This is a genomic window from Vagococcus sp. WN80Y, assembly GCF_059621045.1.
The window spans coordinates 1-177683 of sequence record NZ_JCAQHY010000174.1; the positions used below are offsets into that span (position 1 = coordinate 1).

Sequence of the window (177683 nt, forward strand, 5' to 3'; positions counted from 1 at the left end):
TAAATAAGCGATCAAACAAGACTAATTCTCCCAATAATCTAAAAAACAGAAGACTGAAAATCATTTTTACGATTTTCGGTCTTCTATTTTATTTATCCTGAGACTTATGTCCCAAGCTCGTTGTGGTGCTTGTTTCTTTTTGTGGAATAATAACCAATTTCCGATAGAGTTATATATTTATGTCTGCAAATCGTTATACTAGTTATATCAGTATCTTGCAAGACTGGATAAGATTAATTATAAGGAGACGAAAGATGGACAAGTTTAATGCGTTTATGGAAAGAACCTTGGTACCCGTCGCGACTAAATTGAATAATCAACGTCATGTCGCGGCAATTCGTGATTCATTTATGTTTATATTTCCTTTAACCATGGCTTCTTCTGTGGTGATATTATTGAATAATTTAATTTTTTCAAAGGAAGGATTTTTAGCGAAAATATTATTTTTACCTAAATTTTTTCCGAATTTAGAAGAGGCACAAAGAGTTTTAGCATCAGCTGCCAATGGAACAATCAATATTATGTCATTGTTTATTGCCTTCTTAGTTGCAAGCTTGTTAGCCAAGCATTTTAAAGCAGACGATATGTTAGCTGGCTTGACGAGTATTGCTTGTTTTGTTATTTTGTATCCTGTTCCTTTTGGATTGGATAATGGGCCAACGGTTATGGAAACGACTTATTTGGGCGCTCAGGGACTATTTGTAGCAATGTTAGTCGGATGTTTAATTGGTGAGTTTTTACCAAAATTATTTAAAAATGAAAAATTGAAAATTAATATGCCAGAAATGGTACCTCCAGCTGTTTCTCGTTCATTTTCTGGTTTAATTCCAATTGTTATCATGATCATGTTAGCGTCGATTTTAAGTTTTGCGATATCATTGGTGGCACCAAATGGGATTAATGAAGTGATTTATAGTACGATTCAAACCCCTTTGCGAAATATTGGCGGTAATCTTTTTGGTGTTCTAGTCATTGCTTTTACCCAAAATTTATTGTGGGCGATTGGGATTCACGGCCCAAATACATTAAATGCTGTGAGAGCGGCGATCTTTACGGAACCAGATTTGGCCAATTTGGCTTATATTAATGAAACAGGTAGTTTGAAAGATATTCCTTACCCTGAAACTTGGGGAATGCTGAATGATGCTTTTGCGAATATGGGCGGAAGTGGAATGACTCTCGGGTTAATTATTGCCATTTTTATTGCTTCTCGTCGACCAGAGTATAAAGAAATTGCCAAAATGTCATTTATTCCTGGACTATTTAATATCAACGAACCTCTTATTTTTGGTTTGCCAATTGTTTTGAATCCGATTTTGGTTGTGCCATTTGTGCTAACACCGATGGTTAATATTATGGTCGGTTATGTTGTAACAGTTGTTCTGAAACTGATTCCTTCACCAGCTATTGGCGTTCCCTGGACAACTCCTGGTCCGCTGATTCCGTTTTTAGGCACGGGTGGTAACTTTTTAGCGTTGATTATCGGGTTTGTTTGTTTGGGCATTTCGATTTTATTATATCTACCTTTTGTTATCGCTGCTAACAAAGCAGCTGAGAAAGAGTTGCAGGCACAATAAAAGAAAGAAGGTTAAGACATGTTTAAATCAGATTTTTTATGGGGCGGTGCAGTCGCAGCGCACCAAATTGAAGGTGGTTGGGACCAAGGTGGTAAAGGCGTGAGTATCGCAGATGTAATGACTGCTGGAGCCAATGGTGTTGCTAGAGAAATTACTAAAGGCATTATCCCTGGTAAAAACTACCCAAATCATGAAGCGATTGATTTCTATCATCGTTACCCAGAAGATATTGTGTTATTGGCGGAAATGGGGCTCAAAGCGTTTAGAACATCCATTGCTTGGAGTCGAATTTTCCCAAAAGGTGATGAACAAGAGCCGAATGAAGCGGGCTTACAATTTTATGACGATCTTTTTGATGAATTGCTAAAAAATGGCATTGAGCCAATTGTTACTTTATCTCATTTTGAAATGCCTTATCACTTGCATGAGGCTTATGGTGGCTTCAAAAATAAGCAAGTGATTGATTTTTTTGTTAGATATGCGGAAGTTGTGATGAGTCGTTATAAAGCTAAAGTTAAGTACTGGATGACTTTTAATGAGATTAATAATCAGGCTGGTGGCCATGAGAAATTGCATAACTGGACAAATTCAGGTGTGATAGTAGCGGAAGGTGAAAACGCTGAGGAGATTATCTATCAAGCCTCACTTTACGAATTAATCGCTAGTGCGAAAGTTGTGGCACTTGGTCATCAGATTAATCCTGACATGCAAATTGGGTGTATGATGGCATATGTACCAGTCTATCCTTATTCATGCCATCCTGATGATATGATGGCATCGGTGAAAGGAATGAATCTACGCTATTTCTATAATGATATTCATGCCCGCGGTGAAATTCCAGCGTATGTATTGAAGGAATGGCAACAAAAAGGCTATAATATCGAGTACACAATAGAGGATTTGGCGACACTAAAAGCTGGAAAAGTGGATTATATTGGTTTTAGCTACTATATGTCTGGAACTGTTACAGCTGATTTGAAACGCGAGGGTCATTTGATTGCTGATGGGGTTAAGATGACTCAAAACGATCATATCAAAGCGAGCGATTGGGGATGGCCGATTGACCCGGTTGGTTTGCGTTATGTGTTAAATCTTTTAGACCAACGCTACAATCTTCCGATGATGATCGTTGAAAACGGATTTGGTGCTTATGATAAAGTAGAAGAAGATGGCAGTATTAATGATGATTACCGAATTAACTACCTGACGGAGCACATTAAACAAATGGCTTTAGCGATTAATGAAGATGGTGTCAACTTAATTGGCTATACTCCTTGGGGAATCATTGATATTGTGAGTTTTGGTACTGGTGAGATGGAAAAAAGATACGGTTTTATTTATGTCGATAAAGATAATCAAGGTGAAGGCACCTTGGCTAGAAGTAAAAAGAAATCGTTTAGTTGGTATCAAGAAGTAATTGCAACTAACGGAAAAAGCTTGGAATTAAATTAAAAAGAGTATGAGTCGCTTTTTTAGCGGACTAGTCTCATAATATTTGTGAAATTAGTAAAGGGTGGGACAGTTGTCTCGCTCTTTTTTTGAGTCAATTACTTGAAGGAGGACTAACTAGTTTCTTTTAGGTATTTGAGTTGATAAACAGAAAAATTCCTTGTAGTATGCTATAATGTACAAGTTATCTTATGAATGAGAGGTAAAAAAATGGACGGTATTTTACCATTATGGAAAGAGCGCGGGATGACCAGTCATGACTGTGTCTTTAAGTTGCGCAAACTATTACATACTAAAAAAGTGGGACATGGTGGCACCTTGGATCCGGATGTGGACGGTGTTTTACCTATTTGTATTGGCAAAGGAACTAAAATAATTGAATATCTACAAGATAGTGGCAAAACATATGTTGGAGAGATTACTCTCGGATTTTCAACGACAACAGAAGATGTGAGCGGAGAAATGGTCGCAGAAAGTCCAGTTGAAATGGCACCTACTAATGATGAGATTGATCAAGTGATGGCTCAAATGGTTGGAACGATTACGCAAATTCCACCGATGTATTCAGCCGTTAAGGTTAATGGCAAGCGACTGTATGAGTATGCTAGGGAAGGTATCGAAGTAGAACGCCCTCAACGTCAAGCAGTTATTGATTATTTTAAGCGGACCTCTGAGCCTATCTGGGATAAGCTGTCTGGTACAATGTCTTGGAAATTTGAAGTGGGCTGTGGCAAAGGCACCTATGTTAGAACTCTAGCAGTTGATACTGGGGCAAAGCTGGGCTATGAGGCGCATATGTCTGATTTGACCCGAGTTGGCAGTGGAGGATTTAACGCAAATGAGTGTTTTACATTAAAAGATATTGCCGATCTAATGGAAAAAGAGGATGTATCCTTTTTATTGCCGATTGAACGGGCTGTTACGATGTTTGAGCGATTAGAGTTATCTGATGCAGACTATCAAGTGGTACGCAATGGGGGCTTTTTACCAAGAGAATCAGTTTCGTTAAAGGAAGAAACTGACTTGATTGCTGTTTTTTATCAGGAGCTTCTAATTGGGATCTATCAACTACATCCGACAAAGAAACAATGGCTAAAGCCGGTTAAAGTTTTACGAAACAACTAGAGAAAAGGAAGTTTATTTATGAAAGTAATTGAAATACATCATCCATATAAATTAGAACAAATCCCTAGTGAAGAGGTCGTCTTAGTATTAGGCTTTTTCGATGGCGTTCATTGTGGCCATCAAGAAGTGATTCGTCGGGGGAAAGTTGAAGCTGAGAAACGAGGCTTGAAATTGGCGGTGATGACATTTAATCAACACCCATCGATCGTTTTTCAAAAGATTCAGCCGGAGAGTATGAAGTACTTAACCACAATTGAACAAAAAGAGCGACGAATGGCTGATTTAGGTGTTGACTACCTTTATATTGTTGAGTTTACATCAGCTTTTGCTGGTTTGTCTCCCCAAGCCTTTGTAGATCAATATATGATTGATTTGCATGCTAAGGTGGCTGTTGCTGGTTTTGATTACACATACGGGCCACGAGATGTGGCGACCATGGAGAACTTGCCTAATTATACAAGAGGGCGTGTTGACATTGTGACTGTACCCAAGCAAATGGCTGATAACAAAAAAATCAGTTCAAGTGAGATACGTGAGCTGATGGCGGCGGGTGAAATGGAAGAAGTCGCAAAGTATTTAGGTTATGCCTATGAAATAGAAGGAACAGTTGTTCATGGAGACGCTCGCGGTCGTACCTTGGGGTTTCCCACAGCTAACATCAAAGTACCTTCTAGTGTTCGTTTGCCGCGCAAAGGCGTTTACGCAGTTAAAATTAAGGTCGCAAAAACGTGGTATGTTGGGATGGCACAAATTGGGCGTAATATTACCTTTGAGCCTGGTCGAGATGTGACTGTTGAAGTGAATATACTTGATTTTAATCAGGATATTTATGGTGAGCAGGTAGCTGTTGAATGGTACCATTATTTGAGAGATGAGGTTAAATTTACTGGTGTTGAGGGGCTTATCGCTCAACTGAAGCAAGACCAGCAAGACACTGAAGACTACTTTAAAGAAAGTAGGGATTAAATGACGTCGGCCTATATTCACATCCCTTTTTGTGAGCATATTTGTTTTTATTGTGATTTTAATAAAGTGTTTATTCAAGGACAACCAGTAGATGAGTATATTCAAGCGCTTATTAAGGAGATTCGTTTATCTAAACAGTTGTATCCGTCACAAACAACTGAAACTATTTATATTGGTGGCGGGACGCCAACCTCTTTATCTGCTGAACAATTAGACGTTCTATTAGGAGGCATTCGTCAAGAACTCCCTTTTGATCCTCGCAATGAGTTTACTGTTGAGGCAAATCCGGGAGATTTGACGTTGGATAAGCTGGCTGTTCTAAAAACTCATGGAGTAAACCGCTTATCTATGGGTGTCCAGTCCTTTGATGATCGTTTACTAAAAAAAATTGGGCGTAAGCATTCGGCTCAGGATGTTTTTGATACAATGAAATTGGTGGAACAGGCGGGCATGGATAACGTCAGCATTGACTTGATCTATGCGTTACCGGGACAAACCATTGAAAGTTTTCAAGATACTTTGGAAAAGGCCTTAGCTCTCGATTTACCCCACTACTCAATGTATTCTTTAATTTTAGAGAATAAGACGATGTTTTACAATTGGGCGCGCCAAGGCCGCTTAAACTTGCCAACTGAGGATACTGAGGGAGATATGTTTGAGTTGGCGGCTGAACGGATGGAACGTGCGGGGCGAATGAAGTATGAGGTGAGTAATTTTGCAGTTCCAGGAAAAGAAAGTCAGCATAATTTGATTTATTGGAACAATGAACATTATTATGGTTTTGGTGCAGGAGCTAGTGGTTATTTAGGAGGCGCTCGCTACCGCAATCATGGACCGATTCAACATTATTTGAAACCGTTGAAAGAAAATAAATTGCCAACCATAGAAACTGAAGAATTAACCTTAGTTAATCGGATGGAAGAAGAATTATTTTTAGGCTTACGTAAAATTGAAGGAGTCTCCTTTGATCGCTTTAATCAGAAATTTCAACGAGAGTTAAGAAGTGTTTATGGATCGGTGATTGACAAGCTGGTTGGGGAGAAAATGCTTGAAGTGTCAGGGGATTTTCTGCGTTTAACAAGTAAGGGTCTCATTTTAGGTAATGATGTTTTTCAAGAATTTTTAGTTGAATAAGAGAAGTGACAGAGATCGTTTTGCTTTAAGACATTGGAGTAAAAGGTGACAACTGTTTCCTTCGATTGAATTTAGAACCTCTTTTTCTTATAAATGATGAAATTAGTTAGGAGTAGGGCCTTCGTTCTATTCCTTTTTTGTGTCGGAAATTAATAATTGAATGCCGGGAAGGGCTAGGTATCAAGGGTTTTAGGGTGAAGTTAGCACTCGGTGTGTTAGAGTGCTAAAAAATAATGGTTATTAGTTGACAAATAGTTCTAGTCTTGGTATATTTATAACTGTGATTAGCACTTAAGTTTATTGAGTGCTAAAAAGGAGAGGTGATAGGAATGCTAAGTGAACGACAATTGAACATTTTGCGTTTAATAATCCAGATCTACACCTCGAGTGGTGCACCTGTGGGATCAAAAACGTTGATGACTTCGGGCATTAACGCAAGCTCAGCAACGATTAGAAATGAGATGAGCGTTTTAGAAGAGCAAGGACTCATCGAAAAGACTCATTCGTCATCAGGGCGAATTCCTTCTATAATGGGGTATCGCTATTATGTTGACAATTTATTGCAGCCAGCTGAGGTTAGTCATACGGATTTATCGACGATAAAGCAGGCTTTTGGACAGGAGTTCAATGCGATTAATGATATCATCAAGCAATCGGCTGATATTTTATCAGAATTAACGAGCTATACGGCATTCTCCCTTGGACCAGAAGTTAAGGAAAAGCGTTTGACAGGTTTTCGAATCGTTCCTTTAAACAGTCATCAATTAATTGCGATTATTGTGACGGATAAAGGGAATGTTGAAAGCAAAGTTTTCACTATTCCAACTGACGTGTCAAGTGAGGATATCGAAAAGATGATTAAAATCATTAATGATAAACTTGTTGGGGAACCTTTGTTGACGGTTTATCACAAGCTGAGAACAGAAATTCCAATTATCCTACAAAAGTATTTCCACACACCACAAGGAATCATGGGGCTCTTTGATTCTATCTTAGGGCATGCGTTTGAAGAACGAGTATACGTTAGCGGTCGGATGAATCTATTGAATTTTGACGGCTTGACGGATTTAACTCAGTTCAAATCAGTGTATTCGTTGATGGATAACACTGATAAATTAACTTCCTTAATTGCATCACCGGAAGATGAAATAGGCATTAGAATTGGGAATGAACTAAACAATGAGTTGCTTTCAAACATGAGCTTGATTTCGGCCTCTTATGAGGTGTCAGGTCATGGTAAGGGAACGATTGCGTTACTAGGACCTACAAACATGTCTTACGCAAAAATGTTTGGGCTAATCGATGCGTTTAGATCTGAGCTGGCTAGTGAGCTGGCGGATTATTATCGCACATTAGATTCATCATCAACATTCTAAGGATAGAAAGGAAATCAGAAACGTGGCAGAAAAAAATGAAGAATTAGAACCAGAAGTAACTGAAGAAGTTGATCAAGAAAAAATTGATGAGATTTTGAATGGAGCTTCTGAAGAAACTGAGAAAAGTGCAGAAGAGTTATTACAGGATCAGTTAAGTGAAATGGAAGATAAATTTTTACGTGCTCAAGCTGAAATAGCTAACATGCGTAACAGGTTTCAAAAGGAACGCGAAGCCTCGGCAAAGTATCGTTCTCAAGATTTAGGAAAAGAACTATTACCAGCTATTGATAACTTAGAACGAGCCTTAGCAATTGAAGTAGAAGATGAACAAGGTAAGAGCTTGAAAAAAGGCATTGAGATGGTAATGGAAAGTGTCTTACATGCGCTAAAATCAGCCGGTATCGAGGAAATTCCTGCTTTGGGTGAAACCTTTGATCCCAATTTACACCAAGCTGTTCAAACTATGGCAATTGAGGATGGTCAAAAAGCGGACGAAATTGTCCAAGTTTTACAAAAAGGATATATCTTGCAAGATCGTGTCTTGCGACCAACGATGGCAATCGTTGCACAGTAATACTTCGATGACTCAATAAGATGGTCACTAAAAAATAAAAAAATATGAATGGAGAAATTAACTATGAGTAAAATTATCGGAATTGACTTAGGAACAACAAACTCTGCAGTAGCTGTTTTAGAAGGCGGCGAAGCAAAAATTATCCCAAATCCAGAGGGAAATCGTACAACACCTTCAGTTGTATCATTTAAAAATGGAGAAATTCAAGTAGGGGAAGTTGCTAAACGCCAAGCAGTTACTAACCCTAACACAATCGCTTCTATCAAACGTTATATGGGTGAAGCTGGTTATAAAGTTGAAGCAGAAGGTAAGTCATATACACCTCAAGAAATCTCTGCAATGGTCCTACAATACATGAAAGGTTTTGCTGAAGAGTATTTAGGCGAAGCTGTTACAAAAGCTGTTATCACTGTTCCAGCTTATTTTAATGATGCGCAACGTCAAGCAACAAAAGACGCTGGTAAAATTGCTGGCTTAGAAGTTGAACGGATTGTCAATGAGCCAACAGCAGCTGCACTAGCTTATGGGTTAGATAAAACTGATAAAGAAGAAAAAGTATTAGTATTTGACCTTGGTGGTGGTACATTTGACGTGTCTATCCTTGAGTTGGGTGACGGTGTCTTCGACGTACTTTCAACTGCTGGGGACAACCATTTAGGTGGGGATGATTTTGATAACAAAATTATCGATCATTTAGTAGCAGAATTTAAAAAAGAGAATGGCATTGATTTATCTAAAGATAAAATGGCTGTTCAACGTTTGAAAGATGCTGCTGAAAAAGCGAAAAAAGATTTATCAGGTGTAACAAGTACACAAATCAGCTTGCCGTTTATTACAGCAGGTGAAGCTGGACCTCTTCACTTGGAGTTGAACTTAACACGTGCTAAATTTGATGAATTAACTTCTGATTTAGTTGAACGGACAAAAGGTCCAGTTCGTCAAGCTCTTAAGGATGCTGGTTTATCTCAATCTGATATTGATGAAGTTATCCTAGTAGGTGGTTCTACTCGTATTCCAGCTGTTGTGGAAGCTGTTCAAAGAGAAACTAACAAAGACGCCAATAAATCTGTTAATCCAGATGAAGTTGTAGCGATGGGAGCTGCTATTCAAGGTGGGGTTATCACTGGTGATGTTAAAGATGTTGTCTTACTAGATGTAACACCATTATCATTAGGGATTGAAACAATGGGGTCAGTTTTTACTAAATTAATTGATCGTAATACAACTATTCCAACAAGTAAATCACAGGTCTTCTCAACAGCAGCAGATAATCAACCTGCCGTAGATATTCATGTCTTACAGGGTGAACGCCCTATGGCATCAGATAACAAAACGCTAGGACGTTTCCAATTATCTGATATTCCACCAGCTCCACGTGGTGTGCCTCAAATCGAAGTAACGTTTGACATTGATAAAAACGGGATTGTTAACGTGAGTGCGAAAGACTTAGGAACACAAAAAGAGCAAACTATTACTATCAAATCTTCTTCAGGTTTAACAGATGAAGAGATTGAAAAAATGGTTAAAGATGCTGAAGCAAATGCTGAAGCGGATAAAGTACGTAAAGAAGAAGTTGATTTACGTAATGATGTTGATGCCTTACTATTCTCAGTTGATAAAACACTAACTGATTTAGAAGGTAAAGTTGATGAAGAAGAAGTTAAAAAAGCAGAAGCAGCTCGTGATGAATTAAAAGCGGCTGTTGAAGCGAATGATTTAGAGTTAATGAAAGAAAAACGTGACGCTCTAAACGAAATCGTTCAAGCGTTAACTGTTAAATTATATGAGCAAGCGGCAGCAGCACAAGCAGCTGAAAATCCAGAAGAAGCTCAATCAGGAGCAGATGACGTTGTTGATGCTGACTTCGAAGAAGTAGAAGGCGACGACAAATAAGAGTCTGAGCGAGGGAAGCCATTAGCAAGTTGCTTTTGGCTTTTCCTACTTTGGAGTGGAAAATGGAGAATTTGTTTCGTGAAAAATGGTTTAGTATTTTGTTGATATATGGTATGATTTACTAGGCTCTGGAAACAGATAAAACTAGAGAATAGATGTGGAGGGAAAACCCATGGCGAAGAGAGACTATTATGAAGTTCTGGGTGTGTCCAAAAGCGCGACAGATGATGAACTGAAAAAAGCTTATCGGAAGCTCTCAAAACAATATCATCCAGATATTAATAAAGAGGCTGATGCGGAAGATAAATTTAAAGAGATTTCAGAAGCGTATGAAATCTTAAGTGATCCCCAAAGAAGAGCAGCGTATGATCAATATGGTCATGCAAGCACCGATCCTAATTACGGCGGTGGCGGCTTTGGTGGCGGTTTTGAAGGCTTTGGCGGTGGCGGAAGCTTTGGTGGTTTTGAAGATATTTTTGAGTCATTCTTTGGTGGTGGCGGTGGACGTTCTGCAAATCCAAATGCACCAAGACAGGGAGCTGACTTACAGTATTCTTTAAACTTAAAGTTTGAGGAAGCTATTTTTGGGATTGAAAAAACAGTTAAGTTTAACCGTGAAGATTCATGTGGAACGTGTTCTGGTACAGGAGCAAAACCTGGTACAAAACCAGAGACGTGCTCCAAGTGTCATGGACAAGGAACGATTAATGTTGAGAGACAAACACCACTTGGCCGCGTAATGACGCGTCAGACTTGTGATCAGTGTGGTGGTAAGGGTCAAACAATTAAAGATCCATGTAATGATTGTCATGGAACTGGCCGTATCAAGAAAAAACATGCGGTTAAAGTGAATGTTCCTGCTGGTGTCGAAGATGGTCAACAAATGCGTTTAGCTGGTCAAGGTGAAGCGGGTGTTAATGGCGGACCTTATGGTGATTTATATGTGGTCTTCCATGTGGAAGAGAGCGATCTATATGACCGTGAAGGCTCTGAAATTTACTATGATTTACCGTTAAGCTTTGTTCAAGCAGCTTTAGGTGATGAACTAGAGGTGCCAACGGTTCACGGAAAAGTGAAATTGAAAGTTCCTGCTGGTACTCAGACAGGCACGACATTCCGTTTACGTGGTAAAGGGGCGCCTAAGTTACGTGGTAGTGGTAATGGTGATCAGCAAGTAACTGTTAAGATTATTACACCTAAAAACTTAAGTGACACACAAAAACGAGCTTTGAGAGAATTTGCCGAAGCTGGTGGCGATAAAGTCGAGGAACAAGAAGAAGGTTTTTTCGATAAAATGAAAGATGCCTTTAACTTTGACCAAAAAAGGAAAAAATAAATGTGTCAGATAATGACAAGTAGAGAGGTTGTTCAGTTGTTTACTCGGTATGAGTGATAGCTGAACAATGTCTTTTTTTCTTAATGGTTTGGATGGAAGATGACGTAATTATTTGCTAGATAAAGCTTTTAGGTTGATTTTACGTGGGAAATTGGATATAATCATTAAGTGTAATTATTACGATTTGTTAAAAGGAGTTACGAATGAAGAAATTAGGTTTAGTTATTTTTATAGTTGTTAGTCTGACAATTTTAGCAGGATGTGGGCAATCAAAGCAGAGTGAGTCGCAAAAAGATCAGAAATTGAATGTTGTCACTTCATTTTATCCCATGTATGATTTTACTAAGAAGATTGTTGGCGATAAGGGGGATGTTTCTTTATTAATAACAGGGGAAATAGAGCCTCACGATTATGAGCCGAGTGCCAAAGATATTGCTAAAATTCAAGATGCAGATGTATTTATCTATAATTCCCATGAGATGGAAACGTGGGTTGAGGCTGTATTAGATAGCATTGACACGGACAAAACAGTGATAATCGAGGCAAGTAAAGGCATTAAGCTGCTGAAGATGGATGAAGAAGATGATGACGAGCATGAGGGACATAACCATGTTCATGGCGTAGATCCTCATGTTTGGTTAGATCCTGTATTAGCACAGCAGGAAGTTGAAACAATCAGCAAAGGAATCATTGAAGTTGATGCTAGCAATAAAGAGGTTTATCAAACAAATAGTCAGCTGTTTATCGAGCAATTAAAAGAGCTTGATGAATCGTTTCAGGCCCAAGTTGAAAAGGCAAGTCAAAAAGATTTTGTAACACAGCATGCTGCTTTCGGCTACTTAGCGGCACGTTATGGCCTTCATCAACTAGCTATTTCTGGAATATCTCCTGATCAAGAGCCTACTCCAGCTGAATTAGCGCAAATTGAAGATTTTGTTAAGGCGAATCAAGTAGAAATTATCTACACGGAGGAGTTGTCTTCTGATAAGATCGCGGCGACAATTGCTAAAGCGACAGGAGCAAGTCTATACACGTTAAATACCTTAGAGGGCTTGTCAAAGGACCAACAGCAAGCAGGAGAGGATTATTTAAGTGTGATGAAAGAGAATTTGACTGCGATGAGTAAGACGATTAATTAGCACAAAGGAGCTGTGACAAAAGTCGTTTTGCTCCGAGCACTACGTAAACTTCGATGACCCTTATTTCTAAGGGCTAAAGCCCAAAGAATGATGGCTTGCAACTTTAGTTGCTTAGAAGTTTAGGACAACGAAGCGAAACGTAGTGAGTAGAGTTTTGGAACGTGTTTATCGCACAATATACGTGAAACAAAATTGGGATGTGACTTATGTCACATCCCCTTTTTTAATTATTCATTAAAGACCAATCAAAGACTAGAAATAACGAAGTGGAAAGAGTAGTATGAAAGTTGGGTAGTTTATTAAGCACAAAAGGGAGCTGGATTTATGACAATCGGATTTTTGAGACCTACAAAGGCAGTTGTCAACTGTCAGGCTCTTTATCATAATATCAAAAATGAAATTGCCACAATCAAAGATGGCGCTGAAGTATTCGCTGTCGTAAAAGCGAATGGTTATGGACATGGAGCGCTGAAGGTGGCAGAAATCGCTAAAAAAGCTGGAGCATCTGGTTTTTGTGTTTCGTTACTTGATGAAGCCTTAGAATTGCGTCAAGCCGGATTTAAGGAGCCTATTCTGGTTTTAGGGATAGTTGACCCGAAGCATGTTGCAATTTTGGCACAGGAACAAGTATCAACAACAGTTGGCAGTCTTGAATGGTTGGAACAGGCGGCAGTGTATTGGCAACAGTTTGAGTGTACTTCTCCGCTTTTGCTTCACGTAAAAATAGATACGGGGATGGGACGCTTAGGCTTTGTGGAAGAAGTAGATATGCGAGCGGCTATCGAATTAATTAACGCTCACCCAGAATTTATTCTTGAGGGGCTTTTCACCCATTTTGCTAAGGCGGATTCTAAGGATATTCGTTATTTTGAAATGCAACAGGAACGGTTTAAGAAAGCTCTAGCAGTCTTTCCAACTAATATTCGTTACATCCATACCTCTAATTCTGCGACAGCTCTTTGGCATGACCATTGGGGCTCAAATATGATTCGTTTGGGAGCTGAAATGTATGGCTTAAACCCTTCTGGTGCCGAATTAGATCCTCCTTTTGAATTAGAGCAAGCTATGTCTTTGATTTCTTCGCTGGTTCATGTTAAACGCCTTAAAAAAGGAGAGCGTGTTAGTTATGGCGCTGAGTATCAAGCTCAGCAAGATGAATGGATTGGCACGTTGCCAATTGGATACGCAGATGGATTTGTTCGACATTTTAAAGGGTTTCAAGTCTTAGTTGATGGACAAAAGGCAGAAATAGTGGGGCGTGTTTGTATGGATCAATGCATGATACGTTTACCTTATTGTTTGCCTGTGGGGACTAAGGTGACCATTTTTGGCGAGGATGGTGGACTGGTTAATAGTTTTCAAGACGGCGCAGAGTACGTTGATACAATTAATTATGAGCTACCTTGTCTGTTATCTGAACGAGTGCCGAGAATTTATGTTAATGAAGAGCTGAGTGTTGACGATGCTTGATTTTATTCAGCCAAGTACGATCGCTACAGCGAAGGAATTACTTGGTCAGCTATTAGTCTATGACTCTCCAGTAGGTCGGATATCAGGTTATATTGTTGAAACAGAGGCCTATTTGGGAGAAGAGGATGCTGCTTGCCATAGTTATTTAAGAAAGAGAACACCTAAGCTTGAATCAATGTACAAGACTGGGGGCACGGTTTATATTTACTCGATGCACACACATTTAATGTTAAATATTGTAACCAAAGAAGTGGACGAACCTCAAGCTGTTTTGATTAGAGGTCTAGAGCCGCTAGAAAACGAGCAATTGATGGAAATTAATCGTGGTAGGATTGGTATAGAGTTATCCAATGGTCCCGGTAAATTGACAAAAGCATTGGGGATTTCAAGAGAATTAGATAGTCAGTTACTTGGTGGAAAGCTTCGTCTGGAGACAGAGGCTAATCGCAGACCTCTAGGAATTAGTCAATCTGCTAGAATTGGAATTCCTAATAAGGGAAGTTGGACCACTGAACCCTTGCGTTTCTTTGTTACGGGGCATCCGTATGTATCGGGATTGAGAAAAAGGGATCAGCAGGGATTAGAGCATGTTTGGTATAAAAATTAACAGCTTTTTTTGAAGTTAGTCTGAAAAGGTTAACTTCTTTTTTTATGTTAGAGTAGTTTTCGAGAAACGCCTTTGATTTAGCTGGCTTCTTAGTGAGAAAAAATTTAAGAGGTTTTTTTATTTCGTGCTGAAAAGATAACATTTTCTGTTAAAAATTGCTATACTAGATAAAGAGTAAAAGTAGTAAAGAAAGAGTGACGTATCATGCTAGAATTAAAAGATTATCTGGATGCAGGTGAAACAACTATTTCTAATCTGTTGTTAACTCACTATCATCAACTTGGTTTAACTAATCAAGAATTTTTATTGTATTTGCAATTGTTACAACATCAACAAGCAGGCAGTGACTTTCCTGATTTATTTGAGATAAGTCAACGGATTGGGGTGCCAAATGAGGCGATTTATTCAATTTTGGAAGGGTTACTGGGGAAGCAAATGATTTGTTTAGTTACAACGCAAAATCATCAGGGAAAGACTGTAGATGCTTATGATTTGTCACCAATTTTTGAACGGATAAACCTCTATTTGAAACGTCAGCATAAACAGACGGAACAAGAAAATCGAGAGACAGGGATTCAAGAGTTGTTTGAATTATTTGAGAAGGAATTTGGCCGCCCCTTGTCGCCAATTGAGATGGAAACGATTAGCATGTGGATACAAGAGGATAAGTATGACCTAGAAATTATTCGTCTAGGCTTGCGAGAAGCGGTCTTAAATCAAGCTTATAGCTTAAAATATATTGATCGTATTTTACTGGGCTGGGAGCGTAAAAATTTACGAACAAAAGAGCAAGTGATTTCCGAGCAACGGCGTCGGAAAAAATCTATTTCTGATAAAGTTAGTCCACAGCAAGAGCTTTCAGAGGAAGAGTTACCACAAGTTCCTCTGTATAATTGGGTTGATCAGGATAAGGGATTATCATAAGTTAAAGGTAGGAGTAAGTGATGTTATCAAAAGAAAAAACATTAGAAGTAATTACTATTATGGCAGAAATGTTTCCAAATGCCCATTGTGAATTAACGTATCGCAATCCTTTTGAATTAGTTATTGCGGTTTCTTTAAGTGCGCAAGCAACAGATGTCTCAGTTAATAAAGTGACGCCAAGTCTTTTTGAAAAATATCCTACACCAGAGGATTTTGTACAAGCGCCTTTAGAGGATGTCATGGATGCCATCAGAACGATTGGGCTGTACCGGAATAAAGCTAAAAATATCAAAGCCTGTTCTCAAATGTTGATTGAACGATTTAATGGAGAGGTTCCTAGAACGATGGAAGAGCTGATTCAGCTGCCAGGAGTTGGTCGTAAAACAGCTAATGTAGTGCTTGGTGAGGCATTTGGAGTTCCGTCAATTGCTGTAGATACACATGTCGAACGTGTGTCGAAACGGCTAAGAATTGTTAAACAAAGTGCGAGTGTTTTAGAAGTTGAGCAGACATTAATGCGTAAAATTCCTAAAGAACTTTGGACGCCAACTCATCATCGAATGATTTTTTTCGGTCGCTATCATTGTTTAGCTCGCAGTCCTAAGTGTGAAAGTTGTCCGTTATTAATGCTTTGTCAAGAAGGTAAGAGTCGACTGAATGTTAAAGCCAACTAAAAAAGAAACATCCCTGAAACATTTATTTCAGGGACGTTTCTTTTTTTAGTTAGCCTGCTGGCGGTGTTGAACCGCCACCTTCAGAAGAAGATGGGGGCGGTGTTACCGGAGGCGTTGAAGATGATGATTCTGGTGGTTCAATTGTTTCTGTTGGCTCAGGTTCCGGATCTGGTTTCACAGGTGGTTCACCAGATGGTGGTGTTGAATCCTTAACTGGTGGCATTGTCGACGGAGTGCTACTTGGGACAGGTGCCACATAATCATAGGATTCTGATTCTTGCCAAGAGCTAGAAGGAGTCGTCCACGTGCTTTGATCGTTAACATGGTCCTTCACGTAAAGCTCATTGCCGATTTTGACCACATTTTCTGGCATTTCCCAATCAGGAGTCTCTATGTCTTGAGAAAGATAGCCCATAATATATTTGTAAAGCAACATAGCGTCTTGCTGATCTTCACCAGAAATTGGTACGAAGTAATTCTCATAGCCTGTCCAGATAGAAACGACAAAATTTTGTGTGTAGCCTACAAAGGCAATATCTGGAACGCCGCCATAGACATTTAGTTTCAATTTAGCTAATGATTTATCATCGTAATTGGATGTGCCTGTTTTCCCGGCTTGATATAAATCTGGGATAACTGCTGTTGTACCAGTCCCACGAAGCAAGACATCTTTAAGCATATCTGTGACCATGTAGGCTGTTGATTCTTGCATTGCTCGTGTACCTTCAGGTTTGAACGTTTCTTCTTGACCATCAGGCATTACGATTTTATTGACATAATAAGGCTTGTAGTAAATACCGCCGTTTGCCAGTGGCGCATAGGCGCCGGCCATTTGATGAGAAGACAGGTTTCCACTGATTGCATTGGCTAGGAAAGTACCTTCAGGATAGACAATCCCAAGACCCTTTAAGAATTCAGCGGTCTTGTCTAAGCCGACTTCATCAAGAGTTTTAACAGCGGGAACATTCCGTGAGTCAACTAACGCTTCACGAATGGTCATAGTTCCTTTGTATGCTCGGTCATAGTTGTTGACGTCTATATCAGTTCCTGGGTACTTGTAAGGTCCGTCGAGAACGGTTCTACCTGTTCCATAATTTAGATACTCAATTGCAGGAGCATAGTCAGTAATTGGCTTAACTGTTGACCCAAAATCTCGAGAAGCAGAAACGGCCATATTATTCCCCAATTGAACACCATCAGGAACCTTTCGACCACCTAATTGGGCTAAAACTTGCCCATTTTTTGGATTGACAATCGTAATAGCTGTTTGGAAGTTAACATCTGTTGGTGTTTCGCCTTCCTCCCACAGTAATTCATCTTTTGAGTAATCTCTAAAAGTAATATAATCGTCAGTATTAACCATGTGATAGATATAGCGTTGTAAATCCATATCAATATTAGTGTAAATGTCCAAACCATCCGAATAAATATCTCGTGTGGTTTTAGTTTGGGCTTCTGCAATGACTTCTTTAATGTAGTTATCAATTATCTTGCTATCGCCATACAAAGGCTGTTGATCTGCAATGCCTTCATTAATTGGTTCGTTGACAGCAGCATCATACTCGGCTTGTGTGATAACCTCGTCTTTACGCATTTCGCTTAGAACAGTATCTCGTCTTTTTTTAGCGGCCTCTGGGTTTAGGATAGGATCATAGTCAGCTGGTGCTTGAGGAATCCCAGCCATTAGGGCCGTTTGAGCAAGTGTTAATTCACTAAGCTTTTTGTTGTAATAGCCATTTGCCGCTGTTTCCATACCGTAATAACCAGATGACATATAAACTTTATTGATGTAATAGTTTAGTATTTCATCTTTTGACTTTTGGCGTTCTAATTGAATAGACAGCCAAGCTTCTTGAATTTTCCGTTTTAAGTTTTGATCTTTAGTATCTGTCGAGAAAAAAGATAGCTTAATTAATTGCTGAGTTAACGTACTGCCTCCTTGGAGACCGCCACTTCCAGTCATATTAGCGACTGCCGCTCCGGCAATCCGAATAGGATCAACCCCAATATGCTCTTCAAAGCGTTTGTCTTCGATAGAGATAATCGCTTGTTTCAAGAGGGGAGGAACTTCACTAATAGGAACGGTTTCTCGTTTTTTAGTGTAAAGCTCATAGATTAAGTTTCCTTTGGAATCTAAAATCCGTGAAGAAAGTGTATCTTCAAGCTTACTTGTTTCTAATTTAGGGGCCTCTTTAATGTAGCTGTAAGTGACTGCTGCTACTGCTAAAAAGGCAACACAAGCTAAAAAGAGTAATCCTAAGAAAATTTTCAAGAAAATTCGACGTTTTTTCTTTTTTGGCTTCTGTGCCCTTGTTGGTCCTAGAGGCGGTGGCCCAGGAACCGTGGGGTTGGGCGTAGGGTTATTTTGATCATCCATTATGTTGAATCTCCTTTTTTAAGTACTCGTCTAAGGTTTTAATATAAGGGACACGTGGCGCTAATCCTAGTTGAATTTCTATACCAAGACGTTCAATTTCCGTTAAAGGAATTGATTTTTTACCAGTGTTTTGATTTTTCCAGAAATATTCTAGTGAAGTTGAATCTAGAAAAAAACAACGACTTAGACTAGAAAACCATAAGAGAACAAAGGAAATTCCTTTTTGTTCACGGCATTCTCTCATATGGTTTATTTGATGCTCATGGAAATTACGTAAAGGGAACGAGGTTTTATTTTTCGTTTCTTTCGCTTCAAAATCGAGGTAATACCCATTGTACACGCCGTTGTAATCTGTCGTCGATGCTTGAGAAAAATAAGCTTCTTTGATGACTGCGGCGCTTCGACGGGGATAGTCGACTTTAACTATTTGAATAGGAGTCGGTTTTTTGTGAATAATCGCAATCTTGCGATTACGATAGTAGTCATTGCTTGCGTTGATATCATCTTCAAAATTCATGCCACGATTTGCAAAAGATGGTTTTGGGGTAAGAGGTTGCCCTTGCTTTTTTTGCTTTTTGGCGCCATTATTAGAAAGAGACATCCCATTTGGATAATTGATTGTCACAATAATTCACACTCCTAGTCAACATTATAGCAAAAAACAAATTAGAATGGAAAGGTAAGATGTTTAAAACCATGAAACGTTTATATGTTACAGGCTATCGAAGCTTTGAACTTGGGGTTTTTCAAGAGACAGACCCAAAGGTTAAAATAATTAAGAATGTCTTAAAAAACCGTATTATAGCCTATATTGAGAGCGGTGTTGAGTGGTTTTTAATTGGCGGAAATTTAGGGACGGAATTTTGGACAAGTCAAGTGATTCAAGAACTTCGTATAGAGTATCCTGAAATTAAGTATTCTGTTATTTTTCCGTTTGAAGAATATGGAGCTAATTGGAATGAAACAAATCAACAGGCGTTATCTGAAATGAAGGGGCAGGCTGATTATGTTAATGCTACATCACATAAACCCTATGATAATCCTAGTCAATTAAAAAATCATACTCAGTTTATGTTGAGTCATTCTGATGGCTGTTTATTGTTATACGACCGAGAGTATGAAGGAAAAACGGTGTTCTTTTTACGAGATGTAGAGAGATTTCAAGAAACAAATGACTACATGATCGATTTCATTACTATGGATGATTTACAAAATTATGAAATTTATTAACATTAGCGTTTGATTTTCCCGTTTTTTTTAGTTACAATAGGAATGATAAAGAGTAAAATTGAAATTTATGAACTGAAATAGATGAGGTGCTTAAAAATGGCAAAGTTTAATTATGAGGCAAAAGAAATATTACAAAAAGAATTTAAAACAAAAATGCGTGGGTATGATCCAGTTGAGGTCGATGAATTTTTAGATGGTGTGATCAAGGATTATGAAACTTATAATCGTGAAATCCTAGCTCTAAGAGAAGAAAATCAACGTCTAATTGCGAAGGTTGATCAATTGACTAAGAGTCAAGCTACTTTATCACGGATTAAGCAAGATCCACCAAAAGCGGCAGCAGTTACTAATTTTGATATCTTGAAACGTCTATCTAATCTTGAAAAAACTGTTTTTGGCAGTAAATTGGATTTAGATGAAGATGAAGATGATTTAGATCAAACGAAACAATTTTAACCATTAGTGAGATTTCTTGTAGTTTTCGGATAATTGCAGCTTAGGTAACTAGGTTGAGGAAAGTCCATGCTCGCACAAGCTGAGATGCTTGTAGTGTTCGTGCTTAGTGAAACCATAAGCTAAGGTATTCGTAAGAATAACGGCAGCCAAAACAGCTAAGGTCCATGGACTATGCTGGAGTAAGCTTGAAAGTGCCACAGTGACGAAGCAATTTTAGAAATGAAGTTGGTGGAACGCGGTAAACCCCTCGAGCGAGCAACCCAAACTACGGTCGGGGCACTTTTTTCAAGGAAATGAACGAAGAAAAGAGACAGAGTAATCTGTAGACAGATGATTATCGTTGCTAGTTTTTACCTGAGAACTAGCAATACAGAACATGGCTTATAGAAAACTACAATTTATCAGGGGCATTCCTTCCGTTAAAATGGAAGGATTTTTTTGTTTATGGTCTTGATGACCGTGAATAAATAGTTAAAACATTATCAATAACCCTAGAAAGGGGCAACATATATGAAACAATTTAAGTTAATTGCAACGGTGGCCAGTGGCATGGAGGCTCTGGTTGGGAAGGAATTGCGAGATTTAGGAATTGAGTGCCAGGTAGAGAACGGCAAAGCCATTTTTCATGGAGACATGGAAACTATTGCAACGGCAAATCTTTGGTTGAGAACGGCTGATCGCGTTAAGATTGTGGTGGGCGAATTTAAAGCGGTAACGTTTGAAGAATTATTCGAACAGACTAAGGCTCTACCTTGGGAGGATATCTTGCCAATGGATGCAGAATTTCCTGTGGCGGGTAAGTCGATTAAGTCAACCTTGTTTAGTGTCTCAGATTGTCAGGCTATTACTAAAAAGGCAATTGTTAGCCGTTTAAGCGATGTGTATCATCGTTACGGACGTTTACCTGAAACGGGTGCTCTCTTTGCCTTAGAGGTTGCTTTACTGAAGGATCAGGTGACGATTACTTTGGATACGACTGGACCGAGTTTATTTAAACGCGGTTATCGTATTGATAAGGGAGGAGCACCGTTAAAAGAAAACATGGCAGCAGCTCTTGTCCTACTAACTAATTGGCGGAAAGATCGTCCCTTTTATGACCCTGTTTGTGGATCGGGAACTATTTGTATAGAAGCCGCCTTGATTGGCCATAATATAGCGCCAGGATTCAATCGAGATTTTGCCTTTGAATCGTGGGAATGGTTTGATAAAGATGTTCTTGATAAGGTTCGGTTAGAAGCAGAAGAAAAAGCTGACTATGATGTCGAACTTGATATATACGGTACGGACTATGATCCACGAATGATTAAAATTGCTCAAGCTAATGCTGAAGAAGCTGGTTTGGCTGATTCGATTGTCTTTAAACAACTGCAATTAAGCTACTTTACGACTGAAAAAGAATATGGGGTTATTGTCGCAAATCCGCCTTATGGGGAGCGTTTAGGGGAAGAAGAGAGTGTTCATAAGCTCTATCGAGAAATGGGTGAAACCTATCGTCCGCTTAAAACTTGGAGTAAGTATATCTTAACGAGTGATTTAGAGTTTGAAAAATTTTATAAAGCCAAGGCAACAAAAAAACGTAAGCTTTATAACGGGTCATTGCGGACTGATTTATTTCAATACTGGGGCACGCGTCCGCCTCGTCAAGTGCGAGAAAATGAAACGAATAATCAATAATTTAAGAGAAAAGGCAGGGATCATCAATGAATGAAAAAGACTTTTTAGCTTATTTAAAAGAGATTGCTTTGATTAGTGAATCAATCGGTTTGCTTGAGTGGGATAGCCAAACAGGAATGCCTGAAAAGGGGGCTGCTCATCGAGCGGAGGTGTCAAGTTATTTAAGTGGTCAGGCTTTTGAGATGGCAACAGGCGCTAAAATGACAGAATACATGAAATTTTTTGCCGCTCATCCAGAAGAATTATCGGACTTTGGTCAAGCCGTCTATGACAAAGTGAGAGAAGAGTATGATTTAAATAAAAACATTCCTTCTGATCGTTATCAGGCCTTTAGTAAAGTTCAATCGTTGGCTCATAGTGAATGGGTTAAAGCGCGTCAAGCTAATGATTTTAAGGTGTTTAAAGAAACATTAAGCCAATTGATTAACTATACAAAAGAATTTATCCCTTTATGGCAAAAGGACGAAAAAACGCCTTATGATGTATTGTTGACACAATACGAACCCGGTATGACTGTTGAAATTTTGGATGCTGTTTTTGCGCAGGTTCGTGAAGGGATTATGGCTCTTTGTCAAGTAATTGCTGAAAAGGGAACACCACCAGATACATCATTCTTACATCGTCATGTAACGAAAGAACAGCAACGTCAATTTGTGACACAAGTTGTGACTGAATTGGGGTATGATTTTAGTCGTGGCCGATTAGATGATACGGTGCATCCTTTTATGTTAAATTTAAACCGAAATGATGCACGAATTACCACTCGATGGGATGAAAATGACTTTGGAATGGCAACTTTAGGTGTCATTCATGAAGCTGGTCACGGGATGTATGAGCAGAATATTGATGAAAAATTTGATTACACACCTTTAGCTGGTGGCGTATCAATGGGGATTCATGAGTCGCAGTCTCTATTTAATGAAATTATTGTTGGTGGAAGTAAGGCTTTTTGGCAACGTCAGTTCCCAGCACTGAAAGTTATTACTGGTGACACATTCGCTGATATTGATTTTGAGACGTTTTATAAAGGATTGAAAGAAACTAAAGCCAGCCTCGTGAGAATTGAGTCTGATTCTCTTACATACCCTCTACACATAATTATCAGGTACGAAATTGAAAAAATGATTTTTAATGAAGGAGCCGACATTGAGGATCTTCCACAAATTTGGAATGATAAATATGAAGAATATTTAGGAATTCGTCCTTCAAATGATTTAGAAGGCATTTTACAAGATGTTCATTGGGCGGGAGCGAGTTTTGGGTACTTCCCTTCGTATGCGTTAGGCTATATGTATGCGGCTCAGCTTCATCATGCTATGGGGAAAGAACTGGATGTGGAGGCTATTTTGGGCTCTGATGATTATTCAGACATTCGAAAATGGTTAACTAAGCACATTCACCAATATGGTTCATCTCGCAAACCTAATCGATTGATTAAGGATGCGACAGGTGAGGAACTGAATCCTCAGTATTTACTTGATTACATGCGTCATTTATATTTTGATGTTTATGGTATCAGCGAGTAAGTTAAAAGCGATCACGATATTTTTCGTGATCGCTTTTAATTTAGTTATTAAAGGTTAGATGTTTCTCAATTTCTTTAGTTGTCTCAGCTAGCATTTGTTCTTGATAGCTGCCTGTCCATTGGTAAAATTTCCCCATCTCGATAACGACCTGTTCTTTGATAGCTTGGCAACGCGGCATATCGAAGAGCATGTAACTCGTTCTTCGCAGTAAAAAATCAATTGGATGGAGACACATTTCATGTTCTAAAGCGTAGCGCAATCGGACATAATCAGAATCAGCTAGTTGACTGCTTTCAGGGACATCTAATAAGTAGGCGAACAAGTCAATCACATTTGAACCATAACGTTTGACGAGTGTGCTGGCATCACGATGTGTTAAATGAAATTTTTCAATTCCAATTTTAACAAATTCTTTGACATAGCGTTGATAGCCGTCGCTACCACCAACATCTCCGCCAGATAATCGTAGAGTCTTTGTTCGACATTTTATAAAGAGACGACCATGCTCCTTGCAAATGTCTCGTAAAACAGTATCAACAATTTCTTTTGACATGTGTCGATAGCCAGTTAATTTTCCTCCTGCGATGGAATATAGGCCACTATCAGAGTGGAATATTTCATCTTTTCGAGAAATTTCTGATGGGGATTTTCCTTCCTCATGGATCAGAGGTCTGACACCAGCCCATGCAGATTCGATATCTTTTGAAGTCAGTGGTGTAATTTCAAACATTTCGTTTGTTGCAGCTAGCAAGTAATCGACGTCACTTGAGTTGACGTTCACATCTGTTGGTGATTGATTATAAACGGTATCGGTTGTCCCAACATAGACTTTACCGTCTCGAGGGATGGCAAACATCATGCGACCATCGTCGAATGGTGTATCAAAGTAGACGGCGTTCGTTAACGGAAAACGACTACTATCAAAAACGAGATGAACGCCTTTAGTTAAATGGAGGTAGCTATCTTCTTTTGAGTGATCCATTTCTCGGAGGCGGTCAACCCAAGGTCCTGCTGCATTGATGATTCGTTTGGCATAAATTGGGTACTCAATGTTGTCAATTAAGTCGCGAACTCTAACCCCAATAATTTTTCCAGTTGAGTTACTATAAAGGAGTTTTTCAACTTTTGTGTAATTCGCGATATAGGCACCAAATTCTTCGGCCTTTTTTAGAACCTCTAAAGTCAGACGGCTATCATCCGTTCGATATTCAACATAAACGCCACTCCCTTTGAGACCTTCAGCACGAATATAGGGTTCTCTTTTAATTGTGTCGTGAGGGCGTAACATAAATTTCCGTTCATGCTTTTCTACCTGAGCGAGTCTATCGTAGACATCTAAGCCGATAGCTGTGGTAAAAGGACCAAAGGACCCGTCTTGATAGAAAGGTAGAACCATTTTTATGGGAGTAGTTATGTGGGGGGCATTTTCATAAACAATGGCGCGCTCACGACCGACTTCAGCAACTGTCTTGACTTCAAATTGTTTGAGATAACGCAGTCCACCATGAACTAATTTAGTTGAGCGACTTGAGGTGCCAGAGGCGAAATCGTTCATTTCTACTAAGCCAACTCCCAGCCCACGACTAATTGCGTCAAGTGAAATCCCTGCACCAGTGATGCCACCACCAATGATTAATATATCAAGAGGCAAGGCGGACATTTTTTTTAGGTGCTCTCGTCGATCTTTCCATGAAAAACTCATTCAAAAAACCTCCTTCATTGTATTGAAACGGGGTGTTCTTACGGCACATCTTATCTTCAGTATACCGTTCCCTATGAGATTTGTATATTAAGAACCGTTAATAAAAGAGACTAAAAACAGTGGGAAGATAATGGAATTTTTGCTATACTAGATGACGGTATCACTTAGATGATAATTAGTGGTAGGGGCGTCACAGTGAATTGCAGCGTTAGAAAGAGTTGGTGGTGAGTATGGCTCTATTTTTTTGTCAGTCAGGCTTAGTAGTGATTAAATTAAGGCGATTAAGAGGAGGAAGACAGTGAAAAAGAAAAAGGGAATTTTACTTGCTAATATTGGAACACCAGATAAGCCAGAGCCACAAGAGGTCAAGGCGTACTTGAAGAAATTTTTAGGAGATCGTCGTGTTATTGACACGCCTCGCTGGAAATGGCTCCCTATTTTACATGGGATTATTTTAAATACACGGCCTAAAAAATCGGCCGCTTTATATAAAGAAATTTGGACCGAAGAGGGGTCACCGTTGTTGGTTTACACTAAAGCTCAGACTGACTTGCTTCAAGAACGGTTACCTGACTATTTAGTAGCATATGGTATGGGCTACAGTTCGCCAACAATTTCAGAAGCCTTAGCAGAAATGGCTCGAGCTGGCGTAGAGGATATTACTGTTATTCCTTTGTTTCCTCAGTATTCTACGACAACGACAGCATCAGTTAATGATGCTGTGTTTCGTCATTATTTAAAAGAAGAAAATATGCCGACGTTACATTTAGTCCGTGATTTCGCGACTCACCCGCTGTATATTGAGTTATTAGTCAACCAGATAAAAGAAGGAATAATCGCGCACCAACCTGATTTATTGGTTATATCTTATCATGGGATTCCAATCAGTTATGTGGAAAAGGGGGACCCGTACAAGGAACAATGTCAGGCGACTACTGACGCGATATTCGCAAAATTAGACTTAGAAATTCCGTGGTTAGTTGCCTTTCAGTCAACCTTTGGTAAAGCGGAATGGATCAAACCAGCACTGGATCAAACCCTGATGGGACTACCAGACAAAGGGACTGAAAATGTGTTGATTATTACACCTGGATTTGTATCAGATTGCATCGAAACAATTGAAGAAATCGAGAGTGAAAATAGAGGATACTTTATGGAAAATGGTGGAAAAATCTTTAATTATATTCATCCTTTTAATGATGATCCGCGATTCGTCCAGTTGCTTAAAGCGTTAGTAGAAGAGCGCTAATAAAAAAAGGAGTTGATTACGATGGCTAAAAAGTATTTTTTCTTTGATATTGATGGTACGTTAACTGATCGTGATACAAATCAGATTGTGCCTTCAGCTCAACGCTCTCTTGTTGAGTTGCAAGAAGCAGGTCATTTTGTAGCAATAGCTACTGGTCGCGCTCATTATAAAGCACGTCCTTTTATGGAAGAAGTCGGTTTACAAAATATGGTATGTGCAGGTGGGGCAGCTTTAGTGATTGAGGGGCAGCTAAAACAAAATCGGCCAATGGATTTGCTGAAAGCACAAGCCATAATTAAAGAAGCTGATGAGTTAGGATATGGCGTCTTATTGAGTTTAGATGATTCCCATGTTGTTTATGCTAAAAATGATCTTTTTCGGCAGCAAGTAGGGGGGCGTCAAGAAAAAACGGATTATGTGATTGATCCAACTTTGGATTACGATGAGTTATCGAGTGTATATAAAATGTATTTTTCTATTCCTAAGAAGGAAGAAGCTCGTCTGACTAAAAAGGATCAGCTTGGGCACTTGCGATTTGTCCCAGAATATCTAATGTTTCAATACGATGAAAAACATCAGGGAATCCTCGATATAATGAAAAAAATCGGTGGATCATTAGAGGATGTCGTTGTTTTCGGTGATGATACAAATGATTTGGTTATGTTCGATTCACAGTGGCTAAGCATTGCTATGGGAAATGCTTGTCAGGAATTAAAACAAAAAGCTGATTATGTGACAGAGACGAACGTTCAGGATGGTATTTATAACGCTTGTCAGCATTATGGCTGGTTGTGAGTCTTTTTGGCTATTTTTAACGCTTTTTGCAACCCTTGACGAGCTAAATTATCAGCTCCTTTATTGTCTTTTTCTGGTACCCACTGAACAATTAAAAGGGGAAACTCTGAATAAAGTGTTCTGATTCGCTCTAAGTAAGGTAAAAATAGCGGATTTCCTGTGTAATCTTTTTCAATTGTTTGAGCGACAACTTTGCTGTCAGTATAGACAAATGTCGTTTGTTCATTCAGGCCCTTAGAAATGACGTCCAGAAGAGCTAATTCTAAAGCAGCAAATTCTGCTTCATGGTTAGTAAGAGTGGGGAGTGGGGCGCTCAATTGCTGATAAAGATTAGTGGCAATTAGTTGAAATCCTGCGCCGCTTATGCCGGGATTTCCTTTTGTAGCGGCGTCGACATAAATTTTTAACATATTAAGACCCGTCCTTTTACGTTAATATTTTTTATTTCCTAAAGAATATGGTAGTATAATACTATTAGTTGATAGTTTGTGAGGTACTTATGTGGCTAAAAAAGAATTGAATCAAAAATTTAGGTGGCAACCTGAATTAGCAACCAGCATTATTTATTGGTCCGTGACTTTTGGTACCTTTTTCCTTAGTTTAATTGCCATTTTAGAGGCTTTAGGCTTAAGCTTTTTAAGTGTGTTGTTCTTTGTGCTTTTTTGTTTACTTGTCTATCTAGGCCAATTACGGCATTTTATTATTAAAGATGATAAGGTTATCGTTTATACTATTTTAAAAAAGAATCGCTATGAATTTGACTTTAATAAGGTAAAAAAAATCTCTCTAGGAGCTTTTGGTATGACTTTTGTACTTGATGATTTTGATGAGATAAGTGAAACGGACCGAACCTTTTTAATGTCTAAAAAGACGACTGCGACATTTATATCAGCGTTAGAGCAATCAAACAATTTTAAAGGAAATATTGTAAGTATTAAAAAAAGTGTTGGCTAATTTTGAGCCGACACTTTTTTAGTTTTATTCTTCTATAGCAGATACGTTGGTTGCTTGCAACCCACGATGTCCTTCTTTAATTTCAAATTGAACGTGTTGATTGTCTTTTAAACTCTTGAAGCCGTCACCTTCAATACCGGTAAAATGAACAAAGATTTCCTCGGTGTCATTATAAGAAATAAACCCGTAGCCTTTTTTTGCATCAAACCACTTTACAACGCCTTCAGTCATTTTACATTCCCCCGTCGCATAAATTTTAAGCTAAACTCATTATAAAGATTAATAGAGCAAAGGTCAAACAATCTATGAAAACTAATGAGTAGATAATGCTATTTTCTTTTTTTAAGGTTATAATAGGATCGTGGTGTGAAAGCCCTTAATTGTTTATTTTTGAAAGAATCACGATTATTTTACTTGAACTAAAGAAAAAAGCGTTAGAGAAATAGTGTATTTGGCTAATAAACGCATGTATTCGAGAGAGGGATTAATGTGAAAACAATGAATGAATTGGATCAACTGGCGTCAATGAGTCCCATTATTGAGGTTGCTCAAAAGTTGAATTTACTAACGGATGAGGTTGAGCAATACGGAAAATTTAAGGCGAAAGTGGATGTTAGCGCTTTAGAGAGACTTGAAAAAAAAGAGGATGGTAAATTAATTCTTGTGACATCGATCACGCCAACGAGTGCTGGTGAAGGCAAATCAACGGTGACGATTGGTTTAGGAGATGCTCTTAATTCGATTGGTAAGAAGACGGTGATTGCTTTGCGTGAGCCTTCACTTGGTCCGATTATGTCGACGGGGAGTGGGACAGGTGGTGGCTATTCTCAGGTGATGCCAACTACGGATATACATCTTCACTTTACTGGTGATATGCATGCAGTGACAGCTGCGAACAATATGTTGTCGGCGTTAATTGATAATCATCTTTATCAGGGAAATGAGTTGGAAATTGATCCAAGACGAGTGATTTGGAAACGTGTTTTAGATATAAACGATCGTGCCTTAAGGCAAATGATGATTGGTTTAGGTGGGGTGGTTCATGGTGTTCCAAGAGAGGAACAATTTGAAATAACGGTAGCCAGTGAATTAATGGCAGTTATCTGCTTGGCGAAAAATATAACCGATTTAAAAAATCGTGTCGGTAATATTATTATTGGCTATACATATAGTAATGAGCCAGTGACAGTCAGTGATTTAAAAGCAGAAGGAGCTGTCACGCTATTATTGAAGGAGGCAATTAATCCAAATCTCGTCCAAACATACTACCATACACCAGTTTTTATTCACGGAGGACCTTTTGGAAATATTGCTCATGGGTGTAATAGTGTGATTGCAACGAAACTAGGGCTTAAATTGGCAGATTACGTTGTGACAGAGGCTGGTTTCGGAGCGGATTTAGGCGCTGAAAAATTTTTAGATATTAAGGTACCTATCTTAGAAAAAGCACCAGATGCCATTGTTATTGTGGCTACGATTCGTGCGTTGAAGCTACATGGCGGTATTGCAAATGATGAATTAACGATTGAGAATCCGCAAGCTATTCAGATGGGCTGTGCTAATTTAGAAAAACATGTTCAAAATATGAAAAAATACGGTTTACCAGTTATTGTGGCAGTTAATCAGTTTTTAAGCGATACAGATAAAGAAATTGCGTTGTTAAAGAGGCTATGTGATGAAATGGGTGTTTTAGTTGAAGTCACTTCTTGTTGGTCAGATGGTTATAAGGGGAGCATTGCTTTAGCTGAGAGAGTGGTTGAGATGATTGAAGAAGAATCTAGTGATTTTGAAGCGGCTTATTCTTTTGGGATGACTATTGAAGAGAAGGTTGAGACAATTGTGAAAGAATTGTACGGAGGAACCGGAGTCGTTTTTACAGATCAGGCAATTGCTCAAATTGCTATTTTTAAAAAGTATGGATGGGATCGATTGCCGATTTGTATGGCAAAAACGCAGTTTTCCTTGTCTGATGATTCAAAAAAATTAGGACGCCCAACGGATTTTACAGTCGTAATTCGTGAGCTAGTACCTAAGATGGGCGCAGGATTTATCGTTGCATTTGCAGGAGACATCATGACGATGCCTGGTTTGCCAAAAGAGCCAGCAGCATTAAAAATATCGATTGATTCTAATGGCTTAGAAAAAAGATAAGTTCATATAAAAAGTGGCTGGGAGCCAATTATTACTAACTCCCAGTCACTTTTTTTAATCTATTGGCAACATAATGCTGAAAATACTGCCTTTTGGTTGATTGGTTTTGACACTAATTTTTCCTTGGTGCATATCCACAATTGATTTTGCTATGGATAAGCCTAAGCCATACCCCCCTGTTTTTCGTTGCCGAGCGCCATCTTCACGGTAAAATCGTGTGAATAACTGCTCCGTGTTAGCTGATTTAAGGCCGATACCTGTATCACGAACTTCTATGAGCCAGTACTTTGAGTTGGTTTCAGAATATACTGTAATGGTATCTTCGGCGCGAGTATATTTTAGGGCATTATCGAGCAAAATGATTAAAAGCTGGGTCATTAACTTTGTATCAAATGAAACAGTTTGGAGATGGCCTAATTCAAGTGACATGACTTTATTTTGACTTAAAGCAATATCTTGATAGGGCTCGCAGGTTTTAATGAGAAAGCTTTTAACATCAGCCAGCTTACGGTCTATAATCAATTCGTTACTATCCGATCGAGCTAAAAGTAACAAGTCATTTGTTAATTGATTGAGGCGACGAGTTTCATTAAGAGTTAGGGCAATATCTTCTGATTCTTCTAAAATAGTATGAGTTGGGTTGGTGAAAAGTTTTTCCAATTTGGCTTGAATAATCGTTAATGGGGTTCTGAGCTCATGAGAGGAGTTCTCAACAAATTCTTGCTGACGTTTCCATGAGGCAAGAATAGGCGCCATATTAACTTTCGCTAAGTAATAGCTAACTGCTATGGAAAGTAGCCAAAAAATAATCATGCAGCCGATTAACACTTGCTGGAAAAAGTTCATACTCTCTTCAAGTTGATTGGTATTAGAAATAAACTGGATGTAGGCAACCTCATTATTGTCAACTTTTTTTGTAATAGAACGAAAGTTAATTTTTTGTTTGTAGCTATCTTCTACATGAACGGCTTCAATTTGATTTAATTTTTGTTTATTAAAGGTTAGATTAGCCATGTCACTGTATCGATTACCTAGAGCATCTTGATTTAAAATATTACCTGTTTTCGACCATAAAACGACCTGGACTTGAAAACTATTGGGTGGTTTCAAATCGTGAGGCTTTGTGTTATTAGAAAATTTAGGTGCTGTACCTAATTCACCCATGTCTCCTTTGGTTAACTCTTGTTGAATAAAAGCTGTGTTGCTCGAAATGGCTTGTAATTCCTCGTCGATGTTGCTGTAAAGTGACTGGTATAATACTCGGTTTACAATGATTCCTAACAGTAAGAAGATAACTCCGAAAGCCAGAACATTTCTCATAAAAAAAGAGCGGCGTTGTTTAAATTCAGTTTTCATTAGGCGTTATCTCCTAAGATATAGCCAACATTGCGAATGGTCTTAATCAAGACATCGGAGTTGGCTTGTTTCAATTTTTTTCGTAAATGGCTCATATAGACTTCGACGACCGTATAGGATGTTTCAGAATCAAAGCCCCAGATGCGTTCGAAGATTTGTTCTTTTGTTACAATTTGTTTTTTTTGTTTAATTAAATAAACCAATAATTCAAATTCTTTCCCTTGCAATTCTAGTGGGCTATCATTAACGGTTACAATTCGACTTGTTAATTGACAGTCTGTGTTGTGAAAACTTAACTTTTGCTCAGCTGATAACCCTAAACTGCGTTTGAGCATAGCTTGTACCCGTAATAATAATTCTTCACGGTGGAAGGGCTTAGTTAGGTAATCATCTGCTCCTTGTTGAAAGCCTTTTATCTTGTCTTCTAAGCTATCCTTGGCGGTTAAAAATAAAACTGGGGTTTCATTTGACTGACTGCGTAATTTTTCTAAAATGCTGTAGCCATCAAGTCCAGGTAGCATAATATCTAAAACCAATAAATCAAAGTGGTTTGATTCTGCTTCGTATAATCCTTCATCGCCATCGTGAATTTGAGTGACAGTTCCGATTTCTTCTAATATTTCAGCGATACTGCCTGCCAAAATTTCATCATCTTCCACTAGTAAAATAGAGATCATCATACTCATAGTAGGTCCTCATTTCTTTTTTAAGAGTGTGTCTATTGTTATTAATTCATAAACACTTCTTATTTAATAACTATAACAAATTAAACTTAAATGAGTCTTAAGCCAGGCTTTAAGGTTCATTTATGGTAAGGGAGTTAGTCTAAGGATATCACAAAACGAAAGAGTGACTCAATATGACTAAACTAAAACATATGTTCCAACGAAAAGAAAAGAAATACATTCTCAGTTATGATGAGTTTGAACGATTGCAAAAAGAAGTTAGCGCTAATTTAATTGAAGATGAGTATGGGTTACATACAATTTCTTCTCTGTATTTTGATACAGCTGATTATGGGCTGATCCGTGCTTCACTTGAAAAACCAGATTATCGGGAAAAATTTCGGTTAAGAGCCTATGGTGAACCAACTAATTCGACATCCGTTTTTTTAGAAATTAAGAAGAAGTATGCGGGAATTGTTTATAAACGTCGTGTTGCAATGCCATTAGCTGAAGTGGCGGATTATATCAAAGAGCCAAGTCAGAAGTTCTCTAGTGGTGTTGAGCAACAAGTTAGTCGGGAAATTAGTTGGCTTTTAGCTCGCAAGAAATTGGAGCCTAAAGTGTTGATAGCTTATGAACGTCGCGCTTTTTATGCCCCAATCGATCCAGAATTTAGAGTAACATTTGATTTTAACATTCGTTATCGGCAAAAGGATCTACAGTTGCTTATTGGGACTGAAGGAGAACGTGTCGCACCTGAAATTGATGTTTTAATGGAAGTCAAGGCTTTAGGTGCTTACCCTATTTGGTTCGCAGATGCTTTAGCAACGTTAGCAATTTACCCTGGGTCGTTTACGAAATACGGTCAAACTTATCAACGATATTTATTCAAAAAGGAGACGTTTCAACATGTTATCTAGTTTATTAGCCAATAATACAGAAAATATTACAATGGTGCAATTATTACTATGCACACTCAGTTCAATTATTTTAGGCGTTTTTGTCGCCTGTATTCACATGTATCGCAATGTTTATAGTAAGAATTTTATCGTGACTTTGGCAATTTTACCTGTTCTGGTTCAGTCAGTGATTATGCTAGTAAATGGAAATTTAGGTACTGGAATGGCCGTTTTAGGTGCTTTCAGTCTAATTCGATTCCGTTCAGTGGCAGGAGGCTCACGTGAAATTACAAGTATTTTCTGGTCGATGGGTATAGGGCTGGCGACTGGTATGGGATATATCATTTATATCGCTGTTTTTTCAGTCATTACAGGTGTGACTTTAATTATTCTTCAACAAACCAATTTTGGTAAGCAGTCAAAAGTTTCTAACCGTTTAATTAAAATTGTGATACCAGAAGATTTAGACTATCCTAATTTATTTGATGATCTATTTGTTGAATACACCCATGAAGCAATTCTGGATCGAGTAAGGACAACCAATATGGGGAGTCTTTATGAATTATGTTACAGTGTCATGCTGAAAGATAGTCAATTAGAAAAGGAATTATTAGATAAAATTAGGGTCAGAAATGGAAATTTAACTGTGACATCTGCTAAGATGGCGACGAATCGAGAAGAGTTATAAAAAGGATGTGTTTATGATGAGAAATCGACAAATAAAAAAAATTCTGCTATTAGTGACCGTGTTAATATTAAGTGCGTGCCAAAAAGTAAGTAATGAGGCATCTAGTTCAAGCGAAGTGGCTGAGTCCACGGATTCAGCCAAAACAACAGACCTTGCCATAACGAGTGAGTCACAATATGGAGTTTACAGTGATAAGGATTTAAAAGAAGCGACAAATGATGAAGCGACAACGACCATTACCCTAGAAGAGGAATCCGCTTCAATTGAAGGCAAAGGGGCTACGTGGAAGGATAAAGTGGTAACCATTACTGAGGCAGGAACTTACTTAATTAGTGGGGAATTAAAAGAAGGTCAGTTAAAAATTGCAGCTGATAAGGACTCTGCTGATGTTCGCTTGATTTTTAATGGTGTCACTCTCAGTAATAGTCAAACCTCACCTGTTTACGTTGAAAGTGCTGATAAAGTTATTATAACCTTGGCCAAGGGATCTGAAAATAGCATGACTGATAATCGCAAGCTTAAGGCTGAGAGTGACGAGACAGAACCAGATGCGACTATATTTAGTAAAGAAGATTTAACGTTTAACGGTCAGGGGAGTCTAACCGTAACGAGTGCTTATTATGACGGAATTAGAAGTAAAGATGATTTAGTTATGGTTAGTGGGACGTATCAGGTGACAGCTGTCAATAATGGGATCAAGGCAACTGATTCTTTGTCAATATTGGCTGGTAATTATACCGTTCAAGCTGAAAATGATGGGTTACAAGTGAGTAATACGACTGATACAGCACTAGGCTGGATAGCTCTTGATGGCGGGAATTTCAATTTGGAAACAGGACATGATGGCATTCAAGCGGAAACTAGTGTAAAAATATCTGACGGAACTATCAAGATTGAGGCTGGTGGTGGAGCCAGTGGAAGTAGCAGTGAGACTGAGAGTTTTAAAGGGATTAAGGCTGGTGGGCTTCAAATTAATACAGGACAATTTGAGATAGATTCAGCAGATGACGCGATTCATACAAATGGTTCTGCGGTAATTGAGAATGGTGAATTTATGTTGACGTCTGGAGATGATGGTATTCATGCTGATGAAACCTTAACCATAAAAAATGGGACAATTACTGTTGCTGAATCATATGAGGGGCTAGAAGCTGCAGATATAGTGATTGAAGATGGGACTATTTCAGTGACGAGTAGTGATGATGGTCTGAATGCAGGCGGTGGCAGTGATGGAACGGAGGAAAAAGGCGGATTTGGGCCTGATTCTTTTGAGAGCGCCGGTGATTATTCTATTACTATAAATGGTGGGATGATGTTTATTGATGCAGAAGGAGATGGTATTGATTCTAATGGAGATGTGATTATGACAGGCGGTACGGCTCTAGTAAGTGGACCAACTAATGGTGGAAATGGTGCACTTGATTATGAAGGAAGCTTTACTCTCAGTGGTGGTGTGCTGATGGCCGCTGGGAGTAGTGGCATGGCTCTGCTACCAAGTGATAATTCTAGTCAAGCATCAATTGGGATATACTTTGACAATAGTCAAAATGCGGGACAAGTGATAAATGTTGCCGGTGCAAAAGGGAATAATTTAGTAAGCTTTGCGCCAACTAAAACGTATCAACATGTGGCTATAAGTTCGCCTGATATCAAAAAAGGCAGTAATTATACAATTTCTGTTGGAGGAAAACTTACAACTGATACTCAATTTGGGTTTGCTGCTAATAGTAATTATCAAGGTGAAAATTTACTGAGTCTTTCACTTGATAGCATCAATACCTCTGTTTCACAATCAGGAGAAGCTGTGTCTGGCAATCAGATGGGGCACGGTGGAGGCCGTGGTGGGGGTCAGCCACCAAAATAGGTTTATAAAAATGACTGGTGCGTTCGAAAGACCTGGTTATATTAAAAATATTACAAAAACAATAAGTAATTGTTAAAAAAGTCGTGCACGGTTACAATCTTGCATCTTATGGGCTATACTATTGGTAAGTAAGGACGAGGACGTGACAGACATGAAAAAAGTTGAGGCAGCCATGTACAAATGCGGTTATCTTGTTGGTCGATTATTTATTTATTACCCTAAGGCGTTAAAAAATGGGTTACAACGTGAAAAAGGCTTGAATCAGAAAAAAGTCTAAATTATTTTGGTCAAATAGAGTGTATCCACTTCATTCTATTTGGCTTTTTTTGATGTTTACTGTTATTATAGGAAGGGATGAACTAGTAAACTGATGATTAAAAATGATCAATTGACCCCATCAGCTGCATGGTGCGATGATTTGGAGCTCGGATCTGGATAGAAAGAGGAGATACGCAATGAAAGTAACATTAACAAGGAAAACAGGCTTTTTTGGCATGGGTAGCCCACTGAAAGTCTTTAAGGATGGTCAACAACTATTTTTACTCTCTAATGATGAGGTTAAGGAATTTGAAATCGCTGAAGAATCGGTCAACTTAGATGTAAAGTTTTCATTTTTAAAAAGTGAAACGGTTGAACTCGCTAATAGCGTTGATGAGAAGCAGTTACGGGTTATCATTAATCCTAATATCTTAAAACTATATATGTCATTATTTACTCTGATTTTTATTTTGCCTATTATCTTTAAATCTTGGGAATTAGGTGTAGGAATATTAGCTATCTATGTTATTTTTGTGGCAATAATGTCGCGTAAATTTTATGTAATTGAGGAGCTTGAATAGGTGGGAGAACAAGCTGATAGATTTTTAGCAGCCTTTAATCGAATTGAAAAGTGGATGCGAGATCAGAGTGATGCACCAACTAATATGGGATTTAGTGAATTGGTTCGTCGTTTATCCAAGCGTAAAGACTTACTTGTTCGCCGCTATCAGGATGATTTAATAGAAATAGCCCAGTTGCGAAATGCGATTGTACATGATCGCATTAGCCCTGATTTTGTGATTGCTGAACCGAATGAATGGATTATTGAGAAGTTGAGGAAGATCGAGGCGGATTTGACTCAACCAGAGAAGGTCATTCCTCGTTTTAAGAAACATGTAACGGGATTTGATAAGCATACCAAGCTGACAGCTATATTAACAATTATAGCTGAAAAACGCTATTCTCAATTTCCGATTTATGACAGCGGAAAGTTTTTAGGTTTGGTAACGGCACATGGCTTGGGTATCTGGATGGCTATGCAGGATCATGAAACAAGTATTCGGATTAACGGACAAACTATTCAAGTGGTTTTGGAAAGTGATCGTAAACGGAATAACTACCGTTTTGTTGATGAAAATACGTATATTTTTCAAGCGGTGGCGTACTTTTTAAAGGACCCGACTATAGAGGCCCTCTTAATTACAAAAGATGGCAACCCAGATGGAAAGTTAATAGGTATTATGCGGCCGAAAGAAGTTTTCCAAAATTACTATGAAGAATGGGGGAACTTAAATTGATTATTTATTTAGTGATAGCCGCGATTATTGTTGGGTTCGATCAGCTTGTAAAATGGTGGGTAGCGTCAAATATTGCATTTGGTGAGACGGTTTTTCATAACCCTATCTTATCATTGACGCATATTCGCAATGAAGGAGCTGCTTGGAGTATTTTAGAAGGTAAAATGTGGTTCTTTTATATTGTTACAGCGGTTACGTCAGTCGTTGTTTTATATTTTCTCTATAAAAATCAAGGAGAGAGTAAGTGGTTACTTGTAGGTTTGGCATTAATTTTAGGAGGTGCCATTGGAAATTTTGTTGACCGATTGCGGTTAGGATTTGTGGTTGACATGTTTCAGGTGGAATTCTTTAATTTTCCAATTTTTAATGTAGCTGATATCGCCTTGACAATCGGTGTTATTTGCGTCTTTATTTACATCATACTTGACGAAAAAACAGATAAGGTGAAATGATATGTTAGAAAAATTAGAAGTGACAGTAGATGGCCAAAAAGGTCGTCTCGATAAGGTATTAGTAGAAATATTGCCCCAGTTTTCCCGTTCTCAAATTCAACAATGGATCAAAGACGAGTGTGTGGGGGTTAATGGAGAGATTGCGCGTGCTAATTACAAAGTGAAAGATCAAGATTTTGTTGAGATTAATCGACCGAAACCAGTGGAGCTGACGGTTGAAGCAGAAAATATTCTTTTGGAAATAGTTTATGAAGATGAGGATGTAGTGGTCATCAATAAGCCTCAAGGAATGGTTGTGCATCCTTCTGCAGGACATCCAACAGGAACTTTAGTTAACGCATTGTTGTATCATATAAAAAATTTATCAAGTATCAACGACGTGATTCGGCCTGGGATTGTTCATCGAATAGATAAAGATACCTCTGGTTTATTGATGGTTGCTAAGAATGATGCTGCTCATGAGTCTTTGAGCAAGCAGCTAAAGGATAAAACAGCTACTCGTAAATATCGTGCTCTTGTTCATGGTGAAATTCCTCATGAGAAAGGGACTATTGATGCTCCGATTGGACGCTCAAAGGTTAATCGTAAATCACAAGCTGTGCTTGAAGGTGGAAAACCTGCGGTGACTCATTTTACTGTTTTAGAACGTTTTAAAGAGTATACATTAATTGAGTGTCAATTAGAAACAGGTCGTACGCATCAAATCAGGGTTCATATGCAGTATATTAAGCATCCGGTGGCTGGTGATCCGTTATATGGTCCTCGTAAAACCTTAGAAGGAAAAGGCCAGTACCTGCACGCTCAAACTTTGGGTTTTATACACCCTAGAACTGGGGAGGAATTATTTTTTGAAACACCGATTCCAACTTTATTTGCAGAAACTCTTAAAAGTTTAGAAAAATAGATTGCATTTTTCGAGAATTAGCGATACACTATGTTAGAAGAAAAATTTAATAAATATTCACCTTTAAGAATTAGTCCTGTGAGACTAAAAAGGCGCACAGTTATTCCTTAGGAAAACTGTATTTAAGTGAAACTAACTACTTAACTCCTGCCTTTTTGAGGTAGGAGTTTTTCTTTGTGTCAAAGGCGAAGACCGCCAGTACTTAGGGGAAGAAATGAACTATGTAAATAGTTAAGAAAAAAGAGAGGAGTATCACCTATGATTGAAAAAGAAGTGATCGATAATGTCACGATGAAACGCATCTTAACACGGATTACTTATGAAATAATTGAACGGAATAAAGGGGTTCAGGATATTGTCTTAATCGGGATTAAAACCCGAGGAATTTTTATTGCACAGCGAATTGCTGAGCGTATGAAGCAATTAGAAGGGTTGGAGCTACCTGTTGGCGAGTTAGACATTACGCTTTACCGAGATGATAAAGGTCAAGAAATTGAAGCTAAACCAGATTTATCTGCCTCTACCATTCCTTTTTCAGTGGAAGGTAAGCATGTTATTTTAGTAGACGATGTATTATACACGGGTCGAACGATTCGTGCGGCTCTTGATGCTGTGATGGATTTTGGTCGACCTGAGAAAATTTCTTTAGCTGTATTAGTGGATCGAGGTCACCGAGAGTTGCCAATCCGAGCTGACTTTGTTGGTAAAAATCTACCAACATCGGCTAAAGAAGAAGTGGTTGTTGAAATGGAAGAGGTAGATAAGAGAGATCGTATCTGCATTGCTAAAGAAAATTAAATATGCTTTTTAATTGAGTCCAGAGAGACTGAGAAGAGCAATCATTCGCAATGACTGGTAACCAGTCTAACTTTGGCGAAGTGAATTGTCCCTCATGTCTTTTGACATGAGGTTTTTTGTTAGAAAAAGAAGTGATACAAGACATTATTAAGTAGGTTATTTCTCAAGATGAGATGACCGAGGAGGAATAAGTGAATGAAAGAGTTTAGAAATCCAGATGCAGTTTTAGATATTAATGATAAGCCGAAGCCGTTACAATGGTTTGGTCTAAGTTTACAGCATTTATTTACCATGTTTGGTGCGACGGTCTTAGTACCAAAATTAGTTGGGTTAGACCCAGGGATTGCGTTACTTAGTTCAGGATTAGGGTCGATTGTTTACATGTTAGTAACGAAAGGCAAAATTCCAGCGTATTTAGGAAGTAGTTTTGCATTTATAACAGCTATGCAGATGTTAATGGCTGATAAAGGTGCGGGTTACCCAGCGATTGCTCAGGGTGCCATGACGACGGGGCTAGTATACTTACTTGTGTCATTCTTGATTAAGAAATTTGGTTCAAAGTGGTTAGATCGGTTGTTACCTCCGATTGTTGTTGGCCCAGTAGTAATGGTTATTGGTCTTGGCTTAGCAGGAAATGCGGCGAGTAATGCGATGTATACGCCGACTGGCGAGTACAATACTACATACATAATCGTGGCGTTAGTCACCTTGATGTTAACGATTATCTTCAATATGTATTTAAAAGGATTTTTGGGCTTGTTGCCAATCTTACTAGGGATTATCGGCGGTTATTTAGTCGCTCTAGGATTCGGAATTGTTGACACGGAGTTAATTAAAAATGCTCCCTTATTCGCTATGCCAGATTTTGAAATTCCTTTTGTTAACTATCAGCCGAAGCTTCATCTAAGTGCAATTTTGACAATGGCACCCATTGCTTTTGTAACAATGACTGAGCACATTGGGCATTTGACAGTTCTAAATAAATTAACTAAGCGGAATTTCTTCGAATCACCAGGGTTATCACGAACTCTATTCGGCGATGGTTTAGCACAAATCGTGGCAAGTCTAGTTGGTGGACCTCCTGTAACAAGTTATGGTGAAAATATCGGTGTTTTAGCAATTACTCGAGTTCATAGTGTTTTTGTACTAGGTGGGGCTGGGGTATTAGCAATCGTATTAGCTTTTATCGGCAAAATTAGCGCAATTATTACGAGTATTCCTGGGCCAGTTATTGGCGGCATCAGCTTTGTGCTATTCGGGGTTATTGCTTCAAGTGGGTTGAAAATTTTGATTGATAACCAAGTGAATTTTGATCAGAAGCGTAATTTACTAATTGCTTCGGTGATATTAGTTGTTGGAATTGGCGGACTTAAATTTGAGTCTGGAGCATTTGCCTTATCAGGAATGGCATTAGCAACCCTTTTTGGAATCATTCTTAACTTAATTTTACCAGCTAAAGCCTTGAGTGAAGAATAGTCGTAAGAACTTAATTTAACAGATAAAGCAAAAAGAAAAGTGGGGTTAGATGATGATTATTACAAGAGAACAAGTTAGTTTAAAACATCTATTAACAGTTGAAGCGTTAAGCGATCAGGAAGTCTTAGGATTAATTCGGCGTGCTCAGCAGTTTAAGAATGGTGATAATTGGAAACCAAAGCAACGCCAGTTTTTTGTAGCTAATTTGTTTTTTGAAAATAGTACTCGAACTCACAAAAGTTTTGAAGTCGCGGAGAAGCGTCTAGGCCTTGAAGTTATTGAATTTGATACATCAACGAGCTCGGTTACTAAAGGAGAATCGCTTTACGATACAGTTTTAACAATGTCAGCGATTGGTGTAGATGCCTGTGTTGTACGGCATCAGGAAGAAAATTACTACAATCAGTTAATTCAGAGTAATACAATTACCAGCTCAATTATTAATGGAGGGGATGGCAGTGGTCAACATCCTTCTCAGTGTTTGCTTGATTTATTGACTATTTACGAAGAGTTTGGTGGTTTTGAACAGTTAAAAGTAGCGATCGTTGGGGACATTAATCATTCACGAGTTGCCAAGTCTAATATGCAAATGTTGAAACGCTTAGGGGCACAAGTCTTTTTCTCTGGCCCACCTGAGTGGTTCGACAAAAAGTTTCAAGCATATGGCACCTTTTTACCGTTAGATGAGTTAGTTGAAACGGTCGATGTTATGATGATGTTACGGGTTCAACATGAGCGTCATGATGGCACTGAAAGCTTTTCAAAGGAAGCGTATCATACGCAATATGGATTGACGGTTGAACGGGCTAAGCGAATGCAGTCTGAGGCGATTATTATGCATCCAGCGCCAGTTAATCGAGATGTCGAACTGGCTGACTCGTTGGTTGAGAGCATTCAATCACGGATTGTGCAACAAATGAGTAACGGTGTTTTTATGCGAATGGCAATTTTAGAAGCGATCTTAGAAGGGAAGGCGTAAGTAATGGCTAAATTAATAAAAAATGGTGTAATGGTTAATCGTCAGAACGAGTTGATAAAAAGTGACATTTGGGTAGAAGAAGGTAAAGTTAAGGCAATAGGTGTTAACTTTGAAGCAAGTGGTGTTTCATTTGATGAAGTAATTGATGTTGCGGGAGCACTGATTACTCCAGGTCTGGTTGATGTTCATGTCCATTTTAGAGAGCCGGGCTTTACCTATAAAGAGACGATTGAAACTGGGAGTAAGGCTGCTGCACGCGGTGGTTACACGACAGTTTGTGCGATGCCTAATCTTGACCCAGTTCCTGATACCGTAGCGCGCTTTGCAGAGGTTCAAGCTATTATTGATCGCGATGCAGTGGTTAAAGTTTTGCAATATGCGCCAATCACTGAAGAGTTACGGACTGAGGTTTTGGTGGATATGGCTGGACTAACGAAAGAGGGAGCATTTGCTTTTACGAATGACGGCGTTGGTATTCAAACTGCTGGTACGATGTATCTTGCGATGAAGGAAGCGGCAAAATACAACCGTGCGATTGTTGCTCATACTGAGGATGAGTCGTTACTCTTTGGTGGGTGTATGCACAAAGGGAAAGTTTCTGAGAAACTGGGGCTACCTGGGATTATGAGTGCAACAGAATCCTCACAAATTGCTCGTGATATTTTACTAGCAGAGGAGACGGGTGTTCATTACCATGTCTGTCATGTCTCAACAAAGGAAAGTGTAAGAATCATTCGCGATGCTAAACGGGCAGGTGTTCATGTTACGTGTGAGGTATGTCCGCATCATCTGATTATGTCGGAAGAAGATATCACGCAGGATCATGGTAATTTTAAGATGAACCCACCGCTACGAGGAACAGATGATCGTCAAGCCTTAATCGATGGCCTGTTAGATGGGACCATTGATTGTATAGCGACGGACCATGCGCCACATGGTCATGAGGAAAAAAATCAGACCATGACAAAAGCGCCTTTTGGAATTGTTGGCAGTGAGACTGCTTTCGCTTTGATGTATACGGAATTTGTTGAAAAAGGAATCTTCACTCTAGCACAAGTCGTTGATTGGATGACTATTAAACCAGCCGAGCTATTTAACTTAGAGGCTGGACAATTAACGATTGGTGGCCCTGCCGATTTAGCTGTCTTCGAACTTGCGACTAACTATGCGATTGATGAGACAGAATTTGAATCTAAATCCACTAATACACCATTCGTTGGCAAGCAGGTCAAAGGTCGGACATTGTTGACGTTAGTTGATGGTAAAGTGGCTTGGAAACAGGGGGAATAGCGGGTGAAACGATTATTAATTTTAGAAGATGGATCGATTTTTGAAGGAAAAGCCTTTGGTGCTGAGCGAGCGGTTACTGGGGAAGTCGTTTTTACGACGAGTATGACTGGCTATCAAGAGACTATTACGGATCAGAGTTTTAATGGACAGATTATTACGTTTACTTATCCAATGGTAGGGAACTATGGAATTAATCGTGATGATTTTGAATCCATTGAGCCGACGTGTAAAGGGGTAATTGTTAAGGAGCATGCGCGGTTAGCTTCAAATTGGCGCAATCAGATGACTTTAGATGAGTTTCTTAAAAGTAAAAATATTCCCGGAATTGCTGGGATTGATACACGAATGCTTGCGCGAAAATTACGGTCTGTTGGTACGATGAAGGGAAGCTTTATTGATGAAACAGCTGATGTTGAGCATGCGTTTGATCAATTAAAGGCGACAGTCTTACCAACGAATCAAGTGGAGCAGGTGTCGACAACGAAAGCATATCCTAGTCCTGGAATTGGTCGTAATGTCGTGGTGGTTGATTTTGGATTGAAACACAGTATTTTACGCGAGTTGAGCAAGCGTCATTGTAACTTAACAGTTTTACCTTACAATACAGATGCTGAAACTATTTTAAATCTACATCCTGATGGAGTTATGTTGAGCAACGGACCAGGAGATCCTAAAAGTTTGCCGGAAGCTTTGGAGATGATTCGCGGGATTCAAGGTAAAATTCCTCTGTTTGGAATTTGTTTAGGTCATCAGTTGTTTGCCTTAGCTAACGGTGCGGATACGTATAAAATGCGTTTTGGTCATCGAGGAGTCAATCATCCAGTTAGAGAAATTGCTACTGGGAGAATTGATTTTACCTCGCAAAATCATGGTTTTGCAGTGGCAGAAGAATCGATCGATCATGAAAAATTAATGATCACACATATTGAAATTAATGACGGCACAGTTGAAGGGGTTCGCCATAAAGCACATCCAGCTTTTACGGTTCAATTTCACCCTGATGCTGCACCAGGTCCACATGATGGGGTTCACTTATTTGATGAGTTTATGGAATTAATGGATGCTTGGAAGGAGATTGACTAATGCCAAAAAGAACAGATATTAAACGAATAATGGTGATTGGTTCAGGTCCAATCGTAATTGGTCAAGCTGCGGAATTTGATTATGCAGGAACTCAGGCTTGTCTTGCTTTAAGAGAAGAAGGCTACGAGGTAATTTTGGTCAACTCTAACCCAGCAACAATCATGACGGACAAAGAAGTTGCGGATAAAGTCTATATTGAGCCCATTACGCTTGAATTTGTTTCACGTATTTTACGTAAAGAGTGTCCTGACGCCATTTTGCCGACACTAGGAGGACAAACAGGGCTAAATATGGCGATGGAATTATCTCAATCTGGCATTTTGACTGAGCTTGATATTGAGCTGTTGGGAACTAAATTGTCAGCGATTGACCAAGCGGAGGATCGTGATTTATTTAAGCAATTAATGGAAGAACTGGAGCAGCCGATTCCTGAAAGTATAATAGTTAATACTGTGGAAGAAGCAGTTGCTTTTTCTGAAAAGATTGGTTTTCCAATTATTGTTCGACCTGCTTTCACTTTAGGTGGAACCGGTGGCGGAATGTGTGATACTGTTGAGGAGTTAATTGAAATTGCGAGTAATGGTTTGAAATTATCGCCTGCTACTCAATGTTTAATTGAAAAGAGTATTGCTGGGTATAAGGAAATTGAGTATGAAGTAATGCGTGATTCGGCAGATAATGCGATTGTTGTGTGTAACATGGAAAACTTTGATCCTGTCGGGATTCATACAGGTGATTCGATTGTCTTTGCGCCTAGTCAAACACTGTCAGATATTGAGCATCAACTGCTTAGAGATGCTTCTCTCAAAATTATTCGGGCACTTAAGATAGAAGGTGGATGTAACGTTCAGCTGGCATTAGATCCGCATAGCTTCAATTATTATGTGATTGAAGTCAATCCTCGAGTGAGTCGTTCATCTGCCCTAGCGAGTAAAGCAACAGGTTACCCGATCGCTAAGTTAGCAGCAAAAATTGCGATTGGCTTGACTCTTGATGAGATGAAAAATCCAGTGACTGAAACAACGTATGCCGAATTTGAGCCGACATTGGATTATGTTGTGTCAAAAATTCCACGTTGGCCTTTTGATAAATTCGAAAAAGGGGAACGGAAGCTAGGGACTCAAATGAAAGCAACTGGGGAAGTCATGGCGATTGGTCGAAATATAGAGGAATCCTTGTTAAAAGCCGTTCGCTCATTAGAGATTGGGACACATCACATTGAACTAAAGGAATTGTCTGATGTATCAGAAGACGAGTTGATGAAAAAAATTATCAAGGCTCAAGATGACCGATTGTTTTATTTGGCTGAAGCCTTGCGTCGGGATTATTCAATAGAAGAACTGGCAGAATTAACCAAGATAGATTTATTGTTTTTAGATAAGTTATTACGTATTATTGAGATTGAAAAAGAATTGGCGGCACATATTGGTAATATTGACATCTTGACAGAAGCTAAGCAAAATGGCTTTACCGATAAAAAGGTTGCCGAACTATGGCAAAGCGATGAGTTGAGTGTCAGTCAATTCAGACATGATAATCAGTTGCGTCCTGTCTACAAGATGGTTGATACCTGTGCGGCAGAATTTGAATCAGTCACCCCTTATTATTATAGTACGTATGAACAAGAAAATGAGAGTATTAGATCAACTAAGGAGTCAGTTCTGGTTCTTGGTTCAGGTCCGATTCGTATTGGTCAAGGAGTTGAATTTGATTACGCAACGGTCCATTCAGTTAAGGCTATTCAGGAAGCTGGTTACGAAGCGATTATCATGAATAGTAATCCAGAAACTGTTTCAACGGACTTCTCTATTTCAGATAAATTGTATTTTGAACCGTTGACTCTTGAAGATGTCATGAATGTCATTGAGTTAGAAAAACCAATGGGTGTGATTGTCCAATTTGGGGGTCAAACTGCTATTAATTTGGCTGAGCCTTTGACTAAACGTGGGGTTAATATTATTGGAACAACTATTGAGGACTTAGATCGTGCGGAAAATCGTGATTTATTTGAGCAGGCTTTGAAGGAGCTTAAGATCCCCCAACCCCCAGGTGACACAGCGACGAGTAAAGAAGAAGCAGTCGCAATTGCAGAGCGAATCGGTTACCCTGTTTTAGTTCGTCCTAGTTATGTCTTAGGTGGAAGAGCGATGGAGATAGTTGAAAATAAGGAAGACTTGGAAAGCTATATGTTGGAAGCCGTTAAAGCTTCACCAGAGCATCCGGTCTTAGTAGATAGCTATTTAGTTGGGCGTGAGTGCGAAGTTGATGCCATTTGTGATGGAACGGATGTTTTAATTCCGGGTGTCATGGAGCACATTGAGCGAGCGGGCGTTCACTCAGGTGATTCGATGGCAGTTTATCCACCTCAGAACCTCTCTAAAGAGATACAAGCGACGATAGCTGATTATACTAAGCGATTGGCACTGGGGTTAAATTGTAAGGGGATGATGAATGTTCAGTTTGTTATTCATCAAGAAACTGTTTATGTGATCGAGGTCAATCCTCGTGCTAGTCGTACGGTGCCTTTTTTAAGCAAAGTAACGGGAATACCAATGTCGCAAGTCGCTACTAAGCTGATTTTAGGTAAGAGCCTAAAAGAGTTGGGCTATGAGGATGGACTTTATCAAGAAAGTAGTGGGGTTCATGTGAAGGCACCTGTCTTTTCATTTGCTAAATTACAGCTAGTGGATACCTACTTAGGGCCTGAGATGAAATCAACAGGCGAGGTTATGGGCTCGGATAGTAATCTAGATAAGGCACTCTACAAAGCGTTTGAAGCAAGCGGAATGCACTTGCCGGCTTTTGGTTCAGTGCTATTTACCATAGCGGATGAGGCAAAAGCGGAGAGTCTTGAACTGGCCAAGCGCTTTACACAAATTGGTTATAGCTTGGTAGCAACTGAGGGAACTGCGGCTTACTTTAATCAACACGGACTATTGGCTAAATCAGTCTCGAAGATTTCTCATGAAGGAAGCCAAACAGTTCTTGATGTTATTCGTAAAGGAGACGCACAGGTTGTTGTCAACACAATGGATAAGAAACGCTCAGTAGCTTCTGATGGTTTCTTGATTCGCCGAGAAGCAGTAGAACATGGTGTTCCTTTGTTTACGTCATTGGATACTGTCAGTGCGATTCTTAAGGTTTTAGAATCACGGGCCTTTCAGATTGAGGCACTTTGATGGGATAGTTTTAGTTAGATAGTCAATAATAAATTGGTTGATTTGGTTAATCATTTTTGTAGAAATTAGAGGTAAGAACAGATTAAAATGGCTTAGCTTACTCTGTTCTTACTTATAGAAGATGAAAAGTAAAAGGCCTCAAAAGCTGTTGCAAATAGGAGGGTGATCATGAAACAGGAAATGATGAAGGTGGTCAGTCAAGTTATGCTGGCGCCAAGTATTTACGAATTGGTTTTAACAGGTGATTTGGTAAAGGAAATGAAGGTTCCAGGCCAATTTATTCACATTAAAGTACCTCGGGCAGATTTGTTGTTACGTCGACCAATTAGTTTGGCTAAGATTGATCAGGCTAAAGCGGAATGTACCATTATTTACCGAGTGGAAGGCGACGGAACTGCAGATATTAGTCATCTTATATCAGGTGATGTGCTTGATGTTATGGGGCCATTGGGAAATGGGTTCCCAGTTTCTGATGTTACATCAGAAGATGTTGTCTTTATTGTAGGAGGTGGGATTGGCGTTCCGCCACTTTATGAATTATCACGTCAACTTAAAGCTAAGGGGGCAAAAGTGCTTCATATTCTAGGGTTTGCTAAAAAGGATGTCATCTTTTACGAAACAGAATTTAAAGCGTTGGATGAGGTTCATATTTCTACAGATGATGGGTCTTACGGCATTCATGGTCATGTCGGGAATTTGTTAGATGAGCTTTTGAAGAAGTATCAGCCGACAGCAGTTTATAGCTGTGGATCGAATGGACTGCTTAAATCAGTTGAAGCGAATTTTCATGATCATCCTCGCGCTTATTTATCTTTGGAGGCTAGAATGGCGTGTGGTATGGGAGCTTGTTATGCTTGTGTGTGTCATTTGCAAAAGGATGAAAGTGGTAGGGAGAGTAAAAAAGTCTGTGATGAAGGACCAATTTTCGCTACAGGGGAGGTACGATTATGAGTCGTTTAGCAGTTAGTTTACCAGGCCTAGAGTTAAAAAATCCGATTATGCCAGCGAGTGGTTGTTTTGGTTTTGGCGAAGAATATGCCAAATATTATGATTTGAGTCTTTTAGGAGCTATCATGATTAAGGCGACAACCGTTGAACAGCGTTTTGGTAATCCTACGCCTCGTGTAGCTGAGACACCAAGTGGTATGTTAAATGCGATTGGTTTACAGAATCCAGGTTTAGAGGTAGTTATGAGTAAAAAATTACCTTATCTTGAAGCTTACGATGTGCCAATTATTGCAAATGTAGCAGGCTCGACTGAGGAAGATTACGTGTCTGTTTGTGGTAAAATTGGCGATGTGCCAAATGTAAAGGCAATTGAATTAAATATTTCATGTCCTAATGTAAAACATGGTGGGATTGCTTTTGGTACTGACCCGGAGGTTGCCTACCGGTTGACCAAAGCAGTTAAAGCCGTGAGTAGTGTGCCGATTTATGTTAAGTTGTCTCCTAATGTGACAGATATTGTGCCGATTGCTAAAGCCATTGAAGAGGGCGGAGCAGACGGTCTAACAATGATTAACACTCTTTTGGGAATGCGTCTTGATTTAAAAACACGTCAGCCGATTTTGGCGAATCAAACAGGTGGGCTATCCGGGCCAGCGATCAAACCAGTTGCCATTCGACTTATTCATCAAGTATCTCACGCGGTTGATATTCCAATTATTGGTATGGGCGGTGTATACACAGTTGATGATGTTTTAGAAATGTATATGGCGGGAGCGAGTGCTGTAGCGGTTGGAACAGCTAATTTTACCGATCCATATGTGTGTCGGACATTAATTAATGAGTTACCTCAACGGATGGATGAGTTGGGAATTGCTAGTTTAGCTAGTTTGATTAAAGAAGTAAAGGAAGGTAGATAAAATGGAGCGACCAATTATTGCTTTAGATTTTCCTAATCGTCAAGAGGTTGCGACTTTTTTGTCACAGTTTCCAGAGGAAAAGTTATTTGTTAAAGTTGGCATGGAATTATTTTATCAAGAAGGGCCAGCAATTGTTACTTGGCTAAAAGAATTAGGGCATGATATTTTTTTAGATTTAAAATTACATGACATTCCTAATACGGTTGAAAGTGCAATGCGCGGTATCGCTAAGTTAGGAGTTGCTATGACTAATGTTCATGCAGCTGGCGGTCAGGCAATGATGGTGGCTGCTTTACGTGGACTGAGTGAAGGGACAGCAGCTGATCAAGAACGGCCATTGTTAATTGCAGTAACTCAATTGACCTCTACAAGCGAGAAAGCGATGCAACACGATCAGTTAATTCAGGTTAGTTTAGCTGAGAGTGTGCGTCACTATGCTAGGCTGACCCAAGAAAGTGGGTTAGATGGTGTGGTTTGTTCGGCTTTGGAAGTAGCCGATATTAAAGCAAGTACTAGTCAGGGGGTTATTTGTTTGACTCCGGGGATTCGTCCAAGTGGTAGTCAGATCGGTGATCAAAAGCGTGTCGTGACACCAAGAGGCGCTCGCGAGATTGGATCTGATTATATTGTAGTCGGTCGACCAGTTACGCAGGCAAAGAATCCTGTGGTGGCTTATGAGGCATTATTAACTGAATGGAATGGAGATAACTAAAATGACGGAATTAGCAAAACAAATTGCTCAAGAGTTACTAGAAATAAAGGCAGTAAGCTTGAGCCCTAATGATCCTTTTACTTGGGCCAGTGGTTTAAAGAGTCCCATTTATTGCGACAACAGAATTACTATGAGTTATCCTAAAGTTCGCCATGCGATTGCTGAAGGATTGGCCCAAATGATTAAAGCTAGTTATCCTGATGTAGAAGTGATTGCTGGAACTGCCACAGCAGGAATTCCTCATGCGGCATGGGTGGCACAAATTTTAAATTTGCCAATGGTTTATATTCGTGGCAAAGCGAAAGATCACGGAAAAGGCAATCAAATTGAAGGCCGTATGACTGAAGGTCAAAAAATGGTGATTATTGAAGATTTAATTTCAACTGGTGGTAGTGTCTTAGAGGCGGCAGAAGCTGCTGAGCGAGAAGGCGCGACAGTTTTAGGGGTCGCAGCTATCTTTACTTATGAGTTGCCAAAGGGGCTAGAAAACTTTGAAAAGCATCAGGTTGAGCTAGTAACATTAACGAACTATAGCATATTGATCGATGTAGCATTATCCATTGACTACATTAGTCACGATGATGTTGAATTGTTGCAAAACTGGAAGAGAAATCCAGCTGAATGGTCTTAAAAATTAATTAGTAGATAGTCCTTTTTAGAAAGAATTGATGTATAAAGTGGGCTTGCTTCAGAGTATTCGCGACATCTTGAGAGGGAGGGACTTTTGTCCAGCCTTCTTTATTTGATTTTAATTGAAAAATAAATTTGGTAAGCTAGCTAGTCTTTTTTTTGATATAATGGTAAACATAATAAGAGATAAAATAGTGGCTGTTGTCGGTAGAAAGATTGTAAAATTGTCATGTCCTGTAGAACTTTATAATAAAAATAAACTGGAGTAAGTGGAGGTGCTGAAAGGATGAAAATAGGTTATACATCCCGAATGACATCAGAAGAAGAGCAACAATTAATGGCTTATGGTGTTGATAAGATTGTTTACCGCGACTTAGACAAATCAGAGTTGGAAGCTTTTAAATTATTTGTGGAGGCTAATCAAGCTGAAACAATTGTTTTAGTCAAATTATCCAGTATTGGCGAAGCGATTACGATTGTTCAGCTGTTAGATTCATTAATTAGCATCCAACAGGAAAATAAAACTCTACATATTATCGATCAGGATATGACGGAACCTTTGACTGATCAACAATTTTTATCTTGCGTGATTGCGATCGCTAAGTCAAATAAAGCTGCGATTATTAAGCGAACTATTTTAGGACAAGAAAAGGCTAAGAAGGAAGGACGCCAAGGTGGCCGACCTAAAATAAGTGATGAGACAATTGAGCGAATTCAATATCTTTATTATTCCGAACATTATTCGCTAAAAGAGATATCGGCCGAGTGTCAAGTTGGTTTGGCGACGGCGTATAAGTATGTTAATTTGGCACTAACGGAAGATTATCATGTTCAACCTGAGGAAACTAATTGAAACAGAAAGGGGATTAGTTCACATCCCTGAGATTATTTTGTCACGACTTACTTTTTTTGTTATAATTTGAGTAGCCAAAATGAAGGGTGTGTTAAGATGATTAATGTAGCAATTATTGGATATGGTAATTTAGGTCGTGGTGTTGAGCGGTCGATTAAACAAAATCAAGATATGAATTTGGTAGGGGTATTCTCTCGTAGACAGCCAACTGACGTACAAACTGATGGCGCACCAGTTTATGTAATGGATGATGTCTTCAAAATGCAAAATCAAATTGATGTTTGTGTCTTGTGTGGTGGTTCTGCCACAGATTTACCTGAACAAACACCAGCGTTAACAGCTAGTCTCAATACGGTTGACAGTTTTGATACACATGCGTTAATTCCCGAACACTTTGCTAAGGTTGATGCGGTAGCTAAAGAAAATAAAACAGTATCTGTTATTTCAACTGGCTGGGACCCAGGTTTGTTCAGTCTTAATCGTCTGTATGCTCAAAGTATTTTACCCGAAGGAGAAACAACTACTTTTTGGGGTAAGGGAGTTAGTCAAGGTCATTCGGATGCTCTGCGTCGTATCCCTGGAGTTTTAGATGCCACACAATATACAATTCCTAATGAAGAGATTATTGCGCGTTTAAAAGCGGGTGAAACGTTATCATTAACAACTCGTGATAAGCATTTTCGTCAATGTTTTGTGGTAGTTGATGAGGGCGTTGACAAGGCTAAAATTGAGACGACGATTACAACAATGCCTAATTATTTTGATGAGTATGAAACAGAAGTTAATTTTGTTTCGCAAGAGGAGTTAACAGCTAATCATAAAGCGATGCCTCATGGTGGCACTGTTCTACATACAGGTACGACTCATGAGAGCTCTCACCAAGTGATTGAGTATTCATTAAAACTTGATAGCAATCCTGAATTTACTGCGAGTGTATTAGTTGCTTATGCGAGGGCATGTGCAAAATTAGCAGCAGAAGGTAACTATGGAGCTCATACAGTTTTAGACATTGCTCCAAGCTACTTATCACCTAAATCAGCAGCAGATTTAAGGGCTGAATTACTATAAATTGATCGATAAAAGAATCCGTTAAGGGTTCTTTTTTTGCGTTAATAGTGTTTTTTAGTAACAAGCAAAGTGATACAATAATGAGAAAGAATGAATTGTGACGGAGGCTAAAGAGAATGAGTGTATTTATTTTAGAAGATGATATTGTTCAAGGAGAAAAATTAAAGGCGCTAATTCATGAGGTGGGTACAGAAATAGGTCTGGAGTCGCTGTCTGTTAGTTTTACTACAAAACCAGAACGTTTACTTGAACAACTTGTTCATTCAAGTCAAATTAATTTGTACTTTTTAGATATTGAACTTAAAAATCAGCAAATGAAGGGGTTAGAAGTTGCTCAGCAAATACGTCAACTGGATTCCCAAGGGATGATTGTATTTGTTACGACCCACTCAGAATTTGCATCAATTTCTTATCAATATATGGTATCTGCTTTGACTTTTATTGAGAAGAGTTTGGAGCGCGAAGACTTTTACAAGTCTGTCAAAGCGTGTTTGCAGCTATACAAACAAGCAATGATCCAGCCAATTTGTCAAGATACGTTCATTTATGAGACGCCTAAGACATCTATAAAGCTAGATTTTTCTGAAATTGAGTATATCATGACGGCTGAACCTCATCGATTAGAGCTGGTGACTGAGAAAAGTGTGATTCGTTTTTATGGTGAGTTAAAAGAAATTGAGTTACGTGATCGTCGATTAGTTCGATGTCATCAGTCTTACGTTGTTAATGTGCAAAAAATAAGAGAGATAAGTTTTAAAGAGCGGTCACTTAGTCTTGAAAATGGCGATAAACTTCCTATTTCTCGTCGTTTAGCGAAACCATTAAAAGAAGTTTGGAAAAAAATAGTTGTATCAAAAGGAGATGAGAGGTGATGGATGGGCTCGCCTTATTTATTATAAGTTGTTGCTATTTGCAGTTTTTTGTTGAAATAATTGATTATCACTGTTTAGGCTGGAGGAAATTGGCTACTTTAAGTTGCTTGATGATGTTTTTAACCATTTTATTGGTGGCTAGTACAGGTTATTCAGAGTTTAATTTTATAACAGTTCTGTTATTTTTATTAAGTATTGGGTCGTTGAAGAGCGATCCTAAACTACCGTTGGCTCATCTGATATATTTTGCTAGTGTTACGACGTTTGTTTTAAGTTTGGCTAAGCTGATTGTGTCTCAAATCATTTATGGGTTGTTTATTGTGTTGCCAGTTCCGTTTTATTTTTCAACGTTCAGCTTAATAGAATTAGTTACGGCTTTGATAATTGGCGGTATAATAATAGTGAGTCGAAAAAAAGTTAGTGTGACGATGACGTATTTAACGGATAGCTCTTTTTATGTAGTAAGCTATTTAATCGTCATTATTGGCAATTTTTTGTTAATGGTTATGACAACACCAAAATTAGCATTTTTAGATTCTCTTAACAGACAAACGATTGGAATCACGACAAATTTAGTCGTTATTTTGTTTATTTTACTCGTTTGCTTGTTTATCTTTTATAATCACATTGGTCAAGAAAAAATGAAACAGATTGTGCAAGAGATGAATGATCAAGAATTATTTCATTATACAGCCGAATTGGAGAAAAATCAGGAAGTGTTGGCTAGTTTTAGACATGATTATCTAAATATCCTGCTGACTTTAGATGAGGGAATTCGTCAGAAGAATCTTGCTCTTCTTGAACAAGTTTACTACGAAACTATTGAACCAACATCTGAATTAATGACTGATCAGGCGCTTAATTTGGTTAAGCTATCTTACATCACTATTCCATCGATTAAAAGTTTATTAAGTGTAAAAATTACGGAGGCCCAACAGAAGAAAGTAACGGTTTTTTTGGACATCCCAGCTTCGATTGATAGGGTAGGCTTGAGATTGGCAGATTTTACACGTTGTCTAGCGATTATTTTGGATAATGCTATTTTTGAGGCGGCAGAATCGCTAAAAAAAGAAGTGGTTATTGCTTTTTTTCAAGTAGGGGATGAACAAAAATTAGTCGTTAAGAATAGCTGCCGTCAATCAGAGATTGATTTGCAGAAAATCTATCAAAAAAATTATTCCAACAAGGCTAAACAAGGCACGAGAGGTTATGGCTTATATAATTTGCGAAAACTAATTGATGGATACGATTATGCTAGTCTAGAAACAGTATTTCAAGCCCCTTATTTCAGCCAAATTATTTCAATGAAAATTGGAGAGAGTGATAATTGACCACTTATGCCTAAAAGATGACCGAGTAAGAATAATCCCTTTAAAACACAGTTATTTCTCAATATACTTGAGAAAGAGGGAGGGGTGAGATGGTTGCGATTGGTTTAGTTTTGAGTATAGCGGTATTTTTACCGTTTGTAGGTCTGTTTTATAGTATGAAAACTCATCAATCAAACGTGTATTTAGTTGGAGCATTGGCATTTATTATCTCTCAACTGTTATTACGGTTACCTATGATGGCATTTTTATCAGCTAATTTGTTGGAATATCATCAGTTACAGGCTAGCCAGCCTGTCTTATTTGCTAGCTTAGTCGGTCTCTCAGCTGGCTTATTTGAGGAAGTTTTTCGTCACTTATTTATGACAATCATGCTAAAAAAAAATCGGAGATGGCAAGATGGCTTTCTTTTTGGGTTGGGCCATGGCGGAATAGAGGCTCTAATTATTGTTGGTTTACCTGTTATTAGTGGTATTTTTACCGGAGAGTTGCTGTCTCTAAGCTCAGGTAATTTCGCTTTAGCTGGGTTTGAAAGAGTATTCGCTATTTTGCTTCATATCGGTTTATCGTTGTTGGTTATGCGTGGTGTGACGTTGAAACAGTGGAAATACCTATTTTTTGCTATTTTGATACATGGTGGCGTTGATGCAAGTATTGGCATAATACCTGTGTATTTTTCTAATAGTGTAATAGTGATTGAAGGTTTACTAGTAATGATAAGTGTTACGTTGTTTGGGTATTGTTTAAAAATTAGAAGGGATTGGGTTGACGGATGAGAAAAATAGTAGGAGTAACAGTCAGTATTATTTTAAGTATAGTCATTTTAACGGGCTGTGGTAAGAAAGTTGATTCAGATACATCAGATCGCTTAACTAAGAAAGCTGAGGCAGTTATTGCCTTAATAAATGAGGAAAATTACGAAGAAGTAATTGCTCAGTCAACAGAAAAAATGAAAGAGGGATTGACTTCGGATGTGATTAAAGGGGTCAAAAAAATTATTAAAGATTCTGGTAGTTTTAAAAACATTGAAAAGTCATCTGTAGAAGAGAAATCTGGTAACTATACAACCGTTATAATTACTAATTATGAAAATGGTAAACGAGTGTTTACCATTAGTTTCAACCAGGAAGATGAGATTAGTGGGCTATATATTAAATAGTAGGAATTAGTAGAGAGGAGGACGCTTGTTCTCTCTCTTTTTTTGTTCGGTTTTAATTTTTTCTAGCAAGAAATTGTTTAACTTCTTCGACATACCCGTACGTTTGATTGAGTTCAGCCAAACGTTTGGCATTATGAGTATTATTTTTCCCCGTCTCTAAAAGTTCTTTATATAAGTCAAAGTAGGGAATATGCTGTTTTTGAGCATATTGGAGTTCTTTTTTGATATCGTAGCTAACTTTTTTGAAATGATTGTTTATAATTCCATGTTCATCTATGTCTATTAAAGCATACTGAGCGCGTAAATCTGATCCTAGTTTAGGCCAATTTGAAAAAGGTTGGCCGATAGAACCAGGGTTAATAATTAATTGATCTTGAGAACTGTAGCGCATCATTGGATGATGAACATGACCAAAGACGGCTACATCAATCTTTGAGTTGAAAAGCAAATCAAAATTTTCTTGATATCCAGATGAAGAAAGGGCAGCCCCGTAATTTTTATCAGGAAGATTGTGTGAGATGCCAAATCTTAGTCCATTAATTTGTCGAAATTCTTGTAAGGGAAGTTGGCTTATCTGGTTGATCTCCTTTTGAGTTAACTGTTCTTGTTGATATAGGGCGAGACGCGCAATATAGACATCTGTCGGTCGATTTAAGTCAATTTCAGTAGTTAGACCTTCTAAGAAGCAATCCTCCCAATTACCTCGGACAAAGACGGTTAAGTTAATTCGTTCAAGTAAACTGAATAGTTCACTAGCACCTGGGCCTGGCATAATCAAGTCACCAAGAAACCAAAATTCTGTTGCTTTTTCAGCTAAAGCGTCATCAATCACTGCTTCTAAAGCAGTGAGATTGCCATGCACATCAGATAATACGGCGATTTTTTTCATTTTTATTCCTCACTTGTCATAGTCTTATTTCTAATGGTACCAATTTTGTAAAGATTATCACATGTTTTTTTGTAAATATTAGGTAAATCCAATTAACTTTACTTAAATTTTACAATTAATCGTGATGTTCCTTTACAATGACTTGTTATTCTAAGTGTGTTACCAGATGTAACGATAAAAATGTCATAATGAGGAGACTTTTATATGAAAAAAATGGCTTTGACTTTTCTATTTGGTGGAATACTTTTAGTAGCAGCGGGGTGTGGATCGCCAAGCGTGGAATCAAGTGGTTCATCAGAAAGCGGTAGCTCTAAAAAAGTTGAGATAACTGCTGTTGGTTCGACGGCTTTGCAACCCCTTGTTGAAAATATTGCTGAGATTTATCAAACTGACAATCCTAATTATTCTATTGAGGTTCAAGGTGGCGGCAGTGGAACGGGATTGAGTCAAGTGTCAACTGGTGCAGTGGAAATTGGCAACTCTGATATTTATGCGGAAGAAAAAGAAGGCATTGATGCAACAACTTTGGAAGATCACCAAATTGCTGTTGTCGGGATTGCGCCTGTTGTTAATAAAGAGGTAGGCGTAACTAATGTCACATCAGATCAGCTAGTTGATATCTTCACTGGAAAAATCAAGAATTGGAAAGAAGTAGGCGGTAAGGATCAAGAAATATTAGTAGTCAACCGTGCTGCGGGAAGTGGGACAAGAGCGACGTTTGAAAAATGGGCATTGGCTGGTCAACAACCTGTCAGCTCACAAGAGCAAGATTCATCCGGAACTGTTCGTAAGATTGTTGCTGAAACTCCTGGTGCTATTAGCTATTTAGCGTTCTCATATATTGATGACGGATTACTTGGTTTGTCAGTAGATGACGTAAAACCAACTCCTGAAAATGTAGCAGATAATTCTTGGAAAATCTGGTCTTATGAGCACATGTACACAGCTAAGGATGCACCAAAAGAAATCACCGCGTTTATTGAGTATATTTTGACAGACGATGTCCAAAAAAATGTAGTTGAACAATTGAATTACATTCCGATTACCTCAATGAAAGTTGAACGTGGGCTAGATGGGGTGGTGAAATAGCTTATATTTGTTAGTTAATTAGAGGCCCTGTGTTATAATAAACTCGAAGAAAACTTGGTGTGACCTCTGTTATTTTTGTCTCTTAAAGGATGCTAAAAGAGGTCGGAGCTTTCTTGCTAGAGATGTTTGGCCAATAACTATGTCAATGAGTGATTATTGATGAAAGGATAGCCTTTAATGAAGAAAATTTTGGTAGTAGATGATGAACCTTCGATTACAACTCTTTTAAAATATAATTTAGAGAAAGAAGGGTTAGAGGTTGAGGTAGCTTTTGATGGGCAGCAAGCAGTCGAAATGGCTACTAGTCGACCCTTTGATTTTATCGTATTAGATTTAATGTTACCTAAGTTAGATGGCTTTGAGGTTACAAAAAAATTACGCCAACAGCATATAGAGACCCCCATCTTGATGCTGACGGCAAAAGATGAAGTTGTAGATAAAATTATTGGATTGGAAATTGGTGCAGATGATTATTTAACCAAACCCTTTAGTCCTCGTGAACTATTGGCGCGAATGCGTGCTGTTTACCGCCGGATGACACCAACTCTCTCATCGCCCCCCGAAGAGAGAGAGCAGGTTAATGAGAAAGTTGAGGTGGGCTTGTTATTAGCTTATCCCCAACAATATTTGGTGAGTAAAGCCGGTCAGGAACTGACTTTAACTAAAAAAGAATTTGAGTTGCTGGTCTATTTCATGGAACGAAAGAATCGTGTAATTGACAGAGATACGCTTATTCAACGTGTTTGGCAAGATGACCTCTATAATAATTCTAGAACAGTTGACATTCATGTCAGTCATTTGCGAGAAAAGATTGAAGATGATCCTAAAAACCCTAATTATTTAATTACCATTCGAGGGTTTGGGTATAAATTTCAGGAGCCGACTGCCAATGACTAAACCTCAACACTTAAAAAAAATAATCATCGTGGTTAGTTTTATTGCCCTCTGTTTAACGGGGGCAATCTTTACTAATCGTTTTTTTACACGTGAAATTATTAATCAACAACGATCAAAGCTTGCAAATGAAATTGATCTGATAAGTGCTATGATTCTCAGCGAAGAGAATGATCTTCAAGTGTTTTCTAAAGGCGACAAATTAGCTTATTTGGTTGGGGAGAATGAGCGCTTGACTTTACTAAGTAAGGGCGGCTTGATTATTTATGATTCGTCTCATGACAAAGAAGCGGTTGGAACTCGCAGTAAACGCCCAGAAGTAGAGGCCGTTTTATCAGGTGAAGATGAGGAAGGCTGGGCTTTACGCGATAGTAAAACAATTGGAGAGACACTACTTTATGTGGCCAAGCCGATCTACTTTCAAGGAGAGTTAAGAGGTGTTTTACGATTATCTGAGAAGTATGCAGGTTTTTCTGCTAGTATACGTCAATTTCAACGAGCGATTTTAGTGGCTTTGGTTGTTTTAGTCGGAGCGATTATGGTGCTGCTTTTCTATTTTATTCGCCAAAATAATGAGCCCTTAAGGTTCATTTTGCCAGCCTTGCAAGAGGCAATTGATCATCCAGAAAAAAAACAGGAGCTGGATACAAGCTCGGCTGAATGGAATCAGTTATATCAGTCGGTCAATCGGTTGATGCGTGAAACTAATCAACTTTATTATCAGCAGCTTTTTAATGAAGAAAAACTACAATTCCTTTTAGAAAGTTTGAATATTGGGGTGTTTACAATGACTAGTGAGTTAGAGATAGTTTCAGCAAATCCGACCATGTATCAACTATTTACGCCAAATGGCTCACTTGAAAATGGGGCTTCTTATAGAGAGTGGTTTAAGGTTGTTGAGATGCAACAGTTAGTTGAGCGGGTGAAGGCTGAAGGGCAAGAGCTTCAAGCTGAAATTCATTTACAAATGCCATTGGAAAAAGATTTGAATGTGGTATTACGAATTCTACAGCCTGATAATCAAAAACAAAAAGAATATGTTGGAATTGTGTATGATATTACTGAAATTCGCCAAATGGAGCTTATTCATCAAGATTTTATTAGCAATATTTCACATGAGTTAAAGACACCGACAACTTCGATTATAGGTTTTACAGAAACGTTGTTGGAGGGAGCGATAGATGAAAAAGAGGTTGCTAAGGATTTTTTAGAAATTATTCAAGCTGAGGCTAATCGCTTATATGGCTTAATTCAAAACATTTTGCTATTACTGCGGACAGAGACGAGCCTTGCAGAAAAGGACATTGCTTTTGTTTCTCCTGTCAGTATTATTGAAGAGGAGCTAAGTCGCTATCAAGGAAAAATAGATGGCAAAGAATTAAAGGTGACGGTGGGGCTGGATGAAGTCAGTGATAAGGAAGTTCCTTCCGATTATTTTCAACCAGTAGTTAAAAATCTTTTGGAAAATGCAGTTGATTATACTGAAAAATATGGAAAAATTCATTTAAGTTTACGCGCAAAAGATCAACAACTAATTTTTAGTGTGATAGATACAGGTGTTGGAATTTCTGAAGAAGATCAAAGTCGAATTTTTGAGCGATTTTATCGCGTTAGCAAATCACGTCAACGGAATATTGGTGGATCTGGTTTAGGTCTTTCGATTGTTAGTCATTATGCTAAACTGTTAAAGGGGCAAATTAAACTGGAAAGTTCTTTAGGTGAAGGGACCAAGGTTAGTGTGAGCTTTCCGTTAAAAGTTGAGTAGTTGTAGAGAAACAGCAGTAATGAGTAAATTTGACTCGTTTTCAAATATTTAGGTGGGCTCTTTTTTATTAATAACAAAGGATAAGAGCGGTGAGGTGTCTAGACAAAAAGGCATGAGTTAGGCACCTTTACAATGGGTGAAAGTAGTCATCTTGACAGGTTCACCTAACACTAGATCCACTTGGGATTATAGAAGGCCGTATTTAAATTAAATAACGATTTTTTTTAATGATAAATATAAAAATGGGACTCAGTTGACAGTGGGGAAACTTTTTAAGATACTTGTAAATGCTTTAATATTAGGAAGAATGTTAGTGATTTGTTAATTAGAGATGTCAACTGAATCCAGATGTGGGCTTGCTTTTTTATTTAGATTAAATAACATGTGTTAATAAAACGCAATTATTTTAGTAAGTAAATAGAAAGGATTGTTTTTCCATTTATACTGATAATATTCTTTATTTCTTTAGCAGCTCAAGAAAAAGCTAGTTGATATTAGACTCATGCAACACTCATAGAGATAATACAAGCCACTTTCCATAAAGTCACTGAATTTTTGTGATTTTTAGAAGGGGTATTTTTTTTGTGGAAAAATCATAGGTAGGTTAATACTTTTTATGCTAGTCTCGGTTTAGTTAGTTTTAGTTGTCCTAAGGGATGTTTGTAAAGACTTTGGAAATAGAGGAAGGGCTTGTTATTAAGCAATTACGTACATAGCAAGTTTATTATGCTGATCAGCTCAAAAATTATCTAGCCTTTTTTATGTTGCTTTAATTGTATCTAGTATATAATTAATGGAGCAATAAGGTGGAAAGAGGGATAACATGAGAGTTAGTTTAGAGGCCATAAAAACAGAAGAACAGGTAGAAGTTTTGATTCCGCTTGTTCGGGAAATTTGGCAGGAGTGGTATGTGCCGATTATTGGCGCGGATCAAGTGAAATTCATGTTGAGCGAATTTCAATCTAGTAAGGAAATTTTTCGTCAAATTAACAATAGTGTTTTTTATTTTTTTATTCGAGTTGAGGGTGAACTTATTGGTTATCTGGCTTATGAACTATTAGAGGATAAATTGTTTATTAGTAAGCTATATTTGTTAGCAAATCAACGGGGAAAAGGGTATGCGTCGGACGTGTTCAATTGGTTGGAAGAGCAGGCTAAATTTGCGGGGAAACCATTACTAGAGCTACATGTTAATCAAGATAATCAACCATCTATTGAGGTCTATGAGCGACGTGGATTTATAAATTGCTATGAGTTGGTTAGTGATATTGGGCAAGGCTATCAGATGGTTGATTATGTGTTTGAAAAGAAATTATAGGAAGAAGAGTGACATAATGAAAATTGGGGTTATGGGATTAGGAAATATTGCTCAGAAAGCTTATATACCAGTGATGGATGAGCTACGTAGTGACGTGGATTGGCATTTTTATTCTCGTGATGATGAGAAAATTCAAACTTTAGCAAAGGCTCATGGCTGGAAGGACGTTTATAGTGATAAAGAAGCTTTTCTAGCGAGTGGATTGGATGCTTGTTTTATTCATACACCAACAGAGACTCATGGAGAGCTGATAGAGGAAATGTTGACATTGGGAATTCATGTTTTTGTGGATAAGCCAGTGAGTGAGGATTATCAAGAGGTTGCTGATTTACATCGTCTGGCCGAAGAGCGTAATTTGATGCTGATGACCGGTTTTAATCGACGCTTTGCTCCGCTTAATCAACAAATAAAACAGGTACCAAATAAAAATATGATTCTTGTACAAAAAAATCGTATGAATCCAAAAGGACCGGTTAAATTTGAAATTTTTGATATGTTGATTCATGTGGTTGATACGGTTCTATATTTATTAGACGATGAGATTGTTGAAGCTCGCTATCAGCTATCCGCAGAAGATGGTAAGTTGAAACGAGCAATGATTACGTTTGAGACGGCGACAACAACTGCAATAGCTTCGACCAATATGGAAGCGGGAGCTCACACGGAAACGGTAGAAGTCCAAGCTAAAGGCGGAACATACCTGGTCTCAAATTTAGATCAGCTAACTAAAAATGAACATGGTAAGGTTAGTTGTGAGAGTTTTGGCGACTGGGAAGGAACATTAACTAAGCGTGGCTTTAAAGGATTAATCGAATCATTTGTTGAAGCTGTGCGAACAGGGCAAAGTTCCATGATTACGACACCAGCTACTTCATTACTGTCTCACTACTACATTAATGAATTGTTTAATTATTATACAGATCATCTTTCTGACATTGATTACCGTGAGTGATCGGTTGTTTAGGAATAATAGAATGGAGGATAAAAAATGACTCGCAAGGTGATTTTATATATTGCAACAAGTGTGGATGGGTTTATTGCTGATCTAGATGGCGGGATGGCGTGGCTTGAGACAGCGACAGAAACGGTTGAAGAAGACACGAGTTATGAGGAGTTTTATGCAGGTATTGATACTGTTGTACTAGGTCGAACAACTTATGATCAGGTGGTGACAGAATTAGCGCCGGACAACTATCCGTATGCTGATGCAGAGTCTTATGTCTTGACTTCACAGGCCACTCAAGATTTAGAGCGAGTTAATTTTACTAATGAGTCAGTGGTGGCTTTGGTGAATCGTTTAAGACATCAAGTAGGAGGCGATATTTGGATTGTTGGTGGTAGTAGTGTGGTGATGCCACTTGTTAAAGAAAATTTGATTGATGAGTATCAGTTGTCGATACTGCCAATAATTCTTGGTGATGGCATTCGATTATTTCAAGAACTACCAAATTCAGTAAGTCTCAAGACTGGTGAGGTTCGTCTCAAGAATGGAATTGTGACAACAACGTACTATAAAAAATAATTGACATAAGACAGACGTCTTTGGTTTTGTTTAAAGGGATAATGTGAGAGCGATTTACCTCATTGTTGGGAGGGGATCGTTCCTTTTTTGACTTTTTCTGAAAATCGATGATATACTTGCAAAGAACAGCTTGTTTCAAGAAAGTAGGGATTGCATGAATTTTGTTTTTGATTTAGATGGGACGATTTGCTATGACGGTTTGACAGTAGATACTAATTTGACAACTTTAATGAACGAAAAAATAAATCAATCACCAGAACATCAATTAATATTTGCTTCTGCACGACCTGTGAGGGATATCCTACCAGTATTGCCTGAATCGTTGCATAATTGCTTTTTAGTTGGTGGTAATGGAACGATGATGTATCATGAGAAGCAGCCCAAATGGTTGAATCCGCTTGAGTCAACAGATGTTGCTTTTATTTATGAATATATTGCGACTCATCGATTAGATTATATGATTGATGAGGATTGGAATTATTCGTTTAAAGGAACAACTCTAGATGAGTTGCGGCGAAAGGTTGATGTGCTAAAGCGGGCAAAAAATCTCCCAATTGCGCAAGTTAAGCAGCCGTTAAAAATTTTAGTTAGTAATTATCAAGATGAGTCCCAAGTTATTCAAGATTTAACTCATTTAGCGGTGGACTGTATTCCTTATCCGAAGGAGAATTGCTTGGATTTGACGAAACGAGGCGTTAATAAGGCTAGTGCGTTAGATCGAATATTATTGAAACAAGATTACATTGCATTTGGGAATGATCGCAATGATTTAGAGATGTTAAAAGGTGCCAAGCACAGTGTCTGTGTCGGTGATAGTCCGTTAATTCAAGAAATCAGCCAAGAAATAATTCCAGAGGATCCGAACAGAATTATGGAAATTATTGAAGAGTGGTTATAATTAGGGTACACTATGGTTAACATAAAAAGGACAGGTGAGGTCATTCGGTGTGATAGAAATTCACAGGTAAGTTCACGAATTTTGTTACAGCTGGAGCAGAGTAGATAATCAATTTGCAGGTTAAATAAGTTGAGTAATGGCTTATTTGATGTGCATTTGATTCTACTCTGTGTGCATATGACGGTTACTTGTCGACATGACTGCAGAGATAATAGTCTCTGTAGTTTTTTTGTGTGACAAATTGTATTTAGGAGGGAAAATTATCCATGTTTGAGCTATTGAGGAAGCGAGCGCTTTTACCATTATTTAATGAAAGTGACAATCAATTCTGGCGAGACCCTTATATTTCTCGTCAATTGTTATCTGCTCATCTTAATCAACAAGAAGAGGGGGCTAGTCGAAAGTTGGTCTTCATTACGGAGTCTGTTGCTTTTATTACAAAAAATTTGGTGTCGGAGGGGGAGAGTATTATTGATTTTGGTTGTGGACCAGGGCTATATTGTCAACAACTTGCAGAAAATCATCAAGTAACAGGAATTGATTTTTCATTAACGGCTATAGAGTATGCTAAAAAAATTGCAAATAACTTGAAACTTAAGATTGATTATCATTGTCAGGATTACCTTGAATGGATTGGCGATCAGTCTCATGATTTGGCATTGCAGATTTATTGTGATTACGGAGCACTAAGCCTAGAGAACAGACAGCGATTGCTAAGAAATATTTGGGAAAGTTTGAAAGTTGGTGGTAGCTTATTTTTAGATGTTTTTTCACCGACTCAATTTGCTGAAAGGCAGGAGAATCAAAGTTGGGCCTTAATTAATGAGTCAGGTTTTTGGCGAGGGGAGGAACATATTGTGTTGACGGAAGTCAAAAAGTACCCAGAATTAGTTACGTCAGAGGAATACATTATTTTAACAGCTAGTAGTCAGTTTATACTATTTGGCATCAGTACTTTGATATTGAGCGAGTGACTCGTGAATTAGGCGAGGCTGGATTTAGGGTGACAGCTATGTACAGTGATGTTAGAGGGACTCTTTATTTTGATAAAAGCACAACAATAGCAGCCGTAGCTGAGAAAATATAATAAATAGTTTTAGAAATGAAATTGTCACAAGTAAGAATATATGATATATTGGAATCATGAAGTGAGTAATAGCTTAGCCGTTCAATTCAAGGCTATCGTGGTGATGGTGTTCACCCTTAACTATTTATGTACAATAAATTAATGACACCTACTACAAGAGGAGCAGTCTGTCCTTTTTTAGTAGGTGTTTTTATTTGTGAACTATGAGGAGGAGAATTAGATGGATCAAGTAATCAAAACAGGGAAATGGGGGAGTAAGTGGTTAGCTGTAACGGCTCTTATCGGCATTGGTAGTGGCAGTTTATCCGCTTTTTTTTTAACAAGTTTGACCTTTGTTACGCAGATTCGTCAAAATAATACTTGGCTTATTCTTTTTTTGCCGATTTGTGGGCTGTTATTTGCTTGGTTATATCAGCAATTCGGCGGGAATGCTCGGCGAGGTAATAATTTAGTGATTGAGCAGGCTAATGGTGGTGAGGAAGCAATTCCGTGGCAGATGATTCCTTTGACACTCTTCGGTACGATTATGACTCATCTTTTCGGCGGATCAGTTGGTCGTGAAGGTACAGCAGTTCAAATGGGTGGCGCATTGTCAGAATATGTGGGAAAGTTTTTTAGGATGAGCTTAGAAAATCGTTCTTTACTAATGATTTGTGGTATCAGTGGAGGATTTAGTTCTGTTTTTGGAACGCCATTGGCAGGAACTATTTTTTCCTTAGAGGTTTTACGGATCGGGCGTTTGTCAACAAAAGGTTTATTACCAAGTTTTTTAACAGCATTAATTGCCAATCAAGTGACAACTTTTTTGGGTGTCGGTCATACACGATATCAAATGGGAGTTGTACCTGAAACAAATTTGAAATTGATTGGTTTAATACTTATTTTTAGTGTTATATTTGGTCTTGTGAGTCGGTTGTTTAGTCGAGCTATTGTTTGGCTAAAAAGACTTTATGCCGACCTAATTTCAAGCTCTATTTGGCGAGCTGGGATTGGGGCAAGTGTCGTTCTATTGTTGGTACTCCTATTTCAAAGTACTCGATATTTAGGTTTGAGTTTACCTCTTTTAACTGATGCTTTTAATGGCGAACAGTCGCCATTTGATTTCATTAATAAGTTGATTTTTACCGTATTTTCTTTAGGAGCTGGTTTCCAAGGTGGAGAAGTTACCCCATTATTTGAAATTGGCGCGACACTGGGCAGTAGTTTAGCTCAATTAACTGATTTACCCATTGGTTTTGTTGCAGCGTTAGGGTTTGTTGGTGTTTTTGCCGGTGCCACTAATACCCCTTTGGCTTGTTTTATTATGGGGATTGAACTTTTTGGCAGTGCTGGAGCCGTGTGGTTATTGACTGTATGTATCATTAGTTACGCGTGTTCGGGAAGTGAAGGAATTTATAGCTCTCAAATTAAAGGAAATAAAGTGACAAAATTGTAATCAGAATTAAGGTATATTATTTATAAAATCTATTTGGATATTTAACTATCTATGCTAAAATGAATAAAGGCACTGATTAGTCGGTGTATTTATAAATTTACTTACTAAAGAATTACTAGGTCGAGTTTTTATTTTTGGTGATCCTGTTCTTGAGTTTGGTAATAGTAGATTTAAAAGGAGAGTTACTTTAGGAGGTATTATTATGTATAAAACAAGTGCAGAGTTAAAAGCGGAAGCCAAGCGTGCCTTGAGTGGCCGTTGGAAAGATGCGGTTCTGTTAAATATTGTTCCCTCACTTCTAAGATTATTAGGAAGATGGGTTGTAATGATTTTAACAGTTGTTTCAGTGATTGGAGCCATTGCGTTATTTTCTAATTTCACAACATCTAGTGGAAGTTATTCAACTGAGCAACGTGGAGATGTCTATGATGACAGTGATCTAGATGAATGGGAAGATGAGTGGAGTGATATAGATAGCTATTCAGCTGGTCGACAAGCTTTCAATAATGAGTTTACTCCATTATCATTCTTTAGTTTCATACCTTCGGGTAGATATGTTTTTGATTTACTATTTTCTCTCGTTATTAGCTTTTTAACAATTGGTATATCTTTTACATTTCTTGAAGTTTTGCGAGACTCAAATCGTAAGATAAGTCCAGCGAATGATCAATTTAGAATGTTTAACGGAAAGGATTTTGTCCCGTTATTATTAGTTTTAGTATTGAGAGGGATTTTCACTTTCTTATGGTCATTACTATTCGCTATACCAGGAATTATTAAAGGCTATTCTTATTCTCAAGCATTCTTTATCTATAAAGATTTGTCTGAGCATTCAGATACTCAAAGCTTGTCTGCTAATAGTTATATTACTGAAAGTAAATTGCTAATGGACGGTCATAAAGGTCGTTTATTCTACATTGATTTGAGCTTCATTGGCTGGGAAATCGTTTCTGCTATTACTTTAGGGATTGGTTATTTATTCTTAGAGCCTTATAAAAATGCAACAAAAGCAGCATTTTACCGTGATATTTCAAAAGATCGTTATCTTGCTGTTACTGATGAATTTGATAATACAGTTGAATCTTCAGAAGAGGATGAATGGACTAGTTTTTAAAATGAGTGTTTTCTCATAGAACTATTAGGTTTAATTCATAGAAGTGTCAGGACTTTTTTATCTTAATTGCGTATACTTTCTGTATGCCAATTATCCCGAATTGGTTTTCATACTTACTCCTACTAGAGTAAATAACAACCTTCATTTCCACCGCCAAGATTGCGGTGGTTTTTTTGTTTTTTGCTAATGTAATTGTTAGTGGTGAATTTTAGTAAAATATGTTATACTAAAATAAATTTTAATGAAGGGTGTGTTACTATGAATTTAATGGATGTATACTTACAGCGTCATCAGTTAACGCGCTATGATGTGTCACAACGTAGTGATATTTCTCAACAAACATTGTATAGTGCGAATAAGAAAGATGCTAAGGCTTACAGTGCTAAGGTGCTGATGGCATTAGGACAGGCAACAGGGGATAGCCCTGGTGAGGTATTAGATGCGTTATTAATGATTGAAAAAGAGGGAGCACTCTATCAAGTTTTTTCATTTGAAGACTTACAAGTGGCAGTTGATTCCAAAACACCTAGATTTTTAGTTGTGGGTCCTTTTTTGGAGACTATCAAAGAGTATAAAAAATCTCAACTTAGTGAAGAAGAACGGTTAGGTTTTGATTTGGGCGGAGCTGGAACAGGCGGTCTTTTAGAGGGTCTAATTAATTATCTGTGGAATACCTTTGATAAAGAGCTTGATAAAAAAAGTTTACGTTTAAAAGATAAGGTAATCAAACTTTATGATATGAAGCTTTTGAACAAGCAAACAGCGGAGCTGAGTTTGAAAAGTTTGACCTACTAAAAAAGAGGAGAGGGTGACAAATTTATGTCATCCTCTCCTCTTAAAATTAATTTTCTTTTTTATTGCGAATGACTAAGACGTTACATGTTGCATGGTTAACAACGTAGTTAGTTGTGGAGCCAATCCAAAGCTTGTCTAAGCCTGTTTTTCCGGTAGCACCGACGACTAATAGATCAATATCTTCACGTTGAGGAACTTTGTTAGTGATGATATCTCTTGGTTGACCCTGCTTAACAAGTGGATAAACGTCACCAACACCATATTCTTTGGCAAGATCGGCTAGTTCATTCATATCGCGTTTAGCTTCTTCTAGTTGTTCTTCAATAACACCTTCGATGACATAAGGTGCGAAGGGGTCCACTCGCGTGTCGACTACTCTTAAAATATAGAGACTTGCTTGATTTCGTTTGGCAATTTCGACTGCTTCCTTAAAGGCTAATAAAGAGTTTTCAGAGCCATCATTCGCTACTAGAACTCGTTGATAATTTGGTAACATAATCCTCAACCTCCCATACTTTTAATACTTATAGTATACCATAGGGTACGTAAATCATTGTGATTAAAGGCCAGCAGAGCGTTTCAAATCATCACTGATATGAGCGAATTTTTTTAATAGATCATAATTTTTTTGTGTGATAGTCACACGTTTAGTTAAATTATGAACTTTAATGGTGTTAATCTGATCATAAATTTCAAAGTCAATAAAGGTCTGGACATCTTGCGCGTATTCATAAGATTCAGCAAATTCTGAGTGGTTAGTCAGCTCAGACCAGTAGTACTCAAGAAATTTAAGCTTATTTTTCATTTCAGTATAATCCTCAGTGGGAATTTTCATTTTTGTCATGCTGTTCAGCCCTCAACTTTCTAATCTATTTAACTACTTATTACTATTATAATGAACTTTTTCGAAATAGCACACAATAAGCTGTTTTTTAATAGAAAGTAAATAATTATTGGTTAATCTTAAAATAATCAAGCTAACCATTTTTTGAATCAGACCTTAAAAGTATAGGGATAATAGAAAAAACACAGAGAGCTGTTATCAACTCATCTGTGTTTTAATAAATTATGCTAAGTCAGAGCCGTTAGAGGCAATAACTTGTTTATACCAATCAAAGGATTTTTTCTTACTACGGGCGAGAGTTCCTTGACCGTCATTGTCACGATCGACATAGATAAAGCCATAGCGTTTGCTCATTTCGCCTGATCCTGCACTGACTAAATCGATACAACCCCAAGTGGTGTAGCCAAGACATTCAACACCATCCTCAATCGCTTCACCCATTTCGCGAATATGTTCACGTAGATAATCAATTCGGTAATCGTCGATAATGCTGCCATCACTTTCAATCTTATCTATGGCTCCCAATCCATTTTCAACAACAAACAGCGGTTTTTGATAGCGATCATAAATCTGATTCATTGTGGTTCTTAAGCCAAGTGGATCAATTTGCCATCCCCATTCGCTAGCTTTTAAGTATGGATTCTTAAGAGAAGCAAAAACATTTCCTTCTGTTTTACTGCTAACCTCTGGATCAGCACTAGTTAAGCGTGAAGAATAGTAACTAAATGAAATAAAATCAACTGTATTTTCTTTCAATACGTCTAAATCACCATCAGCGATATCTAATTTGATATTATTTTCTTTAAAGAAACGTTTGCTGTAGCTTGGGTAATAACCACGAGCTTGGACATCAATAAAGAAGTAGCCTTCCCGATCTGCTTCCAGTGCTTTCCAGACATCCTCTGGTGCACAGGTGTTAGGATACGTTGATCCAGCAGCTAGCATACAACCGATTTGAAAATCAGGGTTAATCTCATGACCTAATTTTGTTGCCATAGCAGAAGCGACCAACTGGTGATGAGCACTCTGGTACTTAATTTGTTCAGGATTTGTTTCCTTGCTGACGTCAAGTCCACCACCAAAGAAAGGAATATGCAAAATCATATTGATTTCATTAAATGTTAGCCAGTATTTAACCGTATTTTTGTAGCGGTTAAATACAACTTCACAATAATTTAAGTAAAAGTCAATTAGTTTTCTATTTTTCCAACCACCGTAATTTGTCATTAGAGCAACAGGGGTATCAAAATGCTGGATTGTAACAAGTGGTTCCATGCCAAGACGTTGGCATTCATTGAAGAGGTCGTCATAAAATTTTAAACCTGCTTCATTTGGCTCTGTTTCGTCGCCTTTGGGGAAGATACGCGCCCAACATATAGAGGTTCTAAATGTTTTAAAGCCCATCTCAGCCATTAAGGCTAAATCCTCTTTATAATGATGATAAAAATCAATGGATTCATGGCTTGGATAGAAGCCATAGTCTTTTTCAAGAGCGTCAGTCGGGTTCATCAGAGCGTCCCAACGACCGTGGTGAACGTCTGGTAGAACATCAACAGGTGATAAACCTTTCCCATCAACGTCATAGGCCCCTTCACATTGATTGGCAGCAACAGCGCCACCCCATAAAAAATCTGTTGGAAATTTACTTGTAACCATTTATTCGTCTCCTTCCGACTTATAAAATTTGATAGTTCGTACTATATTAGTTTAGCACAAACGATTGCATCTTTTTTGAGCACTCAGTCAATTAATTAATTGTTTTTACGAAAAAAACAAAAAAACCTACACTCATCCCAGTCATTTTTCAGCATAAATCGCCAAAATAACTCGCATGAATCTAGGTTATGCCTACTATTAAGTAGTAACATTCCATCTGAATTCCACTTAAATATATCATATGAAAAGCCTTTCTTCAAGAGTTATTATGATTATTATAAAGTGAGTTAAAATAATAAGGTGAAATATTTGGTGAAAATAGGTATAATTTGACTAGGCCTTTCGGCGACTAACAATCATTATAATGTTAGTTTTAGTGCTAGTGAGTGAAAGTAGGGAAGTGTAGTGGAAAACAATACAACTTTTGCAGTTGTCGACATAGAAACAACCGGCACCAATCCAGCAACAGATCGAATTATCCAGTTTGGTTGTGTTTTTGTTCAAAATAATCAGATTGTGTCGCGATTCGCTACCGATGTCAATCCTAAAATAAAAATAACGAAGCAAATTGAAAATTTAACGGGAATTACAAATGAACAGGTTGCTAGAGCCCCTTATTTCGAAGATGTGGCAATGGAAATCGCTAATCGTCTATCAGGGTGCGTATTTGTAGCACATAATATTTATTTTGATTATCAGTTTTTAAGTAAAGAATTAACGCGTTGTGGTGCACCAAAATTGACCATAGCTGGTGTAGATACTGTTGAATTGGCACAGATTTTTTTGCCAACCTCGGCTAGTTTTCGCTTATCCGATCTAGCTGAACAGTATGGAATTACTCATGATCGACCCCATCAAGCTGATAGTGATGCAGAGGTGACAGCTGAATTATTATTGGTTATGGAGAAGCGAATGCGATCATTACCTCTTGTAACGATGGAGAAAATTGTAACTCTATCTGATGAATGTGGTATGGAGACTTCGGATTATATTAAGTCAATTTATCAGGAGATGCTAGAGTCAATTAATCCTTTAACTGAAGGCATTCACTTGGTAAACGGATTGGCAATTCAAAAAAAAGAAGTGACGTATTTTGTATACAATCATCAACAAGAAGCTGAGTATCCCCATTCTAAGTCTATGAAAGAAGCTTTGTATCAAGGTGTTTTAGACTACCGCGAGACTCAAAGTAAGATGATGAATTTGGTATATGACTTTTTTTCAACACCTGTAACAGCAGATGGTGGTAAGTTAGGTCATAAAAATGTGGCGATTGAGGCACCGACTGGAAGTGGTAAAACTTTTGGCTATTTACTCCCTTTAAGCTATCTGGCCACTCCAGAGCAGCCTGTAATTATTAGCACGGTGTCCCTTTTACTTGAAAGTCAGCTTGTAGAAAAGGATTTGTCCTTAGTTAATCAGATTCGACCAAATAGTTTGGTGGCAACGTTAGTTAAAAGTCATCGTTATTTTATAGATTTAGACCGGTTTGCAGCCACGCTGATTAACCCTGTAAAGCAAAAACAATATGCTTTATATCAAATGGGGATTCTTGTTTGGTTGACTGAAACGACTACTGGAGATTTAGATGAGTTGAATCTGACAACTTATAACCATGTTTTTTTTAAACAAATTAAGCATCAGGGGATGGCGTATTTATCAACTAATTCTCCGTACTATGAGGTTGATTTTTGGCGACATTTGCAACAGAAAATCAAACAATCTAATGTGATTGTGATCAATCATGCGTTTCTTTGTCAAGAGAATTATCGAGAGACGCCTCTTTTACCAAGTAGTCCTTATTTAATTATTGATGAAGCCCATCATTTACCAGAGATTGCTCAACGAGCTGGTTTTATGCAGATGTCAGATTTTCAAGTTAATCGCCAGTTGTTACAACTTACGAATAGTGACAATCAGCCGACTGCATTAAGTAAACTGTGGAAACACGATGATTGGCGTCGCGAGGTTAAGTCGTTGCGGACGATACTTTACGAAGCGGTAGCAGTTTTTGAAACTGTTAAGGAAGACATTGTTGAAGCAGTCTTGATTGATCACGGTCGCCATTATGAGGAAGATATATTGGTGACGAATCAGATCTTGACCGATTTACCGATTTATATGAAAAAAAATTTGAAGCAATTTGACATTTTATTAGCAGAAGGGTGTCATTTGTATCAACGGATAGAAACTAAATTTTTGCAAGAAATTGATAAATGGACGGCGTCAGAGAAATTTATTATGACAGAATGGTTAAGTGATCTGGCCCAATTTGCCGATTTTTCTCATTTCTTTCATGATTTCATACAACCAGCTTCAAGTGAAGTGATTAAATGGCTGCAGATTAAGGAAAAGAATCGACAAATTATTGTCAGTTTTAGTGATTTTTCAGCGTCAATAGTTGCTAACAGTCGTTGGTATTCTCGATATGATAAAATTTTGTATACAGGAGGGACGATTCGAGTTGGTAAGGATACACAATATTTAGGGAGAACTTTAGGAATTGACTATGTTCCCTTTAAATCACTGCCGTCTCCTTATGACTACAGCAAACAGGCTCGATTATATCTTCCAACTGAAGCAAATAATTATCGGGAGTTGAGTTCACCTGAATATAGTGAGTTTGTTAGTCGCACGATAAAAAGAATGATGAGGCAGGAAGATCGGTCAATACTGGTTCTATTTACTTCACATGAAATGTTGCAGAAAGTCTATCAAAAAATTCATTATGAGTTGTTGATGGAGGGGATTGAGGTTCTGGCGCAAGGCGTATCGGGATCACGTGAAAAAATAGTCAAGCGTTTTTCTCACTCAGAGCACACTGTTTTATTAGGAACTGATTCTTTTTGGGAAGGGGTGGACCTTCCTGGTGAAGCATTGGAGATCATTATTGTGACTCGTTTGCCTTTTGAATCTCCAGATCGCCCTTTTGTGAAAGAAAAATATCAATATTTGAAGGACAACGGAATTGATTCATTTAATAAATATGCGTTACCAAAGGCAGCGTTGAGATTGCGCCAGGGTCTAGGGCGTTTGATTCGATCGGAGACAGATAAAGGGGTGTTATTAGTTCTTGATCGTCGCCTAACAAAAGCTAAGTACGGGGCGCGAATGCTTCGTGCTTTACCAAGTGATTTGCCAATTATTGAGGAAAGTCTCGATGACATATTAAAAGACCTTAAAGAATTTCTCTAAAGTCGCTAGTTTCTAAGCACAAGTTGGAAAAATTCTGGTATAATAAGAAAAGCTTTGGAAACTTATTTAATCTAGAAAGTTATGAGATACGAAAAGAGGACCAGATGAATGAAGAAAAAAATTCTAATTGGGATTAATTTGGTCTTAGCCACGCTTATTTTTACATCGATTTTCTTCTTTGTAAGAGCTAATCGTCCAATGAGTCGTGCTAAAAAAGAAGCAATAGAGATTGCCAAGCAGTACACAGACTTGGAAACTGTCGATCGTTTTTATTGGTATACTCGTGAAGAAAGCTATTTTACGTTAGTGGGCAATAATGCGAAAGATCAAGCGATTATCGTGATTATTCCTAAATCGGGAGAAAAAGTGACAGTTTTAAATCAAGCGGACGGGCTAACAGAAGAGGACGTCTTGAAAAAAGTTTACCAACAGGAAGCTGTTAGTAAAGTAACCAAGATGAATTTGGGGCTTTATAAAGGCCATCCAACTTGGGAAGTAGTGGCTGAAAATAACAGCAGTGGCTTAGATTACTATTTAGTTGATTTCAAATCGGGAGAAATTGTAAGTAGTATTGTTAATATTTAAGTAAAAAATGGAGATGAGGGATAGTATGGTTTTATCAAACAGAGCACAACAATTAGAGCCGTCAGTTACTTTAGCGGCAGCGGCAAAAGCGAAAGAATTGAAAGCGGCTGGTCTTGATATTTTAAGTTTGACTCTTGGCGAACCGGACTTTATTACACCAGAAAATATTCGTCAAGCAGCAATTGAGGCAATTACGACAGGACAAGCTAGTTTTTATACAGCGGCAGCAGGGATGCCAGCTTTACGTCAGGCGATAGTTGAGCGAACAAAAGCTGATTATGGTTTAACTTATGATGTTAGTCAAGTTGTCGCAACTGATGGTGCAAAATTTGGCTTGTATGCATTGTTTCAAGCTATTATTGATTCAGGGGATGAGGTAATTATTCCTGTTCCATACTGGGTGAGTTATGCTGAGCAAGTGAAGCTCGCACAAGGAACGCCTGTCTTTGTTCAGGCTGCTGAAAGTAATCAATTCAAGGTTACAGTAGCGTTGTTAGAAGCCAAGCGAACTGCTAAAACCAAAGCGGTGATTATTAACTCGCCTTCTAATCCAACAGGCGCAATTTATTCAAAGGAAGAGCTTCAAGCAATTGGTGATTGGGCTGTTGCTCATGATTTATGGATTATCTCAGATGATATTTATGGTCGTTTAGTCTATAATGGTCATGAGTTTACACCTATTGCGACGTTATCAGACGCTATTCGGCAAAAGACCTTGATTATTAATGGGGTATCAAAAAGTTACTCGATGACTGGCTGGCGGATTGGTTACGTTATTGGGGATGCGGATATTATCAAAGCGATTACGTCAATTGCGTCTCAAGCTACAAGTAATTGTACGGCAGTTAGCCAATATGCCGCTATTGAAGCACTGACGGGATCTCAGGAGTCTGTTGAGACTATGCGTCAAGCTTTCGAAGAGCGCCTCAACAAAATTTACCCATTGGTCGCTAATTTACCTGGTGTAAGTTTGCAGAAACCACATGGCGCCTTTTATTTGTTTCCTAATGTGAAGGAAACGATGGTACTTTGTGGATATGATGATGTTAATGTCTTTGTAGAAGCGTTGCTGATGGAAGCACATGTGGCAGTTGTGACGGGAGCTGGGTTTGGTGCTCCGGAGAATATTCGTATGAGCTATGCAACAGATTTAGCGACATTAGAAGGGGCTGTCAAACGGATAGCCGCTTTTATTGATAAAAAGAAACAATAATCATCTAGTATTAAACTGGATGATTAGTTGAAATTTAGAATGGAGAGACATGCATGGGAAGAATTCGTATTATTGATTCAAAAAATCATGTAGGAGAAACGGTACAAATTGGCGGCTGGATTGCCAATAAACGTTCAAGCGGTAAGATCGCTTTCTTACAATTAAGAGATGGTTCTGCTTATTTTCAAGGGGTTGTAGTAAAAGCAGAAGTGCCGGAAGAAGTTTTTGAAACAGCTAAATCATTGAATCAAGAGACGTCTGTTATAATTACGGGAGAAATTCGCGAAGACACGCGTTCAAAATTTGGTTATGAGATTGGCGTGACAGGGATTGAAGTAGTTGGGGAAAGCCATGATTATCCGATTACACCTAAAGAACATGGGACAGATTTTTTAATGGACCATCGCCATCTATGGCTGCGTTCAACCAAGCAACATGCGATTATGCAAATTAGAAATGAACTTATTCGTGCTACATATGAGTTTTTTAATACGCGTGGTTTTATAAAAATTGACCCACCAATCTTAACAAGTAGTGCACCAGAAGGGACGACAGAGCTGTTTAAGACGGATTATTTTGGTCAAGAAGCCTACTTATCACAAACGGGTCAGCTATACCTAGAAGCGGCAGCTATGGCCTTTGGGAAAGTATTCTCATTTGGACCAACTTTTAGAGCTGAGAAATCTAAAACTCGTCGTCATTTAACTGAATTTTGGATGATGGAACCTGAAATGGCTTTTGTTGAGCATGATGAAAGTTTGGAAATTCAAGAACAATATGTAGCTTTTATGGTTCAATCATGTTTAGATAATTGTGATTATGCACTTGATGTTCTTGGGCGTGATAAAGAGTTATTAAAAACTTATACTCAAACACCCTATCCGCGTATTTCTTATGATGATGCGGTGACATTATTACAAGAAAATGGCTTCGATGATGTTAAGTGGGGAGATGATTTTGGTTCACCTCATGAAACATTTATTGCTAATAACTTTAGTAAACCAGTCTTCATTTTAAATTATCCGAAATCAATGAGTCCTTTTTACATGAAGCCTCATCCAGATCGTGATGATGTAGTTGTTCGTGCGGATTTGATTGCGCCAGAAGGTTATGGAGAAATTATTGGTGGAAGTCAGCGAGCGGTTGGTTACGACTACTTGTTAGAGCAGATTGAAAAAGATGGTTTAAACGAAGAAGATTATGCTTGGTATTTAGATTTACAAAAATATGGATCAGTCCCCCATTCTGGTTTTGGTCTCGGATTAGAACGAACAGTTACGTGGATTTCAGGAACTGAACATGTGCGTGAAGCTAGCCCGTTCCCTCGTTTACTGCATCGGATTTACCCATAAAAAGTAAAATAGTGTGTGAGACGGACTTAGTCCTCGTCACGCACTATTTTTTTATTTAGGCTTGACAGCAAGCAAAGTAACGGCCTTCATTATCTGCAAAATTAAAGCTCAGTTGATCCCCATGTTGGCTGATGTCGTTAACAAAAGTTCCAGCAGATTTCAATTTTTTTTGAACAGCTTCAAGGTCATCTACATGTAGCATTAGCGAAGGCGTTTCAAGAGAAACCTCGGGAGATACTTGTTTAATGAAGTCAATGGCAAATAATTGAATAGTAAAGGGATGATTATTTCCTAGAATAATGGAGTTGGATATTCCTAAATCAATTTCTGTCAGGCGATTGAAATCCAGGTAGTTTTCCCAAAAAGAAGCTGTTTCTTCGACATTTTTTACGTACAGCATTACGGTTAATTGTTGAATCATCGGTGTCACGTCTCCAATCAGTTTGATAGCTTAAATTTTAGGTTATTTGAAGGAGAATGTACATCGATTTGCTTAAAAGAGAAAAAAGAAAAAGAGGCTGGGGGATGCCAGACCTCTTGGTGAATAACTGTTATTAGGTAAAGTATTTTTTAAATAATTGAGCTGTTTGTAATCATAGACAGGATTAAGACTAGTAAGAAAAAGACGGCAGGGATTGCGGTAATCAACAAGGCCAATCCATTGAGCAGGCGATCATCTTCTTGTTTTATCGCCATAGTTGAACGATAGAGAACAAGTGAGGTTAAAGCTAACTCTGTAAGAACTAAGTTGGGGCTGAAACTTAGCCAGTTGCAAACAAAAAGAAACAAACTAGATGCAGCAAAGGCTAAAGAGATGGTCGTCGAAAGTGAACACTGACGATCGTTACGGCTTAATAACATACACAACACTTCCTTTTGATAGCTAATTTATAGTAAAGAGTCATATCATTAATTTCATTCTACTATTTTAGTATAGGCTAAGAAGGTAATAAATGAAATCGGTCTAAAGCCTTAATTATGCCACCATTTAGATTGGCATCTGTTATATAATCGGCATGAGATTTGACTAGTTCAGAGGCATTACCCATAGCGATGCTGGTATCGACTATCTCAAACATTGGCAAATCATTTTGTCCGTCTCCAAAAGCGTAGGTAGGTATGTTGGGTTGGTTCAGTGCATGGAGAAGCTGTGTCATGCCAGATTTTTTTGAGATATTTTTTAAAACGATTGCCATTGAATAGGGACTATCTCTTACAAAAGATAAATCATCCATAAAAGCTGTTTGGTACTGCAGATCCAAGTGCGTATCTTGTGTGAACAAATAGAGCATGTAGATTGGCGCTTGTAAATAGTAGTATTCATCAACTTTAGGAAGTGGTGCGTTATCTAAATTGTATAAAGCAATCGCGCTTTCTTCGATAAAATTGATTCGATAATCGACATCAGAATAGAGTGCTAGTGAATGATTATGAGAATTTGTTAAATCTTGTAGGCTTGTTATTAGAGAGGAAGCAATTGGCATGGGTTGAATCAATTTGCCATTATGTTTAACGTATTGCCCATTAAGACTAACATAATTATCGATATCCAAACCTGCAGTGATGGCTTCTATTTCAAAGGGAGCACGACCACTGGCAATAATAGGAAGTATATTTTGTTTTTGAAGTTGGCGGATTGCATGTTTATTTTCCTCCGGAATAACGGAATGTTCATTTAATAATGTTCCATCTAAGTCGAAAAAAATGGCTGCTTTGTATGTTATCATGATTTCCCTCTTTCGTAATTGGCTACTAGTAATCTTTAGTATAGCGTTTTTCAAAGTAAGAAGAAAGATGCGATATAAGAAAATTAATACTTAGTTGAAGAAAAACTTTATGGTTGACAAAAAAAGATTACAGTTGTAAACTATGGTTATCAAGTCGATTACAACTGTAAATCGTCGGTGGATGGGATGTGAGAAAATGGAAAAAGTAAGTCCAGTTAAGATTAGTGATGCTGAATGGGAAGTGATGCGTGTTGTCTGGACCCTAGGGGAAACAACTAGCCCAGAAATTATTATGGTTCTAGAGGAGAAGATGGGATGGAAACCACCAACTATTAAGACGCTCATTGGCCGTTTAGTAAAAAAAGATGTGTTAAGTACTGAAAATTTTGGTAATAAATATATTTATCGTCCGTTGGTATCAGAAGAAGATACGGTGAAAAGCGCAACAGAGAGTCTATTTGCCCATATTTGTGCAAAGAAGATAGGTGGAACAATTGCGGATCTAATTGATGAAGCAGCTTTGACTTATGATGACATTGATATGATAATGTCTCATTTGTCGGCCAAAAAGGCTATAGCAGTTAAAACGATTGCGTGTAATTGTGTGCCTGGCCAGTGTGAGTGCGCAGACCATCGTTCAAAATAAAACTACTGAAAGAAGGAATTAAAAATGAAAAAAGAATTTAATGTGACAGGGATGACATGCAATCATTGTGTGGCTGCGGTTGAAAAAGGGATAGCTGGTTTGGCCGGAGTTGAGAAAGTTAAAGTTAATTTAAAAAAAGGCAAGGCAACCATAAAATATGATGAAAGTAGTCTTTCTCCCGAACGAATTGTTGATAAAATCAAAGAAGTTGGGTATGAAGCTGAGGTGATTTAAATGGATCAAACAGGACGAATTGAAGTTGAGACTCTGGCTATAAGTGGGATGACCTGTGCTAATTGCTCGGCGAGAATCGAAAAAGAATTAAGCAATCAGCCAGGAGTTAAAAATGCTAATGTTAATTTAGCCACTGAGCGAGCAACTGTCCAATATGAAGATGAGACGACCAATGTTGCTAAATTGATTGCCAGTGTGGAAAATATTGGTTATGGTGCTATTGTTTTTGACGATCAGCATAAGCGACAAATTGAGGAGGCGAAACAACAAGAAATTCGTAAAATGAAACGAGATCTTATTGTTAGCGCGGTATTGAGCACTCCAATGATTGTTGCGATGCTTATGATGATGCTGAATATCCATCATCCTGTTGCTGATTTCTTGCATCAGCCTCTTGTTCAATTAGCTTTAGCGACACCCGTTCAATTCTGGATTGGTGCACGTTTTTATAGGGGGGCCTATCATGCGATTAAAACAAGTGCACCTAATATGGATGTTTTAGTAGCTATCGGTACATCGGCAGCTTACTTACTCAGTATATATAATGGGTTTATTAGCGGTCATCCAATGGATTTGTATTTTGAAACCAGTGCTGTAATTATTACGTTGATTTTACTTGGGAAATATTTAGAGCAAAATGCCAAAAATCGAACAAGCGGAGCCATCAAGCAATTAATGGCGTTACAAGCAAAAACGGCAACTGTCATTCGTCAAGGCGTTGAGCAAGTTATTCCGACAGAAGAAGTTCTTTTAAATGATTTTGTACGGGTTCGTCCAGGTGAACAGGTACCGGTTGATGGAGTGATTGTTGATGGTAGTACAACTATTGATGAAAGTATGTTGACTGGTGAAAGTCTACCGGTTGAAAAAAGTATGGACGATGGTGTATTTGGTGGAACGATTAACACTAATGGCGCAATTACTTTTAAGGCGACTCAAATTGGTTCTGAAACGGCTCTTTCACGGATTATTCGCATGGTGGAGGAAGCTCAAGGTAGCAAAGCGCCTATTCAAGCAGTTGCTGATAAAATTTCGGCTATTTTTGTTCCTATTGTGTTGGTGATAGCTTTATTAACATTAGTCATTTCTGGCTTTATATCTGGAAATTGGGAAGTTGCGCTTTTACACAGTGTTGCGGTACTGGTGATTGCATGTCCATGTGCTCTTGGTCTGGCAACGCCGACTGCGATTATGGTAGGAACGGGTTTAGGTGCTAAGAATGGCATTTTGATAAAGGGTGGTGAATCACTCGAGCAAGCTTCCCATATTAATGCTATTGTTATTGATAAGACAGGAACAGTGACTAAAGGAAAACCGAGTGTTACCAATTTTTATTTGGCAGATGATAGTTTTCTAAAGCCTCAAGAGATTCTAAGCATTTTGGGTGCGTTAGAAAGTAACTCTGAGCATCCCTTGGCTAAAGCTATTGTAACTTATGTGGAAGAAAAAGAAGCGACTAGCTCGTTAGAAGTTGTGGATTTTCAAGCATTGGTTGGTGCAGGAATTAGTGGGACAATAGCTAAGGAGATTTATTATGTTGGGACCAAGCGCCTACTACAGGATAACGAGATTCCATTTTACCCTAATGATGAGTTAGTATTAAAAATGGAAGAAGAAGGTAAAACTGTTATGTACTTGGCTAATCAACATGCTGTATTAGGTGTGATAGCAGTTGCGGATGAAATCAAAGAAACTTCGAGTGAAGCAATCAAACACTTGCAACAGCAAGGTGTTGAGGTCTTCATGATGACTGGAGATAATCGTCGGACAGCTGAATTTATTGGTACTCAAGTGAATTTGGATAGTGCTCATATATTTGCTGAGGTCTTACCAGAAGACAAAGCGAACTATGTTAAACAACTTCAAGAACAAGGAAAGTTTGTTGCGATGGTTGGAGATGGAATTAATGATGCTCCAGCACTAGCTATGGCTGAGGTTGGAATCGCTATGGGAACTGGTACGGATATTGCCATGGAAACGGCTGATGTTACATTAATGAATGGCGATTTATTGAATTTGTCGAAGATTATTAAACTTTCACGGTTAACAATGCGTAAGATTAAGCAAAATTTATTTTGGGCGTTTATTTACAACACAATTGGTATACCTTTCGCTGCAATAGGCTTTTTGAATCCAATTATTGCAGGTGGTGCGATGGCGTTTAGTTCGGTTAGTGTGTTGTTGAATTCGTTAAGTTTGAATCGTCAAAAATTATAAATAACGATTTTGTGAGACTAAAGGGGAAGTAAAACCTTTTAGTCTTTTTCTTAATGTCTTTTCTATTTTCTCTATGTACAAAATATGGTATGGTGTTGATAACTACTTTTAATCTGAACCAGTCAAGTAGTGAAAGATTATGATTGAATGTGGCAAAATATTGGTTGTTAAGAATAAGAGATAGAGAGGGGCTGGTAAATGTGAGTTATAAACTGACCAAACAATTACGACGAACATATGAATTGTTAAACTTAATGATTGATGCGGATAAACCTTTATCGAAGCTTGAAGTTTTGAATAAGATAGGGTGTTCGCGACCAACCCTTGAAATAACTATTAGCGATGCTAACCAATTGATTAGTGAATTTACAAGTGTCGAGTACAGTGCAGCTGGTCTTTTTTTGAGAAAAAAAGGCCAGTTGAATAAATGCCAAGTTAGAGCGCTTATCAGTAATCAAACATTTATTGTCCAGTTTCTATCTGATTTGTTGTTAGGAAATGTTACAACAATAGAAGAGTGGGCTGAGAGTCATTTTTACAGTATTTCAGTCGCCTACCGACAAACGCGGGAAATAACAGATTACTTGAAGGAATTTGGAATTCAGTTAGTGAATGAAAATAATCAGTGGTATTTAAGTGGTGATAGTTGGCAGGTTCGTTTTTTCTATTTTCAATTATTAAGAGAAAAAGCGATTGTTGATAATGTTTGGATATTTGAAAATTTAGATTACCATGTATTAAATGAGTTTGTTAAGCAGGTATGTCAAGAATTGGAATTATTTTTAAGTCCGATCGTTGAATATTTTTATACCTTAATCATCGCGGTTCACCTTTCTATAACTAATAACCCACATACAATCGAATTAATCGATGATGAGAAATTTAAGTTTTTATTAGATGACCATGCGTTCGATAACCCTTTAAAATCACTTGAAAACTATTTGAAGCGTTCGTTGTCAACGAATGAAACTGCTATGTTAATTAGTTCAATTGAACTGTTTCCTGTTAAATATTTATCAGATGCAGCGATGCAGCGACGCGTTATTCATTCGAGCTTGACGGATCATGCCATATACCAATTAGCACTAGAGACTTGCGATGTTTTTTATCCGAAAAATCACAGTCTTAAAATGACAATCAATTTTATTGATATTTATTCCCCGTTGCAATTGATTGGTAGCTATCGTGAGTTTAATTATGATCAAAATATGCTAAAACATAATCGGGAATTTAGACGAGCGGCTGGGCCGGATTTTAATAACAAAATTAATGAGCTAAAAGACCGATTAAAAACGAAAGACTACCGTCAGTATTATTTTGAGAATGAGGTTGAGCTTAATAAAAAGTTGTATATTGTGTATAAAACCTTTCCTCAAGAGAATCAGGTGGAACCGATTGCTGTGACATTTCTATCGGAGCAAGGTTTTGTTAAAGAGCAATATTATTATCATCAATTATCAAGTCTTTTTGCTGATGAGCGCTTAGAATATCTCAGTGCCCAAGAAGTTCATCAGAATAATTTATGGTCAGAGCTTGATTTAATTGTAACGGATTTTACCTTGGCTAGATTTGATTATACAGGACGTGTATTTTATATAAGTGAGATAATGAGGCAGGAAGATTTAAAAAAGATAGAAGTAGTTATTGAAGAGTTGGAGAGTGCTAAGCAAAAGAAATAGGGCGGAGCAAGTAGTTAGTTACTTTACACGTTTATTTTTAGGTCTATTTGTGGAAAAGGTAATGCTTTTCAATAAATTTACTGAAAAATGAGGCATTGACTTGAAGACTATGATACTATAGAAAAAAAGGAAATGGAGTGTTGTTGATGACTAAATTTGTACCGAGCTTTAATCAACAATTAGGGAAGATTATCCCTTCGCCGATACGACAATTTGATGAAGATTGTACGAGTATCGAAGGAATTATCAAGCTAACTTTAGGTGAACCAGATTTTAATACGCCGGAGCATGTTAAGAGTGCTGGAATTGCTGCTATCCAGAATAACTTTTCACACTATACAATTAATTCGGGATTAATTGAGTTGAGGGAAGCTATTCACGATTTTTTTCAAAAAAAATATCATGTTAGTTATGAGCCCCAATCAGAAATATTAGTAACTGTGGGAGCAACAGAGGCTTATTCTTCAAGTCTCTTAGCTATTCTAAATCCAGGTGACAAGGTGTTAATTCCTACGCCAGCTTTTCCTGGGTATGGCCCGGTTATTACTTTGGCTGGAGCTGAGATAATTGAAATTGATACATCTAATAATGGTTTTGTTTTAAGTCCAGAAATGATTGACCAGGCAATGACTGAGCACGGTGAAGCTGTTAAGGCGATTATTTTAAATTATCCAAGCAATCCAACAGGGGTTACTTATACTCGTGAAGAAGTAATTGCTATTGCAGATAGTTTAAAGAAGTATTCTATCTTTGTGTTGTCAGATGAAATTTATAGTGAACTATCTTATGAGGATCAGCATGTTTCGATTGCTGAATTCTTACCTGAACAAACAATATTAATTAGTGGTTTATCTAAATCACATGCGATGACTGGGTGGCGAATTGGCTTTGTTCTAACACGAGCTGAAATTGCTCGTGAAGTTGCTAAAACACATCAATTTTTGGTGACAGCTGCGACTACAGTGGCACAAAAGGCTGCTGTAAATGCTCTTACTGTGGGTATAAATGATGGGGTTATAATGAAGGAGGCTTATCGTCAGAGACGTGATTTTGTCTGTCAGGAGTTAAGTGTTTTAGGGTTTGAGATTGCGAAGCCTTCAGGCGCTTTTTATGTTTTCGCGAGAATTCCGAATGGATTTCCTCAAGATTCGTTAACGTTTTGTCAGGAACTTGCGACCCAATTCAAAGTTGCAATCGTGCCAGGAAGTGCATTTGGCTCAGCTGGACAGGGGTATGTTCGGATTAGTTACGCGGCAGATATGGAAAAATTAGTTGAGGCGATGGCTCGAATTAGAGGCTATGTTAATTCTAAATAAGTAAGAAAAAGCAAAAAGGCGAGACAAATGTCTCACCTTTTTGCTTTTTCTTCTACTCACCCTCCACAAGGTGTTGTTAGTAGAATGGAACTCATAAATCGAGTTCTGTCGCCTCATCGCATGTATATGAGTATAACATAGCTAAATTTAAAATACTAGTCTCTCTTCAATAAGCAGTGAAAATATGATATAATTAATGACTTGAAACTCTGTTGCGAGAAGTTTTGTGTGAGTCATCAACTTTAAAAAACATATTAATACTTAAGTAACTTCATTAAAATTAGCAGGAATTATGCGTAAAGAAGTGGGCAAACTTATTTGTTAGTGAGTAAATTTGATTTATGTCGCTATTACTTACTATTATTATGATTGTTTATTTTGTGGATGACTGCTAAATAGCTAACCTAGTAACTGGCACAGATAGAGTGGCAACTTATCAAAGATAAAGGTATAATAAAATAGGGGTAGCGACTATTGATTGTTTCTCAGAAGGAGGCACTAAATGGCTATTGAAAAAACCAATCGGATGAATGCATTATTTGAGTTTTATTCGACACTTTTAACTGAAAAACAGATGAATTATATCGAATTATATTACGCCGATGACTTTTCTTTGGGAGAAATTGCTGAGGAATATGGTGTAAGCCGTCAAGCAGTTTATGATAATATCAAACGGACAGGAAAAATTTTGGAAAATTATGAGCGTAAGCTTCATTTATATTCTAATTTTGTCGTTAAAGAAGAATTAATAGCCAAGATGCATCATCATGTTAATGAAAAATACCCTGAGGATCAAGAATTGTTAGGGTGGATTAAAAATATTCAAGAGATAGAAGAATAGGAGAAAAAAGTATGGCATTTGAAAGTTTAACAGATCGTTTGCAGAATGCGATGAGTAAGTTACGTCGTAAGGGAAAGGTTTCTGCTTCCGATGTTAAAGAAATGATGAGAGAAATTCGTCTGGCGTTATTAGAAGCCGATGTTAACTTTAATGTGGTGAAGGACTTCACTAAACGAGTAAGCGATCGAGCTGTTGGAGTAGAGGTGCTCGAAAGCTTATCTCCTGCTCAACAAATTGTGAAGATCGTTGATGAGGAGTTGACTCAAACTCTTGGAACGGCCGCAGTTCCAATTAATAAATCACCAAAGATCCCGACAATCATCATGATGTCTGGACTTCAAGGGGCTGGTAAAACGACGTTTGTTGGGAAGATGGCGAACCAGCTAAAGAAAACTGAAAGTGCTCGTCCTCTTCTAATTGCAGGTGATGTTTATCGTCCGGCTGCGATTGAGCAGTTAAAGGTATTAGGCCAACAAATTGATGTACCTGTTTTTGAAATGGGAACGGAAGTAAGCCCAGTAGAAATTGTTCGCCAAGGATTAGAACAAGCTTACGCCAATAAAAATGATTATGTTTTTATTGATACGGCTGGACGTCTACACGTTGACGAGTTATTGATGGATGAGTTAAAACAAATCAAAGCACTAGCTAATCCAGATGAAATTCTATTAGTTGTTGATGCTATGACTGGTCAAGATGCGGTTAATGTTGCTGAGAGCTTCAATGAGCAACTAGATATTACTGGGGTTATTGTGACTAAGCTAGATGGTGATACGCGTGGTGGTGCAGCACTTTCAATTCGTGCGGTTACTGGTAAACCTATCAAGTTTGTCGGGACAGGGGAAAAGCTGACTGATTTGGAAGTTTTTCATCCTGACCGGATGTCAAGTCGTATTCTTGGTATGGGGGATATGTTGACTCTGATTGAGAAGGCTCAAGAAGATTATGATGAGAAAAAGGCTGAAGAACTAGCGACAAAGATGAAGGAAAATAGCTTTGATTTCAATGACTTTATCGAACAAATGGACCAAGTAATGGGGATGGGGCCAATTGAGGATCTCTTAAAAATGATTCCCGGAATGAACAATATTCCAGGGATGGATCAAATTCAAGTCGATCCTAAAGACGTTGAGCGGAAAAAGGCAATGGTTTTTTCAATGACACCTGCTGAACGAGAAAACCCTGATTTACTAACGCCAAGTCGTCGCCGTCGGATAGCTGCTGGCTCAGGTAATAATGTAATTGAAGTTAACCGAATGATTAAGCAATTCAACGAGTCAAGAAAAATGATGCAACAGATGACTAAAGGTAAGATGCCCGCTGGTATGGATCAAATGTTTGGAACAGGGATTAAGGGCAAGATGGGAAAAATGGCCATGAATTCAATGGTCAAGAAGAATCGTAAGAAAAAAATGCGTAAAAAGAAAAAATAGAGGTCGAAGACTGAAACTACTTAGGTAGCTTTAGTCTTTTTTTTGTATTTGACAAGTGTTATTTTTAAAGTTATAATTAATTGTGAATAAAAAATGAAAAGTATTCATAATAAAAGAGGTGAAAAGATGGCGAAGGGACCTAAGGGATTTTCTGATGAAGAAAAAGTTGAGTTAAGAAATAAATTATGTGTCGCTTGTGAAAATAGTTGGGCATTATACGGCTATAAAAAGACTAGTATAGGGAAATTAACTGCTACAATTGGTATTTCAACAGGGGCTTTTTATTTATTGTATTCGTCAAAAGAGGAATTGTTTTGCGAGACGCTAGCTAGAGTCCAAGAGTTACTTACTTGTAATATTCAGCGAATTATCACAGAAGTTGGTGGGCTTCAGGGATTTCGTGAAGCGATGATTTGGCATTTTGACGAGTATGATAAACGGCCGTTTTTATATGATTTTACCTCTCAAGATTTTTTAGCATTTGTCAATAAATTGCCTCAAGGACAGATTGAAAAACTTAAGTTTGATAGTGTTGCAGCTTTTGAATTGATGTTGAAGCAAGCTGAATTAACGCTAAATGTTAGTCAGGATAAAGCTTTTGCGGTTACAAGCTCGTTACTTTATACGGTGACGAATAAAGAACGTGTTTCATATGATCAACGTGAGATATTTATCTTTTTATTGGATGGTGTATTACCAAATTTATTTAATCTAAATGAGAATGAAAGAAGGAAATTATAATGAGTTTAATGAATCAACTTTTAGAATTTTTAAAACTATCAGCACCTTTTTCGGCTGCTATCAATTTATGTGTAGGAGTCGTATTATTAATGACAGGATTGGGGTTATTAGTAACTAACAAGAATCAAACTAAGAGTCGTGGAAAACAAGTGGTGGCTATGGTTTGTTTATCGCTATCAGCATTAGCAATCATGGGATCTCTATCAACATGGTTTTTTACAAGAGTTGTTTTTAATTAATCATTAAAATATTGGATAAATTTGAAGGAGGAAGACAATGATTAAAACAATGTATTCAGTCATCGATGGCATTTGTGAGGTAACAAAGGAGACGACGGGAGTGTCAATTAGTATCCCAAAGTTAGGAAAAAGTACATTGAGAACCTCTTATATCACTAATGGTGTTACGGGAGCGAGTCTAGTACTCTATGGCTTATTAACTCCGAGAAAATGGGCAATTGTACTTGGCGGTATGGGAATTGCTTCGAGTATTGCAATGCGGGAGGAAGCAAAAAAAATGCCATAACCTTGTTGGAAAGGCGAAAAAATTGACCACTGCTGTTTACACGTATTTTTAGAGTAAACAATAGTGGTCATCTTTTTATACAAATTATTGCTTAAGGAAGTATAGCAAATGATCGAGCAGTAAAGCCTGGTGCTTGTTTGATCTTAGGGATGCTGGTTAAGATAATTGCACCTGTTGGGGGCAGTTTACTCAAGTTAGCCATAACTTCAACTTGGTAGATATCTTGAGATAAGACATAGTACTCCGCAAGAAGGGCACCATTTTTTTGATAATCTAGACTGCAATCAGTGTCTAATGTTTCATGGCCGATTGCTGCTATTTGTCGTTCCTCACAAAGGAATCGTAAGGCCTCTAAAGACCAACCTGGCGTGTGATTGTTGCCATCGCTATCCTTGTTATCGAAAGCTACTTGGTTTGGCCAACGGTCACTCCAACCAGTAGCTAGAGCAACAAAACTACTGGTTGGGATTACTCCGTGTTCAACCTCAAAGTTTAAAATATCGTCCTTTGTTATGGCATAATCAGCATTTTTTGCTACTTTATCTTCAATATGAAGGACGATTAATGGCAAAAATAGTTCTTTTAAGGTTAATTCATCTAATAGACGTTTTCCTTCAACGAAGTGGGCCGGAGCATCTACGTGAGTCCCGTATTGGGTTGGCAAGGTGTACTCTTTAGCGTAGAAGCCATCCTCATAGCTGAATAGCGTTTTTTCTTCAGACGGATTAAAAGCTGAGAAGCGGGGAATAGTTGGTGTGACAGTGTGAGTTAAGTCGAGCCATTCTTTTTGTTTTAATTGTGCAAGTAAATCGATTAAAGTCATTTATACTTCCTCCTTATTTTATTAGATTATCCTCATTATACTCTAATTTAGCATTTATTATCTAGATGATTTTGTGAAAAGTAGCTAGATTTATTTTGAGACGTCAATAGTTTAATCTAGTATTATTTTTTTTAATAGTTATAATGTAAGAAGGAAGAGTTAAAAGGAGGGATTACAGGCAGATATGGTTACGTTAACTGATGTAGCTAAAAAGGCGAATGTCTCAAAAATGACAGTATCGAGAGTGATTAATCATCCTGAGCAAGTAACTGATGAATTAAAAGAATTGGTCTTTCAAGCGATGAAAGACTTAGAATATAAACCAAATGTAGCTGCTAAAGCTCTAGCGAATAATCGTACTCAGGTTGTTAAAATGTTTATTTTAGAGGAGATGGATACGACTGAGCCCTATTATATGAATCTGTTAATGGGGATTTCTATAGAATTGGATAAGCACCAGTATTCTCTTCAATTAGTGACAGAAAATAGTTTTGATGTTGGATTATCAGATGGGTATATCATTACTGGGATGCGAGATAAAGATTATGAATGGATTGGCCGGATCGAAAAGCCAGTGATTCTTTTTGGTGAAAATCGCTATGGATATGACTTTGTAGACACTGATAATAAAAAAGGTACAGCATTAGCAACAGAACATGCTGTAGAGATGGGCTATGAGAGGATAGTTTTTATAGGAATAGACGTTAAAGAAACCTTTGAATTTTCTCGAGAGGCGGGCTACATCAATACGATGCAGAAGCATCAGTTATTACCAGAAATTTATCGCTTTGATAATCGCTCACGTTACTCAGCAACATTTATTGAAGAGAATTTTTATGATTTTAATAAGAAAACGGCGTTCGTCTGTAGCTCAGATCGTCTAGCTATTGGCATTGAGCGTGGTCTTTTAAACAAGAAAGCACAGATACCAAAGGATTATGGTGTTGTTGGGTTCGATGGCGTTTTTCTGGATCAAATAGCGTACCCGCGGCTAACTACGGTTAAACAATCAGTTATTGAGATGGGACGAGCTTGTGGTCGGATGTTGTTAAATAAAATCGAACAAAAAGGAGCTCCGCAGGGCAATCAATTTTTTGAGCCTGAATTAATTATTCGAGAAAGTACAAAAAGTAACTAGTCAAGTTGAAAAGAGGGTGGGACAAATATCCTACCCTTTTACTAATTTCATTGACAGGATAGAATAAAACTGATCAGTTGGAGAGGAGGGAGATTGAATGAAGTGCTGTGGCGTTATAACTGAATATAATCCGTTTCATAATGGTCATGCTTATCATTTAGCGAAGGCTCGTCAGGTTAGTAAGGCCAGTAATGAGTGGGAATTTTTTACAGCGAGGAGAACCAGCTATTTTAGATAAATGGCGTCGCGTGGAAGTTGCGTTGAATTATGGGGCGGATTTGGTAATAGAATTACCGGTTGCTTATGCTGTTCAGTCGGCCGATTATTTTGCTGAGTTTAATGAGAAACACCAAGAGGCGATATTCCAAGCTTTTCAGCAGATTCGCAATAATGGAATGAGCTATCCTCAACAAATGACAGAGGTCTATTGTGAGCTTTATCCTGCTGATCGAGAGCTCTCCTCAGGATTATTACCGAAATAATTAAAAACGCTTTCAATCAGACGGTGAGCATGATATAATAAGTAAATTACATGAAATAGTTGGCTAAAGCGTTATTAAATAACAGATTGACTTTCCAATTTTTACCGATGCGTGATGAAATCACACAATAGATGATTTGTGATTAAAAGTTAATCTGAAGTCAGTGGTAATAGTGAATTTAGATTATTTTTTCGTTATTTTATGCATGATACTATCACGCATGATTTTGGGTTTCTATTTTTGAAGGATAACGATAGTGGTCAATTTTTCTATAAATTTGAGAGGCTCAAATTGAAATCGTGTTGTGAGTTAACTGGGTATAAATTAATTAAAAAAATGGAGTGGTGTCACGCGGTATGTGACAAAAAGTGGCGGTATGGTTGAACTATGTGAGTGAGATGTAGGAATTTAATCCGTATAGTCAAGTGATAGGGCCTTGAACTGGGACTTGTGTGGAATAGATATTTCCGATTTTGAGTAATTAAAAGCAATTAAAAAAATGGAGTAGTGTCACGTGACGTGTGACAAAAAAAGTGGCGGTATGGTTGAACTACGTGAGTGAGATGTAGGAATTTAATTCGTATAACCGAGTAATAGCGCCTTGAACTTGGGTTTGTGCGGAATAGATATTTCCGATTTTGAGCAATTAAAAGCAATAAAAAAATGGAGTAGTGTCACGCGATATGTGACAAAAAAGTGGCGGTATGGTTGAGATACGTGAGTGAAATGTAGGAATTTAATCCGTATAGCCAAGTAATAGCGCCTTGAACTTGGTCTTGTGTGGAGTAGATATCTTCCAATCTGAGTAATTAACAAGTAAACAAAAAATTAAGTAGTGTCACGCGTCATGTGACACGGTGAGAAAATAATTAGTTAAACGTAATGATCGGCTCAGGTAATTCTTTAATGAGTCTTTTTACAATGAAGCCGAAGAGGGTGGGATAAAAGTAGATATTAATCTGCTTTTATCCCACTTTTTTGCGTTTTGGGGTACACAAAAATAGCGTTCCTCTCATTACTTATGGGTCTTATTACCGAGATAAAAAGAAGAAACAAAAAAAGAATCCGTTCATTATTGATAACTGGACTTATCTTGAAACAGAGGACTTATACATATGTTCATCTAAACGCCCAGTTTCATTCAAACGGTATAGTAAGCGCAAAGATACGTATGGATTCGAGCACAACTTTAAAGTTTATGAATGTGAGGACTGTCGTAAGTATACCCTACGGTCACTTTGTATAAGAGCGAAAAGTAATCATAAGCGGCAAATTCATCTTAATCCAACATGGGAGTACTTCAAACATTATATTAAAGACAAGCTTTCAGATAAGAAAACGAAAGAAATCTATAAACAACGTAAAGTTGATGTAGAACCAGTTTTCGGAAATCTGAAGGCTAATTTAGGTTTCACTCAATTTCATGTCAGAGGGTACTAACAGGTGACCAACGAAATAGGATTTGCCTTAATGGCAATAAACTTGAAAAAATTGGCCTAATCTACTCAACAGACAAAAAATATCTTGGCGATTATCAGTCATTCTGATTTTCACCAAGATATTTTTCTGTATTGAGAGAGTTTTGTCTCACCCTCTTTTTCGTGTCTATGTAGGCCAATATTAATTTTGTTACCGGTATCAGACGTTCTCTTATTGTTGTTACAAGTAACATTTTGTATGCTTATGGGGACACGATTGAACTTAAAGGAGGTATAAAATATGGCTGATAACTGGTGGAAAGAAGCGATTATTTATCAAATATATCCAAAAAGCTTTAAAGATAGTAATAATGATGGTGTAGGTGATATTTCTGGAATAACCCAACAGTTAGATTACATTAAGAGTTTAGGCGTTAATACCCTTTGGCTTAATCCTATTTTTATTTCACCTCAAGTAGACAATGGCTATGATATATCTAATTATTATGCTATTGATCCATTATTTGGGACAGAGGAAGAGTTGGAAATATTTATTGAAGAAGTGCATAAAAGGGATTTGAAATTGGTTTTTGATCTGGTTTTAAATCATACCTCAAAGGAGCATCCCTGGTTTATAGAAGCGTCAAAAGGGCCTGATAATATCTATCGTGATTATTATTTATGGCAAAAAGGGCGTGGAGACCAGTTGCCACCGAATAACTGGGCATCATTTTTTGGTGGATCGGTTTGGGAAAAGGACGAGAAATCGGATGAGTACTATTTTCATTTATTCGATAAGACAATGCCTGATTTAAATTGGGAAAATCCAGAAGTTAGACATGCCATGCTGGATATTGCAAAATACTGGTTAGCAAAAGGAGTTGATGGTTTCCGATTAGATGCGTTTATTCATTTGGAAAAAGCTGATTTTAGTTTGCAAGTTTCTAATAGTTTGGATAATCAAGTTGTGATTGCAGAACAGTATTACGCCAATCTCCCTAAAGTTAAGCGCTATTTGGCAGAATTTGTTGAAGCGTTACGCCAATTAAAACCGACTTTATTCATTTTAGGTGAGGCGGCTTCAGCAACAGAAGAATTGGCCAGCGAATACACAGATTCAGCTAATTTTCAATGTGATACAGTGGTTAGTTTTCGTTATTTCCCAGAGGAGTTAATAAAAATGGATGAGCGATTGCCACATCATTTGCAAAAAAAGAAGCTTAATGTTAAAGAGTTTAAAAAGACGATGGTATCTTGGCAGCAGCAGTTGAATAACGATCGGTACCCGACACTTTATTGGAACAACCATGATATGCCTCGATTAGTTTCGCGGTTTGGCGATGATGAGAATTTTCGTCAAGAGAGTGCCAAGATGTTAGCGACATTGATGTATCTACAGCGAGGTCTTCCTATTATTTTATATGGGGAAGAAATCGGTATGAAAAATGTGGCAGTGAACTCAATTGATGTTTTTCAAGATCCAGGAGCCAAGGCCGACCATGAGCAGTTACTTAAAAACGGCTTGAGTGAAAGAGAGGCTTTGGATGTGATTGCAAGCGTAAGTAAAGAAGCGAGTCGTGGGGCGATGCAGTGGGGGAGTGGCCCTTATGCAAATTTTTCTGAGATAGAGCCTTGGGGCAATGTTAACATTGAGAAAACTTTCAATGTATTGGATCAATTAAGCTCTTCTGATAGTGTATTTCATTATTATCAAGAATTACTTAAACTGAAACAGCAACCATTGTTTAGCCAAGGAAGTTTTGAACTTGTTGAAACAGCCGACTCTAGCTATGTTTATATACGTGAATTTGCTGGAGAGAAGGCACTTGTGATAACCAATTTAGGGACGGAAACTCTCAGTTTTACAATTAAGGAAGTTGAAGGGGATGTACTATTAAGCAGTACCTCCTATCAATTAGAAAGTGACCAGCTACTGTTACCAGCTTATGGAGCGGTAGTAATAAGATAATGAGAAAGTAGGAAGATTGACAATGGAAAAAGCAGCATTATTACACAGACCGGATAGTGAATACGCTTATTTATATGATAAGGAGCAGTTTCATATTAGATTAAGGACTAAAAAGGGAGATGTTACCGCCGTTAATGTCATTAAAGGTGACCCTTATTTAATCGGAGAGGATCAATGGTATCTGACTTCAGAACCAATGAAGTTACTAACGACAACAGAACAATTTGATTATTGGCTGATCGAAACAACAGCTGAATTTCGTCGTCTGCAATATGGATTTCACGTGATTGGAAGTGACCAAGAAGAAGTTTTTTATGGGGATCGAGGGATTTTCGAGTTTAGCGAAGAAGTAAGTGCTAAAGCTGAAAATTATTTCAGAATGCCTTATTTTCAGGATGTTGATCGGTTTAAGGCTCCTAAATGGGTAAAAGAAACGATCTGGTATCAAATCTTTCCTGAGCGTTTTGCTAATGGAGATACGAGTAATGATCCAGTGGGAACCTTAGTATGGGGAAGTAAGGAACATCCAGGGCGTGAAGATTTTTTTGGTGGTGACTTACAGGGAGTGATTGATCACTTAGATTACCTTGTTGATTTAGGTATTAATGGTATTTATTTCTGTCCAATATTTAAAGCTCATTCTAATCATAAGTACGATACTATTGATTATTTTGAAATCGATCCTGATTTCGGTGATAAGGCAACGTTTAGGAAATTGGTTGATGAAGCACACAAGAGAGGCATTAAGATTATGTTGGACGCTGTTTTCAATCATATGGGTTATCATTCATTGCAATGGCAAGATGTTGTTAGAAACGAGGAAAAATCTAAATACGCTGATTGGTTCCATATTCATAGTTACCCAGTCGAGTTTGGAGTAAATGGCAATGAAGAAGGGGCTAAGACAGTTTCATATGATACATTTGCTTTTACGCCAAGGATGCCTAAATTGAATACAGCAAACCCAGAGGTTCAGGCATATTTATTAGAAATTGCGACATATTGGATTGAGGAATTTGATATTGATGCGTGGCGTTTAGATGTGGCTAATGAAGTTGACCATCATTTTTGGAAACAATTTTTTAAGGCAACTGTTTCACTCAAAGAGGATTTTTATATTTTAGGTGAAATCTGGCATTCATCACAGAGTTGGTTAAATGGAGATGAGTTTCATGCAGTGATGAATTATGCTTACACAGAGACTATTGAAAATTTCTTTGTTAATCAAGAAATTTCTGCAACAAAGATGGTCAGTGGTTTGAATGAGCAATTGATGCTGTATCGTCAGCAAACTAATGAAGTGATGTTTAATATGCTTGATTCTCATGATACAGCACGACTTTTGACTATAGCTAACGAAGATACGGCAGTAGCTCAAATGACGTTAGCCTTTACTTTCTTACAACATGGTTCGCCTTGTCTTTATTACGGAACTGAAATTGGAATGACTGGTGATAATGATCCTGACTGTCGTAAAACGATGATTTGGGAAGAAGAACAGCAAGACTATGATTTCTTAGCTTTTACTAAAGAATTAATTACTTTACGCAAGACATATCAAGCTATTTTATCAGCAGGAAGCTTAGAATTTTTCTTAGTAGAAGATGAGGCTGCTTTTGTCGGTTTTAGAAGAGAGACGGGGACACATGTCTTGACCGCTTACTTTAATCGGGGGAATAGCGCTAAGAAAGTAACGATTGATGCGAGTCAAACCGTAGTGATGTCACGTTTAGCTGATCGCCAAACAGGTCAAATCGAAGAAAAAGGGTTTGTCATTTTGGTTTCAGAAAAATAAATACTACAAGTTATCTTGTTAACGGTAACAGAGGTAAAGCGGTTGCAATGGGACATGTAACAGAGAATAATAAGGGTGTAAGCGAAAATAAAAATAATCAGGGGGTATTCGTAATGAAAAAAAGTTTCAAGAAAATTGGCTTAGGTGTTTTGGCAACAGGGCTAGCATTGACGCTAGTTGCTTGTGGAGGGGCTAAAGAAAAAGCAAAAGAGGAGGCCAATGCGTCTGATGGTAAGACCCTAACAGTTTCTGTTGACAAAGGTTATATCAAGTATCTTGAAGAAATTAAGGGTGAATTTGAAAAAGAAAATGATGTGACAATTAAGTTAACTGAACGAGACATGTTCGAACAATTAGAAGCTCTATCGTTAGATGGACCAGCAGGAAAAGCTCCAGATGTAATGATGTCAGCTTACGACCGTTTAGGGCCACTAGGTCAACAAGGTCATTTAGCAGAAGTGACATTAGGAAATGAAGCAGAGTACAACGCCACCGATAAATCTCAAGTAACTGTTGATGGTAAATACTTCGGCGAGCCAGCTATTATTGAAACTTTAGTACTGTATTATAACAAAGAGTTGATTGATACAATCCCAGAAACATTTGCTGATTTAGAAGCGATTAGTAAAGACCCTAAATTTGATTTTACTGCTGAAAAGGGGAAAAATGTCGGTTTCTTAGCGAAATGGACTGACTTTTATTCCGCTTATGGCTTGTTAGCCGGTTATGGTGGTTATGTTTTTGGTAAGGATGGTACGGATCCTAGTGATGTGGGGTTAAATTCTAAAGGTGCAGTTGAAGGGATCGAATATGCTAATACATGGTTCCAAAATGTATGGCCTAAAGGGATGCAAGATGTGAAGAGTGCCGGTGATTTTATTACTGATCAATTTGTTAATGGAAAAACTGCTGCAATTATTGATGGTCCTTGGGCAGCAGCAAACCTCAAAGAAGCTGGCGTAGATTTTGGTGTCGCTAAAATACCAACTTTAAAAAATGGTAATGCTTATGAAGCTTTTGGTGGCGGTAAAGCTTGGGTAGTCAGCAATTACTCTAAGAACAAAGAAGTTGGTCAAAAGTTCATTGATTTTTTAACAACAGATGTGAATCAAACGAAATTATATGAACTAACTAATGAGGTACCAGCCAACAATAAATCTCGTGAAACGGCTGCTTCAGGTGATGATCAGATTACAAAAGCTGTTATTGATCAATATGTTAATGCAGACCCAATGCCAAATATTCCAGAGATGGGAGAAGTTTGGACAGGTGGTGAAAACTTGATGTTTGATGCCGCTTCAGGTAAACAAACGCCTCAAGAAGCAGCTGATGCGGCAGTCAAAGTTATTGATGATGCGATTGCCCAAAAATATACAAAATAGTCGCTGAGATATTACTATCAGCAACTGAAATAGTTTCGGCAGAGACATAATCTCTGCCGAAATTCTTTTAAAGAATAGGAGAAAAAAAGATGGACACTGCAACGACAAAAAAAGATCTAAAAAAAGCAACTTTCTTATCTCTTATCCCTGGATTAGGCCAATTTTATAATGAGCAAAAGTTTAAAGGCGTTATCTTTATTGGGGTATTTCTTTTATTTATAATTGAAATGGCACTATTTGGGGTTGGAGCATTGCATGGGTTTGTTACGCTAGGAAGTGTACCCATCGAAGATCATTCGCTTTTTTTAATGATTGAAGGAACACTACAACTTATTATTACGGTTATTTTTTTAATTTTTTATGCGATTAATATTCGCGATGTTCGAATGGTAGCGAAACGATGGAACTCAGGAATGAAAGTAAATGTGACTGCAAAAGAAATTATTCATAATGTGTTTGACAATGGCTTTCCTTATGTCTTAACATTACCAGCCTATATTGTAATGACATTTGCTATTATTTTTCCTGTTCTAGTGACCTTATTTATGGCTTTTACTAACTATGATTTTTACCATATTCCACCAGCAAATTTAATTGACTGGGTTGGATTTAAAAATTTCTTTAGCATTTTCTTCTTAAGTTCGTACCGAGATACTTTTGGTTCTGTTCTATCTTGGACCTTGATTTGGACTATGTGCGCATCGACGCTTCAAATCACGCTAGGGATATTCACTGCAGTTGTGGCTAATCAAGAATTTATTAAAGGACGCCGTCTTTTCGGGGTAATCTTTCTACTTCCTTGGGCTGTTCCGGCTTTCATTACTATTCTAAGTTTTTCAAATATTTTCAATGATAGTATTGGGGCTATCAATGCCCAAGTAATTCCATTTTTAAACCATATCCCTTTTGTTGATATCAGTGCGATTGCCTGGAAAACTGATCCCTTTTGGACAAAAGTGGCAATCATTATGATTCAGGGGTGGCTAGGCTTCCCATATATTTATGTAATGGTCACGGGGATTCTACAATCAATTCCGGCCGATTTATATGAGGCCGCAAAAATTGATGGAGCTAATGCTATTCAGCGCTTTAGTCAAATTACAATGCCGATGATCTTATATGTGGCATCGCCGATTTTTGTTACCCAGTATACAGGAAATTTCAATAACTTTTCGATGATTTATCTCTTTAATATGGGCGGACCTGGTAGTGTTGGTGGTGGAGCCGGATCGACTGATATCCTTATTTCCTGGATATATAAACTGACGACAGGTACATCTCCACAGTACTCAGTCGCGGCAGCTGTGACGTTGATGATTTCTGCAATCGTCATCACAGTATCATTGATTGTCTTTAAGAGAACTAAAGCCTTTGACATGGAGGGAATGTAATGAAAAATAAGCTACATTCACAAAAGACAAGTCGTTTTTTGACAAAGCTCTTTACCTATTTATTTATGGTGATTCTTTCAATTATTATCATATATCCCTTATTAATTACGATTAGTTCAGCTTTTAAAGCGGGAAATGTTAATGCATTTAGTCTAAGTCTAGATGGAAAATGGACCCTGGGAAATTTTCAGCGTTTATTTACGGAAACTTTGTACGGCAGCTGGTATAAAAATACCTTAATTATTGCATTCTTTACGATGATTTGCCAAGTGGTGATTGTAACTTTGGCAGGTTATACCTATAGTCGCTATCGCTTTGTCGGACGTAAGAGTAGTTTGAAATTCTTTTTAATCGTTCAAATGGTTCCAACAATGGCTGCGTTAACTGCTTTTTATGTGATGGCCTTTTTACTTGATGCATTGGATCAATACTGGTTTTTAACGATGATTTATATCGGTGGTGGGATTCCAATGAACACATGGCTGATGAAGGGATACTTTGATACCGTTCCAATTGATTTGGATGAGAGTGCCAAACTAGATGGCGCCGGTCATTTTAGAATTTTTTGGCAAATCGTGTTGCCACTAGTTCGACCAATGTTAGCTGTTCAAGCTTTATGGGCATTTATGGGGCCTTTTGGAGATTTTATGTTAGCACGTTTCTTACTACGAACACAGGAGAAATTAACAGTAGCTGTTGGGTTACAATCATTTATTAGTAATACTAAAGATCAAAAAATTGCTTTATTTGCGGCAGGTGCGATTTTGATCGCAGTGCCAATTACGACATTGTTCTTCTTTTTGCAAAAACATTTTGTATCAGGGTTAGTGGCAGGAGGAACAAAAGGTTAATCATAATTAGTAAAAAAGGATGAGACTACGATGACCAAACAATCATTTCCATTTAATTATTTCGCTAGTATTGTTACACCGACACAAGTTTTTCGAGGGCGAAAAGCATTATCAAAACTTCAATTAGCTGTTGTATTTATTTTTATCACAGCTTTGACATTGATTCCAGTAACGATTAATATGGCACGTTCCACTCATTTTAATTTGGTGGAAATTATGCCCGAAATGTTTAAGCAGGTAGATCATGAAACGTTGGTTGCGATACAAGATGCTCCTTTTATAGAAGGTCGCTTAAACAGCACCGACATGCGTTTGATTAATGAGCAAGGGACTGTTGGGTTTAATTTAAGTGAAGTGGAGTTATCTAAACACAAGAATGCAATTAGTTTTGGTGAGACAAGCATGTGGTTAAAGGATTCGTCTGGTTATGAGTTTAAGGTAGCCTATACGAAGAAATTTAACCCTGCAAGTTACACAAGTATCAATGAACTAAAACAAGGAATCAGCTCTCAATGGCTGACTCAAAACAAAGCCTTTGTTGCGTTTACAATGATGATTATGAGTGGCTCTCTGATTGTGGTAAGTCATCTAATTCTTGTTTTAGGTGGTTCTTTCTTTGTTTGGATGACAAGAAAGAATCATCTGTCATCAATAAAAACGTACCAAGAATCACTTAATTTAATTTTAAATGGTCTTGGTTTAAGTACTATAGCAGGAATGGTTATCGGTTTATTCAGCTTTGATATGACGCTTGTTTTGAGTATTCAATCATTTGGATTGGTTTTAATGCTACTAGGCGTCTTTGTTAGGACGAGGTTTAATGATAGTTATGCAACACGTTCACATCACTCAATACAGATAAAAGTATAAATTAGATAAAGGAGTACTTAAAATGTTCAAACGATTATTTGAAATTGATCCATGGAAAATTAAAACAACACAGCTTGATATTGAAAATAAACGCCTACAGGAGAGTTTAACTTCAATTGGTAATGGCTATATGGGAATGCGAGGGAATTTCGAAGAGAGTTATTCTGGAGATACGCATCAGGGAACTTATATTGCGGGTGTTTGGTTTCCTGACAAGACGCGGGTTGGCTGGTGGAAAAATGGTTATCCTGAGTATTTTGGTAAAGTTATTAATGCAACAAATTTTATTGGTGTTGAGGTTGTTATCAATAGTCAATTAATCGATTTGGCGACATGTTCTTACCATGATTTCTATTTAGAACTTGATATGCAGACAGGGTGTTTAAGTCGTTATTATACTGTTGATTTAGCGGGAGTTGAGGCTAAAATAAGTTTTGAGCGTTTTGTTAGTGTGGCTACCCAAGAATTAGCGCTTGTTAAAGTGGAAGTTGAATTATTAAAGGGACAGGCAACGGTTGAGCTAACGCCCAAGCTAGATGGTGATGTTAGAAATGAAGATAGCAACTATGAAGAAGTATTCTGGCTAGAGAAGTATCGTCAGTTGGGAGATATGCCGACTCTTACATTAGAAACAATTGAAAATCCGTTCGGTACACCTCGCTTTAGTGTGACAACAGCAATGAAATCACTTAGTTCAAATTCAAGTCTGAAGCAAGAAGAATCGGAAAAATATGTTGCAGAGACTGCTACGTTTGAATTGAAAGAAGGAGAGGTAGCTCGATTAGAGAAATATGTAGCGGTTGTAACAAGTCGTGATATTCCAGAAGAGGAGCAAATGATAAGAGCACATCAATTGTTAGAAACGGCTATTTCAACAGGGTGGAAACAATTAAAGGCAGCCCACATCCAAGGATGGTCTGAGCGCTGGGAAAAAGCAGATGTGGTGATTGAAGGTGATGATGAGGCACAGCAAGGCATGCGTTTTAATATATTCCAATTATTTTCTACTTATTACGGAGAGGATGCGCGTTTAAATGTGGGTCCGAAAGGGTTTACGGGGGAAAAATACGGCGGTGCGACTTACTGGGATACTGAGGCGTATATCGTGCCAATGTATCTATCGGTCGCTGGCCAGGAAGTTAGTGAACAATTACTAAAGTATCGTCATCAACAGTTGCCAGGTGCTTTTCATAATGCTAAACAACAAGGCTTAAAAGGAGCCCTTTATCCGATGGTTACTTTTACGGGAGTTGAATGCCATAATGAATGGGAGATTACTTTCGAGGAAATTCATAGAAATGGTGCAATCGCTCATGCTATCTTTAATTATACATCCTACACAGGAGATGATACCTACTTAATTAATGAAGGTATCGATGTTTTAGTTGCAATTTCGCGCTTTTGGGAGGATCGAGTTCATTATTCCAAGCGAAATGATTGCTACATGATTCATGGAGTGACAGGGCCAAATGAATATGAAAACAATGTCAACAATAATTGGTATACCAACACAATGGCAACATGGGTTCTGCGGTACACGTTAGAAAGTTTGGGAAAAGTAACCTCGGAGAAATTAGTCGCTTTAGGGATAACAGTTGATGAAAAAGAGAAGTGGCAAGCGATTATTGATAAGATGTATATGCCAATTGATGATGAACTAGGGATATTTGTGCAACATGATACATTTTTAGATAAGGAATTACGGCCTGTAAGTTCACTGCATCAAGAAGACTTACCTTTAAATCAAAATTGGTCATGGGACAAAGTCTTGCGATCCCCTTTTATTAAACAAGCAGATGTACTTCAAGGGCTTTACTTCTTAAATCACGAATACAGTGTTGAACAAAAACAACGAAACTTTGATTTTTATGAACCGATGACTGTTCATGAATCATCTTTATCAGCTTGCGTTCATAGCATTTTAGCTGCTGAATTAGGAATGGAAGAAAAAGCGGTAGAACTTTATGCACGAACGGCTCGCTTGGATTTAGATAATTATAATAATGATACAGAAGACGGCTTGCACATTACATCTATGAGTGGTGGCTGGTTATCACTAGTTCATGGATTTGCTGGCATGCGAACGTTAGATGGCAACTTAAGTTTTAATCCATTTACACCAAAAGAGTGGCAGGGGTATTCCTTTAAAGTCACTTATCAGGGACGTTTATTACAAGTGATGGTTAACCATCAAGAAGTTCGTTTGGCAATTTTAGAGGGAGTTCCACTAAAGGTCACTCTTTTTGATAAGTGTGTGACGGTTGCAGATGAGTATGTTGTACAAATAAATAAAACCTAGTTGCAATTTGTTGAAAGCACTTGAGAAATTGACGAGAGGGAGTCGGAGATGGCAATAAAAGGATTTATATTTGATTTAGATGGAGTTATTACTGATACAGCAGAGTATCATTACTTAGCGTGGAAGAATTTGGCTGAAAAAATTGGAGTGTCTATTGATCGTGAGTTTAATGAAAAGCTAAAGGGAATTTCACGAATGGATTCCTTAGAGAGAATCTTGGTGCACGGTGACAAGGAGGCGACGTATACACTTATTGAAAAAGAAAAGTTGGCTGCAGATAAAAATGCTGAATATGTTAAGCTGATTGAGAGTATTACATATGATGATTTATTACCAGGGATTCCAGAGTTTTTAGAAGAATTAAAGGTAGCAGGAATTAAACTGGCTTTGGCATCGGCTAGTAAAAATGGTCCAGTTATTTTGGAACGATTAGGTATTACAGCGTATTTTAATGAAATAGTAGACCCGAGTCTCTTAAGAAAAGGAAAACCGGACCCAGAAATATTTCTAAAAGGGGCGGAACAACTGGGATTGTCTGTCTCAGAATGTGTAGGAGTTGAAGATGCAGAGGCAGGGATTTTAGCGATTAACGGCGCTAAAATGTTTTCTGTTGGGGTGGGGGATTCATACTCTATGAGGGAAGCTGATTACCAAGTTTTACAAACGAGTCAATTATCTCTTGAAAAAATTCTGGAAAAAGTGAAGGGATGATTTTTTTGAGTAAAGGTATTTCCTTTTTAGCGAGGGAATACCTTTTTTATTGACAGTGTTAATTATTTTTAGTAAAATAAAAACCGACTGTTCGTTTTGTTTTGAAAATTAATTTCATCAATAAGGAGGGGTATAATGACCAAAGCAGAGAAGAAACGCCGTCATATTTTAGACAGTGCAAGTCGCTTATTAGCGAGTCGTGGTTTAGCAGATATTACCTTGGATGAAGTAGCAAAAGAAGCTGGTTATAGTAAAGGTGGTGTGACTCATTATTTTTCTAATAAAGATGAGCTCCTACGAAGTCTGGCGGATAGACTTAATCAAGACTATCTCGACAGGATTGAGGCGGCAAGTATTAAGGAAACCGAGTCAACTGGTAGTTGGTCTCGAGGGATGATTGCAGTGTCGGATGATGATCTGCAGTCGACATCACAAATAAATGTCGCTTTAGTAGCTGGGGCTTTGAGCCATCAACAAATTAGTGAATCTGTCTCAAATAGTTTTCATGTGATTCAAGAGAAGATGACGACGGATGGATATGATCCTGTCTTGGCAACCATCGTTCGCTTGGCGATAGATGGTCTTTATTATTCAGAGTTGTTTAATGGCTCTGCGTTGGACGATGAAATGCGAGGTGCGATCCTGGAGCGAGTGCGATCCTGGACATATGAAAAAAATATGGATTAAACTAATCATTTTATATAGAGGTGTCTAATGACTAAAGAATGGATAAAAGTATTATTTGCATCAGTTTTTGAATTGGTATGGGTTAGCGGTTTAGGGCATGCGGAAACTATTTTTCAATGGGTATTGACAGGTGCAGGTGTAGTAATAAGTTTTGTTTTACTAACAGAAGCAGCAAAGCATCTCCCTATTGGAACAGTCTATGCTGTTTTCGCAGGAATTGGTTCTGTCGGAAGTATCTTGGTAGGAGTCTTATTTTTTGAAGAAGCAGTTAGTCCGATAAAGCTTGTTTTTATGGGGACGTTGATTTTAGGGATTATAGGCTTGAAATTAATCGAGACGCCTAAGAAAAAGGAGGAAATTTAACATGGAGTGGTTGGCTTTAGTCGGCGCTGGATTGATGGAGATAGTAGGCGTTTGGAATATCAAACGATTAGCTGACGGTAATAAACGGGCGATTATCGTGGCATTTATTACGATGGGAAGCAGTCTGCTTATGTTATCATTTGCTTTGCAGGTGATTCCTATGGGAACAGGTTATGCGATTTGGACAGGGATTGGGACTGTTGGAACGGCTCTTGTGGGAATAATTTTATTTAAAGATTCAACAGATATTAAGCGTTTGTTATGTATTGCATTAATTTTGGCTTCAACAATTGCATTAAAATTACTTTCATAGAGTACCGCGGTATGAAGGCTAACAAATGGTTAGCCTCGTACTGTTTTTTTGTAAAAAATCCTTTTTTTATGAGGTTCCTTGACTATAAGTTTAAGTGTTTTTTTAGTAAACTTAAAGGACATTAACTAATAGTGGAGGTTTTAGGATGAAAGTAATAGTAAAGAAAGATTTTGAAGCAATGAGTCATGCATTGGCTCAGATGATTGTCCCTTATTTAATAGCGGACCAAAAGTCAAATATCTCGTTAACAGCCGGTTCTACACCTGGGCGAGCTTATGAGATTATTAAAGAATTATTAATAGTAAGTGATAGTGGTATTTCAAAAAAAGTTCATTTCTTCCAGCAAGATAATTTGTATCTGAGTGTTAAACCAGAAGATTATAAGCGATTTAAGTACATTAATCAATCATTCTTTGAAGCTAATAATATCAATGATGAGCAAATTACTTATCTAACAGATGATACTTATTCAAATATTGACCAACTTATAGAGAGGGCTGGCGGTCTTGATTTTGCCATTATGGGAATTGGATCAGACGGCCATATTGCTGCTAATATGCCTGGTACACCTTTTACGAATCAAGGCTATCGTCAAGATTTAGATGAAAAAATGATGGGGATGATCAATGATTCAGATGAAGTAACGGATAAAGTGGATTGTTATGTTTCAATCGGTATGAAAACCCTGATGAAGGCTAAAAAGATTGTTGTTATTGCTAATGGGGAAGGAAAAGCGGCTATTTTGTCTGAAGCTTTTTATGGAGAGCTGACTCCAGAAATTCCTGCTTCTATTTTGCAATTTCATTCAGATATCACAATTTTGTGTGATGAGCTTGCTGCAAAATTAATTAGTACGACGTAAAGAAAGATAATTAGTTTATTTATGTCTATTAACTCAGAGGATGAAATGAGTATATCTGTTGAAATGTCAATAGCTGCGAAAAAGAAGAGGGGAGATTTATCTTATCCTCTTTTTTTGATGTTGTAACATTTATGAATGGAGAAATAGATGAGCACAAACTATTGCTCGATTTTAGACACCATAATGAATGACATGTTTATCTTCTTTGAGAGCACATTGAATCAATCTAGCTAGATCAATCAATGCTTGATCTGTTTGGATAGCGGGATCATTTAGAATAATTTCTTGAAAAGCAGCGAGAGAGCTTGGAGGAATGAGTGTTGTACCCCATCTTGCTAGGCCAAAATTTGGCTGTGAAAGACTATGGAAAAATGTGGGTAAAAGAACTAAATCATGCCACCATCGATTAATATATAAATCATCATCAATTGCTATGCAGTTATATTTTTTGGGGGTATAATCTGAATAATTTTTCTTAATGTCAAGGTTATTGATGATGCCAAATTCTGATTTAATCATGTTGATTCCTCTCAAAATGTGTTTTCTTTAGAGTCTATTATAACAGAATTAGTGCTAAAAATAATAGAGAGGTGTCAAAAATAGAAGGGGAAGTTGATGTGACAAAACTGTTAGGTGAGTTTTAATAATTGTAAGAACTTTCGTAGGACGGTGGGATGAATATAGCGTAAACTAGGGTCATCAGGTAGTTGATAAACAATTAACTACTAACTAATTGGAGGCCGATTATGAATACAACCGTCTTAGAAGCAACACATATAAAAAAAGTTTACGGTAAAAAGGGAGAAAAGCAATACGAGGCATTAAAAGATATTTCATTTGAAATAACAGAAGGAGAATTTGTGGGAATTATGGGACCATCTGGTTCGGGTAAAACAACGTTGCTTAATATTTTATCTGCACTTGATAGTCCGACTAATGGTGATATAAAGATTTCTGGTTCAACTTTAAATGGTTTAAAAGAAAGCGAATTGTCTGATTTTAGGGCTAAGAATATTGGGTTTATTTTTCAAGATTTTAATTTATTGGAAAATTTGACCATGCAGCAAAATATTGGATTACCGTTATCACTACAAGGTGTCTCTGCGAGTAAAACAAAGAAGAAAGTGAAAGAAATTGCACGGATTTTAGGGATTGAACGGATTTTAGAAAATTATCCAACAGAAGTCTCTGGTGGTCAAAAACAACGGGTGGCCGCTGCTAGAGCCCTTGTCCATAATCCTAAATTATTACTAGGAGATGAGCCGACAGGAGCTCTCGATTCTAAAAATGCTAAAAACTTGCTTGAAGCTTTACGTGGTTTAAATGAAGACTACAAGACGACCATTTTATTGGTTACGCACGATGCAGTTAGTGCCAGCTATTGTAAACGGATCTTGTTTATTCAAGATGGTCAAATCTATCGAGAATTAAATCGTCGTGGAACACAACAAGAATTTTATCAAGAAATTCTATCTGTCTTAGCAGGACTTGAACTTGATGTAGAAAGTTTGGTGTAACGTATATGATGTTTAAACTTTCTTTGACAAGTGTGAAAAAACGTTGGCAAGACTATTTGGTTTTGATGATGGGACTGATGATTTCAATTTCAATTTTTTATATGTTCCAAACGCTATCGCTTAATACAAGTTTTTTGGAGGAAAATATTTCTTCTGTCTCAATGGTATCACTTGTTTTTCAACTTGGGGCCGTTCTTTTATCTATTATTACTATTGTTTATATTTTTTATGCTAATTCATTTTTACTTTCTATGCGCAAAAAAGAGTATGGAATGTATATGATGTTAGGCGCAAAAAAGAAAAAAATTGGTCAAATGATGGCAATTGAAACACTTTTTATTGGATGTTTTTCCACTATTATTGGTTTATTTTTAGGGACTGTTTTGGCCAAAGTGATGGGTGATTGGTTAAGTAAAGCCATTGATTTACCCTCTAATACTTATGAAGCTTTTGTCCCTAAAGCATTAGTTATTACTTTGATTTTCTTTGGTATATTGTTTTTCGTTACTACATTGGTTAATGTCACGAAATTTATGAAAACACGGACATTGGATTTACTTTACAGTGAAAGCCAATCTGAACGTTCTAAGTCCAAGCCGCTTATGACTGTAATTAAAATTAGTTTATCATTGGTGTTAATTGCTGTTGGTTATCTTTGTATGGTTAAGATAGGAACTTTTCAAATAATTGGTGTTTTGGTTGCCATTTTGACGATTACTCCAGGGACATTTTTATTTTTTAGTGCATTGGTACCTGTAATTGTTAATCGATTAAAAAAATGGGAAAGCTTAAGTGGAAAGAAAATTAATATTTTCACGTTGTCTCAATTAAGTTTCAAAGCCTCTTCATTAGCACGAGTTTTGGGGTTGGTCACGATGCTTTTAGCTTTGTCTCTGGGAGCTGTTACAGTAGGACAAGCTTTTAAAAATTTTGCAGCCGATTTGTTGAATACATCTGTTAACGATGTGGTTGTTTATAATGCAACGCCAGAGATTCAAGCAGAGTTAGACAAACTTGCTATTAAAGAAAAGATTACTTATCACTCTAAATTGGTGGGTGAAACGAAGACCTTTATTCAAGAAGAACTGACGAAGCATCCGTTGCTTGTACAAGAGACTCAAGAAATTGGGGGCGAGTTTAAACCATTGAAAAAGCTAGAAGCGAATCATGCTTACTCGTATCAAAATGAAGGAGAAAACACAATCGCCCAAGGGTTTAATCAGATTTCTGATAGCTATGGTACTAGTGGAGTAGTTGAAAGTAAGTTTCAAGTTTTAGCTAAAACAGACTTTGAGCAAGTTGCAGCCGATACTAATACTATTCAAGTGATTCGGGTATCTGATTATCAAGCTCAATTACCAATTTTTAAGAAGATTCATCAATTAGAAATAAAACGTCATCCAGATGTTGAGTTTATGAACAGCAAATATGAGATTTATCAGCAAGTTCAAAGTATGGCGAATGGGTTTATGTTTATGGGATTCTTTTTAGGAATTGCCTTTTTAGCAATGCTAGCAAGTTGCTTGATGTTTAAAATACTAACGGGTGCTTACCAAGATATTGCTCGTTATGATATGCTTCATAAAATTGGGGTTAGAGATAAATTGTTAGTCGGATCCATTTTTAAAGAAATTTTAGCAATCTTTTTAGCACCAGCTTTTTTAGGAGTCATTCATGTGTTAGTGGGCTTAAAAATGTTTACTATTTTTATTCCTAATCCTTATACTTACATTGGATTACCATTTGCTATTTATGGTTGTATATATTTAGGTTATTACTTTATCACAGTGTACTTATACAAGAACATCGTGTTACCAACTAAAAAAAGATGATGGAACTTACATAAGCCTTGATATTTAAGTATTTGTAAGATATTAAGAATTGTTGAACTCGAATCAAAATGAGCAACCTTTTGATTCGAGTTTATCGATAGTATATACATGAAGTAAGTGGAGGGGAGGCTTTTGTCTCACTCTCTTTTTTAGTTTTTAGACATAAATATGGTATCTCTCTTTAACAACACGAACTGGTTTTGAATCCAAAAGCTAGCCGTTTATTTAGGGAGAATTTTGTCCATAATAGTTATTTGAAAAGGTCTGGGGATTTAGTCGATTATTATTTAACTAAAAATAGGGGGAAGCAAACGCAACAATGTACGTTTGCTTCCCCTGTAATAGATTAAACATTAAGAGTTAAAATTCGTGAATTCACAGCCTCGCTTATTGATCTAGTTTAGCATGTGCTTCTTGTGAAAGGTCTTGTTCCTTAACTTCAGTCCAACTGAGGACACCTTTAAGTCGATTAACTTTTAATTTCAGAAAAGAATTTACTCGTAACGGACGACCAATAGTACTATTAAATGTGACCTGACGTTCTTCTCCTTTTTTATTATAAGCCAGCTGCTCGTATTCATAGTCTTTCAATGTTTCTTTCGAATTATCAAGCTGTTGAACGATTTCAGTACCATTGTCAGTAATTTTGGTGTAATAAGTTTGTCCCCCATAATAATAAAAGTAAATTCCAATACTAGCTCCAATAAGGATGAAACTAAATAGTGCAAGTCCTTTTTTCATTGTGTGTTCATCTCCTAAATCAGTTATTTAATTCTGATTCTAGTATGAACTTTTTTCATCTCAAGGGACATAGAATGGTCAAATGAATTCCTAACAGTTTTGTAAGATGTTGTTCTGCCTTTAAGGGACAGGCTATAAAAATGAGAATAAGTCTTACTTTCATTTCCTGAATGCTTTGTGATAAATGGATCTTACATATTGTTTCGCTGTCCTAAACATCTAAAAGCTGTCATTCTTTGGATTTTAGATGATAGAAATAACGGACATCAAAGTGAAAGCTCGAAAATTTCTCAAAATCTTGGCAATTGACTTTACGGATTAGCTTTGTCTAAGCTATCTAGATACGAGAGAGACCCGTTCTTTATTGTGCTTGCCACTTTCAATTAAATCTAGCATACCGCTGGCGTAGTCGGCATAACTAATGTAACTTTCGCCCTCGCTATTAAGAGTTAAGACTTCACCCGCAAGTTGATAACTTCCCGTTTTAGGACCATCAACATCAAAATTGGCAGCTGGGCTAACATAAATCCAGTTAGTACCTTTGCTTTCACGTAATTCTTCTAAGGCCGCAGCCATACTGGTAGCTGTTCGTTTGAATGGGTCAGGAAAATCGGGAGTTTCAAATAAGCGAGTTGTTTTACTTGGATCAATATACAAACTACCAGCGCCGCCTACTATATAAAGTTTTGTATCCAAATCTTTGACAACTTTGGTGATATGACGTAAAGAGGTTTGATGTAATTGAGGCATAATGTCTGGTGCATTAAATGCATTAACCACAGCGTCAAACCCTTCTAATTCTGTCGATTCTAAGGCATATAATTCCTTTTCTATATAAGGTACTTCATGTGTTAATTTTCGTTGATCTCTGATTAGTGCCGTTACGTCGTGACCGCGCCGATACGCTTCGAGTAAAATTAGATTTCCTTGTTTACCTGTTGCCCCAATAATTCCAATTTTCATAAAATCCCATCCTTTCGTAATAGCCTCTATCTTTAATGCTAGCGGTTATCAGTCGAAAGGTCAATGATTATCCTTTAATAAAGTCTTTTTTTTAGAAATAATCATTAGTTAACCTGCATATGATTTCAATTGTTATCAGAAATTATTTATAAAGAGATCAAATAGATAATGAATTATTTTGAGGGAATCCAGTTATTTCCTAGTGCTTAAATAATAAGACTCACAATAGCTTTGTCAAAATTGAGGTTAGGCTTGCAAGGGGAATGATAAGTGAGGTATTGGTGACAAAATCTTATTCAACACGCATTTTCTCAATATAAACTAATAAAAAGCTAGTAATTGTTTCAAATTTTTCGGGATAATTAATTTCTGGGAATTTTTCTTAATTATTTGTCATATTTTCAATAGATTTCAAAATAAACTTATTTTTATTAATAGTGTTGTTTATAACGTCGATATTGGTGCTTTAGGACTTTTATGCTTCAGCAATTTTATATACTTTACTAATTAGATATCGATAGTTTGTTGATTTATATAATTATTTTAATTGTTTCTTGTGAAAAAATTGCATTGAATTTTCAAGACCCTTCAATAGCCTAATATTAGCTTAGAGTTATAGACGAAAATACATTATTGTTTTGTCTCACAGTTTATGGTAGAAAAAGAGAGGAATCCTAAAAAAACCTTCTGTTAAGCTTAGACTGTTAACACGAAATACGATATGATAAAGGAGAATGACAATGAGTTTAACAGCAAATATTGTGATAAGTGAAGGATTTAGAGTAGTGGGATTTAAGTATAAGACAACAAATGAAAATAATTCAGGGATGAATCAAATACCCATTTTTTGGCAAGATTTTATGAGAAATGGCGGTCCTCAAACTGTTATTCCATTAATTAATCAGGTACCTGAGGGATTAATAGGAATGTGTGTGTAGAATACGGATCCATCAGATTCCCGAAAATTTGATTATTACATCGGATGTGCGACGAGTCAAATGACTCCAAAGAATATGTCGGACTATCATGTGCCAGCAGCCACGTGGGCAGTATTTGACTGTAAAAATGCAGTGGAAATTGCTCAAATACTACCGTTAATTGTGACAGAATGGCAACCAAAATCAGCTTACGATCTGGTTAATAAAGGATATGAAACAGGTGATATGGAGGCCACTTTGCCAGATATAGAAGTTTATCCTGATCAAACGGGAGCTGTCCAAGTGTGGATTGCTGTGACGCCTAAAAATAATAAGTAGAAAGCGGGAGTGGAGATGAATTGGATTGATGGAATGAAAGGTGCGATTAATTACCTTGAGGATCATTTAGATGATGAAATTGATTATGAAGAAGCGGCTAGTTTAGTAGGCTATTCGGTTTACCACTTTCAACGTCTCTTTATGGTAATGGCCGGCGTTTCGTTGGCTGAATACATTCGGAATCGGCGATTAACTATGGCGGCAGTTGATTTACAAGACGGACATCAAAAAGTGATAGATGTTGCATTAAAATATGGCTATCATTCACCAACTTCATTTAATAGAGCTTTTCAGGCTATTCATGGTATTTCGCCTAGCGAAGCAAAAAAATTGGGAGTAACTATTAAAGCTTATCCGCCAATCACCTTTGAATTCGTTGCAAAAGGAGGCGATATGCTGGATTATCGTTTAGAAGAAAAGCCAGCTTTTCGAATTGTTGGTCATAAGATACGAACAACGATTGAAAAAGGTGAGAGCTATCAAGGCATACCTGCGCTTTGGGGAGAACTTCAGAAAAACGGGCAGATGAATAAGCTTTTGTCTCTGATGAATCAACGACCTGAGGGGATTCTTGGAATTAGTGACTATAATCCAGATTTAAGTACAAGTGAATTTGACTATTATATTGCTGTTTCGACTGATAATCAGGTGACAAAGGAAATGGCTGAATTGATTATTCCTGCGGGAGCATGGGCTGTATTTACTTGTGAAACACCGCAAGAAGTTTCGTCCCTACAACAGCGGGTGGTGACTGAATGGTTACCTTCTTTTGGTTATGAGTTTGCAAAGTTGCCTGATGTGGAAGTTTATAATGCTGATAATTCGGCGGAAGTCTGGCTACCATCATTAAAAAATCATAAAAGAAACAGTCATTGTTAGCTATTGTTGACAATGACTGTTTCTTTTTATGGTAAGATAAACAGTCAATAAAAATAGCAGAAAATATCATGTCTTATGTTTTTATTCTCGTTATAATAGAAGTCCAATGGCCATTGGCATGTTAGAATTGTCTATGAGGGGTGAAAAAATGAAGTATTTAAGATGTTTTGAAGAGGCAGTTCTTTATATAGAGGCTCATTTGGGAGAAGTTAATGTGGATCAAGTGGCGGAACATGTTGGATATTCATATTATCATTTAACTCGTCTTTTTCAAGGAATACTGGGAGAAAATGTAGGTAGTTATATTCAAAAGCGGCGTTTAGCCGAAAGTAGTCGGAAATTATTATACACGAATGATAGAATAATCGATATAGCTCTTGAGAGTGGCTTCGAATCTTCAGAAGCGTACAGTCGAGCTTTTAAGAAAATTTACCGAATCAGTCCAAGTCACTATCGAAAGAATCGGGTGAATGTCTATATGAGTCAAAAACCAGAGTTACAGTTACCCATTTTGACTCATTTACAGGATAAGGTCACTGTCCAACCAGTTATTAGAAACTTTCCTGAAATATTGGTTGTTGGAATCGAGGGAGAGACAAATTTGGCCATTAACCGCTTGCCGGAACTATGGCAGAGGTTAATTAAACTGCTTGATCAAATACCACATGCTCATTCAACTGGCGAATCTTATGGAATCTGTCAAACGTCACGTAATATTCACACATTTAGTGAGGATACATTTTTTACAGAATTTGTTGGTATTCGTGTGACCGCTGTTGAAGCGTTACCGAGGCAGCTGATTTCGACTAAAATACCTGCTGGAAAATATGCTGTATTTACACATACAGGGCTTTTAGCAGACTTTGACAAAACTTATGAGTACATTTGGGGAACTTGGTTTGTCCATACAAAAGAGGAATTAGCAGATCGGGTAGATTTTGAAGTCTACGATAAGCGCTTTTTAGGACCATATAATCCCGATTCGCAGATTGATATTTGTATTCCCATTAAATAGGAGAGGATGAAAAGTATGGTAGATATGGTTATTACTGGATTGTCACATCATAATCTGAAGAGTATAGATTTACGAATTCCTACAAATAAGCTAGTCGTTTTTACTGGAGTTTCCGGTTCTGGAAAATCAAGTATTGTATTTGATACGATTGGGGCTGAGTCACAACGACAGCTAAATGAGACATATTCAGCCTTTGTTCGCGGACGATTGCCAAAATACTTAAAGCCTGAGGTCGAAAAAGTAGAGAATTTGACACCTTCAGTAATTGTTGATCAAAGTCCTTTAGGCGGTAATCAGCGGTCGACTGTTGGAACAATCAGTGGCTTGTATGGTTTATTACGCCTTTTATATTCACGAATTGGGAATCCAGAAGGGAGCTCTGCTTCTCACTTTTCCTTTAATGATCCGTTGGGAATGTGCTTGACTTGTTCTGGTTTGGGAAAAGTAACGACGATTGATGTTGAAAGTCTTCTTGATCAGGAAAAATCTCTTAATCAAGGGGCGATTGCTGATTCCCGTTTTAGACCTGGATCTTGGAGCTGGAAAGCGTATGCTGAATCTGGTCTTTTTGATTTAGATAAACCATTGAAAAATTACTCAATAGAGGAGTATCATTTTCTGCTTGAGGGGAATTCAAATGTGGGAAGAGAAATAGAAGGTTTGCGTCCACTTTATCATCGATTATTTTTGAATCGGGACTTGAGTAAGTTGAGCAGTGCAATGAAGGAAAAAGCAGGAAATTTGATTAGTGAAGATGGATGTCCCGTTTGTCAGGGGCAACGTCTGAATCAACTGGCTTTAAGTGTGAAAGTAAATGGGTATTCAATCGCAGAGATGTGTCGGTTGGAAATTATTCACTTGCATGAAATACTAGCAGCGGTGACCGATTCTAGAGTTACAACCATCATTGAGACATTGACATCTAGTCTAAAGCGGATGATGGACATTGGCTTATCTGCAATTAAATCGAGAGTCAACAACCTTATCAGGTGGAGAGGCTCAGCGATTAAAAATTGTTCGTTATATGGGAAGTAGCCTAATTGGTATGACTTATATTTTTGATGAGCCAACGACCGGGATGCACCCTCGTGATGTTTACCGAATGAATCAATTGCTAAAAGAGTTGCGAGATAAAGGAAATAGTGTCTTGGTAGTTGAACATGATCAGGATGTCATCGAGATTGCAGATCATATTATTGATGTTGGTCCTCAAGCTGGAAAAGCAGGTGGTGAAATTGTTTATGAGGGGACTTATTCAGGATTGTTACAGAGTAATACCCTAACGGCTAGAGCAATGGGCTGTCGGATGTCACTAAAAGAGAGTTGTCGTTCATGGCAGTCATCTTTATCACTTGATAACGCTAGCCTGCACAATTTGAAGAATGTGTCTACGGAGTTTCCACTAGGTATTATGACAGTTGTTACTGGGGTTGCAGGATCAGGAAAAAGTTCCCTGATGTCTACATTTGCAGAGGAATACCGTGAGCAAGTGATTAAGGTCAATCAAGGGCCAATCACTGCGACTAATCGGTCAATGCCTGCCAGCTATTTAGGTTTTTTTGATCGAATTCGCAAGTTAATGGCGGTTGAAAATGGACAAGAGGTTTCTCTTTTCAGTTACAATTCTAAAGGAGCCTGTCCCGATTGTCAGGGCAAAGGGGTCAGAGTGACGGAACTCGTTTTTATGGACCCAATTGTTACAATCTGCGAAAATTGTCAAGGTCAACGTTTTAATCAAAAAGCTCTTCAGTATTGTTATCAGGGGAAAAATATGGTGGAAATATTGGGATTGTCAGTCGTTCAGGCATTAGAATTTTTTAAGGAGCCAAAGTTAGTTAAGCAGTTAGAAGCGATGGAGATGGTTGGACTTGGTTATTTAGGGATTGGACAAGCGTTGAGTACACTTTCAGGCGGAGAGCGCCAACGCATAAAATTAGCTAAATATATGAATAAAAAGGCGGCAATTTACTTATTGGACGAACCGACGACAGGCCTTCATCCGTCAGATATTGAAAAATTAATTAAATTATTCAATCAATTAGTTGCCAAAGGTAATACGGTGATTATTATTGAACATTGCTTAGATGTGATTAAACAAGCAGATTGGTTAATTGATGTTGGCCCAGATGGTGGGAAGAATGGTGGGCAAATTGTTTTTGAAGGTACGCCACAAGAGATGGTTGATACTAGCCAGACAATTACGGCTCATTGTTTAAGAGAGTCACTTCGTTGAGAAGAATTAGAGAGACTTTAATAAGAGTATTATGATCGAAAAAACGGTTCAATAAATTGTTTCACAATTTATTGAGCCGTTTTTTTGGGGGATAGAAATGTACTCTCTCATTATCTCACTGCTAGTTTAATCACATTCTTTGCCAATAGAGTGGAACTTAGAAAAGACTTCGTACGTCTTTTTTATTTCATAATTTGATTGTGTAACAGTTCAATTAATCCGGGGAAGTTTTGATTTAGACCTTCTATATTGACTTCGTATTTATATTTATTTCCTTCCTTATGAAGTAAGATAATATCCGCCTCTCTTAATGTTTTGAGGTGATGGGACATTGTCGATTTTACAACTGGATAGCGTTCTTTTAGGAGACACCCTCTTTTTTCATCCAACAAACAAAGAACAATATCTAAGCGAATAGGATCACTTAGCGCTTGAAGAATTTGCAGTAAGTTCATATCATATTTTTGGTCGTGATCAGTATTTATAAATAATTTATCAATTTTCATACTGTCATTTTACCATAGAAAAAAGATAATCGATAGATGATTGATTTCATTTTAAATTGTAGTATACTGAAAAAGAGTTCGATATACATCGAACTATAAACGTTACTTTTGATTTGAAAAGATAAAATAATAAGAGAGAAAGTTGGTTGAGAAATGTATAAAGAAAGGATGTCAGAAAGATATGGGAAACGTTGATTTTAAGGATAAAGTGATTTGGATAACGGGGGCTTCTTCGGGCTTGGGAGAAGCTATGGCGCATGAATTTGCTAATCGTGGAGCGAAAGTCATTTTATCTGGTCGTAAAGAAAAAGAATTATTAAGAGTACAATCCCAAGTGGCCAATTCAAGAGTCGTACTTCTTTATCTATTACAATCAGAAACCTTTGAGGAGAAAGTAAAGGAGGCAATTTCTTTATATGGCCAAGTAGATATCATTATTCATAATGGGGCAGTTGGCCAAAATGCTTTAGCAGTAGATACAAAAAAAGAAGTACAACATAATATTTTTGATGTCAATTTTTTTAGTACGACTGAATTAACACAATATTTACTACCTCATTTAAAAAAAAGAAGAACAGGAAACATTGTGTTAGTGTCAGGGGTTTTAGGGAAAGTAGCGTTGCCTGGTCGTTCATCTTACTCAGCTTCAAAAGCAGCCCTTCATGGCTATTATGATAGTTTAAGAGCAGAATTGATTACTGACAACATAGATGTCACGATAATTATACCAAGTTTTTTGAAGACTGATTTAACGAAAAAATCTTTAAATTATAAGGGGGAGCATTCTAATAAAGACGCTGAAACAGTGGGATGTCCGGTAAATAAGGCTGCAAAACAAGTTGCAGATGCTGTGTTTAAAAAAAAATATCAAGCGTTTATCGGAAATAACGATAAAGGCCGGTTACTACTCGTTATTAGTCGCTTATTCCCATCACTAGCCATTAATATGGTTTTGAAACAAGTTAAAAGTTAAATAGAGAGCGCATAAACTGGTTATTCTATCCTATAAGATAGAAGTGATGAGAATAGATAACCCTTATACCTCCAGCTCAAAAGTTGAAGAATGATAGCTTGACAATTTATTTGATTAGTCTTTAATTTTTAGTGGATTAATACTTAAAAGTTAAGAATAATTCTTGAATGGAGTTATGTAGTGAGTTTATTGCGGAGTAGAGTGAGTTGTAGTAAGGGGTTAGAAAAACACCGGTAAAGTGACCGAAAAGGGCTCATTTCACTGGTGTTTTTGTGTAGGAAGTTTTCTTTAGCGTCCTTTCGTGCCTATGTTCGAGAGCTAGATAAAGTCCGCAACTTTTTTAAATGTTATTCCTTTTTAGATAATCAAGACTATTTATGCCATAACTACTTTTTATGGATATTGAAACGATTATTTTAGAGCATCTTTTATTTCATGAATGATTGATGATAGAGCTTCTTGTGTTCTTTTTCATTGTACAAATCAAAATAGAACTTCTGTCTCCCAAGGAAAAGCTCCAGAAGTTTCCACATTCTTTGGCCAATGTTGGCACCAAGAAGGACTTTGATAAGTCTCGACATAGTCAATACTTGGTGTATAGGGCTTGATATCTAAAACAGGCGTGCCATCAAAGGCATCAATGTAGGGAAGACTAATGATTCCCTCTGTTATATTGATACTGAGTGGTTGAACGGTTGAAGATAAAACTGGATTTGGTCGATAGGCTGATCTAGTGGCTAAAATTCCCATTTGGTTAGGACCGTGTAGGTATACTTTTTCATCAATTAAGCAGACTCGTCTGTATTCAGGTTGATCAGATTGGTCAGCCCAATAGAGTACAATGAGGTGACTAAAATCGTCAAGATTAATGAGCCCTTCTCGGAACTCTTCGTGAATCTTCAGTTGAAAATGATCTTCAGTGATGCTAACAGCTCCTATTTGTTTCAAAGTCATGGTTGTCATAATAAATTCCTCCATTAATAATAATTAACTACTTTTTTATCATAGGGGATGACACCATGTGAAGGTCAAGGATGATTTATCAGTTAATGAAGTCCAATAATTGTCAATTAACAGTATTGGTTAAATTTCTTTTAATTCAGTTAGTTTTTTACAAAAGGCATTATATTCCTTATCAGACATGGACATTCGGATATCTCTGATCACAATTTGGTTTCGTTTATCAATGATTTTTATTAAGAAATAGGGTGTACGCCCGTCATTAAAACTGTATGTTTTGCCAACTACTTTTAGTTTATAGTTCTGTTTATTATAAGTATATTGCTTAAAGCATGTTTTATACACGAATTTATGATCGAAGAATTGGAGAGTTGTTTTTGAATCCCAAAAAAGAAAAAGAGTCAGAGCACTAAAAATAATTAGACAAGGAAGTAGCTCGTGTGAGAGGTAGCTCAAGGGGAGAACGATGGTGCCAAAAAAAATTGTTGTTTTTAAAAATCGTTTATTTTTTGGATTTAACAATAGTTCATAGGACATACTTTTCTCCTTTTTGAGTGTTGAGATAATTATAACAAGGAGGTCCTAGAAAGAAAAGGGGAATTAAGATGATAGAAATGTTCAGAGACTACTAGGATTGCATTAGGAAAAGAAGATGGCTAGAAAAGAAAATTCATTAGTATTGACAAAATATTTTTGAAAATATCAGATAATAAAGCTAATTCTTGTCACGTCGTTTAATTGGAATTTGTAGTTCGGTTAGGAAATCAGCAGTATTTTTGCGATTCCAAGGGCCATTTATCGGGAGTTGTCGTGTTTTTCCATTAATAATATAATCAGGATGAGCGTTAAGCCAGTGAGCAAGACTGTGATAAACGTGGTCAATATTTTTGAATGAACCGTAAACCATTATACTTGCCATTTCTGGTTCAGCAGCTAATTTTCTAATGGTTAGCCCGTCTATTTGCTGAATGGTAGGCGGAACGATAATGGCAACTTCAACATCAATGTTGCGTTCGATGTATTCTTCTGTATCGTGATAGAGGGTAAATCGCTCGGCTGTTGTAGGAAGTGATAACTTAGTAGTTGTTATTTTATTAAAAAATGATTTCCAAAGAAGCCCTTCATCAAAATAAGTGTCGATGATGGTTCGTAAAGATAAAATTTGACAAGCGGGAATAGTCTTAAGTTGAACTTCATAAGCCATGTCGTAGGTACTGTTCCTGATAGCTTCTTTCAAGTTCAGCAATTTGCCTAATGCTTGTTGATTGGCCATAATTTCGTTCCGAATGATGGTTTCTTGTTTATCCAGGTAATCATTAAATTGATTTTCTTCAAGTGTCATTATTTCTTTAATCTCTTGAATTAGAAAACCTAAGTCTCTAAGTGTTTTTATTTTATTAATGAGTGGAAGTTGCTTCACATCATATAAACGGTAACCAGTTAACAAATCTTTTTGACTAGGTTTTAATATACCAGTTTCATCATAATAACGAAGCATTCGCTTTGATACTTGAGTTAGTCGTGAAAATTCACCAATTTGAAACATCATCATGCTCCTTTCAATATTATAATCAAGTATACCAACACACTTGAAAAGACTCAAGATTGGCTTATTATCTTTTAAGTATCGCGAAAAGTATGAGTGTTTGTAAAGAATTAGAAGCACACAGACAATCAAAGCAAAAGATTGTCCATGTGCTTTTAGAGTATTCCAATTCAGTTATCGTTAGATCTTCTTTTATAGTTTAACTGTCTTATTGAACAATTAAATATGCTGTAAATCAACAGGAATATAGTCTCCCTTGTAAGTTTGACGATATTGATTAGGACTAATAGTTGTGATTTTTTTGAAAATTCGACTAAAATAAGTAGGATCGGTATAGCCAACTGTTTCTGAAATTTCAGCTAATTGCTTGTCACTTTTTCGAAGTAAAATCTTTGATTGTTCGATACGATATTGATTTAGATAAGCAATATACGTCATACCAACTTCCTTTTTGAAAAGTTGGCAAATATAATTTTTATTTAGATGCATAAAATCAGCCAGTGAATCCAGATTTAAGTCGAGGTGATAGTTGTCATGAATGTACTGTATCATTGGTAGAACAGTTTCGTTTTGCGTAGGTAATGATTTTTCAGAGCGAAGGTTGAGTAAGGACACTTGATTCAACGAGATAATTGCTCGGTGAATACTGTTTAAGGCTTCATTTTCGATTAGAGGTTGAACCAAGTAGTCAATGGCTCCTAATCTAATGGCTGTTTGAGCATTTTTACAGCTTTCTTGGCTATCTATAACAATACTTCTTAGATTAGGATGAGTTGCCAACAATTTCCGCTGAAAAGAATAAGCGTTTTCATTTTTTAAATTCAAATCAAGTACAATAATCTCTGGGTGCTGAGTTTTGGTAATCTCCAAAGCTTCACTACTTGTTGTTGCATGTGGGAGAATAAAGACATTTACAAAATATTTGTTTAACAAGTCAGTGAGATTCCGTTTCAAGTTTTGATCAGGTGTTACTAATAAAATATTACACATATCAAACCCTCATTTCTGTTTTTGGCATACTTTGGAGTTAGATTTAATAGCGACCAGATTGCGTTAACAATCACTAACTATCTATATTAATAGCTTATTACTTGAAAAAAAGTAGATAGTGAAATCTTGTCCAAAGTGAAGGATAAATCTCATTGTTATCATTATAGCATAAAAATAGCTTGTGAAGTAAACAATTAATTATCTTAAAAATGTCCAATAAGGGCTGAAAATTATCCTACCAGAGAGTTTGTGAAATTTGCTATGATAAAGACAGAAAGAACACACACACATAATTATCTTTCACACTTTTCTGGATAAGAATGAAAAGGGTTGCAAAAAGCTGCTATCGATGTACACCTAACCTTATCCAACTTTACAAAAATTAGGAGGAATAGTATGGCAAAAGAAACTAAGAAAGTTTCAAGTGTAGACACAGTTATTGATTCACTAGCAAAAAAAGCGTCAGTTGCATTAAAAGAAATGGAAGCGTTTGACCAGAAGAAAGTGGACGAAATTGTTTATCAAATGTCGCTTGCGGCCAACGATCAACACATGCCTTTAGCAAAACTAGCTGTCGAAGAAACAGGTCGTGGGGTTTATGAAGATAAAGCAATTAAAAATATGTTCGCATCAGAATCTATTTGGAACAACATCAAGAATGATAAAACAGTTGGTGTAATTAGGGAAGATAAGCAAACAGGCTTAATGGAAGTGGCGGCTCCTGTAGGGGTGGTCTGCGGGGTTACTCCAACAACTAATCCAACATCAACAACAATATTTAAGGCTATTATTGCATTAAAAACTCGTAATCCTATTATTTTCGCATTTCATCCGGCCGCTCAAAAATGTTCTGCGGAGGCGGCACGTGTTGTGCGAGATGCAGCTATTAAAGCTGGTGCTCCGGAAAATTGTATTTCATGGGTTGAAGAGCCATCCTTGGAAGCGACAAGTGCGCTGATGAATCATCCAGAAGTGGCAGTTGTTTTGGCAACCGGAGGTGGTGCTATGGTTAAAGCTGCTTACTCAACAGGTAAACCAGCCTTAGGTGTTGGTCCGGGTAATACGCCAGCTTATATTGAAAAATCAGCTAAGATAAAACGGGCCGTTAATGATTTAATTGTGTCTAAATCATTTGATAACGGCATGATTTGCGCATCAGAACAAGGTGTTATTGTTGATAAGGCGATTTATAATGAGGTTAGAAAAGAGTTTGAAGCACATCAAGTTTATGTAGTGAAGGCTAATGAAATTTCAAAATTAGAAGCAACAGTTATGAATGAAGCGAAAACAGCAGTAAATCCAGTTGTTGTTGGGAAACCAGCATTCGAGATTGCTAAGATGGCAGGTATTAATGTACCAGAGGGCACTAAGATTTTGATAGCCGAATTAGAAGGAACAGGTCCCAAATACCCGTTATCATTAGAAAAGCTATCGCCTGTTTTAGCGATGGTTAAAGCGAATGACCGTGAGCATGCGATGCAATTATGTGAGGGGATGTTAGAGTCAGGTTTAGGACATACGGCATGTATCCATACAGAGGATGACGAGTTGCAAGTTGATTTTGCTTTAAGAATGAAGGCATGTCGGATTTTAGTTAATACGCCAACCTCACAAGGTGGGATTGGTGACATCTATAACGAAATGATTCCTTCACTAACTTTAGGCTGTGGTTCATATGGGAAAAACTCTATTTCTAGAAATGTCTCGGCAGTTAATTTATTGAACATCAAAACAGTCGCGAAACGGAGAAAAAATATGCAATGGTTTAGACTTCCGTCAAGAATATTCTTTGAAAAAAATTCGATTCAATATCTAAGAGCAATGGAAAAAGTAGAGCGTGTTTTCTTAGTTTGTGATCCTGGTATGGTTCAGTTTGGCTATGCAGATATAGTGATGGATGAGTTACGAAAACGGGATAATGATGTGAAAATTGCTGTCTTCTCGGATGTCGAGCCAAATCCGTCTACTAATACTGTTTATAAAGGGACTGAACAAATTGTTAATTTTAAACCTGATACAATTATTGCATTGGGAGGTGGATCCGCTATGGATGCAGCGAAGGGAATGTGGTTGTTCTATGAGCATCCAGAAACAGAGTTCTTTGGTGCGAAGCAAAAATTCTTAGATATTCGCAAACGGATTTATAAGTATCCAAAAGCTGAAAAATCACAATTAGTTTGTGTGCCAACTACATCAGGAACTGGAGCGGAAGTAACGCCATTTGCGGTCATTACTGACAGTGAAACTAATGTTAAATATCCACTTGCAGATTATGCCTTGACTCCAGATGTGGCAATTATTGACGCGCAATTTGTTCAAACTTTGCCACGATCTATCGCAGCAGATACTGGGATGGATGTTTTGACCCACGCATTGGAATCATATGTGTCAGTTATGGCATCAGATTACACTAGGGGGCTGAGTTTGGAAGCAATCAAATTAGTCTTTGAAAACTTGAAAACATCTGTTGAAACAGCAGATTTTGATGCTCGTGAAAAAATGCATAATGCTTCGGCTCTTGCTGGAATGGCGTTTGCCAATGCTTTCCTAGGGATTTGTCACTCAGTTGCTCATAAAATTGGTGGTGAGTATCATATTCCTCATGGCAGAACGAATGCAATTCTGCTGCCACATATTGTCCGTTATAATGCGAAAGATCCGCAAAAACATGCAATGTTCCCTAAATATGAGTACTTCCGAGCACATGAGGATTACGCAGAAATCGCTCGAACACTTGGATTAAAAGGGAAAACAACGGAAGAATTAGTTGAGGCTCTTGTGCAAGAAATAATTAAATTAGGCAAAGGCGTAGGGATTGATATGAGCTTGAAAGCCCAAGGTGTAACACAAGAAGTGCTTGATAGCACGGTAGATCATATGGCAGAATTAGCTTATGAAGATCAATGTACAACTGCTAATCCAAAGGAACCTTTGATTAGTGAACTGAAACAAATTATCATTGATTCATACGAAGGAGTATAAACAATTAGTGAGGTAATTTGAGCCTACAAGAAAAATTCTTGTAGGCTTTTATCGTTCTATTTGTACTAAGAAAAGTATTTACTGGCAAAGTAAAGTTAGTGATATGAGTTAATAAAAAAGAAATTTTATACTGTAAAGAAAAAACACTTTACATCTCTTCTTAAAACTGTTAAACTAACATTTGTAATAAGTTAATGGAGGTGGAAATATACATGTCAGTTAAAATTCGTTTAAAACGTATGGGTTCTAAGAAAAACCCTTTTTACCGTATCGTAGTTGCAGATTCTCGTTCTCCTCGTGATGGACGTTTCATCGAAACTGTTGGAACTTACAATCCGTTGAAAGATCCTGCGGAAGTGGTCTTAAAAGAAGAGTTAGTGTTGGACTGGTTATCAAAAGGTGCGCAACCTTCAGATACAGTTCGCAACATCCTTTCTGGTGAAGGTGTTATGAAAAAGCATCACGAAGCTAAATACGTTAAAAAATAAGGAGGGCTGAAAAATGACAGATGTAAAAGAGTTGGTCTTAACAATTGTGCGTCCGTTAGTCAGTCATCCTGAACAGATTAAATTAGATATTGAAGAGTCAGAAGAGTTTTTTGAGTATAATTTATCTGTTAATCCAGAAGATATAGGAAGAATCATTGGTAAACAAGGTAGAGTAGCGAAAGCGATTCGTACGATTGTTTATAGTGTTCGTTTAGATGGATCAAAGAAAGTTCGCTTAAATATCTTAGATGGAAATTAAATAAACGTAAGGGACTCTGAAGTGAAAGCTTCAGAGTTTTTTTGTATGTGGAAATATGATGTTGTTATGAAGAAGTCTTTATTATGAGAAAAGATTGTGAATAAAGTATCAATTGTGATATACTTAGTGTATAAAATAGAGATGGGGGTCAATTATGAAAAAGTTAAAAATTGGGTTAATTGCAATGGTATCGGTTCTGTTATTTGCAGGGTGTAAAGCTGATGAAAAAAAAAGAAACCGCTTCACAAAATTCAACTAAAACAGAGGATACGACAAAGGAGTCGTCCAGTGAAGTTGCGTCAGGAGCATCGGAATCTGTGGCTTTAGAAGTCCCAGAAGGAACATTAGCAATCCGTCAATTATACACCTCTCCACATGGCGATAAATCTTTTGCCGTGACAACAGTAGTTATGGATGGAGACAAGATTTTAGCAGCAGCAACGGATGAGTTTCAGTATGTTGCTAAAGCGGATTTTAAAGGTGTGCCAAGTTCTGATGGCGGATTTGGTGAAAATTATCCAACGGATTTAGTCTTAGCCTCTAAGTTAGAGAATGATGAAGCCTATAGTAAAATGATGGCTGAAAAGGGGCAAGCGACAAAAAAATATTCAGAGTCTATGGATGCTTTAATGGCCTTTGTGGCGGGAAAAACAGTGACTGAGTTAGAAAAAGAATTGAAAGATAATGACAAAATAACGGATGTAGTGACAGGTGCAACATTTGGAGATGCCAATAGCTATTTAGAAGCCGTAGTTGACACTGCTAAAAATGGTTTTGGTGTTGCTGGGATGAAAGCAACAGATGAAGCGATTAATCTGACTCATGCTTATGCGGCTCCTCATGGGGATAAATCTTTTGCAGTTGTCAGTATTGCTAAAGTTGGCAAAAAAATTGGGGCGGCTTATGTCGATGAATTTCAATTCTTAGATAAGGGAGAGGTTGAGGGGGTACCCAATTCAGATGGTGGATTTGGTGAGAACTTCAAAGAGGGAACAATTTTAGTTTCTAAGATGAGTAACAATAGTGCCTACAGTAAGATGATGAAAGAAATGGGCAAAGCGACTCAAGAGTATGCTGTCTCTATGGAAGCGATTCTGTCTTATGTGACTGGTAAAGAAATTGCTGATATTGACAAAGAATTGAGTGTTAACAAAGATATGGTTGACGTGATAACTGGTGCAACCTTCAGTGATACCACTGGGTATGTTAGTGCAATAGTAGAAGCAGCAAAATAAGTAGTTAATTAATCAATGATGGAAGCACGTCTCGTTAGTGAGCCGTGTTTTTCATTGTCTAGAAATGAGTGAGATAATTGTGTTACAATAATCTTAAAAGATCTGTAAGGAGTTTTAGATGAAACTAGAAAATGTGGTGCCAGATTCATTCTGCGGTGTGGTTGGCTTGTATAAGGAAACACAAACGTTATTAGAAGTACCTTTTGGGAATCGTGATTTGGCTAATCGATTACCGAATGAGCTTGAAACGGCATTTGGAACAGCTTCGGCGGGGAAGGCTTTTGTCGCAGTGGGTATTATGACGTTGATTGAAGCGGGGAGGCTTAGTTTAAAGACGACTCTTGGGGAGTTGTTACCAGATAATTTAGAAAAAGTAGATCGTCAAATTACGATTTATGAATTATTGACTCATACTTCTACGATTCAAGATTATTTTGATGAATCGATTATGGATAATTATGATGAGTTATGGCGTGATTTCCCTAATTATCGAATTCGACAAAACTCAGATTTATATCCATTGTTCATTGATAAACCTGTTGATTTAGCTAGAAGAGGGAAATTTATTTATAATAATTCAGGATATGTGATGTTAGCGGCGGTAATTGAAGAAGTGACGGGTGTTTCTTTTGATGAGTATCTAGAGAGAGTTATTTTTGAACCGGCAGGTATGTTACGGACAGGTTATTATGAGTTGGATCGTTTGCCTGCCAATACGGCTAATGCTTATTGTTTTGCTAAAGAAAGCGGAGATTACTATACAAATATCTATAGTATTGATGCTAAAGGAACAGGAGCAGGGGGTTGTTTTACAACTATTGGTGATGTGAGAAATTTTTGGCAAGCTTTACTAGGCGGTAAGATAGTTAGCGGAAGTACATGCAAACAGTTATTTTTTCCACAAGCAACTAATGGCGAGGAAACTTATGGGTTAGGCTTTTGGCTAACAGAACTTGAAGAAGATCAGTGGGTTCCTTATTTTGAAGGTATGGATCCGGGGATTTGTTTTTTTAGCATGTATGATTTGACTAGAAATATTAACGTCTCTGTTATTAGCAATAGAGGTGATAATGTCTGGCAAGTAGGTATGGATTTTTTTAAGCAAGTGTAGAGATGGTCAATAACTAAGCAGGAATGTCGTTTAGTTATTGACTTTTTTAGTCTGATGAAAGCAGGTAAAATCTAATATTTTCATAGATAAATATGCGTGCCAATGATACAATATGAGAAGAATTTAGTTGAATAAGAGGAGATTGACCATGATAGAGTATTATAATGTAGGGAAAATCGTTAATACGCAAGGAATTAAAGGAGAAGTAAGAGTTATTTCTGTGACTGATTTTGCGGATGAACGGTATAAAAAAGGACAAGTTTTGTATTTATTTCAAGACAAAAAAACACCTATAAGCTTGACAATTCGTTCTCACAGAAAACATAAAAATTTTGATATTGTTGCATTTGAGAATCATCCAACGATTAATGATGTTGAGAAGTATCGAGATGGTATTTTAAAGGTAATGGCAGATGAGTTGACTGAGCTTCCAGAGAATGAGTATTATTATCATGAAATTGTCGGTTTACGTGTTATTGATGAAGCAGGTACTGAGATGGGAAAAATTAAAGAAATTTTGTCACCTGGTGCGAATGATGTTTGGGTTGTTCAACGACAAGGGAAAAAGGACGCGTTGATCCCATATATTGAATCTGTTGTTAAAGTGATTGACCTTGAAAAAGGAGAAGTTCATGTAGAGATTCCAGAGGGGTTAATTGATGATGAGAATTGATGTTTTAACTCTTTTTCCAAGAATGTTTGATGGGATCTTGACAGAATCTATTTTAGGTAAGGCTGTTGAAAAAAACTTATTGGATATTCATGTGACCAATTTCCGTGATTTTTCTGATAATAAGCATCAACAAGTAGATGATTATCCTTATGGGGGTGGTGCCGGGATGTTATTAAAAGCTCAGCCAATCCATGATTCTTTAGAGGTGATAAAAAGGGAGATTCCAGAAACTGATAAGCGAATTGTCTTATTGGATCCAGCTGGGAAAAAATTTGATCAAAAGCTTGCAGAAGAATTTGCAGAAGAAGAACATTTAATTTTTATCTGTGGGCACTATGAAGGCTATGATGAGCGAATTAGGAGTTTTGTGACAGATGAGGTATCTTTGGGGGATTATGTCTTAACTGGCGGTGAATTGGGGGCCATGGTCATGATTGATGCAACTGTTCGTTTGTTGCCAGAAGTTCTTGGAAATGAAGAATCGGCAAAGACCGATTCACATTCTACTGGCCTTTTGGAGCATCCGCAGTACACTCGTCCAGCAGATTTTCAAGGAATGGAAGTGCCAGAAGTGTTGCGGAATGGGAACCATAAACTGATTGCGGAGTGGCAATTAAAAGAATCGCTTCGTCGTACTTATTTACGTCGACCGGAAATGTTAGAGAATCTGAAATTGACGAAGCAGATGAGTCAATTATTGCAAGAAATAATTGCCGAAGAAGGGGATAATATAGAGATGTAGAGATTTTAGCTTTACATGCTTAATGAGCTGTGTTACACTGTTTTAGTGAGTGCAAAAGTACTCATCTATTACGACATTCCGCTATGCTGAAATCATATGAATGTTTGGAATAAGGAGAAAGATAAAATGAATCCATTAATTGAATCAATCACAAAAGAACAATTACGTAGTGATATTCCTGCTTTTCGTCCTGGTGACACTGTACGTGTTCACGCGAAAGTAGTCGAAGGAACTCGCGAACGTATCCAGTTATTTGAAGGTGTTGTTATTAAACGCCAAGGTGCTGGAATTAGCGAAACTTACACAGTTCGCAAAATGTCTGGCGGAGTTGGCGTGGAGCGTACGTTCCCTGTTCACACTCCTCGTGTTGCTCAAATTGAAGTTGTTCGTTATGGTAAAGTTCGTCGTGCTAAACTTTATTACATCCGCGAATTACACGGTAAAGCAGCTCGTATTAAAGAAATTAGAAGATAAGTGTTTCTTAGATTGCCCGAGTAAGAAAAAAGTGCGAAAGTCCTTGATATCAAGGGCTTTTTCTTTTGGTTTTGTTTAAGGAAATCGTAAGTATTTTCTGTGATTGTCCTTGTTTATCCCATCTTGACTACCTGTGTTGTCAGAAAACAGGTAGAAATCATAGGGAAAGTTGACGACAAAAAGGATTCCAAAAATACCAAAACGATGCCCCTATTTAGTAGGTTAGAGGATGAGTCTACTAAATACAGAGAAAAGCCTGTGCAGTTGGTGCAGGTGTAAAATGGACAAGCCAAAGTACTTTTTTACAAATGAAAGGGTGAATGACTGATGACAGTAAAAGATCATCGAACGATTTGGAAAGAAAAAAATGATTTAGAATTAATGGTATTAATTCAAGAATTTATTGAATTTGAAGGTATCACGAGTGTTAGAGACTATCAGAACGCAAAAAAAGAGTTTCCTAATAAAGTGCCAAGTTTGTGGTTTATTAATGAGCGATTCGGTTCATGGGAAAATTTGCAAAATCGTTTAGGAAATAAAACCTATGATCGATATAGATGGGCAAAATATTCGGACGACGAACTATTTGAGATTGTTCAATCATTTATTGTGATGAACAATATTCGGTCACAAAGAATGTATGAAAAGAATCGTATAGGAAAAAACCTCCCAAGCTTATCAACGGTTAAGAAAAGACAGATTGATATAAGCCAATTATTTGATAAACGAGTGGGCTCTAAAAGGTTTGTAACAGACTTTGAATTGTTAACAAGCTTAAAGAACGAAATTGTTCGATTAGATTTAGAAGAAAGCTTGTCTATGACTGAATTTAGGAAAAGATACGATAGAGATGCCTTACCATCAATTGATACAATTATGAGAAGAACAAATAAAAATTGGGAAGAGCTATTAACTGAAATTGGGTACGATTATCGACCAATTAAAACAAGTAGACTTTTACAAAATTTAGAAAATTAAATAGTAGAAGCAAGTGAATATCAGACACTTGAATCATGGCACTAGAGCAAGATTTTGAACCTAAAAATCTTGCTCTTTTTTTGTGGAGAAAAAGGAGGAATCATTTTGAAAAAAGTAAATAAACTAATCAATCGATTATTATTGTTCGTATTAATCATACTACCCGTCATTACTTCTGCGTCATCAGTATACGCTGCGGAGGGATCATTTCATAAGATTGGAGACTGGGTGTCTACATGGCACTCTAAATTGCTCAATGGGACACATTGGACAGAAGATGGTTCTAATATGATGATGGTAGATGGTGATCCAGCATTTTGTGTTGAACATGGTATTCCAATAACTGCACCAGGAGCAGGTTTTGAACCTAGCGAGCTGAGTACGCCAGAAAAGGATCGTTTAGCCTTGATTGCTTATTATGGGTATCAAACAAATCCTAATGCACTATCGTATACTATTACACAGCATATTATTTGGGAAACACTAGGGAATGAACTGTTAACAACTCAAGTACCGAATTATCAGGCGGAAAAGCAACGAATATTGAATCAAGTGGATGCTCATAATATTAAGCCGAGTTTCGACAATCAAACGATTGAATTAAATGTTGGTGATTCTATTACCTTAAAGGATACGAATGGTGTGTTAAGTAACTACAACGTATTAGCCAACAATTCAGCTAATCTAAAGTTCGAAAAATCGGGTAATTCATTAAAGCTAACCGCTAAAGCAGATTCTAAAGAAACTGGGAAATTACAATACGATATTGCGAATAAAAGCGATGTAGGGACAACCTTTGTTTACCATAAGCAAGGACAACAAAGGCTTGCGAAATTTAAGCTCAGTTCAGCAGGAAGTTTTGGCTTGAATATTAAAGTGAATTTAAACGGACATGTTAAGCTTAAGAAAGTAGATGAAACAACAGGAAAAGCATTGGCAAATACGAAAATTAAGTTTGAATATGGTGGACAAACAAAAGAGATTACTACGAAGGAGGATGGTTTGGCTGAACTAAGAGATATTAAAGCAGGAACAAAGGTTAAAATAACGGAAATACAAACTGCTGATGGTTTTGTAAATAAGGGGCTGTCTCAAGAAATCGTGATTGAACCGAATAAAACCATTAAAATCACATGGAACAATCAGCCTCAAATGGGGCTATTAAAGCTAACGAAGCTTGGTAAACAGCCAGTAGAACTAACGTCATTAAATTCAGAATATGGTTTTATTCAGCAATTAGAGTACGATCAAGCACCGTTAGCGAATGTTGTCTTTGATTTAAAAGCAGCAGAAGATATTTTAGTTGGTGGCACAAAACGATATGCTAAGGGAGAAGTTGTTGCGACTGTAACGACCAATAATGATGGGGTTGTTGAGAATATGCCCCAACTCTTTTTAGGCAAATATGTTGCAGTAGAGAAAAGTGCTCCAGCTGGGTTTATTATCAATGAAGTCGAATTACCATTTGAATTTACTTATGGTGGACAAACTGTTGAGTTAGTTTCGACAAGCTTAGACATAAAAAATGATTTTCAAGAAGTTGAGCTGATGATTCATAAGAATGAGGAGCGCATAAAAGAGTGGAAAGAGAATAGTCCAATGATTGAGGCTGCTCCTTCCGAGGAAAAGGTATTTGGGTTATATAATATGGATGCCATTCGTGTTAATGACAATTTATCAGTTGATCCTAACAGTTTAATGGCTGTTATTAAAACAAGTGATGGCATTGGGCGTGAGCAACTAAACTTACAAGTTGGCAATTACTATGTCAAAGAATTAAGTGCTGGTTCTCTTCATGAGTTAGATGCGCGTCAGTTTCCGTTTGTTTTTGAGGGTAATAATCAAGATCAAGTGATAAAAATTAATGTGTTCGATGAGGCTGATAAGCCTATTCTCAACAAGCTACACTTTAATCAGTTTTCCTTCATCAAAGAAAATGAGAAAGCAATCCTTCATGAGAAAGAAGGGTATACTTATGACTTTTCACGAAATGCCAAGGGGGCTGTCTTTACATTAGAGGATGAGAACGAAAAGGTGATACAGACTGTAACTGCTGATGAAAAATCGGTTGTTTCATTCAAAAATATTCCGGTAGGTACCTTTGCATTGAAAGAAAAAGAATCGTCTTCGGTTGACTATCTGGTCTCTGAACAAACGATCAAAATTGTCTCCACAATGGAAGGAGTCACTGCATATGATGAAAAAGGGGAAGAGTTGTCGCTAAAAGATAAAAATACTAAAAAAGAAAATGCTAAAACAAATGAATCAACTGATTTAGATAGTGGGCAGAGTTCAACAACACTAATCCCCAGTGACGAAAAAAATAAAGATTCTAATGATCCGTCCAAACAAGATGAACCAATAAAACCACTATTCAAAATCAAAAATTACTTGAAAAAGGGTGGAGTAGAACTGTCCAAACTAGATGTTGCTACAGAGGATCCATTGCCTAAAACAGGGGTTCAAATTTTAGATAAAGATGGAAAAATTATTGTCGAAGGTCGAACGGATGAAAAAGGACAGTTTAAATTTAAGGAGCTGCCAGCAGGGAAATATATGTTTAAAGAGTTTGACGCTCCGAAGGGTTATGAATTGGATGAGACGCCGTTACCTTTTGAAATTACAGAAGATAATGAAATTGTAAAATGTGATATGACCAATAAAAAAGTACCTGAACAGCCAGTACCAAAAAATTCTCAGCCAAAAGAAAAAGGGCGTTTACCCCAAACAGGTGAACAAAAACTAAATAAGGTATTGGTGATAATTGGCCTGTTGCTTATTGTCAGTTTTGCAGGGGGGATTGGTTACAAGACTTATCGCAAAAATTTAAAGAAAGATAGTTAAAAAAATGATGGGAAAGGCGATCAAATATTAAGGTCGTCTTTTTTTCTATTAAATTATTGAGAGGCGGTGATGTATAAAATGAGAAGTAGACGAGATCATGTCTTTTTTAAAGAGAATTTATTGAGTAAGAGTGTTCTCCTTAGAACAGGTGCGGTGCTGTTTCTAGGTACAGTAGCTGTATTAGGCTACAAACGAATAAGAAAGTCTGAATATAACTAGATTGAAGCTAGAATAATTTAATTTTAAAAAGGAAGAAGGAAAAATAATGGAACTAAAACACATTATTCCAAATATGGAACAAACCTTTGGACAACTCGAATATGCAGGAGAAGGAGCGGTTGAACAACGCCGAATTAATGGCAGACCAACAGTCCTTTCTAGAAGCTATAACTTGTATTCTACCATTCAACGAGCAGACGATATTGTGGTTATTTTACCTGCTGATGCAGGCGAGAAGCATTTTGAGGTAGAAGATAAAGTCAAATTGGTTCATCCTAAAATTATAGCGGAAGGCTATAAAATCGGGACAAGAGGATTCACCAATTATGTCATGCACGCTGATGATATTGTGAAGGCATAAGAAAGGGAGGAAAAACAATGAGATTAGCAGAAGGAATTGTAATTGAAAAAGAAGCAACGTTTGGTTTATTGAAGTTTTCAGCTTTACGCCGAGAAGTGCGTATTCAAAATGAAGATGGTACAGCATCGAACGACATTAAGGAACGTACCTATGATTTAAAATCAACAGGTCAAGGACGCATGATTCAAGTGAGTATACCTGCATCAGTTCCGCTTAAGGAATTTGATTATAACGCAGAGGTCGAGCTCATTAATCCAGTAGCAGATACAGTGGCAACTGCGACATTTCAAGGAGCAGACGTGGATTGGTATGTAAAAGCAGACGATATTCGTTTAAAAGAGAAGAAAAAGCCATCAATTCCATTGTCTAAAAATGTGAAGGAGGAATCAGCATGATGCAACAATCCATTCAAGGAACAATGATCGGTATGGATGAATTTCTCAAAGATTTTGAAGAAGTAGTGTCATCTGATGCTCCGATTAATCAAGATCAAGTAGTGATAGAGGTGATTGAGCATTGTATAGAAAATCAAGATGCTGTATTCGGTTTAATTCTTGATGAAGAAAAAACAAAAGAGAAAAAAGCGATGTCTTTTGATTTTGCCTGTGCAGGAGAAGAAACTTCGAATGAGCTGGTCATTTTTTATCTTGATTATCACGAGGCAAGCTAAATGGATGAACTGATTGTTAACTTAGTTTTAGAACAAATCAAAGAAGCTGAGGCATTAGGTCAAAAAGTAGTCCACGTTGAATCCTATCAAGCATTATTAAACTATCATGTAGCTTGCTTAGAAGTTTTGTATGATGATATTTCTCGTGCCAATCAGCAATTGAGGGATTTCACATGAAAAAATTATTAAATTATCGTGGAAAGAAAATCAAACCTAAAAATAAATACCTTGTTTATCACTTCGCCTTAGTTTCATTGGTTCCTGTTTTTTTATTAGTGATAGCTTTATTTTATAGACAGTCACTTCTTGAAATGAATTGGTCTGACTTTAAACTATTAGATGCCAATATCCAACTGAATATTCCCTATTTGATAAGTAGTGTCCTCACTGCTTTTTTTGTTTGTCTATTAGTCGTGGGTTTCTATTCTTATTATGGAATAGATCATTTAAAACAGCTACAGCATCGCCAAAAACTCGCGAGAATGCTACTTGAAAATGGGTGGTATGAATCAGAGCAAGTTCAATCAGAGTCATTTTTCAAAGATTTGGGAAAAAACAAGACAAAAGAAAAAATCACTTATTTTCCAAAGGTTTATTATCGGTTAAAGGATGGCTTGATTCACATTCATGTAGAGATTACGATGGGAACCTATCAAGATCAATTATTACGGTTAGAGAAAAAATTGGAAACAGGACTGTACTGTGAATTGGTCGATAAAATTTTGAAGGATTCTTATGTGGAATATACCTTGCTTTACGATACTATCAATAGTCGAATCACTATTGATGAGGTACAGGCAATGAATGGCACACTAAAATTGATGGACTCAGTTCTTTGGGCATACGATTCTTTACCTCATATGTTGATTGCTGGCGGAACAGGTGGTGGCAAGACGTATTTTATTTTAACGATTATTGAAGCCTTGCTACAAACCAATACGACTATTTATGTGCTTGATCCAAAGAATGCGGATTTAGCAGATTTAGAAACCGTCATGCCAAATGTCTATTACAAGAAAGACGACATGATTGCTTGTTTAAATCAGTTCTATGATGAAATGATGGAACGAAATGAAACGATGAAGCAAATGGAAGGCTATAAAACAGGAGAAAATTATGCGTATCTAGGGCTACCAGCCAACTTTTTAGTATTTGATGAATACACCTCGTTTATGGAAATGATTGGACGTGAGAGCCTTGAGGTTATGAGTAAATTAAAGCAAATTGTGATGTTAGGACGCCAAAGTGGCTTCTTCCTCATTCTTGCCTGTCAGCGTCCTGATGCAAAATATTTAGGCGATGGTATTCGCGATCAATTTAATTTTCGCGTTGCTTTAGGAAGAATGTCTGAATTGGGCTACTCGATGATGTTTGGGGAAACAGACAAAGACTTCTTCTTAAAGCCCATTAAAGGGAGAGGCTATGTAGATGTTGGAACTAGTGTCATTAGTGAATTTTATACGCCACTTGTGCCTAAAGAACATGATTTTTTAAAGGCAATAGAAGAGTTGATACAAACCAAACAGGCAGGCGCAGTGACTTGCGAAGCAAAGGTTGCTGCGCCTGACTAGTTTGTCATTGGTGTGGCGTTAGCCACGCCAATGTTTTAGCCCCCCATATCTAACAGGGGGGCACAAATACGACTATAAATAGTCTTTTATATTGACTGAACCCTTGATTTAAAAGGGATTCATATTTATTTAAGCAGTTGTCCGATGGTATGTAAAAGTGGACAACTGCTTTTTTGATTGGAGGAAGGCAAGTGACTGATACAACCCTATGGATTCAAGAGCTCAAGGAAAAACGGAGGGCTTTTGGGTTATCTCAAAATAAATTGGCAACAGCAGCAAGTATTAGTCGATCGTATTTAAACAGTATCGAAAATGGCAAAGTATTTCCTACAACGCAATTAAAAGAAGCACTGTTCAATGCATTAGAACGATTTGATCCAGATAATCCATTGGAACTGTTATTTGACTATGTTAGGATTCGGTTTCCAACGACTAATATTCAGCACATCATAGAAGTGATTTTACGAATCGATATGGATTACATGATTCATGAAGACTATGCCTTTTATGGCTATCAAGAGCATTATCGCTTTGGTGATATTGTGGTGATGATTTCCTATGATGAGACTAAAGGAGTACTTTTAGAGCTTAAGGGAAAAGGCTGTCGGCAATTTGAAAGCTTCCTGTTAGCACAGCATCGAAATTGGTTTGATTTCTTTCGAGAGTGTTTAAAAGAGCAGTGTGTCTTCAAAAGAATAGATTTAGCTATTAATGACAAAGTCGGGATTTTAGATATTTCCACATTAGCACAGAAGTGTAAGGAAGAAGAATGTATTTCAGTTTTTCGTACGTTTAAAAATTACCGTTCAGGAGAATTGGTGCATCGTGATGAAAAGCAAGGAATGGGCAATACGTTGTATATTGGCTCTCTTAAAAGTGAAGTTTACTTTTGTATTTATGAAAAAGATTATGAGCAGTATGTGAAAAATGACATTGCTTTAGAAGAAGCAGAGGTCAAAAATCGTTTTGAGATTCGCTTGAAAAATGAACGTGCAGCACATGCAATAAATGATTTACTAACCTATGGGGATGCTGAAAAGACAGCATTCGACATTATCAATCGTTATATTCGTTTTGTCGATAAAGTTGAAACAAAACGACGTTCAGCGTGGAAAACGAATGAACAATGGGCATGGTTTATTGGAAAAGATCGGGGTGCTTTACGCTTAACAACGAAACCAGAACCGTATTCATTTGATCGCACATTAAATTGGTTGAGACGACAAGTCGCTCCAACCTTGAAAGTCGCTAAGAAAATTGATCAGCATAATGGGACGGAAGTGATTGATGAAATGATCAGAGAAGCTCGTTTAAATGAGCGTCATGAAAAATTATTAGAACAACAGGTTACTCCCGTAGAGGATGTGATTTTATGAGTCGGCTGACGTTGGAATTAAAACAATTTGGTTTCTTCTGTGGGATCGAAAATCAATTGTATTTGTTAGATACAGGCAAATGCACAACCCTCATTATTGAAGGCTTCAAGAAGCCACAGTCGATTTACTATCAGTATGATTTTTATAAACAGACGTTTTATCCTCACTATCATAATAAAATAACTGTTTATGGAGAACGGCTGTCACCGATTTACTTATTGAAACGAGTTCAACGTTATTTTGCAAATCGTTACAACTATTTAGAAGAAAGGGGGAAGCAATTCTAATGAACTTTGGACAAAATTTATATAATTGGTTTTTATCCAATGCTCAATCGCTAGTGTTAATGGCGATTGTGGTCATTGGTATTTATTTGGGCTTTAAACGAGAATTTTCTAAGCTGATTGGCTTTCTTGTGATTGCCTTAATTGCAGTTGGGCTAGTGTTTAATGCAGGCGGCGTGAAGGATGTGTTGTTGAATATTTTTAATAAGATTATCGGAGCTTAATTTGTTGGAACAATCGTTTTTCCAACAAAAAAATACTTAATAAAGTGAGTCGAACGCTTTGGACGCAATACCCGGTAATGTGCCACTAATTAATAAATTTGAAATTATGGCGCTTGCTACATTTTCACCTATATTTTTCATGGACATCTTCTCCTTTTTACAATAAAAAATGTAACTAGCTATGAATATTATGACAAATAGTATAAACCATAGTGCCACATTCAAGGATTGCAAGTTGTTTAACCCCACGCAGAGCGCCCAAAACGTTCGAGATACATCAAGTATACCAGAATGTTAAATTTATAATCAATAAAATCTCATTTTTTTAGAAAGGAGATATCTAGCATGGAAATGCAAGTCTATATTGCTAATTTAGGGAAATACAATGAAGGTGAACTAGTTGGCGAATGGTTTACACCACCTATTGATATTGACGAGGTAAAAGAGCGAATTGGTTTAAATGATGAATATGAAGAATATGCAATTCATGATTATGAGTTGCCATTTGAAATTGATGAATACACCTCAATTGAGGAAGTTAATCGAATATGTGAACTGGTGGAAGAAATAGAAGGAACGCCCATCTATGATGAATTATCAGAAATCCAAGGGTATTGGTTTAATAGTGTGGATGAATTACTAGAACATGTAGATGATATTATTTGTTATTCTGACTGCGGTGATATGGAAGATGTTGCGCGATATTATGTTGAAGAAACAGGTAGTTTGGGCGAAATACCAGATCATTTACAGAACTATATTGATTATCAATCATTGGGAAGAGATATGGAAATAGAAGGGAACTTTTTAGTAACATCTCATGGGGTATTTGAATATGTAGGTTGAAACTTTTTTAGAATATGTTTAGTTAAAATCATGAAAAAGCAAAAATTTTGTTTTTTAGGTCTAGAACTAGAGACTAAGTTTTTAAATGAGAATATTTACTAGGTGTTGATTATTCAGGTTGTACATGAAAAACGTATAAAAATCTCTTTTTAATTCAAAATAATTGATTTCTATTATTGATAAATGATTTTTACACAAAAAGTGAATAATATGTATTAAATTGGTGTGCATTAACTTATAATAGTATTTATAAAGTGTTTTATTTTTTAACTTATAGTATACAAATTAATAAAACAACACATAATTTAAGTTGAACTATTAAAAGGAGATGTTTTTTTGCAATTTTATTTTAGTACAGTATTTAACTATCAAAAAGAAGGAATTCAATTTATCGCAGATAATTGGAATGATTTTGGGTATTGCACTTTATATGATGCTTTTTACTTAGACGAAGATAGAAAACAACATAAGATTGGAAGTGTTAGTTTTGCAACTCTCAAAGAATCCCAAACACTTTTCTTGAATAAAGGTGATAAAAACTGGGTATCATATAGATCATTGGATTATCTTCCTAGTGAATTTACGGAACTTGACAATAATTCAATTTCTTTAGGAAGTATTGAATATTATGAGAGCTTGTATAAACTATTTTCGCAATTTCAAGTGAAAAATATTCTATCACAACTAAATGATATTGCTTTTAATCTGAAATTATATGAAGAAAATAAAGAGTTTGATGTTATTACTACATCTTTTCTTAGAGGAAGTAATTCATATAATTTAAAACAACAATTACATCGAGTTGCTAGAAATGGCGTTCGACAGATACCATTTAGTTTTGATTTAAAGTATTCAGTCAATAGTAAGGTAGAACAATGTTTTTCTTTTAAAGTTGATCCAGATTCATCACTTCCAACAAATGTTTATAGTCTTATAGGAAATAATGGAACAGGAAAAACAACAGTTATTCAAGATATTGTAAAGTGTTATTTAAAAAAGTCTGAAACATCTAGTTATCTAATAAATAATAGCACAGTTAAATTAGCGATATACGATGATTATGAAAATGAAACATTTGAAAGTATTTTATTTATATCATTTAGTGCTTTTGATCAATTAAAAGGCCAATATTTTGATAATCCAGAACAAATAGATAATTTTAAATATATTGGAAATAGTATGTTCTGGGAAGGTCGTCAGACAATGAAAAATCCAGAAGAGTTAGCAAAAGATCTTATTAGTAATTTAAGTAAAATAAGGAAATCACCTGAAAGAATTGCTCTTTGGGAGAAAGAAATAATAAAACTTTCTTTTGATTCTGAAATTAGTACTTTTATAAACAATTTTTCTAATAATGAACTTCCTAGTATTAGTAGTATTTCTATACTCAGTTCAGGACAAAAAATGATTCTTTTAGGATTATCTGCATTAGTTTCCCAAATTGAAGAAAAGACTTTAATAATTATTGATGAACCAGAATCATATTTACACCCGCCATTAGTTTCTGCATATATTAGAATTCTATCTGATATATTAGGTCAGAAAAATGGAGTGGCGATTATTGCTACCCATTCACCAGTAATTCTACAGGAGATTCCAAAAGAATGTGTTTGGGTTCTTGAGAGAGATTTTTCAAAAAAACTTACAATCAGACATCCTAAAATTGAAACTTTTGGTGAAAATATTAGTATTATAATGGACGATGTTTTTGGTCTGGATATAAGAAACTCGGGTTTTTATCAATTTTTATCTCAATTAAGTGATCAACAAGTTGAGACTGCAAAAACATTAATTGATGATAATAGACTAGGTTCCGAAGCAAATTTATTTATGCAGATTTTTTTGGAGGAAGAAAATTAAAATGTTTGATAAAAAAGAATTACCTACTATAAGTGTAAAAAATGTTATCAGTGCTATCAAGAAATCATATGTTGCAGGTGGTGGATACGCTTCAAAAATATATTGATCAAATGATCACACACGAAGAATGTTATATTTCCTCAAAAAAAAACTTCTATAATATTTCTTCTACTGCCAAAGTAGATCAAGTTACTAATAAAATTGCTATTTACTTTTATAATGACAAAATTGTGAAGAAAAAAATAGATAGAATTTATAATTCTTTACTACAAAATAATAACTCAACATGTCCGATATGTGGAAGTCATGCGGATACTCTAGACCATGTCTTACCGAAAACTGATTATACACAATATACAATAACTCCTATTAATTTAGTTCCTCTTTGTTCGAGATGTAATAGAAAAAAAGGTTCTATAGTTTCTAGCGGTAACAGTGGAGAAGTTATTTTTCATCCATATTTTAATGACTACCATGAAATGGATGGCTTGAGAATTACTTATAAAATAAACCGTAAAAAGAACTTTGTACCATATTATTATTTTGAATCATTTGCAAGCAAAGAATGTGTATATAATTTTGACATAGTTTTTAAACTTAATGAGGTTTTGAGTGCTTTAGCAATAGATGAAATAGCTAAAATTTCCAGAGTAATATTAACAAAAAAAGCTATTGCTAAGGAATTGAAATCTAAAGCTCAGAAATTGATAAATCTAAAAAAGAATGGACTTATAGAAGATTTAGATGAGCCTTGGAAAATCCTTCTTTATGAATTATTAATAGATAATTTTGATGAGTTTTATGAATATGAAATTTTTAGAAAATAATATTTTAAAATTTAATACTAACGGAGTAGTCGGATTTTTTAAAGACTACTCTTTTTTATTTTTGAAAGGACGTGAAATAATGAAAAAAATAAGAAGTTACACTAGTATCTGGTCAGTAGAAAAAGTGATCTATGCTATTAACGATTTACAATTACCATTTCCCATTACATTCACTCAAATGACCTGGTTTGTACTCTCAGTTTTATTTGTCATGATGTTTAGCCAAATACCCCCACTATCATTCATTAATGGCGCCTTCTTAAAATATCTCGGACTACCAGCTGCCTTTACATGGTTTATGAGTCAAAAGACCTTTGATGGAAAGAAACCCTATGGCTTTCTAAAGTCGATTATTTCCTATTTGCTTCGACCTAAATTAACGTACGCCTTTAAACCTGTCAAACTAAAAAAGCAGAAAATGAATGTAGAGCTTACTATTGTTAGGAGTGAATATTATGGCGTATCCGATTAAATATATTGAAAATAATTTAGTATTCAATCAAGATGGTGAATGCTTTGCGTATTATGAATTAATTCCCTATAATTACAGTTTTCTAAGTCCAGAAGAAAAGTTTCAAGTACATGATAGCTTTCGACAGTTGATTGCTCAAAACAGAGATGGCAAAATACATGCGTTACAGTTAAGTACAGAAACCAGTATTCGAGCCACTCAGGAGCGCTCAAAAAAAGAAGTCACAGGAAAATTAAAAGAAGTCGCCTATCAAAAAATAGATGAACAGACAGACGCGTTAGTAGACATGATTGGAGACAATCAAGTAGACTATCGCTTTTTTATTGGCTTCAAATTATTACTGAACGAACAAGAGCTAACGATTAAAAACATTAGCCAAGAAATCATGACAGTACTAAAGGATTTTTTCTATGATGTCAGCCATAAATTAATGGGTGATTTTGTTTCGATGAGCAATGAGGAAATTGAACGATTCTCAAGAATGGAAAATCTGTTAGAGACTAAGATATCTAGGCGGTTTAAAATTCGTCAATTAGATAAAAATGATTTTGGTTACATCATTGAACATCTTTACGGTCAAACAGGGACACCCTATGAAGAATATGAGTATCATTTGCCAACTAAGAGAAGGAATAAAGAAACCTTAGTCAAACGCTATGATATTTTAAAGCCGACTCGCTGTTTAATTGAAGAAAATCAACGTTATATCAAAATTGAAAATGAAGATCAGACGACTTATGTAGCTTATTTTACGATCAATTCGATTGTAGGAGAATTGGATTTTCCTAGTAGTGAAATTTTTTACTACCAGCAACAACAGTTTACTTTTCCGATAGACACCTCAATGAATGTAGAAATCGTAGCGAATAAAAAAGCTCTTTCTACCGTTCGCAATAAGAAAAAGGAGCTGAAAGATTTAGATAGCCATGCGTGGGAAAGTGACAATGAAACGAGCTCTAATGTAGTGGATGCATTGGACTCTGTCAACGAATTAGAAAGCAATTTAGATCAGAGCAAGGAATCCATGTATAAATTAAGCTATGTGGTTCGTGTCTCTGCTAGTAATTTAGAGGAATTAAAGCGTCGCTGTAATGAGGTCAAGGATTTTTATGATGATTTGAGTATTAAATTGGTTCGTCCTTTTGGCGACATGCTTGGTTTGCATAATGAATTTATTCCTGCGTCAAAACGGTATATCAATGATTATGTTCAGTATGTCACCTCTGATTTTCTGGCAGGGTTAGGCTTTGGTGCCACGCAAATGTTGGGTGAAAGTGAAGGGATTTATGTTGGCTACAATTTGGATACCGGACGGAATGTCTATCTTAAACCAAGCTTGGCTAGTCAAGGGGTGAAAGGGTCGGTCACCAATGCCTTGGCTTCTGCCTTTATCGGAAGTTTAGGTGGCGGAAAATCCTTTAGTAATAATCTACTTGTTTACTATGCTGTCCTTTTTGGCGGTCAAGCAGTGATTGTTGATCCGAAAGAAGAGCGGAGTAATTGGAAAGAAACATTGCCTGATATTGCCCATGAAATTAATATTGTAAATCTCACAAGTGAAGCTGCCAATAAGGGGCTACTTGATCCCTATGTTATTTTAAAACGTCCTAAAGACAGTGAAAGTTTAGCGATTGATATTCTGACCTTTTTAACAGGGATTTCTAGTCGAGACGGTGAAAAATTTCCTGTCTTACGAAAAGCTATTCGACGTGTTACCAAAAGTAAAACACGTGGTTTATTACTTGTTTTGGATGAGCTACGAAACGAAAACACAACCATAAGTAATCATATAGCCGATCATATTGAATCGTTTACGGACTATGATTTTGCTCATTTACTATTTAGTGATGGAACCGTTGAACAATCCATTAGTTTAGATAAGCAGCTTAACATTATTCAAGTGGCGGATTTAGTGCTTCCTGATGCCGAAACTGGTTTTGAAGAATACACAACAATGGAATTGTTAAGTGTCGCGATGCTCATTGTCATTAGTACTTTTGCTTTAGACTTTATTCACTCTGATCGTTCTATCTTTAAAATCGTTGACTTAGATGAAGCTTGGTCATTTTTACAAGTGGCTCAAGGAAAGACCCTTTCGATGAAGCTAGTCCGCGCTGGTCGAGCAATGAATGCAGGGGTCTATTTTGTGACGCAAAATGCAGACGATTTATTGGATGAAAAATTGAAAAATAATCTTGGGTTAAAGTTTGCATTTCGTTCAACAGATATTAATGAGATCAAAAAGACCTTGGAGTTCTTTGGTGTGGATAAAGAGGACGAGGGCAATCAAAAGAGATTACGCGACTTAGAAAATGGACAATGTTTAATTTCTGATTTGTATGGACGTGTAGGTGTCATGCAATTTCATCCTATCTTTGAGGAATTACTTCATGCCTTTGATACAAGACCACCCATCAGAACAGAGGTGGAGGAATGAAAAAGAAACGATCAATTCTGAAAAGAGTTTTACTTATCATAGCATTGAGTACTATTTTCATTGTAATAGGCTTGATTATACTAGGAACGATTGTTCAAGCAGCTGGTTTAGTAGATGATACAGTGGATGCCAAAAATATCTATTCTATGTATAGCTTAGATAATTACCAACTTGATTTTTATGTGGATAATTCTTGGGGGTGGCTCCCTTGGAATTGGGGGGATGGGATAGGCAAACAAGTCATGTATGGCTTATATGCGATTTCCAATTTTATTTGGACAATCTCTCTGTATCTTTCAAATGCGACAGGTTATCTCATACAAGAAGCTTATAAACTAGATTTTATTTCTCAAACAGCGGATGCCATTGGGAAAAATATTCAAACTATTGCAGGCGTTACGAAGCATGGATTTTCAAGCTCTGGTTTTTACGTAGGTTTTTTATTGATTTTAGTACTGGCATTAGGTATCTATGTCGCCTATACAGGTTTATTGAAACGTGAAACCAGCAAAGCAATACAAGCGGTGATTAATTTTTTACTAGTCTTTATTTTATCTGCGTCTTTTATTGCTTACGCCCCTGACTATATCAAGAAAATCAATGAATTCTCTTCTGATATCAGTAAAGCGAGTTTGGACGTGGGGACAAAAATTATTTTACCTCATTCCGATTCCAAGGGAAAAGATAGTGTCGATTTAATTCGTGATAGTTTATTTTCGATTCAAGTCGAGCAGCCTTGGTTATTACTTCAATATGATAATTCTAATCGAGAGGAGATTGGAGAAGAGAGAATCAAGAAGCTAGTTTCAACTAGTCCAGATTTAAATGACGGCAAGGATCGCGAAAAAATTGTAAAAGCTGAGATAGAAGAGCAAAAAAATAATCAGTTAACCATTACTAAAACCATTAATCGTTTAGGGATGGTTTTTTTCTTGTTTCTCTTTAATATAGGGATTTCTATTTTTGTTTTTTTACTGACGGGTATCATGATTTTCTCTCAAGTGCTCTTTATTATCTATGCGATGTTTTTGCCGATTAGCTTCTTATTAAGTATGATTCCTAGCTTTAATGGGACAAGTAAAAAAGCGATTATGAAGCTGTTTAATGTCATTATGATGCGTGCAGGGATTACCTTGATTATTACGGTTGCGTTTAGTATTTCCACGATGCTGTATTCCTTATCAGCTAGTCAACCGTTCTTTATGACCGCTTTCTTGCAGATTGTGACGTTTGCAGGAATCTATTTTAAATTAGGTGATTTGATGAGTATGTTCTCCCTTCAAAGCAGTGAGTCTCAAGGTGTTGGCAAGCAAATTATGCGTAAACCACGTATGATGATTCACCGTCAAACGCGAAACCTACAGCGGAAATTAGGGCGTTCAATGGCGCTTGCTGGTTTAGCAACGGCAACTACTTCTAAAAATCCAAAAACTAAGGTACCGAAAAAGAATGCTCCTAGTTCGGAACACGCTTCTAAATATCAAAATCGAAGTGTTAGTAGATCAACTGCTAATCAGCCAACCTTAGCTAAGAAATTAGGCCAGACTACAGGGAATCTCTTAGACACGAAACAGAAGCTAACAGACAAAGCAGGGCTGATGAAAGAACAAGTGAAAGGTCTTCCGACTCAAACAAAGTACGCGCTTCATCAAAAGAAAGAGGGAACCAAAGAAGCGATGAAGCAGTTCGCAACTACCGCTAAAACGACCCCTAAACTAAATCATCAAGAACGCTTGGCTCAGCAACGACAACATAGAGAAACAATTGTGCAAAAACGTTTAGAGCTGGACAAAACTAAGAACGCTCGGAAGTCAACTACTTCAACCATGCCAACTAGAAATATGAAACTAAAACGACCGGAACACCAACGTCCTAATGTACCGCCTAAATCAGAAAATAGACCGAATCAACCAAGTGTCTCTTCAAGAGCAACGACTCAGATTAAACGTACTAATCAACCTATACCGACAAAATTCACAAAAACACCGACTCAATTAAACAAGAAGCGAGTGTTAGTCAAGCCTAAAAAAATAAACAACAGGATAAGGCGTTAATCATGAAACTATTAAAATTAAAGCTTGTCATAGGTGTGATGAGTCTTTTTACTGTTCTTTTTGGCGTATTATTTTGTGTCACGCTTTTCTTTTCTGATGAGGAAGAAAATGGCAACAGCACAGATTCTCTTACAGGGTTAGATGTTTCGTCTGACGTATTGGCACATAAACAGACGGTCGAAAAATACTGTAAAGAATATGGTATTTCTGAATATGTTTCATATATCTTAGCCATTATGCAAGTAGAATCAGGTGGGAAAGGTCAAGATGTGATGCAAAGCAGTGAATCGCTTGGATTGGCACCGAATATATTGTCGACAGAGGCTTCGATTAAACAAGGCTGTAAGTATTTTTCGGAGCTTTTAAGCTCAGCTAAAGCGAAGGGAATTGAGGATATCAATGCCACAATTCAGTCCTATAACTATGGGGGAGGATTTCTTGATTATGTATCGTCCAAAGGTAAGAAGTATTCATATGAATTAGCAGAGAGTTTTTCAAAAGAAAAGTCTGGTGGGGGTAAAGTAAACTATCCCAATCCAATCGCTATTCCAATTAATGGTGGTTGGCGTTATAACTATGGCAATCAATTTTACGGTGCGACACGTTTCTAACTGAAAAGGTTAGGCACTTATACTAAAAAAGCGTGAATCAAATTTTAGTGAAGGAGAACTAATATTTCGAGAAGTGGAATGACGGAGTAACGCCCTGAAACGCTCCTCTAATACTCCGACTAGCAATCAGGACATAGTTAAATGGTTGTTAGAAGCTCGGTGAAGTCGGTTGAAAGTTACCGTAAACAAATTTATTTGTACGAAAGCTATTCAGAGGTGGATAGTGTAACGGATAGATCGGGAGTCTATAAACTATTCAAGGTGAGAATGTTTGAAAAAGAACTGACGAACTTGCGAATGAACGGGTCTATAACTGGACGGTATAGAAATGTATCGGATTCTACCACAATCAGTGGGAACGGATGTTTATAGTGGTTAAGTAAGATGCGTAGATATGAACAACCATGCAGTATTAAAGGTACTGGATATAAACAGGCTCAAAGTAAGCACCTAAAAATAGAAATGAAATAGATAGAAATATTGGAACGTGGAAAACTGACAACGTGGAGGAAACTATATTCCTAAGAATCGTTCAAGTCGAATAAATAAGCTTGTTCATGTCAGTGAGAGTAGTGGCACAGTACCTATGAAATTATAGAAATATAATGGAGGGATAGCCACAAGTCAAAGAATCAATGTTTATAAAAGATGTTATTCATAGAATCGAGTATGACCAAATAAACACTGCCTTCTATCCGATAGTAAGAAAGGTGGTAGTGCTATGAAAGAAACTAAAACCAATAAAACACTCCGGCACATGGAATACTATGATATGACTGATGATTTTGATGAACTCTATTTCAAAAGTGAAAACAAGATGATTTTTAGTGATTTAATGGGTTTTGTGATGAAAGCTAACAACATAAAACTAGCCTACAGAAATATTAAGAAGAATCGCGGTAGTTACACCGCTGGTGTAGACAAGCAGACGATTAAAAATATAGAAGCTATGGAAGAAAATGAATTTGTTAAAACAGTTCAAACACGACTTTTTTCTTACTCACCTAGAGCGGTCAAAAGAGTTGACATCCCTAAACCTAATGGAGAAACTCGTCCTTTAGGAATTCCAACGATTATGGATAGAATACTTCAACAATGTATTTTGCAAGTTCTGGAACCTATATGTGAAGCTAAATTTCACAATAATAGTTATGGATTTCGACCAAATCGATCGGCTCATCACGCTATAGCTAAGTGCTACCGACTGATGAATATTAGTAAACTCCAATTTGTAGTAGATATAGACATTAAAAGTTTCTTCGATAATGTCAATCATTCTAAGTTAATCAAACAAATGTGGACACTAGGAATTCAGGATAGGTGGTTACTCAGAATCGTTAGAGCCATGCTTCGTGCTCCAATTATTTTACCAAATAAAAAAGTTCTTCATCCTAAAAAAGGAACGCCACAAGGAGGAGTACTTTCTCCCCTACTTTCCAACATCGTACTAAACGAATTGGATTGGTGGATTGTTTCTCAATGGGAAGATATGCCTGGCAAAAGTAAATCTGCAAGAGTATTGGACAGAACTGCCGAAGGCAAAGGATTAGACAAGGGCAATAAGTATAAAGAGTTACGAAAATCGAATTTAAAAGAGATTTATATTGTTCGCTATGCAGATGACTTTAAGATATTTTGTAGGAAAAGAAGTCATGCCAATGCCATTTACTATGCAGTAAAACAATGGCTTCATGCCAGACTGACCCTAGAAATTAATGAGGACAAATCCAAGATTATTAATTTAAAGAAAAAGTCTTCTGAATTTTTAGGATTTGAACTAAAATTGATGCGCAAAGAGCAAAAATATGTAGTCGAGTCACATGTGAGCAGAAAATCACTAAAAAGAATCCATAAAAATTTAAAAAATCATCTTAAAAAGCTAATGAAACCAATAAATCAAAATACTCAACTGGATGAATTAAGGAAGTACAACTCTATTGTTATTGGCATTCATTTTTATTATCGTGTCGCTACACAGGTTAGTGCCGATTTTGCCAAAATTAACCAGTCAATCAGTCGTGTTGTTAACAGAAGACTACCAACTAAAAAAGAAGGGAACATTTTAAATCTTTTCATCAAAAAGTATTATGGAAAAAGTAAACAAGTTCGATGGCTACAAAAAAGCCCTATCGTACCTTTAGGGTATATAAAACATCGGAAAGTGATGTCATTAAATTCTCGCGTAAATAAGTATACAAAAGAAGGCCGTCAATTTATTCATAAGACACTTGATTTTAGTCCAGCAACTCTAACACAGATGATGATTGCATCAAAAATCAAAAGAAGTATTGAATACATTGATAATCGGATTTCAAAATATAGCTCTCAACGAGGGAAATGTGGTATTACAGGGGAATTGTTGGATTTGACTGATATTCATTGTCATCATATAGTACCTAAACATTTGGGTGGCTCAGACAAATACCAAAATTTAATTATTCTCCATCAAGACATTCATAAATTAATACACGCAAAAAAACAATCCATAATTACTCTCTATTTGAAACGATTCAAGTTGTCTAGTCTTCAAATTGAAAAAATTAATCAATTACGAGTGCAAGCTAATAATAGTGTTTTAATGGTCAATTAAAGAGACGGCATAATTTATAAACAGAACTTTGATGGAACGCCGTATGAGGTGAAAGTCTCACGTACGGTGTGGAGCGGGGGAAAATCTGGAGATTATTTCAAAGGATTACCTATCGCTATTCAAATTGGTTTCGCAATATCTAGCTACTGGAGTAACAAAATTTGATGATAAAACTGTTCAAGCCATTATGGATGAAGCGCTAAAATATCAAGGATTCCCTTATGTCTTTGGCGGTGATCGACCAGAAACCAGTTTTGATTGTAGTGGGCTAACAAAATGGTGTTATGGAAAGGCAGGTATTGTGCTTCCTCGAATTGCCCAAGCTCAATATGATGCAACTCAGCATATTCCACTATCAGAAGCTAAAGCAGGAGATTTAGTCTTTTTTCATTCAACCTATGCTACGTCTGATTATGTGACGCATGTCGGCATTGTTGTCTCACCGACCCAAATGTATAATGCTGGCGATCCGATTGGTTATGATGATTTAACGTCTTCCTATTGGCAACAACACCTTATTGGCGCAGGAAGAATCATCAATAAATAGAGAAAGGAAAACACACAATGAAAATTAAAATAGAAAGAAAAGCAAAGGTGCCAAAACAAAAAAGAGTTCCTACTGTAAAAGTGGGGACACATAAAAAATTAGTTACACTATTGTGGTGTCTTTTGATTGTTAGTCTTTGTTTTGGTATCTATAAGAATTTTACAGCCATTGATCAACATACGGTTCATGAGAAAGAAATCATTGAACAGCGTGTGATTGACACGAGCAAAGTTAAAAGTTTTACAGAAAATTTTATTCAAGAATATTACTCGTGGGAACACAACCAAGCTGCTTTAGATAAACGAAAAGAGAACTTGAAAATGTATCTAACAGAAGAGCTACAGACTCTAAATTCTGATGTGATAAGGACAGATATTCCAACGAATTCTAAGGTAGAGGCTATCCAATTTTGGGATATTCAGCAGGTTGATGATACTAACTTTGACGTTCTATTTTCTGTTAAACAATTAATCTCTGAAAAAGAGAAAAAGCAAACGGTTGATTCAGTTTATACATTGACTGTTTATGTCGATAAAGCGAATAACATGGTCATTACGAAGAATCCAACGATTAGTAGTAAACCGACGAAAGCCTCTTATGAACCTAAGAAACTAGAAACTGATGGAACAGTTGATGCTAAAACAACAGAAGAAATCAACTCGTTTTTAGAGACTTTTTTTAAGCTGTATCCTAAAGCAAGTGAGAAAGAGTTATCCTATTATGTGAGTGAGAATGCCTTAAAACCAATAGGAAAGGATTATGTTTTTGTGGAATTACTTGATCTAATTTATACAAAAAAAGAGAATCAGGTAGTCGTGCAAGCTTCTGTAAAATACTTGGATCAAAAAACGAAAATGACGCAGATATCACAGTTTGAATTGATTTTACAGAAATTGGAAAATTGGATAATTATTAATTAGAGGGAACAGTTTATAGTTTACTATAAACATATAATTACTTAACTATCCCAAACTGATCTAAAGGAAATAGTCTAAAAATGACTACTCGAAAATTTTTGTCACGTTCAATTGTTCCAATATAACGACTATCTTTTGAATTTGTTCGATTATCTCCTAATACAAAATAATGATTTTTCGGAATTAAGTAAAGTTCTTCCTCATTTCCGTAACGAAAGTCTACAGTTAGAGGCTTATCTGTTAATCCTTCTTTATAGGTTTCAAGAAACGGTTCATCTATGGGAAGACTATTTATGTATAATTGATCATTTTTGTACATGATAGTTTCTCCTGGAAGACCGATAACTCTCTTAATAAAATAGTTTTTTTCATTAGGAGCTTTAAATGTAACTATATCAAATCTATTTACGTCACCAATCTTCCTTGCATAAAGTCGATCTTTATCCTTTAAAGTTGGCATCATTGAACTACCTGACACACTAATAGGCATAAGTAAAAATGAATATATTAGAAAGATAAAGATTAACGTTCCTAGTAGAAAGAAAGCATCATTTTTAGTCCACTTAAATTTTTTTAGCATAGTTTTTTCCTCAATTCTGTAAGATATTTTATAAACGTAAACAAATTTAAAACGTATAAAGTGAGAACATCAAGAATAAAGGAAGGATATTAAGAATATACTTTTAGGACGTTTGTAAGGTAGCTTACCATAGAATCAAGTAAGTTACATCTAAATGAAAAAGGAAGTTTAAAGCTATATTATTGGAAATCATTTTAGCACTATTTAGTTAAAATTAATAGCTTTAATCAAATGAAATTTTCTATTATAGTAGAAAAATATAGTGAGATGATATTTTAATGACCAGATATGTTATTTCATATACCAAAAAAAGACAGACACTGGATTAAGTATTAAAAGTTGTAATATGATAAATTTATCAAGAATTAAGGAACATTTTTTTGAATAGAAAAAACTAATTAGGATTGTTATAAAAAACGAATATGGAAGAAATTATTAGTTCTTACTTAAATAAAGAAGAAGGGGAGCAAACATGAATAGACATAATCAAGTGGTAAAAGAAAGTCTGTCTCAGACAAAAGAAGGAATGCTCAAAAAGATTTATGTAGACACATTAAAAGTTGAACAAAAATCAAAGTATTATGATGAAACTACTTCTGTAGTAAATTGTGATAAGTTGAACGAATGGAAAGCTATTAAAAGTATTGTAAAAAATGAACGATACGATGATATGCTATTTTCAAGAAAAATGACTGAAGAAAAATTTGCTTTTTCATTGTCTGATTTTACATTTGAACAAAAAGTAGAGTTTCCAGATTGGTTGTTATTTTTTAGCAAAATGATTGACGAAATGGAAATTGAGAATAATGGAGCTGGAATAGTAATAGCAATTCAGCCTTTTGTTAGTTTTGTTGAAAAAGAAATTAAGAGGTTTGAATTTAAAGATTCTTCATTGAGTCTTTCTTCTAGTGTTAAAAAGGATTTTATTAATAATTATTGCGTTGAAATGACTAATATATTAAGTAAAGTGATAGTTATTGAATTAGAAAATTATAAACGACAACATAAATTTCAATCTAAAAATACAGAAGATAAGTTTTCAGAATTCTTGAAGGAGTTATTTTCTGATAAAGGAGACTACTATAAATTTTATTCAAAATATTCTGTTGCTGCATATTTAATTTCAACACGGACTAAATTCTTTTTACAAAATTTTCTTAATCTTACAACAGCTATCGTTGAGTGTTCAAATGAAATAAAAGAGATGTTCAAGATATCCGAAGTTTCTGTTTCAGATATCTCACTTTCGGCGGGCGATTCCCACGAACAAGGTAAGAGCGTTATGATATTGACTATTGGGGAATATAAACTTGCCTTTAAGCCTAAAAATTTAGATGTTGCTAAATCCTTAGAACTATTTATTTCTTGGATTAATAATAATTCAGGATTATTAAAAATAAAAACTCCTAGAGGAATATATAAAGAACAATATACTTTTCAGGAGTTTATAACACATCAAGATTGTAAGTCAATTCAGGAAATTGAGAATTATTATCAAAGGATGGGTCATTTGATAGCATTATCCTACGTTTTATCAATGAATGATCTACATATGGATAATCTAATAGCACATGGTGCCTATCCGGTAATAATTGATGGAGAAACGATTTTTCATAATGAGACAACACTAAGTGTCGTTGATAAAGCTTTTGTGAAAGTTGCTTTAATGACTGTTAATCAAACGATTATGAGATCGGGACTATTGCCAAATTCAGTTCTTATTTCAGATGATTTTAATAATAAAAATGATTTCAGTGGAATTGCTGGTGGACTGACTGAAATAGTTACAAAAGGAAATTATCCAACAAATATTAATCAAGCAGATTTTAAATATGAGGAGCAAGAGATTCGAAATCATCCTAAACAAAGAGAAAACTTACCCAAATATCTAAATAAGTTTGTAGATTATAAAGATTATAGTCTGCACATAGTTGAAGGGTTTCTTGAACTGATGAGATTTTTTATGAAACATAAAGAAATATTACTCTCGGAAAATAGCCCAGTTAATTATTTTAATGATTTAAAAATAAGATATTTATTAAAGGGAACCCAAAGATATGCTTCTTTATTGAATTTTTCTAACCACCCTAATTATATGCAGGAAATGTTTTATAGAGAAAAGTTGATTTCAAATATTTGGGCTTACCCTCATCAGGATAAAAGGGTTATTATCAGTGAATATGAAGATTTATTGATGGGAGACATCCCCATTTTCTTTTCTAAGGTAAATTCTAATGATATTGAAGATAGTAGGGGGAGAATGATTAATAACTTTTTTGAAAAATCAGGGATAGAGTACTTTAGAGAAAGAATTCAACAATTGGATAATGAAGAGATACAGTTGCAACTAGGATTTCTTCTGACAAGCTTAGATTTATTTGAAGAGACATATTTAAGAAATAGAGATTCGAATTTACCACTTTGTAATAGACAAACAAGTATTAATGCGCTTCATGAAGCTAAAATGATAGGGGATAAGCTAATTGAGAAAGTAGTATGGGATGATGCGAATAGTGATCTTTCTTGGATTACTATTGATATTATTCCAGAAACTAAAAAATTAGGTGTAAAACCAACAAATGAAAGTCTTTATGATGGATTATCAGGTATTGCCTATTTCTATTTAAATTTATTTTTGGTTGCTGGAGACGAAAAATATTTTTCTTTCTATAAGCAAGTGATGATATCAGCTATAAAATTGTCAAAAGATAGTTTAGTTTTATCTGCGTATGAAGGTAAATTATCACCTATCTACCCAATTCTTATTGAAATAAAAGCATTAGGTAGATCCGATTTCAGCGACTTTGTAAACGATACAATAAATGAACTTGAGATTGAACAAATTTTAGATACTAAGAGTAATGATTGGATGAATGGAAAAGCTGGGATACTGTCTCTTTTAGTTGAAGTTTGTAAAATAATTGATTCTGATAAAGCGAAAACCTATATGTGTACTTTGAAAGATGATTTAATATCCAATGTAGAGATGGGAAAACTAGAAAAATTAGGTTTAGGATTTGCTCATGGACTTTCTGGAGTTGCAGTGTCATTAGCTAAATGTTTGGAATTTGATAACTCAGATAGAATAAAAAATTGTATTACTTCAATTTTAACAATTGAACTTGAGAGCTTATCGGATAGTATAGATTTGAGATGGTGTTGGGGGCTTTCTGGATTAGTAAAAGCAAGAGTATATATTCATAGTATTTTTCGGGATAATGTAATACAAAAGCAGTTGTTGGATTTGTTAAATAAATTAGATGCTTCATTAGTTACATCATTTTCTAATGATGATTGCTTGTGTCATGGAAATTCAGGAATATTAAGTCTTTTACCTTATTTAGAAGATACTTCGAACGCCAGTTACTCGAAAGTAGGAAATCAATACATTCAAACAATGGTAGAGAACCAGATTGCAAGAAATAACTACAATATTGCGTATTTCTCTAAAATTGAAAGTGTGGGTCTGTTTACAGGGGTATCTGGTATTGGCTACTCATTTCTTCAATATTTAAAAAAAGAAAGAAATTTAGGGGATATACAATTGTTAACTTTATAATAACTTAGTTCTTTTTGTAAATTTATTTTATTATTATAGGATCTAACTTGTTTATTAAATCTTTATAAGAAATGGATCTATCCATTTTTTAAATAAATTTGAAAGGAGTAATAGCTATGGAATCAAGAAAAATTAATGAGTTTGTGGGGCAATCTTTTGAAGATCTTTCTGTTGAAGAAATGGAAAAACTTCAAGGCAATGGAGATATTCAAGTGGAAAGTTCCCCAGTTGCATGGTCACTTATAGGAGTATCAGTGTTGTTGTGTTTTCCTAAAAGTGCATCTTAATTAAGTGAGGAGGGATTACAGATGGCAAAATTAGAAATGGAAGAAATTGTTGGTTATGCTTTTGAAGAATTACCTGAGGAAATGATGGAAGAAATTCAAGGATCGGGCGATGTATCACCTGAATCATCTAGCCCATGTTTACTGCTTGCTTCGTTTATTTTTGCAACAATTACACGATGCTAAATTTAGTAGAAAGTAGGAATAGAAATGGAAACAAATGAAATGAATAGTTTTGTAGGTAAAGCGTTTGAAGATTTATCAGAAGAGAGTATGGAATTGATTCAAGGATCTGGTGATATTACGGTTGAAGGTGGTTGGTCACCTGTTCTTTCAAGAATTTCAAACTATTTAACAGTTTCGTATGAAGTTGCTACTATTACAGTTTGTAGAGATTAGATTCTAATAATTAATAAGCGTATAGACCTCTTTAAATGTTTATACGCTTATTTTCTCTAAGGAAGTGAAAATTATGAAAAAAATAGTTGCTTATATTGGAACAAATAAAAAAAAATCTAACACTATCAATTTTCTTGAAGAAATAATAAAGAAAATTTCTGATGTGATAGATGAAGAGGTTCAACTTAATATTTATACTGCATTTAATACTAATGTAGAACTATGCAAAGGTTGTTCAGCCTGTTTTGTTAGTGGAAGTTGTCCCATCAATGATGATATTGAAAAAATAACAGGGGAAATGATTTCTGCTGACCTAATAGTCTTTGGAAGTCCAGTATATATGCATAGTATCAGTGGTAATATGAAAAATTTTATTGATAGAATTAGCTGGTATTCTCATATTCTAAAATTTCGTGGTAAAGGTGCATTAGTTATTTCTACATGTAGTTCAAATGGTCATGAAACAGTTCTTAATCAATTAGAGAATTATCTGACTTCTTTTGGCTCAAAGGTTATTTATAAAAAGAATGCTGCAAATGATTATCCTAAGGAACTGACTGATAAAGATTGGCTCAAGGACACTTGCAGTGAGGCATCTTTGAAAATAATTGATTTTTGGAACGAAAGTAATCATTCATCAGAACGATTAGAAAAACAATTTACGGTTTATCAAAAAATTATGAAGAAAAGATTTGATTTAGGAGATAAATCTTTTGAACCTATGTATTGGGAAAAAAATAACATGTTTAAGTTTTCGACTTTAAGCGAGTGCTTAAAAATAGAAAATGGTGAAAATACAAATGAGAAGAATTAAATTTATAGAACAGATGGAACATAGCGAATGTGGGTTGTCATGTGTTGCAATGATGATTGATTATTATAAACAAAAAATTGATTTAACAATTCTCAGAAGTAGATATGGAGTTCCAAAAGGAGGGTATAATTTTCTACAAATGAAAACTATTCTTTCAAATTATGATCTTTCATCAAATGTTGTTCGAGTGACAGGAAATGATTTTTCATCAGAAATACCAACTCCCTGTATAGCCTATTGGAATAATCGTCATTTTGTTATAGTTGAAAAGTTTACGAAGAAGGGTGTAATACTTGTAGATCCTGCTAAAGGTAGAGTTCGTTGTCATATGGACGAATTTACCGAAAAATTTTCTCGTATAATTTTATTTATAAAAAATACTAGGAATAAAACTTTAAGAAATAGGGTATCAATAAACGGCAAAATAAAAACGATCATTTTGGATAACCGATCTTTATTAATAAAAACATTTATTACAACTATAGGAATTCAAGTTTTGAGTTTATTAATACCAACTTTGATACAGAGAATGATTGATAGTAGTAATGAATTAAACATGAAAATTATTTTCTTTTCAATGATAGCTATTACATTATTCTATTATTTATTCAATGTTGCTAGAACTAGGATTATAAATAATTTACAGATTTCATTTGATACAAGTTTCTTACAAATGACAGTGTCACGTTTGATGAATTTACCAGTTAATTTTTTTACTAACCGAAGCAAAGGTGAGTTAATGTACAGAATTAATTCTAATACTTTTATTAGATCAATTATGTGTGAACGAGGTATACGTTTATTTATTGATTGCATATTCTTTATATTTTATTTAGTTTTGATGATGAGATATTCCCCTTTAATGACTCTAATTACAATTTTTATTTCTGTGATTTTGGTAATATTTTCTTTTTTAAATACAAGGTTTACCTTAAAGATTAATCAAAATCAAATGCCAGCTATTACAAAATCTCAAAATTTAATTACAGAGATTGTAAACAATACAATTGCTATAAAATCAGTTAGTGCCGAGGAAGACATGTTTCAAAAATGGCAAAATAACTTTAAAGAACAAATGAAACTTGAACAAGAAAAATCTAAAGTGAATTCAATATTAATGAATGTTCCTATTACTATACAAGTGATTTTTCCATTACTAACGTTTTCTATAGGCATAGTTCTGTTGCAAAGCAATACTTTATCTTTGGGAGATATTGTAGCGTTTAATACATTAGGTGCCGCTTTTCTAGTGCCTTTGATTTCAGTTGCTAATTCGTATTCTGATTTTACTATGGTAAAACTTTATATAAGTAAATTAGTAGATATTATAGATAGCGAACCTGAAGATAAAGGAAATGAAGAAAAAATAAGCATAGATATGGGGAAAATTACACTTGAAAATATTTCTTTCAAATATAGTGAATTTGATAATTTAGTTTTGAGAGATATTAATTTAAATATTTCTCCACAAGAGAAAATTGCAATTGTAGGAAGTAGTGGCTCAGGAAAAAGCACGTTGTTAAAACTTATAGGTGGAATGTATAGGCCAACACAAGGAGTTTTGAATATTGATAACCTAGATTTGTGTAAATTGAATAAGAAGGTGTATAGAAGTCAAGTAGGAATAGTTATGCAAGAAGGTGCATTATTTAGTGGAACAATCTCTGAGAATATCTTGATGGGAAGAAAAATTAATAGTGAAGAAATTGAGAAAGCCACACTAATATCTGATTTATTGTCAATTATTGAAGCATTTCCATTGAAGTTAAATACAATTGTTTCGGAAGATGGGAAAAATTTTTCTGGTGGTCAAAGGCAAAAGATTTCAATTTGTAGGGCGGTATTAAACTCTCCTAAAATATTACTTTTTGACGAACCTACAAGTGCTCTCGATAATATTTCGGAGAAAAAAATTATGGATAATCTCTTTCAAATGAACTCTACTTTAATTGTTGTAGCCCATAGATTGTCTGATATATCTAAATTTGATAAAGTAGTACTAATGAGTGAAGGTAGAGTAGTTGCAATGGGATCACACCAAGAATTATTAAGGAAAAATTCTGCGTATAAAAATTTGTATCTTAGTAATTATGAAAATGAAGACGGGAAGTGAATAAAATGGATACAAAAGCAAAAAAAATAATTTTCATATTAGGACTTAGTTCGTTCTTTTTATTCTCAATAAGTTCAGAAAGTGTTTATGCAGAAGAAGTGATTTCATATTTATTTGATTCTATTTCTGAAAAGAATGAATTTGTTGAAAATTTGGAAATTCCACAAGAGAAAATCGTTGAATTGGATGATTTGTCAATGGTAGAAATTAAAAATGCATCTTTAAAAGAGTTAGAAAATGCTAAAATAAGTGCTGAAAAAACAGGTGGAGAAGTTGGTGAAATGTTATCTGTTTCACCTGAAACTACTACTACCAGTATTCCATTTTTTTCTCAAGTATTGATGGAGTATTCATGGGGTGTTGATAAAATTACTGACTATCGTAAATCATATGGATTTTCTTTAGGGGATAACATTAATGTAGCTGTTATTGATAGTGGAGTTGATTTATCACATGATGAATTAAGGGAACACTTGAATATAGAAGTTGGGAAATCTTTTGTTACTGAGAATGATGCACTTCAAGATGTGAATGGTCATGGGACAATGGTAGCGGGACTAATAATGCAAGTAGCTCCTAACGCGAATATAATTCCTTATAAAGTAATTGACGGAGAGGATGGGGAATCCTCATGGGTTATAGCAGCGATAGTAGAGGCCGCTAATAGTGGAATAGATGTTATTAATATAAGTTTGGGAACTTATAAAAGTAAGGATATTCAGGATGAAAAACTTACAATGAAAGCATATAAAAAGGCTGTAAATTATGCAAAACAAAAAGGTACTATAGTTGTTGCATCTGCTGGAAATAGTAATGCTGATCTAGATGAAAATAATAGAAGAGGTACTTATCATTTACCTGGGGATTTAAAAAATGATGTTATTACAGTTGGTGGAACAAAACGAAATGGAGAAATTGCTTCATTTAGTAATTATGGGAGAACTATAGATTTTGTTGCTCCTTCGGGGGATTTTGTATTTGACAACGATGGGAATATAGATTTTAATGAATTGGTTTTATCTACTCATCTTGGTAATTCATATGCTTTCAACGCTGGAACTAGTTTCTCCGCTCCACTTGTTACAGGTTCAATTTGTGCAATTTTATCTAACCATGATTTTAAAAAAAATTCTTCTATTGAAAAAAAAGTCTCTAAATTATTAAAAAAGGGAGCTATTAATTCTGAAAAAGGAAAAGGTATCAAATTTGGATATGGTGAAATTAATTTAATTAATTCTCTTTTAGTAAATTAGTTAAAATATGCTAACAGTGTAGTTAGGGGGAGTATTATGTATCAAAACTTGTCGATAATTATTGCCAAAAAAATATTTTCTGTGAATTATGACAATATCACTGAAAGAGCTCAATGGATAAGGTATAATATAGAAGTAATATTAGTAAATACGTTTAAGACAGTTCTTATTTTCTTTATAGCATTTTTTTTGGAATGTCTTAATAGTAGCTTGTTAACCTTAGCTACTTTTGCTTTTTTGAGGAAATATGCTCAAGGATGGCATGCTACTAAATCGTTTTATTGTACAGTTCAATCAGTCTTAGTGTTTGTTTTTTTTCCTAAATTTCTTTTATTCATGAAGCTAGAGTTTAATTCTCTAATCACAATATTTATGTGTATTTTAGTGTACTGTTATTTTTCTGTACATGTTTTTGTTAAACTTAAAAATAATAGGATTGCAAAAAGATGTTTGTTTATTTTAGCAATCCAATATTTAATCTTTTTTTCTAGTAGGATTTATTGGATAAAAGTGTCAATATTAGCTGGTATATTGTCTGAATTAGCGATGATATTACCTTTTACAGAAAAAGTAATAAAAGGAGTGACAAAATGATAAGAATTCAACAGAAAATACAGAAAAAAATGAATGAGTGGGTTACTGAGCAAATGAAAAATGAAACTAATCGAGAAGGATGGAAATGTCCTTGGCCATACTTAATATATGCTCCTAAAAAACCAAGTAGTAAGAAAAATGATTGATGTAAAAATATTATTGAGTGTTTTTTTTCAAGTACATATTACAGTACTTTTGTTTAATAAATTTAATACTAGGCATATAAAAAGAAGTGTAGTTTTAGTTGCCTCTATTATAATAGCAGTAGTAATAATCAGTATATCAATGACAAAGTTTGTTAGCCTATCAAATATTATATTTGCTGTTTTATTACTTTCATACAATTTTATAAGTGGCTATAGTGTTAATTATATAAAGGAAATTTTTACAGCATTGCTTTCTATATTGCTAGTATCGTTATCTTCTTTTTTCATTTATAATATTTTGGACAGATTCACTTTTCTCGGAGAATATAGCTATTTATGCTCTATGATATTAGTGTATTTTATTATAGTTATTTTGATTAGTCGCTTTAGCTTTATCTTAAAACATTCTTTATTGAAAGTGGAGGTCTTGTGGCTCTTTTTTGGAACGATTTTATTATTTGCTTTTTTTCAATCTAAAGGTAGTAATACAGCGCTCTTACTCTATTCATTTATAAATATATGTGTTACATTTTTTCTATATAAAACTATATATTTAATAGGGAAAAGGAAGAAAGAGAAAGAGGCGAAAAAAAAATTTGATATATATGTTGGTGAGCTTGAAAAGCTTACAGATGAACTTTTAACGTTCAGACATGATTATCTTAATATACTTTTGACTTTAGAAAACAGTATACGGAATGAAAATTTTGATCAAGTTAAAACAATATTTTATAATGTTGTTTCTCCAACAAAAGATTTAATAAGGTCATATAGTCTTGATAATGGGATGTTTGATAATATCCAGTTACCAGAATTAAAAAATTTGCTGATATCTAAGCATGTAGAATCGAAAATGAAGAATGTGAATCTATCTATTTGTGTATTAGGAATAGTTAGAGAAGTACAAATTAATAGAGTAGATCTGATTAGAGCTTCTTCAATATTGCTTGATAATGCAATTGCAGCAGCTGAAAGTTCTAAGCATAATAAGGAAGTGGAAATTACTATATTTTTAGTTAATAATAGTTTGTCTTTATCAGTTAAAAATTGTATTCAAGAGCATTCTGTAGATAAAGAAAAAATGTTTCAAAAATTTTATACCACAAATAATCAGTTTCAAGAGCCTAGAAATGGTATTGGGCTGTATTCCCTCAAGAAAATTTTAAAAGTTAATACTAAAATTCATCTGACCACAGAGATTGTTGATGATTTCCTCATTCAAACAATTGTGATGAAAGAAGATATCTAAAATCTCTATGTTTTAAATTAATTTGATAGAAAACAAAATCCTAGTTTAATTCTTTTAAATATTTTGTAACTGTGGAAATAAGCCTTCTAGATATAGGGATAGATAAAGTTGTCGAAAAGTGAATGTTACGTTGAGATTTATTAATATATTTAATGTTTTGCAAATTAACAAGAAAAGATTGATGGCATCTTATAAGTCTTTCATCAATTTTTTCTAAATTTTTTAATGATTCACGTATGAATATGTCTTTAGTTCGAGTTTTTATCATTAGTTTATGAGCAGAAATTGTCGTTATAAATAGAATTTCTTTAAATGGAATTTTTATATTAGCAAATTTATTTTCAAAGATAAAAAGATCGTCGGTATTTAACTCTTCTAAGTAATAATTATATATGCTTAAACATTTTGCTATTTTATTTTTAAATTCTTCGTTTGAATTTGTTTTCACAATGTATGCTAACGCAGAAACTAAATAATCATATGATTCCAAAGCTAAATCAGAGTAAGCAGTAACATAAACTATCATAGCTTCTGGCTCTATAGACCTAATAGTTTGAGCAATTTTGAATCCAGCAGAACTGTCATCTTTTATTTTTAAGTCTAAAAAATATAGATTTTGTCTATCTTTTGAGTTTTTGCACAGATCAACTATTTCTGTTGGACGTGATGTTACTTTAACTTTACCAATATGATATGCGTTCTTTTTGGAAAGTTTGATAATTAGTTTGTGAATTGTTTGAGCTTGTAGAATATTATCTTCCAGAATGACGATCATCTTTCTTCCTCCCTTTAGTTTTACTATTATAAGATAATGATACCATAGTTTTAATTAGGAAGTTTTCCCATTTTGAAAATATTATTCAGTATAAGAGTTGAGAGTAGAATTAAATTTAAGTTACTATTAGCATTATAAGGTTATTTTACAAAAATATATAAATTAACAAGAATAAACATTTATAAAAAGAAGGTGGGCAAGTAATGTTTAATCAAGTGTATTTGAAAATTTTTACAGTGTTGTTCTTAATATTAGCGGCGGTATGTAGTATGTTAAGATCTAAGTTCATAGAAAAGAATCAATATAAAAATGAGAACAGTGAACGATGGTTACTCATTGAAAGTAAAGCAAGGAATATATCTATATTGTACTTTAATCTTTTGGCTTTTCTTGTTTTTTTTCTATATTTTTTAGTTGTAATGCTAGGATTTGAATTAAACCTTAGTGTTGAGAAAATATTGCATTATGCTATATACGCCATTTTTTTGAAAGCTCCAGTTGATTATTTTGCGATTCGATACTTTGATAAAGTGTTGTAGTTTAGTAGGATTACCAAAGCTATATGTAATTACCTTGTTTTCTCAGTTGTGTACTCTAAATTTTTAATATATTGATTTTAATAAAGAATGACGAAAAGGTTAAGATAACTTTTTTGTCATTTTTTATTTTAAAAATGAAAAAAAGAATTTAACTTAATCTCAACTCTTCTTTATTAAAGATGAATTGAGGTTTTGGAAATGGAGTTTAATCTTGAAACAATTATGGCGGCTAAAGATTGTAATGATAAATCTATGATTTTCAAAGATAGGTTCACTATTAACGATCATAAAAATTAATGTGTGAATAATAGTATGCATTTTGATCTATGAATTCAAATTACATTTTTAGTTTCGGTTTTTTAGTATTTATTTGATTGTCAGATAATTCTTTAATTCCGTGTCTTTTCAGTCAATTGTTTTGTTGGTAATAAGTGAAAGGAGAAGAAAATAATGGATAAATGTGATGAAAAAAAATTGATTTACCAGCAAATGGATTTATTAATGAAGGAAAGGAGCGAGATAACAAAGATATACAATGAGTTTAAAGATCAATTGAGTAAGTTAGATATTGAACTAGGAATAAATTATTCGATAAAAACGAATTCTTCAAAAATACCCAAGTCCGATATTGAAAATCAAAAGTATTTGCTAGCAAAAAAAGAAGGAATAAAGCGAAATCAATCCTACCAAAAAATTAGCCTTACTATTGCTTCAATATTGAAAGAAGCAGGCGTCCCTCTAGCAAATAAAGAAATATATAGGATCTTAACAGAAGAACATCATTTAAGGATATCCTATCCTAATCTTACAAGTAATATCCTACCTAGAATAAAAGAAGATTCATCTATTCACGTTGAACGTGCTTACCGCGGTTATTGGCAATATCGCTTAACATAAATTTGATAGAATTATCCATTATACACATCTCCTTTTGAAAATAATGATTTCAATAGGAAGAAGTGTTTTGAATGAGTCAAAATGATGAACGAATTAATGCGCAACTAACCAAGTATTTTGAAAAAGTCATTCGTCATGCAGCTATTAATTACTACAAGAAAAAGTCACTCCGTCTTGAAAATGAAATTCTTGAAGAGGATGCCACTATTATAGAATTGATGAAGGAAGATACTTTGAAGGGAATAGATGATTTTGATCTATTTTCATTGGATACTCCATTTCATGTTGAGGATGAAAAATTAAATAAAGCTTTGATCAATCTAACTGTTAGAGAAAAACTTTTTTTGATAGAAAAGTTTGTGAGCGAAAAAAACGATCGCCAAATTGGTGAAGTCCTTCATATATCAAGACAGGGCGTCACAAATTTAAAGCATCGATTGTATCAAAAGCTAAGAAAATCTATCAAAAGTCACTAATGTTAAAATAATATATGCTGTTCGTTCGCCACCTTTCCTTTGTTTTTAGATAAATTAATTTATTTAATCAGAGGGAAGGAGTTAACCATGAAAAGCTTAAGCCAATTATTTATACAAGCAAAAAATGGAAGTGAGCAAGCGATCGAAGAGTTGATTCTTAGATTCCAACCATTGATGAATAAGATGGCATGGAGGAGTGGCGAATATGATGAGGATTGCTATCAAGAATGTATGCTAGCTTTTGTCATTGCAATTGGGAAATTTGAAATACGATGATTTGACTGGTGAAAGGTATGCTGATTATAAGGTTGGTATACCTTTCAGTTTATGAAATAAAAAGTGAAAGAATTAAAGCTTAAAATACTAGGGGAAAAGCTAGGCTAGATGTAGAATTTGCTATTTTATGTTATAATCAAGCATAATAAACAAAGAAGGTTGGTGAGAAAAATGGATTATGAAAAAACTTTTAAGGTTGAATCACTAAATGAATTTTCTCGCAATGTCTACAATCGTGTATTGAGATATGTTGTGAATCATCAGATTGATAGACAAAATAAAAATGACTTATACGCTGAGTTGCTGGATCAACTAAAAGGGATGCTGCAAATGAATCTTTTTGAAATGTCAATGAATGATTTGGCTAAAGTTGAATCGTATTGGAATACGATGGACGTGTATACGAAATCTATAACTGATCAGAAGGCAGTTGAACAGTATGTCTAATTTTCATACAGATTATACCGAACAGCATTATTCTTTAATCTTAGAAGATACCCTAGAAGCTTTAACACTCTCTAAAGTTCCAGCAGAGAGTCCAAAAGCTTTTTTACTTGGTGGACAGCCTGGAGCTGGTAAGACAGCTCTAAGATATGCAATCATGAAGGAAATTGGTACGAATGTAATTGTGGTGGATAATGATTCGTTTAAACAAGCCCATCCAAATTTCGATGAAATTGTAGAACAATACGGCAAAGACTATGTGACACAAGTGACGCCATTTTCTAATCGTTTGACAGAAGATATTGTGGAATATTTGAGTGACAAGAATTATCATTTGATTATAGAAGGAACTTTAAGAACAGTGGAAATACCAACAATGACTGCTAGCTTGTTAGAAGCAAAAGGATATGAAATGAGTCTCTATGTCGTTGCTGTTTCAAAAGACTTGTCCTATTTAGGTACACTTACAAGGTATGAGTATCAGTTTTCTAAAGATGCTGTAACAGCTAGAGAAACGAAAAAAGGGCATCATGATTTGGTTGTGCAAAATTTATCGGAGAATGTTTCGATCTTATATAAAGAAAATGTGTTTAAAACAATCAAGATTTTTGATAGAGAAATGAACTTATTGTACGATTCTGGACAGACACCTTTAAAGAATCCAAAAGAGATTTTAGAGCCGATATTAAGCGGGAAAGTAAAGGCTAATAGTCTTCTTGCTCAAATTCAAAAGACTATGCAGTTGATGGAGATAAACGGGCATCAAAAATCGAAAAATTATAAAGACTTAGTAATTAAATATAAATCATTGAAGGAGCTATTTTAAATAGAAAAGAATGGCTTCTTTTTTATTTCATTACAAAAGAGAAATACTGAAATCAATATTGATGAAAAAACTCTGTATAATTCTATTTTGGTATTTCTTAGTGGGATTGTATATTGGCTATAGTCTTAAAAAATTAAATGTTAGACATAATTTTACTTGTAATACGTGGAGATTTAATATAATTAAGGATTTCTATAAGAAAGAATGCTATAATGAATGTGATTAAGTTTCGCTAAAAGGGAACATTATGTAAGATAAAGAGGGAGATCTTTTATGAATATTTTAGAAGATTTAAATAAATATGAGAATGAATTCTGGGATTTTAAAGGAGCGAAAAAAGAAGGAATTCATAAGCTAGGGAAGTATCCAGCTACTATGGTTGCTCCAATGCAATATGAACTTTTATCCATAATAAAAAATAATTCGAAAAAATACCAGCAACTTATGGATCCGTTTATGGGATCAGGAACAACTTTGGTTGAGGGGCATAGTTTAGGAATGGAAGTAATTGGCATTGATATTAATCCATATGCAGTATTACTTTCTGAAGTGAAAACTCATATGTATCATCACAGAAATTTCTCTTTTGTAAAAGAAAGATTAACTAAAAAATTAACTAATGAAGAATATCTGTATGAATCTTTTTCATTTGAAAATATTGATAAATGGTTTAGAGATGATATAAAAGACTCATTGAGTAAAATCCGAAGCGTAATAATGGAGGAGTCTAACCAGTGGGTTCGCAAATTTTTGTGGGTTTGTTTTTCTGAGGTGATATACTCGCATAGCAATGATCGGACTAGTACTTTTAAATTACACATGAAAAAAGAAGAGGATATTGCTAATATTTCTGATAACTGTATAGATCATTTTTTTAAAAAAATTGATGAGAAAAAGAAATATCTGACTTTTTCAAAGGTACCTAAAACTACAATTTTTTCAGGAAACTCTTTAGAAGAGTTGTTGAATATTGAAGATGAATCAATTGATATAATTTGTACCTCACCTCCGTATGGAGATAATGGTACAACTGTCACATATGGACAAGCCACAGTACTTTTTTTAAAGTGGATTGATATCGCTGATTTGAATTGCGATGAGGATATGTTATCCAATTATTCGAAAATAGATTCATTCAGTTTAGGAGGTATTAATAGCTCTAACAAGGTTCCAGATATAGATACAGCTAATAATTATATTAGTTCTTTATCAAAAGAAAAAAGAAAAAAAGTAGAACGTTTTATCGCTGATTACTATGTGGTTTTATCTGAGTTAAATAGAGTATTAATAAAAGGAGGTTACATGCTATTTACTGTAGGGAATAGAAGAGTGGATGGTATTGAGCAGCCTTTAGACAGTATTACTCAAGAAATATTTCTGGAGTTAGGGTTAAAAGAAGAAAAATTATTCAAGAGAAATATATTATCGAAAAAAATGCCGGCTAAATTATCTCGAGTTAAAGACAAAGGTGCAGTAAAATCGATGTCTCAAGAAACTGTTTTAATATTTAAAAAGGGATAGATATTAAATAACAAATGGAAGAGTCGGAACTATAGTAAAGATTTTTTTACTTGATTATAGTAACGATTCTTTTATTTATTTTATAAAAGTATAATTATTATTCAAAAAGGAGAAGGGCTATGGAAGATAAAAAGAATGTGAATCTAACAATCGACTCGAGAATTATTAGCCATTTAGGAGAGGCTCTGATTGACGATGAAAAAGTTGCTTTACTAGAGTTAATAAAAAATTCTTCTGATGCGGATGCGCTTAATTGTTCAATTACTATTGATACTTTATTTGAGTCTTCGCACGGAAAAGGAAGAATTGTGATTGAAGATGATGGAAATGGCATGAATCCCTTTATAATTGAAAATGGATTCTTAAAAATAGCTACATCATTTAAAAAAAACAATCAAAAAATATCACCAAGATTTAGAAGACTAGCTCAAGGAAATAAAGGTATTGGGAGATTAGCGTTAAATCAATTAGGAAAGTTTTTACATGTAAAAACAAAAGTTAATATAGATGTGTTAGAAAATTACTTTGATCAAGATCAATTATTAGTTAGGTATGGATATTCCGATAGAAATACATTAATTTCTGATAATAAAGATGTATATTATTCTTTCAAAATTGATTGGAATGAATATGAAAATTTTGAAGGTAGAGTTGAGGATATTCCGATTGAATTAAAGAGTAATAATTATTCTAAGGAGCTTTTTTCTCATAAAAAAAACTATGGAACTAAGATAGAAGTTTTAGGACTGAAAGGTTTAGATTTTTGGAGAAATGCAAAGACTTTAAATGAGTTAGAATCTGATGTATTAGCTTTCTTAAATCCGTATATTGATGAATCATCAAATTTTAAAGTAAAAATTAAGCTAGATAGCCAAACTTTTAGAAGCGATGTTTATGATAAGGAGTATATTAGTCATAGTTGTGATTCTATGTTTTCTTTCAAATTTGAAGACACAACTAATGAATTGATTTTAGAAGTGAATAGAAGCAAAGATTATATCAAGAGGCAAGTTGATGAATTAATTAATTCTATGAAAAAATATGATTGTGATTTGTTGGATGAAGTAGTTCCTTATGAAAATTATTTTAATGAATTTTCTTATTATAAAAAAACCTTCAATATAGAAACTATTGATTCAATTTATTTAGAAAGCCCCAGAAGTAAAATGGATGATGCATTTTTTATTGAGGTATCAAGTAAAAAAAGAGATGATTGCGATGAAAAAGATGAAAAAGATGAAAAAAAGGAAGTACTGTATCTTCCTGGGAGCTTCTCAGGAGTAATTTATGCTTATGATTTTGCACCACAAGCGATTAATTCTGATACTAAAAAATTGATTCAAAATATAATAGGTGTAAAACTGTATCGAAATAATTTCAGAATATTTCCTTATGGAAATCCCAAAGATGATTGGTTAGGTATGAGTGATTTTAACCAAAGAGTAAAATCAGTTGTATATAAGATGCATACTACAACTGGATTTGTGAACATTGATGGAGAAAAAAATTTGGAAGTTTTGAAAGAACTTACAAATAGGCAAGGACTAGTTTTAGATAAGTATGGGAAAAACTTTTTATTAATTATGCAAGAATTAATATTTAAGAATGCTGCTTATGAAGATCGAAAACTATCGGAAAATTTTTCTTTTGTCAGAAGAGAAGTTGCTAAGTTAAAAAATGGAGAAATATTCGAAATAGCTGATTTAAAATTTAGAAAACGTGACAATTATCGTGAGGCAGCAAGAGAAAAGTTAGAAAATTTGGAAAGTGGACTAGAAAAGCTAACAATTGATGTTGAAAAACCAAATTTATTTCAAGAAGAAGAAATAAAACTCACTACAAAAAATATACAAAAAGAACTAGATCTTCTAAAAAATGATATTGTGAATATTGAAGATGAGTTTGAAAATAAAGATTCTCAACTTACTGATAGATTTGAATATTTAGATGAGCTTTTACCTGTAATGGGAGCAACCATAATTTCGGAAACATTAGCACATGAGATAATAAGATTGTCACAGAATATTAAATCTTATTCTTCTAAGGTTAGACACGCAATTCCTAAAGATGATACAAAAACCATGATTAGAAATTTAGGAAATATCGATTCGGATATAAAGTTCTTATCTAGGTATGCTACTCTTATGGATGTAAATTCTTATTCTAAAAAGAGAAAATTCGAAGTAATTAGTTTAAAAGAAACAATCGATGACATTATTGACGATAGTCCACTATTGAACTATAAAAATATCAATATGAAATATGAAATAATAGGAAATGATTTTTCAACTAAACTGGTTAAAGATAGTTTTAAAATTATAATAGAAAATTTTATAATTAATTCAACTTATTGGTTAGCAAAAATGAAAATTAATTCTCCAAAGCTATTTATAGAATTAAATGAGAAGAGAAAAACACTGACAATATATGATAATGGCTTAGGAATTGAAAAAAATATTGAAGAGAGAATTTTTGAACCCTTTGTTACAAATAAGCCAGATGGAGACGGAAGAGGTATGGGACTGAATATAGTTGAAAGTCTACTAAAAGAGATTGGTGGAACAATACATCTGTCGTTAAATGAAAATGAAAATGGAAATAAGTTTAAGTTTGTAATTACTTTTTCGGAGGTTGGATAATGAGTAATTTTAGTGAATATGGAATAAAAAAAGTTGTTGCTATTGATGATGCTTTTGAATTGAAATTATCAGAAAACACGAAATTATCTGAATTAGATGAAACTGAAATTGAAAGAATAGATGAACTTGCTGACTTTTATTATAGTAACAGAGACGCAGCATTTTCAGATTACTTTAAATTTCAAGAATTATTATCGGAAGACATAGTTGAGTTTTTAGCAAATTTTAATGAAACAGAAGTTGATTATTATGACAAAATATCAGATGAAAAAGAAATTGTTTTCTATAAATGGGCCCCAGAAGAAGCTCAGCTCAAAAATAATATAGAGAAATTGGCAGGAGAACAAGAAAGAACTTTCATCATTTTGGATAAAATGCTTACTAAGAATAAATTGAATTACAAAAATAAATTAAGAGAAATATTATATTGGATTAATGATGTTTTGGTGAAAAATAATAATTTGTTTTTTGTGTTCTTTTCGTCTGATCCTGAAAAATTAGAAAATTATGAAAGTGTATTAAATTATTTGATTAATGAAATAGGGATCGATAATGAACGCGCTAATAATTTAGCTTTACACATTAATTTTGTTGACAAAAATCATTATGAGTTGGATGATTTTATATCTGCATTAAGGAAGTCCCAAAAAGCAAACTTTGTAAATTCGTTAAATATGGTATTTGAAAATAGTATGTCGTCATTAAAAGATAGGATTTGGAATCTTAATCGTAATGAGTCTTTGCTACATTATGATTATTTAGTTGAAGGGCAACATATTGATAAAATAATATATGATGTTTTTAAAAGTAAATTCAAATATTCATTTAATGAGTATAGAGATGAAAACTACGAAGAATTAATTAATCCTATTAGAAATTCTATACAAAAATATGAAAAACTTAGAGTCGAAAATGAAGGTATAGAAAAAGATTTAGCACCGTACAAATATAGATTTTTAAAAAATATAAATTACGCTATTAACTCAAATAAAATGGAATTAAAAATAAGTAAAAGTGATGATATAGCGTATGGGGATATTATTGAAGTAAATGAAAAAAAATATTTAATGATTTCTCAAAATTGTGACATCACTATCCGTAGTAATGGTAAACGAAAACTTCAATCCTTTAATTTAATTGAAATTACTGAAAAGAATGAAGATATTGATATTAATTGGTTGAAAGCATCTTTCATTTCATTCTTTAATAAGGAAAAATTATCTGAAATACCAAATAGTCGGAAAATTTTTGAAGATATGTTTTTTTTAGAAAATGAAAAGACTGAACTTGAGAAAATGGGATTTAGAAAAGATGATCTAAAAAAAATAGAAGTTGCAAACTTGTCTCATAGTGCAAAGAAGAATTTGAATGCATTACAATTTGATAGTAACAAAATATTTTCTAAAATGAAAAGTTATGACATTGTAAGTGGAGAAATTTTTACAGTTCCATGTTTCTGGTTAGATGCACTTTTATTACGTAGAAAAGAAACTGAAAATACAGTAATTAATTTTGAGGCAATAGAAAAGTCAAAGGAAATTCGATTAGCAACAAAATATTTTATACAAACTGAGTTTAATCTTCTTCTTGAAAAAATGAAAGGATTGTCAAAGGAATCTTTAAATATTAGTTTAACCAACAATTTATTTAATCCAATTATTCCTGTAAAAGCGATTTGGAAGAATGATGTATTAGATGGTTTTGAACTGTTAGATGTCAGACGCGAGACTCGCTTAGATGATATAGCAACTAGAAAAATTCACAAAAAAGTGGTTGATGATCAGGTTAGAGAAGCTACAAATATTGAAATACTCATTTAAAATTATGAGTTGAATCCTTCTTGAAGATTTATAGATATTTCTTTACTAAAGCAAAGAAATATTTTTTGATAGCTGAATGTTATTAATTGATGACATCAGCTATCTAATTTACTTCTTTTTTTGGTAGCGTTTTATATATGTGGGGTGAGAGGTGAAAAATGTCGAAATATACTGATGATGAGATTAGAAATATGTCGAAAGTAACTATTAAGGTAGCCGCCGATTATTTAGGAATTTCCTCTAACATGTTAACAATCGGAATGCGTAATAATTTATTACCAATAGGTTTTGCCATTCGTAATGAAGAACGTTATAGATCCAGTTGGAGCTATTCAATCGTTCCTGAGAGACTCATAGCTTATAATCATGGAAGAATTAATGAATTGCAAGTAGAAAATATTGAAAATAGTATTAATACAATAGTTTCTCAATTTGAAGAAATGAAAAAAGACCTGGTTTTTCTATTAAGCGAAAACGAAGAATTGGAGGAATGAAAGAATTTCAAGCACTCATTCGAGAAAACGAATTCTCATTTAAAAATGGAACTGATTTTATTGAAGCTGATAAGAAGATAGCTGTAGTTAATAGTAACGTTTTCGCTTATAGTAAAATTAAGTTGAGCACGTCAACAAATATTCCTAGGAAAAATAACCAGAAACAGGAGGTGAAGAAGATGTCAGAGCAACCAGTATTTACAAAAATGCGAAAAGAAATTTATGATGAAGTTTGGGATATATCTGTTGCTGGAGTAGCAAGGAAATATAAGGTGGCGTACGCACATATGATTAGACAATTAAAGATGGCAGATATACCAATACCGCCATCTGGCTATTGGACAAAGTTAAGTAGTGGAAAAAAAGTTTCTGCGACTGAACTTTTAGGTGATTTTGAAAAAAGTATTTCTATTTACGACATAACTCCTGTTGTTAAAAGGCAGAAAAAAAACTTTACGGAAAATAAATATATTAGTAGTGAAATGTTGAGTAATGAAACGACTAATGATCTTGTAAATGATGAGAGAATCCTAGAATTTTTAAATGATGAAAACAGACTAGCTGTTTTAACGGTTTTAGAGCAAATAACTATGTCGAATGATAATAGTAGAATGCAAAAGAAAATTATTAATCATCGAAATCGAGTTTTAAAATGGCTGAAAGAATTAAAAAAGAAGGAAGAAAAAGGTTGGGGAAAAAGAGGCCTATCAGAGCCACCATTTCTAGCAGATTCAATTTCAGAAGAAATGCTTCCTAGAGTTTGCCGAATATTCGATACATTGATTAAAGCATTAGAACCATTAGGATGCGAACTTACTGATAGTTTGGGAATTATTGTGAATAATGAATTAGTTTATATTTCTGTTAAAGAAGCTAAAGACAAAATTCCTCACATTCTCACTAAGAAAGAAAATTTAGAACTTTTAAAATACAAAGAAGAAAAGCAAAATTCTTCATATGCCTTTAAACCAAATATACGGAAATATGACTATCTGTTTAATGGACGTCTTAGCGTTGTAATTCAAAGGGAAAAAACTTTTCGAGATTGTAAAGCATATGTTGTGGAAGAAAAACTGAAAGAGATTGTATTGGCTTTGTATGAGAGTTCCGATAAGCTTCGAAAAGAAAGAGAGAAGCGAGAAGAAAAGGAACGGCAAAGAGAATTTGAGAAACAGAAGGAAGATGAGCGTAGAGAACGCTATAATTTGGAAGTTGAAAAGACAAATTCCTTACTAAATGCAGCTAGTGATTATAGAACTGCTTGTGAAATCCGAACCTATATTTCTGCAATTGAAAAAACACCTAACTTGAATGATGAAATATTAACTTGGATTGAGTGGGCAAAAGGTAAAGCGGATTGGTACGATCCTATTTTAGCTTTAGAGGATAAGTTATTTGGGGTGAGAGAACATGGAAAAGGAATCGATTCAAAAGCTTTGAAAAAAAATGAGGCTTCTCGATGGTGGTAATATTTTTCTTATATTAATTGTAGTCAAGGGAAGTAATTTACATATATTTAAATATAAAACAAAAATATGTCTCGATTCAAGGATATCAAAGGCATATTTTTGTTTGCTTGTTTGTAATGTGTATAAATATTTTAGTATCTTGTGTCCTTTCCCTTATTATTTTTGTTGGTAATAGGTATAAGAACAATTCTTGTACCTTGACAACTTAATAAAATCTATCAGTAACATTCCCTTTGCATGGAGCACTGCATTAAGAAACGCCACGACCAGCAATTTGTATTACTGCGAGCGACCATATTCTTAATCAAATTGAAACTAGTCCTTTCAAGCCACGATATGCAAAGTACATAATGATACTTCTGTAAAGCTCGCCATAAACTGGGGAGAGGTGAAAATCCTATGCGGTTTGGTGACTCAAACAACTGATAGATGAAACAAGGAAAGAAAAAGGAGGGAGAAGATGCAAGAAAATATTTGTTTTCCAGAAACTCCAAAGCAAAGTAAAACGCTAAATACAACGATCGATAAAAAATTAGACCAAGTTCTAGATGAACTTTCTAAAATACAACATTCCTTACCACTTGTTTTAACCAATGAAGACCTAAAAAGAGAATTTCAAATTAGCGACAGCACATTAAATCGATTAATCAGACTAGCAGAGTTCCCGAACTGTTGGTACGGCATTAGAGGTCACTATGCCAAAGATGAAGTGCTAAATTGGTTCAACAATCACGATTATGATGAGTACAGAGATCGAATGCATCATTTAAGAATGTCTTGAAAATATATATTTTTGGGTGAATATGTTTTATAATGGAGGTACTCGAAAGCAATCTATTAACACATGTTCATCCTCCTTCTTGAAAGAGAGGGATTAAGTTTGGAGATAGTTGATAGATATAAGCAGCATGTGAATCAAGCAGGAGAAATCACTTGGTATTTTCAAGCGTTCAGGACAACACGTAGAGGCTTTAAAACAAAACGAGAAGCACAATTGGCTTACTTAGAAATGGAGAAAAAACACCAGACATATAAGAAACTGACTGGTAGTAATGAACTATTTCGAGAAGTGGCTGAAAAATGGTTTGTTTATTATCAATCATTGAAGGAACAAAAAGAAAGTACGTATGAGAAAAGACATGAATCTGTAAAAACTCTTTCTAGATGGATCGGCGATAAGAAGATGATCAGTTTTAGTTCAGATTTTTTAGAAGAACTATTTTTCACTTTGAAAGAGAAGGGCATAGATGGCATATCAAAAGGTTATTCTAAAAATTCATTAGAAAGTTTTCGCCAAACCTTAAATATGATCTTCAATTATTGTCTAAAGAATAATGTATTAAGCGACAATCCATTGGAATCCGTTAGACGTCCAAAGTATCAACAAACCGTTCAGCAATTAAAGGATTCTTTAGCAAGATTGGATCAAAAGTATTTGACGTTTGATGAGCTAAGATCATTGCTTAATTACAGTATTGTTCATGAAGAGCTACCACTTTCAACGTTGTATCATGTTTTGTTTTATACAGGCTGTCGCGTAAGTGAAGCTTTAGCCTTACAACCAGAAGATATTGATTTTAATAATAATGAGCTTCTTTTTTATAAGCAGACAACCGTAAAAGGAAAGCAAGTTAATTTTAAAATCGATACAACTAAAAGTGTCAGTTCTGCACGACGGGTGGTTGTGACACCATTAGTGATGGAAAAGTTAAAAGCTTTAATGGAAATGCTAGATGATGTTCGGAAGCAGTTCAAATTTCAAGTGGAAGAAAAGTATTTATTTGTTTATCTAGAACCACACAAGCGAGGCATTCCATTTAGACGAGAGTATGTGAATAATCATATCAAACGATGTGTTGAGCAATGTGGTATAAAGAAACCGTTCCACACTCACTTGGCTCGCCATACAATGGCAAGTTTAGTCGCTGGTCATTGTGATTGGGAGGTATTGAAAGCTCGTTTAGGTCATACAGATAAAACAACCTCTGAAATTTATCGACATTTAACATCAGAAGAAAGATTAAAACCACTAGAAGCTTTTCAGATTTTGGAAAGCTGACTGCAGGTTTTTGATAATTCCAGAGTGAAAAGCTTGGAATTATCACTTGCTTTTTAATGGATGTAGTCAGAGTGGTAGTCAATTTAATAAAAAATTCAATGATATCAATAGATAGCGTACTTTTAGCATGAAGTAAAGAAATTAGAAGATAAGAAAGTCTCTGACTGTCTATCAAATTTCGAATGTGAAAAGTCCTTGTATATCAAGGGCTTTTTCTATTTGTCTTTATTCCTAAATTTCGTAAAAAAGGTATTTAAGTCTGCAATTGTCCTAGATTGTCCCATTTTGACGACATAGGTAGTCAAATATGGGCTAAATTTAACGATTACGCTGACGACAAAAGTCATCCGAAAATACCAATACGAGCCTCCGAATTTAGCAAGTTTGAGGTTGACTTGCTAAGAAGGGAGACAGAAGCCGATGCGTACGCAGCGGCTGCTAAAAAAGATGATAGAACTATATTCTCTATAATATAGTTAAGGAGACATCTATTATAAAGAATAATGATAAGAGAGTAGTTTGGAAGCAAGAAAATGATTTGAAACTGATGCAGGTTATTTTGGTATTTATTGAAAAACATCAAATTGATTCTGTGAGAAAATATCAACTGAAATTGAAAGAATATCCTAAAGAAGTCCCTAGTTTGTGGTTCATTAAAGAGCGATTTGGGTCTTGGGATAAGTTATTGATTCAACTAGGTGAAAATAGATTAGAGAGATATTGTTGGGCGAAAATACCCAATGATGATCTGTAAGAAATTGTTGTAGCATTTATTAAAGAAGAAAAGATTTGTTCTCAAAGAGCTTATGAGAGAAGAACTGTTGGAAATAAAACTATTCCTTCACTAGATACTTTGAAAAAGCGATTTGATGATACTATGGTACTATGTCAAGATAAAGGACAACTTAAATCGAGAGAGTCAGGTATTGTGCTTAGCTATTTCTAAATTCATGTTGAAATGATCCAAAAACTGAGCGAATCAAGAATGTTGGTGTT

Annotated in this window: 167 protein-coding genes, 1 other RNA gene, 5 pseudogenes and 1 riboswitch; of the genes and pseudogenes, 149 read left to right on the forward strand and 24 right to left on the reverse strand. The window is 36.0% G+C overall.

Annotation, left to right across the window (positions count from 1 at the left end; translation table 11 throughout):
* Positions 1-254 precede the first annotated feature (254 nt).
* The 14 genes from AC5KOD_RS20330 to nth all read left to right on the forward strand — a co-directional run bounded on the left by AC5KOD_RS20330 (position 255) and on the right by nth (position 16244).
* Entirely contained in the window at positions 255-1577 is a 1323-nt protein-coding gene (locus AC5KOD_RS20330; RefSeq protein ID WP_496916419.1) for a PTS sugar transporter subunit IIC, read from the forward strand.
* 18 nt (positions 1578-1595) lie between these two features.
* On the forward strand, positions 1596-3029 hold the full coding sequence (locus AC5KOD_RS20335; RefSeq protein WP_496916420.1) for a 6-phospho-beta-glucosidase: 1434 nt from the start codon (positions 1596-1598) through the stop codon (positions 3027-3029).
* 207 nt (positions 3030-3236) lie between these two features.
* Positions 3237-4151 carry a tRNA pseudouridine(55) synthase TruB gene (gene truB / locus AC5KOD_RS20340; RefSeq protein ID WP_496916421.1) on the forward strand — a complete coding sequence of 305 codons (915 nt, stop codon included), beginning with the start codon at positions 3237-3239 and terminating at the stop codon, positions 4149-4151.
* 18 nt (positions 4152-4169) lie between these two features.
* Positions 4170-5117, forward strand: coding sequence for a riboflavin biosynthesis protein RibF (gene ribF, locus AC5KOD_RS20345; RefSeq protein WP_496916422.1), 948 nt, complete (start codon positions 4170-4172; stop codon positions 5115-5117).
* The gene (gene hemW / locus AC5KOD_RS20350) at positions 5118-6251 is read left to right on the forward strand and encodes a radical SAM family heme chaperone HemW (RefSeq protein ID WP_496916423.1); all 1134 of its coding nucleotides are present in this window, start codon (positions 5118-5120) and stop codon (positions 6249-6251) included.
* A 329-nt stretch (positions 6252-6580) separates the two neighbouring features.
* On the forward strand, positions 6581-7627 hold the full coding sequence (hrcA, locus tag AC5KOD_RS20355; protein ID WP_496916424.1) for a heat-inducible transcriptional repressor HrcA: 1047 nt from the start codon (positions 6581-6583) through the stop codon (positions 7625-7627).
* 13 nt (positions 7628-7640) lie between these two features.
* On the forward strand, positions 7641-8201 hold the full coding sequence (gene grpE / locus AC5KOD_RS20360) for a nucleotide exchange factor GrpE (RefSeq protein ID WP_496916579.1): 561 nt from the start codon (positions 7641-7643) through the stop codon (positions 8199-8201).
* 63 nt (positions 8202-8264) lie between these two features.
* Positions 8265-10094 carry a molecular chaperone DnaK gene (dnaK, locus tag AC5KOD_RS20365; RefSeq protein WP_496916425.1) on the forward strand — a complete coding sequence of 610 codons (1830 nt, stop codon included), beginning with the start codon at positions 8265-8267 and terminating at the stop codon, positions 10092-10094.
* A 172-nt stretch (positions 10095-10266) separates the two neighbouring features.
* Positions 10267-11430 carry a molecular chaperone DnaJ gene (gene dnaJ, locus AC5KOD_RS20370; RefSeq protein ID WP_496916426.1) on the forward strand — a complete coding sequence of 388 codons (1164 nt, stop codon included), beginning with the start codon at positions 10267-10269 and terminating at the stop codon, positions 11428-11430.
* 203 nt (positions 11431-11633) lie between these two features.
* The gene (locus tag AC5KOD_RS20375) at positions 11634-12569 is read left to right on the forward strand and encodes a metal ABC transporter substrate-binding protein (RefSeq protein WP_496916427.1); all 936 of its coding nucleotides are present in this window, start codon (positions 11634-11636) and stop codon (positions 12567-12569) included.
* 324 nt (positions 12570-12893) lie between these two features.
* Entirely contained in the window at positions 12894-14039 is a 1146-nt protein-coding gene (alr, locus tag AC5KOD_RS20380; protein ID WP_496916428.1) for an alanine racemase, read from the forward strand.
* Positions 14032-14646, forward strand: a complete 615-nt coding sequence (locus AC5KOD_RS20385) for a DNA-3-methyladenine glycosylase (protein WP_496916429.1) — start codon at positions 14032-14034, stop codon at positions 14644-14646. The genes alr and AC5KOD_RS20385 overlap by 8 nt, the downstream gene beginning before the upstream one ends.
* 204 nt (positions 14647-14850) lie before the next feature.
* Positions 14851-15570, forward strand: coding sequence for a DnaD domain-containing protein (locus AC5KOD_RS20390; protein ID WP_496916430.1), 720 nt, complete (start codon positions 14851-14853; stop codon positions 15568-15570).
* Between the two features lie 20 nt (positions 15571-15590).
* On the forward strand, positions 15591-16244 hold the full coding sequence (gene nth / locus AC5KOD_RS20395) for an endonuclease III (RefSeq protein ID WP_496916431.1): 654 nt from the start codon (positions 15591-15593) through the stop codon (positions 16242-16244).
* 49 nt (positions 16245-16293) lie between these two features.
* Here nth and AC5KOD_RS20400 read toward each other — a convergent pair whose 3' ends face one another.
* The gene (locus tag AC5KOD_RS20400; RefSeq protein WP_496916432.1) at positions 16294-18621 is read right to left on the reverse strand and encodes a PBP1A family penicillin-binding protein; all 2328 of its coding nucleotides are present in this window, start codon (positions 18619-18621) and stop codon (positions 16294-16296) included.
* On the reverse strand, positions 18614-19246 hold the full coding sequence (recU, locus tag AC5KOD_RS20405; protein WP_496916433.1) for a Holliday junction resolvase RecU: 633 nt from the start codon (positions 19244-19246) through the stop codon (positions 18614-18616). Before recU ends, AC5KOD_RS20400 begins: the two co-directional genes overlap by 8 nt.
* A 71-nt stretch (positions 19247-19317) precedes the next feature.
* Here recU and AC5KOD_RS20410 point away from each other — a divergent pair, with 71 nt between their 5' ends.
* The 5 genes from AC5KOD_RS20410 (at position 19318) to AC5KOD_RS20430 (ending at position 23507) form a co-directional block, all read left to right on the forward strand.
* Positions 19318-19851 carry an SLOG family protein gene (locus AC5KOD_RS20410; RefSeq protein ID WP_496916434.1) on the forward strand — a complete coding sequence of 178 codons (534 nt, stop codon included), beginning with the start codon at positions 19318-19320 and terminating at the stop codon, positions 19849-19851.
* Positions 19852-19947: 96 nt separating this feature from the next.
* Positions 19948-20307: a cell division regulator GpsB gene (gene gpsB, locus AC5KOD_RS20415; protein WP_496916435.1), complete on the forward strand. Its 360-nt coding sequence runs from the start codon at positions 19948-19950 to the stop codon at positions 20305-20307.
* A gap of 21 nt (positions 20308-20328) precedes the next feature.
* An RNA gene (rnpB, locus tag AC5KOD_RS20420) (RNase P RNA component class B) lies at positions 20329-20696 on the forward strand.
* Positions 20697-20817: 121 nt separating this feature from the next.
* Positions 20818-21981, forward strand: coding sequence for a THUMP domain-containing class I SAM-dependent RNA methyltransferase (locus AC5KOD_RS20425; protein WP_496916436.1), 1164 nt, complete (start codon positions 20818-20820; stop codon positions 21979-21981).
* A gap of 26 nt (positions 21982-22007) precedes the next feature.
* Positions 22008-23507, forward strand: coding sequence for a carboxypeptidase M32 (locus tag AC5KOD_RS20430; RefSeq protein ID WP_496916437.1), 1500 nt, complete (start codon positions 22008-22010; stop codon positions 23505-23507).
* A gap of 40 nt (positions 23508-23547) precedes the next feature.
* Here AC5KOD_RS20430 and AC5KOD_RS20435 read toward each other — a convergent pair whose 3' ends face one another.
* Positions 23548-25209 carry a glycerol-3-phosphate dehydrogenase/oxidase gene (locus tag AC5KOD_RS20435; RefSeq protein ID WP_496916438.1) on the reverse strand — a complete coding sequence of 554 codons (1662 nt, stop codon included), beginning with the start codon at positions 25207-25209 and terminating at the stop codon, positions 23548-23550.
* A gap of 298 nt (positions 25210-25507) precedes the next feature.
* On the opposite strand from AC5KOD_RS20435, the gene hemH reads away from it, so the two are divergent.
* Together hemH and AC5KOD_RS20445 are read left to right on the forward strand one after the other, a co-directional pair.
* The gene (gene hemH / locus AC5KOD_RS20440) at positions 25508-26458 is read left to right on the forward strand and encodes a ferrochelatase (protein WP_496916439.1); all 951 of its coding nucleotides are present in this window, start codon (positions 25508-25510) and stop codon (positions 26456-26458) included.
* A 21-nt stretch (positions 26459-26479) separates the two neighbouring features.
* Positions 26480-27253: an HAD-IIB family hydrolase gene (locus AC5KOD_RS20445; protein ID WP_496916440.1), complete on the forward strand. Its 774-nt coding sequence runs from the start codon at positions 26480-26482 to the stop codon at positions 27251-27253.
* On the opposite strand, the gene AC5KOD_RS20450 is transcribed toward AC5KOD_RS20445, so the two are convergent.
* A complete protein-coding gene (locus AC5KOD_RS20450) occupies positions 27238-27663 on the reverse strand; it encodes a ribonuclease HI family protein (protein ID WP_496916441.1) in 426 nt (141 codons plus the stop codon). The two genes, AC5KOD_RS20445 and AC5KOD_RS20450, sit on opposite strands and share 16 nt — an antisense overlap.
* A gap of 91 nt (positions 27664-27754) precedes the next feature.
* On the opposite strand from AC5KOD_RS20450, the gene AC5KOD_RS20455 reads away from it, so the two are divergent.
* Positions 27755-28207, forward strand: a complete 453-nt coding sequence (locus tag AC5KOD_RS20455; protein WP_496916442.1) for an EbsA family protein — start codon at positions 27755-27757, stop codon at positions 28205-28207.
* 24 nt (positions 28208-28231) lie between these two features.
* Here the strand turns inward: AC5KOD_RS20455 and AC5KOD_RS20460 are convergent, their stop codons facing one another.
* Positions 28232-28438, reverse strand: coding sequence for a cold-shock protein (locus AC5KOD_RS20460; protein WP_496916443.1), 207 nt, complete (start codon positions 28436-28438; stop codon positions 28232-28234).
* 258 nt (positions 28439-28696) lie between these two features.
* Here AC5KOD_RS20460 and AC5KOD_RS20465 point away from each other — a divergent pair, with 258 nt between their 5' ends.
* Positions 28697-30358: a formate--tetrahydrofolate ligase gene (locus AC5KOD_RS20465; RefSeq protein WP_496916444.1), complete on the forward strand. Its 1662-nt coding sequence runs from the start codon at positions 28697-28699 to the stop codon at positions 30356-30358.
* A gap of 54 nt (positions 30359-30412) precedes the next feature.
* Here the strand turns inward: AC5KOD_RS20465 and AC5KOD_RS20470 are convergent, their stop codons facing one another.
* Both AC5KOD_RS20470 and AC5KOD_RS20475 read right to left on the reverse strand, forming a co-directional pair.
* Entirely contained in the window at positions 30413-31714 is a 1302-nt protein-coding gene (locus tag AC5KOD_RS20470) for a sensor histidine kinase (RefSeq protein ID WP_496916445.1), read from the reverse strand.
* A complete protein-coding gene (locus AC5KOD_RS20475) occupies positions 31714-32391 on the reverse strand; it encodes a response regulator transcription factor (protein WP_496916580.1) in 678 nt (225 codons plus the stop codon). Before AC5KOD_RS20475 ends, AC5KOD_RS20470 begins: the two co-directional genes overlap by 1 nt.
* A gap of 182 nt (positions 32392-32573) precedes the next feature.
* Between AC5KOD_RS20475 and AC5KOD_RS20480 the strand changes: the two genes are divergently transcribed.
* The 24 genes from AC5KOD_RS20480 (at position 32574) to AC5KOD_RS20595 (ending at position 56034) form a co-directional block, all read left to right on the forward strand.
* The gene (locus tag AC5KOD_RS20480) at positions 32574-33299 is read left to right on the forward strand and encodes a polyphosphate polymerase domain-containing protein (protein ID WP_496916446.1); all 726 of its coding nucleotides are present in this window, start codon (positions 32574-32576) and stop codon (positions 33297-33299) included.
* Positions 33289-33966: a DUF4956 domain-containing protein gene (locus AC5KOD_RS20485; RefSeq protein ID WP_496916447.1), complete on the forward strand. Its 678-nt coding sequence runs from the start codon at positions 33289-33291 to the stop codon at positions 33964-33966. Before AC5KOD_RS20480 ends, AC5KOD_RS20485 begins: the two co-directional genes overlap by 11 nt.
* A gap of 13 nt (positions 33967-33979) precedes the next feature.
* Entirely contained in the window at positions 33980-35830 is a 1851-nt protein-coding gene (locus AC5KOD_RS20490; RefSeq protein WP_496916448.1) for a carbohydrate-binding domain-containing protein, read from the forward strand.
* A gap of 151 nt (positions 35831-35981) precedes the next feature.
* Positions 35982-36107, forward strand: coding sequence for a hypothetical protein (locus AC5KOD_RS20495; RefSeq protein ID WP_496916449.1), 126 nt, complete (start codon positions 35982-35984; stop codon positions 36105-36107).
* A 178-nt stretch (positions 36108-36285) separates the two neighbouring features.
* Positions 36286-36669 (forward strand): hypothetical protein, encoded by a 384-nt coding sequence (locus AC5KOD_RS20500; RefSeq protein ID WP_496916450.1) that lies wholly within the window; start codon positions 36286-36288, stop codon positions 36667-36669.
* Between the two features lie 54 nt (positions 36670-36723).
* The gene (locus AC5KOD_RS20505) at positions 36724-37386 is read left to right on the forward strand and encodes a CBS domain-containing protein (protein WP_496916581.1); all 663 of its coding nucleotides are present in this window, start codon (positions 36724-36726) and stop codon (positions 37384-37386) included.
* Entirely contained in the window at positions 37368-37838 is a 471-nt protein-coding gene (gene lspA / locus AC5KOD_RS20510) for a signal peptidase II (protein ID WP_496916451.1), read from the forward strand. Before AC5KOD_RS20505 ends, lspA begins: the two co-directional genes overlap by 19 nt.
* Before the next feature lies 1 nt (position 37839).
* Positions 37840-38742, forward strand: coding sequence for an RluA family pseudouridine synthase (locus tag AC5KOD_RS20515; RefSeq protein ID WP_496916452.1), 903 nt, complete (start codon positions 37840-37842; stop codon positions 38740-38742).
* A gap of 258 nt (positions 38743-39000) precedes the next feature.
* Positions 39001-39540: a bifunctional pyr operon transcriptional regulator/uracil phosphoribosyltransferase PyrR gene (gene pyrR / locus AC5KOD_RS20520; protein ID WP_496916453.1), complete on the forward strand. Its 540-nt coding sequence runs from the start codon at positions 39001-39003 to the stop codon at positions 39538-39540.
* A gap of 195 nt (positions 39541-39735) precedes the next feature.
* Complete coding sequence (locus AC5KOD_RS20525; RefSeq protein ID WP_496916454.1) at positions 39736-41016, forward strand: solute carrier family 23 protein; 1281 nt, start codon at positions 39736-39738, stop codon at positions 41014-41016.
* A 52-nt stretch (positions 41017-41068) separates the two neighbouring features.
* Positions 41069-41995: an aspartate carbamoyltransferase catalytic subunit gene (locus AC5KOD_RS20530; RefSeq protein ID WP_496916582.1), complete on the forward strand. Its 927-nt coding sequence runs from the start codon at positions 41069-41071 to the stop codon at positions 41993-41995.
* A gap of 3 nt (positions 41996-41998) precedes the next feature.
* Positions 41999-43285, forward strand: a complete 1287-nt coding sequence (gene pyrC, locus AC5KOD_RS20535; RefSeq protein ID WP_496916455.1) for a dihydroorotase — start codon at positions 41999-42001, stop codon at positions 43283-43285.
* A 3-nt stretch (positions 43286-43288) separates the two neighbouring features.
* Entirely contained in the window at positions 43289-44368 is a 1080-nt protein-coding gene (locus tag AC5KOD_RS20540) for a carbamoyl phosphate synthase small subunit (RefSeq protein ID WP_496916456.1), read from the forward strand.
* Entirely contained in the window at positions 44368-47547 is a 3180-nt protein-coding gene (gene carB / locus AC5KOD_RS20545; protein ID WP_496916457.1) for a carbamoyl-phosphate synthase large subunit, read from the forward strand. Before AC5KOD_RS20540 ends, carB begins: the two co-directional genes overlap by 1 nt.
* 168 nt (positions 47548-47715) lie before the next feature.
* Positions 47716-48498, forward strand: a complete 783-nt coding sequence (locus AC5KOD_RS20550; protein ID WP_496916458.1) for a dihydroorotate dehydrogenase electron transfer subunit — start codon at positions 47716-47718, stop codon at positions 48496-48498.
* Entirely contained in the window at positions 48495-49412 is a 918-nt protein-coding gene (locus tag AC5KOD_RS20555) for a dihydroorotate dehydrogenase (RefSeq protein WP_496916459.1), read from the forward strand. Before AC5KOD_RS20550 ends, AC5KOD_RS20555 begins: the two co-directional genes overlap by 4 nt.
* Position 49413: 1 nt before the next feature.
* Positions 49414-50124, forward strand: a complete 711-nt coding sequence (pyrF, locus tag AC5KOD_RS20560) for an orotidine-5'-phosphate decarboxylase (RefSeq protein ID WP_496916460.1) — start codon at positions 49414-49416, stop codon at positions 50122-50124.
* 1 nt (position 50125) lies between these two features.
* The gene (pyrE, locus tag AC5KOD_RS20565; protein WP_496916461.1) at positions 50126-50755 is read left to right on the forward strand and encodes an orotate phosphoribosyltransferase; all 630 of its coding nucleotides are present in this window, start codon (positions 50126-50128) and stop codon (positions 50753-50755) included.
* 285 nt (positions 50756-51040) lie between these two features.
* Positions 51041-51607: a recombinase family protein gene (locus AC5KOD_RS20570; RefSeq protein ID WP_496916462.1), complete on the forward strand. Its 567-nt coding sequence runs from the start codon at positions 51041-51043 to the stop codon at positions 51605-51607.
* A gap of 96 nt (positions 51608-51703) precedes the next feature.
* On the forward strand, positions 51704-52675 hold the full coding sequence (locus tag AC5KOD_RS20575) for a diaminopimelate dehydrogenase (protein ID WP_496916463.1): 972 nt from the start codon (positions 51704-51706) through the stop codon (positions 52673-52675).
* A gap of 116 nt (positions 52676-52791) precedes the next feature.
* A complete protein-coding gene (locus AC5KOD_RS20580; RefSeq protein ID WP_496916464.1) occupies positions 52792-53547 on the forward strand; it encodes a LytR/AlgR family response regulator transcription factor in 756 nt (251 codons plus the stop codon).
* Positions 53547-54878 carry a GHKL domain-containing protein gene (locus AC5KOD_RS20585; RefSeq protein ID WP_496916465.1) on the forward strand — a complete coding sequence of 444 codons (1332 nt, stop codon included), beginning with the start codon at positions 53547-53549 and terminating at the stop codon, positions 54876-54878. The genes AC5KOD_RS20580 and AC5KOD_RS20585 overlap by 1 nt, the downstream gene beginning before the upstream one ends.
* 89 nt (positions 54879-54967) lie before the next feature.
* Complete coding sequence (locus AC5KOD_RS20590; RefSeq protein ID WP_496916466.1) at positions 54968-55651, forward strand: YhfC family glutamic-type intramembrane protease; 684 nt, start codon at positions 54968-54970, stop codon at positions 55649-55651.
* On the forward strand, positions 55648-56034 hold the full coding sequence (locus AC5KOD_RS20595; protein ID WP_496916467.1) for a DUF3887 domain-containing protein: 387 nt from the start codon (positions 55648-55650) through the stop codon (positions 56032-56034). Before AC5KOD_RS20590 ends, AC5KOD_RS20595 begins: the two co-directional genes overlap by 4 nt.
* A gap of 52 nt (positions 56035-56086) precedes the next feature.
* On the opposite strand, the gene AC5KOD_RS20600 is transcribed toward AC5KOD_RS20595, so the two are convergent.
* A complete protein-coding gene (locus tag AC5KOD_RS20600; RefSeq protein ID WP_496916468.1) occupies positions 56087-56923 on the reverse strand; it encodes a metallophosphoesterase family protein in 837 nt (278 codons plus the stop codon).
* 204 nt (positions 56924-57127) lie between these two features.
* On the opposite strand from AC5KOD_RS20600, the gene AC5KOD_RS20605 reads away from it, so the two are divergent.
* From AC5KOD_RS20605 to AC5KOD_RS20655, 11 genes are all read left to right on the forward strand, one after another.
* Complete coding sequence (locus tag AC5KOD_RS20605; RefSeq protein WP_496916469.1) at positions 57128-58012, forward strand: phosphate ABC transporter substrate-binding protein PstS family protein; 885 nt, start codon at positions 57128-57130, stop codon at positions 58010-58012.
* A gap of 177 nt (positions 58013-58189) precedes the next feature.
* The gene (locus tag AC5KOD_RS20610) at positions 58190-58909 is read left to right on the forward strand and encodes a response regulator transcription factor (protein WP_496916470.1); all 720 of its coding nucleotides are present in this window, start codon (positions 58190-58192) and stop codon (positions 58907-58909) included.
* Positions 58902-60671 carry a sensor histidine kinase gene (locus AC5KOD_RS20615; RefSeq protein ID WP_496916471.1) on the forward strand — a complete coding sequence of 590 codons (1770 nt, stop codon included), beginning with the start codon at positions 58902-58904 and terminating at the stop codon, positions 60669-60671. Before AC5KOD_RS20610 ends, AC5KOD_RS20615 begins: the two co-directional genes overlap by 8 nt.
* Positions 60672-61494: 823 nt before the next feature.
* Complete coding sequence (locus AC5KOD_RS20620) at positions 61495-61989, forward strand: GNAT family N-acetyltransferase (protein ID WP_496916472.1); 495 nt, start codon at positions 61495-61497, stop codon at positions 61987-61989.
* Between the two features lie 16 nt (positions 61990-62005).
* Positions 62006-62941 (forward strand): Gfo/Idh/MocA family protein, encoded by a 936-nt coding sequence (locus AC5KOD_RS20625; RefSeq protein ID WP_496916473.1) that lies wholly within the window; start codon positions 62006-62008, stop codon positions 62939-62941.
* 36 nt (positions 62942-62977) lie between these two features.
* Positions 62978-63511: a dihydrofolate reductase family protein gene (locus AC5KOD_RS20630; RefSeq protein WP_496916474.1), complete on the forward strand. Its 534-nt coding sequence runs from the start codon at positions 62978-62980 to the stop codon at positions 63509-63511.
* A gap of 154 nt (positions 63512-63665) precedes the next feature.
* Positions 63666-64409, forward strand: coding sequence for an HAD-IIB family hydrolase (locus AC5KOD_RS20635; protein WP_496916475.1), 744 nt, complete (start codon positions 63666-63668; stop codon positions 64407-64409).
* 266 nt (positions 64410-64675) lie between these two features.
* The gene (locus AC5KOD_RS20640; protein ID WP_496916476.1) at positions 64676-65383 is read left to right on the forward strand and encodes a class I SAM-dependent methyltransferase; all 708 of its coding nucleotides are present in this window, start codon (positions 64676-64678) and stop codon (positions 65381-65383) included.
* Positions 65384-65586: 203 nt separating this feature from the next.
* Positions 65587-65654: riboswitch (Fluoride riboswitch) on the forward strand.
* A gap of 62 nt (positions 65655-65716) precedes the next feature.
* On the forward strand, positions 65717-66931 hold the full coding sequence (locus tag AC5KOD_RS20645; RefSeq protein WP_496916477.1) for a chloride channel protein: 1215 nt from the start codon (positions 65717-65719) through the stop codon (positions 66929-66931).
* 202 nt (positions 66932-67133) lie between these two features.
* The gene (locus AC5KOD_RS20650; protein ID WP_496916478.1) at positions 67134-68045 is read left to right on the forward strand and encodes a DUF975 family protein; all 912 of its coding nucleotides are present in this window, start codon (positions 67134-67136) and stop codon (positions 68043-68045) included.
* A gap of 258 nt (positions 68046-68303) precedes the next feature.
* The gene (locus AC5KOD_RS20655; protein WP_496916479.1) at positions 68304-68840 is read left to right on the forward strand and encodes a helix-turn-helix domain-containing protein; all 537 of its coding nucleotides are present in this window, start codon (positions 68304-68306) and stop codon (positions 68838-68840) included.
* Positions 68841-68886: 46 nt separating this feature from the next.
* Here AC5KOD_RS20655 and AC5KOD_RS20660 read toward each other — a convergent pair whose 3' ends face one another.
* From AC5KOD_RS20660 to AC5KOD_RS20670, 3 genes are all read right to left on the reverse strand, one after another.
* Complete coding sequence (locus AC5KOD_RS20660) at positions 68887-69336, reverse strand: universal stress protein (RefSeq protein ID WP_496916480.1); 450 nt, start codon at positions 69334-69336, stop codon at positions 68887-68889.
* Between the two features lie 63 nt (positions 69337-69399).
* Positions 69400-69684 carry a hypothetical protein gene (locus tag AC5KOD_RS20665; RefSeq protein ID WP_496916481.1) on the reverse strand — a complete coding sequence of 95 codons (285 nt, stop codon included), beginning with the start codon at positions 69682-69684 and terminating at the stop codon, positions 69400-69402.
* A gap of 222 nt (positions 69685-69906) precedes the next feature.
* A complete protein-coding gene (locus AC5KOD_RS20670; RefSeq protein WP_496916482.1) occupies positions 69907-71340 on the reverse strand; it encodes a 6-phospho-beta-glucosidase in 1434 nt (477 codons plus the stop codon).
* A 405-nt stretch (positions 71341-71745) separates the two neighbouring features.
* Here AC5KOD_RS20670 and AC5KOD_RS20675 point away from each other — a divergent pair, with 405 nt between their 5' ends.
* From AC5KOD_RS20675 to asnS, 4 genes are all read left to right on the forward strand, one after another.
* A complete protein-coding gene (locus AC5KOD_RS20675; protein ID WP_496916483.1) occupies positions 71746-74535 on the forward strand; it encodes a helicase C-terminal domain-containing protein in 2790 nt (929 codons plus the stop codon).
* 108 nt (positions 74536-74643) lie between these two features.
* Positions 74644-75120 (forward strand): cell wall elongation regulator TseB-like domain-containing protein, encoded by a 477-nt coding sequence (locus AC5KOD_RS20680; RefSeq protein ID WP_496916484.1) that lies wholly within the window; start codon positions 74644-74646, stop codon positions 75118-75120.
* A 25-nt stretch (positions 75121-75145) separates the two neighbouring features.
* Entirely contained in the window at positions 75146-76333 is a 1188-nt protein-coding gene (locus AC5KOD_RS20685) for a pyridoxal phosphate-dependent aminotransferase (RefSeq protein WP_496916485.1), read from the forward strand.
* 53 nt (positions 76334-76386) lie between these two features.
* Positions 76387-77685: an asparagine--tRNA ligase gene (asnS, locus tag AC5KOD_RS20690; protein WP_496916486.1), complete on the forward strand. Its 1299-nt coding sequence runs from the start codon at positions 76387-76389 to the stop codon at positions 77683-77685.
* A gap of 55 nt (positions 77686-77740) precedes the next feature.
* On the opposite strand, the gene AC5KOD_RS20695 is transcribed toward asnS, so the two are convergent.
* The 3 genes from AC5KOD_RS20695 to AC5KOD_RS20705 all read right to left on the reverse strand — a co-directional run bounded on the left by AC5KOD_RS20695 (position 77741) and on the right by AC5KOD_RS20705 (position 79412).
* Entirely contained in the window at positions 77741-78106 is a 366-nt protein-coding gene (locus AC5KOD_RS20695) for a VOC family protein (protein WP_496916487.1), read from the reverse strand.
* A 149-nt stretch (positions 78107-78255) separates the two neighbouring features.
* A complete protein-coding gene (locus AC5KOD_RS20700) occupies positions 78256-78546 on the reverse strand; it encodes a hypothetical protein (RefSeq protein ID WP_496916488.1) in 291 nt (96 codons plus the stop codon).
* Between the two features lie 77 nt (positions 78547-78623).
* A complete protein-coding gene (locus AC5KOD_RS20705; RefSeq protein WP_496916489.1) occupies positions 78624-79412 on the reverse strand; it encodes a Cof-type HAD-IIB family hydrolase in 789 nt (262 codons plus the stop codon).
* Positions 79413-79608: 196 nt separating this feature from the next.
* On the opposite strand from AC5KOD_RS20705, the gene AC5KOD_RS20710 reads away from it, so the two are divergent.
* From AC5KOD_RS20710 to AC5KOD_RS20755, 10 genes are all read left to right on the forward strand, one after another.
* Entirely contained in the window at positions 79609-80058 is a 450-nt protein-coding gene (locus AC5KOD_RS20710; protein WP_496916490.1) for a CopY/TcrY family copper transport repressor, read from the forward strand.
* Between the two features lie 24 nt (positions 80059-80082).
* The gene (copZ, locus tag AC5KOD_RS20715) at positions 80083-80292 is read left to right on the forward strand and encodes a copper chaperone CopZ (RefSeq protein WP_496916491.1); all 210 of its coding nucleotides are present in this window, start codon (positions 80083-80085) and stop codon (positions 80290-80292) included.
* Positions 80293-82509 (forward strand): heavy metal translocating P-type ATPase, encoded by a 2217-nt coding sequence (locus AC5KOD_RS20720; protein ID WP_496916492.1) that lies wholly within the window; start codon positions 80293-80295, stop codon positions 82507-82509.
* 200 nt (positions 82510-82709) lie between these two features.
* Entirely contained in the window at positions 82710-84188 is a 1479-nt protein-coding gene (locus AC5KOD_RS20725) for an AcpB/EbpR/MafR family transcriptional regulator (RefSeq protein ID WP_496916493.1), read from the forward strand.
* A 146-nt stretch (positions 84189-84334) separates the two neighbouring features.
* Positions 84335-85504: a pyridoxal phosphate-dependent aminotransferase gene (locus tag AC5KOD_RS20730; RefSeq protein ID WP_496916494.1), complete on the forward strand. Its 1170-nt coding sequence runs from the start codon at positions 84335-84337 to the stop codon at positions 85502-85504.
* Positions 85505-86006: 502 nt separating this feature from the next.
* Positions 86007-86345, forward strand: a complete 339-nt coding sequence (locus tag AC5KOD_RS20735) for a putative DNA-binding protein (RefSeq protein ID WP_496916495.1) — start codon at positions 86007-86009, stop codon at positions 86343-86345.
* An 11-nt stretch (positions 86346-86356) separates the two neighbouring features.
* The gene (gene ffh, locus AC5KOD_RS20740; protein ID WP_496916496.1) at positions 86357-87778 is read left to right on the forward strand and encodes a signal recognition particle protein; all 1422 of its coding nucleotides are present in this window, start codon (positions 86357-86359) and stop codon (positions 87776-87778) included.
* 126 nt (positions 87779-87904) lie between these two features.
* On the forward strand, positions 87905-88519 hold the full coding sequence (locus AC5KOD_RS20745; RefSeq protein ID WP_496916497.1) for a TetR/AcrR family transcriptional regulator: 615 nt from the start codon (positions 87905-87907) through the stop codon (positions 88517-88519).
* Positions 88519-88758, forward strand: a complete 240-nt coding sequence (locus tag AC5KOD_RS20750; protein ID WP_496916498.1) for a hypothetical protein — start codon at positions 88519-88521, stop codon at positions 88756-88758. Before AC5KOD_RS20745 ends, AC5KOD_RS20750 begins: the two co-directional genes overlap by 1 nt.
* Before the next feature lie 37 nt (positions 88759-88795).
* Positions 88796-89044 carry a hypothetical protein gene (locus tag AC5KOD_RS20755; RefSeq protein WP_496916499.1) on the forward strand — a complete coding sequence of 83 codons (249 nt, stop codon included), beginning with the start codon at positions 88796-88798 and terminating at the stop codon, positions 89042-89044.
* Positions 89045-89135: 91 nt separating this feature from the next.
* On the opposite strand, the gene AC5KOD_RS20760 is transcribed toward AC5KOD_RS20755, so the two are convergent.
* Positions 89136-89867 (reverse strand): cyclase family protein, encoded by a 732-nt coding sequence (locus tag AC5KOD_RS20760; protein ID WP_496916500.1) that lies wholly within the window; start codon positions 89865-89867, stop codon positions 89136-89138.
* Positions 89868-90051: 184 nt separating this feature from the next.
* Here AC5KOD_RS20760 and AC5KOD_RS20765 point away from each other — a divergent pair, with 184 nt between their 5' ends.
* The 15 genes and pseudogenes from AC5KOD_RS20765 to AC5KOD_RS20835 all read left to right on the forward strand — a co-directional run bounded on the left by AC5KOD_RS20765 (position 90052) and on the right by AC5KOD_RS20835 (position 106398).
* Positions 90052-91005: a LacI family DNA-binding transcriptional regulator gene (locus AC5KOD_RS20765; protein WP_496916501.1), complete on the forward strand. Its 954-nt coding sequence runs from the start codon at positions 90052-90054 to the stop codon at positions 91003-91005.
* A 97-nt stretch (positions 91006-91102) separates the two neighbouring features.
* Positions 91103-91448 (forward strand): annotated as a pseudogene (locus AC5KOD_RS20770) (nucleotidyltransferase family protein); the annotation flags it as partial.
* 1017 nt (positions 91449-92465) lie between these two features.
* Positions 92466-92927: a transposase gene (locus AC5KOD_RS20775; RefSeq protein WP_496916502.1), complete on the forward strand. Its 462-nt coding sequence runs from the start codon at positions 92466-92468 to the stop codon at positions 92925-92927.
* Between the two features lie 279 nt (positions 92928-93206).
* Positions 93207-94874 (forward strand): glycoside hydrolase family 13 protein, encoded by a 1668-nt coding sequence (locus tag AC5KOD_RS20780; RefSeq protein WP_496916503.1) that lies wholly within the window; start codon positions 93207-93209, stop codon positions 94872-94874.
* A gap of 22 nt (positions 94875-94896) precedes the next feature.
* Positions 94897-96669 (forward strand): glycoside hydrolase family 13 protein, encoded by a 1773-nt coding sequence (locus tag AC5KOD_RS20785; RefSeq protein WP_496916504.1) that lies wholly within the window; start codon positions 94897-94899, stop codon positions 96667-96669.
* A 113-nt stretch (positions 96670-96782) separates the two neighbouring features.
* Entirely contained in the window at positions 96783-98051 is a 1269-nt protein-coding gene (locus tag AC5KOD_RS20790) for an extracellular solute-binding protein (protein WP_496916505.1), read from the forward strand.
* A gap of 89 nt (positions 98052-98140) precedes the next feature.
* Complete coding sequence (locus AC5KOD_RS20795; protein WP_496916506.1) at positions 98141-99442, forward strand: carbohydrate ABC transporter permease; 1302 nt, start codon at positions 98141-98143, stop codon at positions 99440-99442.
* On the forward strand, positions 99442-100293 hold the full coding sequence (locus tag AC5KOD_RS20800; RefSeq protein WP_496916507.1) for a sugar ABC transporter permease: 852 nt from the start codon (positions 99442-99444) through the stop codon (positions 100291-100293). The genes AC5KOD_RS20795 and AC5KOD_RS20800 overlap by 1 nt, the downstream gene beginning before the upstream one ends.
* 30 nt (positions 100294-100323) lie before the next feature.
* Positions 100324-101163: a DUF1189 domain-containing protein gene (locus AC5KOD_RS20805; protein ID WP_496916508.1), complete on the forward strand. Its 840-nt coding sequence runs from the start codon at positions 100324-100326 to the stop codon at positions 101161-101163.
* A 22-nt stretch (positions 101164-101185) separates the two neighbouring features.
* Positions 101186-103462 (forward strand): glycoside hydrolase family 65 protein, encoded by a 2277-nt coding sequence (locus tag AC5KOD_RS20810; RefSeq protein ID WP_496916509.1) that lies wholly within the window; start codon positions 101186-101188, stop codon positions 103460-103462.
* Between the two features lie 48 nt (positions 103463-103510).
* Positions 103511-104173 (forward strand): beta-phosphoglucomutase, encoded by a 663-nt coding sequence (pgmB, locus tag AC5KOD_RS20815; protein ID WP_496916510.1) that lies wholly within the window; start codon positions 103511-103513, stop codon positions 104171-104173.
* A 135-nt stretch (positions 104174-104308) separates the two neighbouring features.
* A complete protein-coding gene (locus AC5KOD_RS20820; RefSeq protein WP_496916511.1) occupies positions 104309-104860 on the forward strand; it encodes a TetR/AcrR family transcriptional regulator in 552 nt (183 codons plus the stop codon).
* A 27-nt stretch (positions 104861-104887) separates the two neighbouring features.
* The gene (locus AC5KOD_RS20825) at positions 104888-105223 is read left to right on the forward strand and encodes a DMT family transporter (RefSeq protein ID WP_496916512.1); all 336 of its coding nucleotides are present in this window, start codon (positions 104888-104890) and stop codon (positions 105221-105223) included.
* A 1-nt stretch (position 105224) separates the two neighbouring features.
* Positions 105225-105536 (forward strand): DMT family transporter, encoded by a 312-nt coding sequence (locus AC5KOD_RS20830; RefSeq protein WP_496916513.1) that lies wholly within the window; start codon positions 105225-105227, stop codon positions 105534-105536.
* A 145-nt stretch (positions 105537-105681) separates the two neighbouring features.
* Positions 105682-106398, forward strand: a complete 717-nt coding sequence (locus tag AC5KOD_RS20835) for a 6-phosphogluconolactonase (RefSeq protein WP_496916514.1) — start codon at positions 105682-105684, stop codon at positions 106396-106398.
* A gap of 171 nt (positions 106399-106569) precedes the next feature.
* Here the strand turns inward: AC5KOD_RS20835 and AC5KOD_RS20840 are convergent, their stop codons facing one another.
* Positions 106570-106917, reverse strand: a complete 348-nt coding sequence (locus AC5KOD_RS20840; protein WP_496916515.1) for a hypothetical protein — start codon at positions 106915-106917, stop codon at positions 106570-106572.
* A 227-nt stretch (positions 106918-107144) separates the two neighbouring features.
* Between AC5KOD_RS20840 and AC5KOD_RS20845 the strand changes: the two genes are divergently transcribed.
* Together AC5KOD_RS20845 and AC5KOD_RS20850 are read left to right on the forward strand one after the other, a co-directional pair.
* A complete protein-coding gene (locus AC5KOD_RS20845; protein ID WP_496916516.1) occupies positions 107145-107915 on the forward strand; it encodes an ABC transporter ATP-binding protein in 771 nt (256 codons plus the stop codon).
* Positions 107916-107920: 5 nt separating this feature from the next.
* Positions 107921-109747 carry an FtsX-like permease family protein gene (locus tag AC5KOD_RS20850; protein WP_496916517.1) on the forward strand — a complete coding sequence of 609 codons (1827 nt, stop codon included), beginning with the start codon at positions 107921-107923 and terminating at the stop codon, positions 109745-109747.
* A gap of 387 nt (positions 109748-110134) precedes the next feature.
* On the opposite strand, the gene AC5KOD_RS20855 is transcribed toward AC5KOD_RS20850, so the two are convergent.
* On the reverse strand, positions 110135-110488 hold the full coding sequence (locus tag AC5KOD_RS20855) for a YxeA family protein (protein WP_496916518.1): 354 nt from the start codon (positions 110486-110488) through the stop codon (positions 110135-110137).
* A gap of 333 nt (positions 110489-110821) precedes the next feature.
* Positions 110822-111451 carry an NAD(P)-dependent oxidoreductase gene (locus AC5KOD_RS20860; RefSeq protein WP_496916519.1) on the reverse strand — a complete coding sequence of 210 codons (630 nt, stop codon included), beginning with the start codon at positions 111449-111451 and terminating at the stop codon, positions 110822-110824.
* A gap of 740 nt (positions 111452-112191) precedes the next feature.
* On the opposite strand from AC5KOD_RS20860, the gene AC5KOD_RS20865 reads away from it, so the two are divergent.
* The 6 genes and pseudogenes from AC5KOD_RS20865 to AC5KOD_RS20890 all read left to right on the forward strand — a co-directional run bounded on the left by AC5KOD_RS20865 (position 112192) and on the right by AC5KOD_RS20890 (position 116834).
* Positions 112192-112389, forward strand: a complete 198-nt coding sequence (locus AC5KOD_RS20865) for a GyrI-like domain-containing protein (protein ID WP_496916520.1) — start codon at positions 112192-112194, stop codon at positions 112387-112389.
* A gap of 27 nt (positions 112390-112416) precedes the next feature.
* A pseudogene (locus AC5KOD_RS20870) lies at positions 112417-112707 on the forward strand (GyrI-like domain-containing protein); the annotation flags it as partial.
* A 15-nt stretch (positions 112708-112722) separates the two neighbouring features.
* Complete coding sequence (locus tag AC5KOD_RS20875) at positions 112723-113586, forward strand: AraC family transcriptional regulator (protein ID WP_496916521.1); 864 nt, start codon at positions 112723-112725, stop codon at positions 113584-113586.
* 148 nt (positions 113587-113734) lie between these two features.
* Positions 113735-114601 carry an AraC family transcriptional regulator gene (locus tag AC5KOD_RS20880; RefSeq protein WP_496916522.1) on the forward strand — a complete coding sequence of 289 codons (867 nt, stop codon included), beginning with the start codon at positions 113735-113737 and terminating at the stop codon, positions 114599-114601.
* A gap of 6 nt (positions 114602-114607) precedes the next feature.
* Entirely contained in the window at positions 114608-115636 is a 1029-nt protein-coding gene (locus tag AC5KOD_RS20885; RefSeq protein ID WP_496916523.1) for a hypothetical protein, read from the forward strand.
* Positions 115548-116834, forward strand: coding sequence for an ATP-binding cassette domain-containing protein (locus AC5KOD_RS20890; RefSeq protein ID WP_496916524.1), 1287 nt, complete (start codon positions 115548-115550; stop codon positions 116832-116834). The genes AC5KOD_RS20885 and AC5KOD_RS20890 overlap by 89 nt, the downstream gene beginning before the upstream one ends.
* Before the next feature lie 182 nt (positions 116835-117016).
* Here AC5KOD_RS20890 and AC5KOD_RS20895 read toward each other — a convergent pair whose 3' ends face one another.
* A complete protein-coding gene (locus AC5KOD_RS20895) occupies positions 117017-117340 on the reverse strand; it encodes an ArsR/SmtB family transcription factor (RefSeq protein WP_496916525.1) in 324 nt (107 codons plus the stop codon).
* 181 nt (positions 117341-117521) lie between these two features.
* Between AC5KOD_RS20895 and AC5KOD_RS20900 the strand changes: the two genes are divergently transcribed.
* The gene (locus AC5KOD_RS20900; RefSeq protein ID WP_496916526.1) at positions 117522-118313 is read left to right on the forward strand and encodes an SDR family NAD(P)-dependent oxidoreductase; all 792 of its coding nucleotides are present in this window, start codon (positions 117522-117524) and stop codon (positions 118311-118313) included.
* Between the two features lie 483 nt (positions 118314-118796).
* Here the strand turns inward: AC5KOD_RS20900 and AC5KOD_RS20905 are convergent, their stop codons facing one another.
* From AC5KOD_RS20905 to AC5KOD_RS20915, 3 genes are all read right to left on the reverse strand, one after another.
* Positions 118797-119276, reverse strand: coding sequence for a TrmO family methyltransferase domain-containing protein (locus AC5KOD_RS20905; RefSeq protein ID WP_496916527.1), 480 nt, complete (start codon positions 119274-119276; stop codon positions 118797-118799).
* A gap of 712 nt (positions 119277-119988) precedes the next feature.
* Positions 119989-120819 (reverse strand): MerR family transcriptional regulator, encoded by an 831-nt coding sequence (locus AC5KOD_RS20910; protein WP_496916528.1) that lies wholly within the window; start codon positions 120817-120819, stop codon positions 119989-119991.
* A gap of 219 nt (positions 120820-121038) precedes the next feature.
* The gene (locus AC5KOD_RS20915; RefSeq protein WP_496916529.1) at positions 121039-121809 is read right to left on the reverse strand and encodes a helix-turn-helix transcriptional regulator; all 771 of its coding nucleotides are present in this window, start codon (positions 121807-121809) and stop codon (positions 121039-121041) included.
* A gap of 396 nt (positions 121810-122205) precedes the next feature.
* Here AC5KOD_RS20915 and adhE point away from each other — a divergent pair, with 396 nt between their 5' ends.
* The 29 genes and pseudogenes from adhE to AC5KOD_RS21060 all read left to right on the forward strand — a co-directional run bounded on the left by adhE (position 122206) and on the right by AC5KOD_RS21060 (position 151464).
* Positions 122206-124791, forward strand: coding sequence for a bifunctional acetaldehyde-CoA/alcohol dehydrogenase (gene adhE / locus AC5KOD_RS20920; RefSeq protein ID WP_496916530.1), 2586 nt, complete (start codon positions 122206-122208; stop codon positions 124789-124791).
* A gap of 212 nt (positions 124792-125003) precedes the next feature.
* A complete protein-coding gene (gene rpsP, locus AC5KOD_RS20925; RefSeq protein WP_496916531.1) occupies positions 125004-125279 on the forward strand; it encodes a 30S ribosomal protein S16 in 276 nt (91 codons plus the stop codon).
* A 13-nt stretch (positions 125280-125292) separates the two neighbouring features.
* Positions 125293-125538, forward strand: coding sequence for a KH domain-containing protein (locus tag AC5KOD_RS20930; protein ID WP_496916532.1), 246 nt, complete (start codon positions 125293-125295; stop codon positions 125536-125538).
* A gap of 221 nt (positions 125539-125759) precedes the next feature.
* Entirely contained in the window at positions 125760-126773 is a 1014-nt protein-coding gene (locus AC5KOD_RS20935) for a peptidoglycan-binding protein (protein ID WP_496916533.1), read from the forward strand.
* Positions 126774-126891: 118 nt separating this feature from the next.
* Positions 126892-127884: a serine hydrolase domain-containing protein gene (locus AC5KOD_RS20940; RefSeq protein WP_496916534.1), complete on the forward strand. Its 993-nt coding sequence runs from the start codon at positions 126892-126894 to the stop codon at positions 127882-127884.
* Between the two features lie 148 nt (positions 127885-128032).
* On the forward strand, positions 128033-128557 hold the full coding sequence (gene rimM / locus AC5KOD_RS20945) for a ribosome maturation factor RimM (protein WP_496916535.1): 525 nt from the start codon (positions 128033-128035) through the stop codon (positions 128555-128557).
* Positions 128544-129299: a tRNA (guanosine(37)-N1)-methyltransferase TrmD gene (gene trmD, locus AC5KOD_RS20950; protein ID WP_496916536.1), complete on the forward strand. Its 756-nt coding sequence runs from the start codon at positions 128544-128546 to the stop codon at positions 129297-129299. Before rimM ends, trmD begins: the two co-directional genes overlap by 14 nt.
* A gap of 126 nt (positions 129300-129425) precedes the next feature.
* Positions 129426-129773 (forward strand): 50S ribosomal protein L19, encoded by a 348-nt coding sequence (rplS, locus tag AC5KOD_RS20955; RefSeq protein WP_496916537.1) that lies wholly within the window; start codon positions 129426-129428, stop codon positions 129771-129773.
* Positions 129774-130100: 327 nt separating this feature from the next.
* The gene (locus AC5KOD_RS20960) at positions 130101-130751 is read left to right on the forward strand and encodes a hypothetical protein (RefSeq protein ID WP_496916538.1); all 651 of its coding nucleotides are present in this window, start codon (positions 130101-130103) and stop codon (positions 130749-130751) included.
* 105 nt (positions 130752-130856) lie between these two features.
* Complete coding sequence (locus AC5KOD_RS20965) at positions 130857-133595, forward strand: SpaA isopeptide-forming pilin-related protein (RefSeq protein ID WP_496916539.1); 2739 nt, start codon at positions 130857-130859, stop codon at positions 133593-133595.
* Positions 133596-133860: 265 nt separating this feature from the next.
* Positions 133861-134175 carry a YdcP family protein gene (locus AC5KOD_RS20970; protein WP_496916540.1) on the forward strand — a complete coding sequence of 105 codons (315 nt, stop codon included), beginning with the start codon at positions 133861-133863 and terminating at the stop codon, positions 134173-134175.
* 17 nt (positions 134176-134192) lie between these two features.
* Complete coding sequence (locus tag AC5KOD_RS20975; protein ID WP_496916541.1) at positions 134193-134570, forward strand: YdcP family protein; 378 nt, start codon at positions 134193-134195, stop codon at positions 134568-134570.
* Positions 134567-134845, forward strand: a complete 279-nt coding sequence (locus AC5KOD_RS20980; protein WP_496916542.1) for a hypothetical protein — start codon at positions 134567-134569, stop codon at positions 134843-134845. Before AC5KOD_RS20975 ends, AC5KOD_RS20980 begins: the two co-directional genes overlap by 4 nt.
* Positions 134846-135022 carry a hypothetical protein gene (locus tag AC5KOD_RS20985; RefSeq protein WP_496916543.1) on the forward strand — a complete coding sequence of 59 codons (177 nt, stop codon included), beginning with the start codon at positions 134846-134848 and terminating at the stop codon, positions 135020-135022.
* Positions 135019-136416: an FtsK/SpoIIIE domain-containing protein gene (locus AC5KOD_RS20990; protein WP_496916544.1), complete on the forward strand. Its 1398-nt coding sequence runs from the start codon at positions 135019-135021 to the stop codon at positions 136414-136416. The genes AC5KOD_RS20985 and AC5KOD_RS20990 overlap by 4 nt, the downstream gene beginning before the upstream one ends.
* 191 nt (positions 136417-136607) lie before the next feature.
* Positions 136608-137792 carry a MobT family relaxase gene (gene mobT / locus AC5KOD_RS20995; protein ID WP_496916545.1) on the forward strand — a complete coding sequence of 395 codons (1185 nt, stop codon included), beginning with the start codon at positions 136608-136610 and terminating at the stop codon, positions 137790-137792.
* Positions 137789-138079, forward strand: a complete 291-nt coding sequence (locus AC5KOD_RS21000; protein WP_496916546.1) for a hypothetical protein — start codon at positions 137789-137791, stop codon at positions 138077-138079. The genes mobT and AC5KOD_RS21000 overlap by 4 nt, the downstream gene beginning before the upstream one ends.
* Positions 138079-138300 (forward strand): hypothetical protein, encoded by a 222-nt coding sequence (locus AC5KOD_RS21005; protein WP_009925525.1) that lies wholly within the window; start codon positions 138079-138081, stop codon positions 138298-138300. Before AC5KOD_RS21000 ends, AC5KOD_RS21005 begins: the two co-directional genes overlap by 1 nt.
* Positions 138301-138645: 345 nt before the next feature.
* Positions 138646-139146 carry an antirestriction protein ArdA gene (locus tag AC5KOD_RS21010; RefSeq protein ID WP_496916547.1) on the forward strand — a complete coding sequence of 167 codons (501 nt, stop codon included), beginning with the start codon at positions 138646-138648 and terminating at the stop codon, positions 139144-139146.
* A gap of 336 nt (positions 139147-139482) precedes the next feature.
* The gene (locus AC5KOD_RS21015; protein WP_496916548.1) at positions 139483-141006 is read left to right on the forward strand and encodes an AAA family ATPase; all 1524 of its coding nucleotides are present in this window, start codon (positions 139483-139485) and stop codon (positions 141004-141006) included.
* 41 nt (positions 141007-141047) lie between these two features.
* The gene (locus AC5KOD_RS21020) at positions 141048-141833 is read left to right on the forward strand and encodes an HNH endonuclease (RefSeq protein WP_496916549.1); all 786 of its coding nucleotides are present in this window, start codon (positions 141048-141050) and stop codon (positions 141831-141833) included.
* Positions 141834-141912: 79 nt separating this feature from the next.
* Positions 141913-142305 carry a conjugal transfer protein gene (locus AC5KOD_RS21025; protein ID WP_496916550.1) on the forward strand — a complete coding sequence of 131 codons (393 nt, stop codon included), beginning with the start codon at positions 141913-141915 and terminating at the stop codon, positions 142303-142305.
* Positions 142289-144742, forward strand: coding sequence for a conjugal transfer ATPase TcpF (tcpF, locus tag AC5KOD_RS21030; protein WP_496916551.1), 2454 nt, complete (start codon positions 142289-142291; stop codon positions 144740-144742). Before AC5KOD_RS21025 ends, tcpF begins: the two co-directional genes overlap by 17 nt.
* Positions 144739-146334, forward strand: a pseudogene (locus tag AC5KOD_RS21035) (CD3337/EF1877 family mobilome membrane protein); the annotation flags it as partial. The gene tcpF and the pseudogene AC5KOD_RS21035, both read left to right, overlap by 4 nt.
* Positions 146335-146798: 464 nt before the next feature.
* A pseudogene (locus AC5KOD_RS21040) lies at positions 146799-147389 on the forward strand (lysozyme family protein); the annotation flags it as partial.
* Between the two features lie 159 nt (positions 147390-147548).
* Positions 147549-147779, forward strand: coding sequence for a hypothetical protein (locus AC5KOD_RS21045; RefSeq protein ID WP_496916552.1), 231 nt, complete (start codon positions 147549-147551; stop codon positions 147777-147779).
* Between the two features lie 349 nt (positions 147780-148128).
* Complete coding sequence (gene ltrA / locus AC5KOD_RS21050) at positions 148129-149997, forward strand: group II intron reverse transcriptase/maturase (protein ID WP_496916553.1); 1869 nt, start codon at positions 148129-148131, stop codon at positions 149995-149997.
* Between the two features lie 121 nt (positions 149998-150118).
* A pseudogene (locus AC5KOD_RS21055) lies at positions 150119-150544 on the forward strand (C40 family peptidase); the annotation flags it as partial.
* A 17-nt stretch (positions 150545-150561) separates the two neighbouring features.
* Positions 150562-151464, forward strand: coding sequence for a conjugal transfer protein (locus AC5KOD_RS21060; protein ID WP_496916554.1), 903 nt, complete (start codon positions 150562-150564; stop codon positions 151462-151464).
* A 34-nt stretch (positions 151465-151498) separates the two neighbouring features.
* Here the strand turns inward: AC5KOD_RS21060 and lepB are convergent, their stop codons facing one another.
* Positions 151499-152041, reverse strand: coding sequence for a signal peptidase I (gene lepB / locus AC5KOD_RS21065; RefSeq protein ID WP_496916555.1), 543 nt, complete (start codon positions 152039-152041; stop codon positions 151499-151501).
* Between the two features lie 472 nt (positions 152042-152513).
* Between lepB and lanM the strand changes: the two genes are divergently transcribed.
* The 10 genes from lanM to AC5KOD_RS21115 all read left to right on the forward strand — a co-directional run bounded on the left by lanM (position 152514) and on the right by AC5KOD_RS21115 (position 162452).
* The gene (gene lanM, locus AC5KOD_RS21070; protein WP_496916556.1) at positions 152514-155600 is read left to right on the forward strand and encodes a type 2 lanthipeptide synthetase LanM; all 3087 of its coding nucleotides are present in this window, start codon (positions 152514-152516) and stop codon (positions 155598-155600) included.
* Between the two features lie 116 nt (positions 155601-155716).
* Positions 155717-155887, forward strand: coding sequence for a mersacidin family lantibiotic (locus AC5KOD_RS21075; protein ID WP_496916557.1), 171 nt, complete (start codon positions 155717-155719; stop codon positions 155885-155887).
* 21 nt (positions 155888-155908) lie between these two features.
* The gene (locus AC5KOD_RS21080) at positions 155909-156070 is read left to right on the forward strand and encodes a lichenicidin A2 family type 2 lantibiotic (RefSeq protein WP_496916558.1); all 162 of its coding nucleotides are present in this window, start codon (positions 155909-155911) and stop codon (positions 156068-156070) included.
* A 24-nt stretch (positions 156071-156094) separates the two neighbouring features.
* Entirely contained in the window at positions 156095-156283 is a 189-nt protein-coding gene (locus AC5KOD_RS21085; RefSeq protein ID WP_496916559.1) for a lichenicidin A2 family type 2 lantibiotic, read from the forward strand.
* Between the two features lie 73 nt (positions 156284-156356).
* On the forward strand, positions 156357-157097 hold the full coding sequence (locus AC5KOD_RS21090) for a flavodoxin family protein (protein ID WP_496916560.1): 741 nt from the start codon (positions 156357-156359) through the stop codon (positions 157095-157097).
* Complete coding sequence (locus tag AC5KOD_RS21095) at positions 157084-159210, forward strand: peptidase domain-containing ABC transporter (protein ID WP_496916561.1); 2127 nt, start codon at positions 157084-157086, stop codon at positions 159208-159210. The genes AC5KOD_RS21090 and AC5KOD_RS21095 overlap by 14 nt, the downstream gene beginning before the upstream one ends.
* Before the next feature lie 5 nt (positions 159211-159215).
* Complete coding sequence (locus tag AC5KOD_RS21100) at positions 159216-160463, forward strand: S8 family peptidase (protein ID WP_496916562.1); 1248 nt, start codon at positions 159216-159218, stop codon at positions 160461-160463.
* A 36-nt stretch (positions 160464-160499) separates the two neighbouring features.
* Positions 160500-161057: an accessory gene regulator B family protein gene (locus tag AC5KOD_RS21105; RefSeq protein ID WP_496916563.1), complete on the forward strand. Its 558-nt coding sequence runs from the start codon at positions 160500-160502 to the stop codon at positions 161055-161057.
* A complete protein-coding gene (locus tag AC5KOD_RS21110; RefSeq protein ID WP_496916564.1) occupies positions 161054-161203 on the forward strand; it encodes a hypothetical protein in 150 nt (49 codons plus the stop codon). The genes AC5KOD_RS21105 and AC5KOD_RS21110 overlap by 4 nt, the downstream gene beginning before the upstream one ends.
* Entirely contained in the window at positions 161196-162452 is a 1257-nt protein-coding gene (locus AC5KOD_RS21115; protein ID WP_496916565.1) for a GHKL domain-containing protein, read from the forward strand. Before AC5KOD_RS21110 ends, AC5KOD_RS21115 begins: the two co-directional genes overlap by 8 nt.
* 40 nt (positions 162453-162492) lie before the next feature.
* Here AC5KOD_RS21115 and AC5KOD_RS21120 read toward each other — a convergent pair whose 3' ends face one another.
* Positions 162493-163227 carry a LytR/AlgR family response regulator transcription factor gene (locus tag AC5KOD_RS21120; protein WP_496916566.1) on the reverse strand — a complete coding sequence of 245 codons (735 nt, stop codon included), beginning with the start codon at positions 163225-163227 and terminating at the stop codon, positions 162493-162495.
* Positions 163228-163430: 203 nt separating this feature from the next.
* Here AC5KOD_RS21120 and AC5KOD_RS21125 point away from each other — a divergent pair, with 203 nt between their 5' ends.
* The 14 genes from AC5KOD_RS21125 to AC5KOD_RS21190 all read left to right on the forward strand — a co-directional run bounded on the left by AC5KOD_RS21125 (position 163431) and on the right by AC5KOD_RS21190 (position 177441).
* Positions 163431-163766, forward strand: coding sequence for a hypothetical protein (locus AC5KOD_RS21125; protein WP_496916567.1), 336 nt, complete (start codon positions 163431-163433; stop codon positions 163764-163766).
* A 450-nt stretch (positions 163767-164216) separates the two neighbouring features.
* Complete coding sequence (locus AC5KOD_RS21130; protein ID WP_496916568.1) at positions 164217-164663, forward strand: hypothetical protein; 447 nt, start codon at positions 164217-164219, stop codon at positions 164661-164663.
* 71 nt (positions 164664-164734) lie between these two features.
* On the forward strand, positions 164735-165139 hold the full coding sequence (locus tag AC5KOD_RS21135) for a sigma-70 family RNA polymerase sigma factor (protein ID WP_496916569.1): 405 nt from the start codon (positions 164735-164737) through the stop codon (positions 165137-165139).
* A gap of 87 nt (positions 165140-165226) precedes the next feature.
* Positions 165227-165415, forward strand: coding sequence for a helix-turn-helix domain-containing protein (locus AC5KOD_RS21140; protein ID WP_074402630.1), 189 nt, complete (start codon positions 165227-165229; stop codon positions 165413-165415).
* 171 nt (positions 165416-165586) lie between these two features.
* Positions 165587-165862 (forward strand): antitoxin, encoded by a 276-nt coding sequence (locus AC5KOD_RS21145; RefSeq protein WP_206834981.1) that lies wholly within the window; start codon positions 165587-165589, stop codon positions 165860-165862.
* A complete protein-coding gene (locus AC5KOD_RS21150) occupies positions 165855-166685 on the forward strand; it encodes a zeta toxin family protein (protein ID WP_496916570.1) in 831 nt (276 codons plus the stop codon). Before AC5KOD_RS21145 ends, AC5KOD_RS21150 begins: the two co-directional genes overlap by 8 nt.
* A gap of 273 nt (positions 166686-166958) precedes the next feature.
* Entirely contained in the window at positions 166959-168206 is a 1248-nt protein-coding gene (locus AC5KOD_RS21155; RefSeq protein WP_496916571.1) for a DNA methyltransferase, read from the forward strand.
* A gap of 119 nt (positions 168207-168325) precedes the next feature.
* Complete coding sequence (locus tag AC5KOD_RS21160) at positions 168326-170845, forward strand: ATP-binding protein (protein ID WP_496916572.1); 2520 nt, start codon at positions 168326-168328, stop codon at positions 170843-170845.
* Positions 170845-172665 (forward strand): hypothetical protein, encoded by a 1821-nt coding sequence (locus AC5KOD_RS21165; RefSeq protein ID WP_496916573.1) that lies wholly within the window; start codon positions 170845-170847, stop codon positions 172663-172665. Before AC5KOD_RS21160 ends, AC5KOD_RS21165 begins: the two co-directional genes overlap by 1 nt.
* Before the next feature lie 158 nt (positions 172666-172823).
* On the forward strand, positions 172824-173159 hold the full coding sequence (locus tag AC5KOD_RS21170; RefSeq protein ID WP_496916574.1) for a hypothetical protein: 336 nt from the start codon (positions 172824-172826) through the stop codon (positions 173157-173159).
* A complete protein-coding gene (locus AC5KOD_RS21175) occupies positions 173156-174628 on the forward strand; it encodes a hypothetical protein (protein ID WP_496916575.1) in 1473 nt (490 codons plus the stop codon). The genes AC5KOD_RS21170 and AC5KOD_RS21175 overlap by 4 nt, the downstream gene beginning before the upstream one ends.
* 460 nt (positions 174629-175088) lie before the next feature.
* A complete protein-coding gene (locus tag AC5KOD_RS21180) occupies positions 175089-175409 on the forward strand; it encodes a DNA-binding protein (protein WP_496916576.1) in 321 nt (106 codons plus the stop codon).
* Between the two features lie 99 nt (positions 175410-175508).
* Complete coding sequence (locus AC5KOD_RS21185; RefSeq protein WP_496916577.1) at positions 175509-176687, forward strand: site-specific integrase; 1179 nt, start codon at positions 175509-175511, stop codon at positions 176685-176687.
* Between the two features lie 538 nt (positions 176688-177225).
* Positions 177226-177441, forward strand: coding sequence for a hypothetical protein (locus AC5KOD_RS21190; protein ID WP_496916578.1), 216 nt, complete (start codon positions 177226-177228; stop codon positions 177439-177441).
* Positions 177442-177683: the final 242 nt, after the last annotated feature.

What these genes read in the sequence shown, in the direction of transcription:
- AC5KOD_RS20330 (WP_496916419.1), top strand. Translation starts at nt 255, where the DNA reads ATGGACAAGTTTAATGCGTTTATGGAAAGAACCTTGGTACCCGTCGCG.
- AC5KOD_RS20335 (WP_496916420.1), top strand. Translation starts at nt 1,596, where the DNA reads ATGTTTAAATCAGATTTTTTATGGGGCGGTGCAGTCGCAGCGCACCAA.
- truB (WP_496916421.1), top strand. Translation starts at nt 3,237, where the DNA reads ATGGACGGTATTTTACCATTATGGAAAGAGCGCGGGATGACCAGTCAT.
- ribF (WP_496916422.1), top strand. Translation starts at nt 4,170, where the DNA reads ATGAAAGTAATTGAAATACATCATCCATATAAATTAGAACAAATCCCT.
- hemW (WP_496916423.1), top strand. Translation starts at nt 5,118, where the DNA reads ATGACGTCGGCCTATATTCACATCCCTTTTTGTGAGCATATTTGTTTT.
- hrcA (WP_496916424.1), top strand. Translation starts at nt 6,581, where the DNA reads ATGCTAAGTGAACGACAATTGAACATTTTGCGTTTAATAATCCAGATC.
- dnaK (WP_496916425.1), top strand. Translation starts at nt 8,265, where the DNA reads ATGAGTAAAATTATCGGAATTGACTTAGGAACAACAAACTCTGCAGTA.
- dnaJ (WP_496916426.1), top strand. Translation starts at nt 10,267, where the DNA reads ATGGCGAAGAGAGACTATTATGAAGTTCTGGGTGTGTCCAAAAGCGCG.
- AC5KOD_RS20375 (WP_496916427.1), top strand. Translation starts at nt 11,634, where the DNA reads ATGAAGAAATTAGGTTTAGTTATTTTTATAGTTGTTAGTCTGACAATT.
- alr (WP_496916428.1), top strand. Translation starts at nt 12,894, where the DNA reads ATGACAATCGGATTTTTGAGACCTACAAAGGCAGTTGTCAACTGTCAG.
- AC5KOD_RS20385 (WP_496916429.1), top strand. Translation starts at nt 14,032, where the DNA reads ATGCTTGATTTTATTCAGCCAAGTACGATCGCTACAGCGAAGGAATTA.
- AC5KOD_RS20390 (WP_496916430.1), top strand. Translation starts at nt 14,851, where the DNA reads ATGCTAGAATTAAAAGATTATCTGGATGCAGGTGAAACAACTATTTCT.
- nth (WP_496916431.1), top strand. Translation starts at nt 15,591, where the DNA reads ATGTTATCAAAAGAAAAAACATTAGAAGTAATTACTATTATGGCAGAA.
- AC5KOD_RS20400 (WP_496916432.1), bottom strand. Translation starts at nt 18,621, where the DNA reads ATGGATGATCAAAATAACCCTACGCCCAACCCCACGGTTCCTGGGCCA.
- AC5KOD_RS20410 (WP_496916434.1), top strand. Translation starts at nt 19,318, where the DNA reads ATGAAACGTTTATATGTTACAGGCTATCGAAGCTTTGAACTTGGGGTT.
- gpsB (WP_496916435.1), top strand. Translation starts at nt 19,948, where the DNA reads ATGGCAAAGTTTAATTATGAGGCAAAAGAAATATTACAAAAAGAATTT.
- AC5KOD_RS20425 (WP_496916436.1), top strand. Translation starts at nt 20,818, where the DNA reads ATGAAACAATTTAAGTTAATTGCAACGGTGGCCAGTGGCATGGAGGCT.
- AC5KOD_RS20430 (WP_496916437.1), top strand. Translation starts at nt 22,008, where the DNA reads ATGAATGAAAAAGACTTTTTAGCTTATTTAAAAGAGATTGCTTTGATT.
- AC5KOD_RS20435 (WP_496916438.1), bottom strand. Translation starts at nt 25,209, where the DNA reads ATGAGTTTTTCATGGAAAGATCGACGAGAGCACCTAAAAAAAATGTCC.
- AC5KOD_RS20445 (WP_496916440.1), top strand. Translation starts at nt 26,480, where the DNA reads ATGGCTAAAAAGTATTTTTTCTTTGATATTGATGGTACGTTAACTGAT.
- AC5KOD_RS20450 (WP_496916441.1), bottom strand. Translation starts at nt 27,663, where the DNA reads ATGTTAAAAATTTATGTCGACGCCGCTACAAAAGGAAATCCCGGCATA.
- AC5KOD_RS20460 (WP_496916443.1), bottom strand. Translation starts at nt 28,438, where the DNA reads ATGACTGAAGGCGTTGTAAAGTGGTTTGATGCAAAAAAAGGCTACGGG.
- AC5KOD_RS20470 (WP_496916445.1), bottom strand. Translation starts at nt 31,714, where the DNA reads ATGAAAACTGAATTTAAACAACGCCGCTCTTTTTTTATGAGAAATGTT.
- AC5KOD_RS20475 (WP_496916580.1), bottom strand. Translation starts at nt 32,391, where the DNA reads ATGATCTCTATTTTACTAGTGGAAGATGATGAAATTTTGGCAGGCAGT.
- AC5KOD_RS20480 (WP_496916446.1), top strand. Translation starts at nt 32,574, where the DNA reads ATGACTAAACTAAAACATATGTTCCAACGAAAAGAAAAGAAATACATT.
- AC5KOD_RS20485 (WP_496916447.1), top strand. Translation starts at nt 33,289, where the DNA reads ATGTTATCTAGTTTATTAGCCAATAATACAGAAAATATTACAATGGTG.
- AC5KOD_RS20490 (WP_496916448.1), top strand. Translation starts at nt 33,980, where the DNA reads ATGATGAGAAATCGACAAATAAAAAAAATTCTGCTATTAGTGACCGTG.
- AC5KOD_RS20495 (WP_496916449.1), top strand. Translation starts at nt 35,982, where the DNA reads ATGAAAAAAGTTGAGGCAGCCATGTACAAATGCGGTTATCTTGTTGGT.
- AC5KOD_RS20500 (WP_496916450.1), top strand. Translation starts at nt 36,286, where the DNA reads ATGAAAGTAACATTAACAAGGAAAACAGGCTTTTTTGGCATGGGTAGC.
- AC5KOD_RS20505 (WP_496916581.1), top strand. Translation starts at nt 36,724, where the DNA reads ATGCGAGATCAGAGTGATGCACCAACTAATATGGGATTTAGTGAATTG.
- lspA (WP_496916451.1), top strand. Translation starts at nt 37,368, where the DNA reads ATGGGGGAACTTAAATTGATTATTTATTTAGTGATAGCCGCGATTATT.
- AC5KOD_RS20515 (WP_496916452.1), top strand. Translation starts at nt 37,840, where the DNA reads ATGTTAGAAAAATTAGAAGTGACAGTAGATGGCCAAAAAGGTCGTCTC.
- pyrR (WP_496916453.1), top strand. Translation starts at nt 39,001, where the DNA reads ATGATTGAAAAAGAAGTGATCGATAATGTCACGATGAAACGCATCTTA.
- AC5KOD_RS20525 (WP_496916454.1), top strand. Translation starts at nt 39,736, where the DNA reads ATGAAAGAGTTTAGAAATCCAGATGCAGTTTTAGATATTAATGATAAG.
- AC5KOD_RS20530 (WP_496916582.1), top strand. Translation starts at nt 41,069, where the DNA reads ATGATTATTACAAGAGAACAAGTTAGTTTAAAACATCTATTAACAGTT.
- pyrC (WP_496916455.1), top strand. Translation starts at nt 41,999, where the DNA reads ATGGCTAAATTAATAAAAAATGGTGTAATGGTTAATCGTCAGAACGAG.
- carB (WP_496916457.1), top strand. Translation starts at nt 44,368, where the DNA reads ATGCCAAAAAGAACAGATATTAAACGAATAATGGTGATTGGTTCAGGT.
- AC5KOD_RS20550 (WP_496916458.1), top strand. Translation starts at nt 47,716, where the DNA reads ATGAAACAGGAAATGATGAAGGTGGTCAGTCAAGTTATGCTGGCGCCA.
- AC5KOD_RS20555 (WP_496916459.1), top strand. Translation starts at nt 48,495, where the DNA reads ATGAGTCGTTTAGCAGTTAGTTTACCAGGCCTAGAGTTAAAAAATCCG.
- pyrF (WP_496916460.1), top strand. Translation starts at nt 49,414, where the DNA reads ATGGAGCGACCAATTATTGCTTTAGATTTTCCTAATCGTCAAGAGGTT.
- pyrE (WP_496916461.1), top strand. Translation starts at nt 50,126, where the DNA reads ATGACGGAATTAGCAAAACAAATTGCTCAAGAGTTACTAGAAATAAAG.
- AC5KOD_RS20570 (WP_496916462.1), top strand. Translation starts at nt 51,041, where the DNA reads ATGAAAATAGGTTATACATCCCGAATGACATCAGAAGAAGAGCAACAA.
- AC5KOD_RS20575 (WP_496916463.1), top strand. Translation starts at nt 51,704, where the DNA reads ATGATTAATGTAGCAATTATTGGATATGGTAATTTAGGTCGTGGTGTT.
- AC5KOD_RS20580 (WP_496916464.1), top strand. Translation starts at nt 52,792, where the DNA reads ATGAGTGTATTTATTTTAGAAGATGATATTGTTCAAGGAGAAAAATTA.
- AC5KOD_RS20585 (WP_496916465.1), top strand. Translation starts at nt 53,547, where the DNA reads ATGGATGGGCTCGCCTTATTTATTATAAGTTGTTGCTATTTGCAGTTT.
- AC5KOD_RS20590 (WP_496916466.1), top strand. Translation starts at nt 54,968, where the DNA reads ATGGTTGCGATTGGTTTAGTTTTGAGTATAGCGGTATTTTTACCGTTT.
- AC5KOD_RS20595 (WP_496916467.1), top strand. Translation starts at nt 55,648, where the DNA reads ATGAGAAAAATAGTAGGAGTAACAGTCAGTATTATTTTAAGTATAGTC.
- AC5KOD_RS20600 (WP_496916468.1), bottom strand. Translation starts at nt 56,923, where the DNA reads ATGAAAAAAATCGCCGTATTATCTGATGTGCATGGCAATCTCACTGCT.
- AC5KOD_RS20605 (WP_496916469.1), top strand. Translation starts at nt 57,128, where the DNA reads ATGAAAAAAATGGCTTTGACTTTTCTATTTGGTGGAATACTTTTAGTA.
- AC5KOD_RS20610 (WP_496916470.1), top strand. Translation starts at nt 58,190, where the DNA reads ATGAAGAAAATTTTGGTAGTAGATGATGAACCTTCGATTACAACTCTT.
- AC5KOD_RS20615 (WP_496916471.1), top strand. Translation starts at nt 58,902, where the DNA reads ATGACTAAACCTCAACACTTAAAAAAAATAATCATCGTGGTTAGTTTT.
- AC5KOD_RS20620 (WP_496916472.1), top strand. Translation starts at nt 61,495, where the DNA reads ATGAGAGTTAGTTTAGAGGCCATAAAAACAGAAGAACAGGTAGAAGTT.
- AC5KOD_RS20625 (WP_496916473.1), top strand. Translation starts at nt 62,006, where the DNA reads ATGAAAATTGGGGTTATGGGATTAGGAAATATTGCTCAGAAAGCTTAT.
- AC5KOD_RS20630 (WP_496916474.1), top strand. Translation starts at nt 62,978, where the DNA reads ATGACTCGCAAGGTGATTTTATATATTGCAACAAGTGTGGATGGGTTT.
- AC5KOD_RS20635 (WP_496916475.1), top strand. Translation starts at nt 63,666, where the DNA reads ATGAATTTTGTTTTTGATTTAGATGGGACGATTTGCTATGACGGTTTG.
- AC5KOD_RS20640 (WP_496916476.1), top strand. Translation starts at nt 64,676, where the DNA reads ATGTTTGAGCTATTGAGGAAGCGAGCGCTTTTACCATTATTTAATGAA.
- AC5KOD_RS20645 (WP_496916477.1), top strand. Translation starts at nt 65,717, where the DNA reads ATGGATCAAGTAATCAAAACAGGGAAATGGGGGAGTAAGTGGTTAGCT.
- AC5KOD_RS20650 (WP_496916478.1), top strand. Translation starts at nt 67,134, where the DNA reads ATGTATAAAACAAGTGCAGAGTTAAAAGCGGAAGCCAAGCGTGCCTTG.
- AC5KOD_RS20655 (WP_496916479.1), top strand. Translation starts at nt 68,304, where the DNA reads ATGAATTTAATGGATGTATACTTACAGCGTCATCAGTTAACGCGCTAT.
- AC5KOD_RS20660 (WP_496916480.1), bottom strand. Translation starts at nt 69,336, where the DNA reads ATGTTACCAAATTATCAACGAGTTCTAGTAGCGAATGATGGCTCTGAA.
- AC5KOD_RS20665 (WP_496916481.1), bottom strand. Translation starts at nt 69,684, where the DNA reads ATGACAAAAATGAAAATTCCCACTGAGGATTATACTGAAATGAAAAAT.
- AC5KOD_RS20670 (WP_496916482.1), bottom strand. Translation starts at nt 71,340, where the DNA reads ATGGTTACAAGTAAATTTCCAACAGATTTTTTATGGGGTGGCGCTGTT.
- AC5KOD_RS20680 (WP_496916484.1), top strand. Translation starts at nt 74,644, where the DNA reads ATGAAGAAAAAAATTCTAATTGGGATTAATTTGGTCTTAGCCACGCTT.
- AC5KOD_RS20685 (WP_496916485.1), top strand. Translation starts at nt 75,146, where the DNA reads ATGGTTTTATCAAACAGAGCACAACAATTAGAGCCGTCAGTTACTTTA.
- asnS (WP_496916486.1), top strand. Translation starts at nt 76,387, where the DNA reads ATGGGAAGAATTCGTATTATTGATTCAAAAAATCATGTAGGAGAAACG.
- AC5KOD_RS20695 (WP_496916487.1), bottom strand. Translation starts at nt 78,106, where the DNA reads ATGATTCAACAATTAACCGTAATGCTGTACGTAAAAAATGTCGAAGAA.
- AC5KOD_RS20700 (WP_496916488.1), bottom strand. Translation starts at nt 78,546, where the DNA reads ATGTTATTAAGCCGTAACGATCGTCAGTGTTCACTTTCGACGACCATC.
- AC5KOD_RS20705 (WP_496916489.1), bottom strand. Translation starts at nt 79,412, where the DNA reads ATGATAACATACAAAGCAGCCATTTTTTTCGACTTAGATGGAACATTA.
- AC5KOD_RS20710 (WP_496916490.1), top strand. Translation starts at nt 79,609, where the DNA reads ATGGAAAAAGTAAGTCCAGTTAAGATTAGTGATGCTGAATGGGAAGTG.
- copZ (WP_496916491.1), top strand. Translation starts at nt 80,083, where the DNA reads ATGAAAAAAGAATTTAATGTGACAGGGATGACATGCAATCATTGTGTG.
- AC5KOD_RS20720 (WP_496916492.1), top strand. Translation starts at nt 80,293, where the DNA reads ATGGATCAAACAGGACGAATTGAAGTTGAGACTCTGGCTATAAGTGGG.
- AC5KOD_RS20730 (WP_496916494.1), top strand. Translation starts at nt 84,335, where the DNA reads ATGACTAAATTTGTACCGAGCTTTAATCAACAATTAGGGAAGATTATC.
- AC5KOD_RS20735 (WP_496916495.1), top strand. Translation starts at nt 86,007, where the DNA reads ATGGCTATTGAAAAAACCAATCGGATGAATGCATTATTTGAGTTTTAT.
- ffh (WP_496916496.1), top strand. Translation starts at nt 86,357, where the DNA reads ATGGCATTTGAAAGTTTAACAGATCGTTTGCAGAATGCGATGAGTAAG.
- AC5KOD_RS20745 (WP_496916497.1), top strand. Translation starts at nt 87,905, where the DNA reads ATGGCGAAGGGACCTAAGGGATTTTCTGATGAAGAAAAAGTTGAGTTA.
- AC5KOD_RS20750 (WP_496916498.1), top strand. Translation starts at nt 88,519, where the DNA reads ATGAGTTTAATGAATCAACTTTTAGAATTTTTAAAACTATCAGCACCT.
- AC5KOD_RS20755 (WP_496916499.1), top strand. Translation starts at nt 88,796, where the DNA reads ATGATTAAAACAATGTATTCAGTCATCGATGGCATTTGTGAGGTAACA.
- AC5KOD_RS20760 (WP_496916500.1), bottom strand. Translation starts at nt 89,867, where the DNA reads ATGACTTTAATCGATTTACTTGCACAATTAAAACAAAAAGAATGGCTC.
- AC5KOD_RS20765 (WP_496916501.1), top strand. Translation starts at nt 90,052, where the DNA reads ATGGTTACGTTAACTGATGTAGCTAAAAAGGCGAATGTCTCAAAAATG.
- AC5KOD_RS20780 (WP_496916503.1), top strand. Translation starts at nt 93,207, where the DNA reads ATGGCTGATAACTGGTGGAAAGAAGCGATTATTTATCAAATATATCCA.
- AC5KOD_RS20785 (WP_496916504.1), top strand. Translation starts at nt 94,897, where the DNA reads ATGGAAAAAGCAGCATTATTACACAGACCGGATAGTGAATACGCTTAT.
- AC5KOD_RS20790 (WP_496916505.1), top strand. Translation starts at nt 96,783, where the DNA reads ATGAAAAAAAGTTTCAAGAAAATTGGCTTAGGTGTTTTGGCAACAGGG.
- AC5KOD_RS20795 (WP_496916506.1), top strand. Translation starts at nt 98,141, where the DNA reads ATGGACACTGCAACGACAAAAAAAGATCTAAAAAAAGCAACTTTCTTA.
- AC5KOD_RS20800 (WP_496916507.1), top strand. Translation starts at nt 99,442, where the DNA reads ATGAAAAATAAGCTACATTCACAAAAGACAAGTCGTTTTTTGACAAAG.
- AC5KOD_RS20805 (WP_496916508.1), top strand. Translation starts at nt 100,324, where the DNA reads ATGACCAAACAATCATTTCCATTTAATTATTTCGCTAGTATTGTTACA.
- AC5KOD_RS20810 (WP_496916509.1), top strand. Translation starts at nt 101,186, where the DNA reads ATGTTCAAACGATTATTTGAAATTGATCCATGGAAAATTAAAACAACA.
- pgmB (WP_496916510.1), top strand. Translation starts at nt 103,511, where the DNA reads ATGGCAATAAAAGGATTTATATTTGATTTAGATGGAGTTATTACTGAT.
- AC5KOD_RS20820 (WP_496916511.1), top strand. Translation starts at nt 104,309, where the DNA reads ATGACCAAAGCAGAGAAGAAACGCCGTCATATTTTAGACAGTGCAAGT.
- AC5KOD_RS20825 (WP_496916512.1), top strand. Translation starts at nt 104,888, where the DNA reads ATGACTAAAGAATGGATAAAAGTATTATTTGCATCAGTTTTTGAATTG.
- AC5KOD_RS20830 (WP_496916513.1), top strand. Translation starts at nt 105,225, where the DNA reads ATGGAGTGGTTGGCTTTAGTCGGCGCTGGATTGATGGAGATAGTAGGC.
- AC5KOD_RS20835 (WP_496916514.1), top strand. Translation starts at nt 105,682, where the DNA reads ATGAAAGTAATAGTAAAGAAAGATTTTGAAGCAATGAGTCATGCATTG.
- AC5KOD_RS20840 (WP_496916515.1), bottom strand. Translation starts at nt 106,917, where the DNA reads ATGATTAAATCAGAATTTGGCATCATCAATAACCTTGACATTAAGAAA.
- AC5KOD_RS20845 (WP_496916516.1), top strand. Translation starts at nt 107,145, where the DNA reads ATGAATACAACCGTCTTAGAAGCAACACATATAAAAAAAGTTTACGGT.
- AC5KOD_RS20850 (WP_496916517.1), top strand. Translation starts at nt 107,921, where the DNA reads ATGATGTTTAAACTTTCTTTGACAAGTGTGAAAAAACGTTGGCAAGAC.
- AC5KOD_RS20855 (WP_496916518.1), bottom strand. Translation starts at nt 110,488, where the DNA reads ATGAAAAAAGGACTTGCACTATTTAGTTTCATCCTTATTGGAGCTAGT.
- AC5KOD_RS20860 (WP_496916519.1), bottom strand. Translation starts at nt 111,451, where the DNA reads ATGAAAATTGGAATTATTGGGGCAACAGGTAAACAAGGAAATCTAATT.
- AC5KOD_RS20865 (WP_496916520.1), top strand. Translation starts at nt 112,192, where the DNA reads ATGAGTTTAACAGCAAATATTGTGATAAGTGAAGGATTTAGAGTAGTG.
- AC5KOD_RS20875 (WP_496916521.1), top strand. Translation starts at nt 112,723, where the DNA reads ATGAATTGGATTGATGGAATGAAAGGTGCGATTAATTACCTTGAGGAT.
- AC5KOD_RS20880 (WP_496916522.1), top strand. Translation starts at nt 113,735, where the DNA reads ATGAAGTATTTAAGATGTTTTGAAGAGGCAGTTCTTTATATAGAGGCT.
- AC5KOD_RS20885 (WP_496916523.1), top strand. Translation starts at nt 114,608, where the DNA reads ATGAAAAGTATGGTAGATATGGTTATTACTGGATTGTCACATCATAAT.
- AC5KOD_RS20895 (WP_496916525.1), bottom strand. Translation starts at nt 117,340, where the DNA reads ATGAAAATTGATAAATTATTTATAAATACTGATCACGACCAAAAATAT.
- AC5KOD_RS20900 (WP_496916526.1), top strand. Translation starts at nt 117,522, where the DNA reads ATGGGAAACGTTGATTTTAAGGATAAAGTGATTTGGATAACGGGGGCT.
- AC5KOD_RS20905 (WP_496916527.1), bottom strand. Translation starts at nt 119,276, where the DNA reads ATGACAACCATGACTTTGAAACAAATAGGAGCTGTTAGCATCACTGAA.
- AC5KOD_RS20910 (WP_496916528.1), bottom strand. Translation starts at nt 120,819, where the DNA reads ATGTTTCAAATTGGTGAATTTTCACGACTAACTCAAGTATCAAAGCGA.
- AC5KOD_RS20915 (WP_496916529.1), bottom strand. Translation starts at nt 121,809, where the DNA reads ATGTGTAATATTTTATTAGTAACACCTGATCAAAACTTGAAACGGAAT.
- adhE (WP_496916530.1), top strand. Translation starts at nt 122,206, where the DNA reads ATGGCAAAAGAAACTAAGAAAGTTTCAAGTGTAGACACAGTTATTGAT.
- rpsP (WP_496916531.1), top strand. Translation starts at nt 125,004, where the DNA reads ATGTCAGTTAAAATTCGTTTAAAACGTATGGGTTCTAAGAAAAACCCT.
- AC5KOD_RS20930 (WP_496916532.1), top strand. Translation starts at nt 125,293, where the DNA reads ATGACAGATGTAAAAGAGTTGGTCTTAACAATTGTGCGTCCGTTAGTC.
- AC5KOD_RS20935 (WP_496916533.1), top strand. Translation starts at nt 125,760, where the DNA reads ATGAAAAAAAAAGAAACCGCTTCACAAAATTCAACTAAAACAGAGGAT.
- AC5KOD_RS20940 (WP_496916534.1), top strand. Translation starts at nt 126,892, where the DNA reads ATGAAACTAGAAAATGTGGTGCCAGATTCATTCTGCGGTGTGGTTGGC.
- rimM (WP_496916535.1), top strand. Translation starts at nt 128,033, where the DNA reads ATGATAGAGTATTATAATGTAGGGAAAATCGTTAATACGCAAGGAATT.
- trmD (WP_496916536.1), top strand. Translation starts at nt 128,544, where the DNA reads ATGATGAGAATTGATGTTTTAACTCTTTTTCCAAGAATGTTTGATGGG.
- rplS (WP_496916537.1), top strand. Translation starts at nt 129,426, where the DNA reads ATGAATCCATTAATTGAATCAATCACAAAAGAACAATTACGTAGTGAT.
- AC5KOD_RS20960 (WP_496916538.1), top strand. Translation starts at nt 130,101, where the DNA reads ATGACAGTAAAAGATCATCGAACGATTTGGAAAGAAAAAAATGATTTA.
- AC5KOD_RS20970 (WP_496916540.1), top strand. Translation starts at nt 133,861, where the DNA reads ATGGAACTAAAACACATTATTCCAAATATGGAACAAACCTTTGGACAA.
- AC5KOD_RS20975 (WP_496916541.1), top strand. Translation starts at nt 134,193, where the DNA reads ATGAGATTAGCAGAAGGAATTGTAATTGAAAAAGAAGCAACGTTTGGT.
- AC5KOD_RS20980 (WP_496916542.1), top strand. Translation starts at nt 134,567, where the DNA reads ATGATGCAACAATCCATTCAAGGAACAATGATCGGTATGGATGAATTT.
- AC5KOD_RS20985 (WP_496916543.1), top strand. Translation starts at nt 134,846, where the DNA reads ATGGATGAACTGATTGTTAACTTAGTTTTAGAACAAATCAAAGAAGCT.
- AC5KOD_RS20990 (WP_496916544.1), top strand. Translation starts at nt 135,019, where the DNA reads ATGAAAAAATTATTAAATTATCGTGGAAAGAAAATCAAACCTAAAAAT.
- AC5KOD_RS21000 (WP_496916546.1), top strand. Translation starts at nt 137,789, where the DNA reads ATGAGTCGGCTGACGTTGGAATTAAAACAATTTGGTTTCTTCTGTGGG.
- AC5KOD_RS21005 (WP_009925525.1), top strand. Translation starts at nt 138,079, where the DNA reads ATGAACTTTGGACAAAATTTATATAATTGGTTTTTATCCAATGCTCAA.
- AC5KOD_RS21010 (WP_496916547.1), top strand. Translation starts at nt 138,646, where the DNA reads ATGGAAATGCAAGTCTATATTGCTAATTTAGGGAAATACAATGAAGGT.
- AC5KOD_RS21020 (WP_496916549.1), top strand. Translation starts at nt 141,048, where the DNA reads ATGTTATCAGTGCTATCAAGAAATCATATGTTGCAGGTGGTGGATACG.
- AC5KOD_RS21025 (WP_496916550.1), top strand. Translation starts at nt 141,913, where the DNA reads ATGAAAAAAATAAGAAGTTACACTAGTATCTGGTCAGTAGAAAAAGTG.
- tcpF (WP_496916551.1), top strand. Translation starts at nt 142,289, where the DNA reads ATGGCGTATCCGATTAAATATATTGAAAATAATTTAGTATTCAATCAA.
- AC5KOD_RS21045 (WP_496916552.1), top strand. Translation starts at nt 147,549, where the DNA reads ATGGTTGTTAGAAGCTCGGTGAAGTCGGTTGAAAGTTACCGTAAACAA.
- ltrA (WP_496916553.1), top strand. Translation starts at nt 148,129, where the DNA reads ATGAAAGAAACTAAAACCAATAAAACACTCCGGCACATGGAATACTAT.
- AC5KOD_RS21060 (WP_496916554.1), top strand. Translation starts at nt 150,562, where the DNA reads ATGAAAATTAAAATAGAAAGAAAAGCAAAGGTGCCAAAACAAAAAAGA.
- lepB (WP_496916555.1), bottom strand. Translation starts at nt 152,041, where the DNA reads ATGCTAAAAAAATTTAAGTGGACTAAAAATGATGCTTTCTTTCTACTA.
- lanM (WP_496916556.1), top strand. Translation starts at nt 152,514, where the DNA reads ATGAATAGACATAATCAAGTGGTAAAAGAAAGTCTGTCTCAGACAAAA.
- AC5KOD_RS21075 (WP_496916557.1), top strand. Translation starts at nt 155,717, where the DNA reads ATGGAATCAAGAAAAATTAATGAGTTTGTGGGGCAATCTTTTGAAGAT.
- AC5KOD_RS21080 (WP_496916558.1), top strand. Translation starts at nt 155,909, where the DNA reads ATGGCAAAATTAGAAATGGAAGAAATTGTTGGTTATGCTTTTGAAGAA.
- AC5KOD_RS21085 (WP_496916559.1), top strand. Translation starts at nt 156,095, where the DNA reads ATGGAAACAAATGAAATGAATAGTTTTGTAGGTAAAGCGTTTGAAGAT.
- AC5KOD_RS21090 (WP_496916560.1), top strand. Translation starts at nt 156,357, where the DNA reads ATGAAAAAAATAGTTGCTTATATTGGAACAAATAAAAAAAAATCTAAC.
- AC5KOD_RS21095 (WP_496916561.1), top strand. Translation starts at nt 157,084, where the DNA reads ATGAGAAGAATTAAATTTATAGAACAGATGGAACATAGCGAATGTGGG.
- AC5KOD_RS21100 (WP_496916562.1), top strand. Translation starts at nt 159,216, where the DNA reads ATGGATACAAAAGCAAAAAAAATAATTTTCATATTAGGACTTAGTTCG.
- AC5KOD_RS21105 (WP_496916563.1), top strand. Translation starts at nt 160,500, where the DNA reads ATGTATCAAAACTTGTCGATAATTATTGCCAAAAAAATATTTTCTGTG.
- AC5KOD_RS21110 (WP_496916564.1), top strand. Translation starts at nt 161,054, where the DNA reads ATGATAAGAATTCAACAGAAAATACAGAAAAAAATGAATGAGTGGGTT.
- AC5KOD_RS21115 (WP_496916565.1), top strand. Translation starts at nt 161,196, where the DNA reads ATGATTGATGTAAAAATATTATTGAGTGTTTTTTTTCAAGTACATATT.
- AC5KOD_RS21120 (WP_496916566.1), bottom strand. Translation starts at nt 163,227, where the DNA reads ATGATCGTCATTCTGGAAGATAATATTCTACAAGCTCAAACAATTCAC.
- AC5KOD_RS21125 (WP_496916567.1), top strand. Translation starts at nt 163,431, where the DNA reads ATGTTTAATCAAGTGTATTTGAAAATTTTTACAGTGTTGTTCTTAATA.
- AC5KOD_RS21130 (WP_496916568.1), top strand. Translation starts at nt 164,217, where the DNA reads ATGGATAAATGTGATGAAAAAAAATTGATTTACCAGCAAATGGATTTA.
- AC5KOD_RS21135 (WP_496916569.1), top strand. Translation starts at nt 164,735, where the DNA reads ATGAGTCAAAATGATGAACGAATTAATGCGCAACTAACCAAGTATTTT.
- AC5KOD_RS21140 (WP_074402630.1), top strand. Translation starts at nt 165,227, where the DNA reads ATGAAAAGCTTAAGCCAATTATTTATACAAGCAAAAAATGGAAGTGAG.
- AC5KOD_RS21145 (WP_206834981.1), top strand. Translation starts at nt 165,587, where the DNA reads ATGGATTATGAAAAAACTTTTAAGGTTGAATCACTAAATGAATTTTCT.
- AC5KOD_RS21150 (WP_496916570.1), top strand. Translation starts at nt 165,855, where the DNA reads ATGTCTAATTTTCATACAGATTATACCGAACAGCATTATTCTTTAATC.
- AC5KOD_RS21155 (WP_496916571.1), top strand. Translation starts at nt 166,959, where the DNA reads ATGAATATTTTAGAAGATTTAAATAAATATGAGAATGAATTCTGGGAT.
- AC5KOD_RS21160 (WP_496916572.1), top strand. Translation starts at nt 168,326, where the DNA reads ATGGAAGATAAAAAGAATGTGAATCTAACAATCGACTCGAGAATTATT.
- AC5KOD_RS21165 (WP_496916573.1), top strand. Translation starts at nt 170,845, where the DNA reads ATGAGTAATTTTAGTGAATATGGAATAAAAAAAGTTGTTGCTATTGAT.
- AC5KOD_RS21170 (WP_496916574.1), top strand. Translation starts at nt 172,824, where the DNA reads ATGTCGAAATATACTGATGATGAGATTAGAAATATGTCGAAAGTAACT.
- AC5KOD_RS21175 (WP_496916575.1), top strand. Translation starts at nt 173,156, where the DNA reads ATGAAAGAATTTCAAGCACTCATTCGAGAAAACGAATTCTCATTTAAA.
- AC5KOD_RS21180 (WP_496916576.1), top strand. Translation starts at nt 175,089, where the DNA reads ATGCAAGAAAATATTTGTTTTCCAGAAACTCCAAAGCAAAGTAAAACG.